A 222485-nucleotide genomic window follows, 5' to 3' on the forward strand; every position below is an offset into this window, starting at 1 on the left:
CGGTTGGCCGCGTGCCGAATACCGACGATCTGGGCCTGACGGCGGTGGGCGTCCGCACCGACAAGCGTGGTCGCGTGCAGGTCGACGCCCGCCAGCAGACCAACGTCGAGGGCATCCTGGCGATCGGCGACGCCAGCACCGACCGGGCGTTGACGCCGGTTGCCGTGGCGGCCGGCCGCCATCTGGCCGATCGCCTGTTCGGTGGCCAGCCCGACGCGCATCTCGATGGAAAGAACATTCCCAGCGTGGTGTTCAGCAAGCCGCCGCTGGGCATGGTGGGCATGACCGAGGCGCACGCGCGCGGGCATCACGGCGAGCCGGTGACGGTCTACCACAGCCGTTTCACGCCGATGCAATGGGCACTGGCCGGCGAGCAGGGGCAAAGCCTGATGAAGCTGGTATGCGTGGGTGCCGAGGAGCGCGTGGTGGGCATCCATGCGCTGGGCCCCGGAGTGGACGAGATGCTGCAGGGATTCGCGGTGGCGCTGAAGCTGGGCCTGCGCAAGCGCGACCTGGATGCCACGCTGGCGATCCATCCCACCTCGTCCGAAGAATTGGTGCTGATGCGTTGAGTACCATGCGCGCCATGGATACGTTCACCCTGCAACGCGGCCGCGCGCCGCTGCTGATCAGCCTGCCGCACGACAGCAGCGTCATCCCCGCCGATATCGCCGCGCGCATGCACCCGTGGGCGCATCGTTCGCCGGATACCGACTGGCATGTGGGACGGTTGTACGAGCCGCTGGCGCAAGCGTTGGGCGCCAGCGTGCTGCGGCCGATGGCATCGCGCTACGTGGTCGACCTCAATCGCCCCGCCGATGGCCATGCGCTGTACCCGGGCCAGCGCGAGACCGGGCTGGTGCCGTCGATCGGCTTCGATGGCGAACCGCTGTACAGCGTGGTAGATCCGATCGACGCGGCGGAAGTGCAGCAACGTGTCGATCGCTACTGGCGTCCCTATCACCAGGCGCTGGCCGATGAACTGGCGCGCCTGCACGCCGCGCACGGCCGCGTGGTGTTGTGGGAGGGCCATTCGATCCGCAGCGAGGTACCCATGCTGTTCGAGGGCCGCCTGCCGGACTTCAACCTCGGCACCGCCGCCGGTGCCAGCTGCAGCCCCACGTTGCAGGCGCAGCTGGAAGCGTGCCTGGCCGCGCAGTCGCGCTTCAGCGTGGCGGTCAACGGGCGCTTCAAGGGTGGCTACATCACGCGCCATTACGGCGCGCCGGCAAGCGGCGTGCAGGCGGTGCAACTGGAACTGGCGCAGCGCCATTACATGGACGAACAGACCTTTGCCTACGACGAGGCCAAGGCGCCGGCGGTGCAGCAATTGATCGAAAAACTGCTGCGGATCTGCCTTGCGAACGCCGCCGCATGACGCCCGTAGGAGGGCTTCAACGCAGTGCGGCTACGCACTTCAGTTCAATCGCGGTCGGCGTGGGCAGGCGGTCGATGCCCAGCGTGGTGCGACAGGCATCCACGCCGGCGAAATACTCCGCGTACAGGCGGTTGTAGGTGGCGAAATCGCGCTCCATGTCGGTCAGGAACACGGTGACGTCGACCAGGTCGGTCCAGGCCGCGCCGCTGGCTTCCAGCACGGCGCGCACGTTGGCGAACACCTGGCGGCACTGCGCCTCGATGTCGTAGCCGATCAGTCGCCCGTCCGCCGCGTGGACGTTGCCTGGCACCGTGTCGCTGCCCGGCTGGCGCGGGCCCACGCCGGACAGGAACAGCAGGTTGCCCACGCGCCGCGCATGCGGGTACGCGCCGATGGGCGCGGGCGCGCTCTCGATGCGGAAGCTGGCGTCGGAATCGGGCATGGCCGGTTGCTCCAGGTTTGTCGAAGAGTCAGATGGCCGAGCCATCACGTTGTGCATGACGCCACTGCGCGTTCAAACTTTTTGTTCCTGCGCTTCCGGGGCGGATACCGTCTCCAGCAGCTGGTCCAGCGCGGCCGGGTGCTGCCGCGGTTGCGTGGTGATGGCGTAAAAGCGCTCGCGCAGCAGATCGGAATGGCCGACACGCGTCAGTGCGCCGGATTCCAGCTCGTCCTGCACCACCACGGCCGGCAGGATCGTCAGCCAGCCGCTGTCGCGCGCCACCAGGCGCAACATGGTCATATCGTCGATTTCCGCGCGCAACAGCGGGGCGACGTTGGCGGACGAACACAGCGCGTCGAATTCGGCGCGCAGGGCGTGGCGGGGGCCGGGGAGCGCCACGGGCAGACCGTCCAGATCTTCGGGAATGCGCAACTTGCGTCCGCCCCAGATCGCGGTTTGGCCGACGACGGAAATCTCCTGGCTGCCAAGGAACTTCGTGTGCAGCGGCAAGTCGGGCGTCGAGGAAACGGGCGAATTGGCGAGCACGAGATCGAGCTTGTGCTGTACCAGACGCTGGATCAATTCGTCGAGCATGCCTGATTCGATGATCAGGATGACTGACGGATCGCGCATCATCGGGCGAAGCAGGTTTTCCTGGTAGTTGCGGCTCATGGTGGACACGCCACCAATGCGTACCCGCGTCATGCCCTGGTAATGACCGTCCAGCCAGCCGAGCATTTCCTCGCCCAGACCGAAGATGTTTTCCGCATATCGATAGACCTGCTGCCCGGTAGCGGTCAGCAGAAGTTGCCGGCCACGACGCTCGAACAGCGGATGGCCGAGGCGTTCCTCCAGGTGGCGGATCTGCGAGGAAAGCGTTGACTGGGAGACGTGCAGGCTCTGCGCCGCCTGTGTCAGGCGGCCTTCGGTGGTGACCTTCCAGAAGGCGAACAGGTGCCGGAAGTTGAGTTGCTGCAGATCCATCGTTCTGTTTTTCAGAACCAAAACTCGTAATAAATATATTTTACACAAACCGTATTCTCCCGGATCATGGCGCCTGTTTTGCGCCGGGAGGTACGCATTTGCTGTTTGCCATCAACTATGTGGCCGCCGTATTGCCAGCCTTGCTGATGCTCGGTGCGGCGTGGACGCCGCGTTTGCGGCGTGGTTCGACGATCTCTCGCTGGCGTGGCTTCAATGTTCTGGCCGTGGTCGCGCTGGTGTTGGCGTCGATCTCGCTGGCGCTGGAACTGGTGGTTGTCCGAATGCCCGGATGGCGCGCGTTCGACGGCGGGCATTTCTGGCTTTCGCCCAATGTGTTCGGCTGTTGGGTGAGCCTGCTGGTGCAGTTCCTCGGTACGGTCATCGGCGTCTACTCGATGCGTCATTTGCGCGGTGAACACCGGCAGGGAACCTACATCGCGTCACTGGCCGTCGTGCTGGCCAGCGTGCACTTCCTGTTGTTGGCCAATCATTGGGTGACGCTGATCGGCTCCTGGATGGCGATCGGCCTGGGCATGCAGCGGCTGCTGACGTTCTACCCCGAGCGCGGCTTCGCACAGTTGGCCGCCCACAAGAAACGCATCGCCGACCGGCTGGCCGACCTGCTGCTGATCGTTGCGGCGGTGCTGGCCTGGCGCGCCGCGGGCAGCGGCCTGCTGAGCGTGCTCATGGAGCGCGTGGCCGCGGGTGCGCGCTCGCCGGAGTTGACCGCCAGTGCGGTATTGCTGGCGTTGGCGGTGATCCTGCGCACGGCGCTGCTGCCGGTGCACGGATGGCTGATCCAGGTGATGGAGGCGCCGACCCCGGTGTCGGCGCTGCTGCATGCCGGCGTGGTCAACCTGGGTGGTTATGTGCTGGTGTTCTTTGCCCCGCTGCTGGGCATCTCCGATGTCGCACACTGGTGCCTGGTGGTGGCCGGCCTGCTCAGCACGGTATTGGGCGGCACCGTGATGATCACCCGGGTCAGCCTGAAGGTGCATCTGGCCTGGTCGACGCTGAGCCAGATGGGTTTCATGTTGCTGGAGTGCGGGCTCGGGCTGTACGAACTGGCCGCGCTTCACCTGCTAGGACACTCGTTGTACAAGGCGCATTCGTTCCTGGCGGCTTCATCCGCGGTCAGGAATACGCGCATCGCGCGTTTGCACGAGGATGGCCACAACCGACGCTCGAGCCTGCTCTGGGCACCGCTGGCCAGTGGCCTGGTGGTCTGGTGCGTGCAGCGTTGGCTGGCCGAGCTGCCTTGGCCGTGGTGGTGGAGCGCGATCCTGGCGCTGGCCTGGGCACCGCTGCTGTGGTTGCCCGCGCGCCATCGCCGGTGGCATGCGTTGACCGGCCTGGCCATGGTCATTGGATTCACGGCGGCCGTTTTCGCGGTCGAATATCTGCCATTGGGGGCAAGCTTCGCGCCGTTCGAAGCGGCCGGACCGTTGGCGGTTGCCGGCATGGTCTTCATGTATGCCGGATTCGTGGCCCTGCAATGGTGGCCGCACGGGTTCGTGAGCTTGCGCCAGTGGATCTACGCAGGCTTCTATCTGGACGAGCTGTACACCGTGCTGGTGTTGCGTCTGTGGCCGCAGCATCAGCCCGGGTCCGCGGGTAGCCGTTTTCCCGCCACGCAGTCCGTGCCGGCAAGGGATGAGTGATGAGCGTGAGCGAAGCAATGACGGATTTTGCCGGCACCGGCACCGGTGTGGATGCCGGCGCGGTACGCGAAGCCTGCGCGCAGGCCGTGCACAGCATCGCGCCAAGCTGGCCGCTGGATGGCGCGGTGGCGATCAACCCGCATTGGTACCGGATCCACATGCCGGTGCGCGAGGTGGCGGCGCGGTTGGTCCTGCTGGGCGGAATCAACGTGCTGCCGCAGCAGGGCTACCTGCGCGAATGCTGGAGCCAGGGCCGCATCACCTCTGCCGATCTCGAAGCCGCGCGGGCGCAGTCGACGATCGCGGATCTGCCCGACGCTCAGGCCCTGGTCGCGGCGCTGTACGAACCGCCGGTGACGGCCATGCCGTTGATCGTGGACGAGCTGGATGACAGTGCCGGCGGCACGCGTCATCTGCCGTGGCGCGGCGAGATCATGTTCCAGCTCAGCCAGGTATGTGCGGCGTACTTCGACAAGGACCAGTCGCACTGGTTGCCGCGGGCGCCACAGGGCTTGTATCGGTTCTGGACCGATACGCTGCGGCACGAGAAGGGCCTGGGCATGGTCATGGGCCTGCCCGGGTTGCGAGACACGCTGCGCGGTTTGCCGGATACGGCCGAGGTTGCCATGCACTGGGCATTGGCGCGGCTGCAGCTGCCCGAGACGGCGTTGGAACCGTATTTCGAGTCGTTGTTGCTTTCGATCAACGGCTGGGCGTCGTGGTGTGCCTGGTTGAAATACCAGGCCGACGGCCGGGGCTTGGCGGATCGGCACCTCGAGGAGTTGTTGGCCATGCGACTGGTCTGGGAGGCATTGCTGCTGGAGTGTCATCCGCACCGCGCCGACATGGCCGCCGCCCGCCTGCGCATGGCCTGGGCGGTGTTCCCGCAGCGTCTGGCCGCCGTCACCCACCGTGCGCGCATCGACGAAGTCTGGCAGATGGCACTGGAACAACGCTTCCAGCGCGAGTTGGCGGACAAGCTGCAGGCGGCTGTCGGGCTGGGGCATGGCGCTGCGCCGGCGGATGCGCAGATGGTGTTTTGCATCGACATCCGCAGCGAGCCCATGCGACGCGCGCTGGAGGCGCTCGATGACCGCATCCAGACGCGTGCCTTCGCCGGCTTCTTCGGCCTGCCGATGAGCTATCGCCCGCTGGGCGCACCGACAAGCCGGCCGCAACTTCCCGGCCTGGCGTTTCCCGAAGTGGAAGTGGAGGACCAGATCCTGGCACCGGCGGACAGCTCGCCCGACGATGCGCCGGCACGCAGGCAGCGCATGCGCCGGTTGGCCGCCCACGGCCAGTGGCAGAACACCACGCGCTGGCCGAATACCACGTTTTCCTACGTCGAGGCGGTCGGCTTCGGTTACCTGCGGCGCCTGTGGCAGTGGCTGCGGCCGCCGGCCACGCCGCGCCACAATGACGACCACCACGGCTTGCCGCACGCCTGCCGCACGCTGGCGCGCCCGCGCCTGATGGGCGTGCCACTGGAACGGCAGGTGGCGCTGGCGGCGGGTGCTCTGCGTGTCATGGGCATCGATCGCGAGCTGGCGCCGCTGGTCGTGCTCACCGGGCATGCCAGCCAGAGCTGCAACAACGCGCACGCCTCGACCCTTGACTGCGGCGCCTGCGGCGGCCAGTCGGGCGAAGCCAACGTGCGCGCGTTGGCCGCCTTGTTGAATGAACCCGAGGTGCGCGCCGCGCTGGCGCGCGACGAGGGTATCGAGATACCGCAAGCCACCTGGTTCATGGCCGCGCTGCACAACACCACGACGGACGAGATCCAGGGCTTCGATCTGGATTTGTTGCCCGCCCCGAAACAGCCGCGTTGGCAACAGCTGCAGCAGACGCTGGAGAGGGCCGGCGATCGCGTGCGCCGAGAACGCGCACCGAGCCTGTGGATGAGCGCGACCGGCAGCCCTGACGAGGTCCTCACGCGGTTCCGCCGGCGGGCCAACGATGGTTCGGAGACCCGGCCGGAATGGGGGCTCACCACCAACGCGGGCTTCATCATCGGGCCACGCGAGCTGACCCGGCATGCGTCCTTCACGCGCTGCTACCTGCATGATTATGACGCCCAGGCCGACACGGATTTCTCGGTACTGGAGAAATTGATGCTGGGGCCGCTGGTGGTCACGCACTGGCTGGGCTGGCAATACCACGCCTCCACCACCGATCCGCTGCATTACGGCGCCGGCAACAAGGTGCTGCACAACGTGATCGGCGGGCGCATCGGCGTGTTCGAGGGCAACGGCGGCGACTTGCGCATCGGCATTCCGCGGCAGTCGCTGTCTGACGGCCGCACCTGGCGCCACGAGCCGCTGCGCCAGACCACCGTGATCGCCGCCCCGCGGGATGCCATCGACGACATCCTTGCCCGCCATGAGGTGCTGCAACGGATCATCGGCAATGGCTGGATGATCCTGTGGCAATACGAAGGAGGACGGCTGATGCGTTGGACCGACGGACGATGGCTGCCGCTGAAGCAGGACGTGTCTGGCGTGGAATGACCGACCGCCGCATCGCGTGAGCGATGAAGCGGCGAGCGACCATCGCGGCATGCTGCTTCACCGTGCTGCGCAGTCGTCCTTTGCCGGATCGCTGTGGGCGGGTCACCAAGCGACGCAGATGTTCTTCGGCTCGGTGAAGAAGTGCAGCGCGTCGCTGCCTCCTTCGCGGCCCAGGCCCGATTGGCCCATGCCGCCGAATGGCGTGCGCAGGTCGCGCAACAGCCAGCAATTGATCCAGACGATGCCGCAGGCCAGCGCGGCGGCGAGCCGGTGCGCCCGCGACAGGTCCTGCGTCCACAGCGAAGCGGCCAGGCCGTAGCGGCTGTCGTTGGCGATGGCCAGCGCCTCGGCTTCATCCTCGAACGGGATCAGGCTCACCACCGGGCCGAAGATTTCCTGCTGGTTGGTGACCGCGGCGTTAGGCAGCCCTTCGATCACCGTGGGCGCGATGAACCAGCCCTCCGCGCAGCGACCGGATAGCCGCACGGCTTCCCCGCCACAAAGTACGCGCCCACCTTCGGCGCGGGCCTGCGCGATGCAGCCCAGCACCTTGTCGTGGTGCGCTTTCGAGACCATCGCGCCCAGATCGCTGTCCGCGTCATCCGGGTCGCCAACCCGCAGCGCCTGCACGCGCGCCAGGTAGCGGGCGCGGAACGCGTCGTGGATCGACCGCTGCACCAGCAAGCGCGAGCCGCACAGGCAGATCTCGCCCTGGTTGGCGAAACCCGAGCGCACGATGGTGTCCATGTTGGCGTCGGAGAGATCGGCGTCGGCAAACACGATGGCGGGGTTCTTGCCGCCCATCTCCAGCGACACCTTCTTGAACTGTGGTGCTGCCGCCGCGGCGATGGTGCCGCCGGTGGCGGTGCTGCCGGTGAAGGAGATCGCGCGCACCCGCGGGTGTTGGACCAGTGCCTGGCCCACGCTGGCGCCGCGGCCGTGCACGATGTTCAGCACGCCGGCGGGGAAGCCCGCCTCGATGCTCAGCTCGCCCAGCAAGGCGGCGGTGCAGGGCGTGATTTCCGAGGGCTTGGCCACCACCGTATTGCCGGCCGCCAACGCCGGCGCGATCTTCCAGCTGAACAGGTACAGCGGCAAATTCCACGGGCTGATGCAGCCGACCACGCCCAGTGGCTGGCGCAGGGTGTAGTTGATGGCGCCGCGGCCCGGCGTGCCTCTTTCCATCGCGTGCGATTGGCTGCCCCAACTGGTGATGGCGGCGGCGAAGTGGCGCAGGTTGCTGACCGCGCGGGGGATGTCCAGGCGGCGGGCCAGCGCCACCGGCTTGCCGCTGTCGCGCGATTCCAGCGCGGCAAAGTCGTCAAGGCGGGCTTCAATCAGCGCCGCCAGCCGCGACAGCAGGGCGGCGCGCTGCTCGATCGGCGCGACGGCCCATGCCGGCGCGGCCGCTCTGGCCGCCGCCACGGCGGCATCGACGTCGCGGGCATCGGAATCGGGGCATCGCGCGAAGGGTTGGCCGGTGGCCGGCTCGTGCACATCCAGCCATCGATCGGTGGTCGGTGCCTGCTGGCGACCATCGATCAGATTGGCTAATTGCAGCAGAGGCATCCGCCAAGCTTACGTCCAGCGGCCTGCAATTGCACCGAACGCGGGCGTATGCAAGGGCACGTCGGCTGCCGTGCCGCGCTGTTTCTCGCTACAGCGAACGGGTGCGACCGCCATCCACCGGCAGGTTGATGCCGGTGATGTAGCTGGCCGCGGGCGAGGCCAGAAAGGCCACCGCCGCAGCGGTTTCGGCGGGCTCGGCGAAGCGGCCGATGGGAATTGCCGCCGCCATCGTCTGCTGCACGTCGTGCGCGCTGCGCTCGCTGGCCTGCGCCTTCGCGCTCACGATCTGCGCGATGCGTGGCGTGTCGGTGGCGCCGGGCAGCACGTTGTTGACGGTGATGCCGTCGGCGGCCACTTCGCCCGCCAGCGTCTTGGCCCAGTTCGCCACCGCGGCTCGCGTGGCGTTGGACACGCCGATGCCGGCGATCGGTTCCTTCACCGAGGTGGAGATGATGTTGACGATGCGACCGAAGCCCGCCGCGCGCATGCCGGGCAACACGGCCTGGGCCAGCGTGTGGTTGGCCAGCAGGTGCTGGCGGTATGCGTCCAGAAAGGCGGCGGGCTTGGCATCGGCGATGTCGCCCGGCGGCGGGCCACCGCTGTTGTTGACCAGGATGTGCACCGGATGCGCCGCCGCCAGGGCGTCGGCCTGCCGGCGCAGCGCTTCGGTATCGGCCACGTCGGCCACCAGGAAATCGTGCCGTTGCGCGGCATGGATGCGCGGCAGCTCATTCGCCAGCCCGGCAAGCACGTCGGCGCGGCGCGCCAGCACGGTCACGTCCGCGCCCAGCAGCGCCAGCTCGATGGCGCAGGCCCGGCCGATGCCCTGCGATGCACCGCAGACCAGTGCGTGGCGTCCAGCAAGGTTGAGTTGCATCGGCGTTCTCCCTCGAAGCGGGCGGCACGCCCGTCGATCAATGCAGCAACAGGCGCATCGCCACCGCGGCGAGCCAGCACAGCCAGCCCAGCCAGGGGCTGTAGCGCCAGATCGCGCGCCAGCGGTCGATGTCCGCGTCTTCCAGCGCCGGCAGGGCGGGCGAGCGCAGCGCGTACTGCATGCGCATCCAGGTGCGCATCGCGCCGGTTTTGCCGTTCTCCGTTTCGGCGATGATCTTCCATTGCTGCGGGTAGCGCTGCCGCAACAGGCTCGCCACCCGGAAATGCGCGGCGTACGACAGCACGAACAGCGCCACGCCGGCGATCAGCAGGCCGAGGTAAAGAACGATCACGGGCTGCTGACCTGGTCGCCCGCGCTGCCGCTGCCACCGCCGTTGTGGGTGTCGTGGTCGGTGCTCCAGGGCGTCGGCAGCACCGTACGCAAGGTGCTCAGCACGCCGTCGCCCTCAGGGGCCTTCTTGCAGATGGCGTTGTCCACCGCCTTGGCGTAGGTGGAGTTCATCATGCCGATCCACAGCGAGCCGTCCGGACCGTGCGGCACGCTGAAGCTGCCGGTGGAGTTCATGTTCAAGGTGGCCTTGGTGCTGAACGCGGCGGGCGACTGCTCCCAGTAGGTCTGCCCCGACTGCTGCGCGGCCGAGCTGTAGACCAGCAGGTAGCGCGCCTTCTCGCTTTCGATGCTGAGGCTGCCGAACGCGCCGGTGGTTTCCTCGCCCCAGCCCATGTGCTCGCACAGGTCGATGTCCTTGGAGCGGATCGGCTGGAAGCCGGCGTCCAGCAGCACGATGGTGGGCGCGAACAGGTAGCTGCTGTGCAGCCAGCGGCCGTTCAATTCGGATTTCAGCGCCACCCGGTAGGGCAGCTTGGCGTCGACGGGCAGGCGGAACGCCAGGAAATAGCTGTGCGTGCCGTTGAGATTGGCCACCATGCTGCCGCTGCCCAGCGTGAACTTCTGCGGTTGCCACGGCAGCATCCGCTGGTAGGAGAAATCGGCGAAGCTGCTGCAGCACGGCGTGGCCTGCAGCAGCCGCTGCATCGCTTCCTCGCGGGTGTTGCCAGTGTCCTCCGGCGGCCGGAAGTTGGGCGGCAGCAGCGTTTTCACGTTGTGGCAACCGGCCAGCAAGGCGCCGAGGAGCAGGGCGGGCAGCAGGAGGGATCGATGGGTCATGTCCGGTCGTTACTCAGAATTCCGCCAGCCCCGCCGCACGCGGGAAGGGGATGGCATCGCGGATGTTGGCCAGGCCACACACGTACACCAGCAGGCGCTCGAAGCCGAGGCCGAAGCCCGCATGCGGCACGGTACCGTAGCGGCGCAGGTCGCGGTACCAGCCGTACGTGGTGGCGTCGAGCTTGAACTGCTGCATGCGCCGGTCGAGGTAATCCAGCCGCTCCTCGCGCTGGGCGCCGCCGATGATCTCGCCGATGCCCGGCGCCAGCACGTCCATCGCCGCCACGGTTTTCCCGTCGTCGTTCAGGCGCATGTAGAACGCCTTGATCGCCTCGGGGTAATTCATTACGACCACGGGACGGCCGATATGTTTCTCGGCCAGGTAACGTTCGTGCTCGGTCTGCAGGTCCACGCCCCATTCCACCGGGAATTCGAACTTCTGCCCCGATTTCTTGAGGATATCGATGGCGTCGGTGTAGTCGATGCGCTCGAACGGCTGGGCGATGAACGCCTCGATGCGGCTCACCGCCTCCGGCAGCACGCGCTCGGCGAAGAACGCCATGTCGTCGGCGCGCTCCTCCAGCACGGCCTTGAAGATCGCCTTCAGGAAACCCTCGGCGCAGTCGGCATCCGCGGCGAGGTCGGCAAACGCGATCTCCGGCTCCACCATCCAGAACTCGGCCAGGTGGCGCGGGGTGTTGGAGTTCTCGGCGCGGAAGGTGGGGCCGAAGGTATAGACCTTGCTCATCGCCAGGCAGTACGCCTCCACGTTGAGCTGGCCCGATACGGTGAGGAAGGCCTCGCGGCCGAAGAAATCCTTGCGGAAGTCGATCCGGCCCTTGTCGTCGCGCGGCAGGTTGGCCAGGTCCAGCGTGGACAGCCGGAACATGTCGCCGGCGCCCTCGGCGTCGGAGGTGGTGATGATCGGCGTGTTGATCCAGAAGAAGCCCTGTTCGGTGAGGTGGCGGTGGATCGCCGTCATCATCGTGTGGCGCACGCGGGTGACGGCGCCGAACAGGTTGGTGCGCGGGCGCAGGTGGGCCACCTCGCGCAGGAATTCCATCGAGTGCTGCTTGGGCTGGATCGGGTAGGTCTCGGGGTCATCGACCAGGCCGGTGACGATCACCTCGCTGGCCTGGATCTCGAACGTCTGGCCCTTGCCCTGCGATGGCACCAGCGTGCCGCTGACGATCACGCCCGCGCCGGCGGTGAGGTGCTTCACCTCGCTGTCGTAATTGCCCAGCGTGGCCGGCACCACCGCCTGGATCGGATCGAAACAGGAGCCGTCGGTGACATTGACGAACGACAGCCCGGCCTTGGAATCGCGCCGCGTGCGCACCCAGCCGCGCACGGTGACCGCGCTGCCCGCGTCGATCGTGCCGGACAGCGCCTGTTTCACGCTGCAAATGCGGGGACTGACTGCGGCCATCGATTGAAACTCCTGGGCGGGCACCGCATCTGGGTGCAAGGGTGGCAGGCGCCCGCGCCGGACGGCGCGCGCCAAACCGCCATGATAATGTAGGCATTGCCCGGGCCGCGAATGTCCGGGCGCCAGTCCGAGGTCTTGTCGCGCCATGAGCATCACCATCACCCCCGTCGCCAACGAACGCATGCGCCACTTCCTGGCCGGCTCGCCCGCCGCGGCCGGCGTGCGGTTCGGGGTCAAGCGCACCGGCTGCTCCGGTTTTGCCTACGTGGTGGATCTGGCCGAAACCGTCGGTGACGGCGACCAGGTGGTCGAGGTGGACGGCCTGCCGCTGATCATCAACGACAGCAGTGCGGCACTGGTCGAGGGCGTGGTGATCGATTTCCAGCGCCAGGGACTCAACGCCAGCTTCGTGTTCCACAACCCCAACGCCACCGGCGCCTGTGGTTGCGGCGAGAGCTTCACGGTCAGTTGAGCCCGCTCCGGGAGCCCGGCGGTTCCCGTCCTTCGACGCTTGTTCTTCAATGACTTGCAGGCCGCCACCTGGCCGGCTTACAATTCCGCTTCTGTCCGCGCCAATCCTGGCGGGCAGCACACTTGCCTCACCGCACCGGCGGGAGGCTGCGAGGCCATCTGGCCGCATCCACAAGGAGTCAAACCACGATGACCCTGCGTCATTACGAGATCGTGTTTCTGGTCCACCCTGACCAGAGCGAGCAGGTTCCGGCGATGATCGAGCGCTACAAGTCGCTGATCGAGGCCGACGGCGGCAAGATCCATCGCCTCGAGGACTGGGGCCGTCGTCAGCTGGCCTATCCCATCGTGAACCTGGCCAAGGCGCACTACGTGCTGCTCAACATCGAAGTTGGCCAGAACGCGCTGAACGAACTGGAGTCGGGTTTCCGCTTCAACGATGCCGTGCTGCGCCACCTGGTGGTGCGTCGCGACGAAGCCGAGACCGAGCCGTCCTTCATCCTGAAGTCGAAGGAAAAGGACGACGCCAAGAGCACCCGTCGCCGTGACGACGAGGGTGACGGCGAAGGCCGCGGCCGTGACCGCGACGACAACCATCGCGACAGCGACGACTGATAGGAATCCAAAACCATGTCCAAGTTTTTCCGCCGCCGCAAGTTCTGCCGCTTCACTGCCGAAGACGTGAAGGAGATCGACTACAAGGATCTCAACACCCTGCGCCAGTACGTCACCGAGAACGGCAAGATCGTCCCGAGCCGCATCACCGGCACCAAGGCGCGCTACCAGCGCCAGCTGGCCACCGCGATCAAGCGCGCCCGCTTCCTGTCGCTGCTGCCGTATACCGACAACCACGACGTCTGACGACGTCGCCGGGATTCGGGATTTGAGATTCGGGATTCGGTAAGCGGCGGGTTCGTCGCTTGCGCTTTTCCCGATCCCCAATCCCGTTTCCCAAATCCCGTCTATTCGGACACCCGTCCTCTGGCTGCGTCGGGCCACACCGGCGCTAACGAACAGGAAAGCATCATGGAACTCATTCTTCTGCAGAAAGTCCGCAATCTCGGCAACCTTGGCGACAAGGTCACCGTGAAGCCGGGTTATGGCCGCAATTACCTGCTGCCGCAGGGCAAGGCCGTACGCGTCAACGCCGCCAACCTGGAAGCGTTCGAGCAGCGCCGCGCCGAGTACGAGGCCAAGGCCAACACCATGCTGAGCGAGGCCGAGGCGCGCAAGGCCAAGCTGGCCGACGTCACGGTCACGATCTCCGCCCACGCCAGCGCCGAGGGCAAGCTATTCGGCTCGGTCGGCCCGCGCGATATCGCCGAGGCGCTGACCGCCGCCGGCAACGATGTCCACAAGGGTGAAGTGATCCTGGGCGAAGGCCCGCTTCGCAACACCGGCGAGTACGACGTGGTGGTCAACCTGCACGCCGACGTGCAGACCACCGTCAAGGTGATCGTGGTTGGCGACAAGTAAGCCTTGTTGCAAGCGAAAAAAATGGGCGCCGCAAGGCGCCTGTTTTTTTTGGGGAATCGGGAATCGGGAATCGGAATGGCCAGAGCCAGGCCACGCACTCCCCAACCGTTCACCCTGAGCGTAGCCGCGCAGCGGCGAAGTCGAAGGGCAGGTTGCGGAAAGGCTTCGACTTCGCCGCGAGCGGCTACGCTCAGCTCGAACGGTTGAGGGGCTTGAGTCGATCAGCCTCGGCGCGCCTCGGCCCTCCCATGACCCAACCTCCGTTCCTATCCCCGCTCTTATCCACAACAACCCACAGTTTTTCCACAGGGTTGTTGTCTCGACGGCTGAGACGCCGCCGCGCATGATGGTCGGCATGTCCATTCGCGGCGTGTCGGTGCAAGGCGCGCCCGTCGCGGGTACTTTCCGAGGTAAGTCGATGTCCTTCGTTCCCGAGCGCAAATCCCCCTCCGCCGCCATCGAGGCCTTGCGCGTGCCCCCGCATTCCATCGAGGCCGAGCAGGCGGTGCTGGGTGGCTTGATGCTGGCGCCCGATGCGCTGGACAAGGTGGCCGACCGGCTGGCGGAAATGGATTTCTACCGCAAGGATCATCGCCTGATCTGGCGCGCCATCAACGAGCTGGCGAACAAGGGCATGCCGTGCGATGCGGTGACCCTTGGCGACTGGTTCGAGAGCAACGCGCTGGCCGAGATGGTGGGCGGCGCCAGCTACCTGATCGAGCTGGCCAACAGCACGCCCAGTGCCGCCAACATCGCCGCGTACGCCGAGATCGTGCGCGAGAAATCGGTGATGCGGCAGCTGATCGACGCCGGCACCTCGATCACCGAGGACGGTTACCGGCCCGAGGGCAAGAGCGTGCAGGAGGTGCTGGAAAGCGCCGAGCAGCGCGTGTTCCACATTGCCGAATCGGGCGCGCGCGGCAAGAAGGATTCCGTCTCCATGCGCGAAGCGGTGAAGGATGCCTTCCGACTGCTCACCGAGCGCTACGAGAACCGCGGCCAGCTCACCGGCATCACCACCGGCTTCACCGATCTGGACAACCTCACCTCGGGCCTGCAGCCGTCGGACCTGATCATCGTGGCGGCGCGCCCGTCGATGGGCAAGACCGCGTTTTCGGTGAACATTGCCGAGTCCGCCGCCATGCGCGCGAAGAAGGCGGTGGCGATCTTCTCGATGGAAATGTCCGCCTCGCAGCTGGCCTTCCGCCTGATCTCCTCGGTGGGCCGCGTCCACCAGCAGCACCTGCGCAACGGCACCCTGGAAGAGGAGGACTGGCCGCGCGTGTCCAACGCGATCGCGCTGCTGTCCGAGGCCAAGATCTTCATCGACGACACGCCCGGCCTGTCGCCGGTGGAGTTGCGCTCGCGCGCCCGCCGCCTGCACCGTGAGCACGGCGGCCTGGGCCTGATCGTGATCGACTACCTGCAATTGATGCAGGTGCCCGGCAACAAGGAGAACCGCGCCACCGAGATCTCCGAGATCTCGCGCTCGCTGAAGGGCCTGGCCAAGGAGCTGAACGTGCCGGTGATCGCCCTGTCGCAGCTCAACCGCTCGCTGGAGCAGCGCGCCGACAAGCGCCCGATGATGTCCGACCTGCGCGAGTCCGGCGCCATCGAGCAGGACGCCGACGTGATCATGTTCATCTACCGCGACGAGTACTACAACAAGGATTCGCCCGACAAGGGCATCGCCGAAATCATCATCGGCAAGCAGCGCAACGGCCCCACCGACACCTGCAAGCTGACCTTCCTGGGTCACTACACCAAGTTCGAGAACTACGCGGCCGACTCGTTCGTGGGGAGTTTTGACTAGGGCCGTCATTCGGGATCCGGGATTCGGAAGAGCCGCGCGCTAGCCATCTGGAAGTGCCAGCGCCGACGGCGCGCGGCAAAAACCCACAAGCATCCGCGCCGAAGCGTCTCGCCGTTTGCGATGACTGCCCGCTAAGCTTCAACGCTTCACTACACGGCAGGATTCCGCATGGCCAAGGCCAAGACCGCCTACGTCTGCACCGATTGCGGTGCCGAGCACAGCAAATGGCAGGGGCAGTGCGTGGAATGCGGCGTGTGGAACACGCTCAGCGCGGTGGTGCTGGCGCCATCGTCGCCAGCGTCGGTGTCGGCGGGTGCGCAGCGCTCGAACTACGCCGGCCACGCCGCCGGCTCCGCCCGGATCACGCCGTTGACCGAGGTGGCCTTGACCACCGAGGCGCGCACGCTGACCGGTATCGGTGAACTGGACCGGGTGCTGGGCGGCGGCCTGGTACAGGGTTCGGTGGTGCTGATCGGCGGCGACCCGGGCATTGGCAAGTCGACCCTGCTGCTGCAGATGCTGGGCACCCTGGGCACGCACCTGCCCAGCGTGTATGTCACCGGGGAGGAATCGCTGTCGCAGGTGGCGTCGCGCGCGCAGCGCCTGGATCTGCCGCTGGCGCCGCTGCAGGCGCTGGCCGAGACCTGCATCGAGCGGATCCTGGAGCAGGCGCTGACAACGCGGCCGCGGGTGCTGGTGATCGACTCGATCCAGACCATCTGGACCGAGCTGCTTACCGCCGCACCCGGTTCGGTATCGCAGGTGCGCGAGTCGGCGGCCAAGCTCACCCGCTTCGCCAAGGAAACCGGCACCAGCGTGTTCCTGGTCGGCCATGTCACCAAGGAGGGCGGCATTGCCGGCCCGCGCGTGCTGGAGCACATGGTCGATGCGGTGCTGTACTTCGAGGGCGAATCGGGCAGCCGCTTCCGCGTGCTGCGCGCGTTCAAGAACCGCTTCGGTGCGGTCAACGAGCTGGGCGTGTTCGCGATGTCGGACAAGGGCCTGCGCGAGGTGCCCAATCCGTCGGCGATTTTCCTGTCATCGCATGCGGGCCCGACGCCGGGCAGCGCGGTGATGGTGACGCGCGAAGGTACGCGCCCGCTGCTGGTGGAAGTGCAGGCGCTGGTCGACCAGTCTTCGCTGGGCAATCCGCGCCGCGTCACCCTGGGGCTGGAACAGAACCGGCTGGCGATGCTGCTGGCGGTGCTGCATCGCCATGGTGGCGTGGCGGCCTACGACCAGGACGTGTTCGTCAACGTGGTCGGCGGCATCCGCGTGCAGGAAACCGCGGCCGACCTGCCGGTACTGCTGGCGGTACTGTCATCGCTGCGCGACCGGCCGCTGCCGGAGCACATGATCACCTTTGGCGAAGTCGGCCTGTCGGGCGAGATCCGCCCGGTGCCCAATGGCGAGGAGCGCCTGAAGGAAGCCGCGCATCACGGCTTCCGCCAGGCCATCGTGCCCAAAGCCAATGCGCCGAAGAAGGGCAAGGTGGGCGACATGCAGGTGATCGGCGTCGAACGCCTCAGCGAAGCGATCGACGCCTGTCGCTGACGGCGGCGCAGGAGCGCACCCTGTGCGCGATGCTTTGCCGGGATTCGGGATTCGGGATTCGGGATTCGGGATTCGCAAAAGCAAAGCAAAAGCATCGCGCACAGGGTGCGCTCCTGCAGCCGCTTTGCCTGCGCGCGATCGTTTCGCGAATCCCGAATCCGTACGGCGCTACCTCAATACACGCCCTGGTCGATCATCGCGTCGGCCACCTTGCGGAAGCCGGCGATGTTGGCGCCCAGCACCAGGTTGTGCGGTTCGCCGAATTCCTCGGCGGCGGCGGTGCAGCTTTGATAGATGCCGGCCATGATTTCGTGCAGCTTGCCGTCGACCCGTTCCATCGTCCATTGCTGCATGCCGCTGTTCTGCGCCATTTCCAGCTGGCTGGTGGCCACGCCGCCGGCATTGGCCGCCTTGCCCGGGCCGTAGGCAATCTTGCTGGCCAGCAGGATGTCGATGGCGTCGGCAGTGGAACCCATGTTGGCGCCTTCGGCGATGCAGGTGACGCCGTTGGCCAGCAGCGCCTTGGCGTCCGCGGCAGTGACCTCGTTCTGCGTGGCCGACGGGAAGGCGGCGTCCGCCTTGATCCGCCATACCGCGTGGCCGTCTTCGGGATAATCGCCGCGCGGGATATAGGTGGCGTCGGCATGGTGCGCCGTGTATTCGCTGAGCGAGGCGCGCTTGACCTCCTTCAGCAGCTTCAGCGTCTCCAGGTTGATGCCGGCCGGGTGGTGGATCGTGCCCAGCGAATCGGAGCAGGTGATCGGCCGCGCGCCCAGCTGGTACAGTTTCTCGATCGTGTAGATCGCCACGTTGCCGGCGCCGGAAACCAGGCAGACCTTGCCCTCGAAATCCTCGCCGCGCGCCTGCAGCATGTGCTGCGCGAAATACACCGTGCCGTAGCCGGTGGCTTCCTTGCGGCCCAGCGAGCCGCCCCAGTTCAGTCCCTTGCCGGTCAGCACACCTTCGTAATGGCCGGTGAGGCGCTTGTACTGGCCATACAGGTAGCCGATCTCGCGCGTGCCCACGCCGATGTCGCCGGCCGGTACGTCGGTGGTGGGACCGATGTGGCGGTACAACTCGTTCATGAAGGACTGGCAGAAGCGCATGACTTCCGCGTCGGACTTGCCCTTCGGGTCGAAATCCGAGCCACCCTTGGCGCCGCCGATCGACAGCCCGGTCAGCGCGTTCTTGAAGATCTGCTCGAAACCCAGGAACTTGATGATGCTGGCGTTGACCGACGGGTGGAAGCGCAGGCCGCCCTTGTACGGGCCCAGGGCGGAGCTGAACTGCACGCGGTAGCCCTTGTTGACCTGCACCTTGCCGGCGTCGTCTGTCCAGCACACGCGGAAGAAGATCTGCCGTTCCGGCTCCACGATGCGCTCGATGATGTTGTGCTGGCGGTAGCGCGGTTCGGTATCCAGCAGCGGCTGCAGGCATTCCAGAATCTCGCCGGCAGCCTGGTAGAACTCGGTTTGTGCCGGACTGCTCTTGCGCAGGCGCGTCAGCGTCTCGTGGATGAAGGACATCAAGGGTTCCCCTGAAAAAGATGGCAGAAGGCAGGCATCGCCACGCAGTGTATTAACGCGTTAGCGCGATAGCCCGAAATATAGTGCGATGCACAAAGGATGCGCAACCGCCACGCACGGCCGGACGCGCGCGAACCCGCGCGCGCGGCGGTCGGCTGCCGTCCTCCCGCCTGCGGTCAGGCGCTGAACACCACCGTCTTGCTGCCGTTGAGCAGGATGCGGTCGTCGAGGTAGTGGCGCAGGGTGCGCGCCAGCACGCGCCGCTCGATGTCGCGGCCGATGCGGATCATGTCCTCGGGCGTGTCGTGATGGGTGACGCGCTCGATGTCCTGCTCGATGATCGGCCCTTCGTCCAGCTCGGCGGTGACGAAGTGCGTGGTGGCGCCGATCAGCTTCACCCCGCGCCGGTGCGCCTGGTGGTACGGACGCGCGCCCTTGAAGCCGGGCAGGAAGGAGTGGTGGATGTTGATGCAGCGCCCGGCCAGCTTTGCCGACAGCTCGTCCGACAGCACCTGCATGTAGCGCGCAAGCACCACCAGATCGCATTGGCTCTGCTCGATCACCTGCCACAGCAACGCCTCCTGCGCGGCCTTGTGGTTGCGGTCGGCGGGCAGGTAGTGGAACGGGATGGCGTCGAGATCGAGGTGGCGATAGGTCTCGCGCGGATGGTTGGCCACGATGCCGGCGATATCCATCGACAACTCGCCAGTGCGCCAGCGGTACAGCACGTCGGCCAGGCAGTGGTCGAATTTCGACACCAGCAGCAGCACGCGTCGACGCTCGCTGCGGTCGCGCAGTTGCCATTGCATGTCGAAACGTTCCGCCACCGGTGCGAAATCGGCCTGCAGGCCGGCCAGCGTGGCATCGGCAGCCAGCGACTCGAACACGATGCGCATGAAAAAGCGGCCCGTGTCGGTGTCGTCGAACTGCTGTGCCTCCAGGATGTTGTTGTCCCGTGCCGCGAGATGGCCCGATACCGCGGCCACGATGCCCGGGCGATCCGGGCACGACAAGGTAATCACGAACTGCGCAGCCGACATGTCAGACGTTCCGGTGCAGGATCAGCTCCAGTACCGCCTTGCTGCCGAAAAACGCCAGCGCCAGCACGGTCATGCCGATCAGGGTGAGATTGACCGCGCGGGTGCCGCGCCAGCCCTGGCGCCAGCGCCCCAGCAGCAGGGTGCCGAACACCAGCCAGGCGAACACCGACAGCACCGTGGTGTGGACCAGGTGCTGCGCGCGGATGTTTTCGATGAACAGCGCGCCGCTCAGCAGGGCCGCCGTCAGCAGGGCGAAGCCGCCCGCGATCAGGCGGAACATCAGGGCCTCGGTCTGCGTCAGCGGCGGCAGGGCCCGCAGCCAGCTGCCGAAGTGCCTGGCGCGCAGGGTGCGCTCCTGTACCGCCAGCAGGATCGCCAGCACGGCCGCGATGGACAGCACGCTGAAGGCGAGCAGGGCCAGCGTCACGTGCAGCTTGATCGGCCAGTCCATCTTCAGCGGCGCCGTGGGCGCGGCCACGAAACCGTCAAGGATCAGGAACAGGGCGGCCAGCGGAAACACCACCACGCCCAACGCCGCCACCGGGCGCGACAGGTTCACCAGCAAGGTCAGCGCCGCCACCACGCAGGCCACCAGCGACAGCGCCGCGAAAAAATGCAGGTCCAGCGCGCCGCGGTGCATGCCCAGCAACATGCCTGCGTGCAGCAACACGGCCGCGCCCGCCAGGCACACGGCGAGCCGGTTGAGCGGCTGTCCGCCACTCAGCAAGGGGCGCGCCAGCCCGCCCGCTGCGGCGAGGTAGAGCACGACGGCAAGCAGCACGAGCGCATGGACGGACATGGCCGCAAAGTGTCGCACACGCCTTCGGCTACTGCAGCAGCGGCACGCGCCGTTGTTGCGCCTCCCACGGCGTCGCCGCGTCCGGGCCGGCAAACGGGTCTGGTATATTTGCGGGCTAGCCCCCGCTCGTGCCTTCACCATGTTCGAATCGCTCAGCCAACGCCTTTCCACCACCGTCAACCGTCTGCGCGGCCGCGGCCGGCTGACCGAGGAAAACATCCGCGAATCGCTGCGCGAGGTGCGTATCGCCCTGCTGGAAGCGGACGTGGCGCTGCCGGTGGTGCAGGCCCTGATCCAGCGGATCAAGGTGCGCGCGGTGGGCCAGGACGTGATGAAGAGCCTGTCGCCCGGCCAGGCGCTGATCAAGGTGGTCAGCGACGAACTGACCACGGTGATGGGCAGCGCCAACACGGATCTCAACCTGGCGCAGCAGCCGCCCGCCGTGGTGTTGCTGGCCGGCCTGCAGGGCGCGGGCAAGACCACCACGGTGGCCAAGCTGGCGCGGCTGCTGACCGAGCGCAAGAAGAAAAAGGTGATGGTGGTCAGCTGCGACGTCTACCGTCCGGCGGCCATCGAGCAGCTGCGCACCCTGGCAGGCCAGGTCGGCGTGGGCTTCTTCCCCTCCGACGCGGGCCAGGACCCGGTCGCCATTGCCCGGGCGGCCATCGCCGCGGCACGGCGCGAAGTGGTCGATGTACTGATCGTCGACACCGCCGGCCGCCTGCACGTGGACGAGGCGATGATGGCCGAGATCAAGGCGTTGCACGCCGCGATCACCCCGGTCGAAACCCTGTTCGTGGTCGACGCCATGACCGGCCAGGACGCGGCCAACACCGCCAAGGCGTTCAGCAACGCGCTGCCGCTGACCGGCGTCGTCCTCACCAAGACCGATGGCGACGCCCGTGGCGGCGCGGCCTTGTCGGTGCGTTACGTCACCGGCCGGCCGATCAAGTTCCTGGGTGCGGGCGAAAAGACCGACGCGCTGGAGCCGTTCCATCCCGACCGCGTCGCCCAGCGCATCCTGGGCATGGGCGACGTGCTGTCGCTGGTGGAGGAGGTCGAGCGCAAGGTCGATCAGGAAAAGGCGCAGAAGCTGGCCCAGAAGGTGATGAAGGGCAAGCGCTTCGACCTCAACGACATGAAGGACCAGCTCGAGCAGATGGGCAACATGGGCGGCCTGGCCGGCCTGGTGGACAAGTTGCCGGGCATGGGCAACCTGCCCGACAGCGTGAAATCCAAGGTCAACGACGGCGAGATGAACCGCATGATCGCCATCATCAGCTCGATGACCAAGAAGGAGCGCCGCCACCCCGACCTGCTGAACGGCTCGCGCCGTGCCCGCGTGGCGCGCGGCTCCGGCACCCAGCCGGCCGACGTCAACCGCCTGCTGAAGCAGTACATGCAGATGGAAAAGATGATGTCCAAGCTGTCCAGGGGCGGCAGCAAGGGCCTGATGCGCCAGATGCGCGGCGCGATGAAGGGCATGGGCGGCATGGGCGGCCTGCCGCCGATGCGCTGATGGGGCCGGGGAGGGGTTTTTCCCTTTCCCTATTCCCTTTTGCCCGTTACCCCCTTAAAATGCCCCGTTTCCCGCGCACGGTTCTCGTGCGGCTGCCGCTGTTACGGCACTTCTGGAGTTTTACCATGGTCAAGATTCGTCTTTCGCGCGGTGGCGCCAAGGGCCGTCCGTTCTACCACGTCGTGGTGACCGATCAGCGCAACAAGCGCGACGGTCGCAACATCGAGAGCGTGGGCTTCTACAACCCGGTCGCCTCGGGCAAGGACAAGCGCCTCGAGCTGAACGTCGATCGCGTCAACGAGTGGGTGGGCAAGGGTGCCCAGCTGTCCGACAAGGTCGCCGCGCTGGTCAAGGAAGCGGGCAAGCTGCAGCAGGCTGCCTGAGCGTGACGGCAGCCGGTCGGCGCGTCCTGATCGGGCGCATCGTCGGGCTGTACGGCGTGCAGGGCTGGCTCAAGATCGAATCCTGGGCCGAGCCGCGCATGCGGATCTTCGATTACCAGCCGTGGCTGCTCAGTGCAGCGCCCGGGGTGGAAACGCAGGTCAGCGGTGTCAAGGGTCGCGAACAGGGCAAGGGCATGGTGGCCCAACTGCCCGGCGTGAACGACCGGGAGCAGGCAGCGGCGTTGATCGGCAGCGACATCCATGTCAGCCGCGATCAGTTGCCGCCGCCAGCCGAAGGTGAGTATTACTGGGTCGACCTCGAAGGACTCGAGGTGGTCACCACGGAGGACGTGTCGCTGGGGCGGGTCAGTCACCTGTTCGCCACCGGTGCCAACGACGTGGTGGTGGTGAGGGATGGGGCGCGCGAGCGGCTGATTCCCTTCGTCCAGGGTTCGTATGTGCGATCGGTGGACTTGTCCGCGGGACGCATGGTGGTGGACTGGGATCCCGAATTCTGACGTCGCCGGATCGAAAGGTCGCCGGATCGAAAGCCGGGGATCGGGCGGCAGAGGGCAAGGATTCATGCGTATCGACGTCGTCAGCCTGTTTCCCGACTTCGTGCGCCAGTGTGCCGCGGTCGGTGTGGTGGGACGCGCGCAGCAGCGGCAGTTGCTGCAGGTGGAAACCTGGAACCCGCGCGACTATACGCACGACCGTCACCGCACCGTGGACGCCAGCTCGTACGGCGGCGGCCCCGGCATGGTGATGATGATCGAACCGTTGCGCGCCACCCTGGCGGCCGTGCGCAACGCCGCGCCGGAACCGGCGCATGTGATTTACCTCAGCCCGCAGGGATCGCGGCTGACGCAGGGCAGGGTGGAGGCGCTGGCGAGCATGCCGCGAATCGCCTTGCTCTGCGGGCGTTACGAAGGTGTGGACGAGCGCTTGCTGGCGCACGAGGTCGACGAGGAGCTTTCCATCGGCGACTATGTACTGTCCGGTGGCGAGCTGGCGGCGGCGGTGGTCATCGACGCGGTGGGTCGCCTGCAGGAAGGCGCATTGAACGACGCGCTGTCGGCCGAGCAGGATTCATTCGCCAATGGCCTGCTCGACTGTCCGCACTATGCGAAACCGGTGCAGGACGCGCTGGGTACCGTGCCGGAGGTGCTGCTTTCCGGCGACCATGCGGCGATTGCCCGCTGGCGCCTGAAGCAGTCGCTGGGACGAACCTGGTTGCGCCGTCCCGACTTGTTGTCACGCTGCGTACTGGACGAGACCTCCCGTGCGCTGCTGGATGAATTCCGCCGCGAACACGCTGCCCAGGTGCTGTCGCGGCAAAACGAAGCGGTCGATGATTGACCGCAGGCATTGAAAATACACAGGTGTTGCCATGAACAAGATCATTGAACAGTTCGAAGCCGAGCAGATTACCCGTCCCTTGCCGGAATTCGGCGCTGGCGACACCGTGGTGGTCAACGTCAAGGTGAAGGAAGGCAATCGCGAGCGCGTGCAGGCGTTCGAGGGCATCGTCATCGCCAAGCGCAGCCGCGGGCTGCATTCGGCCTTCACCGTGCGCAAGATCTCGCACGGCACCGGCGTGGAGCGCGTGTTCCAGGCGCACAGCCCGTCGATCGAGTCGGTCACGGTGAAGCGCAAGGGCAAGGTGCGTGGCGCCAAGCTGTATTACCTGCGCGGTCTGGAAGGCAAGGCTGCACGCATCAAGGAAGACGTGGCCGCCGCCGCCGCGATCAAGGCCGCCCACAAGGCGGCTGCCGCCGCTGCCGCCGAGTAATCGGCGCCCGCAGCTTCCGGCTGGCGACAAAAAGGCCCGCGCTCCTGCGCGGGCTTTTTCGTGTGCGGGATCGGCGAACGTCGCTGGCTTGCGCGCGGATCGACCAGGCGCGTCCAGCGGCGGATACGGCGTGGACGCCCGCCTTACAACCGCTGCGGCGGCTGCAGGAAGTTGCCCTGCACGAAGTCAACGCCGCAGGCGAACAGCAGCGAGGTGCTGGTGGCGTCCTCGACCCACTCGGCAATCGTCTGGCGCTTCAGCTCGCGCGCCTGCTGGCAGATCTCGGTGATCTTCTTCTGGTTTTCCGGGTGCCGTGGCAGCTCGGCCATGTAGCTGCGGTCGATCTTCACGTAGTCGGCGTCGACGTGGTTGAGCAGCTGGAACGAGTTCAGGCCCGAGCCGAACTGTTCCAGCGCGAATTTCCCGCCCAGCTTCTTCCAGCCGTTGACGAACTCCTGGGTGGGGCGCAACAGGGTCATGACCTTGCTCTCGGTCATTTCCAGCACGATGCGGCCGTACTTCAGGTTGGCAGCGGCCAGTTGCTCGCCCAGCCAGGGAAGCAGGTGCTCGTCCTGCAGCGAGGCGGCGGTGAGCTTGACGAAGAAGGTGGTGGGCTGGCCCTGGTTTTCGCGGGCGCGCAGGGTCTGGATCGTCTGCTTCAGCACCCAGCGGTCGATGTCGCCGTTGAGGCCATGCTTTTCGGCGATCGGCATGAAGAACCCGGGCAGCACCTCGCCCTGCGGGCCGTTCATGCGCAGCAGGATCTCCGAGAAATCGCCTTCGGCGTCCTGCAGGCTGATCGCCTGCTGGTGGTAGAGCATCAGGCCGTCGTTGGCCAGCGCATCCTTCAGCAGGCCCAGCCAGTACTGCTCGCGTTCCTCGTCGGCCTTCTCGCGTGCGGCCGGATCGTGCAGCTCGACCTTGCTGCCGCCCTGGCTCTGCGCGTTGCGCAGTGCCTGGCTGGCCTGGTTGAGCAACAGGTCGGTATTGGCGTTCTTCTCGCCCAGCAGGCTGCCGCCGATGCTGGTGTTGACCGTGACCGAGCGGCTGCCGGCGTCGAAGATTTCGTTGCTGACGCTGTGCTGCAGCTTGCTGATCCAATCCCGGATGGCGTCGTCCTGGCGCGAGTCCAGCACCACGCCGAAGGTGTGTTCGGCCAGCATGCCGGCCACGTCGGTGGTGCCCAGCAGGATGCGGATGCGGTCGGCAAAGCCGGCCAGCAGTTCGTCGGCCTTGCCCAGGCCGATGCCGGCCACGATCGACGACCAGTTGTCCGGTTCGATCAGCAGCAACGCCTGGCCCTTCTTGCCGTTGGCGGCGGCGGCCACCGCCGTGTCGATCCGCTCCAGCGTGTGCGCGCGGTTGAACAGGCCGGTAACCGGGTCGCGCTGCAGCTGGGCCAGCGCCGCCGGATCGACCAGCTGCCGCCGGAACACGATCTGCAGGCAGGGCTCGCCCTCGAACGTGGCGGGCGCGAATTCCACCGTGGCGTCGAAGTGGCTGGCGTCGGCGCGACGCGCGCGCAGCGACAACTGGTTGGGCAATTTCTCCTGCCCCTGCGGCCCGCGCAGCACCGCCTTGAACTCCTCGGCATGGCTCGAATCGATCATGTCCAGCACCGGCATGCCGAGCAGGTCGTCGAACTCGTCGTAGCCGAAGGTCTCCAGGTACGCCCGGTTGGCGCGCACGTGCATGCCTTCGTGCACGTAGGCGATGGCGTCGGTGGAGGAATCGAGCAATGCGTCGCAGCGGCGTTCCGATTCGCGCAGCGAGGCTTCCAGCTTGCGCAGCTGCCGGCGTGCCTGCAGTGAATCGAACTCGCGCTGCAGCACCGCCGTCAGTTGCTTCGGATGCGTGCGCGCCGCGACGCCGCGGGCGCCGCCCACGAACAGGTCCGCCACCAGCTGGTTGTCCATCGTGTCGACCAGGCCCAGCAGCGCGTAGTCGCGACCGTAGGCATCCATCAGCTTCACGACCTCGCGCAGGTTCAGCGTGGTGATGGCCGGGTCGAACATCACGATGTCCGGCTCCAGCTCATGCAGCGCGGCCTGCACCTGCTCGGCATTGACGCCGCGGGCGGGGCGTACGGCGATACCCGAATTGCGCAGCAGGCTGATGATCTGCTCGGCCTCCTCCAGCGAGTTTTCGATGAAGAGGATCTTGATGACGAGGTCTTTTTTCATGGATGGCCGAGAAGAAGGTGGTCGTCACGAGTCGTGTCGCGGGCACCGGAGAATACCCCGTGGCCTGTGTTTGTAACGGATAACGCCAACGGCTGCCAGCGAAAAGCGTCGCGTCAACCTCCGATGGGCCGTTTGGACGTATCGCCGCCTATCTCGCGTACCAGCCGCGGTACCAGGTAGCCCGGCAGGCGCGCGCGGAGCGCTTCCAGCAATGCCATCGCCTCGGCGTCGCCCACCTCGAAATGGGCGGTGCCGTGCACGCGATCGAGCTGATGCAGGTAGTACGGCAGCACGCCGGCGGCAAACATCCGCTCGGAGAGGTCGGTCAGCGTGTCGACGTGGTTGTTGATTCCTCGCAGCAGCACGGACTGGTTGAGCAAGGTGGCGCCGGCACCACGCAATCGCGCGCAGGCGGCATCGACGCCGGCGTCGAACTCGTTGGCATGGTTGGCATGCAGCACCACCACCTTCTGCAACGGCAGCGAAGCCAGCCACTTGAGGAAGGCGTCGTCGATCCGCTCCGGCAGCACCACCGGCAAGCGCGTATGGATGCGCAGGCGCCTGACGTGCGGCATCTCGGCCAGCCCGCGGCTGAGGTCGGCCAGCTTGCTGGTGGCCAATGACAGCGGGTCGCCGCCGGAGAGGATCAGTTCGCTGATCGACGGATCGGCCTCGAGCTGCGCCAGGGCGTCGCGCCACTGGCCGGCGGCGGCAATCTCCTCGCCGTAGGGGAAATGGCGGCGAAAGCAGTAGCGGCAGTTCACCGCGCAGCTGCCGCTGGCGATCAGCAGCGCCCGGCCGTGGTACTTGTGCAGGAAGCCCTGGCCGGTGCGCGACGCCATGTCGCCCACCGCATCCATCGTGAAGCCGGCCACCCGATCGTGTTCGGCCGCCTGCGGCAACACCTGCAGCAGCAGCGGGTCGGTGGGGTCGTTGTGGCGCATCCGCGCCACGAAGCCGCGCGGCACACGCAGGGCGAAGCCGGCGTCGTCGGGCGGGATGAGATCGGTGCGCTCGCCCAGGCCCACCGCCCGCAACAGCTCCTTCGGGTCGGTGATGGCGTCCCGCCACAGCGCGCGCCAGTCGGGCGCGGCGGGCGATAGGCGGGACTGGGGGCTTGCGGTTATCATATCGGGCCTTTGATCGGGCGATGACGCCCGTGACATCCATCCATTTTAGCCGCCCCCAGGGCGAAAACGACTCCGGAGCAGACAGCGCATGGCGACCCTCGGCCTCAACGACGTCAAGACGGGCAAGAAGATCCTTCACAACGGTGATCCCTGGATCATCACCGAGGCGGACTTCATCAAGCCCGGCAAGGGGCAGGCGTTCACCCGCATTCGCATCCGCAATTTGAAGGACGGCCGCACCACCGAGCAGACGCTGAAATCCAGCGATTCGTTCGAGGAGGCGGACGTCACCGATACCGACATGCAGCTGTCCTTCATCGACGGCATCGGCAAGGACCGCGTGTGGAACTTCATGAACATGGAGACGTTCGAGATGGTGCCCGCCTCGCTGGCCGCCATGGGCGATGCCTGGAAGTGGCTGAAGGGCGAGGAAGAGTGCGTGGTCACCCTGTTCAACGGCAACATCGTGGCCGTGCAGGCGCCGAAGTTCGTGGAGCTGAAGATCGTCGAGACCGACCCGGGCGTGCGCGGCGACACCTCCGGCGGCGGCGGCAAGCCGGCCACGCTGGAAACCGGCGCCGTGGTGCGCGTGCCGCTGTTCGTCAACCAGGACGAAGTGATCAAGGTCGATACCCGCACCGGCGAGTACGACAGCCGCGTGAAGTGACGAACTGGCGCGCGAGCTTCGCTCGCGCCTTTGCCAGTTCGTCACCCCTGCGAAAGCAGGGGTCCAGTGGAGCACTCTGTGCGCAGCACGCAAAATCTCTCGCACACTGAAGCGCAAGTCACTGGATTCCAGCTTTCACTGGAACGACGGGGTATGGGGCGGCGCCGCAAGGTGAGCCGCCCTTCGCTTATCCGCCTACGGAGTTTTCCATGAGCGACATCCAAGCCCAATCCGTCGACCTGATGATCGAGGCGCGCTGGGTGGTGCCGGTGGAGCCGCACGCGGTGGTGCTGGAGGATCACGCGGTGGTGGTCGATGGCGGCCGGATCGTCGCCCTGCTGCCCATCGCCGACGCCCGCGGCGCGTATGTCCCGCGCGAGCGGGTCGCGCTGGCCGAGCACGCGCTGATCCCCGGCCTGGTCAACAGCCACACGCACAACCCGATGGCCCTGCTGCGCGGTCTGGCCGACGACCTGCCGCTGATGGTGTGGCTGCAAGAGCACATCTGGCCGGCCGAGGCGAAGGTGATCGGGCCGGAGTTCGTGCGTGACGGTGTCGAGCTGGCGGTGGCCGAGATGCTGCGCGGCGGCACCACCTGCGCCAACGAGAACTACTTCTTTCCCGACGTGATCGGCGCTACCTGTCGGCGGATGGGTTTCCGCGCCGTGGTCGGCCTGCCGGTGATCGAATTCCCCACCGCCTGGGCCACCACCCAGGATGACTACTTCGCCCGCGCCACCGCGGTGCACGACAGCTTTCTCGGCGACGACCTGATCAGCACCGCGTTCGCGCCGCACGCGCCGTACACCGTGTCGGACGAGAGTTTCGAGCGCATCCGCCTGCTGTCCGACCAGCTCGACATACCCGTCCATCTGCACCTGCACGAGACCGCGCACGAGGTGGAGGAGGCCAAGGCCAAGAGCGGCCTGCGCCCGTTCCAGCGGCTGCAGAAACTCGGCCTGGTCAACGATCGCCTGATCGCCGTGCACATGACCCAGGTGACCGACGGCGAGATCGCCGCCTGCGCGGCGGCCGGCGTGTCGGTGGTGCATTGCCCGGAATCCAACCTGAAGCTGGCGTCGGGTTTCTGCCCCGCGGAAAAGCTGCGTCAGGCCGGCGTCAACGTGGCGCTGGGCACCGACGGCTGCGCCTCCAACAACGACCTGGACATGTTCGGCGAAATGCGCACCGCCGCCCTGCTGGCCAAGGCCGTGGCCGGCAACGCGGCGGCGTTCGATGCCGCCTACGCGCTGCGGGCCGCCACGCTGCACGGTGCGCAGGCGATCGGGCTGGGCGCGTGCATCGGTTCGATCGAGATCGGCAAGCAGGCCGACCTTGCCGCGGTGCGGCTCAGCGACCTGGAGACCCAGCCGCTGTTCAACGTCGTCTCGCAACTGGTCTATGCCAGCGGCCGCCACCAGGTCAGCGACGTGTGGATTGGCGGCCAGCGGAAATTGGCCGCGCGCGAACTGGTCGACGTCGACACCGCCGCCATCCTGGGCAAGACCCGCGCCTGGCGCGAGCGCATCGCCGCCGCCTGATCACTGCATCCCAAGGAGCCTCCCATGAACCGTTACCTGGTCTACCTGCTGCGCCGCCCCGACGTCGATCCGGCGGTGGTGCCGCTGCACATCGCCTTCCTCGACGACCTGCGTGAGCAGGGCAGGATCGAGCTGTCCGGCGGCTTCAGCGACAAGTCCGGCGGCGCCTACCTGCTGCGTGCGGATGATCTCGCCGCGGCGCAGGCCATCGTGCAGCGCGACCCCGCGCATACCAGTGGCGGCTGGACCATCACCGTGCACGAATGGCAGGCGCGCTAAACTGCGCAGCTCCCCGAGAGGTTTCGTGATGTCGACCGCATCCCCCGAAAGCGCCGCCAGCGACCGTCAGGACGGCAACGTCAGCGCGGCCGAGATTGCCCGTTTCGATACGCTGGCCGCGCGCTGGTGGGACCCCGATGGCGAGTCGCGCCCGCTGCACGATCTCAACCCGGTGCGCTTTGCCTATATCGCCGGGCGCGTCGCGCTGGCGCAGGCGAAGGTGGCCGACGTGGGTTGTGGCGGCGGCCTGCTGAGCGAGGCGCTGGCTCGCGCCGGCGCCCGCGTCACCGGCATCGACCTGGGCGAGAAGGTGATCGAGATCGCGAAGCTGCATCTGCACGAATCGGCGTTGTCGGTGGATTACCGCGTGCAGTCGTCTGCCGAGCTGGCCGCGGCCGAGCCGGCAAGTTTCGACGCCGTGTGCTGCATGGAACTGGTCGAGCACGTACCCGATCCGGCGGCGTTGGTGGCCGACCTGGCCGCGATGCTGAAACCCGGCGGCCAGCTGTTCATGTCCACCCTCAATCGCACGCCGGCCGCGTTCGGCGCGGCCATCGTGGGTGCCGAGTACGTGATGCGCATGCTGCCGCGCGGCACCCATCACTACGCGCAGTTCCTGAAGCCGTCCGAGCTGGGACGGCTGCTGCGGCAGGCGGGCCTGGAGCTGGAGGACGTCAGCGGCCTGGGCTACAACCCGCTGGCGCGCAAGGCCTGGCTGAGCCGCTTCACCGCGATCAACTACGTGCTCGCCGCACGCAAGCCGCTATGACGCCGTTGCCGGAAAACATCCACGGCGTGCTGTTCGACCTGGACGGCACCCTGCTCGACAGCGCGGCCGACCTGTACGGCGCATTGGTCGAGCAATGCGCCGAGGAAGGCGAGGCGGCACCCGATTACGACGCCGTGCGGCAGGTGGTGTCGCGCGGTTCGGCCGCGATCCTGCAGCAGGGTTTTCCGCGCCGCGATGACGCCGCGCGCAAGGCGCTGCTGCCCCGTTACCTGGCGTTGTACCAGCGCATGCTGGCGCAGCAGACGCGGCCGTTCGACGGCGTGGACGCGCTGCTGCAGCAACTGGAACACGGCGGCATGCGCTGGGGCATCGTCACCAACAAGCCGGGCTTTCTTACCGACGAGCTGGTGCAGCGCATCGGTTGGACCGCGCGTGCCGCCGCCGTGGTTTCCGGCGACACCCTGCCGGTGAAAAAGCCCGATCCCGCGCCTGTGCTGCTGGCCTGCGAACGGGCCGGGCTGCAACCCGAACGCTGCGTCTTCGTGGGCGACGATCGCCGCGACGTGCTGGCGGGCGAAGCGGCCGGCCTGTACACGGTGGCGGTGAGCTGGGGCTACCTCGACGGCGGCGATCCGCGCAGCTGGGGCGCCGACGCGGTGGTGGACGAGCCCTCGCAGTTGGCCGCGCTGCTGATGCCCTCATCGGTCGCGGCATGACCGACGCGGACACCAGCAACGCGGCGTGGCAGGGCTTCATCGACAAGTGGCTGGCGGCGCAACCGCAGCAACGCGTGGCGCTGGTGTTCGTCGACGGCCATCGCCATCCCGGCCACGTCGCGCTGGCCGCGCTGGAGCAGGAGCTGCTCGACGCCGCCTACGGCATCCGCGAGCCGCAGGTGGCCGCCGCCAAGCTGGGCTGGTGGGCGGAGGAATTGTCCGGCGCGGTCAGCAGTGGCGGCCGCCATCCGCTGACCCAGGTGCTGTTCGACGACGCGCGCGCGCACGCGATCCCCATCGAACAATGGGTGGCGCCGGTACTGGCGGCGATGGCCCAGCTCGAACAGGGCACCGCGGCGGATTTCGCCGCCCAGCTGGACGCGGCCCTGCCTCTGCACGGTGCGCTGGCGGCGCTGGAAACCGCCTGGTGGTATGGCGCGGCGGCGCCGTGCGATCGCGCCGCAAGGCTGGCCACGCTCGATCATCTGCTGGACGCGCTGCTGCGCACCGAGGTCGATGCCGGCCGCGACCGCCTGCCGCTGTCGATGGCCAACCTGGCGCGCCACGGCTTGAGCCGGGCGCAACTGGGCCAGGCCAGCGCGGCGCGGCAGCGGGCGATCCAGGATCAGCTGCGCGCGTTGCTGCGGAGCTGGCGCGAAGCGGCCCGCCTGCCAGGGCCGCTCAGCGTGTTTCGCGCGCTGGCGTCCAGCCACGGCATGCGGATGGCGCAACGCGCGCTGCGTGCGTCCGACGCGCTGGCCAGCCTGGCCGCGGAGCGCTCGCGCGTGCGGCCGGTGACCGCATGGCGCGCCTGGGAGGCCGCCCGTGCGTGGCGCCGAAACGCGCCGTGAGCCACGCCGAAAACGCAGCGTTTCCGCCACGGCTATTGCGCCGGGGCGCCGATGCCTCAAACTTGAACGCCGCGACGCCAGGCCTTTCAAGGCCAGCCGCGAGGATTTTCAGGACACAACCATGACCAACCAGGAAAACACCGCCCGCCTGCTACCCGATGTGGCCGTGCACGCACAGCCGCATCTGGCCGGCGCGCTGGACTGGGTGGGCATGGCCGAGATCCAGGTGCCGGTGCGTTTCGATGCCGGCGAGGGCGACGTGCAGCGCGCCAGCGCGCGCGTGGGCGCCTTCGTCAATCTGAAGCGGCCGGACAAGCGCGGCATCCACATGTCGCGCTTGTACCTGCAGGTCGAGCAGGCGCTGAGCACGCAGACGCTCAGCGCCGAATCGTTGCAGGCGCTGCTGCGCGGCTTTCTCGATTCGCACGCCGACCTGTCCGACCGCGCCTGCCTCAGCATCCGGTTCGAACACCTGGTGCGCCGGCCCGCGCTGCGCAGCGCCAACAGCGGCTGGCGCGCGTATCCGGTGACCATCGAGGCCAGCCTCACCGGCAGCGCCTTCCTGCTCGAACTGGGCACCGAGGTGGTCTATTCGTCCACCTGTCCGGCGTCGGCGGCCTTGTCGCGGCAGCTGATCCAGGACCAGTTCGCCAGCGATTTCGCCGCCGACGCCACGCTCGATCGCGCCGCGGTGCTGGAATGGCTGGGCAGCGAAAAAGGCATCGTGGCCACGCCGCACGCGCAGCGCAGCGTCGCCTGCCTGCGGGTGCGTCCCGCGCCGGGCGCGCCGCTGCAGTTGATCAGCCTGATCGATCGCGTCGAGGCGGCACTCGGTACGCCGGTGCAGACCGCGGTGAAGCGCCAGGACGAGCAGGCCTTTGCGCTGGCCAACGGCGGCAACCTGATGTTCTGCGAAGACGCGGCGCGCCGCATCCAGAAGGCGCTCGATGCCGACGCCACGCTGGACGATTTCCACATCCGCGTGGAGCACCAGGAAAGCCTGCATCCGCATGATGCGGTGGCCTATGCCAGCAAGGGCATCGACGGTGGCTACGGCGGCGCCAAGTTCTAGACCTGTTGTGCCAGCGCCTCCCTGGCGCCGGCCGTATTTGTTCTGCGGTGGATGATGTGCCGTGGCGGGTACCTCATCAGCCGCTCCTCGATCGAATCGACACCATGCAGACCCGCGCCGAAAATCTTCCCCTGTCCGCCGCCCCGGAAGCGTCGCCCGAACGCACGCAGTTCGCCGTGCTGGGCGGCATCAGCGTGGCGCACATGCTCAACGACATGATCCAGTCGCTGATCCTGGCGATCTATCCGCTGCTGAAAAGCGACTTCCAGTTGAGTTTCGCCCAGGTCGGCCTGATCACGCTGACCTACCAACTCACTGCCTCGCTGCTGCAGCCGCTGGTGGGCATGGTGACCGACCGCAAGCCGATGCCGTATTCGCTGCCGATCGGCATGGGTTTCACCCTGGGTGGCTTGCTGCTGCTGTCGGTGGCGCCGACCTTCCCGATCCTGCTGCTGGCGGCCGCCATGGTCGGCACCGGCTCGTCGGTGTTCCATCCCGAATCCTCGCGCGTGGCGCGGATGGCCTCCGGCGGCCGGCACGGGCTGGCGCAGTCGCTGTTCCAGGTCGGCGGCAATACCGGTTCGTCGCTGGGCCCGCTGCTGGCCGCGTGGATCATCGTGCCGCACGGGCGCGGCAGCGTGGCGTGGTTCTCGCTGGCGGCATTGCTGGCGATCGTGGTGCTGCTGCAGGTGGGGCGCTGGTATGCGCGCCATCACCTGACCCGCGGGAAATCGCGTCCCCGCCACCTGGCGGTGGTGTCGCTGCCGCGCAACAAGGTGATCGCGGCGCTGGGCGTGCTGGGCCTGCTGATCTTCTCCAAGTTCTTCTACCTGGCCAGCCTCAGCAGCTATTACACCTTCTACCTGATGCACAAGTTCGGCGTGTCGGTGCAGAGCGCGCAGGTGCACCTGTTCGTGTTCCTGTTTGCGGTGGCGGTGGGCACCCTGGTGGGCGGGCCAGTGGGTGACCGCATCGGGCGGAAGTGGGTCATCTGGGTATCCATCCTGGGCGTGGCTCCGTTCACCCTGGCGCTGCCGCACGTGGGCCTGATTTGGACCGGCGTGCTGACCGTCATCATCGGCCTGATCCTGTCCTCGGCCTTCTCGGCCATCCTGGTCTACGCGCAGGAGCTGGTGCCCGGCCGCGTGGGCATGATCTCGGGCCTGTTCTTCGGCTTCGCCTTCGGCATGGGCGGCATCGGCGCCGCCGTGCTGGGCGCACTGGCCGACGTGCACGGCATCGAGTACGTCTACGGCCTGTGCGCCTTCCTGCCGCTGATGGGGTTGATCACGGTGTTCCTGCCCGACATCGAGAAACGCGCGCGCGCCTGAAGCTGTTGCAGGAGCGCAGCCTGTCCACGAGGGATTTGCGTTGGTCGTGCGCGATGCTCTTGCTGTTTGTAGGAGCGACTTCAGTCGCGACGCTTTTTGGTTTTGATGTTGGATTTAGAGCAAGAGCTTTCGATCGCCGTTGGCGCTCGAGTTACTTTCTCTTTGCATGGCCAAAGAGAAAGTAACCAAAGAGAAAGGCCACCCCGCTTGGCGCTTGCCGCCCATCCATGGGCGGCAAGTCCGTGAGCCGGGGCCGGGCTTTTCGAGCGGGCATCCTGCCCGCGCGAAAAGGCGTTGCCATCCCTGGCAACGCCCGCTGCGCGGCCTGTCGACCCCGACTCACCGCCGCACAGGGGACCCGGGTAAAGCAGCGGGCCCTCCTGGCCCGCACTCGGGATGGAGCTAGGGCAAAAACAACAGCGCGAGCTTCTTCGCCAAACCTCAGCCGTTCGCCCTGAGCGTAGGCCGAAGGCCGAAGTCGAAGGGCCTCCGCCAACCGCACCCTTCGACTTCGCCGCTGTGCGGCTACGCTCAGGGCGATCGGAGGCAAGAGGAAGCACCGAAAGCCGCACGTCACCACGCTCTCGTCGCGGCAACGCCGCGGCGTACCGAGTCCGCGCCACGATGGCGCGGCGCTCTTCCCGGGGCCCCTCTGCAGCGGCGGGCGGGCGAAGGATCTGCCCGCAGGGTGGCTTGCATGGATGCAAGCCAGTTTGGCGTCAGCACATGGCGAGGGCATGGATGCCCGAGTTGAGGTAACGCAGGAGCAGTTGCCCGATGTGCTGTCGACAAACCCCGTAGCCCGACCGCGGACCTTGCGGACAGTATGTCCGCAAGGCGCGGAAGCGGGGTGGCCTTCTCTTTTGGTTACTTTTCTCTTGGCCACGCAAGAGAAAAGTGACTCGAGCGCCAACGGCGATCGAAAGCTCTTGCTCTAAATCCAACATCAAAACCAAAAAGCATCGCGACTGAAGTCGCTCCCACCAAAGTACAAGAGCATCGCGCACGATCGAAGGAAGTGCCTTGTGGACGGGTGCGCGCCTACGAGGGCTCAGGGGGCGATGACGATCGGCTCCGGTTCCAGTTGCACGCCGAACCTCTCGCGCACGCCGTTCATGACCTGCTGCGCCAGCGCCCACAGCTGCGGGCCGGTGGCGTGGCCGTGGTTTACCAGCACCAGCGCGTGGCGGTTGGAAATGCCGGCGTCGCCTTCGCGCAGGCCCTTGAAGCCGGCGTGTTCGATCATCCAGGCGGCGGATAGCTTGCAGCGGCCGTCTGCCATCGGCCAGGCGGGCAGGTCGGGGTATTCGCTTTTCAGCGTGTCGGCGAGCGCGGCGTCGACGATGGGGTTCTTGAAGAAGCTGCCGGCGTTGCCGATGACGGCGGGGTCGGGGAGTTTTCTGGTGCGCAGGTGCACCACCGCTTCGGCGACGTGGAAGGGGGCGGGTTTGTCCACGCCCATGCGTGCCAGTTGTTCGTCGATGCCCGCATAGTCGGTGCGTAGCGCGCGGTGGCGCGGCAGCACGAAGCGCACGGCGGTGACGATGTAGCGGCCGGGCTCGTGCTTGAACAGCGAGTCGCGGTAGCCGAAGGCGCAGGTGGCGTGGTCGAGCGTGACCACGCAGCGCTCGCGGGTGTCCCAGGCTTCCACGCTTTCGACAAATTCGGCCACTTCGCAGCCGTAGGCGCCGATGTTCTGGATCGGCGCGGCGCCTACGGTGCCGGGAATCAGGATCAGGTTTTCCAGGCCGGCGTAGCCCTGGCCCAGGGTCCAGCGCACAAAATCGTCCCAGCGTTCGCCGGCGGCAACCGCGATGCGGGCGCTGTCGCCGTCGCTTTCCACCTGCACGCCGCGGGTGGCCATCACCAGCACGATGCCGTCGAAATCGCCGGTGAACAGCACGTTGCTGCCTTCGCCCAGCACCAGCAGGCGGCCGTTGCGCACGGCGGGGAAGTCGAGCAGCTCGGGCAGCTTGGCGGCGTCGTGGATCTCGGCCAGCAGCCGCGCCCGCGCATCGACGCGCAAGGTGTTGCGGTGGGTCAGCGGGGCGTTTTCGATCAGGGTGTAGCCGCCCATCTCTACTCGCTCCGCTGGCATGTCAATTCGCTCCGCTGGCATGTCGATGCGTCCGGCGTGACGTTCACTCGACATGCGCCGCCCCGCGCTGGCGGCGGATCTCGTCCACGCATTCGTTGACCAGCGTCGGCCCGCGGTAGATCAGCCCCGAATACAGCTGCACCAGCGAGGCGCCGGCGTCGAGCTTCTCGGCCGCGTCGCTGCCGTCGAGAATGCCGCCCACGCCGATCAACGGGATACGCCCCTGCAGACGCTTGTGCATGCCGGCCAGCACCGCGGTGGAGTGCGCGAACAGCGGCTTGCCGGACAGCCCGCCCGCCTCGCCGCCGTGCGGATCGTCGGCAACGGCACTGTGGTCGATGGTGGTGTTGCCGCAGATCACGCCGTCGATGCCGGTGTGCAGCAGCACCTCGGCGATGGCGTCCTGCTCGGCTTCGCCCAGGTCGGGCGCGATCTTCAGCAGCATGGGCTTGCGCTGGCCGTGTTGCGAACCCAGCCGCTCCTGCGCTTCACGCAACACGGCAATGAAGCGGCGCAGCGTGGCTTCCTGCTGCAGGTCGCGCAGGCCTTGCGTGTTCGGCGAGGAAATATTGATGGTGATGTAGCTGGCGAGCTCATAGACCTTGGTGAGGCAGAGCAGGTAGTCGCTGGCGGCCTTCTCGTTGGGCGTGTCCTTGTTCTTGCCGATGTTGATGCCGAGCACGCCGTGGTAGCTCGACGCACGCACGTTGCGGACCAGCGCATCGACGCCCTCGTTGTTGAAGCCCATGCGGTTGATGATGGCCTCGTGCTGCGGCAGCCGGAACATGCGCGGCTTCGGATTGCCCGGCTGCGGCCGTGGCGTGACCGTGCCCACTTCGATGAAACCGAAACCCAGCGTGTTCAGCGCATCGAGATGCTCGGCGTTCTTGTCCAGCCCCGCGGCCAGACCGACCGGGTTGGGGAAGCTGATGCCGAAGGCGGTGGTCGGCAGGTCGGCCGGCGGCCTGGCGATCCATTGCGCGAGGTTGCTGCGCTGGGCCACGCCCAGGGCATACAAGGTGGCGCGATGCGCGGTTTCGGCATCCAGCTTGAACAGCAGCGGGCGCAGGTAGTCGTACATGGGTTGAACCGGTTGGCCGCGGAGCGCGGGAGTCGTCGCGCCAGTTTATCGCGCCTCGCGGTTTGTTCAGCCGCTCAACATCTGGCCGCCGTCGACCACCAGGGTCCGGCCGGCGCCCGCGACCAGCACACGGTAGCCGGCGAAGTCGAAGGCGCTGGCGGATATCAGTGGGCGAGCCCGATCGAAAGACCGAGCATGATCGCGACCAGGAGATATGCCAGCAGGCAAACGCCCAGCACGATCTGTCCGTAGCCGAGCACGAGGCCGGTCATGGCCAGGCCACCGCCCTCCATGCCGCCTTGCGAACGACGGATCTCGCCGCGTGCCAGATGGCCGCACACGATGGCCACGATCGCACCCAGCAAGGGGAGCACGCACCAGGTGAGGACGCCAAAGACCAGGCTGACGACGGCCGTGGCACTGGTGGCGCGGCGGGCGGGAGGCGCTGCATTCATGGCATTGGTACTCGCTTCTTCGCTGTGGGCGGCATGACGCGCAGTGCTCCGGGGTTCCTGTGGGAAGCGAGCGGTTCCCTCGTCGACACTCCGCCGGCGTGGCCGCGAGGGAGCCTTTCCTATACCGTGAACTTGATGCCCTGCGCCAGCGGCAAAGCGTCGGAGTAGTTGATGGTATTGGTCTGGCGGCGCATGTACACCTTCCACGCGTCGGAGCCTGATTCGCGCCCGCCGCCGGTGTCCTTCTCGCCGCCGAACGCGCCGCCGATCTCCGCGCCCGAGGTGCCGATGTTGACGTTGGCGATGCCGCAATCGGAGCCGGCCGCCGACAGGTACTGCTCGGCCGCCTTCAGGTTCTGGGTGAAGATCGCCGAGGACAGCCCTTGCGGCACGCTGTTCTGCAGCTCGATCGCCTCGTCCAGGGTCTTGAACGGCATCACGTAGAGGATCGGTGCGAAGGTTTCGGTCTGCACCACCTCGTCGTCATTCTTCAGCCCGGTGATGATGGTGGGCAGCACGAAGTTGCCCTTGCGATCGGTGAGCGCCTTGCCGCCGGTGCGCACGTTGCCGCCGGCGGCCCTGGCCTTCTCGATCGCCGCCAGGTAGGCCTGCACGGCGTCGGGGCTGTTGAGCGGGCCCATCAAGGTGGTGGCCAGCGTGGGATCGCCAATCTTGCCCTCGACCTGGTGGTATGCCTTCACCAGCGCGTCGACCACGGTGTCGTGGATCGACTCGTGCACGAACAGCCGGCGCGTGCTGGTGCAGCGCTGGCCGGCGGTGCCCACCGCGCCGAACACGATCGCGGGGATCGCCAGCTTCAGCTCGGCGCTCTCGTCCAGGATGATGGCGTTGTTGCCGCCCAGCTCCAGCAGCGAGCGGCCCATGCGCCTGGCCACGCGCTCGCCGACCATGCGCCCCACCCTGGTGGAGCCGGTGAAGCTGATCAGCGGGATGCGCTTGTCATCGACGAACGTCTGCGCCAGCTCGGTGCCGGCGTCGTTGAACAGGAAGAAGATGTCGGGGAAACCACCGTCCTTCAGCGCCTCGTTGCAGATCCTGATCGTGGCGATGGCCGACAGCGGCGTCTTCGGCGACGGTTTCCAGATGCAGATGTCGCCGGCGATGGCCGCCAGCATGGCGTTCCACGCCCACACCGCCACGGGAAAGTTGAACGCGCTGATGATGCCGACCAGGCCCAGCGGGTGGTACTGGTCGTACATGCGGTGGCCGGGGCGCTCCGAATGCATGGTGTAGCCGTAGAGCATGCGGCTCTGGCCCACCGCGAAGTCGGCGATGTCGATCATCTCCTGCACTTCGCCGTCGCCCTCGGGCTTGATCTTGCCCATCTCCAACGCCACCAGCGAACCCAGTGCGTCCTTGTGCTTGCGCAGCGCCTCGCCGCACAGTCGCACGGCTTCGCCGCGCTGCGGCGCGGGCGTGGTGCGCCAGATCTTGAACGCAGCCTGGGCGCGCGCGATCAGCGTTTCGTAATCGGCGGCGCTGGAGGCGGGCACGCTGGCGATCACTTCACCGGTGGCCGGGTTGACGGGCTGCAGCGTGCCGGCGTCGGTCGTGGCCGACCATTCGCCCTGGCCCAGGTAGGTGCCGGACAAGGTCTGGTCGAGGCCGAGCGACTTCAGGATCGCATGGGACATGAGCGTCTCCATTGAATGGTTTAAAAAGAAACCATTCTAGCAGCTGGCCCCATGCAGGGCTTTGCGGGGCGTTCTTCGCGCCCTGGCGAATCCATGCGAAAATCGCCGTTCGCCCTCGTAGCTCAGCTGGATAGAGCGGCCCCCTCCTAAGGGGCAGGTCGGACGTTCGAATCGTCTCGGGGGCACCAGCATGCAATACGACGAAGGCCGGCAATGCCGGCCTTCGTCGTTGAGGGCATCGCTCCGCGACCGGATTATTTGGTGGCGCGGTCGAACTTGCGGATGAAGTCGCGCACCTGCGGGTACACCGTCTCGCGCCAGCGCCGGCCGCTGAAGATGCCGTAGTGGCCGGCACCCTCGATCACCTTGTGCGCGCGGCGTTTCGGCGGGATGCCGCTGCACAGGTCGTGGGCCGCCTGGGTCTGGCCCAGGCCGGAGATATCGTCCAGCTCGCCTTCGATCGTGAGCAGCGCGCTGCGCGTGATCGCCGCCGGGTTCACCCGCTCGCCGGCCACGTCCCACAGGCCGCGCGGAAGCAGGAACTGCTGGAACACGGTAGCGATGGTGTCCAGGTAGAACATGGCCGGCATGTCCAGCACGGCGTTGTATTCGTCGTAGAACTTGCGGTGCGAGGCGGCGTCTTCCTGGTCGCCGCGCAGCAGGTTCTGGTAGTAGTCCCAGTGCGAACTGAGGTGGCGGCTGGGGTTCATCGCGATGAACCCGGCATGCTGCAGGAAGCCCGGATAGACCTCGCGGCCATGGCCGGGATAGTTCGGTGGCACGGTCTGTACCACGTTGTTCTTGAACCACGACAGCGGCTGCGTGGTGGCCAGGTTGTTGACGCCGGTGGGGCTGCGGCGGGGGTCGATCGGGCCGCCCATCATGGTCAGGCTGAGCGGGGTGGCCTCGCCGCGCGCGGCCATCAGCGACACCGCCGCCAGCACCGGCACGGTGGGCTGGCATACCGAGATCACGTGCAGCTCGCGCGCGCCGATATGGCGGATGAATTCCTCGATATACGCCACGTAATCGTCGAGCCCGAAGCTGCCGGCCGCGGCGGGCACCATGCGCGCATCGACCCAGTCGGTGATGTAGACCTTGTGCTCGCGCAGCAGCGTGCGCACGGTATCGCGCAGCAACGTGGCGTGATGGCCGGACAGCGGCGCCACCACCAGTACCACCGGGTCGACCTTCATTTTCTCGATGGTGGCCGGGTCGTCGCTGAAGCGCTTGAAGCGCTTCAGCTGGCAGAACGGCTTGTCCAGCGCCACGCGCTCGATCACCGCGATCTCGTGCTCGTGGGCCAGCGCGCTGTGGATGCCGAATTCGGGCTTCTCGTAATCCTTGCCCAGGCGGTGGATCAGTTCGAAACCCGCCGCCATCCGCTGCACGCCCGGCCATTGCGACAGCGGGCTGGCGTGGTCGTTGAGCATGCGCGCGTTGGCCTGGGCGAAGTAGCTCAACGGGCCGAGAAACGAACGTTGCCATTCGTGGATTTGATAAAGCATGGGGCGTGGGTGCCTGCGACGAAAGGCGCCATCTTAGCGGTTTTGGCCGTTGCGTGCTGCGCCGCCGCAAAGTGGCAGCGGCCAGCCTAATCAATCACTTGGCGAGAACCGGCAGCGCAACAGCAGCTCGTCGACGCCTTCCGTATCGCCCATGCCGTCGCGCCATTGCAGGGGTTTCTGGAAGCGCACGCCCAGCGGCATGAACACGCGGTTGTACCACCACATGGCGCGCTGGCGCCGGTGTACCAGGAACCATTGGCCCAGCTCGAGCAGGCGCGACGATTTGGGCTGCATGCCGTACACCGCGCTCTGTTCGATGGTGAAGCCGTGCTGCGCCAGCAGCGCCTGGATATGGTCCGGCTCGTAGCGTCGGCAATGGCCCACGAATTCGTCGAACGCCGTCCAGGAATGCGGGTGCAGCGGTACCGACAGCAGCACCGTGGCGCCGGGCGCGGCCACGCGCGCCAGTTCGCGCAGCGCGCCCTCGTCGTCGGCCACGTGTTCCAGGATGTCCAGCGCGCACACCAGGTCGAAGCTGGCGCTGGCGCAGGGCAGCGCGCCGATCATGCCGTGGGCGGCGTTGGCGCCGCGCCGGCGCAACTGGCGCAGGGCAGCGTGGCTGAGATCGATGAAGCAGGTGTCCTCCAGCGGCAGGCGCGGGCGCAGGCCTGGCGCCACTTCCAGCCGGCGCGGCGCGGCGGCCGCCACTTCGCGCACCACTGGCCAGGTGTTGAAGCGTTGCGGTTCCATCAGGTGCGCATCGGCCCACAGCGATTCGTAGAAGCCGCGGTTGGCACGGATGAGCTCATCGTTGCTGCGGCTGTCGCGGGCGGGGCTTGGCATGGGCTGGTGGGGTCCTGCGCGGGCGGGCGACGGTGGAGGGTCAGTGCAGCGAGCGGATTTCGGTGCCGGCGACGATATCGTGCACGGCGCGGCGGCGCGGGTCGATCAAGGCGGGCAGGTACCAGATCGCCCACGTCGCCAGCACCACCCACAGCGCCAGCCGAAGCCCGATCCAGTGGGCCAGGCCGAGCAACAGCCACGGCGCCGCGGCCGCGGCCACGCGAACCAGCGACTGCGGCCACGACGGCGTGTCGCCCGCGGCATTGGTCAGGCGGATGCGCCACGGCCGCATGCCGATGGTCTGTCCGCCGCGCCGCCACGACGCCACGAAATACCCGCCCACGCAGGCCGCCTCGAACAGCGGAAACCACCACGCGCGCAGGTGCTGATGCTCGTCCAGCAGGTGCCCGCCGGTGACCAGCAGGCCCAGCATGTTGGCCACCAGCATGATCGCCAGCACGATCAGCAGGTCGTACACCAGCGCCGTCAATCGGCGCCACAGCGGACAGGGCGGGGCGGTGGGAAAGCTGCTGGACATCGGGTGGTCGCTTGCGTGTGGCGCGCGCAATGGCCAGCATCGAGCGCATGACGAAGAAAGAAAACCCGGCAAGTATCGCCGAAGCCGACCGCGCCGGTATTGCCGCGTTCCTGGAGCGGCTGTGGTCGGAGGATGGCCTGGCCGAGCGCACGCTGGAAGCCTATCGCCGCGACCTGCAGGCGCTGGCCGCGTGGCTGGGCGGGCGCGGGCGCCAGTTGCGCACGGCGCGGCGCGAGGACATTGCCGCCTATCACGCGTCCTGTGGTGGCGCGGTTCGCTCGATGGCGCGGCGGCAATCCACGTTTCGCCGCTACTACGCGGCGATCGCGCGTGACCAGCCGTCGTTCGTCGATCCCACCGCCCTGATCGAACGGCCGCGCCTGCCGCGCAGCCTGCCCAAGGCACTGGCCGAGCGCGAGATCGAGAACCTGCTGGCCGCGCCTGACGGGGCCACCACGCTGGGCCTGCGCGACCGCGCCATGCTGGAGCTGATGTACGCCTGCGGCCTGCGCGTATCGGAGCTGGTCGAGCTGCCGCTGGCCGGGTTCAACGCGCGCCAGGGCGTGTTGCGGGTGACCGGCAAGGGCGGCAAGGATCGGCTGGTGCCGGTGGGCGAGGTGGCGCTGGAGCACATCGGCCGTTACCTGGCCGATGCGCGCCCGCCACTGGCCGGCGCCCGCCAACCACCGGCGCTGTTCCTCAGCCAGCGCGGCACCGGCATGACCCGGCAGATGTTCTGGCTGCTGGTGAAACGCTACGCGGTGCAGGTGGGCATCAACCCCAGGCGCATCTCGCCGCACGTGCTGCGCCACTCCTTCGCCACCCACCTGCTCAACCACGGCGCCGACCTGCGCGCGCTGCAGATGCTGCTGGGCCACAGCTCGCTCAGCACCACCCAGATCTACACCCTGGTCGCCAAGGAAGGCCTGAAGCGCCTGCACGCGCAGCACCATCCGCGCGGATGAGCGTGCGCGGACCGGGCCGGTTCAGCGGACTATGCGAGAATTGGCGGTCATGCCCGGCCAGGCCGGATCGAACGAGGTCGTGATGTCGAAGAAATGGCTGCTGGCGATGTGCGCCGGCCTGCTGGTCACCAGCGCGGCGGCGATGGTTGCCGCCGGCGCGGCCGAACCGGCCCCGGCGAAGGTCACCCCCGCCGTCAACACCATGGTGCGGAACGCGCTGCAGACGCTGGCGCCCGGCGTGCAGGTGGATGCGGTGGAACCGGCAGCGCTGCCGGGCTTCTACCAGGTGATCGCCTCCGGCCAGCTGATGTACATCAGCACCGATGGCCGCTACCTGCTCAACGGCGACCTGATCGACCTGGCGCAGAAGAAGAACGTGAGCAACGCGGCCTGGGCGCGGTTCCGCAAGGCGGAACTGGCCAAGGTGCCCGCCTCGCAACGCATCGTGTTCGCGCCGGCGCACCCGAAATACACCGTCACCGTGTTCACCGACGTCAACTGCGGCTATTGCCGCGCGCTGCACGAGCACATTGCCGCCTTCAACAAGGCCGGCATCGCGGTGGAATACCTGGCCTGGCCCCGCGAAGGCGTGGCCAGCCTCTCGGGCAGGCCCACCGGCACCTACAGCGAAATGGCGTCGATATGGTGCTCGGCCGACCGCAAGGCGGCCTTTACCGCCGCCGTGACCGGCAAGGCACCGCCTGCGGCCACCTGCACCAACCCGGTGGCGGACCAGTACGACCTGGGCCTGAAGCTGGGCGTCAACGGCACGCCCACCATCGTCGGGCCCGACGGCCGCACCGTGGGCGGTTACGTCACTCCCGAACAGCTGCTGGTTGCGCTGCAGAAGGGCGGCTGAGCTGGCGGTAACGGAACACGTCCATCGACGTCATTCCAGCGAAAGCTGGGATCCAGCGCCTCGTTGGCCCCCTTGAAGGCACTGGGTTCCAGCTTTCGCTGGAATGACGGGCAAAGGCCAGGGAAACACCCCACGGCAGACCTCGGCCAGCAGGTCGGTTAGAATGGGCGTTTCCCCTCGCATAGCGCCGTTCCCCGCATGATCGCACTCGACGGGCAGAGCGCCCTCTCGCCGTTCCGCCTCGAACGCCTCAACGCCCGCCTGGATGCCCTGCATCATGGCGTGCGCGTGCAGGCGTCGTGGTTCGTCTATTTCATCGACGCCGACGCGGCGCCCGCGGGCGAGCTGCGCCAGCGCCTGCTGGCCGTGCTGGAAGCGAAGGACGCCGCGCCGGAGCCGGCTACGCTGTGGGTGGTGCCGCGGCTGGGCACGATTTCGCCGTGGTCGAGCAAGGCCACCGACATCCTGCATGGCGCGGGTTTCGGCGCCGACGTGCGGCGGGTGGAGCGTGGCATGGCATGGCGCATGGCCGGCCTGCCGGACGCCGGTGCGCCCGCTTACGAGGCGGTGATGGCGCTGTTGCACGATGCGATGACGCAATCGGTGTTGAGCCGTATCGAGGACGCGCACAGCCTGTTCCTGGGCGGCACGCCCGGCGATCTGCAGTACATCGCGCTGGGCGACGACGCGCGCGGCGCGCTGGCCGAGGCCAACAAGCGGCTGGGCCTGGCGCTGGCCGACGATGAGATCGACTACCTGGCCGACCGCTACGCCGAGCTGGGCCGCGACCCCACTGACGCCGAACTGTTCATGTTCGCCCAGGCCAACTCCGAGCACTGCCGGCACAAGGTGTTCAACGCCAGCTGGACGGTGGATGGCGAGGCGCAGGACAAGACCCTGTTCGGCATGATCAAGCACACCCACCAGCGCTCGCCCGCGCACACCTTGTCCGCGTACAGCGACAACGCGGCGGTGATCCAGGGCAGCAACGGCAAGCGCTTTTTCACCGACCCGGCCGACGGCGTGTGGCGTGGCGTGGAAGAGCGCATCGACTATGCGATCAAGGTGGAGACGCACAACCATCCCACCGCCATCGCGCCCTGGCCCGGCGCGGCCACCGGCGCCGGCGGCGAGATCCGCGACGAGGGCGCCACCGGCCGTGGCGGCAAGCCCAAGGCGGGGCTCACCGGTTTCTCGGTCTCCGACCTGCGTATCCCCGGCCACCCGCAGCCGTGGGAAGTGGAGCGCCCGCTGCCGCCGCGCATGGCCAGCGCGTTCGAGATCATGCGCGACGGCCCGCTGGGCGCGGCCGCGTTCAACAACGAATTCGGCCGCCCGTGCCTGGGCGGCTACTTCCGCAGCTACGAGCATGAAACCGGCGAAGCCGGCCTGCGCCGCGGCTACGACAAGCCGATCATGCTGGCCGGCGGCCTGGCCAACCTGCGCGCGGGCCACGTGCTGAAGCACGCGGTGCAGCCGGGCAACAAGGTGATCGTGCTGGGCGGTCCGGCGATGCTGATCGGCCTGGGCGGCGGCGCCGCGTCGTCGGTAGCCGGCGGCGCCTCCAGCGCGGAGCTGGATTTCGCCTCGGTGCAGCGCGACAACCCCGAGATGGAACGGCGCTGCCAGGAAGTGATCGACGCCTGCTGCGCGCTTGGCGACGCCAATCCCATCGTCAGCGTGCACGACGTGGGTGCGGGCGGCCTCTCCAACGCGATTCCCGAACTGCTCAACGACGCCGACGTGGGCGGCGTGATCGACCTGTCGAAAATCCCCTGCGACGATCCCTCGCTGTCGCCGATGCAGGTGTGGAGCAACGAGTCGCAGGAACGCTACGTACTGGCCATCGCGCCGGAAAACCTGGCGCGGTTCGAGGCCATGTGCATTCGCGAGCGCTGCCCGTACGCCGTCGTTGGCGACGCCACCGCCGAGCGCCAGCTGGTGCTGACCGATCCGCGTCGCGAGCTGACGGTCATCGACCTGCCGATGGACGTGCTGTTCGGCAAGCCGCCGCGCATGCATCGCGACGCCACCCGCATCAAGCCGCGCGTGGACCTGGTGCCCGACCTCACCGGCATCGGCATGGACGAGGCGCTGCTGCGCGTGCTTCGGCTGCCCGGCGTGGGTAGCAAGAGCTTCCTGATCACCATTGGCGACCGCACCGTGGGCGGCCTCAACGCGCGCGACCCGATGGTGGGCCCATGGCAGGTGCCGGTGGCCGATTGCGCGGTGACCATCGCCGACTTCGAGGGCTACGCGGGCGAGGCGATGGCGATGGCCGAACGCGCGCCGGTGGCCCTGCTCAGCAGCGCCGACGCCGCGCGGCTGGCGGTGGGCGAGGCGATCACCAACCTGGCCGCTGCGCCGATCGCGGATCTTGGCGAAGTGCGCCTGTCCGCCAACTGGATGGCCGCGGTGAACCATCCGGGCGAGGACGCCGCGCTGTTCGACGCGGTGAAGGCGGTGGGCATGGAGCTGTGCCCGGAGCTCGATATCTCCATCCCCGTGGGCAAGGATTCGCTCTCGATGCAGACCGTGTGGCAGGACGGCGACACACCGCAGCGCACGGTGTCGCCGGTGTCGCTGGTGATCACCGGCTTCGCCCGCGTGGGCGACGTGCGCCGCACGCTGACCCCGCAACTGAAGCTCGACCGCGGCCCTTCCTCATTGTGGCTGGTGGACCTGGGCGCCGGCCGCGACCGACTGGGCGGCTCCGCGCTGACCCAGGTGTTCAACCGCGGCGGCGGCGTGCCGCCGGATCTCGATGACGCCAAGCGCCTGCGCGCGCTGTTCGAGCTGGTGCAGGAGGCGAACGCCGCCGGCCTGCTGCTGGCCTATCACGACCGTTCCGACGGCGGCGTCATCGTCACCTTGCTGGAGATGGCCTTCGCCGGCCATTGCGGCCTGGAAATCCACCTGGACGGCTGGGCCGAAGCGGCCATGCGCGCGCTGTTCAACGAGGAGCTGGGTGCCGTGCTGCAGGTGGCCGACGCCAACCGCGAGGCGTTCGAGAGCCTGCTGGTGAAACACGACCTGGCCGGCTGCAGCCACCGGATTGGACGTCCAAAGGAAAAGCTGGGCATCAAGCTGTTCAACGGCAGCGACACCCTGTTCAAGTGGAACTGGAGCACGCTGTACGCGGCATGGAACGAAACCAGCCACGCCATGCAGCGCCTGCGCGACAACCCGCAGAGTGCCGATGCCGAGTTGGCCTGGCGGCTGGACGATGCCGACCCGGGCATCACCCCCAAGCTCACGTTCGACCCGGCGCAGGACGTGGCTGCGCCGTTCATTGCCAACGGCCAGCGGCCGCGCGTGGCGATCCTGCGCGAGCAGGGTGTCAACGGCCAGGTGGAGATGGCCGCGGCGTTCACCCGCGCCGGCTTCGACGCGGTGGACGTGCACATGTCCGACCTGGCCAGCGGCCGCATCAAGCTGGCCGACTTCCGCGGTTTCGCGGCGTGCGGCGGGTTCTCCTACGGCGACGTGCTGGGCGCGGGCCGCGGCTGGGCCACCTCGATCCTCTACAACGACGTGCTGCGCGAGCAGTTCGCCGCGTTCTTCGCCGACGAGACGAAGTTCGCGCTGGGCGTGTGCAACGGCTGCCAGATGCTGTCGCAGCTGAAGGAGATCATCCCCGGCGCGCAGCATTGGCCGAAGTTCCTGCGCAACGCGTCGGAGCAGTACGAGTCGCGCGTGGCCACGCTGGAGATCCTCGACTCGCCCAGCCTGTTCTTCAAGGGCATGACGGGCTCGCGGATTCCCGTGGCGGTGGCGCATGGCGAGGGCCGGGTGAGTTTTCCGCAGGTGTGCAGCCCGTCCAAGTCGCACGGCGCGGTGCGCTTCGTGGACAACCGCGGCAAGCCCACCGAGAACTTCCCGCTCAACACCAACGGTTCGCCCGGCGGCCTGGCCGGGTTCACCGCCGCCGATGGCCGCGTGACCATCCTGATGCCGCATCCGGAGCGCGTTTTCCGCAGCGTGCAGATGAGCTGGCATCCGGAAAACTGGGGTGAGGATTCGCCGTGGATGCGCATGTTCCGCAACGCCCGCGTGTGGTGCGGCTGATCGTTCCGCCGCCCCAAGAACGCCACTGAGCCATGGCCCGGTGGCGCCTACTCGAGCGGCATGCCGTGCTGCCCATGCTGGCCTGGCTGGGGGTGCTGGCGCTGTTGCCGTGGTGGCTGGGCCTGCCGTTGCTGCTGGCCATGGCGTTCGTGCTGCTGCTGCCGGCGCCATGGCCGGTCGAGCACGCCCGGCTGCTGCGGCGCGGGTTGCGCTGGGGCCTGCCGGGCGTGATGTTCGCGCTGCAGCGGGCGCTGGGCGGCGGGCCCTTCGGCCTGGGCGCCGCATTGCTGGGGGCGCTGGCCGGCTACACCCTGATCGCGGGACTGGAGGCCTGGCTGGACCGCGACCTGCGCCGCGCGCCCGCCGGCACCACCAGCGATGCGGAGTGGCCCGAGCTGGCCCGCGCACCGATCGGGCCGCCCGCGCGCATCATCGAGCTGCGTCCACCCCAGTGGCAGCCCGCGACGGCCGAGTTCGCCGATCCGCGCGGCGGCACGGTGCAGTGGCGCGCGGGCAGCTACCGGTTCGCCGATGGCCTGCAGCTGGACGGTGGCGACCGGTTCGATTTCAGTCCGCAAGGCCGCTGGTTTGCCGCCCGCCCCGAAAGCGGCCGCCGCCTGGTGCTCTACGACCGCGATCATCGTCGCTGCCACCGCCTGCGCGGCTGGCGCTTGTGCGGCTGGGACGGCGAGCACCCCTGGCTGCAGCGACGCGAAGGCGACATGCCGCTGCCGCTGGACCATGTGGCCGGCGCCCGCAGGCGGCGGTAGGAGCGCATCCTGCGCGCGATGGCTCTTCGTACATAACGAAAAAGCATCGCGCACAGGGTGCGCTCCTACACAGCTTGGATTGGCTCGCGCATACTTGCGCCGGTGAATTCCCCGTCTTCTTCCATCACCGCGCCGGCGGTCAGCATCATCGTGGTGTCGGCCGACAGTGGCCCGTCGCTGCGCGAGGGTGTGCGCGAGGTGCTGGCTGGCACCTTGCCGCTGGAACTGATCCTGATCGACAACGCCTCCACCGACGGCGTGCCGCAGGCGATCGCCGAGGCGCACGCCGGTGACGCGCGGCTGCGGCTGATCGAGAACCGCGCGAACCTGGGTTTCGGGCCGGCGGTGAATCGCGCCGCTGCACAGGCGCGCGGCGAAACCGTGCTGGTGCTGAACCCCGATTGCCTGCTGCGCGAAACGGCGCTGCAGCGCCTGCTCGACATCCTCGAGGCGCATCCGCGCGCCGGCCTGGTCGGCGCGGTGGTGTGCGATGCCGATGGACGGCCCGATCCGGCCTCGTTCCGCCGCGACCCGCTGCTGCGGCGCGCGCTCACCAGCCTGTTCGGTGGCGCCGGTGAAGGCGTGGCGATCGACGGCGCCATTCCCGAGCAAGTGGTGGAAGCCGAGGCCGTCTCCGGCGCGGTGATGCTGCTGCCGCGCGGCGTTTTCGAGCAACTGCACGGTTTTGACGAAGGCTATTTCCTGCATTGCGAGGACCTGGACCTGTGCCGCCGCGTGCGCGATGCCGGCTACCAGGTGCTGCTCGCCGGCGATGTGCGTGTGCCCCATGGCAAGGGCAGTTCCAGCCGGCACCGGCCGGTGTTCGTCAGCCGCTACAAGCACCGCGGCATGTGGCGCTGGTTTCGCAAGTTCGACCCGGCCGCGCGCAACCCGCTGCTGGCGGCGGCGGTGTGGTGCGGCATCTGGGCGCACTTCCTGTTGCTGGTGCCGGGGCAGTGGCTTGGAGCGAGAAGCGAGGGGAGAGAAGTGAGAAGTGAGAAGTGAGAAGTGAGAAGTGAGAAGTGAGAAGTGAGAAGTGAGAAGTGAGAAGTGAGAAGTGAGAAGTGAGAAGTGAGAAAAGGCAACGCCGCGCCGGCTCGCTTTCTCTCACTCCTCACTCCTCACTCCTCACTCCTCTTCACTCACTCCTGACCCCCGAGCCCCGCGTCCCGATCATGCGCACGCCCACCACCCTCGCCACCCTCGGCCTGCTGGCGATGACCGCCGTCTGGGGTTCCACCTTCGTGCTGATCAAGGACGTGGTGGGGCGCATGCCGGTGGCCGATTTCCTGGCGGTGCGCTTTCTGATCGGCGCGGTGGTGATGGTGGTGCTCTTTGCGCGGCCGGTGTGGCGGCTTGGCCGGCGACAGCTGGTGCGCGGTTTGTTGCTGGGCGCGCTCTACGGCGTGGGGCAGTTGCTGCAGACCTGGGGATTGGCCTTGATCGCGCCCAGCGTCAGCGGTTTTGTCACCGGCATGTATGTGGTGTTCACGCCGATCCTGGCGATGGTGTTGCTGCGCCGGCGCATGCCTGCCGTGACGTGGCTGGCGGTGGCCTTGTCCACGACGGGGCTGGCGCTGCTGTCGCTCAACGGCTTGGCGGTGGATATGGGCGTGTGGCTGACGCTGGCCTCGGCCATGGTGTATGCGCTGCATATCGTGGGGCTGGGCCAGTGGTCGCGGTCGGACGACGCGTTCGGCATGTCGGCAGTGCAGATGCTGGCGATCGCCGCGGTGTGCCTGCTGGCCACCGCGCCGCACGGCCCGGTATGGCCGCCTGATCGCAGCGCCTGGCTGGCGATCCTCTACATGGCGTTGATCGCCGGCGCCGGCGCGTTGCTGGTGCAGACCTGGGCGCAGTCCCACCTGTCCGCCACCCGCACCGCCATCGTGATGACCACCGAGCCGGTGTTCGCCGCCGCGTTCGCGGTGCTGTTCGGCAGCGACGTGCTCAGCTGGCGCATGCTGGCCGGCGGCGCCCTGGTGCTGGCGGCAATGTACCTGGTGGAGCTGCTGCCGCAGCGACGCGATACGGTTGGCGCCGTGCAGGCCGAAGCCATCCACCACGAGGTGTAGGAGCGCACCCTGTGCGCGATGCTTTTCGTGACCTCACGGGAGCATCGCGCACAGGGTGCGCTCCTACACGCGGTTTCCGTGGCGCGGCTGCAGGGCGATACGCACCAGGTACACGATGATCGCCACATTGCCGACCAGGGTGGCCAGCTTCAGCCAGCCGAAACCGTGCAGTGTTTCGTACAACTCCAACGGAATCAACGAGCCGGTGGCGATCACGGTGAACCATTCCGCCCAGTGCCGGCCCAGCCACAAGCCGATGCCCTCGACGCCGAACAGCACCGCGTAACCCGACGCCACCGCCCCGACGGCCACGAATTTGCTGGGGCCGAACGCCACCAGCACGCCCACCAGTTTCCAGCGCAAGCCATTGCTGTCGGCCAGCGAGAGATGTTCCAGCCAGTGCACGAGGTGCTCGAAGTTGCGCTGGTGGTCCAGCTGGAACGCCGCCACCGCCACCAGCAGCAGGCAGACGGTCTTGACGACCTCGTAGACCGCGATGATGCGCAGTCCGGGATGGGGTTGCGGCGGGGCGGGTTTCGGCGTGGAAGGGAGGCCGATTTCGGTGGGGGACATGGCGGCATCGCGCAGACAAGCCGCCTATTGTCCTCGTTTCGCGCCGGTTGACCAATGCGCACCTGCACGGCGCGGTTGGAAGAGTCAGCAACAGCGGCCGCCGCCGCCCCGGTAGCGCGCCTCCTGCCGCTCGCGGAAGAACTCGCCGTAGCTGGGCACCGTGCGCTCGGGATGATGCTGGCGCAGGTGCCTAACGTAAGCATCGTAGTCGGGGATGCCGCAGCACAGGCGGGCGGTCTGTACCGCCCACCGGCGCAGGGCGTGCAGCGTGGCGGCGATCATGGCGCCACGCTGCCCAGGGCCACGTAGGGCTCTTCGTGCGCGGTCGGATGGTTGGCCTGCCAGCCGCGGATCAGCGCGCGCAGGCAAAAGCCCACCATCACCACGATCAGCAGCATGAACAGCCCGGTGAGCGCCATGTCCACGTAGTTGTTGGTGACGATCTGTTGCATCGCGGCCGGGGTCTTGGCCGGCGCCAGCAACTGCCCTTGCTGCAGGGCTGCGTTGTACTTGTTGGCGGCGGCGGTGAAGCTGATCGGGCCGACCAGCTTCTGGTAGCCGGCCGTCAGCGTGCACACGATCAGCCACAGCGCCGGGATGCCGGGCACCCACACGTAGCGCTCGCGCTTGAGTTTCACCACCACCACGGTAGCCAGCATCAGCGCGATCGCGGCGAGCATCTGGTTGGCGATGCCGAACAGGGGCCACAGCGTATTGATGCCGCCCAGCGGATCGACCGCGCCCTGGTACAGGAAATAGCCCCACAGGAACACGCAGATCGCCGTGGCCAGCAGGTTGCCGGCCCACGAGTCGGTTTCCTGCAGCGGCTTGTGGATCAGGCCGGCGATCTCCTGGATCATGAAGCGGCCCACGCGGGTGCCGGCGTCCACCGTGGTGAGGATGAACAATGCCTCGAACAGGATCGCGTAGTGGTACCAGAACGCCATCATGCCGCCGCCGGGCAGGATGTTGTGCAGCAGCTGGGCCATGCCCACGGCCAGCGTCGGTGCACCGCCGGCGCGACTGAGGACGCTGTTCTCGCCGATGTCCTGCGCCGTCTTGATCAACTCGTCCGGGGTGACCACGAAGCCCCACTGGCTGATCGCGGTGGCCGCTTCCTGCACCGTGGTGCCGATGATGGCGCTGGGCGAGTTCATCGCGAAGTACACGCCCGGGTGCAGGTAGGCGGCGGCGATCAGCGCCATGACCGCCACGAAGGCCTCGCACAGCATGCCGCCGTAGCCGACCATGCGCGCCTGGCCCTCGTTGGCCAGCAGCTTGGGCGTGGTGCCGGAGGCGATGATCGAATGCCAGCCGGACACCGCGCCGCAGGCGATGGTGATGAACAGGAACGGGAACAGGTTGCCGGCGAACACCGGGCCGGTGCCGTCGATGAAGCGGGTCACGGCGGGCATCTGCAGATCCGGCGCGGCGATCAGGATGGCCAGCGCCAGCAGCGCGATGGTGCCGATCTTCAGGAAGGTGGAAAGGTAGTCGCGCGGCGCCAGCAGCAGCCACACCGGCAGCACCGAGGCGACGAAACCGTAGCCGATCAGCCACCAGGCCAGCGCCTTGGCGTCCATGTCGAACAGCGGCGCCAGCGTGGCCGAGTCGGCCACGTACTTGCCGGCCCAGATCGAAACCAGCAGCAGCACCAGGCCGATGATCGACACTTCAAGAATGCGCCCCGGCCGGAACCAGCGCATGTAGCCGCCCATCAGGAACGCGATCGGGATGGTGGCGGCCACGGTGAACGTGCCCCACGGGCTGTGCGTCAGCGCCTTGACCACCACCAGCGCCAGCACCGCCAGCACGATCATCATCAACACCAGCACGCCGATCATCGCCACGATGCCGGGCACCGGGCCCAGCTCCTCGCGCAGCATGTGGCCCAGCGAACGCGCATCGCGGCGCAGCGACAGGCCGAGGATCATGAAGTCCTGCACCGCGCCGGCAAACACCACGCCGAACAGGATCCACAAGGTGCCCGGCAGGTAGCCCATCTGCGCGGCCAGCACCGGGCCCACCAGCGGGCCGGCGCCGGCGATGGCGGCGAAATGGTGGCCGAACACCACCCATTTGTCGGTCGGCACGTAGTCGAGGCCGTCGTTGCGCAGCACCGACGGCGGCGCGCGGGTGGGGTCCAGCCGCAGCACCGAATGTTCGACGAACTTGCCGTAGAAGCGGTAGCCGATCGCAAAAATCGCCGTCGCCGCGGCCACCAGCCAGATCGCATTGATCGGCTCGCCCCGTCTCAATGCCACCACGCCCAGGCAGAAAGCGCCGACGATGGCGATGGCGGCCCAGACAATCCTGCTGGCGGCACTCGGCGGGGGAACGGTGGCTTGCATCGGCGACATGGCGGCTTCTCCTCGGCAATACGACAAGACTCCGCCTGGCCACCGCGCCGGTCAATGGGCAGGGCCGCCGGCGGCATTAGCCATTGGTCGAATGGCCCTGGCGCCGGGTGGCGATTTTCCGGGGGCTTGCATTGCGTACACGCAGGCCACAGACAATGCACGACGGACGAGACACGAGGCCCCGCATGATTCGCGAAATCCTGAAAATGGGCGACCCCCGGCTGCTGCGCGTCGCCCCGGCCGTACCCACGTCGATGCTGGGCAGCGCGGAGCTCGATGCGCTGATCGCCGACATGTTCGAGACCATGCACGATGCCGGCGGCGTCGGCCTGGCCGCGCCGCAGATCGGCGTCGACCTGCAGCTGGTGATCTTCGGCTTCGACCGCAACGAGCGCTACCCCGACGCCCCGGCGGTGCCGCGCACGATCCTGCTCAACCCGCTGATCACGCCGCTGTCCCAGGACATGGAAGAGGGCTGGGAAGGCTGCCTGTCGGTCCCCGGCCTGCGCGGCGCCGTCAGCCGTTATTCGCTCATCCGCTACCAGGGCATCGACCCGCAGGGCGTGCGCATCGACCGCCGCGCCGAGGGCTTCCACGCCCGCGTGGTGCAACACGAATGCGACCACCTGATCGGCCGCCTGTACCCCTCGCGCATCACCGACTTCAGCAAGTTCGGCTACACCGACGTGCTGTTTCCGGGGCAGGACCTGGGCGACGACTGATGAAAGCGATGTGGAACGACACCGTACTCGCCGATGGCGACGACACCGTCGTGGTCGAGGGCAATCACTACTTTCCCGCGGCGTCATTGCGACGGGAGCATTTCCGCGAAAGCGATCATCACAGTGTGTGTCCGTGGAAGGGCACCGCCAGCTACTTCGACGTGGTGGTCGGTGACGCGGTGAATGCCCAGGCCGCGTGGTATTACCCGCAACCGAAGCAAGCCGCGGCGCAGATCGCCGGCCGGGTGGCGTTCTGGAAAGGAGTGCGCGTCGTCGATTGACGGCGGTCAGCGCGGCGTCTCCATGCGGCAGCAACACATCACGCTGACCGCACCTCGACATCCGCAGGCGCAGGCTGGGCAGCCCCTTTCATCCAAGGAGCCGCCATGCTTTCCGCCTTCGGTCTCAATTGCACACTCAAGACCGGCAACGAGCCATCGTCCACCCAGAAGCTGCTCGACCAGGTGCTGGAAGCGCTGCAGGGCTACGGGGTGACCACCGCCAGCGAGCGCGCCGTCAACCACGACATCAAGCCCGGCGTGAAGACCGACCAGGGGCCGGGCGACGGGTGGCCCGCGCTGCGCAAGCGCATCGATGACGCCAACATCTTCGTGCTGGCCACGCCGATCTGGATGGGCCAGCCATGCAGCGTGGCCAAGCGCGTGTGCGAACGCCTCGATGCGGTATTCGGCGAGATCGACAAACACGGCGTGTATCCCACCTTCGGCAAGGTCGCCATGGTCTGCGTGGTGGGCAACGAGGACGGCGCCCACCACGTCACCGCCGAGATGTATCAGGCGCTGGCGGACGTGGGTTTCAGCATCCCCGGCGGCAGTTCCAGCTATTGGGTGGGCGAGGCGATGCACAAGACCAACTACCAGGACCTGGACGAAACGCCGAAGGCGCTGGCCGGTGCCATCAAGACCCAGGCCTGCAACGCGGCGCATCTGGCGGGGCTGCTGCAGGGGAGTCCGTATCCGCCGACGAAGTAGGAGGAACTTCGCGGGAAAAATCCGCGCCGCAGGCGGCGAACCCAACCAAGCCACCCGAATGCCCGCGATGTCCATGCACAGTTGGCTGCGCATGGACGTTACCCTCAAGCCCTTATTTACCGCTGGCCTGCGCGGCCTTCGCCGCCGATTTCGCGTCATTGAATTGCCAAGCCGGCTTGCCCTTGCCATCGAAGTTGAGTTGCGCGTGCGGCAGGTTGTCCTTGCCGTAGACCTGCATGTGCACCTCGTCCGCTGTTGCACCCAGTTCGAATGCGGGCGCCTGCACCTTGTCGTCGGCATAATTCACGATCAGACCGGCGAAACCGTCTCTGTCATCGACCATCATGCCGATGGCGTCGCTGAGCGGCGCCGCACGATCCAACCCGATCACCGCGCGGCCCATGCCCAGAAAAGCCATGCCGCCGCGCTCGTTGCCCTGTTTGTCGAACAGCGCCATGCCGTAGTTGTCGCCATCGCCGATGCGCTTGAGGGTCTTGCCGCCGACCACCGGGGCTGGCATTTGCCCCACGGCCAGGCGATCGGCGCCGTTCTTGCCAAGAAAGATAATGCTGTCCGACGCATCGTCCTTGCGCGTTCGGTCCTTGCTTGCCGGTACCGGTGCGCCGATCAGGATGCGGTCGTGTCCCTGCGCATCGGTGATCACCAGGCCTTGTGCCCGGAGAATCGGATCCGGTTTGGTCGGTGTATCCGGCTTGCGCAGCAACGACACGGCAGCCAGTGCAATCACCGCAAGCAGGGCGATGATCACCAAAATGCGCAAACGCGCCACTTCACGTTGCAGGCGATTCCAGTCTTCCACGCGGACATCGGTCTGTTCGGACATGCGTTGTCTTCCTTTTTGGGTGGGGAACTGCGCAGGTCAGCGAGCGACATGTCGCGGAACGCATGCGCAGCGTCGAAGATTACAGCGCGGGGAAACGCGCACACCAGTTGGGAACATCGGCTAAATCGACGATGGCGTAGAGTGGTCGCTTGGCGGAATCCCGCCGGGAGAGGTCTGGTGAAGAAAGAAGATGAAACGCACATGCAGATTGTTTCCGCGGATATCAGCTCGGAACTGCTGACCGGAATGGTGATCTTCCGACCGCACTGCGTATCCCGAGTTGGGCGCAACGTGGGCGACGTGAGCAGGAAGGGCAACTGGTACGCCTTGCGCCCCGGTGAGGTGCGCAGCTTCGCGCGGGCGCTGCTGGACGCGGCCGACGCGCTGGATCTGAAGGCGAAAACCTTGCAGGCGGCCAAGACGGTAGCCTGATTCGCGGTGCGGCGAATGGGATTTGAGCGATGCCGCGCCGTCGGCGCGTCGGCCATCACGCGGTGGTCGGCTCCGACCGCCGTCCCGAGGAAGCGAAGCGCGCCCGGTAGGCGCCGGGGCTGACGCCCAGCTTGCGGCGGAAATGATGGCGCAGCGTGATCGCGCTGCCGAAGCCGCATTCGCCGGCGATGGCGTCGATGGACAGCGACGAACCTTCCAGCAATTCCCGCGCGCGATCCACCCGCGCCGCGATCAGCCAGTCCGCCGGGCTGGTGCCGGTGACCTGCTTGAAATGGCGCATGAAGCTGCGTTCGCTCATCGCCGCCATCGCGGCCAGCTCGGCGATCGGCTGGTGGCTGGCCAGCCGTCGCTGCATGTGATCGATCACCCTGGCCAGCGCGTTGGCCTCGCGCTTTGCCACCGGACGCTCCACGAATTGCGCCTGGCCACCGTCGCGGTGCGGCGGGATCACCAGCCGCCGCGCCACCTGGTTGGCCACGTCGGGGCCGTGGTCGCGGCGCACCAGGTGCAGGCACAGATCCAGCCCCGCCGCGCTGCCGGCGGAGGTGAGCAACTGGCCTTCGTCCACGTACAGCACGGCGGGGTCGACCTCGATGTGCGGATACCGGCGTTGCAGTGCCTCGGCGTAGCGCCAGTGCGTGGTGGCGCGCCGCCCATCGAGCAGGCCGGTGGCGGCCAGCACGAACGCGCCCGAGCAGATCGTCAGCAACCGCGCGCCGCGCGCATGCGCCCCGCGCAAGGCGTCCAGCACGCGCGGGGGCACCGGCACGTCGATGCCTTTCCAGCCCGGGAGGATGATGGTGCCGGCGTCGGCCAGCCGCTCCAGCCCCGCGTCTGCCGTTACTCGCATGCCGTATTGCCCGCGTAGCGGGCCGCGCTCGGCGGCACAGGTCTCGAAGCGGTACCAGCCGGGCTGCAATTCGGGTCGTGGCAGGCCGAAGACCTCGGCCGCGCAGGCGAACTCGAAGCCGCACAAGCCGTCGTAGACCAGCGCGGCGACCAGTGGGTTGGGCAACGTTCGGCGCCGACGGGAGATTGGCATGATCTGATCGTAGCGTGGCGTTTTCGCCAATTGTGCACAGCTCGGCGCAACCGAACAATGAGCCTCCATTCCATCGAGGCACACCCATGTCGAACGCCGTCACCCGGATTCCCGCCGCGCCGTCCACCCAGGCCTTGCAGCATTTCGAAGCCGCCTTCACCTTCGAGACCGATTGCTGGGATGTGCACGACGCCATGCAGCAAGACGAGCCCGGCTTCGTCCTCATCGATGCCCGCAGCCCGGCGCACTACCAGCGCGGCCATGTGCCCGGCGCGGTGAACATCCCGCACGGCAAGATCATCGCGTCGCGGCTGGCGACGTACCCGGCAGACACCTTGTTCGTGGTGTATTGCGCCGGCCCGCACTGCAACGGCGCGGCACGCGCCGCCGTGCGCCTGGCCCAACTGGGGCGACCGGTGAAACTGATGGCCGGCGGCATCACCGGCTGGGTGGATGAGGGTTTCGAGCTCGCCGCAGGTGCCCAGGATGATTGAGCGGCCGCTGCGTGAGGGCGTCGCCGTGAGGCCGGTTCGACCGGACGACATGGCCGCGCTGGTGGCAATGTGCGACGAACACGCACGGCACGAAGGCACACCCTACCGGCGCGCGGGCAAGGCCAGGGCTCTTTCGAAGGCGCTGTTCGCCGCGACGCCGCGCGTGCACGGCTGGGTGGCCGACGCGGCCGGCGAGTTGGTGGGCTATGCCACCGCCGCGCCGGAATTCTCGACCTGGCAGGGCGGCGAATTCCTGCACATGGATTGCCTGTTCGTGCGCGAGGGATGGCGAGGCCACGGCACCGGCGCCGCCTTGTTGCAGGCTGTCGGCGATTGCGCCCGTCGTTGCGGTTGCGCGCAAATCCAGTGGCAGACCCCGGCATGGAACGAGGACGCCGCGCGCTTCTACCGCCGTGCCGGCGCGGTGGAAAAACCCCGGCGGCGATTTTTCCTGCCGGTGGCGTGAGCCGCGGTGAGCGCTGCCCCGCCGCTCAGCGGCAGCGGTTGATCGCGTCGCGCAGCGCGATCGCCGCGTTGCGTGCGGCGATGGCGAAGTCCTGGTCGTTGCCGGCGTAGATGATGCCGCGGGAGGAGTTGATCATCAGGCCGGTGCCGTCGGCGGTGCGGCCGGCGCGCATCACCGCTTCGATGTCGCCGCCCTGCGCGCCGATGCCAGGCACGAGCAACGGCATGTCGCCCACCAGCGCACGCACCCGGCGGATTTCCTCGGGCCAGGTGGCGCCGGTGACCAGGGCGCAATTGCCGTGCGTGTTCCAGTCGCGGGCGATGGTTTCGGCCACGCGCAGGTACAGCGGCACGCCGCCGCAATCCAGCGCCTGGAAATCCGCGCCGCCGGGGTTGGACGTGCGGCAGAGCAGGATCACGCCCTTGTCGTCGCGATCAAGGAATGGCTGGATCGAATCGCGGCCCATGTACGGGTTCAGCGTCACCGCGTCGGCACCGTAGCGGTCGAACGCCTCGGTGACGTAGTGCTGTGCGGTGCTGCCGATGTCGCCACGCTTGGCATCCAGGATCACCGGCACGCCGGGATGGCGCTGGTGGATGTGGGCGATCAGGCGCTCCAGCGCATCCTCGGCGCGCAGGGCGGCGAAGTGGGCGATCTGCGGCTTGAACGCGCAGACCAGGTCGGCGGTGGCGTCGACGATGGCGCGGCAGAAGGCGAACACCGCGTCGGGCGCGCCCTTGATGTGTGCGGGGAATTTCGCCGGGTCCGGATCGAGCCCCACGCAGACCAGGGTGTCGTGCTGGCGCCAGCGTTGCTTCAGGGCGTCGGAAAAGCGCATGGTCGGCTCTCGAATCGGCGGGGCGGCCGCCCATTTTAGCGGCTGGCGGGATTTTTCGTTTATCGTCGGCGGGCGCATTCTGTCGGGAAAGTTTGAACCGTCATCCCAGCGGACGCTGGGATCCAGCGCCTCGATAACGCGCGAAGGCACTGGATTCCAGCGTTCGCTGGAATGACGGGCAAAAAAACTTACCCAGGACAACCACGGTTCGAGGAATGGCTCATGACACACGACGTTTCCACCCACCGCCGCCGCTTTCTGCGTGCTGCCGCCACCGCCGCCGGCATGGCGCTGATCAACCCGCTCGCCGCGCGAACCGGCGGTGGCTCCGGTGGAACGCCAACGCGCGCCACGCTGAAGCTGGGCACGCCGGTCACGGGCCGCACGGTGCCCTCCGGCCTCATCGGGCTGAGCTTCGAGACCTTGCAAATGCAGGAGAAGGGCTATTTCTCGGGGTCGAACAAGGCGCTGATCGGCCTGTTGCGCCGGTTGAATCCGCAGGGCGTGTTGCGCATCGGCGGCAATTCCAGCGACTACTCGGCGTGGAGCGGTTACACCGGCGCGCTGCCGCCGTTCGAGCAATTGCCGCATGCGGTGTTCAGGCGGCCGTACATGGTCACGCCCGAGCAGCTCGCGAACCTGGCCGGCTTTCTCGACGCCACTGGCTGGCGGCTGGTGTTCGGCGTCAACCTGCGCCGCGGCACGCCCGAGATGGCGGCCGAGCTGGCCGAGGCGGTGCAGCGCGCGGTGGGCGATCGGTTGCAGGCGATCCAGATCGGCAACGAGCCCAGCCTGTACAAGCACGCCGACGGCAGCGCCTTCAGCTACCAGGAGTACCTGGCGTCGTGGCGCAAGACCGCAGGGGCGATCCGCCAGCGGGCGCAGGTGCCGATCGCCGGCCCCGACACCAGCAACGACGCCGACTGGGTGCTGAAGTTTGCCCGCGACGCCGACGACATCGTGGCGCTCACGCATCACTACTATCGCGGCGGCGCGCCGCAACCGACGACCACGGTGGCGCAGATGCTGGCCGGCGATCCCGCCTTCATCGACGAGGCGAGAAAGGTCGCCACGGTGGCGGCGGCAAAGAAGCTGCCGTTCCTGCTGACCGAAGCCAATTCCTATTGGGGCGGCGGCAAGCTGGGCGTCAGCAATACGTTTGCCTCCGCGTTGTGGGGCGGCGATTTCGCGCTGGCCTGCGCGCAGGCCGGCGTGGACGGCATCAATATCCACTCCGGCACGCTGTCGGTACTGGAGGCGTCGCTCGACAAGAACGTGGCGGCGGCGCCGAAGGGCGCCAGCTACGAGCAGCGGCTGGATGCGATCAGCGGTCGCTACACGCCGATCGCCGGCACGGCGGGTGAAGGTTTCTACGCCCGCCCGCTGTATTACGGCTTGCTGCTGGCGCGGCAGTTCGCGGGCGCCGGTTTTGTCGACGCCACGCTCGGCGCGAACGGCGCCAATCTCACTGCCTACGCGGCCGACCGCGGCGCCCAGCGCCTGCTGGCGGTGTTCAACAAGGACCTGCAGCGCGACGTGGAGCTGCAGGTGGATTTCGGACGTGCGGGAAGCTCGGCCAAGGTATGGCGGCTGCGCGCGCCGAACATCGACGACGTGCACCACACCACGCTGGCGGGCGCCGCCGTGGGGCATGCGGGCGAGTGGTCGCCAGCTTCCGACGAAACGCTGCGGATCGATGCGGGGCAGGGTGTGTTGTCGCTGCCGCGCGGCAGCGCTGCGCTGGTGACGGTGGGGGCCTGAAACGAAAACACCCCGCCGCGGCGGGGTGTTTCGCTCTTGGGGATGGCTCCCTCCCCTGCGCGCAGGGGAGGGTTGGGGAGGGGTTCGCTCTTGATCTTCCCGCCAGCTCGGACAACCCCCTCCCAGCCTCCCCCTGCGAGCAGGGGGAGGAGCAGGAGTCTCACGCCAGCTTTTTGTACTTCACCCGCTTCGGGCCCGCGTCGTCGCCCAGGCGGCGCTTCTTGTCGGCTTCGTACTCGTTGTAGTTGCCGGGGAAGAACTCGACGTGCGAGTCGCCCTCGAAGGCGATGATGTGGGTGGCGATGCGGTCGAGGAACCAGCGGTCATGCGAGATCACGATCGCGCTGCCGGGGAACTCCAGCAGCGCGTCTTCCAGCGCGCGCAGGGTTTCCACGTCCAGGTCGTTGGAGGGTTCGTCGAGCAGCAGCACGTTGCCGCCCTGCAGCAGGGTCTTGGCCATATGCAGGCGGCCGCGCTCGCCGCCGGACAGGCTGCCGACGATCTTCTGCTGGTCGGTGCCCTTGAAGTTGAAGCGGCCGATGTAGGCGCGCGACTGGATCTCGAAGTTGCCGATGGTGAGGATGTCCGAGCCGCCGGACACTTCCTGCCACACGTTGTTCTTCGGGTCGAGCGCGTCGCGCGACTGGTCGACGTAGGCCAGCTTGGTGGTGTGGCCCAGCTTGACCTCGCCGGAATCGGGCTGCTCCTTGCCCATGATCATCTTCATCAGGGTGGACTTGCCCGCGCCGTTGGGGCCGATCACGCCGATGATCGCGCCCGGCGGCACCTTGAACGAGAGATCCTCGATCAGCATGCGGTCGCCGAACGACTTGGTGACGTTCTTGAACTCGATCACCTCCTGACCGAGGCGCTCGCCGGGCGGGATGAAGATTTCATTCGTCTCGTTGCGGCGCTGGTAGTCGACCGAGTTCAGCTCCTCGAAGCGGGCCAGGCGGGCCTTGCCCTTGGACTGGCGGCCCTTGGCGGCCGAGCGCACCCACTCCAGCTCCTTGGCGATCGCCTTCTGGCGCGACTTCTCCTGGTTGGCTTCCTGCTTCAGGCGCTGATCCTTCTGCTCCAGCCACTCGGTGTAGTTGCCCTTCCACGGGATGCCGCGGCCGCGGTCGAGTTCGAGGATCCACTCGGCAGCGTTGTCGAGGAAGTAGCGGTCATGGGTGACCGCCACCACGGTGCCGGGGTAGTCGTGCAGGAACTTCTCCAGCCAGTCCACCGACTCGGCGTCGAGATGGTTGGTGGGCTCGTCCAGCAGCAGCATGTCCGGCTTGGACAGCAGCAGGCGGCACAGCGCCACGCGGCGCTTCTCGCCGCCGGAGAGTGGGCCGACCTTGGCGTCCCACGGCGGCAGGCGCAGCGCGTCGGCGGCCACTTCCAACTGGCGCTCCAGCGCGTGGGCGTCGTTGGCGGCCAGCACGTTTTCCAGCTTCTCCTGCTCCTTGGCCAGCGCGTCGAAATCGGCGTCCTCCTCGGCGTAGGCGGCGTACACCTCTTCCAGCCGCTTCTGCGCGTCGAGGATCTCCGAGACGCCTTCCTCGACCACTTCGCGCACGGTCTTTTCAGGGTCCAGGTTCGGCTCCTGCGCCAGGTAGCCGACCTTGGTGCCCGGCTGCGCGCGCGCCTCGCCCTGGAAGTCGGTGTCCACGCCGGCCATGATCTTCAGCACGGTGGACTTGCCCGCGCCGTTGACGCCGAGCAGGCCGATCTTGGCGCCGGGGAAGAAGCTGAGCGAGATGTCCTTGATGATCTGCCGCTTCGGCGGGACGATCTTGCTGACCCCGTTCATGGTGTAGATGTACTGCGAGCTCATGCAACCTCCGAAAGCGTGCGCCGCGCCACCGACAGGCGACGCGGAAAGGGGAATTCGTCAAACCGCACATTATAGCGGCTTGCGCCATCGCGCCGATGAACCCGCGCGAAGCCACCGGCCGGTGGCCGCAAAAGCACGGCAGCGCTACAATTTCCGGCTAAATCCCGCCACCACCCTGCCGAGGCCAGAATGTTCCCCAAGGACTGCACGATTGCCGGTTATGACGACGAACTGGCCCAGGCCATCGCCGATGAAGGCCGGCGCCAGGAAGATCACGTCGAGCTGATCGCCTCGGAGAACTACGCCAGCCCGCGGGTGATGGAAGCGCAGGGCTCCAAGCTCACCAACAAGTACGCCGAGGGTTATCCGGGCAAGCGCTACTACGGCGGCTGCGACTACGTGGACGTGGCCGAGAAGCTGGCCATCGACCGCCTCAAGCAGCTGTTCGACTGCGACTACGCCAACGTGCAGCCGCATTCGGGCTCGCAGGCCAACCAGGCGGTCTACCTGGCGCTGCTGCAGCCGGGCGACACCATCCTGGGCATGAGCCTGGCCCATGGCGGCCACCTCACCCACGGCGCCAAGGTCAACGTCTCCGGCAAGCTGTTCAACGCCATCCAGTACGGCGTCGACGAGAACGGCCTGATCGATTACGACGAAGTGCAGCGCCTGGCCACGGAGAACCGGCCGAAGATGCTGGTGGCCGGCTTCAGCGCCTACTCGCAAGTGGTGGACTGGGCGCGCATGCGCCAGATCGCCGATTCGGTGGGCGCGCTGTTCTTCGTGGACATGGCCCACGTTGCCGGCCTGATCGCGGCGGGCGTCTACCCCAGCCCGCTGCCGCACGCGCACGTGGTCACCTCCACCACGCACAAGACCCTGCGCGGCCCGCGCGGCGGGCTCATCGTCGCCAAGGGCGCCGGCGAGGAGATCGAGAAGAAGCTGCAGTCGATCGTGTTCCCCGGCATCCAGGGCGGCCCGCTGATGCACGTGATCGCGGCCAAGGCGGTGGCGTTCAAGGAGGCGCTGGAGCCCGAGTTCAAGAGCTACCAGATGCAGGTGGTGAAGAACGCCAAGGCGATGGCCAAGACCTTCATCGAGCGTGGCTACAAGATCGTCTCCGGCGGCACCGAGAACCACCTGATGCTGGTTGACATGATCGGCAAGGACGTCACCGGCAAGGCCGCCGAGGAAGCGCTGGGCAAGGCCCACATCACCGTCAACAAGAACGCCGTGCCGAACGACCCGCGCAAGCCCTTCGTCACCTCCGGCCTGCGCATCGGCACCCCGGCCGTCACCACCCGCGGCTACAAGGAGGCGGACGTGACCGAGCTGGCGAACTGGATCTGCGACGTGCTGGACGCGCCGGAAGACGAGGCGGTGATCGCCACCGTGCGCGGGAAGGTCACCGAGCAGTGCCGCAAGTTCCCGGTGTATGGCTGAGATGCCGGGAATCGGGAATCGGGAATCGGGAATCGGCAAAAGCCGGTTCCCCGCGGGTTTTTGCTTTTATCCATTCCCCATTCCCCATTCCCCATTCCCGTAACCATGCACTGCCCCTTCTGCCAGCACGAAGACACCCGGGTGATCGATTCGCGGCTGACCGAGGACGGCAGCACGGTGCGTCGGCGGCGCGAGTGTCCGCAGTGCGGCGAGCGGTTCAACACGTTCGAGACGGCCGAGTTGAAACTGCCCACGATCGTCAAGAGCGGCGAGCGGCGCGAGACGTTCGACGAGCGCAAGTTGCGGGTGAGTTTCGAGCGCGCGCTGCAGAAGCGGCCGGTGCCCAGCCATGACGTGGACAGCGCCGTGCGCGCGATCATCAACGACCTGCGTCGCAGCGGCGAGCGCGAGATTCCCTCGCGTCAGGTCGGTGAGCTGGTCATGCGCGAGCTGAAGAACCTGGACCAGGTGGCGTATGTGCGCTTCGCCTCGGTCTACCGCAAGTTCGAGGACGTGCACGCGTTTCGCGAGGAGATCGAGAAACTTGAGCGCGACCTGCCGGGCTTGTCCGATCTGCAGTTGCCGCTGCTTGGCGGCGGCAAACCCAAATAGCATGGGCTTCCTGTTTCCCTGCAGGAGCGGCTGTAGGAGCGACTTCAGTCGCGATGCTTTTGCTTTTTACCCCAAAGCAAGAGCATCGCGACTGAAGTCGCTCCTACAGGGGTTTTGGCTTCCGTCAGGTTCTGCCGCGTGATGTTTTCGGCGATCGACCATAAACACATGGCGCATGCCTTGCGCCTGGCGGCGCGCGGCCTGTACACCACCGCCCCGAACCCGCGCGTGGGTTGCGTGATCGCGCACGGTGACGAGGTGGTCGGCAGCGGCTTCCATCAGCGCGCCGGCGAACCGCATGCCGAAGTCTTCGCGCTGCGCGAGGCGGGCCAACGCGCTCGCGGCGCAACTGCCTACGTGACGCTGGAGCCGTGCGCTCATCACGGCCGTACGCCGCCGTGCGCCGATGCGTTGATCGCCTCTGGGGTAGGGCGGGTGGTGGTGGCGGCCGAGGATCCGTTCGACCAGGTCGATGGCCGGGGCATGAGTCGCCTGCGCGCCGCCGACATCACGGTCGAAACCGGCCTGATGCGCGAGGCCGCGCGCGAATTGAATATCGGGTTTTTCAGCCGCATCGAGCGCGGCCGCCCGTTCGTGCGGGTGAAGCTGGCGATGAGCCTGGATGGCCGCACCGCGCTGGCCAACGGCGATTCGAAATGGATCACCGGCGAGGCTGCACGCGCCGACGTGCAGCACTGGCGCGCGCGCAGCTCGGCCATCCTCACGGGCAGCGGCACCGTGCTTGCGGACAACCCCCGGCTCACCGTGCGCCTGGCGGCGGGCTCGCTCGCCTGCGGTGAAGGCGAACGCGTCAAGCCGCTGCGCGTGATTCTCGATCGGCAGCTGCGCACGCCCCCGGACAGTCATGTGCTGGACGCCGCAGCGCCCACGCTGCTGCTGCATGCGGCGGGTACGACGCCCGCCACGACACATGCCGCGCCTATCGAATACGCCAGCGTGGCGGAGCAGGGTGACGTGCTCGACCTGCATGCCGTGCTGGCCCTGCTGGCCACGCGCGATTGCAACGAGGTGCACGTCGAAGCCGGCCCCACCCTGTGCGGCGCGCTGTTCGCCGCCGGCCTGGTGGACGAGTTGCTGCTGTACATCGCGCCGGTGATGCTGGGCGGCGAGGCGGCGCCCTTGATGAAGCTGCCGGCGCTGACCGAGATGGCCTCGCGCTGGTCGCTGCGCCTGCTGGACCAGCGCATGCTCGGCCCCGATATCCGCCTGCGCCTTCGCCCGGCGTGAGTTGCCGCGGCATTGCAGCCGCCCACGTTTCCGCACAAGGAGCCCATCGCCATGAGCAGTGCCCATTCGAAGACCATCCGCTGGGGCATCATCGGTTGCGGCGATGTGACCGAGGTGAAAAGCGGTCCGGCCTTCCAGAAAGTCGAAGGCTCCGCGCTGGTGGCGGTGATGCGCCGCGACGGCGACAAGGCGCGCGACTACGCGCAACGTCACGGCGTGGCCAAGTGGTACGACGATGGCCAGGCGCTGGTCGACGATCCGGACGTGGATGCCGTCTACGTCGCCACCCCGCCTTCCTCGCACAAGCATTACGCGCTGATGGCCATCGCCGCGGGCAAGCCGGTCTACGTGGAGAAACCCTTCGCGGTGGATGCGGCCGAGTGCGAGGCGATCGTGGCCGCTGGCCGCGCCGCCAACGTGCCAGTGTTCGTGGCGTATTACCGGCGCATGCTGCCGCGCTTCCACAAGGTGCGCGAACTGCTGTTCGACGAGCGCGCCATCGGCACGCCGCGCTCGGTGCACCACGTGCACACCGCGCCGCACAACCCGCGCTACAGCGATCCGCAATCCTCGCACTGGCACGTGCGACCGGAGATTTCCGGTGGCGGCCTGTTCGTGGATATCGGCTGCCACACGTTGAACATCCTGGACTGGCTGTTCGGCCCCATCACCCGCGCCAGCGGCCATGCGAGCAACCAGCGCGGCAGCTACCCGGCGGAGGACAGCGTGGCGATGGCATTCGCGTTCGGCAACGGCATGGTCGGCACGGGCCTGTGGAATTTCGACGCGCTGCAGCGGCACGACCTTACCGAGGTGACGGGCGATGCGGGCCGGCTTTCCTTCGCCACCTTCGGCGATGGCCCGATCCGGCTGGAAAACGCCGCCGGCGTGCGCGAGTTCCACATCGAAAACCCGCGCACCATCCAGCAGCCGCTGATCGAAACCCTGGTGGCCGAACTCCACGGCCAACCCGCCGCCTGCCTGGATCTCGCCGCCAGCGGCGTGCGCACCACGTGGGTGATGGACCAGGTGCTGCGCGATTACCGGCGCGCCACGGGGCAGCAGATCGGGCTGTAGCTCGGTGCGCAAGACCCACAGGATTACAGGGCATCGGGCCTTCCCGGGCGATGGTGCTAAACTGCCGCGTCGGCATTTTGCCGGCAGTACGACGTCTTCAGGGCGGGGCGAAATTCCCCACCGGCGGTAGGCCTTTCGAGGTGAGCCCGCGAGCGCTTCCAGTCCTGCTGGAAGGTCAGCAGATCCGGTCCGATGCCGGAGCCGACGGTTGGATGCGGGCAACCGCGTCCTCACAGTCCGGATAAAGAGAAGACGGCACGGCACACGCTTGGCGGCGTGCGCCAGGCCTCATGCCTTGGGGCGTTTTTCGCTTTTTTTCGACGCGGGAAACGTTTCATGAAAACCCTTCAGTCATGGCCTCGCCTCGCCCTCCCGCCGGAGGTGCGCTGATGTTTACCGGCATCATCCAATGCGTGGGCCGCATCGTGCGGCTCGAACCGCGCGGCGGCGACGTGCGGCTGCATGTCGATACCGCCGGGCTCGATCTCGGTGATGTGCAACTGGGCGATTCCATCGCCGTCTCCGGCGTCTGCCTCACCGCGGTTGCGCTGGAAGCGCGCGGTTTCGCGGCGGATGTCTCCAACGAGACGCTGTCGCTGACCTCGCTGGGCCAGTTGAAGGCCGGCGACGCGGTGAACCTGGAAAAGGCCTTGCGTCTGGCTGACCGTCTGGGCGGCCACATGGTGTCCGGCCACGTGGATGGGCTGGGCAAGGTGGTCTCGATCACGCCCGATGCGCGCTCCCAGCGCTGGACCTTCGACGTGCCGGCCAGCCTGTCGCGCTACATCGCCGCCAAGGGCTCGGTGTGCATCGACGGCACCAGCCTCACCGTCAACGAAGTGTCGGGCCATCGCTTCGGTGTCAACCTGATCCCGCACACGGTCGAGCACACCGCCTTCCACGCCCGCCGCGTGGGCGACGCGGTGAACATCGAGGTGGACGTGGTGGCGCGTTACATCGAGCGGCTGCTGTCCAGCGGCGAGACGCCGCGGCTGGATGAGGCGTTTCTCAAACGCCACGGCTTTGCCTGACCTTCATCCTCGTCATTCCAGCGAAAGCTGGAATCCAGCGGCTTCCGCTCGATGACAAAGGCACTGGATTCCAGCTTTCGCTGGAATGACGCTTTTTCGAATCCCGAATCCCGAATCCCGAATCCCGAATCCCGAATCCCGAGACCCACCCATGGCATTCGACACCATCCCCGACATCCTCGACGACATCCGCGCCGGCCGCATGGTCGTCATCGTCGACGACGAAGACCGCGAGAACGAGGGCGACCTGATCATGGCCGCCGAGAAAGTGCGCGCGGAGGACATCAACTTCATGGTGCGCGAGGCGCGCGGGCTGGTCTGCGTGACGCTCACCGAGCAGCGCACGCGGCAGCTGGGCCTCAAGCCCATGGTCAGCGACAACACCTCGGCGTACCACACCAACTTCACCGTCTCGATCGAGGCGGCCGAGGGCGTCACCACCGGCATCTCCGCGCACGACCGCGCGCGCACCATCCAGGTGGTCGCGCAGGCCGATGCGAAGCCGCAGGATTTGACCCAGCCCGGTCACATCTTCCCGCTCACCGCGCAGCCGGGCGGCGTGCTGAGTCGCGCCGGCCATACCGAGGCCGGCTGCGACCTGGCGGCGCTGGCGGGGCTGGAGCCGGCGGCGGTGCTGATCGAGATCCTGCACGAGGACGGCTCGATGGCGCGGCGGCCGGAGCTGGAGATATTCGCGCGCAAGCACGGGCTGAAGATCGGCTCGATCGCCGATCTTATCCGCCATCGCCTGGAAACCGAGAAGACCGTGCAGTGCGTGCACCAGGAAGACGTGCAGACCGAGTTCGGCCCCTTCCGCCTGCACGCGTACCGCGACCTGATCCGCAAGGGCCTGCATTTCGCCCTGGTGCGCGGCACGGTGGATGATGGCGCGCCGGTGCTCACGCGCGTGCACGTGCGCAACACCTTGTCCGACGTGCTGCACCTCAAGCGCGACGACCTCGGCATCACCGTCACCGAAGCCCTGCGCCGCATCGCCGACGAGGATCGCGGCGTGCTGCTGGTGCTGTCGGGCGACGACAGCCCCGAAGCCCTGCTGGCCGGCCTGCAACGCCAGCCGCAAACGGAGAACCGCCGCCGCGACACCCAGCAGGAGTGGCGCCAGCTGGGCCTTGGCGCGCAGATCCTGGCCGATCTCGGCGTGCGCCGCCTGCGCGTGCTCGGCACCCCGCGCAGGCTGGTCGGCCTGGGCGGCTTCGACCTGGAGGTCGTGGAGTACGTGTAGGAGCGCACCGTCCCGCCCTGCAACGGCCACCCCGTCACCGCATAATCGACCGTCGCCACCGAATCCCAGCCCATGTCCGAAACCCGCATCCGCCTGATCGCCCCTTCCGGCTATCCGCACGATCGTGCCGCCATGACGCGCGGCGTGGAACGGCTGCGGGCGGCCGGTTGCGTCGTGGACGCCCTGGACGTGCTCGACCGCGGCGAGCAGCGCTACGCCGGCAGCGACGCCCAGCGTGCGGCCGATATCAATGCGCTGGCCACACTGGATGCGCTGCCGGATATCGCGCTGGCCATCCGCGGCGGCTACGGTGCCACGCGGCTGCTGTCCGGCCTGCACTACGACGCCTTACGCGAGCGGCTGGGCGGCAGCAATGCAATGCTGGTCGGCTACAGCGATTTCACCGCGCTGCAGCTGGCGCTGCACGCAAGAAGCGGGCTGTGCACGTTCAGCGGCCCGATGCTGGGCGCGGATTTCGGCGCGGAAACCTTGAGCGATTTCACCTGGCGACACTTTTGGCAAACGGCACGCGCGCCAGCCAGCGAAGCGGCGTGGCCCACCAGCGTCGCGACGCAAATCGATGTCGAAGGCCCGCTGTGGGGTGGCAACCTGGCCGTGCTGTGCAGCCTGATCGGCACGCCGTATTTCCCCGCCATCGAGGGCGGCATCCTGTTCGTGGAGGACGTGGGCGAGCCGCCGTTCCGGATCGAGCGTCTGCTGTACCAGTTGCACCTGTCCGGCGTGCTGGGGCGGCAGCGCGCGCTGCTGCTGGGCGATTTCAGCCAGTGCCGCGCCAGCGCCTACGACAACGGCTACAGCCTGGAACACGGCTTCGCGCAGATCCGCGCCGTGTGCGGCATCCCGGTGATCGACGGCCTGCCCACCGGCCACGAACCGGACAAGTTCACGCTGCCGTTCGGCGCGCCGGCACGGCTGCGCGTGGGTGGCGGCGAGGCGCGGTTGAGTTTCAGCGGATACCCGCATTTGTCTCCGTAGCCGCTCCTCCCCCTGCTAGCAGGGGGAGGTTGGGAGGGGGTTCGCTTTTGACTTCAAGATCAAAAGCAACCCCTCCCCAACCCTCCCCTGCGAGCAGGGGAGGGAGCAGAGCGAGCAGGCCAACGTTCAAACCCGTAAAATGACCGGCCAGCACGGGCTGTGCCCACCCAAGGAATCCGCAGTGAAGATCATCGAAGGCGATTTCGCCACGCCCAAGGGCCGCTTTGTCATCGTCGCCGGCCGCTTCAACGGCTTTGTCGTCGAACCGCTGGTGGCCGGTGCGCGTGATGCGCTGGTGCGCCATGGCGTGGCGGACGACGCCATCGATCTGATTCGCGTGCCCGGCGCCTGGGAAATCGCCCTGGCCGCGCACAAGCTGGCCAACAGCGGAAAGTACACGGCGGTGATCGCGCTGGGCGCAGTGATTCGCGGTTCCACCCCGCACTTCGACTACGTGGCTGGCGAATGTGCCAAGGGCCTAGCGCAGGCGGCTTACGCGTCGGGCGTGCCGGTGGCGTTCGGCGTCCTCACCACCGACAGCATCGAGCAGGCGATCGAGCGCTCCGGCACCAAGGCCGGCAACAAGGGCGCGGATGCCGCCATGGCTGCGCTGGAAATGGCCAACCTGTACGGCAAGCTGGCATGAGCCAAGGCATCGACATGCAGGCGCGCTCGCGCGCCCGCCGCCGCGCGTTGCAGGCGCTGTACGCGTGGCAGTTGAGTGGCAGCCACATGAACGCGGTGATCGACCAGTTTCGCCACGAGCAGGACATGGAAGTGGCCGACCTGGAGTATTTCGAGGACCTGCTGCACGGCGTGGAGAAAAACGTCGACGCGCTCGACGAAAGCCTGCGCCCGCACATCGATCGTGAGGTCGCCCAGATCGATCCGATAGAACGCGCCGCGCTGCGCCTGGCGGCGTACGAGCTGAAATTCCGTCCCGACGTGCCCTACCGCGTGGTGATCAACGAAGCCATCGAAGTCACCAAGCGCTTCGGCGCCGACCACGGGCACAGCTACGTCAACGGCGTGCTGGACAAACTCGCCAGCGACCTGCGCGCGGTCGAGAAGCGCGGCTGACCCACCTGTAAGAGCGGCTTCAGCCGCGATGCTTTTGCGATTTCCGAATCCCGATTCCCGATTCCCGCAAAAGAGCATCGCGGCTGAAGCCGCTCCTACAAAAGAGCAAGAAGGGCTTTGATGGAATTCCGGCTGATCGATCGCATCCGCGAACTCACCGCCCAGCCACGCGACGACGTGCGCCTGGGCATCGGTGACGACGCCGCCGTGCTGGCCGTGCCGGCGGGGCAGGAGCTGGTGGTGGCCATCGACACCATGGTGGAAGGCACGCATTTCCTGCCCGGCACCACGCCCGCCGACCTGGGCTGGAAGGCGCTGGCCGTCAATCTCTCCGATCTTGCCGCGATGGGTGCCACGCCCGCCTGGGCCTTGCTGGCGCTGACCTTGCCGAAGGCCGACGCATCTTTCGTTGATGGTTTTGCCGAGGGCTTCGCGCAACTGGCGCAGCGACATCGGCTGGCCCTGGTCGGCGGCGACACCACCGGCGGGCCGCTGTGCATCAGCGTGGCCGTGCACGGCTTCGTGCCGCCGGGCCAGGCGTTGACCCGCGCCGGCGCGCAGGTGGGTGACGAGGTGCTGGTCACCGGCACGCTGGGCGATGCGCTGGCCGGCCTGTACGCCTTGCGCGAACCGCCGCATGACGACCGGCGACGCGCCGCCCTTCGCCAATCGCTGATCGAACGCTTGACCCGACCCGAGCCACGCGTGGCCGCCGGCATCGCCCTGCGTGGGCTGGCCAGCGCCTGCGTGGATATTTCCGACGGCTTGCTGGCGGACCTGGGCCATATCTGCGACGCCAGTGGCGTGGGCGCGGGACTGGAGGCGGCGCAACTGCCGCGCTCACCCGCGCTGCGCGAACTGCATGGCGAAGACAAATCCATCCAGTTGGCGCTCGGCGGCGGCGACAACTACGAACTCTGCTTCACCGTGCCGCCCGAGCGCCTGGCCGCCGCGCTGTCGGCGCTGGCCGAAACCGGTTGCCCCGTGACCCGCATCGGCCGCATCGTCGAGGGCCGCGATGTCCGCGTGCGCGCCGCCGACGGCGGCGCGCTGGCCGTCACCATGAAAGGCTGGGAGCATTTCGCATGAGCGCCAGGAAAACCCTCAGCCCCGACCAACGCCGCGCGCTGCTGGCCACCCCCGCCGGCTGGCTGGCCTGCGGCTTCGGCTCCGGCCTGGCGCCCATCGCCCAGGGCACGTTCGGATCGCTGGCGGCGCTGCTGCCGTGGCTGCTGTTGCGCGAACTGCCGCTGCCGCTGTACGTGGTGATCCTGCTGTCTGGTTTCGCGGTGGGCGTGTGGGCGTGCAACGTGGCCAGCCGCGCACTCGGCGTGGCCGATCACCGCAGCCTCGTGTGGGATGAATTCATCGGTCAGTGGATGGCATTGCTGCCGCTGCTGGTGCTGCCCGCGCCGTGGTGGGCGGTCGTGCTCGGCTTCGGGCTGTTTCGCCTGTTCGACGTGTGGAAGCCGTGGCCGATCCGCTGGCTGGATCGGCGCGTGAAGGGCGGCATGGGTGTGATGATCGACGACGTGGTGGCTGGCGTGTTCGCCGCGGTCGTGCTGGCGCTGGGGCTGCTTTTCCTGAGCTGAGGACGGGCCACGTTTTGGCGCGTCGGTTACGCGGGCGTGTTCTGCAGCACGATGCGATAGCGCGCCTTGCCGTCGGCGAGATGATGCAGCGCCTGGTTGACCTGGCTCATCGGGAACATCTCCACCTGCGGGCGGATGTCGTGGCGGGCGGCGAAATCCAGCATGCGGGCAATGTCTACCGGCGAGCCGGTGGGTGAGCCGGAGATGTCGCGCTGCCGGCCGATCAGGCTGAACGCGGGCACCGGGATCGGTTCCAGCACGGCACCGACCACGTGCATGCGGCCCTTGGGCGCCAGGGTGTTGAGCAGGGCGTTCCAGTCCATCGGCACGTTGACGGTGACCAGCAGCAGGTCGAGCGAGCCGGCGATCGCCGCGATCGCTTCGGCATCGCGGCTGGCGACCACATGATGCGCGCCGAAGCCGCGCGCCTCGTCCGCCTTGGCCGCGGTGGAGGTGAATGCGGTGACCTCGCAACCCCACGCCGCCGCGAATTTCACCGCCATGTGGCCAAGCCCGCCGATGCCAATCACGCCGACCCGCGCGGTCGGCTTGATGTCGTAGGCGAGGAACGGTTTCAGCACGGTGATGCCGCCACACAACAGCGGGCCGGCGCTGGCCAGGTCGATGCCCTCGGGCAGCGGAATCGTCCAGGCCCAGTGCGCGCGCAGCTTGTCGGCGAAGCCGCCGTGGTGGCCGCCGATGGTCGCCACCGACTCCGCGCACAGGTGGTGGTCGCCGGACAGACACTGGTGGCAGTGCATGCAGCTGTCCGCGGTCCAACCGATGCCGACGCGCTGGCCGATCGACAAGCCTTTCGCCTGCGCGCCCAACGCCACGACCCGGCCGACCACCTCGTGACCGGGGATGAACGGGTAGCGTGCGTTGCCCCACTCGTTGTTGATCATCGACAGGTCGGAGTGGCAGATGCCGCAGTAGTCGACGGCCACCTCGACCTCCTCGACGCCCAGCTCGCCCACGTCGAACGTAGCGCGCTCCAGCGGTTGGCCGGCGGCGCTGGCGGCCCAGCCCGTGATCGAGGACATGGCGAACTCCTGTGATGGGGAAAACCGGAGATTACGCCGTTGCGTCATGGGCGTGGATGAAGATGCCGGCAAGCTTTCGACACTGCCGCGGCGTCAACCGCCTCGCGCGGATCTTCATGAGTTCGTCCGGCCAATCCACGTAGGCTGCACCGATCACCACGTCGAGGATCAGCCATGACCATCGCCACGATGCCCGCCGCCTTCATCGGTCACGGCAGCCCGATGAACGCCCTCGAACGCAATCGCTACACGGAAACCTGGCACGTATTTGGCGCGTCGGTACCGAGGCCGCGGGCGATCCTGATCGTGTCGGCGCATTGGTATGTCAACGCCACGGCGGTGACGGCGATGGCGCGGCCGAAGACGATCCACGATTTCTACGGCTTTCCGCAGGCGCTGTTCGAGGTCGACTACCCCGCGCCCGGATTGCCCGAGCTGGCGGAGGAGGTGGCCGAGGTGGCGAAGCCCGACTACGTGGGCGCGGATGCGGACAGCTGGGGCCTGGACCACGGCACCTGGTCAGTGCTCGTGCATGCGTTTCCGGATGCCGATGTGCCGGTGGTGCAGTTGTCGATCAACGCCGCCGAGCCGGCGCGCTATCACCTGGAGCTGGGCAGTCGGCTGGCGGCGCTGCGCGAGCGCGGCGTGCTGTTGATGGGCAGCGGCAACGTGGTGCACAACCTGCGCGCGATGGACGGCCGTTCGCCGGAGCTGGGTTTCGACTGGGTGCGGCCGTTCAGCGAGGAGGCGATCACCGTGATGACGCAGCGCCCCGCGGAGGCGGCGCAGCTGGTGTCGCATCGCGATTTCAGCCGCGTGGCGCCCACGCCGGAGCACTTCCTGCCGCTGCTCTACATCGCCGGGTTCGCCGCGGCTACCGGGGAGATGCCGAAGGTGCTGGTCGATGGCTACGCCTATGGCTCGCTGTCGATGACCTCGTTCGGGGTCGGCGTGCCGTGTCCGCCCGCGGCGACGGACCTGCCGGGAGCATCGCCGCTGGGCAGCAAGGCGCCGTCCGACGGCACGAATATCTAGCAGCGCGGTCGGTGCGGATTCCGGGGAGCCGCAGGCATATTCCGGCGTCCCCGGTTGTCGCGTATGTTCCGCAGGACGCGTGATCATCGATCATCGACAGGGGGACAACCGATGCATGCTGCTGACCATTCCGGGCCCGGAGCTTTGCCGGGGCCGGTTCACGGGCGGACGGAAAAGCCGCCGCAAGCTTTCCGCTGGCCGCGCCGCGTGCTCATGGTTCTGCCGCTGTTGCTGCTGGCCGGCTGCGACTATCCGATGGCGTCGCAGAAGGAGGTCGATGTTTGCGCGCTGGCCCTGGAGGCGGCGACGTCGGCGCTGCACGGCACGCCTGTCACCGAAGGTGGCCCGGGTACCTGCCAGTTCCAGGTCGAGGGAGAGGATGGCGATGGCGGGCGTATCCAGGTCGGGGTGCTCACGCGTGCCGCGGTGGGCGGGTCGGGCAAGCTCGATCAGTCATTGCGGTTGACCCTGGCCGAGGCGGCGCAGACGTACGGAAACGGCGGATCGCCCGAGTTCGGCGATCTGGCCGAACTGGCGATGGCCTTCGGCACCGATCCGTCCGCATCCCCCAGGCAGGTGGTGGTGGCGGGGCGGGGAGTGATGCTGGAGGTCTTCATCGGCGCCGAGACGGAACTCAGCCATGACGAGGTCGTGGCGCTGACGCAAGCGCTGTGGGCGCAGGTGGCCGCGTACAAGTGACGGCCGCCTGACCTGCCAGCGTTGGTCGCCGATCGGCCCGAGGTTTCTCGCGCCGCTCATGGCGGCTGAGGTAATGTCGGCGGTCCGTCGGCCGCGGTCAGCCCGTGGCCGCCATCCCATCCGATCCGTGGAGATACGCCCATGCAATACCGTCGCCTTGGCAAATCCGGCCTGCAGCTTTCCGCGTTGTCGTTTGGCGCGTGGGTGACGTTCGGGCAGCAGGTGGATCGCACGCAGGCGCGCGAGATGCTGGCGCTGGCGCATGCGCACGGGGTGAATTTCTTCGACAACGCCGAGATCTACAACCACGGCGTGGCCGAGGAGGTCATGGGCGACGTGCTGGCCGACCTGCGTTTTCCGCGTGACAGCTACTGTGTGTCCAGCAAGGTGTTTTTCGGCTCCGCCAAGAACCCGTTGCCGACTCAGCGCGGGCTGTCGCGCAAGCATGTGATCGAGGCCTGCCACCAGGCGATGCAGCGGCTGCGGGTGGATTACCTGGACCTGTATTTCTGCCATCGCGCCGATCCGGAAACGCCGATGGAGGAAACCGTGGCGGCGATGGATACGCTGGTCCGCCAGGGCAAGGTGCTGTACTGGGGCACCAGCGAATGGTCGGCCCAGAACATCCACGAGGCGCATCGGGTGGCGCGCGAGAACCACATGTACGCGCCGGTGATGGAGCAGCCCGAATACAACCTGCTGCACCGCGAACGGGTCGAGGTGGAGTACGCGCCGCTGTACGAGGCCTACGGCATGGGCACCACGATCTGGTCGCCGCTGGCCTCGGGCCTGCTCAGCGGCAAGTACAACAACGGCGTGCCGCCGGATTCGCGCCTCGCACAGGCCGGCTACGAGTGGCTGCGCGACAGCGTGCTGGGCGAGGGGCTGGAAAAGCGCATCGGCAAGGTGCGCGCGCTGAAGACGATCGCCGACGACCTGGGCGTGAGCCAGGTGCAGCTGGCGTTGGCCTGGTGCCTGCTGAACCCGCACGTGTCCACCGTGATGCTGGGCGCCAGCCGGCTGGAGCAACTGGAGCAGAACCTCGGCGCGATGGACGTGCTGCCACGGCTGGATGCGGCCGTCGCGCAGCGGATCGAGAAAGCGATGGCCGGCTGAACCGGCAAGCCGCAAGCGCGGGGCTGGCGCGGTTGACAGGTTAATGAGAATCATTATCATCTTTGGACCGTCGCCGCGCTGGAGTTTCCGATGTCGCCTTCGTCCCTGCTGCTGTCGTCCCCCGCCGCTTCCCTCGCGGAATCGCGCCGGCGCCCCCTGTCGATGACCACCCACGCCGTCCGGCGGGTCAACAGCCTCGCGCTGCTCGATGGCGCGCGTGAGCTGGTGATCCAGCACCAGGGCAACGAGTACCACCTGCGCCTCACCCGCAACGACAAGTTGATCCTCACCAAGTAACGCGCCTGTCCGCGCGATTGCGGTCGCGTCCTTTCCACGCCTCAGCCAGTGCACACGCGCCAGCCGGGCCACCTCGGGGTGATCCATGTCTGGCCGTCCATTTTCCATGCTGTCGTGCCTGGGCCATGCCCTTGCGCCGAGCCCGATCGCCCGCCGCTGGCGGCGGATGGCGCCGGCAGCCCTGCTGCACCGGCTGCCGACGCTGGGCTGCGTGCTGTACATGCCCGGCACCGACACGGGCGTGGAGCCCTTGCACCGCTGCCTGCTCGGTTCCCGCGAGCTGGCGCCGCTCTTTTGTACGCACTGGCTGGCGGAAGCAGGCGAGGTGACCACGGACGGCCCGCGCGAGTGGATCGAATGCGTGGACGCCCGCGGCGTCATCCGGGCGCGCCTGCACCTATTGCCGGACACGGATTATCTGGCCTGGGATCGCCTGCTGGCGGCGGGCGAAGCCGTGCCCGTCGCCGCGCCGTGGCGCGCGTCGTGCCGATTCCGGCCGGCCAGCGCCCGGCTGTGCGGTTTTCGCTGGCGGCCGCTGGCGTGTTTCCAGGTATTCGACGCCTGCCCCGCACCCGTCGTGTCACTGGCAGGACAGCGGGTGGCCGCGCAGGTGGCGCGGGCGGAGGCGTTGCCGTTGCAGCGGGTGGCGAGGGTTTAGAAGAGCGCCCTCATCCGCCTTCGGCACCTTCTCCCGCGAAGCGGGAGAAGGGAACGGCAAAAGCTCGCTGCGCATGTCCCATGACGCGGTCAGGCGAGACGCTCCCTTCCCCCGCTTGCGGGGGAAGGTGCCGAAGGCGGATGGGGGCGCTCTTGGTTGTCCGCCTGTCCGCCACATTGTCCGCGGACACCGGAACTTTCCCACAGCCGTACCCCAACTGACTGATTGGTAAGCCGAATCAGCGCCCGCACTTGCTGGCACACCGCTTGCAATCATCCCTTCGCAGCCGCGCTGTCCGCGGTCGGGAAGGGCAAGATGATTCGTGACACCTCCGCGCAAGACCGCATGGTCGAAGTCAAACCCGATCGTCGGCGACGGTGGATGCTGGCGGTCGGCGGCATCGCCGTGCTGGGCCTGCTGGCGTGGCTGGCGCCGGGTATCGGGCGCATGTTTTCCGCGTCGGCGTCGGTCAGCGCCTCGCGACTGTCGTTTGCCACGGTGGAGCGCGGCCCCTTCGTGCGCGACATCGCCGCGGAGGGCAAGGTGGTGGCCGCGGTCAGCCCCACGCTGTACGCCACCTCCGGCGGCGCGGTGACCCTCAAGGTGCACGCGGGCGACACGGTGAAGCAGGGCCAGGTGCTGGCCACCATCGTGAGCCCCGAGCTGACCAACAAGCTGGCGCAGGAGCAGAGCAACGCCGACGCGATGGAAGTTGAATACCAGCGCGCCCAGATCGACGCGCGCAAACAGCGCGGCGAACTGCAGAAGGCGTACGACAACGCCAAGATCGACGAGCAGGCCGCCGAGCGCGACCTCGATCGCAACGTGAAGGCGTTCGGCAAGGGCGCCGTGCCGGGCATGGACGTGGACCGCGCCAAGGACGCGCTGCACAAGGCGCAGATCACCCTGCAGCACGCCAAGGCCGACCTGGGCATGGACAACGCCAGCCTCAACTTCGACATCCAGTCGAAGAAGCTGGCGCACGAACGCCAGCTGCTGCTGGTGAAGGATCTGCAGCGCCAGGTCGACGACCTCGACGTGAAATCGCCGGTGGATGGCCAGGTCGGCCAGCTGTTCATCGCCGAACGCGCCACCGTGGCCAAGGACGCGCAGTTGCTGAGCGTGATCGACCTCTCCGCGCTGCAGGTGGAAATGCAGGTGCCGGAAAGCTTCGCCCGCGACCTGGGCATCGGCATGGCCGGCGAGATCAGCGGCAACGGCCATACCTGGAAGGGCCTGGTGAGCGCGATTTCGCCCGAGGTGGTCAACGGCCAGGTGGCCGCGCGGCTGCGCTTTGCCGGCGACACGCCCAAGCAGTTGCGGCAAAACCAGCGCCTGTCCGTGCGCGTGCTGCTGGACAAGCGCGACAACGTGCTGACCGTGCAGCGCGGCTCGTTCGTGGACGAATCCGGCGGCAGCTACGCCTACGTGGTGCGCGACGACATCGCCACCAAGACCCCGATCCGCGTGGGCGCCTCCAGCATCGACAAGGTGGAGATCCTCGATGGCCTGAAGGAAGGCGACCGCATCGTGATCTCCGGCACCGACAGCTTCAAGGGCGCGACGACCGTGGCCATAAGCAACTGACGATTTTCTCCCTCCCCTGCTCGCAGGGGAGGGCTGGGGAGGGGTAAAGCCCTTGCTCTCAAGGTCAAAAGCGTTACCCCTCCCAACCTCCCCCTGCAAGCAGGGGGAGGGGCCAAACAACCACACCACTGAGGGATGACACCCATGCTGAAAATGACCCACCTGTCCAAGGTCTACCGCACCGAAGTGGTGGAGACCTACGCGCTGCGCGATTTCAACATCGACGTGAGGGAGGGCGAGTTCGTGGCGGTCACCGGGCCGTCCGGTTCGGGCAAGACCACCTTTCTCACCATCGCCGGTTTGCTGGAAACCTTCTCCGGTGGCGAATACCACCTGGACGGCATCGAGGTGAGCAACCTCAACGACAACGCCCGCTCGAAGATCCGCAACGAGAAGATCGGCTTCATCTTCCAGGCGTTCAACCTGATCCCCGACCTCAACGTGTTCGACAACATCGAGGTGCCATTGCGCTACCGCGGCATGAAGGCGGCCGAGCGCAAGCAGCGCATCATGGAGTCGCTGGAGCGCGTGGGCCTGGCCTCGCGTGCCAGGCACTACCCGGCCGAACTCTCCGGCGGCCAGCAGCAGCGCGTGGCGATCGCCCGCGCCCTGGCCGGCTCGCCGCGCCTGCTGCTGGCGGACGAACCCACCGGCAACCTCGACACGCAGATGGCGCGCGGCGTGATGGAGCTGCTGGAAGACATCCACCGCGAAGGGGCCACCATCGTGATGGTCACGCACGACCCCGAACTGGCTGCCCGCGCCCAGCGCAACGTGCACATCATCGACGGCCAGGTGGTCGACCTGTCCGAAGACCCGCGCTTCCACCCCGCCCAGGTCGCCACTGGCGAAGCCCGCGGCTGAAAGGGCAGGGAATGGGGAGTCGGGAATAGGGAATCGTTGAGAGCAAATGCTCGCGAGACCGCCGCTTTTCCATTGCCCATTCCCGATTTCCCACTCCTGGAACCCGCGCATGTTCGCCTACTACTTCCAACTCGGTCTTCGCAGCCTGCGCCGCAACCCGGCGCTGACGGCGTTGATGGTGATGGCGGTCGGTTTTGGCGTGGCGGCGTCGATGACCACGTATGCAGTCTTTCGTGCGGTGTCCGGCAACCCGATTCCTGGCAAATCCGCGCAATTGTTCACGCCGCTGGTGGACAACTGGGGGCCGCAGCAAAACCTCCAGGGCGAGCCGCCGGATGCATTGGACTACGTGGATGCCATGGCGCTGATGCGCGCGCAGCAAGCGAAGCGCCAGACCCTGTTGTACCAGGTGCAGATGTCGGTGTTGCCGGGCGGTGATCGTGATCTGCCTGTTCCGGCGAACGGTTACGCCGTCTACGGCGATTTCTTCGCGATGTTCGACGTGCCGTTCCAGTATGGCAGTGGCTGGAGCGCCCAGGATGACGAGGCGCGCAGTTCCGACGTGGTGATCAGCGCGCAGCTCAACCAGAAACTGTTCGGCGGCGTGAACAGCGTGGGCCGCACGGTCAACTTCAGCGGCCACGACTATCGCGTGGTGGGGGTGACGCGACCGTGGGACCCCAAGCCACGCTTTTTCGACCTGTTCAATACCACCGGCTTCAAGGATGCCTCGGATTTCTACATGCCGTTCACTCGCGCACAGGACCTGCAGATGCGCAGCAATGGCGGCAACAGCTGTCGGGGCAGCTTGACCTTTACCGGTTGGGAAGACTATCGGCAGAGCAACTGCGTGTGGATCACCGCGTGGGTGGAACTGGACAGCGCCGCCGCCGTGGCGCGCTACCGGCGTTTTCTCGAAGGGTATGCCGGCGATCAGCAAAAGGCCGGGCGCTTTGCGTGGTCCCCCAACGTGCGGTTGTACGACGTGATGCAGTGGCTCGACGTCCGCCGGGTGGTGCCACCGGAAAGCCGTATCTCGCTGTTGGTGGCGCTGGGCTTCTTCGTGATCTGCCTGGTCAACACCGTCGGTCTGTTGCTGGCCAAGTTCCTGCGCCGTGCCGGGGAGATTGGCGTGCGTCGCGCGTTGGGAGCGTCGCGTCGCGAAATCTACGCGCAATATTTGATTGAGGCGGGCACGGTCGGTCTGGCCGGCGGCGTGCTGGGGCTGCTCCTGACCGCAGCCGGCGTGGCCGGCGTCGGCGTGCTGTTTCCGCCGCAGATCGCAAAGCTGGCGCAACTCGACATGTCGCTGGTGGGGTTGACCTTGCTGGTGGCGATCATCGCCACCGTACTGGCGGCGTTCTACCCGGCCTGGCGCGCGGCGCGCGTGCAGCCGGCGTGGCAATTGAAGAGCAACTGAGGGATGACGATGAGCCTTCAGATCAAACCTATCCTGGTCGCGCTGCGGCGGCACAAGGCAGGCACCTTGCTGATCGCGGTGCAGATCGCGCTGACCCTGGCGATCGTCTGCAATGCGTTGTTCATCATCCATCAGCGTCTGGCCACCCTGTCCGAACGCAGCGGCGTGGACGAGGCCAACGTGTTCGTGATCGCCAACCAGTGGGCGGTCGACTGGACAACCCAGCAGATCGACGCCCAGGTACGAGCCGACATGGTCGCGCTGCGCCAGTTGCCCAGCGTGCGCAATGCCGCCCCGTCCACCGGTTATCCGCTGCAGGGTGGCGGCTGGGACAACTTCATCACGATGACGCTCGACCAGATCAAGCCCACCACCGACTCGGCGGTGTACATGGGTGACGAACACCTGCTCGATACGCTGGGCTTGCGGTTGGTCGCGGGGCGAAATTTCCGCTCCGACGAGGTGCTCGTGATGGGCACCCAGCAGGCGCTTGTTCCGCCGCAGGTGATCGTGAGCAAGGCGTTGGCCCATCGGCTTTTCCCCGACGGCTCGGCATTGGGCAAAAGCTTTTACGCGATGGGTGCCTCGCCCAGCACCATCGTCGGCATCGTCGATCCGCTTCACCGGCAGGGTGCGTCGCCATGGGACAAGCTGCACGCCGGGCAGTCGCTGATATGGCCGGCACGACCGGACGACGCGCGCGGCGTGTTCTACATCGTGCGCGCCAAACCGGGCCAGCTTGCTGCTGCGATGCGGGAGGCACCCAAGGCGCTGTACGCGCAGAGCCGCCTGCGCATCATCGACCCGAAGGACGGCATCCAGGATTACGCGCAGATCCGCCACCGTGTCTTCGACAGCGACCGCGGCATGGCCATCCTGATGGGCATCATCAGCGCGGTGCTGCTGGCGATCACCGCTGCCGGCATCGTGGGGCTCACCAGTTTCTGGGTCGGCCAGCGGCGCAAGCAGATTGGCATACGCCGCGCACTCGGCGCGACGCGGCGCGACATTCTGGGCTACTTCCTCACGGAAAACCTGCTGATCGGTATCGGTAGCGTGGCGGTCGGCACGGTGTTGGCGGTCGGCATCAATCTGTGGATGGTGGCGCGCTTCGAAATGGACCGGATGTCGCTGGCCTATGTGGTCGTCGGGGTGATCGTGTTGCTGCTGTTGGGGCAGGGCGCGGTACTGGCGCCGGCGCTGCGTGCCTCGCGCGTGTCGCCGGTGGAGGCGACGCGGAGTGTGTGAGTTCCCGCTTCCTCCCTGCATGGCAGGGGGAAGACAAACCTCGGAGTGAACGTAATGTTTGCCTACTACCTCGAACTGGCCCTGCGCAGCCTCAGGCGAAGCCCCGGCCTCACCGTGTTGATGGTGCTGGCGATCGGCTTTGGCGTCGCCGCGTCGATGACGACGTACTCGGTGTTTCGCGCCGTTTCCGGTGACCCGATCCCGTGGAAGTCGTCGCGGCTGTTCGTGCCGCAGATCGACAACTGGGGGCCGAAGAAGAGCCGCGACGGCGATGACGAGCCGCCGAGCGCCATGAGCTATCTCGACGCCACCACGCTGATGCGCGACCACCGCGCCAAGCGGCAGTCGGCGATGTACCAGATCTCGCCCTCGGTGGTGCCGGCACAGGCCGGCAAGCATCCGCTCAACGTCAGCGGGCACGCGGTGTATGGCGAGTTTTTCCCGATGCTGGACGTGCCGTTTCTCTACGGCGCCGGCTGGAGCGCGCAGGACGATGCGCAGCGTGCGGCGGTGGCGGTGATCAGCAGCAAGCTCAACGAGAAGCTGTTCGGCAATGTCGACAGCGTGGGCCGCACGGTGAACATCGATGGGCGGGATTACCGCGTGGTCGGCGTGCTCGATCACTGGAATCCGCAGCCGCGCTTCTACGACGTGACCAACACCGGCGGCTTCAGCGAGAGCGACGAGGACATCTTCGTGCCGTTCGAGCGCGCGATCTCGGTGGGCCTGCCCAACAACGGCAACACCAACTGCAACGCCACGCCGAAGGAGTCCGGCTTCGTGGGGCTGCAGCATTCGGAATGCGTGTGGATCGCCTACATGGCCGAGCTGGACGATGCGGCGGCGGTCGACGCCTATCGCCAGTACCTGGACGCCTATGCGAAAAACCAGCAGCAGGCCGGCCGTTTCGGCTGGGCGCCCAACAACCGCCTGCGCAACCTGCCCGACTACCTGGAGCAGCAGCAGGTGGTGCCGCGCGACACCAAGGTGTCGCTGCTGGTGGCGCTGGGCCTGCTGCTGGTGTGCCTGGTGAACACGGTGGGTTTGCTGCTGGCCAAGTTCCTGCGCCGCGCTGGCGAGATCGGCGTGCGCCGCGCGCTGGGTGCGCCGCGCAAGGCGATCTACCTGCAGTTTCTCACCGAGGCCGGCATGGTCGGCGCGGCCGGTGGCGTGCTGGGCCTGCTGCTGACCGGGGTGGGCGTGGCCAGTGTGGGCCTGGTGCTGCCCAAGAGCATTTCCGACCTGGCCCGGCTCGACCTGTCGCTGCTGGCGATCACGCTGCTGGTGGCCGTGCTGGCGACCTTGCTGGCCGGGCTTTACCCCACCTTCCGTGCGTCGCGCGTGCAGCCCGCGTGGCAGTTGAAGTCGAATTGATGAGCGGCGCCATGACGTTTCCTGCCGCGCAAATCCGGTTGTTCCAGCTCGTCATCCCGGCGAAAGCCGGGATCCAGCGACTTCCGCCTTCCGGTGCCGAGGCACTGGATCCCGGCTTTCGCCGGGATGACGAACCACAGCGCAAGGAACCACAACGATGACACTCCATCCCATCCTCGCCGCATTGCGCAAGCACAAGGCCGGTGTCGTGCTGATCGCCCTGCAGATCGCGTTGACCCTGGCGATTGTCTGCAATGCAGTATTCATCATCGGCCAGCGCATCGAGCGGGTGAACCGTCCGACCGGGCTGGACGAGAGCAACCTGTTCCTGGTCACCCAGCAGTGGGTGGGCGCGCCCGGCGAGGACGTGGCCGGCGGCGTGGACAAGCTCGACGCCATGCAGCTGGAAGATCTCGCCGCACTGCGCCAGCTGCCCGACGTGGTATCGGTGGCGCCGGTCAACTCGCTGCCGCTGCTCGACTCGTCGTGGAACGGCGCCATCGCCAGCAAGCCCGGGGATGCGCAGATCCGCGGCAAGAGCGTTACCCGCACCACGTACTACTTCAGCGACGACGAGCTGCTGCCCACGCTGGGCCTGCGCCTGGTGGCCGGGCGCGCGTTCAATGCCGGCGACGTGCAGCACCAGGGCTTTCGCGACCAGCGCGATCCGGACATCGCGATCCTTACAAAGGCGCTGGCGGAGAAGTTGTTCCCCGAGGGTGCGGTGGGCAAGGCGGTCTACCTCAACGGCAGCGACAAGCCGGTCACCGTGGTCGGCGTGGTGGAGCGCATGCAGGTGCCCTATGCCGGTGGCGGCGACGAGGTGGCATGGAACTCCACCCTGATACCTGCCCGCCTCGACGCCAACTTTTCGCGCTACGCGGTGCGCACAAAGCCGGGTCGGCTGGACGAGGTGATGCGCGCGGTGACGCCGGCGCTGTACAAGGTCAATCCGATGCGCGTGCTCGATGACGACAGCGTGCGCTCGTTCACCGACATTCGCGCCACTGCCTACCGCGCCGACCTGGGCATGGCGATCCTGATGGGCGTGGTGTGCCTGATCCTGCTGTGCGTCACCGCCGCCGGCATCGTGGGGCTCACCAGCTTCTGGGTCGGCCAGCGGCACCGGCAGATCGGCGTGCGGCGCGCGCTGGGCGCACGCAAGATCGACATCCTGCGCTACTTCCAGATCGAGAACCTGCTGATCGCGGGCAGCGGCGTGGTGATCGGCGTGTTGCTGGCGGTGGGCCTTAACCAGTGGCTGATGAGCCACTACGAGATGACCCGCATCCCCGTGCTGTACGTGCTCACCGGCGTGCTGGCAATGCTGGCCATCGGCCAGGCCGCGGTGTTCGTGCCGGCACGGCGCGCGTCGAACGTGGCGCCCGTGGTGGCCACCCGCGCGGTGTAGCTTTTTTTCTCCCTCCCCTGCGCTGCAGGGGAGGGCTGGGGAGGGGTGCTTTTGCTTTTCGCGGCAAAAAGCACCCTCTCCCAACCTCCCCCTGCAAGCAGGGGGAGGAGCCATCAACAGAGTGAGCGGAATGTTTGCCTACTACCTCGACCTCGCCCTGCGCAGCCTCAAACGCAACAAGGCGCTCACCGTGCTGATGGTGCTGGCGATCGCGCTGGGCATCGGTGCCAGCATGACCACGCTGACGGTGCTGCACGTGTTGTCCGGCGATCCGCTGCCGGGGCGCAGCGGCACGTTGTATTACCCGCAGATCGACCCGCGCGACGACAGTGGCCAGATGCCGGGCGAGCAGCCGCCGGAGCAGGTCACCCTGATCGACGGGCTCAACCTGCTGCGCGCGAAACGGGCCGACCACCAGGCGCTGATGGCCGGCGGCTACGTGCCGGTGCAGTCGGACTCGGCGGCGGTCGATCCGTTCTACACGGAGGCGCGTTTCACCACCGCCGATTTCTTCCCCATGTTCGGCACGCGGTTTCGCTACGGCCGCGGCTGGAACGCTGATGACGACGAGGCCAAGACACGCGACGTGGTGATCAACAGCCAGCTCAACGGCAGGCTGTTCGGCGGAGCCGACAGCGTGGGTCGCACCTTGCGCATCGCCGACACCCGTTTCCGCATCGTGGGCGTGCTCGACGATTGGGCACCCAACCCGCATTTCTACGATCTCAACACCGGCTCCTTCGGCCGCACCGAGCAGGTGTTCGTGCCGCTGCAGACGGCGATGAACCTGAAGCTGGAGCGCCACGGCTCCAACGACTGCTGGGGCCGGGGCACCGGCGGCAACGGCCGCATCTATCCCGGGGACACCTGCGTGTGGCTGCAGTTCTGGGTGCAGCTGGACAGCCCGGCCAAGGCGGCCGCCTACGAGCGCTTCCTGGTGCATTACTCGCAGGAACAGAAGGCGCTGGGCCGGTTCGTGCGGCCCCCGAACGTGCGCCTGCGCAACCTGATGCAGTGGCTGGCCTACCAGCGCGTGGTGCCGGACGACGTGCGGCTGCAGGCCGCGCTGGCGTTCGGCTTCCTGCTGGTGTGCCTGATCAACACCGTGGGGCTGATGCTGGCCAAGTTCATGCGCCGCGCCGCCGACCTGGGCGTGCGGCGCGCGCTGGGCGCATCCAAGCGGGCGCTGTTCGCCCAGTTGCTGGTGGAGTCCGGCGTGGTCGGCGTGGTCGGTGGCGCGGGCGGCCTGCTGCTGGCGGGCCTGGGCTTGTGGGCGGTGCGGCAGCGCCCGTCCAGCTATGCCGCGCTGGCGCACCTGGACGGCGCGATGCTGCTGGTCACGTTCCTGCTGGCGCTGGCGTCCACGTTGCTGGCCGGGATGTTGCCGGCCTGGCGCGCCTGCCAGGTGCCGCCGGCCCTCCAACTGAAAAGCAACTGAGGGCAGCATCATGGAACTGCGACCGATTCTCTCCACGTTGCGGCGGCACAAGACCACCGCGTGGCTGCTGGTGCTGGAAATTGCGCTGACCTGCGCCATCGTCTGCAACGCGGTGTTCATGATCAACCATCGCCTCGACCACATGCAGATGCCCACCGGCATCGACGAGCACGGCCTGGTGCAGATCCAGGTGGCCGAGGTGGCGCCGCTGCCGGACGTCTACGCGCGCGCGCGGGAGGATCTGGCGGTGATCCGGCAGGTGCCTGGTGTGCGTGCCGTCACCCTGGTCAGCCAGTTGCCGCTGACGCCCTCCTCGTCGAACGCCAACGTCATGCTGGACCCCATGCAGCGCACGCCATCGCTCAACGCCGGCACGTATTTCGGCCTGGATCTGGTCCAGACGATGGGCCTGCGCCTGGTGGCGGGCCGCGACCTGCGGCCGGAGGAGGTGCTCGATGCCGACGTCGCGCTGAAGCTGGTGGCCGCCGGCCAGACCGACGCCTTCGCGCCGGTGACGGTGGTCACCCAGGCCATGGCGCAACGGCTGTGGCCGGGCGCCAACCCGCTGGGCAAGGTGCTCTACCTGGGCCCGATCAGCGTGCGGGTGGTCGGCGTGGTGGCGGAACTGGCGCGTGCCAATGCCTACGACGACGCCACCGCGCAGTACTCGATGATCCTGCCCATGTTCATGGGCGCCGGCAAAGACCAGAGCTACCTCATCCGCACCCGTCCGCAGGATCGCCAGGCCGTGCTGAAGGCCGCCGTGGCCGCGCTGAAAAAGGCCGACTCGCGACGCGTGGTCACTACCCAGCGCACCTATGACGAGGTGCGCGAGAAGTTCTTCGAGAACGATCGCTCCATGGCGGGCATCCTGGTCGGCGCGATCGCCGCGCTGCTGATCGTCACCGCGCTGGGCATCGTGGGCCTGGCCAGCTTCTGGGTGGCACAACGGCGCCGCACCATCGGCGTGCGCCGTGCGCTGGGCGCCACCCGCCGCAACATCCTCAATTACTTCCTCACCGAGAACTTCCTGCTGGCCACCATCGGCATCGCGCTGGGCATGGTGCTGGCCTACGGCATCAACCTGTTTCTGATGACGCGCTACGAATTGCCGCGGTTGCCGGCCGTCTATTTCCCGGTAGGCGCGGTGGCGTTGTGGATGATCGGCCAACTGGCCGTGCTGGGCCCGGCCCTGCGCGCGGCCGCGGTGCCGCCGGTGGTGGCCACGCGATCAGTGTGACTTTTTATCTCCCTCCCCTGCTTGCAGGGGAGGGCTGGGGAGGGGTGCTTTTGCTCCTGGCCGAAAAGCACCCCCCCCTCCCGACCTCCCCCTGCAAGCAGGGGGAGGAGCCAGCAACGGAGCTTCCCCATGTTCACCTACTACCTCGATCTCGCCCTGCGCAGCCTGAAGCGCAACAAGGTGCTTACGGCGCTGATGGTGCTGGCTATCGCGGTTGGCATTGGTGCCAGCATGACCACGCTCACCCTGGTGCACCTGTTGTCCGGCGACCCCATACCGGGCAAGAGCAGCGTGCTTTATTTTCCCCAGGTCGATCCCGAGAATCCCGCGCCCCCGTATCACATGGAGCCCTATCCCGCGATGGACTACCGCTCCGCCATGGACCTGTGGAGCGCGCATCGCGCCGACCGCCAGGCCATCATCACCAGCAGTTCGGTGAAAGTGCGCGCGCGCGACACCGGCCGGCCGCCATTGATCCTGGGCATGCTGTCGACCAGTGCGGATTTCTTCCCGATGTTCGAGGTGCCATTCCAGTACGGCGCCGGCTGGAGTGCGCAGGACGACGCGCGCCGCGCCCGCGTGGCGGTCATCTCCCATGACCTGAACGACAAGCTGTTCGGTGGCGAAGACAGCGTGGGCCGCACGTTGCGGGTGCGCGACACCGACGTGCGCATTGTCGGCGTGCTCAAGCCGTGGCGGCCCACGCCGCTGTTCTACGACCCGTGGGTCCGGAATTTCAGCAAGACGGAAGATGTGTTTCTTCCCTTTTCCAGCAGCATGGAAATCAACCAGGGCAACTTCCAGGTCTTTACCTGCTGGCATGTGCCCGACGACACGCGCCATCTGCAGAACGCCGATTGCGTGTGGGTATGGCTGTGGGCGGAGCTGGACAGCCCGGCCAAGGTGGCGTCCTACACGCGATTCGTGACCGATTACGCCGAGCAGCAGAAGGCGATCGGGCGATTCGCGACGGGCAAGGAGCATGTCCGCGTGCGCGATGTGATGACGATGCTGACCGAGCGCGGCATGGTGCCTGGCGACGTGCGCCTGCAAGCATGGCTGGCTTTGGCCTTTCTCCTCATCTGCCTGTTCAACGCGGTGGGTCTGCTGCTGGCGAAATTCCTGCGCCGCAGCGGCGAGATCGGTGTGCGCCGCGCGCTCGGTGCAAGCCGCCGTGCGATCTTCGCGCAGTGCCTGGTGGAGGCCGGCGTGATTGGCTTGCTGGGCGGGTTCTTCGGCTGGCTGCTGACCTTGGCGGGTTTGTGGCTGGTACGGCAGCAACCGGTGGATTACGCCCATCTCGCGCATCTGGACACGGGCATGTTCCTGGCCACCTTCGTCATGGCGGTAGCGGCGAGCCTGTTGGCCGGCGTGTTGCCCGCACTGCGCGCCAGCCGCGTGGTGCCCGCCTGGCAACTCAAGGCCCTTTAGTGCGCTATCCCTGCGCGTGAAAGCGGCCATCCGTGGCCGCACTCCTCACAAGAGCACTCGAACTGGACATCGCGATGCAGATTCGACCCATACTTGCCGCCTTGCGCCGCCACCGGCTTGCCACGCTGCTGATCGCCATGGAGATCGCGCTGGCGTGCGCCGTGCTGTGCAACGCATGTTTCCTGGTGGCGCAACGCTGGAACCTGATCCGCATCGACAGCGGCGTGGACGAAAGCGCGCTGGCCGTGCTGAGCGTCAACGGCTTCGAAGCCAGCCAGGCGGCCGACGTCAATGCGCGCATGCTGGCGGGCTTGCGCGGCATTGCCGGCATGCAGTCGGTCAGCCTGATCAACCAGGTGCCATTCGGACCGCAGGCCGGCGCGGCCGGCATTTCGCGCGATCCGGGCAGCTTCAAGAACAAGATTGGCGTGGTGGACTTCGTGCTGGGTGGGCCGGGCACCTACGAGGCCCTGGGGTTGAAGCTGGTCGAGGGCCGCTTGCCGCAAGCCGACGATTACCGTGCCGCCACCACGTTTGCGCCGCCGGATGCGCAGGTGCTGGTAAGCCGTGCGCTGGCGGATCACGCCTGGCCGGGGGAAAGCCCGCTGGGCAAGGAATTCTGGTGCGACAAGCTGCATTTCCGCGTGATCGGCGTCGTCGATCACCTGGCGCGCGCGCACCCCCATGACTGGGGTCCGCAGGCGGTGGAATGGACAGTGTTCACTCCGGTGCTCCCCGGAGGTTCGTTGGCGGGCACGTATCTGCTGCGGGCGAATCCGGCGGATTTGCCGCGCGTGCTGCACGAGGCGCGTGACGCGGTGGCGAAGATCGCGCCGGACGTGGTGCTGGATCAGGAGAACAGCCGCACCATCGGCGAGCTACGCGCGGATTACTTCAAGTCCGACCGCATCATGATCGACCTCTTGATCGGCGTGATCGTCACCATGCTCGGCGTCACCGCCCTGGGCATCGTCGGCCTGGCCAGCTTCTGGGTGCAGCAACGGCGCCGCCAGATCGGTATCCGCCGCGCCATTGGCGCCACCCGCGGCGACATCCTGCATTACTTCCAGACCGAGAATTTCCTCATCGTCACCGGCGGCATCGTGCTGGGCATGGTGCTGGCGTACGGGCTGAACCTGCTGTTGATGAGCCAGTACGAATTGCCGCGCCTGCCGCTGTTCTATCTCCCGATCGGTGCGCTGGTGTTGTGGGGCCTGGGGCAGCTGGCGGTGCTGGGCCCGGCGCTGCGCGCGGCCGCGGTGCCGCCGGTGGTGGCGACGCGCAGCGGGTGAGCCGGGTTGGCGAACCTGGCCATCGCCGCAGCGGCGGCACGCGCCGATGGCCTTCCAGTTTCAGCGATGTTTTTCCAACATGGAGTTTCGATGAGTACCTACCGTACCGTTTTCTGTTGCGTGGCCGCCGTCGCCCTTGGCGTGGCGATGCGTGATGCATCGTCCGCACCGCTGGCCGCGGCTTCTTCAGCGCCGGCATCGTCGTCGTCCAGCGCCGCGCCAAGGATGATGTCGCGCGACGAGGTCACCCGCATCATCGACAACACGCGAAAGATCGTTTCCCCCAATGGCGTCGACGAGCGCCTCAAGCTGCGCATCGGCGGCATCGACCAGTGGGTGTCGATCCGCGGGCGCGACCGCCGCAATCCGATCCTGCTGGTCCTGCATGGTGGCCCGGCGTCGGTGGTGATGCCGGTCAGCTACACCTTCCAGTCGGGCTGGGAGGACTACTTCACCGTGGTGCAATGGGACCAGCGCGGCGCCGGCAAGACCTACGCCGCCAACACCGAGGCGCAGATGTCGCCGGGCATGACCGCGGCCGGTATGACGGATGACGCCGCCCAGCTCGTCCAGTACCTGCGCAGGCACTACGGCAAGCGGAAAATCTTCCTGCTCGGCCATTCCTGGGGCACCGTGCTGGGCACGCGGCTGGCCCGGCAGCACCCGGACTGGTTCCATGCCTATATCGGCGTTGGCCAGGTGGTGAACATGCTGCGGAACGAGGAGATCGGCTTTGCCTATGCACTGCGCGAGGCCAAGGCCGATCACAACGAGCAGGCCATACGCGAGCTCGAAGCGATGATGCCGTATCCCGGGACACCGCCCATGACCATCGGCCGCATCGCCACGCGCAGCAAGTGGGAAACCTATTACGGCGGGGTTGCCCATGGCCGCCGCGACTTTTCGTTCTACGCCGATGCCGAGGAGCTCTCGCCCGACTACAGCCAGACCGAGCTCGAGGCGATCGGCAAGGGCAGCGCGTACACGTTCAGGCATCTGCTGCAGCCGCTGTTCGATATCGATCTCGACAACACCACGCGCTTCGAATGCCCGGTGATCCTGTTCGTCGGCCAGCACGACTACACCACCTCGCACGAGCTGGCCGAGCAATGGTTCGACCGCGTCCAGGCACCGTCGAAACGCCTGGTGCTGTTCGCCGATTCCGCCCACATGCCCATGCTGGAACAACCGGGCCGGTTCCTGGTGCACCTGGTGACGGACGTCCTGCCGTTTGCGCAGAAGGCGGGCGACGCGGCACCGGTGGAGATCACGCGCGGCCATTGATCGTTGCCGCCGTGTTGTCGTGTGGCGAAGCGGTCGCCGTGAATCGGGCAAGACCCAGGGAGTGGATGGATGATTCGATACAGCCTTGAACTGGCCCTGCACGGGCTGCGGCGGTCGCCCAAAAGCACGCTGCTGGCGGTGGTGACGGTGGCATTGGGCTTGGCGGCCAGCATGACCACGCTGGCGCTGCTGCATATGCTGTCGGCCGATCCGCTGCCTGGACGAAGCCAGCACCTGTACCTGGCGTGGGTGGATACGGTGCAGGCGAAGCCGGACAACTATGCGTCATTGAACGGCGTGACGGTGGAGAACTACAAGCGCATCAAGATGGCTGACGCACAGGCGTTGTTGCAGGCGCATCGGGCGGTGCGGCAGACAGCGCTGGCCGGACTGGGGGCGGAGGTGTCGATGGTGGACGGCGGACATCTGCAACGGGACCAGTTGTTGCTGGGTACCACCAGCGAGTTCATGCCGATGATGGGGCTGGCGTTGCGTTACGGGCGGAACTGGAGCGCGGCAGAAGATGCGGCCCGGGCACCGGTGGCGGTGATCGACGTGGAACTGGCGAAAAAGCTTTTCGGCACCGGAAATGCGGTCGGGCGGAGCATTCGACTGGACAAGGCGGTGTTTCGGGTGATTGGCGTCAGCACCCCTTTTTCGCCCAGCCCGCACTTCTATGACCTGGACCGCTGGGTGTTCAGCGCGACGCACCGCGAGAGCGTATTCCTGCCCTATGCCGCTGCGCTGGACGCGGGCATCAAGTTGACCGGTGCGGACGAATGCGATGCGACCGCCACCCGAAAATCCCTGTTCGATCATGATCCGGCGCACTGCGGTTGGCTGAGCTACTGGGTCGAGCTGGATACGCCAGCCCAGGTGGCGGATTTTCGCGCGTACCTCTCGCGTTACGCGCGCGAGCAACACCAGCTGTCGGGTTCGCCCAGGCCGGCAGCGTCGCGGCTTTTCAGCGTGAGCGAATGGTTGACCCGGCAGAACGTGGTGCCGGACAACGTGCGTCTCAACGTGTGGTTGGCCGGGTCGTTCCTGCTGCTGTGCATGGCGAATGTGGCGGGGCTGCTGACCGCCAGATTTCTGCATCGCAGCAGCGAGATCGGGATACGCAGGGCCCTCGGCGCGCCGCGCCGCGCCATCTTCGCGCAGCACGTACTGGAGGCGGCGGCCGTGAGCGTGCTTGGCGGGGTATTGGCGTGGCCGTTGACCCTGCTGGGGTTGTGGATTCTGCGCAAGCAGGAACAGGGGTTCACTGATATGGCGCGACTCGATCCGGTGATGTTTGGTGGCTTGTTCGCGCTGGCGCTGGCGGTAGGTCTGCTGGTGGGTCTGTTGCCGGCATGGCGTGCCTCGACGGTGGAGCCCGGCCTGCAGGTCAAGAGCGCCTAGGAGGCGGAACATGTCCATGCGTATGTTGCTTTCCATGCTTCGCCGCCACAGCTTGATGCCTGGCCTGGTCATGCTGCAGGTGGCGCTGGCCTGCGCGATTCTGTGCAACGTGCTGTTTCTGACGTGGCAGAAACTCGAGCCGATGCTGGCGCCCAGTGGCCTCGCCGACAAGGACCTGATCCTGGTGGATCAGGTGGTTTCGCCGCAGCGGGCGTGGACCGCCGCCGAGGTTGCTGCGGGCGTTGAGGCCCTTCGTCGCACGGCAGGAGTGCGCTCGGCTTCGGCGGCTTTCGGGCTGCCGATGGTGAACTCCGTATTGATGGATATCACGTTGCAGGGAGGCAACGGCGCCAAGGTCGGTGTCAACGGTTATCTGGGCGAGGGCTTGGTTCAAACTCTCGGTTTGCAGTTGGCGCAGGGGCGCGATTTCCTTCCTGCCGAATATCGTGATTTCGGCATGGGCGTGTCTGGTTACCCATGGGACGCGGGGGTGGCCCAACCGGTGATCATCACCCGTTCGCTCGCACGGAAATTGTTCGACGATGGCAATGCGATCGGCCGCACTTTGAGCGATCCCAGCGACAAGGATGACGCTGGCTATCGCGTGGTCGGCGTCGTGCGTCACCTGCTGCGCAACCAGCTTGGCCAAGCCACCGATGGCCGCGCCGACAACACGGTCTTGCTGGCCCGGCGGATCGCTGCCACGACGTTGCTCAGTTACGCGGTGCGCGTCGACCCCGGAATGCGCGAGGTGGCATTGAAGGGCGTCAAGGCCACGGTGAAACGTGAGTTCGGTCCGTTGATGGGGCCGAACCCCACCGCCCGCGTCAGCTTCTACAGCGAACGCCGCGAACGGGCTTTCCAGAGCCAGCGCGCCGCATTGTGGCTCTTCGCCGGGGTGACCCTGGCGGTCGTCATCGTCACGGTGATCGGCATCATGGGGCTGACCGGCTTCTGGGTGCAGAGGCGTACGCGGCACATTGGTATCCGGCGGGCGCTGGGCGCGCGCAGGGCGGATATCCTGCGCTACTTTCTCGTCGAGAATCTGCTGATCGTGGGTGTCGGTATCGCGATCGGAATGCTGCTTGCCTACCTGGGCAACGGGTGGCTGATGCGCCATTACGAGCTGTCGCGCCTACCCTGGACGTTCCTGCCGTGGGGCGCGCTGGTGATGGTGATACTGAGCCAGCTCGCCGTCCTCGGCCCCGCGCTGCGTGCCGCAGCGGTGCCGCCGGTGGTGGCGACGAGGTCGGTGTGATGGGCGACTTGGTGTTTTCCCCCCTGGAGCCAGGGGGCAAGTGCCAGCCGGCTGTCCGCCGGCCGAAAGTCATGGCAACCTTCCGGGTCCCGGCGGCATCCATGACCGCATGTGCAGAAAGCCTATGAGAACTGTCCTTGTCATCGACGACAACCCGGCCGTGGGCGAGGCGCTGTCGCTGGCGTTGTCGCTCAACGAGATCAAGCCGCTGACCGCGCTTACGCCGGAGGAGGGGCTGGCGGTGCTGGCGCGTGGCCAGGTGGACGTGGTGATCCAGGACATGAATTTCACCGCCGACACCACCTCGGGCGAGGAGGGGGTGGCGCTGTTTCGGGCCATCCGCGAGCGGCATCCGGATTTGCCGGTGATCCTGCTGACCGCGTGGACGCACCTGGAAACCGCGGTGGAGCTGGTCAAGGCCGGCGCCGCCGATTACCTGGCCAAGCCGTGGGACGACAACAAGCTGCTGGCCACGGTGGAGAACCTGCTGGAGCTGTCCGAATCCACCCGCGAGGTGTCGCGCAGCCGGCGCGAGCGGCGCCAGCGCAGCGACCAGTTGCGCAAGAACTACGACCTCGACGGCCTGGTGTTTGCCTCCGACGCGATGGCGCGCACGCTGGAGCTGGCCTGCCAGGTCGCGCGTTCGGAGGTGCCGGTGCTGATCACCGGCCCCAATGGCGCCGGCAAGGAGCGCATCGCCGCGATCGTGCATGCGAATTCCGCCGTCAAGCGCGGCCCGTTCATCGCGGTGAACTGCGGTGCGCTGCCCGGCGAGCTGATCGAGGCCGAGCTGTTCGGCGCCGATGCGGGCGCCTATACCGGCGCCAACAAGGCGCGTGAAGGGCGTTTCGAGCTGGCCGATGGCGGCACCCTGTTCCTGGACGAGATCGGCAACCTGCCGTTGTCCGGCCAGGTGAAGCTGCTGCGCGTGCTGGAAACCGGCCAGTACGAGCGGCTGGGCTCGGGCCGCACGCGGCAGGTGAAGGTGCGCGTGCTGTCGGCCACCAATGCCGACCTCAAGGCGATGGTGCGTGCAGGCACGTTCCGCGAGGACCTGTATTACCGCCTCAACGTGATCGAGGTGAACCTGCCGCCGCTCAGCGAGCGCAGCGACGACATCCTGCCGCTGGCGGAGTTTTTCCTCGATGGCCGCGCCGAACTGGGCGACGCGGCCCGCGAGTTGCTGCTCGGTTATCCGTGGCCGGGCAATGTGCGCGAGCTGAAAAACGCCATCGAGCGCGCCGCGCTGCTCTCGGGGGGCCGGCCGATCACCCCGGAGCTGCTCAACCTGCCGCAGCACGTTTCCACGGTGGCGCGCAGCCTGGACGAGCCCAGCCGCGAGGTGGTGGAAAGCGCGCTGCACAAGGCCGATGGCGTGGTCAGCCGAGCGGCGCAACAACTGGGGCTGTCGCGGCAGGCGCTGTACCGGCGCATGGAGCGTTATGGCCTGGCCACGTCAAACTGAGATGCAGTGGTCTTGCTCCGCCGCCTGCGCCGTAGAAAGATGGGCGATGTCTGTCTCGGGGGAGCACCGTCATGCGATACGACATCGCACCGCTGCCGGCATTGTTGCTGGGCGTGCTGGTCGCCCAGGCCGCGGTGACCCGGCCGGCCATCGGGCAAAGGTGGGTGATCCCGGCGCCGAAGTCGTCCGCCATCGACTACCGCGTCGGCTCGGTGCGGATCGACGCGCCGCCACCGAGTCCATTCGAGTTCGACGACCATCGCCCGCGCGGCCCGGTGGGCCAGCCACCGCCGCGGCCCAACGACCGCAACGTGGTGCTGGGCCTGGGCCTGCCCTGGACCGACGGCCGCCCGCCGCTCGATTGCGCGCAGACGCCGATGGATGCCAAGTGCCATTGAGGGATGGGGCGACCATTCATCGCATCGCCCTTGTAGGAGCGCACCCTGTGCGCGAAAGCTGTTCGCCGCAATGCGGAAAGGCATCGCGCACAGGGTGCGCTCCTACAGATGATGCTTGCCGATGGAGCTCCCCATGTGGCGCTGGCTGACCTCGCTGCGGATGCGGCTGGCCATCCTGCTGGTGGTGGCCGGCGCGGCGGGCGCCCTGATCTACGCCGGGGTCAGCCGCTGGCCGGTGCCGCAGGTGCTGCAATGGCTGCAGGCCAACGCGGCGTGGTCGGCGCGTGCGTCGTCGGGTGTCTACGGCGGCATGCTGATCAGCCTGGTGGTGCTGCTGCCGCTGGCGTTCTGGCTGGCCGGTGTGGTGATGGCGCCGGTGAGCCGCCTGCTGCGTGCGCTGGAAGGCGCGGTGGCCAGTTACCGCGATGGCGATTTCAGTTTCTCCATCGCCGTGAACCGGCGCGATGAACTGGGCCAGCTGATCCGCATGCACAACGCGCTGGGCCAGACCTTGCGCGAGCAGCGCCAGCACCTGGTGCAGCGCGAACTGTTGCTGGACACGGTGGTGCAGAACACACCGGTGGCACTGGTGCTGACCGATGCGATCGGCCGCGTGGCGTACGCCAACATCGCCTCCCGCCACCTGTTCAACAACGGCCGCAGCCTGCAGGGGATGGATTTCGCGCAATTGCTGGCCGCCGGCCCCGACGCGCTGCGCCAGGCGGTGGAAAGCGGCGAGGACGCCCTGCTCAGCGTGGAGATGGATGGCGGCGAGGAAACCTTCCACCTTTCCCAGCGCGCGTTCCGGTTGCAGGGGCGACCGCATCGGCTGCAGTTGTTCCGCCGCATGACGCGCGAGCTGTCGCGGCAGGAAGTGGCGACGTGGAAGCGGGTGATCCGGGTGATCAGCCACGAGCTGAACAATTCCCTGGCGCCGATCTCCTCGCTGGCGCATTCGGGCGCGGAGCTGGCCCGGCGTGGCGACGTGGCGCGGCTGCCGGGCGTGTTCGCCACCATCGGCGAGCGTGCCAACCATCTGCACGGCTTCATTGCCGGCTACGCCAGCTTCGCCAAGTTGCCCGCGCCGCGGCTGGCGCCGGTGGAGTGGGCGCCGTTCCTCGACGCACTGGCCCTGCATTGCCGCTTCCGCCTGCTGGGCGAGGCGCCGGAGCGGCCGGGCGTGTTCGATGCGGTGCAGATCGAGCAGGTGCTGATCAACCTGATCAAGAACGCGCACGAGGCCGGCGGCGACGAGAACGAGGTGTCGCTTTCCATCGCCCAGATCGGGCGCGACCTGCGCATCGAAGTGGCCGACCGCGGCCCCGGCATGAGCGAAACCGTGCTGGCGCAGGCGCTGCTGCCGTTCTATTCCACTAAGCGCGCCGGCACCGGGCTGGGCCTGGCGCTGGCGCGCGAAATCACCGAGGCGCACGGTGGCCGGGTGCTGCTGGCCAACCGCGAGGGCGGCGGTTTGCGGGTGACCCTGCTGCTGCCGCAGACCACGCCGCGATAGCCGCCGCGGCGCATGGCGCTCGCCTATACTCACGGCTTCTTCAGGGGAGGGAGCTTACGTCATGGGATTGGGACAACTGCTGGCGCTGGTCATTGTTTTCCTGGTGGTGGTTGGCATCGTCAAGCTGGTGCGCATCGTGCCGCAAGGCTACGAGTGGACCGTGGAGACGTTCGGCAGATACACCCGTACGCTGACGCCGGGGCTGCATTTCCTGATCCCGATCTACCAGGCGGTCGGACGCAAGATCAACATGATGGAACAGGTGCTGGACGTGCCCTCGCAGGACGTGATCACCAAGGACAACGCGGTGGTGGGCGTGGACGGCGTGGTGTTCTACCAGGTGCTGGACGCGTCCAAGGCGGCGTACGAGGTCTCCAACCTGGAGCAGGCCACGCTGGCGCTGATCATGACCAACATCCGCACCGTGCTGGGCTCGATGGATCTGGACGAAAGCCTCAGCCAGCGCGACGCCATCAACGCCAAGCTGCTGCGCGTGGTGGACGAGGCCACGCATCCGTGGGGCGTCAAGGTCAACCGCATCGAGATCAAGGACATCGCCCCGCCGCGCGACCTGGTTGACGCGATGGCGCGGCAGATGAAGGCCGAGCGCGAGAAGCGCGCCAACATCCTCGACGCCGAGGGGTTCCGCCAGGCGGCGATCCTCAAGGCCGAGGGCGAGAAGCAGTCGGTCATCCTGGCTGCCGAGGGCGAGAAGGAGGCCGCCTTCCGCGCCGCCGAGGCGCGCGAGCGCACCGCCGCGGCCGAAGCCAAGGCCACCACGATGGTGTCCGACGCGATCGAGGGTGGCAACGTCAACGCGCTGAACTACTTCGTGGCCAACAACTACGTCGACGCACTGAAGGAAATGGCCAAGTCCCCCAACCAGAAAATGCTGCTGCTGCCGATCGAGGCCACCGGCATCTTGGGCTCGCTGGCCGGCATAGCGGAACTGGCCAAGGAGTCACTGAGCCAGCAGAAGACCGTCGTTCAGCCGCCACTGCGCTGATTTGCTCCCCTCTCCCGCTTGCGGGAGAGGGGCCGGGGGAGAGGGCAAGGAGCCGAAGAACACCATGGACAACCTCACCAACGCCAAATCCATGCGTTCAGCGCAAACACCAGCGGAACAACACCTCTGGTACCACCTGCGCGCCCACCGCTTCATGGGCCTGAAGTTCAAACGTCAAAAGCCCCTCGGCCCCTACATCGTGGATTTCATCTGCCTCGAACGCGGCGTCATCATCGAAGTCGACGGCGGACAACACGGCGACGATGTTGCTTATGATCGGCAGCGTGACCGGTGGCTGGCATCGCAGGGTTTCGCGGTGCTGCGTTTCTGGAATCATGATGTGTTGCATCAAACGGACAGCGTGTTGGACCGTATTCGGCAGGTCGTCGAAGAACGGGCTTTCCCGGCACGGCTGCCCTCTCCCCCGGCCCCTCTCCCATGAATGGGAGAGGGGAGTTATCACGCCACGGAAACCATCATGTTCGAGGCCATTTCGACGCATTACCTGTGGTGGATACTCGCCCTGCTGTTGATCGCGGGGGAGTTGCTGCTGCCGGGGTATTTCCTGTTGTGGATAGGCATTGCCGCCGCGGCGATGGGCGTGGTGCTGTGGGTGGTGCCGACGCTGGGGATGCTGGCGCAGGCGATCGTGTTCGGCGTGCTGGCCCTGGCCGCGTGCGTGCTCTATGCGAAGTTTCTGCGGCCGCGGCTGGAGCGCAGCGAGCCGGGCAATGAGCGCTTGAACCGCCGCGGCGAGCAGATGATCGGGCAGCGCTACGAGTTGATCGAGCCGATCGTCAACGGCCGCGGCAAGGCGCGCGTGGGCGACGGCCAGTGGCTGGTCAGCGGGCCGGACCTGCCGGCGGGCAGCACGGTCGAGGTGGTGGCAGTGCAGGGCACCACGCTGCAGGTGCGCGCGGCGGCATGACGAGGACGGCCAGCCAGCCGTTCGCGGCCATCGCGCTCAACACGCGCATCGCGTTCCTGGTGGAGCTGGCGCGGCGCCTGCATCAATACGGGACCTCCGCGCCACGGCTGGAAATGGCCATCGCTGGTGCCGCGCAACGACTGGAGCTGGTGGCGGATGTGTGGTCCAGCCCCACCGCCATCATCATCTCGTTCACCGATATGGCGCAGGGCGAGGAGGGCGTGGCGCAGACCACGCAGGTGATGCGGCTGGCGCCGGGCGAGGTCAACCTGGCGCGCCTGTGCCGCGCCGACGACATCGCCGATCGCGCCATCGCGGGCGAGCTGGATCTGCGCGAAGGCTTTCGTCAGTTGCGGGTGCTGGGCCGCCCGGATACGGCATGGGAGCAGGCCGGCACCATCGCCAGCTACGGTTTGTCGGCCGCCGCCATCGCGGCGCTGTTCCTGCACAGTTCGTGGGCCGACCTGGTGGTGGCGGCGGTGATCGGCCTGATCATCGGCTGGATCGCGATCCTGGCCGGCACGCGGCCGCGGCTGGCGGTGGCCAGCGACGTGATCTGCGCGATGGTGGCCACCACGGTGGCGATCGTGGTGAGCGCCTTCGTGGTGCCGCTGGCGATCAAGTCGGTGGTGCTGGCGGGCCTGATCATCCTGGTGCCGGGCATGTCGCTGACCAACGCGGTGCGCGAGATTTCCAGCCAGAACCTGGTCTCCGGCGTGGCGCGCATGGGCGGGGCCATGGCGACGCTGCTGAAGCTGGTGTTCGGCACCGTGGCGGCCACCCAGCTATGCGCCGCCGCCGGCATCCATGCCCGCGACTACGCCTTGCCGGCGCTGCCGCCATGGACCGACTACGTGGCGCTGCTGGTGGGCGCGGTGGCATTCGCCATCCTGTTTCGCGCCGCGCTGCGCGACTGGCCGGCGGTGATCGGCGCGGTGGTCGTGGGCTACCTGGCCACGCGCTGGGGTGGCGAGATTTCCGGCGCATTGCCGGCGGCGCCGTTCGGCGTGTTCCTGGGTGGCCTGCTGCTGGGGGCGTTCTCCAACCTGTACGCGCGTTACGCGCACCAGCCCGGCGCGGTGATCCGCGAACCGGGCATTCTGCTGCTGGTGCCGGGCAGTGTGGGTTTTCGCAGCATGTCGTTCCTGCTGGAACGCGATACGCCGCTGGGCCTGGACACCGCGATGCTGCTGCTGACCCTGCTGGTGTCGATCGTGGCCGGGCTGATGTTCGGCGATTTGCTGATCTCGCCGCGCCGCTCGCTGTAGCGGCACGCCCTGTGGGAGCGGCTTCAGCCGCGATGCTCTTGCTTGGGTGCCGATGCAAAGGCATCGCGACTGAAGTCGCTCCCACAAATGTTGCTCACATCCCCGGCGCTTCCTCGAACCGGTTGGCGTCGCGGTTCTTGCGTACCTTGGCCGGGTCCCACACGCGGCCGTTCATGGTGATGTAGACGCCGTCCGGCAGCGTCTGCACCGCGGCCACGGCGCAGCCGATGTTGAACACCGCATCGGAGCCCTGGAACCGCGCCGGGTTGAGCGCGCCGGTCAGCACGATCACCTTGCCGGGGATGCCGGCCAGCGCCCTGGCGGTGTCGACCATGGTGTCGGTGCCGTGCGTCACCAGCACGTGCCGGTGCGGCTGCGCCTCGATGGTGGAGCGCACCAGGGCGCGATCCTCCGCGGCCATGTGCAGGCTGTCCTTGCGCAGGATGGGGATCACGTCGAACTGGAACCCCACGCCGAGCTGGCTCAGGATGTCGCCGATCTGCGGCGCGCCGATCTTGTAGTCCGACTTGTCGTCGAAATAGATCTTGTCGATGGTGCCGCCGGTGGTGACGATGGTCAGGTGCTGCATGGGGTGGGCCGTATAGAGGGGATGGTGCATTTTAGCCCGCCCGCCGCATCGCCCGCCGCGCTCCCTGCAGGAGCGGCTTCAGCCGCGACGCCTTTTGTCGGCGCCGGTCACTCCAGCAACAGGCCGGTGTCCTCAGCATCCGGCACCATCAGCCGATCCAGCCCGTGACCGACAAAACGGCGCAACGCGGCCCCCGGCCGCCGCTCGCCGCGGCGCGCCGACCACGCCGCCTGGCGCGCCAGCAACGCCGCCGCCGCGCAGCGGGCGAGGGTGAAGGCCAGTCCACGTGCGCCCGCCTCCAGCGAGGCCCGATCGGCGCCATGGCGATCGAGGTACGCGGCGGCGGCATCCAGCGCGCCAGTGATGGCGGCTGCGGCAGCCGCGTCATCGCCGTCGGCCAGCCAGTCGTCGACCGCCATTCGCAACGCCGCGAATCCTTCACCCGCAAGCGCCCGCAAACTGTCCAGCGACAGCACGTTGGTGGTGCCTTCCCAGATCGGGTAGACCTGCGCGTCGCGCAGCAATTGCGGCAGGCCGGTGTCCTCGATGTAGCCGGCGCCGCCGAAACTTTCCAGCGCCTCGGAGCACAGCTTTACCGCCAGTTTTCCCGTCCACAATTTCACCAGCGGTGTGAGCAGGCGCAGCAGCGCGGCTTCGTGCGCGGCACCGTTTTCCACCCGGCCCAGCAGGTGCGCCACCTCGAACGCCAGCGCAAACGCGCCTTCGAACTCGGCCTGCATGTCGGCCAGCGTCTGCGCGTGCAGCGGCTGCTCGATCAATGGACGGCCAAACGCCTGCCGCCGGGTGGCGTAGTCGCGTGCCAGGCTGATCGCGCGGGCCATGCTGGCCACGGCGCAGACGGCATTCCAGGTGCGGGTGACGTTGAGCATCGGCGCCACCTGGCGCACGCCGTGGGCCAGTTCGCCCACGGGCCAGGCAGGCAGGCCGTCGAGGTGGATTTCCGCGGTGGGCAATTCCTGCGTGCCGAGCTTGTCCTTCAGCCGGTCGATGATCAGTTCGGGTTTGCGCCGATCGCCATCCATCGTTTCCACGTAGAACAGCGCCAGTGCGGCGTTGCCCTCGCTGGCGCCTTCGGGCCGCGCCAGCGCCAGCGCTGCCTCGCCGACCACGGCCGAGCTGAACCACTTGCGGCCATGCAGCCGCCACTGGCCATCACCATCGCGGCGCGCCACGGTTTCGGTGTGGCTGACGTCGGAGCCACCGATGTTCTCGGTCATCCACTGGCCGCTGAGCCAGAACTGCGCCGGATCGCGGCTGAGGAAATGCGGCAGCGCGCGCTCGATCAACGCCGCGTTGCCGGAGGCCTTGATCGCGGTGGCGGCGCCGTCGGTCATCGCCAGCGGGCAGGTGTAGAACTCGCTGGCCACGTGGTACAGGTAGACGCGGGCGAACTCCTCCAGCCGCGCGTATTCGCCCGGCGCATGGCCGGCAGCGAGCACGGCGTGGCGGGTCGTCAGGTGCGGGCCTTCCTGCCAGGCGGCAGTCAGTTCGATGCGGTCGACGCGGCGGCCCCACGCATCCCAGCGGGTCAGCACCGGCTTGCGTCGGGTAGTTTCGGTGACGCGCTGCCACGCCATCTGCGCATAGTCGCCGAGCGCGGCGAGGTCGGCGTCCAGCACCGCGCGGCGCGAGGCGGGCAGGGTGCGGTCGAGCAGTGCGTGCAGCAGCCTTTCGTCGTGCCAGGGGTGCGCCAGTTGCGGGCCTTCTTGCAGGAATGCCATGGGTGTTCTCCCCATCGGGTCCAGGTCGGACGTGGAAGCTTTCGCGACTAGAATAGGCGCGTTTCCATCGAGGCGTGTTCGCCCCATGACGCAGATTCCCGCGCCCCGCGTGGCGGTGCTGATTCCCTGTTTCAACGAGGCGGTGGCGATTGCCGCCGTGGTGCGCGCGTTTGCCGCCAGCCTGCCGCAGGCGCGGATCGTGGTGTACGACAACAATTCGACCGACGACACGGCGCGAATCGCCCGCGAAGCCGGCGCCGAAGTACGGCAGGAGCGGCTGCAGGGCAAGGGCCACGTGGTGCGCCGCATGTTTGCCGATATCGACGCGGACGTCTTCGTGATGGTGGATGGCGACGCCACCTATGACGCCGGCGACGCGCCGGCGATGATCCAGCGCCTGTGCGACGAGCGCCTGGACCTGGTGGTGGCCAGCCGATCCAGCGATCACGCGCAGGCCTATCGCGCCGGCCATCAGTGGGGCAACCGCTTGCTGACCGGTCTGGTCGGCTGGATATTCGGCAACACGTTCACCGACATGCTGTCGGGCTACCGGGTGATGTCGCGGCGCTACGTGAAGTCGTTTCCGGCCCACGCGCAGGGTTTCGAGACGGAGACCGAACTGGCGATCCACGCGCTGGAATTGCGCATGCCGGTGGCGGAAATGCCCAGCCGCTACAGCGCCCGCCCGGAGGGTTCGCACAGCAAGCTAAACACCTGGCGCGACGGCTGGCGCATTTTCCTGACCATCGTGAAGCTGGCCAAGAATGGCCGGCCGCTGGCGTTCTTCTCCACGGCCTGCATCGTGTGCGTGTTGCTGGCGGTGGGCCTGTCGCTGCCGCTGTTCGAAACCTACCTGGCCACCGGGCTGGTGCCGCGTTTCCCCACCGCGATCCTGTGCGCATCGCTGTGCCTGCTTGGCGGCGTGTTCCTGGTCTGCGGGCTGGTGCTCGATACGGTGACGCTGGGCCGGCGCGAGCAGAAGTACCTGGCGTACCTCAACCAGCCGGGCCTGCCGACCGCGAGCGACCGGCACTGATGCGTGCGCTGGATGGGCGCAAATTCCTGGGCGCGCGCGCCCTGCTGGCGTGCCTGTCGTTTGGTGCGCTGCTGTCGGTGCTGCGCGGCCAGGACGCCAACTGGGACCTGAAGAACTACCACCTCTACAACGCCTGGGCCGGTCTGCACGGGCGGCTCACGCTGGATCTGGCGCCGGCCGGTCTGCAGAGCTTCTTCAATCCCCTGCTGGACATGCCGTATTTCCTGCTGGGAACGGGCCCGTTGCAGCACTGGCCGCGCCTGCTCGCCGCGGTGCAGGGGCTGTGGTACGGCGGCCTGGTATTCATGCTGTTTCGCGTGGCGATCCGGCTGGCGGCGCTGCGCGGGCGCACGTTCGGCTGGGCCGACGTGTGGGCGGTGCTGATCGGCGTGACCGGAACGATGACCGTGTCGCAGACCGGGTCCAGCTTCAACGAATTGCCGCTGGCGCTGTTTACCCTGTCGAGCCTGTACGTGCTGTTGCCGTTGTGCGCCGACACGTCGCCGCGACCCTCGCGCCGCGCGTTGCTGGCCGGTTTGCTGAGCGGCCTGGCTGCGGGCCTGAAGCCTACCGCCGTGGTCTATGCGCCCGCGCTGGCGCTGGGCCTGTTGCTGGCGCTGGGCATGCGGCGCGAGGCGTGGCGGCTGGCGCTGCTGTTCGGCCTCGGTGCGCTGGCCGGCTTCGTGCTGGCTTACGGCTGGTGGGGCTGGCAGCTCTACGAACTCACCGGCAACCCGATCTTTCCGCTGTTCAACCAGGTGTTCCACTCGCCATGGGCGCCCGCGGTGGGCGGCACCGATCGGCAGTATCTGCCGCGCGATCTGGGCCAGTGGCTGTTTTACCCGCTGTATTGGCTGGGCAAGAACCAGCACCTTGTTACCGAGGTGAACTTTGCCGATGCGCGCTATGCGCTGGCGGGGCTGGCGACGCTGGCGTTGGTGAGCTTGCCGCGACTGCTGCGGCGCCGGCCGCTGGATCGGGCGGTGCGGTTGCTGCTGGTGTGCGTGACTACGGCCTACGTGCTGTGGCTGTGCCTGTTTTCGATCCTGCGCTATGCGGTGCCGCTGGAGTTGCTCTCGGGCCTGTTGCTGCTGGCGGCGCTGCAGTTGTTCACGCCGGCAGACGCGGCACCCGGTCGCTGGCTGGTGTGGGCCATGGCCGGCACTTTCCTGCTGCTGGCCGGGTTCAGCCGCTATCCGGGCTGGGGGCATGTGCCGTATGCGGATGTCGCGTTCGATGTGCGGCCGCCGGCGGTCAAGCAGGGCGGCCTGGTGCTGGTGGTGGGGCAGCCGAATGCCTATGTGATTCCGTTTCTGCCGCATGCGCAGGACAACCGGTACATCGGGCTGAGCTGGTTCACCTGGTCCGCACTGGGTTTCCGGTTCGACGCGCTGGTCCGCGAGCAAATCGCGGCGCATGCCGGCGTGGTCTATGCCGTGCTGCGCGACGATGCCGGTGACGATCTGCCGCTGCTGCAACGGTACTTGCCCGGCTCCCGCCTGACCGATTGCGCGCCTGTGCAGAGCGGGTTGGAGCAACGGCGCAAGGGCAGGGATGCTTCCGGCAATCTGCGCATCTGCCGACTGATACCCGACTAGCTCAGCGCGCCTTGCGCTTCACGCCGGCACCCAGCAGGCCGATCAGCAGTACGGTCAGCGCAATCTCGATGATCGCCAGCCAACGCTGGTCGGCGGCGCTCCACGCTTCCGATACGCCGTGGCAGAAGTAGAACAGGCTGAGGATGCCCACCCACAGCAAGGCGCGGCGCACGTTGCGGATGGCCAGCAGCGGCAGCAGCAGCGGCACGGTGGCGATCGCCACGACCAGCCACGCCGGCACGATCTGCGCGGGAAACAGCCAGGCGTGCCAGACCGGCTGCAACACGGTCAGCGCCGCCCAGGCGATCAGGCCCAGCCGCTGTTCGGGCGGCAATCGCGGTGTCGTGCTCATGCGCCGGCCGCCAGTTTGCGTGCGGTCTCGGCGAGGCGGCGGCCCAGCGCGCGGGCCAGTTCGCGTTCGTGCTCGCTGATCGCGTTGTCGCCCGCGGCGCCGGCCACGTGGCTGGCGCCGTAAGGCGTGCCGCCGCTGCGGGTGGCGCCCAGCGCGGCTTCGGTGAACGGCAGGCCCAGCAGCAGCATGCCGTGATGCAGCAGCGGCAGCGCCATCGTCAGCAGGGTGGATTCCTGGCCGCCGTGCATGGTGCTGGTGGAGGTGAACACCGCCGCCGGCTTGCCGACCAGTGCGCCGCTGGCCCACTCGGCGCCGGTGGAATCGAGGAAATGCTTCAGCGGCGCGGCCATGTTGCCGAAGCGGGTGGGGCTGCCCAGCGCCAGTGCGGCGCAATCGGCCAGGTCGGCGCGGGTGACGTAGGGCGCGCCCTCGTCCGGTTCGGGTGCTTGCGCCACCTCCGTCACCGGTGCCACCGGCGGCACCTGGCGCAGGCGCGCGTGCATGCCGGCCACTTCCTCGATGCCGCGCGCGATCAGGCGCGCCAGTTGGGCGGTGTGGCCGCTGCGGCTGTAGTAGAGCACCAGGATGTCCTGGCTCATGCGCGGTGGTTCCGGCGGCTGGGCGTCATGTGTTTTGGTCGTTCATGGGCGATACGCTAGTGTACCGGCGCATGTCGCAATGAGTTCAGTCCGCATAGGTTCCGGCTGCGGAGGTCGTGGCGACGATGCCGCCCTCCGGCGCAACGATGGAAGAACGATGGCCCTGCGCTTCAATCGCGAACGCACCTCGAATTTCAGCCGCTTCATCTGGCAGCGTTTTGTCGACGACAAATGCTTCGAGACGGCCGGCGCGCTGTCCTACACCACGCTGGTGTCGCTGGTGCCGCTGATGGTGGCGGTGTTCGCGATGTTCTCGGTGTTTCCGGTGTTCCAGCCGGCGCGCGACACGCTGATCACCTTCGTGTTCAACAATTTCGTGCCGGCGGCGGGCGAGGCGGTGCGCAGCACCATGCTGGGTTTCGCGGCCAACGCCAGCAAGCTCACCGGCATCAGCATCCTGGTGATGCTGTTCAGCGCGGTGTCGATGATGATCAGCATCGAGGATCGGCTCGACCGCATCTGGCGCGTGCGCCAGCCGCGCGGGTGGGGATCGCGCCTGCTGCTGTACTGGGCCGCGTTGACGCTGGGGCCGATCCTGGTGGTCGGCGGCATCGCCGCCACCTCGTACGTCACGGCGATGCCGCTGCTGCACGGCGCCTACGACCTGGGCACCGGCATCGCCGAGCGGTTCCTGGTGGTGCTGCCGTTCGTGGTGACGTTCGTGACCTTGTGGCTGATGTATTCGGTGATTCCCAATTGCCGCGTGTCGCGCCGCGATGCGGCGATCGGCGCGCTGCTGGGCGCGGTGTTGTTCGAGATTGCCCGTTGGGGCTTCACGCTGTTCGTGCGCAATGCGCATACCTACCAGCAGATCTACGGCGTGCTGGCCACGATCCCGATCTTCCTGCTGTGGATCTACCTGTCGTGGGTGATCGTGATACTGGCCGCGTCCATCGCCGCCTCGCTGTCGGCGTACGAATACCACGCGCCGGCCACGACGCTGCCCGAGGGCGCAGAGTTCCTCGGCTTGCTGGTGGTGCTGCGCCATTTCATCGAAGCCCAGCGCGACGGTTCGCGGGTCGATCCGGCGCAGGTGAAGTTGTGCGAGCCGTATCTGCGCAGCGCCGCCATCGCCGGCTATTTCGACGACCTGCAACGCGCCGACCTGATCGCCCGCGGCGAGGCGGGCTGGCTGCTCAGCCGCAGTCTCGACAGCACGGACCTGCTGCGCGTCTACAACCACACCCACTACCGGCTGCCGTTGCGCCCCGCCGAAGAGGCCGCCGCGCTTGGGATCGAATTGCCCGCCACCTTGCTTGAATTGCTGGACGTGATGGCCGATACCCTGCATACCGCATTGGGCACACGCCTGGACCGGATCTATCCGCAGGATGCCGATGCCGCCGCCACCGAGGAACCGAACGCATGATCTCCCGCTTTTGCCGTCCTGCCGTATGGACGGCCATATCCGCCGCGATGCTGGCCTTTGCCGCGCCCGCCTGGTCGGCCATGCCCGCCCAGCCCACGCTTGAGGTCACCACGCTGCAGGGCAAGGCCTTCGACCTTGCCGCGCAGCGCGGCAAGTGGGTGATCGTGAATTTCTGGGCCACGTGGTGCGTGCCGTGCATCAAGGAAATGCCGGACATCTCGCGCTTCGTGGCCGCGCACAAGAACGTTACCGCGATCGGCCTGGCCTACGAGGACAGCGCCCCGGCCGACATCGAGGCCTTCCTGGCGAAGCGGCCGGTGGTGTATCCGATCGCCCAGGTCACCCTGGACAAGCCGCTGAAGGATTTCGACCAGCCGCGCGGCTTGCCCACCACCTACCTGATCGGCCCCGACGGCAAGGTGGTCAAGCACATCGTGGGGCCGGTGACCGAGGCCTCGCTGGCCGCGCTGATCGGCCAGCCTTGACGAGCCTGCCGTGATGCCGACCTGATGCCGACCGCACGTTTCATCGTCACCGGCAAGGTGCAGGGCGTGTTCTACCGCGCCAGCACGCGCGAGCAGGCACGCATGCTGGGGATCTGCGGGCAAGCGGAAAATCGGGCGGATGGCAGCGTCGAGGTGCTGGCCAGCGGTTCGGTGCGGGCGCTCGAAGCATTGGAGCGCTGGCTGTCGAAAGGACCGCCGATGGCGGTGGTCGACGGTGTCAGCAGGGAGGACTTGCCCGAGCGGGCGTTGCAGGGGTTTTGGATCGGCTGACCAAGAGCGACCCCTCCCCAGCCCTCCCCTGCAAGCAGGGGAGGGAGTAAAGGCGGCGGCCTGCTTTGCTCCTCCCCCTGCTTGCAGAGGGAGGCAGGGAGGGGTGCTCTTCGATCTCAGGCTTGCCCGGCGCCCAGCGCCTGCAACTGGTCGGCCTGGTCTTCGCGGTTCAACGCGTCGATCAATTCACCCAAGTCACCCTGCATGATCTCGGCGAGGCTGTACAGGTTCAGGCCGATGCGGTGGTCGGTGACCAGGTTGTCCTTGTAGCGGTAGGTGCGGATGCGCTGGCTGCGGTCGCCCGTACCGACTTGCAAACGACGCGACTGGGCTTGTTCGGCAGCCTGTTTGCCGCGCTCGGCATCGAGCAGGCGCGCCTTCAGCAGGCTCATCGCGCGGGCCCGATTCTTGTGCTGGCTGCGTTCGTCCTGGCACTCCACCACCGTGCCGGTGGGCAGGTGGGTGATGCGAATGGCCGAGTCGGTCTTGTTTACGTGCTGCCCGCCGGCTCCCGATGCGCGAAATGTGTCGGTTTTGAGGTCGGCCGGGTTGATCGCGATGTCGTCGATCTCGTCCAGTTCGGGCAGCACGGCGACGGTGGCGGTGGAGGTGTGCACGCGGCCCTGCGACTCGGTGACCGGCACGCGCTTCACGCAGTGGGTGCCCGATTCAAATTTCAGCTGCGAGTACACGCCGCTGCCTTCGATGCGGGCGACGATTTCCCTGTAGCCGCCGTGCTCGCCGGCATGTTCACTAAGGATCTCGACGTGCCAGCGGCGGCTCTCGGCGTAGCGCAAGTACATGCGGAACAGGTCGCCGGCAAAAATCGCCGCTTCGTCGCCGCCGCTGCCTGCGCGCACTTCCAGGTAAAGATTCGCCTCGTCGCGCGGGTCCTTCGGTAGCAGCAGGATCTGCAGCTCGTCGTCCAGCTCCCGCAGGCGCTGTTCCAGCCGGCGCACGTCGTCGGCGGCCATCTCGCGCAGTTCGGCGTCGTCCAGCATGGCGCGCGCATCGGCCAGCTCGCGTTCGGCCTCATCGTGCTCGCGCAGCGAGGTGGCGACCGGTTCGAGCTGGGCGTATTCCTGCGACAGCGTGCGAAAGCGGGCGTTGTCGGCGTGCACGTCGGGCTGGGCCAGCAGCAGGCCGATTTCCTCGTGACGCTCGGCCAGGGCTTCGAGCTTGCGGCGGATCGATGGGGTCATGGAAAGAGAAGTGAGTGGAGAGGAGTGAGAAACGAGAGTGGCGGCGTACGGCTTTCTCTATTTTCTCACTCCTCTCCACTCACTTCTTGATCAAGCCCGTACAACCGGCCCGCCGCATGCAGCAGATCCATGTCACCGCTCAGCGCGGCCTCGCGCAGCCGCGCGCTGGGATGGTGCAGCAGCTTGTTGGTCAGCGTGTTGGCGAGATAGGCCAGCGCCTCGTCGGCCGGCTTGCCGTGGGCGAGCATGGCGCGGGCTTTTTCCAGCACCTCGTCGCGGTAGGTTTCCGCGTGCTGGCGCATGTCCAGCACCGGATTGTGCACGGTGAGCGCGCGGCGCCAGGCCATGTAGCGGTCCACCTGCAGGTCGATGATGGCATCCGCCTCGCGGGCGGCGGCCTGGCGCGAGCGGCGGTTCTCGTCGATCACCTGCTGCAGGTCGTCGATGCCGTAGAGGTAGACGTCCGGCAGCTCGGCCACGCTGGCCTCGATATCGCGCGGCACCGCGATGTCGACCATGAACATCGGTTTGCGCCGCCGCGTGGCCATCGCCTGCTCGACCATGGCGCGGGTGACGATCGGCGTGCGCGCGGCGGTGGAGGAAATCACGATGTCCGCTTCGGCCAGGTGCTGGGGCAGGTCGGCCAGCGCCACCGCGTAGCCGCCATGGCGGGCGGCCAGGTCCTGCGCGGTTTCCAGTGTGCGGTTGGCCACGATCAGCCGGCGCGCCTGCTTGTCGGCCAGGTGCCGCGCGGCCAGTTCGATGGTGTCGCCGGCGCCGATCAAGAGCACGCAGGCCTGCTTCAGGTCGGCGAAGACCTGCTCGGCCAGGCGCACGGCGGTGAACGCCACCGACACCGTATGCGCGCCGATGCGGGTATCGGTACGCACCCGCTTGGCCACGGCGAAGGTGTGCTGCAGCAGGCGGTCCAGCGGCGCGCCCAGCGCCTGCGCCGCGCGGGCCTGCTGGTAGGCATCCTTCACCTGGCCCAGGATCTGCGGCTCGCCCAGCACCATCGAATCGAGCCCGGTGGCGACGCGGAACATGTGCCGCACCGCGTCCTGTTCATCATGCCGATACAGGAACTCGTCCAGCTTGCCGGGCGTCAGATGATGGTGGCGGTTCAGCCATTGCTGCGGGACACCCTCGGCACCGGCCGCCACCCCGACATACAGTTCGGTGCGGTTGCAGGTAGACAGGATCAGCGCCTCTTCCACGCCCGGTTCGCCACGCAAGGCGCGCACGGCGGCCGCGGTGGCGTCCGGGTCGAACGCCACCCGCTCGCGCAGGCTGACCGGCGCGGTGAGGTGATTGAGCCCGAGGGCGATCAGCGGCATTTTCGGAGCAAATCCGGACGGGAATGACGGCAGCGTAGGCTAAGCTTGATGCCACCTGCCGTGGACGAAGCGACACGGCGAAACGGTCAAACAAACGGTGAACAGTGTGCGGAGCAGGGCGGTCAAGTTCAAGCAACTGCGGCATTTTACGGCAGTCTCGGCGTTCGCGCTGGGGCTGGGCGGGTGCGCCTCGATGGCCTCGCGGCCGGCCGCCACGCCGCCGCCGCCCGCGCAGCCGCTGGCCCACCTGGTGGTGGTCACCCCCGACGCCGACCACGACCTGCTGGCCCTGCTGCTGGCTGGCGAGATGGCCTTGAACCGCACCGACCTGGCCGCTGCCGCCGGCTTCTACGGCAAGGCGATGATGCTGAGCAACGAGCCGGAAGTGGCCGAACGCGCCGCCGGCCTGGCCACCGCGGTGCACGACGCAGCGGCCGCGCAGCGCGCGCTGGACCGCTGGCAATCGCTGGGCGCCAAACCGGCCGCGCTGGCGACCGGGCGCGCCGAACTGGCGCTGGACCGTGGCGATGGCGACGAGGCCGCCCGCCAACTGCAGCGATTGCTGGGCAGCGGCGACAAGGACGCCTGGCGCCAGTTTGGCCGTGTCCTGCTGGGTGCCCGCGACCAGGCCCAGGCCGGCCGGCTGCTGGAAAAACTGGCCACGCCCGCGCGCCTGCCGGCCGACCCCAAGGCATGGCTGGCGATGAGCGAACTGGGCGACAAGCTGGGGCGCCACGCCTACGCCATGCAGGTCGCGCAGGCGGCGATGCAGCGCTTCAAGAGTCCCGAGACCTACGCCTGGGCCGCGCAGATGACATTCCGCGCAGGCGACCACGCGGCGGCGCAGGCGCTGCTGCGCCAGGCCGTGGCGCGCCACCCGGAAAACATCGCGCTGCGCTTGGGTTATGCGGGCATGTTGAGCAAGGCCGGCGACGATGCCGCCGCCTTGCGCGTGCTCGATCGCGGCCCGCAGGATGCCGACACCTACGCCCTGCGCGCGTCGCTGGCCGCGGGCGCCAACGACATGCCGGCCCTCGCGGCGCTGTATCGGCAACTGCGCAAGGCCTCGCCCGAGGTGCGCCAGCGCAATGCCTACCTGCTAGGGCAACTGGCGCAGACGCAGCACCGCGATACCGAGGCGCTGGCCTGGTACGACCAGGTGGGCGACGACGATCCGCACGCGTTCGACGCCGACCTGCGCACGGCGGTGATCCTGCACTCGCAAAGCCATGTCGCCGAGGCCCACGAGCTGCTCGAGCAATTGCAGATGAGCTACCTCGACCAGCCCGATCAACTGCGCCAGGCCTATCAGGTGGATGCCGAGCTGTACATGCGCGAGCAGCACTTCGCGCTGGCGGAGGCCGCGTTCAACCGCGCGCTGCAGGTGGTGCCGAACGATCCGGCCTTGCTGTACGGGCGCGGGCTGGCCTATGCCGAGGCGGGCAAGGTGGACCAGGCGGTGAAGGATTTCGAGCACCTGCTGACGATCAAGCCCGGCGACGTCGATGCCAGCAACGCGCTGGGCTATACGTTGGCCGACGCCGACCGCGACCTGCCCCGTGCCGAAGAGCTGCTGCGCGTCGCGCGCGCGGCCAAGCCGCATGATCCGGCGATCGCCGACTCCTGGGGCTGGCTGCAGTATCGTCTCGGCCACCTCGACCAGGCCGCGCAGGTGCTGCGCGGCGCCTGGCAATCGCGCAAGGACACCGACGTCGGCGTGCACCTGGGCGAGGTGTTGTGGAAACAGGGCCGGCAACAGGAAGCAAAGACATTGTTCGACGAAGTGCGCAAGCTCGACCCGCACAGCAACCTGCTGCGCGACACCCTTAAAAGGCTGCAACCGTGACGCGGTGGTTGCGCTATGCCCTGTTGGCCTGGGCGTTGTTGCTGACCGCCTGCGTGCCCGCCGTGCGGATGAAGGGCGACGCCGGCCTGCTGGCCGACCAGCGCGCGCGCGAGCAGGCGCTGGCGCCGCTGGACCGCTGGATGTTGCAGGGCCGGCTGGGGGTGTCCAATGGCAAGGATGGAGGCAGCGGGAATTTCAGCTGGAGCCAGGACGGTGCGCATTACGAGTTCGTGCTGCGCGCGCCGGTCACCGGCAAGAGCTTCCGGCTCAGCGGCGACGACCATGGGGCCTTGATGGAAGGCCTGGACGGCGGGCCGATCCGCGGCCGCGACGCCGAATCGCTGATGCACCGGGCGCTGGGTTGGGACGTGCCGCTGCGCGACCTGCGCGCCTGGGTGCTGGGCCTGCGCGCCGATGGCGGTCCGGCCGAACTCACCTTCGGCGCCGACCGGCTGCCGGCCTCGCTGCTGCAGGACGGGTGGAGCGTGGACTATCGCGAATGGGATACCAGCCACCAGCCGCCGCTGCCGAAAAAGCTGTACGCCGCCAAACCGCCGTACAAGGTGAAGCTGGTGATCGAATCGTGGCAACTTCCCTGAACGCGGTTCGCGACCGCGGCACGCCCGGCTTCGACGCGCGCGACGGCAACAACGGCCGGATAGTGCGGGCCGATGCCGCCCACGTCGATGCGTTGTGCGGGATCGAGCGCAAGGCCGTGCAGCTGTTCCGCGGCCATCCGGCGTGGCCGTCCTATGCGGCGGTATCGATCCCGCCGGCGCTGCTGCATCTGGCCATCAGCCGTGGGCTGGTGTGGGTGGCGCTGGACGCGTCGGACGAGCCGGTGGGCTTCGTGTGGCTGGATACCGACGTGGGCGATGGCGCGATCGGTATCGCCGAGATCGACGTGCTGCCGTCGCATGGTCGGCGCGGCGTCGGCGCAGCGCTGCTGGAACATGCCTGCGACTGGGCGCGCGCGGCCGGTTACCGCCGGGTCGACCTGGGCACGCTGGCGGACGTGCCATGGAACGCGCCGTTCTACGCCAGGCACGGTTTCGCGGCGGTGGACAAGAACGAGCCGGGCTTCGCCTTCGCCCGCCAGCGCGATCGCGACAACGGCTTCCCCGAGCACCTGCGCCAGTTCATGAGCCGCGCCTTGCCGCCGCCCGCTGCGGGCGACTGGACCGCCTGGCCCGCGCCGGCCAAGCTCAACCTGTTCCTGCGCATCGTGGGTCGGCGCGACGATGGCTATCACGAGCTGCAGACGGTGTTCCGGCTGCTCGACTGGGGCGACGAGATACGCCTGCGCGTGCGTGACGACGGCCAGATCCGCCGCCTGAGCGATACGCCCGGCGTGCCGGCCGAACACGACCTGGTGACCCGGGCCGCGCGACTGCTGCAGGTCGATGGCGGCAAGGGGGTCGACATCACGGTGGAAAAACGCATCCCCATGGGCGGCGGCCTGGGCGGTGGCAGTTCCGATGCGGCCACTGTATTGGTGGCGCTCAACCATCTGTGGGGACGCGGGCTGGATGTCGATGCGCTGGCCGAACTGGGCCGCCAGCTCGGCGCCGACGTGCCGGTGTTCGTGCGCGGGCGCTCGGCCTGGGCGGAGGGCGTCGGCGAAAAGCTCACGCCGCTGAGCTTGCCGCGACGCTATCATGTCGTGCTCGACCCGCACGAGCCGGTGCCGACCGCGGCGCTTTTTCAAGCGCCTGAATTGACACGAAATGCGCCGCGGGCGACAATTTCGTCCTTTGTTTCCGGCGAAACGACGGAGAACGCCTTCACGGCGGCGGTGCGGGCCCGGCATCCTCCGGTGGCCGCGGCGCTGGACTGGCTGGCGGGCTTCGGCGCGGCGCGGCTTTCCGGCAGCGGTGGCGGCGTGTTTCTGGAAACGGGATCACTCGATCGGGCGGTGGCGATTGCGCGCCGCTGCCCGGCGGCATTCTCGGCGCAGGTGGCCGCGGGTGTCGACGTGTCGCCCTTGAACCGGGCTTTGGCGCGCTACGGCGGCGCGCCGTGAGCCGGGCAGGCAGTCGCTTGCGGCTGCCGGATGGATCGAACCAAAGCACGAACGAAAACTAAAACTTCTGGGGCGTCGCCAAGCTGGTTAAGGCACGGGATTTTGATTCCCGCATGCGCAGGTTCGAATCCTGCCGCCCCAGCCATTCATGATGGCCATTGGTTCTGAGGTAATGACTGTGGACACGTCCACTCCGATGCTGCTTTTTTCCGGCAATGCGCACCGCGCCTTGTCCGAAAAGGTCGCCCAGCGCCTGGGTGTGCCGCTGGGCAAGGCGCTGGTTGGCACCTTCAGCGACGGCGAAGTGCAGATCGAGATCGAGGAAAACGTCCGCCGCCAGGAGGTTTTCGTCATCCAGCCCACGGGCGCGCCGAGCGCGGAAAACCTGTTCGAGCTGCTGGCGCTTACCGATGCACTCAAGCGGGCCTCGGCCGCCAGCGTCACCGCGGTGATGCCGTATTTCGGCTACGCGCGGCAGGATCGCCGCCCGCGCTCCGCGCGGGTGCCGATCACCGCCAAGCTGGCTGCCAAGATGGTCAGCGCGGCGGGCGTGGACCGGCTGCTGACGGTGGACCTGCACGCCGACCAGATCCAGGGTTTCTTCGACATCCCGGTCGACAACGTGTACGCCTCGCCGGTGCTGCTGGCCGACATCTGGCGCAACCACGCCATGGACGACCTGATCGTGGTGAGCCCGGACGTGGGTGGCGTGGTGCGCGCGCGGGCCATTGCCAAGCGGCTGGACGACGCGGACCTGGCGATCATCGACAAGCGCCGTCCTCGCGCCAACGTCTCCACCGTGATGAACATCATCGGCGACGTGGACGGCAAGACCTGCGTGATGGTCGACGACATCGTGGACACCGCCGGCACCCTGTGCGCGGCCGCCGCCGCCCTGAAGGAGCGCGGTGCCCGCAGGGTGATCGCCTATTGCGTGCACCCGGTGCTGTCCGGCAAGGCGGTGAGCAACATCGAGAATTCCCAGCTCGACCAGCTCATCGTCACCGACACCTTGCCGCTGCGCGCCGAAGTGCAAGCCTGCGGCAAGATCCGCCAGCTGTCCGTCGCCGAACTGCTGGCCGAAACCATTCGCCGCATCGCCTACGGCGAGTCGGTGAGTTCGCTCTACGTCGATTGAAAGCGGGGAACGAGGAACAGGGAACGGGGAACATGAAGGCCTGACGCAAGCCGGCTTTTGTTCCCTGTTCCCTGTTCCCCGTTCCCCAAGACCAAGGCTCTCCTGGTCGCGGGAGAGTCACCCATCCACCGCAAGGTGGAACAACTCCAAGGTAGAAAGCAATGTCCAAGAATCTTGAAATCAAGGCGCAAAGCCGCAAGGACGAGGGGAAAGGTGCGAGCCGCCGCCTGCGTCGTGCCGCTTATGTGCCCGCCGTTGTCTACGGCGCCGGTCAGGCTCCCGAGAGCATCCAGATCGAGCACAACACCATCCTGCTGGCCGCGAAGAACGAGTCGTTCTTCTCCTCCGTGCTCGACCTCAATGTCGACGGCAAGGTGCAGAAGGTGCTGGTGCGCGACTGGCAGAAGCATCCGTTCAAGCAGCTGATGATGCACATGGATTTCCAGCGCATCGACGAGAACGCCAAGCTGCGCGCCAACGTGCCGCTGCACTTTCTCAACCAGGAAACCTCGCCGGCCGGCAAGATGTCCGGCGTGGTGATCTCGCACAACCTCACCGAGGTGGAAGTCAGCTGCCTGCCGAAGGACCTGCCCGCGTTCATCGAGCTGGACCTGGGTGCGATCGAGGCCGGCGACATCGTGCACCTGTCGCAGCTGAAGCTGCCGCCCAACGTGGAACTGCCCGCGCTGGCGCTCGGTGAAGCGCACGACGTTGCCGTGGTCACCGTCAATGCGGTCAAGGAAAACGCGGCCGATGCCGCCGAAGACGCTGCCGCCGAAGCCGAGGCCGAGGCCAACAAGGCCGCCGCTGCCAAGCCGGCCAAGCCGGCGGGCGACAAGAAGTAAGCCGCGGCGGCCTGCGCTCCGATGGGGTGCGGGCCGTCCTGCTGCTTGTGCGCATGGCTGGTTTGCGACTCATTGTCGGGCTGGGCAATCCCGGTGCCGAATACCTCCGAACCCGGCACAACGCCGGGTTCTGGCTAGTTGACGCCCTGGCCAGCGGGCAGGGCGAACGCTTCGCCTTCGACGGCAAGCTGCACGGCGAGAGTTGCCGCGTGCGCCTCGGTGGCGAGCTGGTCTGGCTGCTGAAGCCGGCCACCTTCATGAACAAGAGCGGCATCGCCGTGGTTTCGGCGCTGCGCTACTACAAGATCGACCCCGAGCAATGCCTGGTCGCGCACGACGACCTGGACCTGCCTGCCGGCACCGTGCGGATGAAGTTCGACGGCGGCCACGGCGGCCAGAACGGCCTGCGCGACATCATGGCCCACCTCGGCCACGGCAAGTTCCACCGGCTGCGCGTGGGCATCGGCCACCCCGGCCACCGCGACAAGGTCACCCCGTGGGTGCTGGGCCGGCCCTCGGCCACGGACGAGGACGCGATCCTGGATGGCATCGCCCGCGCCCTGGACGTGTTGCCGCTGGCGGTGGAAGGCCAGTTCGACAAGGCGATGCAGTTGTTGCATACGAAATAGCCGGGATTGGGGATACGGGATACGGGAGTCGTCAAAAGCACGGCCATCCCGCTCTTCCGGATCCCAAATCCCAAATCACGAATCCCGGAGCTCAAATGGGCATCAAATGCGGCATCGTCGGCCTGCCCAACGTCGGCAAGTCCACCCTGTTCAACGCGCTGACCAAGGCGGGCATCGCCGCGGCGAATTTCCCGTTCTGCACGATCGAGCCGAACGTGGGCGTGGTGCCGGTGCCGGACCCGCGGCTGAATGCGCTGGCGGCCATCGTCAATCCGCAGAAGGTGATCCCGACCGCGGTGGAGTTCGTCGACATTGCCGGCCTGGTGGCCGGCGCGTCGAAGGGCGAGGGCCTGGGCAACAAGTTCCTGGCGCACATCCGCGAGGTCGACGCGATCGCCCACGTGGTGCGCTGTTTCGAGGGTGACGTGATCCACGTCGCCGGCAAGGTCGACCCGATCGCCGACATCGAGACCATCGACACCGAGCTGGCGCTGGCCGACCTGGAGTCGGTGGAGAAGGCGCTGAACCGCGCCGAGCGCGCGGCCAAGGCGAACGACAAGGACGCGCTGGCGAAGAAGCCGGTGCTGCAGAAGTTGGCCGCCGGCCTCAATGAAGGCAGGTCCGCCCGCAGCCTGGGTCTGGACGAGGAAGAGAAGGCGCTGGTGCGCGACCTGTTCCTGCTCACCCTGAAGCCGCTGATGTACATCGCCAACGTTCCCGACGACGGTTTCGAGAACAACCCGCTGCTGGACGCCGTGCGCGAGCGCGCCGCTTCCGAAGGCGCCGAGGTGGTGCCGGTGTGCGCGGCGATCGAGGAGGAACTGGCCCAGCTGGACGACGCCGACCGCGACGAATTCCTGAAGGACATGGGCCTGGACGAGCCGGGCCTGAACCGGGTGATCCGTGCCGGCTACAAGCTGCTCGACCTGCAGACCTATTTCACCGCCGGCGTGAAGGAAGTGCGCGCCTGGCAGTTGCGCCGCGGCTCCAGCGCACCGCAGGCGGCGGGCGTGATCCACAGCGACTTCGAGAAGGGCTTCATCCGCGCCGAGACGATCGGTTACGACGACTTCATCCAGTACAAGGGCGAGGCCGGCGCCGCCGCCGCCGGTCGGCTGCGCAAGGAAGGCAAGGAGTACATCGTCAAGGACGGCGACGTGCTGCACTTCCTGTTCAACGTCTGAGTCCCGGACGCCCGGGGCGTAGCGATCAGATGTCGCGATCCTCGCCCTCGTTGATGTGTCGCTGCTGCGGTCCGGGCAGGCATCGAGTTCCCGCGTGCTGGAAAAAACCTCGTTCACCGGCAGCCTCGACGATGGCGAGCACCCTGCGCACCTGTGGCTGCGGATTCGGCGGGAGGGTGTGGCCGCCGCGGGCGAGCATGCTCTTACGACCGGGCGACGAAATCCGGTTCGCCACGTGCGACATGCTCGGCGCGGTGGTCGCCTGCAAGTCGGGCGGCGTAGAGCGTTCATCCGGCAGGGCATAATTGCGGCCTCCTACTTTGCCAACGGTATGCCACCCATGTCCGGCCAGCAGCACGAAGTGACCTTCCGCTTTCTCGCCCAGCCCACGGATGTGAATTTCGGCGGCAAGGTGCACGGCGGCATGGCGATGAAGTGGATCGACCAGGCGGGCTATGCCTGCGCGGTGGGCTGGAGCGGGGCGTACTGCGTCACCGCATCGGTGAGCGGGATCCAGTTCGTGGCGCCGATCCTGATCGGCGACCTGGTCACCGTGCGGGCGCGATTGATCCACACCGGCACCAGCAGCATGCACCTGGCGGTGGACGTGTTGGCGCGCGACCTGCGCCGGGACGAGCAGCGCCTGGCCACCAGCTGCGTCATGGTTTTCGTGGCGCTCGACGGGCAGGACGGCAAGCCCACTCCGGTGCCGCGCTGGGAGCCGCGCGACGACGCCGAGCGCCGGCTGCAGGCGCAGGCGCGGCAACTGATGGAGTTGTCCAGGGGCATGGAGCAACTGGTCGATCTGCGTGCCTCGACACTGGCTTGAGTGCCGGCAAAAAACCGCCGGAAAGTCGCCTCTGCATGCGAATTCGATGCCACAAGGTGTTGACAGTTCAGGGCCCGATCCACACAATACGCGTTCTTTGTTGGAGGGATACCCAAGCGGCCAACGGGGGCAGACTGTAAATCTGCTGGCTTACGCCTTCGGTGGTTCGAATCCACCTCCCTCCACCAGTTGCAGGCGGCATCATGTGACGCGAAAGCGGCGCAGGTGACAAAGGGTTCCGCGCAGGGCGGGAGTAGTTCAATGGTAGAACATCAGTTTTCCAAACTGATTACGCGGGTTCGATTCCCGCCTTCCGCTCCATTGCGCTGCCTCTGTCGCAGGCTGTCGATCGAAGCGGTTGCCACCCGGGATCGACGCTTTTTTGAAGAGTCCGGCAGGACGCCGGTCTGAAGTTCGCCATCGGGAAAGATGGCTGGGATACACCAAGATTCCTGCTCATGTAGCTCAGTCGGTAGAGCACTTCCTTGGTAAGGAAGAGGTCACAGGTTCGATTCCTGTTATGAGCACCATTTTCGTTTGACCTTCACGGTCGTGACCCTTGCAGGGCACGTTTTTCTTCAAACCATTGACTCCATCGGGGTTTAGCGCGCATGGCAAAGGGTAAATTCGAACGCACCAAGCCGCACGTCAACGTCGGCACGATTGGTCACGTGGATCACGGCAAGACGACGCTGACGGCAGCACTGACGAAGGTCGGTGCCGAGCGCTTCGGTGGCGAGTTCAAGGACTACAGCGCGATCGACGCGGCGCCGGAAGAGAAGGCGCGCGGCATCACGATCTCGACGGCGCACGTGGAATACGAATCGCCGACGCGCCACTACGCGCACGTGGACTGCCCGGGGCACGCCGACTACGTGAAGAACATGATCACGGGTGCGGCGCAGATGGACGGTGCGATCCTGGTGTGCTCGGCCGCTGACGGCCCGATGCCGCAGACGCGCGAGCACATCCTGCTGAGCCGCCAGGTGGGCGTGCCGTACATCGTGGTGTTCCTGAACAAGGCCGACATGGTCGACGACGCCGAGCTGCTCGAGCTGGTCGAGATGGAAGTGCGCGAGCTGCTCAGCAAGTACGACTTCCCGGGCGACGACACCCCGATCATCAAGGGTTCGGCGCTGAAGGCGCTGGAAGGCGACCAGAGCGAGATCGGCGTGCCGGCGATCATCCAGCTGGTGGACGCGCTGGACAGCTACATCCCGGAGCCGGTGCGCACGATCGACAAGCCGTTCCTGATGCCGGTGGAAGACGTGTTCTCGATCTCGGGCCGCGGCACCGTGGTGACCGGTCGTATCGAGCGCGGCATCATCAAGGTCGGTGACGAAGTCGAAGTGGTCGGTATCCGCGACACGCAGAAGACCACCGTCACCGGCGTGGAAATGTTCCGCAAGCTGCTGGACCAGGGCCAGGCGGGCGACAACGCCGGTCTGCTGCTGCGCGGCCTGAAGCGTGACGACGTGGAGCGCGGCCAGGTGCTGGCCAAGCCGGGCACGATCACCCCGCACACCAACTTCGAGGCCGAGGTGTACGTGCTGTCGAAGGACGAGGGTGGCCGTCATACGCCGTTCTTCAAGGGCTACCGTCCGCAGTTCTACTTCCGCACGACCGACGTGACCGGTGCCGTGACCCTGCCGGAAGGCGTGGAAATGGTGATGCCGGGCGACAACGTGAAGATGGTGGTCGAGCTGATCCACCCGATCGCGATGGACGAAGGCCTGCGTTTCGCCATCCGCGAAGGCGGCCGCACCGTCGGCGCCGGCGTGGTGGCCAAGGTCATCAAGTAATACTGCGGGATTCGGGAATCGGGAGTCGGGAATCGGAAAAGCAGCGATCCGCGCTTTTCCGGCTCCACGATTCCCGATTCCCCATTCCTGATTCCCGTTTCATACGCCAGTAGCTCAATTGGCAGAGCAGCGGTCTCCAAAACCGCAGGTTGGGGGTTCAAGTCCCTCCTGGCGTGCCACTTTTCGAGGAGCGATGGCGGGTGGCGGATGGCGATACCGGCCGCAAGGTCCGGTGCGCCGATGACACACGGCAACTGCGCATGAATACCAAGGCAGAACAGCCCAAGGGCACGAACGCCGCCGATATCGGCAAGCTGGTACTGGCGGGGCTGGTGCTGGCCGCCGGTATCTTTGCCTATTCCTGGTTCAACAACGACGCCAATGTCCCTGGTACGGTCCGCCTCTTGGGCGTGCTGGCCGCGTTGGTGATCGCGCTGGCCATTGCGGCCTTCACCGGGCCCGGCCGGCGCGTGCGGCACTTCATCAGCGAGTCCCAGTTCGAAATGCGCAAGGTCGTGTGGCCGACGCGCGACGAAACGCTGAAGACGACCGGCATCATTATCCTGGTGGTGATCATCCTGTCGCTGCTGTTGGGTTTGATCGACCTGATTCTGAAGTCAGTCATCCTCGACTGGTTGCTGAAGTTGGGTTCCTGAGGTGGCAAGCATGAGCAAGCGCTGGTACGTGGTACATGCCTATTCCGGTTTCGAGAACCAGGTAAAGCGCTCGCTGGATGAACGTATCCAGCGCGCCGGCATGGAGGAGAAGTTCGGCGAAGTGCTGGTGCCGACCGAGGAAGTGATTGAAATGCGCGGCGGCCAGAAACGGCGCAGCGAGCGCAAGTTCTTTCCCGGGTACGTGCTGGTGCAGATCGAGGCCAATACCGAGGGAAAGGTGCCGCGCATCGACGACGAGTGCTGGCATCTGATCAAGGAAACGCCGAAAGTGATGGGTTTCATCGGCGGCACCGCCGATCGCCCGTTGCCGATCGGCGACAGCGAGGCGGAGGCCATCCTCAGCCGCGTGCGCGAGGGCGTCGAGAAGCCGCGGCCGAAGGTGCTGTTCGAGCCGGGCGAGATGGTGCGCGTCACCGAGGGACCGTTCAACGATTTCAACGGCGTGGTCGAGGAAGTCAATTACGAAAAGAGCCGCTTGCGCGTCGCGGTGCTGATCTTTGGTCGCTCCACCCCCGTAGAGCTGGAATTTGGTCAGGTCGAAAAAGCCTGACCCAGGGAGAAGGTAGTCCGGAGCGAACCCGCTCGGCACTTTCGCCCTCTCCCCGCTCGCCAGGGAGAGTTGGAGGGGGGAGCCCCGTTTCGCCGTAACACTCCGCTTTCGATTCACTCGACGCCCTCATTGGCACGGGGCTTGCTCAAAACCAGATAAATCTCTACACTACGCGGTTCACGCTGGGTCTTTTCGACTCGGCGTGCCTGCGTTTCGGGATCCGCACGAGGCGGATCTTCCTTCCATCCACGGACCGGTAACAGCGAGGAGCCGCAAGGCGCCAGCACTCGCGAGGAAATCCCATGGCAAAGAAAGTTATTGGTTACATCAAGTTGCAGGTCAAGGCCGGGCAGGCCAACCCGTCGCCGCCGGTGGGTCCCGCCCTCGGCCAGCGCGGTCTGAACATCATGGAGTTCTGCAAGGCGTTCAATGCCGCCACGCAGAAGCTGGAGCCGGGTCTGCCGATCCCGACCATCATCACGGCCTACTCCGACCGCAGCTTCACCTTCATCACCAAGACCCCGCCCGCCACCATCCTTCTGAAGAAGGCCACCGGCGTCGCCAAGGGTTCGCAGAAGCCGAACACCGACAAGGTCGGCAAGGTCACCCGCAAGCAGCTGGAAGACATTGCCAAGCAGAAGGAGCCGGATCTGACGGCGGCCGACCTCGACGCCGCGGTGCGCACCATTGCCGGTAGCGCCCGCAGCATGGGCCTGACGGTGGAGGGTTAAGACATGGCAAAGATCACCAAGCGCATGAAGGCGGCCCAGGCCGCGGTGCAGCCGGGCAAGGTCTACGGGCTGGAAGAAGCCCTGACCATCATCAAGAACAACGCCAAGGCCAAGTTCGTCGAATCCGTCGACGTGGCCGTGCGTCTGGGCATCGACGCGAAGAAGTCCGACCAGGGCGTGCGTGGTTCCTCGCTGCTGCCGCACGGCACCGGCAAGACCGTCAAGGTGGCGGTGTTCTGCCCGCCGGGCGAGAAGGCTGATGCGGCCAAGGCCGCCGGTGCCGACGCCGTCGGCATGGACGACCTGGCCGAGCGCATGCAGGCGGGCGAGCTCGACTTCGGTCGCGTGATCGCCACGCCGGACGCGATGCGCGTGGTCGGCAAGCTGGGCCAGCTGCTTGGCCCACGTGGCCTGATGCCGAACCCCAAGGACGGCTCGGTCACCGCCGACGTCGCCACGGCCGTCACCAATGCCAAGGCCGGCCAGGTGAAGTTCCGCAACGACAAGGGCGGCATCATTCACGCCACCATCGGCAAGGCGAGTTTCGAAGCGTCGCAGCTGGCCGACAACCTCAATGCGTTGATCGGCGACCTGCTGAAGGCCAAGCCGGCCACGGCGAAGGGCCAGTTCCTGCAGAAGGTCGCGTTGTCCAGCACGATGGGTGTCGGTGTTGCCGTGGATACCTCCACGCTGACGCTCGCCACCAAGTAAGTATCAAGTCCCGCACCGGTCGCTTCCGGTGCGGGCAAGTTTTTGAGGGCAGTTTCGGCCACCGGCCGATGCCGCCGTCAAAGACCGCAGGCGCGCTCAACGCGCGGTGACGACGGGCAGGACGCTCGCATTCTGGCAGGGAATCGCCGTCGCCGCCAACGGGACCGCTTAATCGGGTTCGAGAGAACCTGGCCTGCGCAGATGGTGCTGCCCTTCTGGAATGTTCGATTTGTTCTGGAAAGGCCATCACCCGGGACGTGCGTCCCCGGCGTCACGGATGGCGTCGCCCAGGACCGCAAGCGGCAGGAGCCGCAAGCGGAGTTCATTTGGAGGAGTGCAATGGCTCTCAATCTGTCACAGAAGAAAGAAGTAGTCGCCGAACTGGCAGGTGTTGCCGCAACGGCCCACTCCCTGGTCGCTGCCGAGTATGCGGGCACCACGGTCGAACAGATGACCGCGATGCGCAAGAAGGCTCGCGAATCCGGTGTGTACTTGCGGGTTGTCAAGAACACGCTGGCGTCGCGCGCCGTGGCCGGTACCGAATTCGAGGTCGTCAAGGACGCCCTGGTCGGTCCGTTGCTGTACGCATTCTCGACGGAAGAGCCCGGCGCTGCCGGGCGTCTGATCAAGGAATTTGCCAAGGGCAACGACAAGCTGAAGGCGAAGATCGTCTCGGTGGAAGGCAAGCTGCTGCCGGCCGAGCACGTCGAAGTGCTGGCCTCGCTGCCGACCCGCGAACAGGCGTTGGCCATGCTGGCCCGCGTGCTGGCCGAACCGGCCACGATGTTTGCGCGCGTGGTCAAGGCCGTCGCCGATCAGCAGGGTGGTGGCGAAGTCGCCGCCGAGACCCCGGCTGAAGCCGAGCCCGCCTGAGTTCATCGACTTACACACTGAATCGAATCACATCCAGAGGTAAATGAAATGTCCCTGTCCAACGAAGAAATCGTTGAAGCCGTCGCCGCCAAGTCGCTGATGGAAGTGATGGACCTGGTGAAGGCCATCGAAGAGAAGTTTGGCGTGACCGCCGCCGCTCCGGTGGCCGTGGCCGGTCCGGCGGCTGCTGCCCCGGCGGCCGAGGCGCAGACCGAGTTCGACGTCGTGCTGAAGAACGCCGGCGCCAAGAAGGTCGACGTGATCAAGGCCGTCCGCGCGATCACCGGCCTGGGCCTGAAGGAAGCCAAGGACCTCACCGAGGCCGGCGGCGTGCTGAAGGAAGGCGTGTCGAAGGAAGACGCCGAGAAGTTCAAGAAGGATCTGGAAGCTGCCGGCGCCACGGTCGAACTGAAGTAATTGGCGCCCTTGCGCGCTGTCAGTTTGATCTAGTTTCAGGCAAGCCTGGGGGCGAAAGCTCCCGGGCTTTGCCTGCTTCAAGCGGGAATGGGGAATGGAGAATGGGGAATCGTCGAGAGATGCAGGCTGTTTTGCTCTGACGATTCCCCATTCTCGATTCCCGAATTCCCACCCGGTTGGCCTTGGCCGGCCGGCAAGACAACTTATCCATTCAGCCGGTGTGTGCACCACCGGCGTCACAGCGAACCGAGGCGGTATTCACCATGGCCTACTCGTATACCGAGAAGAAGCGCATCCGCAAGGATTTTGGCAAACGTCCCCCCGTACTGGGCGTGCCCAACCTGCTGACCATCCAGACCGATTCCTACCGGGAGTTCCTGCAGGAGCACGTCGCGCCCAAGCAGCGTGAGGACAAGGGCCTGCACGCGGCGTTGAAGTCGGTGTTCCCGATTTCCAGCTATTCCGGCAATGCCGCGCTGGAGTATGTCGACTACCGCCTGGGGGAGCCGGCGTTCGACGAACGCGAGTGCCGCAACCGCGGCATGACCTTCGGCGCGCCGCTGCGCACCACCGTGCGCCTGGTCATCTATGACAAGGACAGCCCCGCCTCGAAGAAAGTGGTGAAGTACATCAAGGAGCAGGAGGTCTACATGGGCGAGATCCCGCTCATGACCGACACCGGCACCTTCATCATCAACGGCACCGAGCGCGTGATAGTCTCGCAGCTGCATCGTTCGCCGGGCGTGTTCTTCGACCACGACCGCGGCAAGACGCACAGCTCGGGCAAGCTGCTGTTCTCGGCCCGCGTGATTCCCTACCGCGGTTCGTGGCTCGATTTCGAGTTCGACCCGAAGGACGCGCTGTTCACCCGCATCGACCGTCGCCGCAAGCTGCCGGTGACGGTGCTGCTGCGCGCGCTGGGCTACAGCAACGAGGAGATGCTGGCCATCTTCTTCGAGCACAACGTGTTCCACCTGGGCAAGAAGGGCGGCACCACGCTGGAGCTGGTGGCCGAGCGCCTGCGCGGCGAAACGCTGAGCTTCGACCTGGCCGTGGGCGGCAAGGTGCTGGTGGAAGCCGGCAAGCGCATCACTGCGCGCCACGTGCGCCAGCTGGCGGCCGAGGACATCACCGCGCTGGAAGTGCCCGACGACTATCCGGTGGGCCGTATCCTGGCCACCGACATCGTCGATGCGCAGACCGGCGAACTGCTGGCCTCGGCCAACGACGAGATCACCGCCGAGCATCTGGAAGCCTTCCGCAAGGCCGGCATCGAGACGCTGCCCACGCTGTACGTGAACGACCTCGATCGCGGCGCCTACATCTCGCACACCCTGCGTATCGACAACACCAAGACGCCGCTGGAGGCGCTGGTGGAGATCTACCGCATGATGCGCCCGGGCGAGCCGCCGACCAAGGACGCCGCGCAGAACCTGTTCTTCAACCTGTTCTTCACCTTCGACCGCTACGACCTGTCGGCGGTGGGCCGGATGAAGTTCAACCGCCGCGTGGGCCGCCAGGACATCCTGGGCCCGGGCGTGCTGTATGACCACAAGTTCTTCAGCGAGCGCAAGGAAGAGTCGTCGCAGGAGCTGGTCAAGGAGCAGGGCGAGCGCTCCGACATCCTTGACGTGCTGAAGGTGCTGATCGACATCAAGAATGGCCATGGCACCGTCGACGACATCGATCACCTGGGCAACCGCCGCGTGCGTTCGGTGGGCGAGATGGCCGAGAACACTTTCCGTATCGGCCTGGTGCGCGTGGAGCGTGCCGTGCGCGAGCGCCTGTCGCTGGCCGAGGCCGATGGCCTGACGCCGCAGGACCTGATCAATGCCAAGCCGGTGGCGGCGGCGGTGAAGGAGTTCTTCGGCTCCTCGCAGCTGTCCCAGTTCATGGACCAGAACAACCCGCTGTCCGAAGTGACGCACAAGCGCCGCGTCTCCGCGCTGGGGCCGGGTGGTCTCACCCGCGAACGCGCCGGTTTCGAAGTGCGCGACGTGCACCCGACCCATTACGGCCGCGTCTGCACCATCGAAACGCCGGAAGGCCCGAACATCGGCCTGATCAACTCGCTGGCCGTGTACGCCCGCACCAACCAGTACGGCTTCCTGGAAACGCCGTACCGCAAGGTGGTGGACGGCAAGGTCACCGACAAGGTGGACTACCTGTCGGCGATCGAGGAGGGCGACCACGTGATCGCGCAGGCGAACTCGCCGCTGGACAAGCACGGCGAGTTCATCGAGGACTTCGTGTCCTGCCGTTTCCGCGGCGAATCCGAGTTGCGTCCGGCGTCCGAGATCAACTACATGGACGTCTCGCCGATGCAGACCGTGTCGGTCGCCGCGGCACTGGTGCCATTCCTGGAGCACGATGACGCGAACCGCGCGCTGATGGGCGCGAACATGCAGCGCCAAGCCGTGCCGACCCTGCGTTCGCAGACCCCGTTGGTGGGTACCGGCATCGAACGCGCCGTGGCGCGCGACTCCGGCGTCATCGTCAGCGCCAAGCGCGGCGGCGTGATCGACCAGGTCGACGCGGCCCGCATCGTGGTGCGCGTGAACGAGGAGGAAGTCGGCGACAACGACGCCGGCGTCGACATCTACACGCTGACCAAGTACACCCGCTCCAACCAGAACACCAACCTCAACCAGCGTCCGCTGGTGAACGTGGGTGACGTGGTGGCGAAGGGCGACACGCTGGCCGACGGTTCGTCGACCGACCTGGGCGAGCTCGCGCTCGGCCAGAACATGCTGATCGCGTTCATGCCGTGGAACGGCTACAACTTCGAAGACTCGATCCTGCTCTCCGAGCGCGTCGTGCAGGAAGACCGCTACACCTCGATCCACATCGAGGAGCTGTCCTGCATTGCGCGCGACACCAAGCTGGGCGCCGAGGAGATCACCGCCGACATCCCGAACGTGGGCGAGCAGGCGCTGGCGCGCCTGGACGAGAGCGGCATCGTGTACATCGGTGCGGAAGTGAAGGCCGGCGACATCATGGTCGGCAAGGTCACGCCGAAGGGCGAAAGCCAGCTGACCCCGGAAGAGAAGCTGCTGCGCGCGATCTTCGGCGAGAAGGCGTCCGACGTGAAGGACAGCTCGCTGCGCGTGCCGCCGGGCATGGACGGTACCGTCATCGACGTGCAGGTGTTCACCCGCGACGGCATCGAGAAGGACAAGCGCGCGCGCCAGATCGAGGAAATGGAAGTGAAGCGGATCCGCAAGGATTTCGACGACCAGTTCCGCATCCTCGAAGGCGCGATCTACAACCGCATGCGCACCCAGCTGGTCGGCCAGTCCGCGATGAGCGGCCCGGGTGGCCTCAAGCGCGGCACCGAAATCACCGACGCCTATCTGGACGGGCTGAAGAAGGACGACTGGTTCAAGATCAACGTCAAGGACGAGGCCGTCACGGAATTCCTGGAGCGCGCGGCCGATCAGGTCAAGCGTCACAAGGAGGAGTTCGACAAGCGCTTCAAGGAGAAGCAGGGCAAGATCACCCAGGGTGACGATCTGGCCCCCGGCGTGCTGAAGATGGTCAAGGTGTTCCTGGCCGTGAAGCGCCGCATCCAGCCGGGCGACAAGATGGCCGGCCGCCACGGCAACAAGGGCGTGGTCTCCAACGTGGTGCCCGTCGAGGACATGCCCTACATGGCCAACGGCGAGGCGGTCGACATCTGCCTGAATCCGCTGGGCGTGCCGTCGCGCATGAACATCGGCCAGATTCTGGAAGTGCATCTGGGCTGGGCCGCCAAGGGCCTGGGCAAGAAGATCCAGAAGATGATCGAGACGCAGGAGAAGGTGACCAAGATCCGCGAGTTCCTGGACCAGGTCTACAACCATCACGCCGCCGGCGCCGTGCAGCACGTCGATCTGAAGTCGCTGACCGACGACGAGATCCGCGCGCTGGCGGACAACCTGCAGGAAGGCGTGCCGATGGCCACGCCGGTGTTCGACGGTGCCGAGGAAACCGAGATCAAGGCGATGCTGAGGCTGGCGGATCTGCCCGAGTCGGGCCAGACCACGCTGTACGACGGTCGCACCGGCGAGGCGTTCGATCGCCCGGTCACCGTGGGCTACATGCACTACCTGAAGCTCAACCACCTGGTCGACGACAAGATGCACGCGCGCTCCACCGGCCCGTACTCGCTGGTTACCCAGCAGCCGCTGGGCGGCAAGGCGCAGTTCGGCGGCCAGCGCTTCGGCGAAATGGAAGTCTGGGCGCTGGAAGCCTACGGCGCGGCGTACACGCTGCAGGAAATGTTGACGGTGAAATCCGACGACGTGCAGGGCCGCAACCAGATGTACAAGAACATCGTCGACGGCAACCACGAGATGTCCGCGGGCATGCCGGAATCCTTCAACGTGCTGGTGAAGGAAATCCGCTCGCTCTGCATCGACATCGATCTGGAAGAGATCAAGTGACCGACGGGACTCGGGATCGGGGATTACCAGACATTCGTCTGTTAAAAACCGGGATTTGCAAAGGCAAGCCCGGTTCCCGGCTCGGCTCCCGCAAGCCTGATCTCGTTCGCGTCGCGGACCTCGACACCAAAAGAATTTGCTCCGACCGGAGATTCAAATGAAAGACCTGCTCAATCTGTTCAACCAGCAGCGCGTGATGCCGGATTTCGATGCGATCAAGATCGCATTGGCGTCGCCCGAGCTGATCCGCTCGTGGTCGTACGGCGAAGTGAAGAAGCCGGAAACCATCAACTACCGCACCTTCAAGCCGGAGCGTGACGGCCTGTTCTGCGCCGCCATCTTCGGGCCGGTGAAGGACTACGAGTGCCTGTGCGGCAAGTACAAGCGCATGAAGCACCGCGGCGTGGTGTGCGAGAAGTGCGGCACCGAGGTCACCCTGGCCAAGGTGCGCCGCGAGCGCATGGGCCACATCGAGCTGGCCAGCCCCACCGCGCACATCTGGTTCCTGAAGTCGCTGCCCTCGCGCATCGGCCTGATGCTGGACATGACCCTGCGCGACATCGAGCGCATCCTGTACTTCGAGGCCTTCGTGGTGATCGATCCGGGCATGACTGCGCTCGAGCGCGGCCAGCTGCTCAGTGAGGACCAGTACCTGGAAGCCACCGAGGAGCATGGTGACGAGTTCGATGCCCGCATGGGCGCCGAGGCCGTCTACCAGTTGCTGAAGTCGCTGGACCTGCCGGCCGAAGTGATCCGCCTGAAGGAAGAGATCGGTTCCACCGGCTCGGAGACCAAGCTCAAGCGCCTCACCAAGCGCGTGAAGCTGATCGAGGCGTTCCTGGAGTCGGGCAACAAGCCCGAGTGGATGGTGCTGACCGTGCTACCCGTGCTGCCGCCGGACCTGCGTCCGCTGGTGCCGCTGGACGGTGGCCGCTTCGCCACCTCCGACCTGAACGATCTGTACCGCCGCGTCATCAACCGCAACAACCGCCTCAAGCGGCTGCTCGAGCTCAACGCGCCGGACATCATCGTGCGCAACGAGAAGCGCATGCTGCAGGAATCGGTCGACGCGTTGCTCGACAACGGCCGTCGCGGTCGTGCCATCACCGGCACCAACAAGCGCGCGCTGAAGTCGCTGGCCGACATGATCAAGGGCAAGCAGGGCCGGTTCCGCCAGAACCTGCTCGGCAAGCGCGTGGACTACTCCGGCCGTTCGGTGATCGTGGTCGGTCCGACCCTGCGCCTGCACCAGTGCGGTCTGCCCAAGAAGATGGCGCTGGAGCTGTTCAAGCCGTTCATCTTCGCCAAGCTGCAGGCGCGTGGCGAAGCCACCACCATCAAGGCGGCGAAGAAGCTGGTCGAGCGCGAAGAGCCGATGGTGTGGGACATTCTCGAGGACGTGATCCGCGAGCATCCGGTGCTGCTCAACCGCGCACCGACCCTGCACCGTCTGGGCATCCAGGCGTTCGAGCCGAAGCTGATCGAGGGCAAGGCCATCCAGCTGCACCCGCTGGTCTGCACGGCGTTCAACGCCGACTTCGACGGCGACCAGATGGCCGTGCACGTGCCGCTGTCGATCGAGGCGCAGCTGGAAGCGCGCGCGCTGATGATGTCGTCCAACAACATCCTCAGCCCCGCCAATGGCGAGCCGATCATCGTGCCGACCCAGGACGTGGTGCTGGGCCTGTACTACATGACCCGCGAGCTGATCAACGCCAAGGGCAGCGGCATGGTGTTTTCCGGCGTCAGCGAAGTGCGCCGCGCCTACGACAACCGCGCGGTGGAACTGCACGCCAAGGTCAAGGTGCGCCTGCAGCTTTCGCACGTGGCCGAGGATGGCTCGCTCACGCATGAAACCGCGCTGGTCGAGACCACCGTGGGCCGCGCGTTGCTGGCCGAGATCCTGCCCGAGGGCCTGCCGTTCGCGCTGGCCAATACCGAGCTGACCAAGAAGAACATCTCGCGCCTGATCAACTCCAGCTACCGCCTGCTGGGCTTGAAGGAAACGGTCGTGTTCGCCGACAAGCTGATGTACACCGGCTACCGCTTCGCCACGCGCGCCGGTATCTCGATCGGCATCGACGACATGCTGATTCCGGTAGAGAAGAAGCCGATCTTGGAGGACGCCGAGAAGGAAGTCGTCGAGATCCAGCAGCAGTACCAGTCCGGCCTGGTCACCGCCGGCGAGCGCTACAACAAGGTGGTCGACATCTGGTCGCGCACCAGCGAACTGGTGGCCAAGGCGATGATCGACGGCATCGGTACCGAAAAGGTGACCGACGCCGAAGGCAAGACGGTCAACCAGAAGTCGATGAACTCGCTGTACATCATGGCCGACTCCGGCGCGCGTGGTTCCGTGGCGCAGATCCGCCAGCTGGCCGGCATGCGTGGCCTGATGGCGCGTCCGGATGGCTCCATCATCGAGACTCCGATCAAGGCCAACTTCCGCGAAGGCCTGAACGTGCTGCAGTACTTCAACTCCACCCACGGTGCCCGCAAGGGCCTGGCCGATACGGCGTTGAAGACGGCGAACTCCGGTTACCTCACCCGTCGCCTGGTCGACGTGGCGCAGGACGTGGTCATCACCATGGACGACTGCGGCACCGAGGATGGCATCATCATGCAGCCGATCGTCGAAGGCGGCGATGTGGTCGAGCCGTTGCGCGAGCGCGTGCTGGGCCGCGTCGTGGTGGGCGACGTCTACGCGCCCGGCGACGACGACGAGCCGATCGTGCTTTCCGACACCTTGCTGGACGAGGCGCTGGTCGAGAAGCTCGACAAGGCCGGCGTGCAATTGCTCAAGGTGCGTTCGCCGATCACCTGCGAAGCGGCGCATGGCGTGTGCAAGCTCTGCTACGGCCGCGACCTGGCCCGTGGCCACCTGGTCAACATGGGCGAGGCCGTGGGCGTGGTCGCCGCGCAGTCGATCGGCGAGCCCGGCACCCAGCTGACCATGCGTACCTTCCACATCGGCGGTGCGGCCTCGCGTGCGGCGGCAGTGGACAACGTGACGGTGAAGACCACCGGCTCGCTGAAGTACAACAACCTGAAGTCGGTGCAGCACAAGTCCGGCCACCTGGTGGCGGTGTCGCGTTCGGGCGAGCTCAGCGTCATCGACGCCAGCGGCCGCGAGCGCGAGCGCTACAAGGTGCCCTACGGCGCCACCATTGCGGTCAAGGACGGCGCGGCGGTCAAGCCCGGCCAGACCGTGGCCAACTGGGACCCGCATACCCATCCGATCGTCACCGAGGTGGCCGGCGTGGTGCGCTTCATCGACTTCCTCGATGGCGTCACCGTGCAGAGCCAGACCGACGAACTGACCGGCCTGGAGTCGGCGGTGGTCACCGATCCGAAGCGTCGCGGCGCGCAGGCCAAGGACCTGCGCCCCATCGTGCGCCTGGAAGACGCCAAGGGCCGCGAGCTGAAGTTGCCGGGTACCGACATCGCCGCGCAGTACTTCCTGCCGGCCGGTGCGATCGTGTCGATCCAGAACGGTGCCGAAGTGGGCGTGGGCGACGTGATCGCGCGTATCCCGCAGGAAACCTCCAAGACCCGCGACATCACCGGTGGTCTGCCGCGCGTGGCCGACCTGTTCGAGGCGCGCAAGCCGAAGGAGCCGGCGATCCTGGCCGAGCGGTCCGGCATCATCAGCTTCGGCAAGGACACCAAGGGCAAGCAGCGCCTGATCATCAAGGACGTCGACGGCAACGAGCACGAGGAGCTGATTCCCAAGTGGCGCCAGGTCATCGTGTTCGAGGGCGAGCATGTGGAGAAGGGCGAAACCGTCGTCGACGGCGAGCCGAGCCCGCATGACATCCTGCGCCTGCTGGGCGTGGAGCAGCTGGCCTCGTATCTGGTCAAGGAGATCCAGGACGTTTATCGCCTGCAGGGCGTGAAGATCAACGACAAGCACATCGAGGCGATCATTCGCCAGATGCTGCGCAAGGTCGAGATCGTCGAGCCCGGTGACAGCCACTACCTGCGCGGCGAACAGATCGAACGCGTGCGCATAAACACCGAGAACGAGCGTGCCATCGCCAGGGACGAGCGTCCGGCCGAGTACCAGTCGATCCTGCTGGGCATCACCAAGGCATCGCTGGCCACCGAGTCCTTCATCTCGGCGGCATCGTTCCAGGAGACCACCCGCGTCCTCACCGAGGCAGCGGTTCGTGGCACGCGCGATACCTTGCGTGGCCTGAAGGAAAATGTTATTGTCGGCCGTCTTATTCCGGCAGGTACGGGCTTGGCCTACCACGCAGGGCGTCGCCGCCAGGGTGGTCTGACCGATCTGGAGCTGGATACCCTTTCCGGCTCCACGTCCCCGGCTTCCTTTGCCGAAGCGCCGGTCAGCAGTGAAGATGGTGCCGAGTAAGCCTCGATAGGTCTTGCTCGCCGACATACGAAATGAGGTGCAAGGAAGCACCTCGTGTTCGGGTCACGGATGGCGGAGCGTCAGCTTGCCCAGGTGAGCGCGCTCATGTTAAATTCCCGCTTCTTGGCAGACCGAGCTTATTCGGGCTGCCTTTATGTTTTCAGGAACAGCTTCGCATGACGACAGTCAATCAATTGGTGCGCAAGAACCGCAGCCCCAAGACCTACAAGAGCGGGTCGCCGGCCCTGCAGAGCAGCCCGCAGCGTCGCGGTGTCTGCACGCGTGTTTACACGACCACGCCGAAAAAGCCCAACTCGGCGTTGCGCAAGGTCGCCAAGGTGCGCCTCACCAACGGTTTCGAGGTGATCAGCTACATCGGTGGCGAAGGTCACAACCTGCAGGAGCACTCGGTGGTGCTGATCCGCGGCGGCCGCGTCAAGGATCTCCCCGGCGTGCGTTACCACACGGTACGCGGCAGCCTCGACTGCGCCGGCGTCACCAAGCGCCGTCAATCGCGTTCGAAGTACGGCGCCAAGCGCCCGAAGAAATAATGTCGTGCGGCCCTCGCTGGCCGCTTTACAGGCGGGCAGGAATGTCCGCGAAAATAACGGACAACAAACATGTCGCGTAAAGGTTCACATCCCGCCCGTCTGATCCTGCCGGACCCCAAGCATGGCAGCCAGCTGATCGCCCGTTTCATCAACATGGTGATGAAGAGCGGCAAGAAGTCGGTCGCCGAAAGCATTGTCTACGGCGCTCTGCAGCACATCGGCGAAAAGAACGCCGAGCCGGTCGCCCTGGTCGAGAAGGCGCTGAACAACATCGCCCCGGCGGTCGAGGTGAAGTCCCGTCGTGTCGGCGGCGCCACCTACCAGGTGCCGGTTGAAGTGCGTCCGGGCCGCCGCATGGCGCTGGCGATGCGCTGGGTGATCGACTCCGCCCGCAAGCGTGGCGAAACCTCGATGCCGCGCAAGCTGGCTGCCGAACTGCTGGAGGCTTCCGAGAGTCGCGGCGGCGCCGCCAAGAAGCGCGAAGAGACGCATCGCATGGCGGAAGCCAACAAGGCCTTCTCGCACTACCGCTGGTAAGAGATTTGCGTCGCCGTCGACGATGGCAACGATCGGCCCGCCATCAAACGCGGGCCTCGATGATTCGGCCGTCGCCATGACGGCGCAGATGGTCCGGCATCGTTGCCGGACCGTCGGTTATTCAGAAGCCGCCTCGTCATGATGGGGCAAGCCAGCCGGCACCCAGGCCGGATATTCATAAGCGCAACGGCCCGGATGGCTGTCACAAACCAGGGCAGGCAGCCCGATACAGGTAAATATCAATGGCACGCACCACTCCCCTCGAACGCTACCGCAACTTCGGCATCATGGCTCACATCGATGCCGGCAAGACCACGACCACGGAGCGCATCCTGTTCTATACGGGCGTCAGTCACAAGATTGGCGAAGTGCACGACGGCGCGGCCACGATGGACTGGATGGAGCAGGAGCAGGAGCGCGGCATCACCATCACGTCGGCGGCGACGACGGCGTTCTGGAAGGGCATGGACGGTTCGCTGCCGCAGCATCGCTTCAACATCATCGATACCCCGGGACACGTCGATTTCACCATCGAGGTGGAGCGTTCGCTGCGCGTGCTCGACGGCGCCGTGTTCGTGCTGTGCGCCGTCGGTGGCGTGCAGCCGCAGTCCGAAACGGTCTGGCGGCAGGCCAACAAGTACAAGGTGCCGCGCCTCGCGTTCGTCAACAAGATGGACCGTACCGGTGCCAATTTCGACAAGGTCGTCAGCCAGCTGCGGGCGCGTCTCGGTGCGCATGCCGTGCCGATGCAGGTGCCGATCGGTGCCGAGGACGGGTTCGAGGGCGTGGTCGATCTGCTCAAGATGAAGGCCGTGATCTGGGACATGGAAACCCAGGGCATGAAGTTCGAATACCGTGACATCCCCGCCGATCTGGCGGACAAGGCGGCCGAAGCGCGCGCCTTCATGGTGGAGTCGGCTGCCGAGGCGACCGAAGAGCTGATGAACAAGTACCTGGAAGAGGGCGACCTCAGCGAGGGCGAGATCATCGACGGACTTCGCCAGCGCACGCTCGCCAACGAGATCATTCCGGTGTACTGCGGCACGGCGTTCAAGAACAAGGGCGTCCAGGCGATGCTCGACGCGGTGGTGCAGCTGCTGCCGTCGCCCGCCGATCGTCCGCCGGTCGCCGGCATCGACGAGGATGAGAACGAGGCCACCCGCAAGGCCGACGACGCCGCGCCGTTCTCCGCGCTCGCGTTCAAGATCATGACCGATCCCTTCGTCGGCTCGCTAACGTTCTTCCGCGTCTATTCGGGTACGCTGAATTCCGGCGATGCCGTCTACAACCCGGTCAAGAGCAAGAAGGAGCGCGTGGGCCGCATCCTGCAGATGCACGCCAACGAGCGCCACGAGCTGAAGGAAGTGCGCGCCGGTGACATCGCTGCGGCGGTCGGTCTGAAGGACGTGACCACCGGCGATACGCTGTGCGCGCAGGATCACATCATCACCCTGGAGCGGATGGCGTTTCCGGAGCCGGTGATCTCGATGGCGGTGGAGCCGAAGACCAAGTCCGACCAGGAAAAGATGGGTATCGCGCTGGGTCGCCTGGCGGCGGAGGATCCCTCGTTCCGCGTGCGCACCGACGAGGAATCCGGCCAGACGATCATCTCCGGCATGGGCGAGCTGCACCTGGACATCCTGGTCGACCGCATGCGCCGCGAGTTCAACGTCGAGGCCAACGTCGGCAAGCCGCAGGTGGCCTATCGCGAAACGATCCGCTCCAGCGACGTCAAGTCCGACTACAAGCATGCCAAGCAGTCGGGCGGCAAGGGCCAGTACGGCCACGTCGTGATCGAGATGTCGCCGATCAGCGCCGAGGATCGCGCGGACGAGAAGCTCGCCGCCACGATCAAGGACGACTTCCTGTTCGTCAACGAGATCACCGGTGGCGTGATTCCGAAGGAATTCATTCCGTCGGTCGAGAAGGGCTTGCGCGAAACCATCACCAGCGGCCCGCTGGCCGGCTTCCCGGTGGTCAACGTCAAGGTGAAGCTGGTCTTCGGCTCGTACCACGACGTCGACTCGTCGGAAATGGCGTTCAAGCTGGCGGCATCGATGGCCTTCAAGCAGGGCTTCGCGAAGGCCAATCCGGTGCTGCTGGAGCCGATCATGAAGGTCGAGATCGTCACGCCCGAGGATTACATGGGCGACGTGATGGGCGACATCAGCAAGCGTCGCGGCATGCTCACCGGCCAGGAGGACACGCCGTCGGGCAAGACCATCAACGCCGAGGTTCCGCTGGGCGAGATGTTCGGCTATGCCACCACGATCCGGTCGCTGACCCAGGGCCGTGCCACCTTCACGATGGAATTCGACCACTACGCCGAGGCGCCGAGCAACGTCGCCGAGCAGGTCATGCACAAGGCCTGATCAGGGCGGGTTGCGCTCTGCAGTTTTTTTCCGAATCACAGTTCTTTCGAGGTTTGAGTCATGGCAAAGGGTAAATTCGAACGCACCAAGCCGCACGTCAACGTCGGCACGATTGGTCACGTGGATCACGGCAAGACGACGCTGACGGCAGCACTGACGAAGGTCGGTGCCGAGCGCTTCGGTGGCGAGTTCAAGGACTACAGCGCGATCGACGCGGCGCCGGAAGAGAAGGCGCGCGGCATCACGATCTCGACGGCGCACGTGGAATACGAATCGCCGACGCGCCACTACGCGCACGTGGACTGCCCGGGGCACGCCGACTACGTGAAGAACATGATCACGGGTGCGGCGCAGATGGACGGTGCGATCCTGGTGTGCTCGGCCGCTGACGGCCCGATGCCGCAGACGCGCGAGCACATCCTGCTGAGCCGCCAGGTGGGCGTGCCGTACATCGTGGTGTTCCTGAACAAGGCCGACATGGTCGACGACGCCGAGCTGCTCGAGCTGGTCGAGATGGAAGTGCGCGAGCTGCTCAGCAAGTACGACTTCCCGGGCGACGACACCCCGATCATCAAGGGTTCGGCGCTGAAGGCGCTGGAAGGCGACCAGAGCGAGATCGGCGTGCCGGCGATCATCCAGCTGGTGGACGCGCTGGACAGCTACATCCCGGAGCCGGTGCGCACGATCGACAAGCCGTTCCTGATGCCGGTGGAAGACGTGTTCTCGATCTCGGGCCGCGGCACCGTGGTGACCGGTCGTATCGAGCGCGGCATCATCAAGGTCGGTGACGAAGTCGAAGTGGTCGGTATCCGCGACACGCAGAAGACCACCGTCACCGGCGTGGAAATGTTCCGCAAGCTGCTGGACCAGGGCCAGGCGGGCGACAACGCCGGTCTGCTGCTGCGCGGCCTGAAGCGTGACGACGTGGAGCGCGGCCAGGTGCTGGCCAAGCCGGGCACGATCACCCCGCACACCAACTTCGAGGCCGAGGTGTACGTGCTGTCGAAGGACGAGGGTGGCCGTCATACGCCGTTCTTCAAGGGCTACCGTCCGCAGTTCTACTTCCGCACGACCGACGTGACCGGTGCCGTGACCCTGCCGGAAGGCGTGGAAATGGTGATGCCGGGCGACAACGTGAAGATGGTGGTCGAGCTGATCCACCCGATCGCGATGGACGAAGGCCTGCGTTTCGCCATCCGCGAAGGCGGCCGCACCGTCGGCGCCGGCGTGGTGGCCAAGGTCATCAAGTAATACTGCGGGAGTCGGGAATCGGGAGTCGGGAATCGGAAAAGCAGCGATCCGCGCTTTTCCGGCTCCACGATTACCGATTCCCCGATCCCGGTTCCCGCACCCAGTGACCGACTCCGGCTGAATTGTCGTCAGGGTCTTCACTAAGGGAATTTTTGCAGGTATACTTCGCAGCTTGCTTATCGACGGACATGGCGTCGTCGATCCACCGCGAAATGAGACACAGGAAGTGTTTCGAGTTCGCCGGCCGTGGACGGCCCTCGCAATATCACTCGATCAAAGGCATGGCCGGTGATCGGTTTTTTTGCGCGAAGGCAAATGCTGGTCCAGGCGAGCTGACGCGGTTCGCCTGGGCTTTTCGAATTTGGGGTGGCGTGTTTGGCGCCCCGATGCGGTGAAAAAAGTAGTGCGGAGCGGTGAGAAGCCGTTCCGTTTCACAGACGTTCTTTCGACAACAGGACACGGTTATGGCGAACCAGAAGATTCGGATTCGGCTGAAAGCGTACGATCACCGGCTGATCGATCGCTCGGCCAGCGAGATTGTCGAGACCGCCAAGCGCACTGGCGCAACGGTACTCGGCCCGATCCCGCTTCCGACCAAGATCGAGCGCTACACGATCCTCACGTCCCCGCACGTGGACAAGGATGCGCGCGATCAATACGAGACCCGCACGCACAAGCGAGTGCTCGACATTGTCGACCCGAACGACAAAACCGTGGACGCGCTCATGAAGCTTGATCTCGCCGCTGGCGTCGATGTTCAGATCAAGCTCGGTTGAGCGACAGACAGGATACGAAGATGAGTATCGGATTGGTTGGCCGCAAATGCGGCATGAGTCGCCTCTTCACTGAAGATGGCCGCTCGATTCCGGTGACGCTGATCGAAGCGACCCCGAATCGCGTGACCCAGCTGAAGACGGAAGATAACGATGGCTACAGCGCCGTCCAGGTTGCGGCGGGCACCAAGCGCGCGAACCTGCTGACGCAGCCGCTGAAGGGCCATTACGCGAAAGCGAAGGTCGAGCCGGGTCGCGGCCTGTGGGAATTCCGCGTGTCCGCCGATGATCTCGGCAAGTACAGCGTCGGTGCCGACATCAAGGCGGACGAGGTGTTCAGCGTCGGCCAGATCGTCGATGTCGCCGGTGTGTCGAAGGGCAAGGGTTTCCAGGGCACGATCAAGCGCTGGAACTTCAAGATGGGCGACGCCACCCACGGTAACTCGCTGTCGCATCGCGCGCCGGGTTCCATCGGTCAGCGTCAGACCCCGGGTCGCGTTTTCCCGGGCAAGAAGATGGCCGGTCACATGGGTGCGGTCAACCGCACGCAGCAGGGCCTGGAAGTGGTCAAGGTCGACGCCGAGCGTCATCTGATCGCGGTCAAGGGCGCCGTTCCCGGTGCCACCGGTGGCGACGTCATCATCCGCCCGACGACGAAGAGCTGAGGAGAGACGCCATGGAACTCAATGTCATTGGCGCCAAGCCGCTCAACGTGTCCGACGAAGTGTTCGGCGGTGAGTACAAGAAGGCCCTGGTTCACCAGGTCGTGGTGGCCTACCAGGCCGCCGGCCGCGCCGGTACCAAGGCGCAGCTCTCGCGTGGCGAGATGTCCGGTACCACCAAGAAGTTCAAGAAGCAGAAGGGCGGCGGCGCCCGTCACGGCGACTACCGCGCTCCGATCTTCATCGGCGGTGGTGTCGCGTTTGCCGCCAAGCCGCGCAACTACCAGCAGAAGGTCAACCGCAAGGCGTACCGCGTGGCGATCCGCTCGATTTTCTCCGAGCTGGTTCGTCAGGATCGCCTGAAGGTCGTCGAGAGCTTCGGTGTCGAGACGCCGAAGACTTCCGCGATGGTCGCCAAGCTGGCCGAGCTGAAGGTTTCCGGTCGCGTCCTGCTGGTGTCCGAAGATGCGTCCGAGTCGGTGTTTCTGGCCGCGCGCAACATCCCCTATATCCATGTGCTGGACGTGATGGGCCTTAACCCCGTCAGCCTGGTCGGCTCCGACCACGTGGTGGCGACGGTCGATGCGGTGAAGAAGATCGAGGAGTGGCTGGCATGAACAACGAACGCATTCTCGATACGCTGCGTGCGCCGCACATTTCCGAGAAATCGGCGCGCCTGGCCGAGCACAACCAGTACGTATTCGTGGTGGCCCCCGCGGCAACCAAGGCCGATGTCCGCGCTGCCGTGGAGAAGCTGTTCGACGTGAAAGTCGAGCAGGTGAACCTCGTCAACACGAAAGGCAAGGTCAAGTCCTTCCGTTTCCGCGCTGGCAGCCGCCAGGGCAAGCGCAAGGCCTATGTGCGTCTTGCCGATGGCCAGACCATCGACGTGTCCGCCAAGGCCTGAGCCAGGAGTTCTTTGAGATGGCACTAATCAACCACAAGCCGACCTCGCCGGGCCGTCGTGACGCCGTCAGCGTCAAGACGGAAGGCCTGTACAAGGGTGCGCCGTATGCGGCGTTGACCGAGTCGCAGTCCCGCAGCGGTGGTCGCAACCATCATGGCCGCATCACCGTGCGTCATCGTGGCGGCGGTCACAAGCAGCATTACCGCATCATCGATTTCAAGCGCGACAAGGAAGGCATCGCCGCCCGCGTCGAGCGCATCGAATACGATCCGAACCGCACCGCGCACATCGCACTGCTGTGCTACGCCGATGGCGAGCGCCGTTACATCATCGCGCCCAAGGGCGTGCAGGTGGACGATCGCCTGGTGTCCGGCCGCGATGCGCCGATCAAGGCCGGCAACTGCCTGCAGCTGCGCAACATCCCGATGGGCAGCACGATCCATTGCATCGAGCTGCGTCCGGGCAAGGGCGCGCAGATCGCCCGCAGCGCCGGCGCCTCGGTGCAGCTGGTGGCGCGCGAGTCCGGCTACGCCACCTTGCGTCTGCGCTCCGGCGAGATGCGTCGCGTCTCGGTCGATTGCCGCGCCACCATCGGCGAAGTCGGCAACGGCGAGCACAGCCTGAAGAAGCTGGGCAAGGCTGGCGCCAAGCGCTGGGTCGGCATTCGTCCCACCGTTCGCGGTGTGGTGATGAACCCGGTCGACCATCCGCACGGCGGTGGTGAAGGCAAGACCTCCGGCGGTCGTCATCCGGTCAGCCCGTGGGGCACGCCGGCGAAGGGTTACAAGACCCGCAACAACAAGCGCACGCAGCAGTTCATCGTGCGTCGTCGTACGAAGTAACAGGAAACCGACATGCCTCGCTCTCTGAAGAAAGGTCCGTTCGTCGACCTTCACCTCGTGAAGAAGGTGGAAGCTGCGGTTTCCGCCAACAACAAGCGTCCGATCAAGACCTGGTCGCGCCGCTCGATGATCCTGCCGGAAATGGTCGGCTTGACCATCGCCATCCACAACGGCCGTCAGCACGTGCCCGTTCTGATCAACGAGAACATGGTCGGGCACAAGCTCGGCGAGTTCGCGGTGACCCGGACGTTCAAGGGCCATGTCGGCGACAAGAAGGGCAAGTGATGAGCACTGAAGCCAAAGCGATCCTGCGTGGCGCCCGCATCTCGGCGCAAAAGGCACGCCTGGTGGCTGATCTCGTCCGCGGGCTTCCCGTGGGCCGGGCCAGCGACGTGCTCACCTACACCAACAAGAAGGCGGCACACCTCGTTCGCAAGGTGCTGCTGTCGGCCGTCGCCAATGCCGAGAACAACCTCGGCGCCGACGTCGACGAACTGAAGGTGTCCAGCATCTTCGTCGACGAGGGTCCGGCGATGAAGCGCATGTACGCACGGGCCAAGGGCCGCGGTTCGCGCATCCTGAAACGCACCAGCCACATCACTGTGGTTGTTGGCAACTGACCGAGGATATAGACGATGGGTCATAAAGTTCATCCCACCGGTATCCGCCTCGGCATTGCCAAGGACTGGAACTCGAAGTGGTATGCGAACAAGCGTGATTACGCCACGTACCTCGTGGCGGACATCAAGGTTCGCGACATGCTGAAGAAGAAGCTGGCCCAGGCCGGCATCTCGAAGATCCAGATCGAGCGCCCGGCCAAGACCGCGCGCGTGACGATCCACACGGCCCGCCCGGGCGTGGTGATCGGCAAGAAGGGCGAGGATATCGAGAAGCTGCGCAAGGAAGTCAGCGACATGATGGGCGTCCCGACGCACATCAACGTCAGCGAAGTGCGCAAGCCCGAGCTCGACGCGCAGCTGGTGGCCGAGTCGATCGCGCAGCAGCTGGAGCGCCGCATCATGTTCCGCCGCGCGATGAAGCGCTCGGTCGGCAACGCGATGCGCCTGGGTGCGCTGGGCGTCAAGATCAACGTATCCGGTCGTCTGAACGGCGCCGAGATCGCCCGTTCCGAATGGAGCCGCGAAGGTCGCGTGCCGCTGCATACGCTGCGTGCCGACATCGACTACGGCTTCGCCGAGGCGAACACCACCTACGGCATCATCGGCATCAAGGTGTGGATCTTCAAGGGCGAGATTTTCGATCTCGCCGCCGCCACCCAGGAGTCGAAGGACGAGCCGTCGCAGCCGCGCCGCGAGGGTGGCGAAGGTCGTCGTAACGATTCGCGTCGCGAGGCCGGTGACGGCCGCCGCGAGCGGTCTGCGAAGTAAGGAGAGTTGCCATGTTGCAACCTAAGCGAACCAAATACCGCAAGCAGTTCAAGGGCCGCAACGACGGTCTGGCCCAGTGCGCCAACCTCGTCAGCTTCGGCGAGTACGGCCTGAAGGCGATCACGCATGGCGCGATCACCGCGCGTCAGATCGAGGCCGCACGTCGTTGCATCACCCGCTACGTCAAGCGCGGCGGCAAGTTGTGGATCCGCGTGTTCCCCGACAAGCCGATCACCAAGAAGCCGATCGAAGTGCGCATGGGTGCCGGCAAGGGCAGCGTCGAGTTCTGGGTTGCCCAGATCCAGCCCGGCCGCATGCTTTACGAGATCGAGGGTCTCGACGAGGCCACGGCGCGTGAGGCGTTCCGTCTGGCGGCGGCGAAGCTGTCCGTGCAGACCCAGTTCGTGACCAGGGCGGTGATGTGATGGCCAGCAAAGATATCAATAACCAGTCGGTCGACGAGTTGAAGCAGCACCTGCTGGACCTGCGCAAGGAGCAGTTCAATCTGCGCATGCAGAAGGGTTCCGGCCAGCTCACCCAGCCGCACCAGCTTCGCCGCGTTCGGCGTGACATCGCCCGCACGAAGTTCGTGCTCGGCGGCAAGAAGTAAGGGACAGCCGAGATGAGCGCCAACAATCAAGAAGTTCAAGCAGAAGCGAAGCAGGCGCGCACCCTCGAGGGTCGCGTGACCAGCAACAAGATGAACAAGACGGTCACCGTGCTGGTCGAGCGCCAGGTGCAGCATTGGCTGCTGGGCAAGATCATCCGTCGTTCGACCAAGCTGCACGCGCAGGACGACCTGGGTGCGAACGAGGGCGATCTCGTGCGTATCGCCGAGTGCCGTCCGCTGTCCAAGACCAAGCATCACCGTGTGGTCGAAATCATCACGCGCGCCAGCGTCTAAGGGAGGGTGCAGACATGATTCAGGTGCAAAGCACGCTCTCCGCGGCGGACAACAGCGGCGCGAAGGAACTGATGTGCATCAAGGTGCTTGGCGGTTCGAAGCGCCGTTATGCCGCGATCGGCGATGTCATCAAGGTCACCGTGAAGGATGCGATTCCCCGCGGCAAGGTGAAGAAGGGCGAGGTGTACAGCGCCGTGGTGGTCCGTACCGCCAAGGGTGTGCGCCGTCCCGATGGTTCGCTGATCCGTTTCGACGGCAATGCAGCGGTCCTCCTCAACAACAAGCTCGAGCCGATCGGCACCCGTATTTTCGGGCCGGTTACCCGCGAGCTGCGCAGCGAGAAGTTCATGAAGATCGTCTCCCTCGCGCCTGAAGTGCTCTGAGCGGAGTCAAGACATGAACCGTATCCGTAAAGGTGATCAGGTCCTGGTGATCACCGGCAAGAACAAGGGCCAACGCGGCGATGTGCTGCGTGTTGCAGGCGAGCGCGTGTTCGTCTCCAACGTGAATCTGGTCAAGCGCCACACCAAGCCGAACCCGCAGGCCAACCAGGCTGGCGGTATCGTCGAGCGTGAAGCTTCGATCCATCTCTCCAATGTGCAGCTGTTCAACCCCGCCACGAACAAGGGTGAACGCGTCGGCATCAAAACGCTCGAAGATGGGCGCAAGGTCCGCGTGTTCCGTTCGAATGGCGAGGTCGTGGACGCGTAAGGAACACGATCATGACGCGCCTTGAAAAGTTTTATAAAGAGCAGGTAGTGCCGAAGCTCACCGAGCAGTTCGGCTACCAGAACGTGATGCAGGTTCCCCGCATCACCAAGATCACGCTGAACATGGGCGTGGGCGAAGCGGCCGGCAACAAGAAGGTGCTGGAAAATGCCGTGGCCGACATGGCCAAGCTTTCCGGCCAGAAGCCGATCACGACCAAGGCGCGCGTTTCCGTGGCCTCGTTCAAGATCCGCGACGGCTGGCCGATCGGCTGCAAGGTCACCTTGCGCCGTGCCCAGATGTGGGAGTTCATGGATCGCCTGATCAACATCTCGCTGCCGCGCGTGCGCGACTTCCGCGGCGTGTCGGCGAAGGCGTTCGACGGCCGCGGCAACTACAACTTCGGCGTCAAGGAACAGATCATCTTCCCGGAGATCGATTTCGACCAGGTCGACGCGCTGCGCGGTATGGATATCTCCATCACCACCACCGCCAAGACCGACGACGAAGCCAAGGCCTTGCTGGCCGCGTTCAGCTTCCCGTTCCGCAACTGACAGGCGCAATCCATGGCAAAGACATCAATGGTGAACCGCGACATCAAGCGGACCAAACTCGCCCAGAAGTACGCCGCCAAGCGCGCCGAACTGAAGGCTATCGTGCTGAGCACCACCGCCTCCTACGAGGAGAAGATGGACGCCCAGGGCAAGCTGCAGAAGCTGCCGCGTGACGCCAGCCCGGTGCGCCAGCGTACGCGTTGCGCACTGACCGGCCGTCCGCGCGCCGTCTATGCGAAGTTCGGCCTGGGCCGCAACAAGCTGCGTGAAGCGACCATGCGCGGCGACGTGCCGGGCCTGCGCAAGGCCAGCTGGTAATTCGATTCGAGCCGGCGGCGGGGCATGGGCCCCGGCGCCGAGCCATGCGCTGGCATGTCGCCACCGCTGATGCGACTACCGCATCGACGTTCGCTAAAACCTGATAAAGCTGATATAGTCGTCGGTCTGCGCAACGCAGGCCGGCGTCTTTGCCGGCTCACAATCTGATTGATTTCCGGTTTTATCGGATATCGGTGCACTCTGAAGGATGTTTTCATGAGCATGACTGATCCCATCGCCGATCTGTTTACGCGCGTGCGCAATGCCCAGGCCATGGGCAAGCCGTCCGTCCGTATACCGTCGTCGAAGTTGAAGGTGGCGATCGCCAACCTTCTCAAGAACGAGGGCTACATCCTCGATTTCAAGACCTCAGCCGAGGAAGGCAAGCCGGTACTCGAGATCCAGCTCAAGTACTTCGACGGCGCGCCTGCCATCGAGACCATCTCCCGTGTCAGCCGCTCCGGCCTGCGTGTGTATCGCGGCAAGGACGAGCTGCCCAAGGTACTCGGGGGTCTGGGTATTTCCATCATTTCGACTTCCGCCGGTCTGCTGACCGACGCACAGGCCCGTGCCAAGGGTCTGGGCGGCGAAGTCATTGGCCAAGTGGCATAAGGAGTCGATCATGTCACGAGTAGCCAAACAGCCGATCACCCTGCCCAAGGGCGTGGAACTGGTCGTGGGTGCCGAGAACATTTCGGTGAAGGGCCCGAAGGGTACCTTGTCCGTTCATCACCTGCCGGGCGTTTCGGTGGCGGTGGACAATGGCGTTGCCACCATCAGCCTCGCCGAGGGCACCGACGACATGTTCGGCGGCACCGCGCGCGCGTTGCTGGCCAACATGGTCAAGGGTGTCTCCGACGGTTACGAGCGCAAGCTGGAGCTGGTCGGCGTGGGTTACCGCGCCTCGATGGCCGGCAAGTCGCTGAACCTCAGCCTCGGGTTCTCCCACCCGGTGGTGTTCGATGCGCCCGAGGGCATCAGCATCGAGACGCCGACGCAGACCGAAGTCCTCATCAAGGGCAGCGACAAGCAGCGCGTCGGCCAGGTAGCGGCCAAGATCCGCGGCTTCCGTCCGCCCGAGCCGTACAAGGGCAAGGGCGTCCGCTATGCCGGTGAGAAGATCACGATGAAGGAAGCCAAGAAGGCTTAAGTGAGTCAACCACACTCATACAAGTCGATCCGCTTCCTGGAGATATAACGATGAACAAGAACGAAAGTCGTCTGCGCCGCGCCAAGTCCACCCGCGCGCACATCCGCAAGCTGGCGGTTGCGCGCCTGTCGGTGCATCGCTCCGGCCAGCATCTGTACGCGCAGGTGTTCGATGCTTCCGGCGCCAACGTGGTGGCAGCCGCCTCGACGTTGCAGAAGTCGGTGGCCGAAGGCCTGAAGGGCACCAAGAACCTGGCCGCCGCCGCGGCGGTGGGCAAGGCCGTGGCCGAGCGCGCCCGGGCTGCCGGTATCGAATCGGTGGCGTTCGACCGCTCCGGTTTCCGCTATCACGGTCGCATCAAGGCGCTGGCCGAGGCCGCTCGCGAAGCGGGCCTGAAATTCTGAGAAAGCAGCATTTGGTTCGACATTGCCCTTTGGGCGTGTCGGTACCGCCAGCGACATCTACAACTCCAAGCGGCTCAGCCGCAAGCAAAGTCCCGGATGATCCGGGCATACGGAATCGATAAATGTCTTCCAATGATCGCGAAAATTCGGACGGCCTGCTCGAAAAGCTGATTGCCGTCAACCGCGTGGCCAAGACCGTCAAGGGTGGCCGCCAGATGAGTTTCACCGCGCTGACGGTAGTCGGCGACGGCGAGGGCAAGGTCGGCTTTGGCTATGGCAAGGCGCGCGAAGTGCCGGTGGCCATCTCCAAGGCGATGGAGCGTGCGCGCCGCCAGATGGTGAACATCGAGCTGAACAACGGCACGTTGTGGTATGCCATCAAGGCCAACCACGGTGCGGCCCGCGTCTACATGCAGCCCGCTTCCGAAGGTACCGGCGTGATTGCCGGCGGCGCCATGCGTGCCGTGCTGGAAGTGGTCGGCGTCAAGAACGTGCTGGCCAAGGCGGTCGGTTCGCGCAATCCGATCAACCTGGTGCGCGCCACCATCAAGGGTCTGCAGGCGGTCGCCTCGCCCAAGAAGATCGCCGCCAAGCGTGGCAAGTCCCTGGAAGAGGTGCTCGGCAATGGCTAAGTCTCAAGCAACCGCCGACAAGACCGTGCGCGTGCGCCTGGTCAAGGGCCTGCGTGGCGTGCAGGCGCGTCACCGGCTCAGCGTGAAGGCGCTGGGTCTGGGCAAGGTCAATGATGTCCGCGAATTGAAGGACAGCCCGCAGGTTCGTGGCCTGATCAACACGGTCTACTACCTGGTCCGGGTCGAGGAGTAATCATCATGCGTCTGAATGACATCAAGCCGGCCGCCGGTTCCCGCAAGACGCGCCTGCGCGTCGGTCGCGGCATCGGTTCGGGCCTGGGCAAGACCGCCGGTCGCGGTCACAAGGGTCAGCATGCCCGCGCGGGCGGCACCCACAAGTACGGTTTCGAAGGCGGCCAGATGCCGCTGAACCGCCGGATGCCGAAGGTCGGCTTCCGTTCCAAGCTGAAGGTCGGCAGCCAGGAAGTGTTCCTGTACCAGCTGGCCAGCCTCAAGGCTGACGTGATCGACGTCGTTGCGCTGCATCAGGCCGGCCTGATCAACAGCCGCGCCAAGAAGGTCAAGGTCGTCCTGAAGGGCGAGATCGGTCGCGCCGTGAAGCTGTCCGGCCTGCTGGCTACCGCTGGCGCCAAGGCGGCCATCGAGGCGGCCGGCGGCAGCGTGGAGTAAGACGGTGGCAGCAGCCAAGGGCAATGCACTCGGCAAGCTCGGCAAGCTGACGGAGCTCCGCCAGCGCATCTTCTTCGTGATCGGCGCGCTGGTGGTGTTCCGCCTGGGCTCGTTCATTCCGGTGCCCGGTGTCAACCCGGCGGCGATGACGAGCCTGGTCAACGGCAACGGCCTGATGGACATGTTCAACATGTTCTCGGGCGGTGCACTGGAGCGGTTTTCGGTATTCGCGCTCGGCGTGATCCCGTACATCTCCGCGTCGATCGTGATCCAGATGATGGGATCGGTGGTGCCAAGCCTGCAGGCCTTGCGCAAGGAAGGCGAGTCCGGCAAGCGCAAGATGACGATGTACACGCGCTTCGGTACGGTGGGGCTGGCATTGTTCCAGTCGTTCGGTATCGCGGTGGCGCTGCAGAAGCAGGTTGCCGCCGGCGGGGCGCCGGTGGTCTACCATCCGGGCTTCGGCTTCATCATGGCGTCGGTGATCGGGCTTACCGCGGGAACCATGTTCCTGATGTGGCTGGGCGAGCAGATGACCGAGCGCGGCATCGGCAACGGCATTTCGCTGCTGATCTTCGCCGGCATCGTCGCGGGCCTGCCCGAAGCGGTGGTGCATACGCTGGGCATGGCCAGCAACGGCGAGTTGTCGGTGCTCAAGCTGCTGATGGTGTTTGCGCTGGTGCTGGCGGTGACCGCCTTCGTGGTGTTCATGGAGCGTGCGCAACGGCGCATCACCGTGAATTACGCGCGGCGCGGTGGCGGCCAGAACGCCTATCAGAACCAGAGCTCGCACCTGCCGCTGAAGATCAACATGTCGGGCGTGATCCCGCCGATCTTCGCGTCCAGCCTGCTGATGTTCCCGGCAACCGCGATTACCTGGTTCGGTACCGGGCATCAGGCGCGCTGGCTGCAGGAGCTGACCCAGTCGTTGAACCCGGGCGAGCCGCTTTACGACATCGTCTACTCGATACTGGTGATCGGCTTCGCGTTCTTCTATACGGCGATCGTCTTCAACGCCGACGAGACCGCCGACAACCTGAAGCGGTCGGGCGCGCTGATTCCGGGTATCCGCCCGGGTCGGGCCACCGCCAGCTACGTCGACGCGGTGATGACGCGCCTGACCGGTGTGGGTGCCCTGTATCTGGTGCTGGTGTGTCTGGTGCCGTCGTTCATGCAGAGCTTCTGGCACGTACCGTTCTACTTCGGCGGCACGTCGCTGCTGATCGTGGTGGTGGTGGTGATGGACTTCACGTCGCAGATCCAGGCGCACCTGGTCAGTCATCAGTACGAAAGTCTGCTCAAGAAGGCCAACCTTCGCCGCAGTTGAGCTGCGTGTGGCGGGTTCGAAGTCGGGAGGTGGCGGCACCGCGGTGCCGCAGGGCTTTCCGGACAGTGTAATTCAGGTTAGAATTGCGCGTTTACCGCGCACGAAACGCATCGGAGAAAGAACATCATGGCGCGCATCGCGGGTGTCAATTTGCCGGTCCAGAAACATGTCTGGGTCGGTCTGCAGAGCATTTACGGTATCGGCCGCAGCCGGGCCAAGAAGGTCTGCGTGGATGCTGGCGTGGTTCCCACCACCCAGATCAAATCCCTCAGCGAGGGTGAGGTGGAGAAAATCCGCCACGAGATCGGCAAGTACATTGTCGAAGGTGATCTGCGTCGCGAGGTGGGTATTGCCATCAAGCGTCTGATGGATCTTGGTTGCTACCGTGGCCTGCGCCATCGTCGTGGCCTGCCTGTGCGCGGTCAGCGCACGCGTACCAACGCACGCACCCGCAAGGGTCCCCGTCGCGCGATCAAGAAGTAACGGATTCCGAATATGGCCAAGCCGGTAAAAGCAAAGAAGAAGATCAAGCGGGTCGTCACCGACGCGGTGGCGCACGTGCAGGCCTCCTTCAACAACACCATCGTCACCATCACCGATCGCCAGGGCAACGCCTTGTCGTGGGCTACCGCCGGCGGCGCCGGTTTCCGTGGCTCGCGCAAGTCGACCCCGTTCGCTGCCCAGGTCGCCGCCGAGAAGGCCGGTCGCGTGGCTGGCGAGTATGGCGTCAAGACCGTCGAAGTGCGGATCAAGGGCCCCGGCCCGGGTCGCGAATCGGCCGTGCGCTCGCTGAACGCGTTGGGCTTCAAGGTGCTCAACATCATCGACGTCACGCCGATCCCGCACAACGGCTGCCGTCCCCCCAAGAAGCGTCGAGTCTAAGGAGCATACCCATGGCCCGTTATCGTGGAGCTACCTGCAAACTCGCCCGTCGCGAGGGTGCGGATCTCAACCTGAAGAGCCCGGCGCGCGCGCTGGACTCCAAGTGCAAGCTGGAAAACAAGCCCGGCCAGCATGGCGCCAACAAGCGCATGCGCATGTCCGACTACGCTGTGCAGTTGCGCGAGAAGCAGAAGGTCAAGCGCATCTACGGCGTGCTCGAGCGCCAGTTCAGCAACTACTACACCAAGGCGACCACCCTCAAGGGCAACACGGGTGAAAACCTGCTGCGCCTGCTCGAGAGCCGCCTGGACAACGTCGTCTACCGGATGGGTTTCGCGGTCACCCGCGCCCAGGCCCGTCAGCTGGTCGCCCACAAGGCGATCCTGGTGAACGGCAAGAAAGTGAATATTCCCTCGTACCAGGTTCGTCCCGGCGACGCGATTGCACTGACTGAGAAGGCGCGCAGCCAACTGCGCGTGCAGGAGGCGGCAACCGTGTTCGACACCATGGACCTGCGTCCGATCTGGGTCGAGGTCGATGCCAAGAAATTTGAAGGTACGTTCAAGTCGGTGCCGGATCGCGGCGACCTGCCGTCCGACATCAATGAAGCATTGATCATCGAGCTTTACTCGAAGTAATTACCGGAGCTCTGCATGGCAGTTTCGTCAACTAGCGTGCTGCGGCCTCGTGGCCTCAGCGTCGAACAGCTCGGAGCCAACCGCGCCAAGGTGGTGGTCGAGCCGCTCGAGCGTGGCTTTGGCCACACCCTGGGCAACGCGCTGCGTCGCGTGCTGCTCTCCTCGATCCCTGGCAGCGCCATCGTCGAGGTGGAAATCGATGGCGTGCTGCACGAGTACACCACCCTCGAGGGTCTGCAGGAGGACGTGATCGAAGTCCTGCTCAACCTGAAGGAAGTGGCGATTCGTCAGCACACCGGCGATGAGGTCACCCTCACGCTGTCCAAGAAGGGCAAGGGCGTGGTCACCGCCGGCGACATCGCCGTCGATCACTCGGTGGAGATCATCAACCCCGAGCACGTGATCTGCCACCTGACCAAGGACATCGCCCTCAACATGCGCCTGAAGGTGCGTCGCGGCGTCGGCTACCAGCCGGCCAGCGCGCGCCAGCATCCGGATGACGAGGCGCGCCCGATCGGTCGGCTGCAGCTGGATGCGTCGTTTGCCCCCGTGTTGCGCGTCGCCTACGAGGTGGATGCCGCTCGCGTCGAGCAGCGCACCAACCTGGACAAGCTGGTCCTCGACATCGAGACCAACGGCACCATCAACGCCGAGGATGCGGTGCGCAAGGCGGCCGAGATCATCAACGACCAGTTGTCGGTCTTTGGCGATTTCTCGCGTCGCGAGAACGACATCAGCACCGCCGAGAAGAGCGGTTTCGATCCGCTGCTGCTGCGTCCGATCGACGACCTGGAGCTCACCGTGCGTTCGGCGAACTGCCTGAAGGCCGAGAGCATCTACTACATCGGCGATCTGGTGCAGAAGACCGAGGTCGAGCTGCTGAAGACGCCCAACCTGGGCAAGAAGTCGCTGACCGAAATCAAGGACGTGCTGGGTGGTCGTGGCCTGGCCCTGGGCATGAAGCTCGAAAACTGGCCGCCGCCGGGCTTGTCCCACGGCATGCAGTTGGGTTGATGAGTTGTTTGTGCGATCGATCCTTGATCGCTGCAGTTGCAAGATATCGGCCGGAGTGTGTTTAACGCTCTGGCCGAGCACCAAAAGCGGCCATCCATGGCCGCACTCTTCATAAGAGCCTGCTCCGATGGGGCTCATACAAGCGGGTAATCCGCGGAAAGCCGGACGCAGGTGCCGGCTTTTCATAACAACAGACAGAGAGTTTTCCACCATGCGCCACCAATATGCCGGACGCAAGCTCAACCGCACCAGCAGCCATCGCGAAGCCATGTTCAAGAACATGGCCTCGTCGCTGTTCAAGCACGAGCTGATTCGTACCACCCTGCCCAAGGCGAAGGAGCTTCGCCGCGTGGCCGAGCCGCTGATCACGCTGGCCAAGACCGATGGCGTTGCCAACCGCCGCCTGGCCTTCTCGCGCCTGCGCGACAAGGAAGCGGTGGGCAAGCTGTTCGTCGAACTGGGCCCGCGCTACCGCGAGCGTCCCGGTGGCTACCTGCGCATCCTCAAGTGCGGCTTCCGCCCCGGCGACAATGCGCCGATGGCGTACGTCGAACTGGTGGGTCGCCCGCAGGCAGAGGCCGTCGACGCCGACTGATCGCGCGGACATCCAGACGTCCAGACACGAGACCCCGGTTGGGCAACCTTCCGGGGTTTTTGTTTGTCGAAGGCGCGCTCTGTTCGTTGCCAGCGTGATCAGGTAGTCCCGGCGGCCCGGCATGCTGACAGCATCCGCACGAACCGTTAATGTCAGGAATTCACCATGCAGCTAGATGCCATGAATCCACTTCGCTGGTCGTATCGCGTCGGTTTCCTCGTCGGTTTTTGTGTTTGCGTCGGTTTGCTGGCCTTCGCCCTGTACGCCGAATATGGCCTTGGCATGGTGCCTTGCCCGCTGTGCGTGTTTCAGCGCATCGCCTTCCTGGCGATGGGCCTCTTTTTCCTGCTGGGCGGGTTGCACGCGCCGGCCGGGCGCCCGGGCCGATGGACGTATGCCGCTCTGGTGCTGCTGAGCGGGTTGGGCGGGGTGATTACCGCCGGTCGGCATCTGTGGCTGCAAACGCTGCCGCCCGACCAGGTGCCGTCCTGCGGCCCCGGGATCGGCTATCTGTTCGATGCATTTCCGCTGGGCAAGATGCTGAAGCTGGTGTTCACCGGTTCGGGCGAGTGCGCCAAGGTGGAACCGATCCTGGGCTTGCCGATGCCGGCGTGGAGCCTGTTGTGGTTCCTGTTGCTGGCCGCGCTGGCGATCGTGGCAAGCCGTCGCCGCGCGGTGGAGCAGTGATCGTGCGGACCGGGTCGGCGGGAAACGCGAGCAGCCACCCGACGGCGCCGGCATCGTGGACGCCGGCATCGTGGCAACGGCACGAAGCGCTCCAGCAACCGCATTACGAGGACGCGGCCGAACTGGCCGAGGCCACCGCGCACCTGGCGACCTTGCCGCCGCTGGTGACCTCGTGGGAGGTGCTGGCGCTGAAGCAGGCGCTGGCCGAGGCGCAGGACGGGCGTCGATTCCTGCTTCAAGGCGGCGATTGCGCCGAGAGCTTTGCCGACTGCAGCAGCCCGATCATTTCGAACCGGTTGAAGGTGCTGCTGCAGATGAGCCTGGTGCTCGTGCATGGCCTGAAGAAGCCGGTACTGCGGGTCGGGCGTTTTGCCGGTCAATATGCGAAGCCGCGCTCGGCGGACATGGAAACGCGTGACGGCGTGAGCCTGCCCAGCTTCCGGGGCGACCTGGTCAACAGCCCGGCGTTCACCAGCGCCGCACGCCGGCCTGATCCGCAACGTCTGATCCAGGCGCACGCGCATTCCGCGTTGACGATGAACTTCGTGCGTGCGCTGATCGACGGCGGATTCGCCGACCTGCGCCATCCCGAGTATTGGGACCTGGCCTGGGTGGAGCACTCGCCCTGGGCGGCCGAGTATCGGCAGATGGTGGCGGCCATCGGCGACTCCCTGCAGTTCATGGAAACGCTGGCCGGGCCGATCGCCGGTTTCTCCAAGGTGGATTTCTTCACTTCGCATGAGGCGCTGCTGCTGCACTACGAGCAGGCGTTGACGCGGGAAGTGCCGCGCAACCCGGGCTGGTTCAACCTCTCCACCCATTTTCCCTGGATCGGCATGCGCACGGCCGCGCTGGATGGCGCGCATGTGGAGTATTTCCGCGGCATCCGCAATCCGGTGGCGGTGAAAGTGGGCCCGACCGTGACGCCGGACCAGTTGCTGCCGCTGATCGACGTGCTCAATCCCGACGACGAGCCGGGCAGGCTCACGCTGATCCATCGCATGGGCAACACGAAGATTGCCCAGGCGCTGCCGCCCCTGCTGCAGGCGGTCAAGCGCGAAGGCCGGCGCGTGCTGTGGGTGGCCGACCCCATGCATGGCAATACCGAAAGCACCTCCAACGGCTACAAGACGCGGCGCTTTGCCAACATCAGCGGCGAGCTCGACCAGGCCTTCGACATCCACGCGGCGGCGGGTACGCGCCTGGGCGGCGTGCATCTGGAGCTGACCGGGGAGGACGTTACCGAATGCACCGGCGGCGCGCGTGGCCTGGTCGACGCCGATCTGGATCGCGCCTACAAGTCGATGGTGGATCCGCGCCTGAATTACGAGCAGTCGCTGGAAATGGCCATGCTGATCGTGCGCAAGTCGAACGGGCGAGTTCCTGCACACGGCTGAAACGTTGTGGCGTGCCCCCGGGGATGGGATGGCGGCAGGACTGCGGCACGACGTCGCGGTTGGCCCCGGGTTTGCCCTCGACGTCCCGATCGGACGTGGCGGCGGTTCTATAATCGGCGGATGAACTGGTTTGTCGAGCCGCGTTCCGCAGTTTCCCGTCGGGCTTCGCGCGCCGTGATCGCGTTGCTTGTCGCCTGCGTGCCCTGTGCCGCCGTATGGGCGGCCGACCCCGCGCCTGCCACGGTCGCGCAGGCGGCGGTCCCCGATACGCTCCAGCAACGCATCAAGGCCTGCACCACCTGCCATGGCGTGCACGGCGAGGGCTCGCCGGGCAGTGGCGTGTTTCCGCGGCTGGCCGGCAAGCCGGCGGCGTATCTGGCGCAGCAGCTTGCCTATTTCCAGGACGGGCTGCGCAAGTACGCGCCGATGGAATACACCGTGCGCCAGCTGAGCCCGGCGTACATGGAAGAGATCGCCGCCTATTTTTCCGCACAGGAAGCGCCTTACCACGCTTCGCCGGTGCCTTCGGTTTCCGCGGCGGTCATGGAGCGCGGCAAGCAACTGGTGGAACGCGGCGATTCGACCCGCGGCATCCCCTCGTGCGTCAGCTGTCACGGTGAGCGGCTGACCGGCGTTGAACCGGCGATACCGGGCCTGGCCGGGCTTTCCTACGATTACGTCAGCGCGCAGATCGGCTCCTGGCGCACGCATACGCGCGCGGCGAAATCGCCCGATTGCATGGCGATCGTGGCCACCCGGTTGCGTGATTCGGACATCACGGCGGTGGCCGCTTGGCTGGGCGGCCTGCCGCCGCCGACCGACATGCATGCGCAGCCGGCCGATCCGCAGAAGCACACACTGCCGGGCTGGTGCGTGGCCGCGGCGGGAGCCACGCCATGAAGCGCTGGCTTGCCGGTTTGCTGGTGGTCGTAGTGGTGGCCGCGGCCTTGGTGGCATGGCTGTTCTTCCGCTCGCCCAGGGAACGCCCGCCGCAATCCGCCGCGACACGGGTGAGCGCCGCCACGCTGCGTGATCCCGCGCTGATCGCGCGTGGCCAATACCTTGCCACGGTCGGCGATTGCGCGGCTTGTCATACCCGCAAGGGCGGCGTCCGCTATGCGGGCGGCCGCTCGCTGGCCACGCCGTTCGGCAACGTGCCGGCACCCAACATCACGCCCGATCCGGACACTGGCCTGGGTCGCTGGAGTTTCGAGGATTTCTGGCGCGCATTGCACCTGGGCAAGGGACGCCACGGCGAGCTGCTGTATCCGGTGTTTTCCTACACCTCGTTTACCAAGGTCACGCCGGACGACGCGCTGGCGATCTTCGCCTACCTGCAGTCGCTGGCGCCGGTGCGACAGACGTCCGAGGCGCCGTCGTTGCGCTTCCCGTACAGCGTGCGCCGCAGCCTTGCGGCGTGGCGCGCGCTGTATTTCAAGCCCGGTGTCTATCAAGCCGACCCCGCGCAATCGGCGCAATGGAACCGCGGCGCCTATCTGGTGCAGGGCCTGGGGCATTGCAACGAATGCCATGCCACGCGCGACGCCCTCGGCGGGCTTTCGCCCGACCACACGCTGACCGGCGGCCAGATACCCGAGCAGAACTGGTACGCCCCCGACCTGAGCGCCAGGCCGGGCGGCGGGCTGGAAGGGTGGAGCACGCGCGACATCGTGGATTTGCTCAAGACCGGCCAGTCGGCCAAGGGCGCCGCGTTTGGCCCCATGGCGGACGTGGTGCGCAAGAGCACCCAGCACATGACCGATACGGATCTGGAGGCGATTGCCACCTACCTGCAATCCCTGCCGGCGCGCCCGGCGGCGGAGGCGGCGGTGTCGCACGTATCGTTCGATCGGAAGAAGGGCGCGGAGCTGTATGCCGATCGATGCGCGGACTGCCATGGGGTGGACGGTCGCGGCGTGGCGGGCATCTATCCGCCGCTGGACGGCAATACCTCGGTCAACGAGCCGACCGGCATCAATGCGATCCGCACCGTGCTGCTGGGCGGTTTTGCGCCGGTCACGGCGGGCAACCCGCGTCCGTATTCGATGCCGCCCTACGCGCAGGAACTCAACGACGAGGAAGTGGCGACGGTGGTCAGCTACATTCGCCAGTCGTGGTCGAACAAGGCGTCGGCAGTGCGCCCCTCGGAAGTGAGCACCTACCGCCACACGCCGATCGATTGACGCGCCGGCGTGGACGCACCGGCTTCACGCGTGGCGCATGGCCTCCACCAGTCGCCCCAGCGCCAGCCAGTGCTCGATCTTCCAGTGCCCGCGCGCCTGGCCTGACGGCGACGGCAGCACGAACAATCGGGTCGCACCAATGCGCCCGGCCTGCAAGCCGTAATCCACCGGATGGCCCAACGCGGCGCGCGCGGCATGCTTGCTGGTGAAGGCCAGCACGCGCGGGGCATAGGCGACGATCTTGGCGTGCAGCGACGGCACCTCGAAGGCATCGGGCGGCAGTTGGTCGTCATTGCCGCTGTGGTGCTTGGCCAGGTCGGTCAGGCCGATGCCGAAGCCGGGCAGGAGCGGAAACTCGCTTGGCGCCAGCCGCCGTGGCGTGAGCTTTGCCTCGTGCAGCGCGCGCCAGAACAGGTTGCCCGGATGCGCGTAGTAGGCGCGTTCGGCGGCCGAGCGCTTGCCGGCGGCGGTGCCGCAGAACACCAGATTCAGGCCTGGTTCCAGCACGTCGGGCAGGATCACGTCGGCGTCGGCCGCCATCACGTGTCCGCGAGCAGGAAATCGGTGAACTGGAAGCGGCCATCGCGCAGCACCGATTCCCCGCGGTTCAACTTCAGCGGTTGGCGAAACAGTGGCCCGGCATAGCTCAGCGTATGGAACTCGCCGCGTTCGCCGCAAGGGTCGACACCGGCCGGGAGCGCATCGAGCAGCGCCGCATCGTAGTCGCGGCCGCAGAAGTCCGCGTGCAGCTGCTGGGTGTCGACGCAGCACAACCGTGCACGATGGCCCTCGCTGACGAAGCGCCGCGCCAACTGCGCGGTGTCCTCGCCCCACAGCGGAAACACCGCGCGCCAGTTTTCGCGGCCGAGCTGGCGCACCCGATAGTCGCGCACGTCCTCAAGGAACAGGTCGCCGAAGGCGCAGTGGCGCAAGCCGGGCCAGCGACATTGCGCTTGCGCCAGCGCCTCGGCATGCGCCTTTTCGTAGGCTTCGTTGCTGCCCGGCCAGTCCAATGCCACCTCCACCAGCGGCAGCCCCAGCGCGGCGGTTTGCGCGGCCAGCACCGCTTGCCGCACGCCATGCATGGCCACCCGCTGATAGGGGCGGTTGACGGTGGTGAGCAGGCCCACGACCTGCCAGCGTGGGTCGGCAAGCAAGCGCTGCAGGGCGAGCAGGCAATCCTTGCCGCCACTCCAGGCCAGCAATATGGGGCGCGCGTTCATCGGCCTACTTTAGCTTGCCCCGTGTCCATCGGCCGGTGACGACGTGGCGTGGACGCCGGCGCTGCCAAGGTGGCCGCATGATTCCCCTGATCGACTTCTGGAACGACCACCCATGGGCGCGATTGGGCGCCACCGTGGTCGCTGCCTTGCTGCTGGGCGCCTTGCTGCATCGCCTGGTCTACCTGGTGCTGCGGCGGCTGACACGCGGCCACGATGTAGCCGCCGACATGCTGCGGCGGGCCAGCGCACCGATGGGCTGGCTGGTGCCGCTGATCACGCTGACCATTGCGCTGCGCGTATCGCCGATGGTTCCGGGCGTGGTACAGCACGTGTTGCTGGCGGCCTTGATCGGCACCGCCACCTGGCTGGGCGTGTCGTGCATCGGTGCGCTGGAGAGCTGGATGGTGCGCGAATTCCCGCTCGACACCGCCGACAACCTGCGCGCCCGCCGGGTGCAGACGCAGGCCCGGGTGCTGGGACGCGCTGGGGCCGTCATCCTGGTGCTGATCGGCGCGGCGCTGACCCTGATGACGATTCCCGGCGTACGCCAGATCGGAACCAGCCTGCTGGCGTCGGCGGGCGTGGCGGGGCTGGCGCTGGGTTTTGCCGCCAAGCCGGTGCTGGGCAATCTGATCGCCGGCCTGCAGATCGCGCTGGCGCAGCCGATCCGGCTGGACGACGTGGTGATCATCGAGGGTGAATGGGGCCGGATCGAGGAAATCACCGGCACCTATGTCGTCGTGCGCATCTGGGACGAGCGGCGGCTGGTGGTGCCGCTGAACTACTTCATCGAGAACCCGTTCCAGAACTGGACCCGCACCACCTCGCAGCTGATCGGCTCGGTCTTCCTGTGGCTGGATTACCGCATGCCGCTGGAGCCGCTGCGCGCGGAACTGCAGCGGTTGTGCAAGCAGGCGCCGCAGTGGGACGGTCGGGTCTGCGTGCTGCAGGTGACCGACGCCAACGAGCAGGCGATGCAGTTGCGCGTGCTGGTCAGCACCGTCGATTCGGGCACCGGCTGGGACCTGCGTTGTTTCGTGCGCGAGGGGCTGATCGCGTTCGTGCAGGCCAACTATCCGCAGCATCTGCCGCTGCGCCGCACCGAGTTCCACCAGGCTGAAACGGCCGTGGCATCCGCGGATCGTTCCCGTCGGCTGCTGGAGCAACCGGCCGACGGGCCGGCGCCGGGTTCGCCCTGAGAGCGGTATCGATGCGCAGTCATCCCACCTCGCATGCCCGGCCATCGTGGCGCATGGCCGGCATGGCTCGATAGCGTCACAAGCGCCCGTGCGATGGATCGACAGCCGCCGCGGCCACCCGCTATAAAGAACCCTTGTCCCTGGGGGTGTGCGGTGAGTGAAGAAATCCTGATCAACGTGACCCCGCGGGAAACACGGGTCGGCGTGGTCGAAAACGGCATGTTGCAGGAAGTGCATGTCGAGCGCGCATCGAGGCGCGGCTACGTGGGCAATATCTACAAGGGCCGCGTGCAGCGGGTCATGCCAGGCATGCAGGCGGTGTTCGTGGAGATCGGGCTGGAGCGCGCGGCGTTCCTGCATGCCTCGGACATCGTCAGGCCGCAGGCGGCGGGCGCCGATGGCGCGGAATCGAACGGCAACGGCCACGTGCCGTCGATCAGCGAACTGGTGCACGAAGGCCAGGAAATCGTGGTGCAGGTGGTCAAGGACCCGATCAGCACCAAGGGCGCAAGGCTGTCGGCGCACCTGTCCATTCCGTCGCGCTACCTGGTGCTGCTGCCGTATTCGCGCACGCTGGGCATTTCCGCGCGCATCGAGGACGAGGCGGAGCGCCAGCGCCTGAAGGACGTGCTCAGCCCGATGATCGGCGAGGACACTCCCGGCGGCAATCGGCCGGGCTACATCGTGCGCACCAATGCCGAGGGGCAGAGCGCCGAGTCGCTGGCATTCGACGTGGCGTACCTGGGCAAGGTGTGGCGCGTGGTGCAGGAGAACATTGCCAAGGCCAAGGCGGGCGAGCGCGTCTACGAGGAGCTCTCCCTGCCGCTGCGCAGCCTGCGCGACATGCTCAACAGCGACATCGAGAAAGTGCGGGTGGATTCGCAGGCCACCTACGACAACGTGGTGAAGTTCGTGCACAAGTTCATGCCCAGCCTGGACGACCGCATCGAGCACTACGACGGCGAGCGGCCGATCTTCGACCTGTACGGCGCCGAAGACGAAATGCAGCGCGCGCTGCGCAAGGAAGTGCCGCTGAAATCCGGCGGCTACCTGATCGTCGACCAGACCGAGGCGATGACCACCATCGACGTCAACACTGGCGCCTACCTCGGCAACCGCAACCTGGAGGAGACCGTCTACCGCACCAACCTGGAGGCGGCCCAGGCGGCTTCGCGGCAACTGCGCCTGCGCAATCTGGGCGGCATCATCATCATCGACTTCATCGACATGGTGGACGAGGAGCACAAGCGCCAGGTGCTGCGCATGCTCAACAAGGGCCTGGCGCGCGACCACGCCAAGACCACCGTGTACCCGATTTCCGCGCTGGGGCTGGTGGAGATGACGCGCAAGCGCACCACCGAAAGCCTGGCGCGCCAGCTGTGCGAGCCCTGCGCCACCTGCAACGGCCGTGGCGTGCTGAAAACCGCAGAGACCATCACCTACGAAATCTTTCGCGAGATCACCCGCGCGGTACGCCAGTTCGATGCCGAGAAGCTGCTGGTGATGGCCAATCCGGCGGTGGTCAACCGGATTCTGGAGGAAGAGTCCGGCGCGGTGGCGGAATTGGAAGAGTTCATCTCCAAGAGCATACGATTTCAGGCTGAAGAGCATTATTCGCAGGAACAGTTTGATGTCGTTTTGCTGTAAACCCGCCGGGACCCGTTGCGCGTGAACATGGCGTGGCGACGCCGCTGGCAGCCGGCCGCCAGGGGCCTGGGCTGGGCGGCGGGCATTTTGCTGATTGCCCTTGCCATCATGGTGGCGCTGGCGCAACTGTTGCTGCCGCTGGTGGCCGATCATCCGGCCTGGGTCGCCGCACAACTCTCGCAGCGCCTGCAGCGCCCCGTCAGCATCGCGGCGATGGAAGGCCACCGCACCCGCTCCGGCCCGTCGCTCGTCCTGCATGACGTGACCATCGACGTGCCGGCTGGCGAAAGCGGCAGTCCGCTGCACATTCCCGCCGCCACGTTGAAGCTGGATTTCGGCGGCTGGCTCTGGCCCTCTCGGCATCTGTTCAACCTGCATGTCAGCGGTTTGCAACTCGACCTGCTGCATGGCCGCGATGGTCGCTGGCATCTCGATGGCATCGGCAGCGGCACCACGGCGCAGCGGCAACCGGTATCGCTGCGGGGTGTTTCGCTCGATCTGTGGCTGAACGATGTGCGCGTCGAGGTCACCGACGAAGCGCTCGACCGGCATTACACGCTCACTGCCCGCCAGCTTCGGCTGAGCCGTCGCGGCGGATACTTGCAAGTCGGCGGCGTGCTGCGCCGGACCGGTGCCGCGGGCTCACTGAGCGTGGCCGGGCGTTTCCGCGATGACGGCAGTGCGGGCAGGCTTTGGCTCGGCGCTGATCAGGTCGACATTCCGGCCGTGCTGCAAGGTGTCGATCTGGACGGCTATACGGCCCATCGCGGCCATGGCCGATTGGGGTTGTGGGTGGACTGGCGTGGCGGCCACATCGTCGGCGCCACGGCCCGCGTCGATCTCAACGACGTGCGGATCACCGCGCCGGGCCATGGCAGCGCCAACGTACCGGTCTTGCATGGCGTGGCCGGCCTGCGCCAGAGCACGGACGGTTACGAACTGCGCTGGGCAGGCGACCAGGGCGGTGCGCTGTTGCTGGCGCTGCACCAGCCGGCGGAGGGGCCAAGGCGGTTGGCAGTCGCCGCCCGCGACCTGCAACTGGCGCCCTTGCTGCCCTGGCTTGCGCTGAAGTCCGGGCTGCCCGACGGGGTGGCGCAGTGGCTGGGCGATGGGCGCCCCCATGGCGAACTGAGCCGGCTGGCGCTGCACTGGAGCGAGGCGGCGGGATTGCAGTCGATCGAGCTGGCGTTCAAGGACGTGGGCATCGATGCCGCCGGCGCCTTGCCCGGGGTGAGCGGGCTGCACGGAACCTTGCGCGGCGATCGCGAGGCCTTGTCGCTGGAGCTGCCGGTGCAGGCGACCACGCTGACGTTCCCGCATCTTTTTCGCCAGCCGCTGGCCTTGTCGACATTCGGCGGCACGCTGGCGTTCTGGCCGGACGGCGGCGAATGGCATATCGGGGCCGACGCGCTCGACGTCGAAGGCGAGGGTTTTGCCGGGCAGGTGCGCGGCCAGGTGCGGTTGCCGGCTCAGGGCGGCAAGCCGTTCGTCGACCTGTACGCCGCGGTGGATCATGCGGACGTCACCGCGACGCGGCTTTTCCTCCCACCCTCGACCGCGCCACACGGAACCGTCGAGTGGCTGGACACGGCGCTGGCCGCCGGTACGCTCGACAGCGCGCAGGTGCTGCTGCATGGGAACTTGGCCGACTGGCCGTTTCGCCACAACGAAGGGCGGTTCGAGGCGCATGCCAACATCAGCGGCCTCACGCTCGATTACGGCCACGGCGAATGGCCGCAGGCCGAAGGCGTGAACGTGGTTGCCAGCTTCGTCAACAACGGCTTGCTGGCCGAGGCCAGCAGCGGCCAGTCGCTGGGCGTCAAGGTCGACAAGGCCGTCGCGGTGATACCCGACTACGGGCAGGGCCTGCTCGACCTCAACGTCAGCGGCCACGGCGCGGCCCGCGACCTGCTCACGTTCGCGCGGCAAAGCCCGGTGGCGCGCCACCAGGCCGATGTCCTGGCCAAGATGAAACTCGGTGGCAGCGGTGCGTTCGACTTCCACCTAGTGTTGCCGCTGCATGACACCGCGTCGCTGAGCCTCGACGGCAATGCCCGGCTCAGCGCCGCCGATCTCGACGCGCCGGAGTGGAACCTGACGCTGGGCAAGCTTGCCGGACCGCTGCGTTTCGATGCGCATGGTCTGCAGGCCGGGCCCTTGAGCGGCACCTTCCATGGCCAGCCATCCACGCTCGGGCTGGCGGTGGGCGCGGCCACCGGTGATCCATCGACGATGCTTTCGGCCAGCATGCGTGGGCGCTACTCGATGGCCGAACTGGTCAGCGATTACCCGTCGCTGGATTGGCTGGGCAAGCTTTCCGCGGGCCGGAGCGATTTCACCGTGGGTTTCTCCATCGCCGATACCGAAGGCGCCGCGCCGGCCGCGCAGACCTTGCGCGTCGATTCCGATCTGGGCGGCATCGCGCTCGATCTGCCTGCGCCGCTGGGAAAGCCTGCCGATGGCAGCTTGCCCCTGCAGGTGGCGATGACGCTGCCGGTCGACGGTGGCGACGTGCAGGTGTCGTTGGGGCAGGTGATGCGCGGGCATTTGCGCCTGCCGCAGGACGTGCCGAACCCGGGCAATCCGGATGCACGCAAACCGCTGGCCGGTGCGCTGGCCTTCGGCAGCGACATGCCCACCAGCTTGCCGTCCAGCGACCTGCGCATCCTCGGCCATGCCGATGCCCTGGACGTGACGGGCTGGGTGCAGCGCGCCGCGGCCGGCGCCGGCGGCGATGGTCCGGGTCTGGAAAGCGTCGACGTCAGCACCGGGCACGCCCAATGGTTTGGCCAGCCGCTGGGCGCGATGCAGATCCGCGCCAAGGTGCAGCCCGATGCGTTGAGCGTGGACGTGGCCGGCGCGGCCATGGCGGGCAATTTCAGCATTCCGCGGCAGGAGCTTGCCAAGCGCGGCATCACGGCGCGGTTGCAGCACCTGTACTGGCCCAAGGACACGAGCGAACCGCAAAAGTCGCCGGCGGCGCCGGCCGCCCCCACCGCGGCCGCCGCGCCGCCGGCCGAACCCGTCCCGGCCGTCGCCAAGGAGGACAACCCCGCCGATACCGGCATCGCGCCCGCCTCGGTGCCGCCGCTGCATCTGTGGGTGAGCGACCTGCGATTGGGCGCGGCGCGGTTGGGCGAGGCGCGGCTCGAGAGCTGGCCGACCGACCAGGGCATGCACATCGACCAGCTGCGTGCGCTGTCCAGCCGTGTGCAGATCACCGGCAGCGGCGACTGGAACGGCACCGCCAGCGACAGCCGTACGCACATGCGCATCGAGTTTGCGGCGGAGAACCTGGGCAGCATGCTGACCGCACTGGGCTATACCGGCCTGTTCGAAGGCGGCAAGACGCACGACGAGCTGGACGCCAGCTGGCCCGGCTCGCCCTCGGCGCTGGCGTTGGCCAATATGCAGGGCACGTTGAAAGTGAACGTCAGCGACGGGCGCATTCCCGAGGTGCCGCCGGGCATGGGCCGGCTGTTCGGCCTGGTCTCGATGGCCGAACTGCCGCGCCGGCTGACCCTGGATTTCGGCGACGTGTTCGGCAAGGGGCTCGCGTTTGACGCGATCACCGGCGACTTCACCCTGGCCGATGGCAATGCCACGACCGACAACCTGGTGATCCAGGGCCCCGCGGCCCGAATCAGCATTTCCGGCCGCACCGGCCTGCGCAACCGCGATTACGACCAGCAGGTCACCGTGGTGCCGCACGTGGGCAACAGCCTGCCGATCGTGGGCGCGGTGGTGGCCGGGCCGATTGGGGCGGCGGCCGGCATCGCGATGCAGGGTCTGCTCGGCAAGGGCCTCAACCGCGCCGCCGGCGCGCGGTACCACGTGGGTGGCAGCTGGGACAAACCGGTGATGACCCTGATCGAGAAACACGATGTGCCCGCGCCCGCAGCGACCGCGCCGGTGCTGACCCCGCCGTATCGCGACGCCGGCGCGCCGGCAGCGGCCGGTACCGCGGTGCTGCCGGCGCCGGCGAGCTCCGCCGCGCATTGAGCCGGCGAGGCTGGCATGGCGGCGATCCGGGCCGGTTCCCTTTAAACCGCCGGTCGCGGCCCTCATCTGACAAGTCTCCCTCCGCATTGAATGGCTGATTTGATGGATTCCCTGATTGCCCAGGCCGAGCGCCGTCTGCTGACGCCCGGCGGCCTTGCCGCCACCGACCTCGATCGCGTGTTCTCGCAATTGATGGGGCCGTCGATCGACGCCGCCGACCTGTATTTCCAGCATTCGCGCAGCGAGTCGTGGCTGATGGAGGAGGGCATCGTCAAGGACGGCAGCCATTCGATCGAGCAGGGCGTGGGCGTGCGCGCCATCTCCGGGGAAAAGACCGGTTTCGCGTATTCCGACGAGATCGTGATGCCGCAGCTGATGCAGGCGTCGAAGGCGGCCCGTGCGATCGCCCACGACGGCCATGGCGCCGGCAAGCCGCTGGCGTTGAACGGCGCGCGCCAGCTCTATCCCGCCATCGACCCGGTCGACAGCCTGCCCAATCCCGACAAGATCGCCTTGCTGCGCGAGGTCGATGCGTACGCGCGTTCGCGCGATCCGCGCATCAAGCAGGTGATCGTCAGCCTTGCCGCCACCGTCGACACCGTCCTGATCGCTGCCTCCGATGGCACGCTGGCGGCCGACGTGCGGCCGCTGGTGCGCATGAACGTGCAGGTGATTGCCGAGCAGAACGGCCGCCGCGAGCAGGGCCATGCCGGTGGCGGTGGCCGCCACGGTTACCGCGAACTGATGGAGAACGGCCGCGCGCTGGCTTTCGCCGACGAGGCCGTGCGCCAGGCGCTGGTGAACCTGGAGGCGGTCGACGCGCCGGCCGGCAGCATGACGGTGGTGCTGGGCCCGGGTTGGCCCGGCGTGCTGCTGCACGAGGCGATCGGGCACGGGCTGGAGGGCGATTTCAACCGCAAGGGCAGCTCCGCCTTCGCCGGTCGCATCGGCGACCGCGTGGCCGCGCCTGGCGTCACCGTGGTGGATGACGGCACGCTGTCGAATCGCCGCGGTTCGCTCAGCATCGACGACGAGGGCACGCCGACCGAGTGCACCACGCTGATCGAAAACGGCATCCTCAAGGGCTACATGCAGGACAAGCTCAACGCGGGCCTGATGGGGGTCAAGTCCACCGGCAACGGCCGCCGCGAGTCGTTCACCGCACTGCCGATGCCGCGCATGACCAACACCTACATGCTGGCCGGCCAGCACGATCCCGAGGAAATCGTCCGCTCGGTAAAGCGCGGTCTCTACGCCCCCAATTTCGGTGGCGGGCAGGTGGACATCACCAACGGCAAGTTCGTGTTTTCCGCCAGCGAGGCCTATCTCATCGAAGACGGCCGCATCACCCGGCCGGTGAAGGGCGCCACCCTGATCGGCGCCGGCCCCGAGGTGCTCAACCGCGTGTCGATGATCGGCAACGATCTCAAGCTGGACGAAGGCGTGGGCGTATGCGGCAAGGACGGCCAGAGCGTGCCCGTGGGCGTGGGCCAGCCGACCCTGAAGATCGACAACATGACGGTAGGCGGCACCGCGTCGTAGCGGCGCGGGCGTCGCCGCGACGCCGGCCTGGCAGCGCGCTGGAAAGCCCTGCGCTTACGCGCGAGCTGCCTGCGCCAGGTAACGCTGGTGCAGCGCCAGGACCGGCTCGTCCAAGGCCGCTTCCTCGCCGCTGTTGTCGATGACGTCATCGGCCACAGCCAGGCGTTCGGCACGGCTCGCCTGCTGGTCCAGCATGCGCTGCGCCAGCGTCGCGTCGATGCCGTCGCGCAGGAGCAGCCGCGCGATCTGCGCCGCTGGTGGCGCGTCCACCACCAGCACGCGGCTCACCCATCGGTAGGCGTCGATGTTCTCCACCAGCAGCGGAATCGCCAGCAGGCAGTAGGGGTCATGCTGCGCCATCGCGCGGTCGTGCAGCCATGCGCGCACGCGTGGGTGGATGATGGCTTCGAGGGTCCGCTTGGCACCTTCGTCGGCAAACACGCGCCGGCGCATGGCCGGGCGATCGAGCCGGCCGTCGCCGCCCAGCACCGTGGCACCGAAGGCCTGCACCACGGCCTGCAGCCCGGGTGTTCCCGGTTCGATGACTTCGCGGGCCGCCACGTCGGCGTCGTGCACCGGCACGCCCAGCGCCTCGAAGCGACGCGTCACCGCGCTCTTGCCCGAGGCGATGCCGCCGGTCACGGCGACCACGAAGGGCGCGCTCATCGCAGCCCGGTGAACTGCAGGTAGCCCTGCAGCAGACCGTCGCCGGCCACCAGCCAGACCCAGCCGGCGGCGGCGATGAACGGTCCGAACGGCATCGGTCGCTCGCGCTGGTGGCGCCGCATGGCGATCAGCGCGCCGCCGACCAGCGCGCCTATCAGCGAGGACAACAGGATGATCGGCAGCAGCGACACCGGCCCCATCCATGCGCCCAATGCGGCCAGCAATTTGAAATCGCCGTAACCCATGCCTTCCTTGCCGGTGAGCAGCTTGAACAGCCAATACACGCTCCACAGGCTCAGATAGCCGGCCGCCGCGCCCACGATGGCCGACGGCGCGGTCACGAACATCGGCAGCAGCGACAGCAGCAGGCCCAGCCACAGCAACGGAAAGGTGAGTTGATCGGGCAGCAGCTGGGTGCGCAAGTCGATGCCGGCCAGCGCAATCAGGGTCCAGGTGAACACCAGCGCGGCCAGCGCCACCCAGGTGGGCCCGAATTTCCACACGATGACGGCGCTCAGGATGCCGCTGAGCAGCTCCACCAGCGGATACTGGATCGAGATGGGCGTCTTGCAGTAGCGGCAGCGTCCGCGCAGCAGCAGCCAGCCGAGCAGCGGGATGTTGTCGCTGGCCGACAGGCGATGCTTGCAATGCGGACAGTGCGACGGTTCGCGCACGATGCCTGGCGGCAGTGGCGACGCATCGGCCTCCAGTTCCAGCACGTCGCGCGCTTCGTGCCGCCACAGCGCCGCCATCCGCTCGGGCAGGCGCAGGATCACCACGTTGAGGAAACTGCCCACCAGCAGGCCCAGCACGGCGGCGATGGTGATCCACAGGGCGAAGGGAAGATCGGGCATGCGTCGGCCTTGGTTTGAGTCTCGTAGGAGCGCACCCTGTGCGCGATGCTTTCCTACGGGATTCGGGATTCGGGATTCGGGATTCGCAAAAGCATCGCGCACAGGGTGCGCTCCTACAACAAAAAACGGCGGGCATGGGGCCCGCCGCTTTTCTGTATCGTGTTTCCCCCTTAGAACGTGCCAGCGAGCTTGAAGATCGGCAGGTACAACGCGACCACCATGCCGCCGACCAGCGTGCCGAGCACCACCATGATGATGGGCTCGAGCAGGGTCGACAGCGTGTCCACCGCGTTGCTGACCTCTTCCTCGTAGAACTCCGCCACCTTGAAGAGCATGTTGTCCAGTGCGCCGGATTCCTCGCCGATGGCCGTCATCTGCACCACCATGTTGGGGAACAGGCCGGTCTGCTTCATCGACAGCTGCAGCTGGTGGCCGACCGCGATGTCCTCGCGCATCTGGTGCACCGCCTCGCCATAGACCACGCTGCCGGTGGCGCCGGCCACCGCGTCCAGCGCCTCCACCAGCGGCACGCCGGCGCGGAAGGTGACGCCCAGCGTACGCGCGAAGCGGGCGATGGCCGAATTGCGCACGATATTGCCCATCACCGGCATCTTCAGCGCCATGCGGTCGAGGAAATGGGCGAACTTCACCGAGCGCTTCTTGGCGAATATCAGCGCCACGATGCTGCCGCCGATGATGCCGATCACCACCCACCAGTAGCTCTGCATGAACTCCGACGCGGTCACCAGCAATTGCGTGGGCGCCGGCAACTGGGCGCCTGCGTCCTGGAAGGTCTTGGCGAACACCGGCACCACGAACAGCAGCATGATCAGGCAGACCATGAACACCACTGCCAGCACCATCATCGGGTAGAACAGTGCTTTCTTGATCTTCTTCTTGATCGCCTCCATGCGCTCCTTGTAGGTGGCCACGGTATCCAGCACCGTATCGAGCACACCGGAGGCTTCACCTGCGCGCACCAGGTTGCAGTACAGCTCGTCGAATTGCACCGGATAGCGATGCAGGGCCTCGTGCAGGGCCGAGCCGCCTTCGATGTTCTGCTTCACGTCGAGCAGGATGTTCTTGAAGCGGACGTTCTTCTGGCCGTCGGCAATGATGTCGAACGACTGCACGATGGGCACGCCGGACGCCATCATGGTGGCGATCTGCCGACTGAAGACGGCGACATCGAGCGGCTTGACCGGTTTGCCCGACGAACCGAACAGCGGCTTGGAGCGTTCGCGCACGGTCTGCGGATTCATCCCCTGCCGGCGCAGTTCGGCCTTCACCAGCGAGGCGTTCTTCGCCGGCATGTCGCCTTTCATTCGTTTGCCGCGCTTGTCCAGCGCCACCCATTCGTAGGTGGTCAGCCTGCTGACTTCGGCGCGTTGGGCGCCGAGCGTGCGCGTCTTGCTAGCGGTAGCCGTGGCCATGCGCGTTTTCCCCCAATGATCCAGTCCAGACCTGCCGCAGGCGGCAGGCAAGGTCGGTACAGCTTATGCCAATTTCCAGCCCCCAAACCGTGGCGCGCAACGCAACTCCAGCGCTTGCCCACGAATGCCTGTTCAGTCCTTGGTAACGCGGTCGATCTCGGTCAGGCTGGTCAGCCCGTTTTTCACCTTGAGCAGCGCCGAGGCGCGCAGATCGTTGATGCCCTGTGCCTTCGCCACCTCGGCAATCTGCAGTGCGTTGCCGCCTTGCAGGATGATCTTCTGGATCTCCTCCAGCATCGGCATCACCTGGTAGATGCCGACCCGGCCCTTGTAGCCCTCGTTGCAACCGGAGCAGCCCACCGGCTCGTACACGGTCAGGCCCGCGTCGATGTCGGCCTGGGTGAAGCCCGCCGCCAGCAGCACGTTCGGCGGCAGGTTCTGCGGCTTCTTGCAATCGTGAAGGCGGCGGGCCAGGCGCTGGGCAATGATCAGGGTGACCGACGAAGTGATGTTGTACGGGGCGATGCCCATGTTCATCAGGCGGGCGATGGTCTGCGCCGCGTCGTTGGTGTGCAGCGTGGACAGCACCATGTGGCCGGTTTGCGCCGCCTTGATCGCGATCTCGGCGGTTTCCAGGTCGCGGATTTCGCCGACCATGATCACGTCCGGATCCTGGCGCAGGAACGAGCGCAGCGCGCTGGCGAAGGTCATGCCGCGCTTGGCGTTCTGCTGCACCTGGTTGATGCCCTCGACGCGGATTTCCACCGGGTCTTCCACCGTCGAGATGTTGCGCTCGGCGGTGTTGAGCATGTTCAGGCCGGTGTACAGCGACACCGTCTTGCCCGAGCCGGTGGGGCCGGTGACCAGCACCATGCCATAGGGCTTGTGGATGGCGTCGATGTAGAGCTTCTGCTGGTCGGGCTCGTAGCCCAGCTTTTCGATGCCGACCTTGGCCGACGAGCCGTCCAGGATACGCAGCACGATCTTTTCGCCGAACAGGGTCGGCAGCGTGCTGACGCGGAAGTCGACCGAGCGCGTCTTGGACAGGTTGAGCTTGATGCGGCCGTCCTGCGGGATGCGCTTCTCGGCGATGTCCAGTTGCGACATCACCTTCAGGCGCGAGGAAATGCGGTTGGCCAGTTTCATTGGCGGGCTGGCCACGGCGCGCAGCATGCCGTCCATGCGCAGGCGCACCCGGTACTGGGTCTCGAACGGTTCGAAATGGATGTCCGAGGCACCGCGGCGGATCGCGTCGAGCAGGATCTTGTTGACGAACTTGACCACCGGCGCATCGTCGTTGGCGTTTGCGTCGACGCCGGTGCCGGCCGCTTCGCTGTCGTCCTCGCCGATCTCCAGCTCCAGCCCGTCCAGCTCGCTGCCACCGATGTCCGGCATGGTGTCGCGCATGCTGTTGAGCAGGGTCTCGATCGTGCGCTGCAGCGTGTTGCGCTCCACCAGGATCGGTTCGACCATGCAGTTGGAGTTGAACTTGATCTCGTCCAGCGCGCGCGACTGCATCGGGTCGGAAATGCCCACGAACAGGCGCTTGCCGCGGCGAAACAGCGGCAGGGCCTGATGCTTGCTGATCAGCGCTTCGCTGATCAGGTCCATGGGCATGGTGGCCGGATTGAGCGCTGCGACATCCATCATCGGCATGCCGAATTCGGCCGAGGCAACCTGTGTCATGCGCGCGCTGTCGACCAGGCCCTGATCCAGCAGCCAGGCTGCCAGCGTGCTTTTGTGCGCGGCACTGTCGGCCATCGCCTTGCGCACGTCCGTCTCGGGCAGGATGCCTTCGGAGACCAGGCGGCGCGCCATGCCGGACAGACCCGCGAGCGATGCTTGCACTTCAGAAGACATAAACGTGTTTCTACCCTATCCCCGTATGTTCTTGAATCTACCGCAGTCTGCGCGGCAGGTCATCCATTGTTTACGGTGCCGCCCGAGGCGGCCGGCGGGGTGGGGCGCAGCCGTCACCGGGTTCCGTTTCGCCGGGTGTCGCCTACCGGTCCATGCGCGCGGAACCGGGTCCGCCGATAGGGGCCGGCATTCCGTGGCGACCGTCCTGCTGACGTGGACGATGGCCGCCGGGGGGGGCGTGGTCGGGCGGGCGACCGATCCGCGAACCGATGCGCGGCCCGGGTCAGGCGGCGACGTCGTCGGCCAGTCTCACGCGTCCGCGCAGCGAATTGGCCATCGCCTCGGTGATCTCGACATCGACGAACTGGCCGATCAGGCGCGGGTGGCCGGCAAAGTTCACGTAGCGCATGTTCTCGGTGCGGCCAGTCAGCTCTGATGCGTCGCGGGTGCTGGGCTTTTCCACCAGCACGCGTTGCACGCTGCCGATCATCGCCTGGCTGATCCGCTTCGCATTGGCGTTGATGGCGGCCTGGAGCCGGCCCAGCCGGGCATGTTTTTCCTCGGCGGGCGTGTCGTCCGCCAGCCCCGCCGCCGGCGTGCCCGGGCGCGGGGAGAAGATGAAGGAGAAGCTCTGGTCGAAGCCGATGTCCTCGATCAGCTTCATGGTCTTTTCGAAATCCGCCTCGGTTTCGCCCGGAAAGCCCACGATGAAATCGGACGACACGCAAATGTCCGGCCTCACCGCACGCAGCTTGCGGATCTTCTGCTTGAACTCCAGCGCGGTGTAGCCGCGCTTCATCGCGCTGAGGATGCGGTCGGAGCCGGCCTGCACCGGCAGGTGCAGGTAGTTGGCCAGCTGCGGCACGTTGGCGTAGGCCTCGATCAGCGAGTCGGAGAACTCCAGCGGATGCGAGGTGGTGAAGCGGATACGGCCGATGCCGTCGATCTGGGCGATCGCATGGATCAGCACGGCCAGGTCGGCGGTGCCGCCGTCATGGGTGGGGCCGCGGTAGGCGTTGACGTTCTGGCCCAGCAGGTTCACCTCGCGCACGCCCTGGGCGGCAAGCTTGGCCACCTCGACGATCACGTCGTCGAACGGGCGGCTCAGCTCCTCGCCGCGGGTGTACGGCACCACGCAATAGCTGCAGTATTTCGAACAGCCTTCCATGATCGACACGAAGGCCGTGGGGCCTTCGGCGCGCGGCTCGGGCAGGCAGTCGAACTTCTCGATCTCCGGAAAGCTGATGTCGACCTGCGGCAAGCCGCTGGCGCGCTGCTTCTCGATCAGCTCGGGCAGGCGATGCAGGGTCTGCGGGCCAAACACCAGGTCCACATACGGCGCACGCTTCACGATCGCAGCGCCTTCCTGCGACGCCACGCAACCGCCGACGCCGATCAGCACGGGCTTGCCGTCCTTCTTGTGCTGCTTCCAGCGGCCGAGCTGGCTGAACACCTTTTCCTGCGCCTTCTCGCGGATCGAGCAGGTGTTGATCAGGATCACGTCGGCCTCGGACTCGTCCAGGGTCAGCTCCATGCCGTGCGACTCGCGCAGCACGTCGGCCATCTTGGCCGAGTCGTACTCGTTCATCTGGCAGCCGTGGGTCTTGATGAAGAGTTTGCCGCTCATGGGTCTACCGTGATTCGTGAGGTGATGCGCTGAACCGCGCAGTTTACCCCTGCACGGCATGACCCGCCAATCGATGCTCCGCGGATCAAGCACTTGCGCCCGGTGTGCCGGGACGTCCGGGCCCTCGGCCGTTCCGCAAAAGTGAGACTTTGCACTTGGCGTCGACAACGCATTGGCGCCACACTCTGCGCATGTTCGATACCGCACGCCACGGGGGACGCGTCGGTCGGTTCGCCGGGGGCTCCTCCATGATCCGCTTGCTGCGCCGGCTCGCGCTGGCCGGCGCGTTGCTGTGCGGCGCCTTCTGGTTGCCGGGCGCTACAGCCGGTGCCTTGTACCGATGCACGGGCAGCGGCGGGGAAGCGGTATTCAGCAGCAGCACAGCGGGCTACCACGGCTGCAAGCGGATCAGCACCTTCGGTGCCACGCCGTCGCGCAAGACGCCGGTGCGGCGCGCGTCGCTGGCGCGAGCGGACGGCGGCGTGACCACCACGGCGCGCAGCCTGGCGGCAGACGGTGCCGAGCCGGTATCGCTGGCCAACGTGCGGGGAAGCGCGCATACCACGGCCACGCCGATGGACGCGCCCTCGGTACGACGCGCGTCGCTGGCACAGGTGAAGGCCAGCGTGAGCACCACCGGCACGACGCCACCGCCCGCGCCCGTCGCGGCTGCCGTCGTGCCGGGAAAATGGAGTTACCGCGAATCACGCGATGCCGAAGCGCCGCCGGCTACGGCCGTCGCACCATCTGCCAGGGTGCTGCGCGGCGCGGTCTACCGCGTCGTGGGCCACGACGGCACCGTCGAGTACACCAACGTGCCGCCGCATGGCCGCAAGGCGGCGACCCTGCTTTTCAGCTATATCGCCACCTGCGTTGCCTGCGATCTGCATTCCCCCATCCGCTGGAACCGGGTGGCGCTCAACCTCACCGCCTACAACGACACCATCCGTGCCGCCAGCCTCGAATATGGCGTGGACGAGGCGTTTCTGCGCGCGATCATCCACGCCGAGAGCGCGTTCAACCCGCGCGCGCTCTCGATCAAGGGCGCGCAGGGGCTGATGCAACTGATGCCGGGTACGGCCAGCGACATGGGGGTGCTGGATGCTTTCGATGCCGACCAGAACATCCGCGGCGGGGCGCGTTACCTGAGCCTGCTGCTGCAGGATTTCCATGGCAACGAGCGGCTGGCAGCGGCGGCCTACAACGCGGGCCGGGGTGCCGTGCAGCGCTACAATGGCGTGCCGCCGTATGCGGAAACCCGGGTGTACGTGGAGCGGGTCGGTACGCTGCGGCAGCGTTATGGCGCCGCGATCCATCCGCCGCTGGCGGCCAGCGGGCCGGGCTGATCGCGTCCGCTCAGTCGTCCGCGGTGGTGCCGGTGGCCATGGGCGGGCGCCTGGCGACGGTCAGTTCCGTATGGAAAGGCGCGCCATTGCGCAGCCCCGATACCGTGACCTTGCTGCCGGGCTCCAGCGCCGCCTCGTGCCGGCGCAGGTCGGCCGGATCGAGTATGTCGTCCTTGCCGATCTTCAGCAGGATGTCGTGCGGCTGGATACCGGCCAGCGCCGCCGGGCTGCCGGGATAGACGTCCGTAACCTGGGCGCCGCGCGCCGCCGCCGGCAAGCCGCTGTTGGCCGCCACCGGCACGAAGGCGTAGTCCGCGCCCAGCCAGCCGCGCACCACGTGTCCGGTGGCGATGATCTGGTCGAGCACCTTCATGGCCGTGTTGACCGGGATGGCAAAACCGATGCCCTCGGCGCCGGCGGCCTTGCCGATCAGCAGCGTATTGATGCCGACCAGCAGGCCGCGGGCGTTGATCAGCGCGCCGCCCGAATTGCCCAGGTTGATGGCCGCGTCGGTCTGGATGAAATCCTCGGCGCTGGAGCTGTTCAACTGGCGCCCGATCGCGCTGACGATACCCATCGTCACGGTCTGGTTGAGGCCCAGCGGATTGCCGATCGCCAGCACCACGTCGCCCGCGCGCAATGGTTGCTGGTCCGCGATGTGGATGGCGGGCAGGTTGCTGGCGTCGATCTTCAGCACGGCCAGGTCGGTCTCCTCGTCGGCGCCCACCAGCGTGGCCTTGGCAATGCGGCCGTCGTAGAGCAGCACCTGGATGTCGGCGGCGTGCGCGATGACGTGGTTGTTCGTCAGCACGTAATCCTGGCCCTGCGCGTTGACGATCACGCCCGAACCCAGCGTCTGCTCGCGCCGTTGATACGTGGTCGGCTGCCCGCCGAGCAGTTGCTGCAGCAGCGGATCGTTGTACATCCGGAAGGCCTGGCCGGTGACGATCTTGTTGGCGTAGATGTTCACCACCGAAGGCTCGGCGGCGGCCACGGCGTCGGCATACGAAAGCGGGCCGCCAGCCGGCGCGCTGGCCGGCTCGGTACGCGCTGGCGGCGCGCTGGTGGCCACGCCGAATCGACTGCGCAGGCGATCGCCGCTGCCGGGCCACAACAGGGTGATCACGAACGCGATCGCCAGCCCGAGTATCACGAATCGGGCAACGAAGGCGAGCATGCCGGCGGCGTGTTTCATATCGGAGGGGATACTCGGCAAGTCGTGAGCTGGGGCCGCGGCGCGTCGCCATCGCCGGGTCGGTGTTTTATTGTACGGGGCGGGCCCTGACGCTACACTAACGCGATTTTTGCGGGCACTGGTTCTGCCGGATTCGGCGAAGCTGCGTGACGGGCTTCGACGACGGCATGCCCAAACCCATCACGATGATATTGCAAGTACCGGAGAGCCTGATGGCGAACGAAGTCGTCGATCACGGCCGACGCCGTTTCCTTACAGCGACCACCGCAGTGGTCGGTGGCGCGGGAATCGTTGCGGCGGCTGTGCCCTTCATCAAGTCGTGGGAACCCAGCGCACGAGCCAGGGCCGCTGGTGCTCCGGTGACGCAGTCGTTGGCCAAGATCGAGGCGGGGCAGATGCTGACCGTGTCGTGGCGCAGCCTGCCGGTATTCGTGCTGAACCGCACCAAGGCGCAGCTCGCCACCTTGCCGATGGTGGACTCGCGTCTGGTCGATCCCAAATCGACCGGCGCCTCGGCCGACCAGCAGCCGAAGTACGCGCAGAACGAGGCGCGCTCGATCAAGCCGGAATGGCTGGTGGTGATCGGCATCTGCACGCACCTGGGCTGCGTTCCCGACTTCGTGCCGGAGATCAAGCCCGAGCCGTTCGACCCGGAATGGAAAGGCGGCTTCTACTGCCCCTGCCACAAGTCGCGCTACGACCTGGCCGGTCGCGTGTATCAGGGCGTGCCGGCACCGAAGAACCTGCCGGTGCCGCCGTACCACTTCATTGACGACAGCACCATCCAGATTGGCGTGGATCCGAAGGAGGCTGCGTGATGGCCAGCGTATTCACGAACATCGGCAACTGGTTCAACGAACGCGCACCCGGCATGGCGCCGATGTATCGCGCGCACATGACCGAGTACTACGCGCCGAAGAACTTCAACCTCTGGTACTACTTCGGTTCGCTTGCGCTGCTGGTGCTGATCAACCAGATCGTCACCGGCATCTTCCTCACCATGAACTACAACCCGAGTGCGGCGGGAGCCTTCAACTCGGTCGAGTACATCATGCGTGACGTGGAGTGGGGCTGGCTGATCCGCTACATGCATTCCACTGGCGCCTCGCTGTTCTTCGTGGTGGTGTTCCTGCACATGTTCCGCGGCATCATGTACGGCTCGTACAAGAAGCCGCGCGAGCTGGTGTGGCTGCTCGGCATGCTGATCTTCCTGGTGCTGATGGCCGAGGCCTTCATGGGCTACGTGCTGCCGTGGGGCAACATGTCGTTCTGGGGCGCCAAGGTGATCATTTCCCTGTTCGGCACCATCCCCTACATCGGCGACTCGCTGGTGGAGTGGATCATGGGCGACTTCCTGCCCGCCGATGCCACCTTGAACCGCTTCTTCGCCCTGCACGTGATCGCGCTGCCGATCGTGCTGTTGCTGCTGGTGGTGCTGCACATCGCCGCGCTGCACGAAGTGGGCTCCAATAACCCCGACGGCGTGGAAATCAAGAAGGGTCCCAAGGGCAACCGCTGGGATGCGCTGAAGCCGGCCGACGGCATCCCGTTCCATCCGTACTACACGGTGAAGGACCTGGTCGGGGTGGGCTTCTTCCTGCTGATTGCCGCGTTCATCATCTTCTTCGCGCCGACCTTCGGCGGCTGGTTCCTGGAGCATGACAACTTCATCCCGGCGAACAACCTGGCGACGCCGTCGCACATCAAGCCGGTGTGGTACTTCACTCCGTTCTACGCGATCCTGCGCATGATCCCGTCGCTGTTCGGCACGGCGGTCTGGGGCGTGCTGGGCATGTTTGGCGCGATCGCGCTGCTTTTCCTGATGCCGTGGCTCGACCGGGGCAAGGTCAAGTCGATCCGCTACCGCGGCGCCGGCTTCAAGGTGGCGCTGGCCCTGTTCGTGCTGTCGTTCATCATGCTCGGCGCGGTGGGCGCGGGCGTGACCGCCGAAGTGATTCCGGCCTGGTTCGGCGACGTCGACGTGACGTTCTGGGAGAACCTGTTCGGCCGCGTGATGACGCTGATCTACTTCGGCTTCTTCGCTTTCCTTTGGGCTTACACATATTACGGCTGGGAAAAGACCAAGCCGGTTCCGGAACGGGTGACCACGCATGACTAAGCGGCAGCTGCTAATGAAGCGATACATCTTCCCGGTGGCGTTGGTGCTCAGTCTGATCGTCGGCAGCATGTCGGTGCAGGCTTCGGAAGAGGGCGGCCTGCCGCCGGCCGGTACCAACGTGCACGACCAGGCCTCGCTGCAGCGCGGTGCGCGGCTGTATTTCAACTATTGCGTGGGTTGCCATTCGCTGAAGTACATGCGCTACGAGCGGATCGCGGCGGACCTGGGCTTGTCGGAACAGGAGGTGATGCAGAACCTCAACTTCACCGGCGCCAAGTTCGGTGAAACCGTGGTTTCGCACATGCCCGAAGCCTCGGCCGAGGCGTGGTTCGGCAAGGCACCGCCGGACCTGTCGCTGGAAGTGCGGGCCAAGGGCGCCGATTGGGTCAACGCCTACCTCAACTCGTTCTACCTGGACCCGAGCCGCCCGGTGGGCTGGAACAACACCGTGTTCCCCAATGCCTCGATGCCGTTCCCGTTGTGGGAGTTGCAGGGCCTGCAGACGGCGGAAATGAAGCCGGCCAAACCCGGCGAAGATCCGCAGGTGGAGAAGCTGGTGCTTTCGCACCCGGGCAAGCTCACCCCGGCGCAGTTCCAGCAGGCCACCCGCGACCTCACCAGCTTCCTGGAATACGCGTCCGAACCGGCCGCGCTCGAACGCCATGCCTACGGTGTCTGGGTGCTGCTGTTCCTGGCCTTCTTTACCTTGCTGGCGTACATGCTGAAGAAGGAATACTGGAAAGACGTTCACTGAAACGGGGTGAGATACCCTGCGACTGCGGCGGCCGACCAGCCGCCGCAGTCGTGTAGACGAAGGGGATTGGTGCATGGTTCAAAGCGCTCGCTCACGTAACGTACTCACCTTGTATACCCTGGCCGACGACATCCAGTGTCATCGGGCACGGCTGGTTCTGGCGGCCAAGGGCGTCAGCTACGAACGCGTGATCGTGGACCGCGACAAGGCGTCGGCGGAACTGGCGGAACTCAATCCTTACGGCACCACGCCGACGCTCGTCGACCGCGACCTGGTTCTCTACGACACCAGCGTGGTCTGTGAGTACCTGGACGAGCGCTACCCGCATCCCCCGTTGATGCCGATCGATCCGCTCTCGCGGGCACGGTTGCGCGTGGCCGCGGTGCGCATCGAGAGGGACTGGGTGACGGAAGTGGAAGTGATACGCGGCGGTGGCCGGCCGGCGGACGCCGCGCGCAAGCGGCTGCGCCAGAACCTGCTTTCCACGGTGCCGCTGTTCAAGGCGTCGCGCTTCTTCCTCAATCCCGAGATGAGCCTGGTCGATTGCCTGGTGGCTCCGGTGATCTGGCGCCTGCCGTCGCTGGAGGTCGACCTTGGCAAGGAGGGGCGCCCGATCATCGACTACGGCGAGCGTCTGTTCCACAGCCAGGGCTTCGAGCGCAGCCTTACCGACGACGAAAAGAACATGCGGCTGGAAACGGTGCGTTGAAGCCGGATCGGTCGCCTTGACGTCCTTTTCCTGTCGCCCGCGGCAGAGTGTCCAACGCTGACGCCACGCGCGGGTACCGGCAGGCGCGACGCACGATCCACCGCCGACGGCGGCGCGCGCCCGCAAAAACATCGACTTCATACGGCCCCTGGCCAGAGGCATCGCCCTACCGATGAGCACCGACGAGTCCATCTCGATGAGTTCCAATCGCCCGTACTTGCTGCGTGCGATCTACGACTGGATCAGCGACAACAACCTGACCCCGTACGTGCTGGTGGATGCCAGTGTGGAAGGGGTCAGGGTGCCGCCCCAGGTCGTCAAGAACGGGCAGGTGGTTCTCAATCTCGCGATGCGCGCGGTCGCCAACCTCGATCTGGGCAACGACTGGATCAGCTTCCAGGCACGCTTCTCCGGCGTCAGCCAGTCGATCCATATCCCTGTACGCGCGGTGCTGGCGTTGTATGCCCAGGAGAACGGGCAGGGCATGATGTTTCCGGCCGAAGAGGAGGGTGACGTACCTCCACCGACCTCGCCGTCCGACGACGACAAGACGTCCAGCCGTTCCGCCACACCCGCCGAGGACGCGCCAAAGCGCGGCGCGCACCTGCGCGTCGTCAAATAGGGAACCGATGTCGCGTGAACGCCTGCGTCAGTGCAGGCGTTGGTCAGCGCGGCGCGGGCGCAATGGCACCACGTTGTCGGTCGCCCGGCGTCCGGCGCCTGCCGCGCGGGCGGGCGCAACCGGCGACTCGGGCAGATCCGGTGCAGGCAGGCTCAGTGCGCTGATCGTGGTGCCGAGCATCCACAGGTGCGCAGGCTTGCGGTCGTCGCCTTCAAGGCTGACTTCGAAGGCATAGCAGCGCTCGATACCGCGCCGGCCGTGGCTGCCGCGGTGCAGTCGCAACGCGCGCAGGCCGACGGTTTCATCGAGCAGTTGCAGCCCGTGTTGCAGGCACAATCGACGTGCTTCGCGCACGGCGCGTTCCCGCGCGGCGCTGAGCTTCAGCCACAGGCCGACAGCGGCGCCCAGCGACAGCAGCAGAAGCAGGTCCGAGAGATTGCTCATGTCGCCAGTGTGTGGGCCCCCGGCGCCGGGTGCAAGCGATCGCTGCCCGGGCGTTCGATCCAGGATGCGGGAGACGACCGTGTTCGCGCGTAGGGTGGCTTCCTCCGGCAGGAGAGGCGGCACGAAGGAACGCTCCGCGCGGAGCTCTCAGTCCAGTTGCAAGCGCAGCGAGAAATCCACGGCGTGGACGTGTTTGGTCAGCGCACCGACGGAAATGTAGTCCACGCCGGTGCGGGCGATGGCGCCGATCGTGTGCAGGTCGACATTGCCAGACGCCTCCAGCGGAATGCGGCCGGCGGCGATTCGCACCGCTTCGCTCATCTGCGGCAGGTCGAAGTTGTCCAGCATGATGCGGTCGACATCCGTGTCCAGCGCCAGTGCCAGCTCGGCCAGTGTTTCCACCTCGACCTCCAGTGGAAGCTCAGGATGCTTCCGCCTCGCCGACTGCACCGCGGCGGCAACGCTGCCGGCGGCGATGATGTGGTTTTCCTTGATCAGGATGGCGTCGTACAAACCCATCCGCTGGTTGTGGCCGCCGCCGCAACGCACCGCGTACTTCTGCGCCAGTCGCAGGCCAGGGATGGTTTTGCGGGTATCGAGGATGCGCGCTGCGGTGCCGGCGATGGCCTGGACATGGGCCGCCGTGATGGTGGCCGTGCCTGACAGCAGTTGCAGGAAATTCAGCGCCGAACGCTCCGCCGTCACCAGGGCGCGCGCGCGCCCGGAAAGCCGGCAAACCACACCGTCCGCCGTGGCCCTTTGCCCGTCCTGAAGCAGCCATTCGATGCGGACCGAGGGGTCCAGCCGCCGGAAGCAGGCATCGAACCACGCGCTGCCGGCCAGTACGGCGTCGTCGCGACAGGTGAGCTCGGCGCGCCCCTGGGCATCGGCATCGAGCAGGTCGGCGGTGGCGTCGCCTGCACCGATGTCTTCGGCGAAAGCGCGATCGATGTCGTGGCTGATGTGGGCGGGGGAGGGGAGCGAAAAAGCGGTGCCGGAATTCATTCTTCTTCGGTGGCAGGAGACGGATGGCTGAGGCGGTCCACGATCGCGGTCATCGCTCGCTCGAACAGCGCGTTCGCGGCCAGCACGCGCGCCTTGCCCTGCTTCAGCAGCGCAGCCAGCTCACGCGGTGCGTAGTCGGCCACTTTCAGCCCGCGCCGGTTCACGAACAGGTAGCGCCCGGTCATCGGGCTGATCCACGACAGCTTGGCGCGGGTGCTGGAGTCGTCGGCGAGGGTAAGCTCCAGCCATGTACCGGACTGGAGCGCCTCCACCTGGCGGTACTCGGGGCTGTCCGTGCCGATGTCGGGGGATGCGAAGCCGAGGTTGTCGTCGTCGAAATCCGGCGCGGCCTGGACCAGCGGCTGGATGCTGTCGGGGATCGGCAGGGCGGACTCGTCCTCCGCCAACGGCGCGGCCGGAGGGGTTATCTCGCCCAGCTGCTGGCGGTAGTAGGTGTGCAACTGGCCCAGCAAGCGCTCGATGTCCGGCTCCTGGAACGCGACGTTGGCCAGGCCGTGGCGCAGCGCCCGCTCGATCCCGGGCAACATCTGGCGCAGTGCCTGGCGGGCTTCCGGGGTATGGGCCGGACGACTGCTGGCGATGAATTCGTTGACGAAGTGCAGCGCCACCTTGAATTCGGTCGAGTCGTCGCCGTGGCGCAACAGCAGCAGCACCATGTGGTTGGCCCACGCGCGGGCCAGTACGCCATGGATCAGTGGCGGCAACTCGTTCGTGCCGATGCGCTCGACGATCTCGCGCGCGGCGCGGCGACGCGCGTATTCCAGTTTTTCCCGGCCACGGGTGGATTCGGCCACGCGCAGCTCGGCCAGGTCCGCGCGCTTCATGCTCAGTTCCTGGAACTGCTGCAGATCGGCCAGGAGCCGGTCGAAAATGCCCATGTCGTCGTCGAACTCGTGCAGCAGTTGTTCGACGATGGATTTCACCTTCTCGTACAGGCGCCGGTCGCGGTCGGATTCGTCGGACCAGCCCTTGGCCTGCTCGGCCAACCCGTCCAGCAGCCGTCGTGCCGGATGCTGGCGATGCGCGAAAAGTTTGCGATCGATGATCGCCGCCTTGAGGTACGGAATCTGCAGCCGGGCCAGGAGGACCTGCATCTCCGGCGGCAGATTGCGGTCCTCCAGGATGAATTCGAACAACATGCCGACCAGGTCGATGGTGTCTTCGTCCATCGAGGCCACCTGGCCCGGCCGCGCGCCGCGCAGGGCGCCGATCTGGCGCAGCAACTGCTCCTTCAGCGCGGTGACCTCGTGGCTGAGGTTGGCGTTCTGGAGGTCGGCAGTGGAGGGCAGTGCGTCGGTGCTGGCGATCTGGTTTTGCAGCACGCTGAGCGCACCCAGCAATTCGTTGACCGATGGCAGCGGGCCGCCGGAATAATTGCCCGCCCCGCCGTTGACGGCTTCGCCGGCATTGCCGCGACGCGCGCTGAAGAGCGCGTGCAGGGTTTGCAGCAGGTCGTTGGGAATCTCGCCCGACTCGTCGCCAGCCACGCCTTGCCGATCGCTGTTCAGTGACGGGGCGGCCGTCGCGCCGGATGGCTGGCGAGCCACGTGGTGGCGCAACTGGGGCAACACGCCGGCGCGAATCAGCTCCGCGTTGACGGCCTGGTACAACTCCTCGAGCGCGGACAATACATAACGGTCGAACAGCTTGTAGACGATCAGTTTCACGCGCATGTCGGCACTGAGTTCCTGCAGTGCCGCGCGGAAGGTATGGGACAGGATCGCGGGCGCGATCGGGTTGTTGCTGTCGTCGATCTTGTGGCCGCCGCAAATGACCGACAACCGATGATTGACGGCAAACAGATCGCGCGACATGCGCGATTCGTTCTTGCCGATCATGCTGGTGATCGCCAGCGATTCTTCCAGTTCGTTGTCGGCCACCAGCGACAGCTCAACCACGCCGGTGGGAGCGGGCGTGGGCGCGGCCGCGGGCCGGCGGCTGGCCAGGTCGCCCAGTTCGCGCCCGATGGCGGACAGGAATGACCGTTCCACCGCTGCCCGGCGCTTGCGCACGTCGCGCATGCCGTCGAAATAGTGCATCTGCGCCGCGTTGTTCTCGGCCTTTTCGGCCAGGTCGAACAAGGCGTCGTCCACATGCTCGAACACATTGCCGACCCACTGCTGCAGCAGGCGGTTGGCGATGTTGCGGACCGTTACAAGCAATTCGCCGACGCGCTCGCTGGAAGGATCCATGCGCGGGTTCAAATTGACGATTTTTGATGAGTCACTGGCTTCATTCATAGCCACGCCCCTGAAGCGTCATCAGTCATGCGGTGCAGTCCGGGCGGACCGACCGGTACGCCACAATAAGCCAAAGCGAACCCGCATGTCATGCCTGGCGCACATTATTGATGATCCGGCCTGTCCATTGGCCGCCAATGGGTTTTTCGGGGTTTCAGGACGCTGCCGGAAAATCCTTCAATTGCAGTGTGCCGATGCCTTCTTCCGGAAGCATGACCGGAATGCCATCCTCGACCCGATAGATAACCTTGCGGTCGGTGGTGATCAAGGCTTCCGCGATGGACTGGCGCACCGGCGCGTGCGCCACGGTATCGACCGAACCGGCATGGATGGCCGAATTCAGGATGTCGAGCTCGTGCTTGCCCAAGGGGCGCACGGGGGTCTTGCTGACCGGGCAGCACAGGATGTCGAGTAGGCGCTTGTCCATGGTGTCGTGCGGCGTGCCGGGGCTGCGGAAAGCCCGTACAATAGCGGTTTTTGGACGGCCAGACCATGACAGCAGCAATCAGGGCGCCGCGCGTTGGCGTGGTGATGGGGTCGCGTTCGGACTGGGAAACCATGCAGCACGCGGCCGACGTGCTGACCGAACTGGGCGTGACCCATGAGGTGCAGGTGGTCTCCGCGCACCGCACGCCCGACCTGTTGTTCCGCTATGCCGAGCAGGCGGCCGGCCGGGGCATCCAGGTGGTGATCGCCGGTGCCGGTGGTGCGGCGCACCTGCCTGGCATGCTGGCGGCCAAGACGCGGCTGCCGGTGTTCGGCGTGCCGGTGCAGTCCAAGGCGCTCAACGGTATGGATTCGCTGCTCTCCATCGCCCAGATGCCCGCGGGCATTCCGGTCGGCACGCTGGCCATCGGCCGCGCCGGTGCCGTCAACGCCGGATTGCTGGCCGCTGCGGTGCTGGCCTTGCACGATGCCGATGTGGCCAAGACTCTGGATGCCTGGCGCAGCCGCCAGACGCAGGCGGTGCTCGATCAACCGGACCCACGCCAATGAGCGCAGATCGTCAGCCCGTGCTGGGCATTCTCGGTGGCGGCCAACTTGCGCGCATGCTCGCGCTGGCCGCCGCGCCACTGGGGGTGAAGACCGTGGTCGTGGACGGCGTCGCCGACGCCTGCGCCGGCCAGGTGGCGCCGCTGGTGGTGGCTGACTGGAGCGATTACGCGGCGCTGGAAACCTTTGCCGCGCAGGTCGACGTGGTCACTTTCGACTTCGAGAATGTGCCGGCGGAAACCGCGCGCTGGCTGGCCGAGCGGGTCGCCGTGTTTCCCGCGCCGCAGGCGCTGGCGGTCGCACAGGATCGCCTGACCGAAAAAACCATGTTTCGCGAGTGCGGCCTGCCAACGGCCGCGTTCATGGCGGTGGATACCCGCGACATGCTCGATCAGGCGCTGGCCACGATTGGCGCGCCGGCCATCCTCAAGACGCGGCGACTGGGCTATGACGGCAAGGGGCAGTTCCGCCTGCACTCGGTCGCCGATGCCGATGTGGCGTGGGAATCCCTGGGCGCGGCGGCCGCGCAGCATGGCCTGATCCTGGAAGCCTTCGTGCCGTTCCAGCGCGAGCTGTCGGTGATCGCGGTGCGCGGTCGCAACGGGGAGTTCAGCACCTGGCCGCTTACCCGCAACTGGCATACCGATGGCGTGCTGAGCCTCAGCCTGGCGCCCGCGCCGGATATCGACCAGTTGCAGGGGCGGGCGACCGCGCTGGCCCGCACGCTGGCCGAGCGGCTGGATTATGTCGGCGTCTTTGCGCTGGAGCTGTTCGTGAAGGACGGCGAACTGCTGGGCAACGAGATGGCCCCGCGCGTGCACAATTCCGGCCACTGGACGATCGAGGGCGCGCACACCAGCCAGTTCGAGAATCATGTCCGAGCCGTCCTCGGCATGCCGCTGGGCGATTGCGGGGCGCGCGGCGTATCGGCGATGTTCAACTGGATCGGGGAGCTGCCCGATCCCGCGCCCGTGTTGCGCACGGTCGATGCGCACTGGCACGACTACGGCAAGCAGGCGCGGCCAGGGCGCAAGGTTGGGCATGCCACGCTTTGCGCACCCACGCCTGCCACGCTGGCCGATCGCCTGGGCGAAGCCGCCACGGCGCTGGATCGCCTGGCGCAAGCGCAGCCGGCGCTGGATGCGCTGGCCTGACAGAGCCGGCCGCTGCGGCGTCGATAAAAAAAACGGAGCCATGACGGCTCCGTTTTTTGTCGCTGACAGGAAAAATCAGGCCAGGTTCTTGGCCGCGAAATCCCAGTTCACCAGGTTCCAGAACGCTTCCAGGTATTTCGGGCGGGCGTTGCGGTAATCGATGTAGTAGGCGTGTTCCCATACGTCGGCGGTGAGCAGCGGCTTGTCGGTGCCGGTGATCGGGGTGGCGGCGTTGGACGTGTTGACGATGCCCAGCGAACCATCCTGGCGCTGCACCAGCCAGGTCCAGCCCGAGCCGAAGTTGCTGGCGGCGGACTTGGTGAACTCCTCCTTGAATTTCTCCACCGAGCCGAACGCCTTGTTGATCGCGTCGGCGAGCTTGCCGGTCGGCTCGCCGCCACCGTTGGGCTTCATCGAGTTCCAGTAGAACGTGTGGTTCCAGGTTTGCGCCGCGTTGTTGAACACGCCGCCGGACGACTTCTTGATGATTTCCTCCAGCGGGGCGTTGGCGAATTCGGTGCCTTCGATCAGCTTGTTGAGGTTGGTCACGTAGGCCTGATGATGCTTGCCGTAGTGGAAGTCCAGCGTTTCGGCCGAAATGTGCGGCTCGAGAGCGTTCTTTTCGTACGGAAGGGGGGGAAGTTCAATTGCCATGATTGGCTCCTTGGCGGTGGCGGAGGAAGCGTGACCGGTCGCAACGGCCGGCCGCTGGGGGGCTGATACAATGCCGGCCTGCATGCATTGTAAAGACGAACGTCGAACCATGGATATTAACGAACGAATCAAGGCGATGCTTGCCGAGCATCCCATCGTGCTCTTCATGAAGGGTACGCCGCAATTTCCGATGTGCGGTTTTTCCAGCCGCGCGGCGCGCGCGTTGAGCGATGCCGGCGCGCCGTTCCACGCGGTGAACGTGCTGGCCGATCCGCAGGTGCGCGCGGCGTTGCCGCACTTTGCCAACCTGCCCACCTTTCCGCAGATGTTCATTCAGGGCGAGCTGATCGGCGGCTGCGACGTCATCGAGGATCTGCAGGTCGCCGGCGAACTGGCGCGCATGGCCAGCGACGTCGCGGAAACGACGCATTGACCGCCCTGCCTGCAGCGCGCTTGCCCGAGGGCTGGACGCCGGCGGCTGACACGCTGGCCGGGCGCGTCGTGCTCGTGACCGGCGCCTATGGTGGCCTGGGCAGTGCGGTGGCGCGCGCGGCCGCCCGCGCCGGTGCCACGGTTGTCATCACGGGCAAGCGCAAGCGCCAACTGGAGCAGCTTTACGACGCCATGACGTCCGAAGGCCTGCCCGAGCCGGTGATCCATCCCCTGGACATGGAAGCGGCAACCCCCACCGACTACGCCGCGCTGGCCGAAGGGCTGGAGCGCGACTTTGGCCGTCTGGACGGCCTCGTGCATGCGGCCGCCAGCTTTGCCGGGCTCACGCCCATCGCCATGCACAAGCCCGATGCGTGGTTGCGCACGATGCACGTCAATGTGTCCGCGCCCTTCGCCCTGACCCAGGCATGCATGCCGCTGCTGCTGGCCGCGCCCGACAGCGCCGTGGTGTTCGTGCTGGACAACCCGCAGCTTTTGCAGCGGGCGCACTGGGGCGCCTACGGTGCCTCGAAAGCCGCACTGGAGCGGTTCGTGGCGATCCTGCACCAGGAAACCGACGACGGCGCGATGCGCACGCATGCGTTGCTGCCCGCGCCCATGCGCACCACGCTGCGGCGCATGGCCTATTTCGGCGAAGACTCCATGCAGCTGCCGCTGCCCGACGCGGCGGCGCAGGCGGCGGTCTACCTGCTGAGCGCCGATGCGGCGCCGGCCCGTGGTGCGGTGCTGGACCTGCGCGACGACGCGTGACGCAGGCGCGCGGCGTCGTCATCGCAGGAGGCCGCGCGTTCGGTGTAAAACCGCCGTCTGCACGCTACAAATGCCGGGGTCGATGACCCGCCACCCGAGGAGCCGCCGGTTCGATGGAAACGCAGATGACCACGTTGTCGGCGGGGATCATGTTGTTTCTGATCATGGACCCGCTGGGCAATATCCCGTTCTTCCTGAGCCTGCTCAGGGACGTGCCGCCGCGCCGGCGCCGCCTGGTGATGGTGCGCGAGTTGCTGATCGCGCTGGGCGTGCTGCTGCTGTTCCTGTTCGGCGGGCAGTACATGCTGAAGCTGCTGCAGCTGAAGTCCGATTCGATCAGCATCGCCGGCGGCATCGTGCTTTTCCTGATCGGCATCCGCATGGTGTTTCCGCCGGCCGATGGCGGCGGCATCTTCGGCAAGGCCGGCGAGGGCGAGCCGTTCATCGTGCCCATGGCGATCCCGGGCGTGGCAGGTCCCTCGGCCATGGCGGCGCTGCTGCTGCTCACCAACACCCAGCCCGGCCGCACCGCCGACTGGGTGATCGCCCTGCTGCTGGCGTGGCTGGCCACCTCGGTGATCCTGCTCAGCGCCACCTATCTGTTCCGCTGGCTGGGCGAGAGCGTGCTGACCGCGCTGGAGCGGGTGATGGGCATGTTGCTGATCGCCTTGTCGGTGCAGATGTTCCTGGGCGGGGTCGCCTCGTTCCTGCATCTGGCGATCTGAGGATGTGAAGCGGCGTTGACGCCGCACAGACTCGACCTGTTGTCACAATCGCCTGCCACAGTAGGGGAAACTCTCGAGGGCGCGACATGCTGAGCATCGAACAGGCGCTGGTCGAGCGGATGCCCTGGCTGGCGCGCCACCCCGCCATCCGTCGTCCGATGGCAGGGTTTTTCGGGCGCCTGGCCGACGAATCCACCTTCAACCGCGTGCTTGAGCAGGCCGGTCCGGTGCGCGGTTTCCATTTTGTTGACCGCACGCTGGAACTGCTGGGAACGCGCAGCCGCATCCTTCCGCACCAACGCGAGAACATCCCGGTGGATGGCCCGCTGCTGGTGGTCGCCAATCATCCGCTGGGCATGCAGGATGCGCTGGCGCTGCTGCAGTTGATCGGCTCCGTGCGCCGCGACGTGCGTGTGCTGGGCAATGACTGGCTGGTCGTGGTGCCGCAATTGGGCGAGCTGCTGTTGCCGGTGGACGTGTTCGGCGATGGCGCCGCGTCGCGCCTGCGCGGGATCTATCGCGCGCTGGACAATGGCGAGGCATTGATCGTGTTTCCCGCCGGCGAAGTGTCGCGGGTGCGCGCCACGGGCGTGCGTGACGGGCGCTGGTCGGACGGTTTCGCGCGGCTGGCGTTGCGGCGCAAGGTGCCGGTGCTGCCAATCCACGTGGCGGCGCGCAATTCCGCGGTTTTCTACGGGGTGTCGATGCTGGCCAAACCGTTGAGCACGGCGATGCTGCCGCGCGAGGCGGTGGCGGCGGGGCAGCGCCGCATCGGCTTCCAGATCGGCGCCCTGATCGATCCCGACGAATTGGCCTCGCGCAGTGGGGTCTCGCCCAAGCGTGCGGCCGTGCTGATGCGCCGGCATGTCTACCGGGTGGCGCGGGGACGCGGGTTGATCTTCGGCGGGCAGGTGGCGCTGGCGCATCCGGAGCCCGTACAGGCATTGGTCGACGGACTGGCAAGCGCCGAAAAGCTGGGCGACCTGTCCGATGGCAAGCAGGTGCTGCTGTTTACCGGTTCGTGCGACAGCGCGGTGTTGCGCGAGATCGGCCGGTTGCGCGAGCTCACTTTTCGCAAGGTGGGCGAGGGTACCGGCCAGCGGCGCGACCTGGATGCGTATGACGCCCATTACGAGCATCTGCTGCTGTGGGACCCGGCGGCGCAGCGCATCGTGGGTGCCTACCGCTTCGGCCACGGCGGCCGCGTGCTGTCGGAGCGGGGCGTGGCCGGTCTGTACACCGCCAGCCTGTTCCATTATTCGCCCGCGCTCGAAAGCCGCCTGAGCCAGGGGCTGGAGCTGGGGCGCAGCTTCATCGCGCCGGCCTACTGGCGCTCGCGGGCGCTCGATCAGCTGTGGCAGGGCATTGGCCTGTATCTGCAGCGCCACCGCGAGATCCGCTACCTGTTCGGCCCGGTCAGCATGTCGGTGAAGCTGCCGCGCGAGGCGCGCGAGTGGATCGCCGTGGCGCACCGGCATTATTTCGGTGCGCCGGGGCTGGCCTCGGCGCGCCAGCCGTTCGTGGTGTCGCCGCAAGTGGCCGATCGCGTGCACCGGGCGCTGGCCGGCCTGGATCCGCAGGCCGGCCTGGGTCAGCTGAAACACCAGCTGGACGCGTTGGGGGTGAGCCTTCCGGTGCTGTATCGCCAGTACGTCGACTTGATGGAGCCGGCGGGTGTGCAGTTCCTGGATTTTGGCGAAGACCCGGATTTCTCCGGTTGCGTCGATGGCCTGGTGATGCTGGATCTGGTGAACCTCAAAGCGTCCAAGCGGGCGCGCTACCTGGGTCGCGACGCTTGAGCTTTTTCGCTACGGCTCGGTTGCGCCGAGTCATCGATAACTATTTGATAAATATGTAAAAATTACTGCTTTGAACGCTCAAGCGGGCATGCGCGGCACCTGCAATCGTTAGAAAAGTGTCATACAATCCCGTTAATATTTTTTAACAATCGAGGTGGCCAGCGACGCAGGACCGCCTTCGATCAAGGTCTGAAACCCTCCAGCGGCGTCGCCTGTGGCCTGCCTCCGCGACCACCGCCGACGTCACGAATCCGTTGCGAGCCCCAAGGTCGATCAAGAATGAACAACCCGATGCGCACCAAGATCCTGCCTCTTGCCATTGCCTCCCTGCTGGCGGCGAGTGCACCTGCCATGGCACAGGTCACTTCGTCCGCCATCAGTGGCCGCGTGCTCGACAACGCCGGCCAGCCCGTGGCCGGCGCCACCGTGCAGATCGTGCACGAGCCCACCGGTACCACCAAGATCACCACCACCGATGCCTCCGGCCGCTATTCGGCGCAGGGCATGCGCGTGGGTGGCCCGTTCGACGTGACCGCGTCCAAGGCCGGCCTGACCCAGGGTGAGCAGGATCAGGTGTACCTGCAGCTGGGCCAGGAAACCACGGTCAACCTCACCATGAGCGCCGAGCAGGCGCAGGGCGTGCAGGATCTCTCCGCGGTGACCGTATCGGCCAGCGCGTTGATGCAGACCTTCACGCCGGACAACAAGGGCCTTTCGACGAACCTTTCCGAGAAGCAATTGCAGGCGACGCCGCAGGCCGACCGCTCGATCTCGGACATCGCCCGTCTCGATCCGCGCATCACGGTGACCGACCAGGGCTCGGGGGCGATCTCCGCCAACGGCCAGAACACCCGCTACAACAACATCAGCGTGGATGGCGTCTCGCAGGGCGACCCGTTTGGCCTCAACGCCAACGGCCTGCCGTACCAGGGTTCGCCGATCTCGCCGGACACCATCGCCGAGTACAACATCTCCACGGCGAACTTCGACACTACCTCCGACAGCGTGGGCGCCAGCATCAACGCGGTGACCAAGTCGGGCAGCAACGATTTCCACGGCTCGGTCTACTACGCCTACCGCAACGCCAGCCATCTGGTGGGCGACGCCGGCTACCTGGACCGCGACGATCCCAACTACCACTACAAGGGCTACGGCATCGACGCCACCAAGGGCGTGACCCTGGGCGGTCCGATCGTCAAGGACAAGCTGTTCTTCTTCGTGTCCGCCGAAAAGCAGAAGACCACCGGCGTGGGCTCCTCGTCCAACGTGGCGTACGACCCGAGCCTGGGCGATGGCCCGTCCACCGGCAATGCGGTCTCGCCCGGCGACATCGAGCGCATCCGCAACATCGCCACCGGCTACGGCCTGGACCCGGGCGACGTTGCCGGCGGCACCACCGACCTCACGGATGACCGCTACCTGGTCAAGCTGGACTGGAACATCAGCAACAACCACCGTGCCAGCTTCACCTACCAGCGCACCAAGGAGTCGTATCCGAAGGTCAACGGCAACGGCAATTCTTCCGTCGGCCTGAGCAGCTACTGGTACACCACCAACAGCCTCACCGAGAACTCGGTGATCCACCTGTTCGACGACTGGTCCGACAACTTCTCCACCGAGGCGAAGATCGGCTTCCAGCAGTTCTCGCAGCTCGCCGGCGGCCCCAAGGATCAGCCGGCCATCCAGGTGCACACCGACTCGTTCAACAGCCCGTCGGTGAACCTGGGCGAAGACCAGTACCGCCACTACAACGAGATCAACACCAGGCGCTGGACGGCGTTCTTCGCCGGCACCTATTACGCCGGTGACCACACCATCAAGGGCGGCGTGGCGTTCGAGCAGGACCAGATCTACAACCTGTTCGGCCGCACCGAGTTCGGCTCGTACGTGTTCAACAGCATCGCCGATTTCGCCGCCGGCCGCGGCAACTACGACAGCTACGAGCTGTACCAGCCCGCCGGCAACCGCGCCATCGGCGACATCGCCGCCAAGTGGACGTATCGCCAGTACAGCCCGTTCCTGCAGGACACCTGGCAGGTCAACGACAACCTGTCGGTGATGTACGGCGTGCGCGTCGACATCCCGTATTCCGATCACAAGCCGCCGTACAACGCGGCCGCGGAGACAGCCTTCGGGTATCCGAACAACTACGCCGTGGGCTCCAGCAACCGCGTGGTCGAGCCGCGGCTGTCGTTCAACTACAACTTCAACGGCGACCGCATGATGCAGCTGCGCGGTGGCGTGGGCCTGTTCCAGACCAACCCGCCCACGGTGTGGATGACCAACCCGTACCAGAACAACGGCCTTACCCTGGTCGACTACAAGTACGGCTACGGTTCGCATTGCGATGCCAAGCCGGATTTCAGCCCGGACGCGCACAACCAGAAGATCGACGATTCGCCCGGTTGCGCGGTGGCTGGCCCGGTCGACACCATCGCCAAGGATTTCCGCCTGCCCACGGTATGGAAGGCGGCGCTGGCGCTGGATCGCGAGTTGCCCTGGTGGGACATGATCGCCTCGGCCGAGTACCAGCACATCCAGGTGCGCAACGCGATCCTGTACAAGGCGATCAACCTGGGTACGCCGTCGGGTTACCTGCCTGATGGCCGCGAGCAGTACTGGACCACGCCCGGCGCCACCAAGGGGCCGAACAACGGCGCCAACCCGGCGTTCTCGACGGCATCCACGCTGCTGACCAACACGCACAAGGGCAAGGCCGACAGCTTCACCCTGTCGCTGCGCAAGCCGTTCTCGGAGAACTTCTTCGGCAACGCCAGCTTCACCCTCAGCCATTCGACCGAGGTCAATTCGGGCGGCAGCTCGCAGGCGTTCTCCAGCTACCAGTACGTGCCGCGCGTCAATCCGAACGGCAGCGAGAACGCGATTTCCGCCTACAACATTCCACGCAGCCTGAAGCTCTCGCTGACCTGGCAGCACAAGTTCTTCGGCGACTACAACACGCAGATCTCGGCGTTGTATCTGGGCCACGACGGCCTGCCGTACAGCTGGGTATACAGCGGCGACGCGAATGGCGACGGCATCAGCTACTACGACCTGGCCTATATCCCCAAGGTCGACGATGCCCTCATCGGCGCCTACCTGGACAGCAAGGGCAAGCCGGCCAGCGCGCAGCTCGTGCAGCAGTTCCAGGACTACATCACCAACGACAAGTACCTCAACGCCCATCGTGGCGACATTGCCGGCCGCAACGCCAGCCATCTGCCCTGGTCGAACGAGCTGGACGTGAGCTTCGTGCAGGAGCTTCCGGGCTTGTTCGAGGACAACAAGGGCGAGGTGCGGCTGGACGTCTACAACTTCCTCAACCTGCTCAACAAGGATTGGGGCAGCGTGCCGTACATCCAGTACCAGACGCGCAACCTGGCCGGCTACAACGGCGTGGTGGATGGCAAGTACGTCTACAAGTTGCCGACCGACAAGAACGGCAATTACCAGGCCACGCCGATCGGCGTGTACGAGGCGGGCCAGAACCCGACGCGCGTGGTGTCGCGCTGGTCCGCGATGATCACGCTTCGCTACACGTTCTGAGCGACCCGTCTGCCTGATCGATGTACCCGACCGGCGTCCGCGAGGGCGCCGGTTTTTTTCGGCTTGACCCTGCCGACGCCCGCGCGTGAAGCTTACGGGTCAGCCGCACCACGCCGGCATGGAGATGTACTGCATGAATGATGTAAACGCCGGCCCTGTCGGCAAGCTCGCCACCGTCAGCGCGCGCATTTCGCCGGCCGGGGGGCTGGATATTCTTTCCCGCAACGAAGTGGCGCGCCTGCGCGGCGCCAGCGGCTCCGGCCTGCACGCCTTGCTGCGCCGCTGCGCGCTGGCCGTGCTCACCTCCGGCAGCATCAGCGACGACCCGCGCGCCATCCTGGAGCAATACCCCGACTTCGACATCCAGGTGCTGCAGCAGGATCGCGGCATCAAGATCGAGCTTTCGCACGCGCCGGCGCAGGCGTTCGTGGACGGGCAGATCATCCGCGGCATCAACGAGCTGCTGGTGGCCGTGGTGCGCGACATCATCTACGTGGCGACCCAGCTGGAGCATGACAGCCCCGATCTCGACGAGTCCGGGAGGCTCACCGAGGACGTGTTCGAGATCCTGCGCAACGCGCGCATCCTCAAGCCGCATTGCGACCCCAACCTGGTGGTGTGCTGGGGCGGGCACTCGATCTCGCGCGAGGAGTACGACTACACCAAGCTGGTCGGTTACCAGCTCGGCCTGCGCGGCATGGACATCTGCACGGGCTGCGGCCCCGGCGCCATGAAGGGGCCGATGAAGGGCGCGACCATCGCGCACGCCAAGCAGCGCCACTGGGACAACCGCTATATCGGGCTGACCGAGCCGGGCATCATCGCGGCCGAATCGCCCAACCCCATCGTCAACCACCTGGTGATCATGCCGGACATCGAGAAGCGGCTCGAAGCGTTCGTGCGCATCGGCCACGGCATCATTGTGTTCCCCGGCGGTGTCGGCACGGCCGAGGAGATCCTCTACCTGCTCGGCATCCTGCTGCATCCGGACAACGCCGAGACCCCGTTCCCGCTGATCTTTACCGGGCCGAAACAGTCGGCGGCGTACTTCGAGCAGATCGACCGGTTCCTGCGCCTGACGCTGGGCGATGAGGTGGCCAGGCGTTACCAGATCATCATCGACGATCCGCAGACGGTGGCGCGGACGATGGTCAGGGGCGTGGAAAAGGTTCGCCACCATCGTCTGGATACCAAGGATGCGTTCTTCTTCAACTGGGCGTTGCACGTGCCGTATGCATTCCAGCTGCCGTTCCAGCCTGACCACGCCGCGATGCGCGCGCTGCAGATCCGGCACGACCGCCCCCGCCACGAGCTTGCCGCCGACCTGCGCCGCGCGTTCTCCGGCATCGTCGCTGGCAACGTGAAGGAGGAGGGCGTCCGCGCGATCGAGCAACACGGACCCTTCGACATCGACGGCGACAGCGACATCATGCAGGCACTGGACAAGCTGCTGCAGGCATTCGTGGTGCAGCAACGCATGAAGCTCCCCGGCGGCGCCGCATACGTGCCCTGCTACCGCGTGCGCACACCATGAAAAGAACCCGAAATCGCGCCCGGACGGCTTGACAGCCGCCCGCACGAACTACAAACTACGCAGCTCCCGCCCGAATAGCTCAGCTGGTTAGAGCACTTGACTGTTAATCAGGGGGTCGTTGGTTCGAGTCCAACTTCGGGCGCCATTTTTTACAAAGCCAGCAAGGCGATTGCTGGCTTTTGTTTTTGTGGAGTGACCGGCCGCGCCGCACTCGGTGATTGTCCGCGGTGCGGTTCCGGCACCGCCCTTTCCCGGGCGTTGCGTGGTCTTGCATGGCTGCGCGTTTCCAAGGTGCCGGTGCCGGTCAGGCACCCATTTACTCTGTTCGCGATGGCTGTTGCGGCACCTTGCGGATCCTGTCCATCGGATAGCCCATGGCTTTCACCTTGGCCAGCAACGCGTCATGGTCCGCCTGGGAGATCGTCGGCGTGCGTGCCATCACCCACACGTAGTCGCGGGCATCGCGGGCCACGATCACCTGGCTGTAATCGTCCTTCAGATAGGCCACGATGTACTGCGCTTTCAGCGGCCAGAACACCTGCACACCCCACACTGCGTTGCCGGTGCCCTGCTTGACGATGCCGGTGGAGTGGATTTCCTTGCGCTCGCCGTCGAAACTGCCGTCGCGAAAATGGAACGAGGTGGCCACGTCACCATCGGGTTTGAGCGTATAGACCTCGAGCGCGTTGTAGGCGGCTTTCTCGAAGCGGGTGGGGATGGTGGCGATCACGTACCAGTTGCCCATGAAGCGGGGCAGGTCGACGTAGGCCACCGGCTTGATCGGCGGCAGCTCGTTGGCGCAGGCATTGGCGCTCAGCAGCATGGCGCAGGCCATCAGCAGGGTCCTGGACAGTTGCATGGTCACTCCGGGCGACGGTGGTGGATGTGGAGTCACGGGCGTGCGAAGCGGTAGTGCGCTACCAGCCATTCCTGGCCGTCGGCGTAGCCGAACAGTTCGGCGCATGACATCCAGAACATGCGCCAGCGCTGGAACCACAGCGCTGCCGCACTGGCGCCATAGGCCTGGCCCAGCACCTGCATCACCTGCTCGCGACGGGCATCCTGGTTGGCCAGCCAATGGTTCGCGGTGCGCTGGTAGTGCGTGCCGTCGACCAGCCAGCGCTGTTCGATGTGCAGCGACGACTGGAACCACAGCAGCGTGTCCGAAGCCGGCATCAGGCCGCCGGTGAAGAAGTGCCGCCCCATCCAGTTGTCGTCGCCGTCGGTCTCGAACGGGTACATCGCGGTCTTGTGCGCAAAGATGTGCACGAACAACTTGCCGCCCGGCCGCAGCCAGCTGGCAATGCGCCGCAGCAGGATCTCGTAGTTGCGCATGTGCTCGAACATCTCGATCGACACGCAACGGTCGAACTGTGCCGCTTCCAGTTCCAATGCGTTCACGTCGCAGGTGAGCACGCGCACGTTGAACAGCCTGCGCCGGCGGCATTGCGCCTCGATGTGTTCACGCTGCGGCCTGGAGTTGGACACCGCGGTGATCAGCGCGTCGGGATAGTGCTCGGCCATCCACAAGGTCAGCGAGCCCCAGCCGCAACCCAGTTCCAGGATCGACTGGCCGTCGGCCAGTTCGGCACGCTCGCCGTAAAGCCGAAGCATCGCCTCCTCGGCGTCGTGCAAGGACTCGTCGCCGCGCGGGTAGTAACAGCTGGAGTATTTCAGGCGTTTGCCCAGGCACAGTTCGAAGAACGCCGGCGGCAGCTCGTAATGCTGCGCGTTGGCGGCATCGGTATGGATCGCCACCGGGCTGTGCCGCAGCATCGCGATGCGCTCGGCGTAGCGCGCGGCCTGTGCGTCGAGGCCGCCGGCCTGTTCCTCGCGCAGGCGTTGCGCGCACAGTCGGCGAATGCCCTGGCGAAGCAGCGCATCGGGGATGCGGCCGCGCTCGGCCATGCCCAGCAGGCCGGGCGCCGGGCGCTGGCTGGCCAGTTCGTTGAAAGCGGGAGTGGTCATCGTTGGGTCCTCTTCGGAAACCATGGAATCAGCATTGACGTGCTGCGCTGGTAGTCGCGGTAGTCGTCGCCGCGGCTGCGCAGGGCCTGCGCCTCGGTGTACGGCACGCCACTGATCCAGCGCAGGAACACGTACATCACCAAGGGGCCGGCCCAGGCCAGCCAGGCGATCGGCGAACCCACGGCAAGGCAGAGGTAGGCAAACCAGTGAAGCCACTCGAAGAAGTAGTTCGGATGGCGCGAGTAGCGCCACAGTCCTTCGCGGCAGGTGCGGCCCTTGTTGGCGGGGTTGTGGCGAAAACGGGCCAGCTGCGCATCGGCGACCGTCTCGCCGATCACGCCGAGCAGCCAGATCGCGACCGCTGCCGGCAGCCACATGCCGGGCAGGTGCGGGTTGCACGCCACCGCCGCGAACGGCAGCGCGAACAGCACGATCAGCACGGCCTGGAGCTGGAAGAAGGCGAAAAACTTCCCCTGGCTGCCGTGCCAGTGAGCGCGCAGGTTCCGGTAGCGCCCATCCTCCGGCTCGCCGCGCACCCGCCGCCACAAATGGACGGCCAGACGGCTGCCCCACAAGCCACCGAGCACGGCCAGCAGCAGCCGCGTCCATGGTGTGCCGCTGCCGGTGATCGCCAGCAGCACGGCGCTGCCGCCCACGCCCGCCGCCCACAGCACGTCGACGATGCCTGCATTGGCGCGGCGGCGCTGCCACTGCCAGCCAAGCGTCATCATCACCGCCGCCAGCAACCAGACGAGCAACAACTGCCAGAAGACGCTCATGCGGAAATCCCTCGCGTCGAGTGGTGCGGGACGCCCGTGTGCAACGTGGTCGTGCCGCGGCGCGCCAGCCACGCGAGCGTCGGGGTCGCCAATGCCCAGCCGATGGCCAGCGCCAGCAAACCGCGCCAGGCCGGATCGGCGAAGCTGACCGCGTGCCAGCCGCGTGCCGCACCCAGATAGGCCAGTGGACCGCCAAGCAGCCCCAGCAACGCCGCCAGCCACAAGCGACTTTGCAGGTAGCGCAGCGACTGGCTGCAAGTGAGGGCGAAAGTCACCCATAGCGCCAGGACCCATGCCGGTGCCAGCCGCAGCCCAGGCCACCCGGCGGCATAGCTGGCCAGGCCGCAACGGATCAGTGCGCCGTCGAGCAGGAAGCCGAGCAGCAGTCCGGCCGCCATCAGGCCGAAGTCGACGCGGACGTTGCGCGCCAGCAGAAGTTGCGCCGCCGCGTACACCAGCATGGCGAGCACGCCAGGCCAGGCCAGGCCGCGGCCGGCGCCGATCACCGCCGCGAACCAGACGGCCTGGTAGCCGAGCAGGCTGAGCCAGGACCTCACGCTGGCAGCTTCACGTGGCGGCTGATCTCCGGCAGCAGCGCGGCGCGACGATTGCCGGGTTTGGCCAGCAGCAGTTGCGCCACGCCGATGGAGCGCTCACGGAAGCCGCCCTCGCAGTACGCCAGGTAGAACTCCCAGAGCCGGATGAAGCACTCGTCGAAACCCTGCGCGCGCACCTGCACCAGGTTCGCCATGAAGCGTTCGCGCCAGGCTTTCAAGGTCAGCGCGTAGGAGCTGCCGAAGTCCTCCAGCTGGATCGGGGCCAGGTCGCTGGTGCGGGTCTTGGCCGCCAGCAGGGCGTTGACCGACGGGATGAAGCTGCCGGGAAACACATGGCGCTTGATGAAGTCAACCGACTTCAGCGCCTGCGCGTAGCGATGATCCTCGATGGTGATCGCCTGCAGCAAGGCCAGCCCGTCGGGTTTCAGCAGGGCGCCGACTTTCGCGAAATAGACGTCCAGATAGGGTGCGCCGATCGCCTCGATCATCTCGATCGAGACCAGCTTGTCGTACTGTCCATCGAGGTCGCGATAGTCCTCCAGCAACAGTTCCACGTGTGCGCCCATGCCGGCCGCCGCGACGCGTTTGCTGGCCAGCGCATGCTGTTCGCGCGAGATCGTGGTGGTGGTGACATGACAGCCGTAGTGCGTGGCCGCGTACAGCGCGAAGCCGCCCCAGCCGGTGCCGATCTCGATCACCCGGTCGGTGGGCTGCAGATCCAGCTTGCGGCAGATCCGTTCCAGCTTGCGCGCCGAGGCGGTTTCCAGCGTGTCGGCCGGATCGGTCCAGATCGCCGACGAGTACATCAGGTCGCTGGACAGGAACAGGCCGAAAAAGTCGTTGCCGAGGTCGTAGTGCGCCGCGATGTTGCGCCGGCTGCCGTCGCGGGTGTTCCGGCGCAGCGCGTGCCAGGCGCGCATCGCCATGCCGCCGAGGAGGGCCAACCCGCTTTCCAGCCCGTCGAGAAGCTCGCGGTTGCGCAGCAGCAACTGGATCAGGCCCACCAGGTCGTCGCAGCGCCACTGACCGTCCATGTACGACTCGCCGGCACCGACGCTGCCGTTGCGCGCCACCGCGCGATAGAAATCGGGGTCCAGCACGTGCACGTGGATCTGCAGCTCGGGATGCGCGCTGGCCGGATCGCCCAGCTCGACCTTGCCGCAGGCGTCCTTGAGCACGAGACGGCCGTGCCGCAATGCACCCAGCCGCTCGAGCAACCGCTGGCGCAGGAAGCGATCGATGACGCCGAAGGGGGCATTGTCGCCGGTCAGTAGGGTGCCGATGTCGTTCATGTCGGGCCTCGGGACGTGTTCAGTCCGGATCATGGGAATGCCGTGAGGGGTGGTCGTGCACCGGATTGCGCTTCAGCCACAATCGCAGCGCCTGCCAATGGATCGCAGCCACCACCTGCGCGGTCATCAGTGGGTAGCGCCACAGCACGCGCGCCAGCGATGCACCGCTGAGCGGGTGGCGTTGCAGGGTCAAGGTGGCGTCGAACGTGCGCTGGCCGCCGCGGCTCACGTCCATGTGCACGCGCAGGTCGTCACCCGGCACGGTGAAACGCCAGTCGTAGGCGCAATCCAGCGGCATGAACGGCGATACGTGGAAAGTCTTGGGAAAGCTCCAGTGCAGGCCGCGACCGCGTACCTGCGCGTTTTCGATCGGCAACACGTACGCGTGGCGTTCCTTCCACGGCGTGTTGGTGATCTCGGCCACGATGGCGACCAGGGTCACGCCGTCTTCGTCGAAGCAGTAGTAGAAGCTGACCGGGTTGAATACCAGGCCGACGTAGCGCAGGTGGGTGAGCAGCCGGATCGGTCCGGCCGGGCGGTGGCCGGTGGCCTGCTCGACGCGCTGGCGTACCGCCTCGGCCAGCGGCAACCCGGTCGGGCCGAGATAATCGCTGCGGCGGAACTCGGCCACGTTGCGATGTTCGCTGGACCACAACCAGCGCCTCGCGAACACCTGCTCGACTTCGTCCAGATCCAGATAGAGCTGTGCCATGCGGTAGTTGAACGCGTGCGCGTGCGGGGCATGCCGGCGATGGCGCACCACGCCCTCGTACACCGCGCTGGCCGGTTGCAGGGTCGTGCTGGCGGGTTTCATGGTCATGCCGCCGGTGCCTGCGTGGTGCTTTCCGGCGGTGCGAGCGCACCGCTGCCAAGTGGCCAGTGCGCGCCCAGCGCCGTGGCCACTTCCACCGCGCTGCGCATGCCGTCCTCGTGGAAGCCCCACCCCCAGTACGCGCCGGCAAACCAGGTGCGACGGCTACCCTGGATCTCGTGCTTGCGCACCTGCGCGTCGACCGCGGCCTGGGTGTAGACCGGATGCTGGTAGCGCATGCGCGCCAGCACCTTTTCCGGATCGATCGCCGACGTGCGGTTGAGCGTGACCACGAACGGTGCGGGCGAGTCGATGCCCTGCAGCAGGTTCATGCAGTAACTGACCGTGCACGCGGCATCGGGATCGCGCGGCAGCCACGCGTTCCACGCCGCCCACGCCTTGCGTCGGCGCGGCAGCACACTGGCATCGGTATGCAGCACGGTATCGTTGGACTGATAGGTGATCGCGCCGAGAATGGATTGCTCGCGCTCGCTCGCGTCGGCCAGCAGGGCCAGCGACTGGTCGCTGTGGCAGGCCAGCACGACCTGCTCGAAGCGCTCGTTGCCGGCGGCGCTGTCCACCTCGACGCCGTCGTCGTGGCGGCGAATCGCGAACACCGGGCAGTTCAGCCGCTCGTGCACCGGCCAATGCGCGCGCAACGTGGCCACATAGGTCGACGAACCGCCCTGGACCACGCGCCACTGCGGCCGGCCGCTGAGCTGCAGCATCTGGTGGTTGGCCATGAACTGCACCAGGTAACGCATCGGGAACCTGAGGATCTGCGTGGGCGGCGACGACCACAGCGCCGACGCCATCGGGACCAGGTGCTCGTCGCGAAACGCCGCGCCGTAGCCATGCTCGCCGAGGTAGTCACCCAGCGTGGTCATGTCGTCACGCTGCAGCAGCGCCGGCGCCTCGCGGTAAAAGCGGACGAGGTCGCGCACCATGCCCAGGAAACGCGGCGACAGCAGGTTGCGGCGCTGGCAGAACAGCGTGTCCAGCGTGGCCGCGTTGTATTCCAGCCCGCTCGCTTCGCTGTGTACCGAGAAGCTCATCGTGGTGGCCTGCGAGGCCACGCCCAGCTGCGCGAACATCCGCGTCAGCAGCGGGTAGTGCACCGGGTTGTGCACGATGAATCCGCTGTCGATGCGGTGGCGCCGGCCAGCCTGTTCCACCTCGTGCGTATGCGTGTGCCCGCCGAAATAGCTGTTCGCCTCGAACAGCGTCACGTCATGCCTGCGCGACAGCAGCCACGCCGAGGCCAGCCCCGCGATGCCCGATCCGACCACGGCGATGCGCATGGCTAGCTCCTCGCCCTGGCCAGTACCCAGGCGGGCACCGGCTTCAGCCCGTGCACCAGACCCAGCATCGCCATCAGCTTGAGGCCGTACCAGGTCAGGTCCACTTCCCACCAACGGAAGCCCTGACGACTGGAGCCGGGAAAGAAGTGATGGTTGTTGTGCCAGCCTTCGCCGAACGTGAGCAGGGCCAGCCACAGGTTGTTGCGGCTGTCGTCCCTTGTTTCGAAGCGGCGCTTGCCGAAGCGATGCGCCAGCGAGTTGATCGTCACGGTGGCGTGGAACAGCACGACGGTGGAAATGAAGAAGCCCCACACCAGCATCTGCCCGCCATTGGTACGAAGCTGCGGTGCGACGTGATGCAACACGACGCCGAGCGCGTAAAGGCCCACGGCCAGTGCGACCGGCACGGCGATGTCGAACCGGTCCAGCCAGCGCAGCTCCGGATACTTCACCAGGTCCGGCACCCGCGACACGTCGGTGCGGAAGTTGCGCGGTGTCAGGAACCAGCCGACATGACTCCAGGCGAAGCCATGCACGCCCGGCGAATGAGGATCGAGCGCGGTGTCGGCGTGGCGATGATGGTGGCGGTGATGGGCTGCCCACCACAGCGGCCCGCGCTGCACGCACGAGGCGCCGATCACGGCGAACACGAATTGCACGGTGCGCGAGGTCTGGAACGTGCGATGCGAGAAGTAGCGGTGGTAGAAGCCGGTGATGGCGAACATGCGCACCGCGTACAGCATTGCCGCCACCGCCAGCGCGATCGGCGACACACCGACCTGGATCGCGCCGAGGCAGGCCAGGTGCATCGCTGCGAAGGGCGCCGCGCGCAGCCAGTCGATGCGATCGGCCCGCGGATCATCCGCCGGCAGCGTGGCCGAGCCGGTGTCGAACCACTGGCGCAGTCGGCGCACGAAAGTCACGTGGCCGGGAATTTTGAGGGGCATGTCCATCGTGGCTTTCCAGGGGCTTCATGCACAGATACGGGTTGCGGTGCCGAACGGATGCATGTGGCCAGCCACCGCCGCAAACGGCTCATCGCCTGTTACCGACCCGGTGTGCGGAGCCCCGCGCCGGAGGTTTTCGCCGCAGCTGCCACAGCGAGAGGGCCAGCGCCGCGGCGGCAAGCAGCAGCGCGGCGCCGGCCGCGATGGCTGCGCCGTCGAGGTGCGATGCGCGTTGCGCAACGTATACGCCAGCCAGCCCCCACAGCACCGCCAGCGTGTACCAGGGATTGCCGCGCATGCGGGCGATGGCGGTGAGCACGAGCAGGCCGGCCAGCCCGAACAACACCAGCGTCCACGGCAGCATGTGGCTGACCGACAGCAGCCGGAACGCCACGATCACCTGCGCCAGGTTGAGGAATGCCGCCAGCGACACCCAGCCCGCGTGCAGCGACAGCGGCAGCCATTGCCACCAACGGCCACGCGGGTGCCGGGCAGTATGCGAGACCTGCCAGGCGGCGCCGAGCAGGCAGGCCAGGCTGAGCCAGATGATCGCCAGCGCCAGCCAGAACCATTGCTGCGAAAACACGACCATCCACAGTGACGTCAGCGCAAAGCCCGCCGCGGTCAGCGGCCGGATGCGCCGCAGCACCCGGTCGGCGCTGCGATCAAGGCATTGCCAGGTGCCGTAGATCACATCGAGAACGAAGATCGGCCCCCAGATCGCGAACGCGTATCCGGCGGCCACGATCAGGGTCGGGTACTGGTTCGAGATCGCCCCGTTGGTAGGGCCGAATACGCCGGTGTTGGAGAGCCATGCGACCACGGGCATGGTCCAGGCCAGCAGCAGGACGAGGTATTTCATGGACAGGTTCCACGCGAATAGGGGTTGGACTCATGTGCGCCTCCATGGCAGGTCGCCGTGACGAAAGCACGCATGGATGGCATACGCGATCATGAGGCGGGTGGATTCACCGCGTTGCCATGCATCGTCCTTCGCGCCGCCGGGGGAATCCGGAATGCCCGGCCAGCCGTAAGACATACGAGCACCGCGCGTGACTCGATGTCGACCGCCGTGACCGGTCCTTGCCGTGGGCGCCGCGGTCGTTTTCCCTCGACGATTCCGGAGTACACCGAGCATGTTCCTGCGCAGAGCGCTTGCATTCGCCGCATGTCTGTCCAGTCTGTCGCTCGCCCATGCCCAGGCCAGTTCCGCCCGCCCGGATGCCACCGGCTGGCGCCTGGGAGCGATCGCGCTGCTGCATGACGGGGGCTACGTCGGCAACGTCGACCGGTCCCTGGTGGTACCGGCGGTGGGCTATGAGGGCGAGCAGGTCTACCTCCGCGGCCTGCAGCTGGGGTGGCATGCCTGGCGCGGGGAGGGCGTGCAACTGGATCTCGTCGCGCAGGCACGTCTGGATGGCCTGGATGCGCGGGACATCCCGATCGCGGGATTGCAGGATCGACGCAAGAGCATGGATGTGGGCGCGGTGCTGACGCTGGCCGGTGACGCAGGCACGCTGGAATTCACCGCGCTGGGCGACGCGCTTGACCGCAGCGGCGGGCAGGAACTGGCCCTGGTCTACGGGTATCCATTCAACGCCGGACGTGTCCGCATCACCCCGCGGATCGGTGTGCGCTGGTGGTCGCGTGCCCTGGCCGATTACTACTACGGCATCCGCCCACGGGAAGTGGCGCAGGGTGCACCGGCCGTCCATGCCGTCGACAGCGCGTTGATTCCCGAACTCGGTCTCAACCTGCTGGTGCCCCTGAGCCGGCAATGGGCGTTTTACGGCGCCTGGCGCTACCAGCATCTGCCGCGCGGGATCGCCGACAGCCCGCTGGTGGCAAAGTCCACGGCAACCACCTTGCTGCTGGGCGTGTCTTATGCCTTCTGATCAGCAACGCCTCCGCCGGGTCGGCCGGTAGATCGCCGCCGGCGCGCGCGTTGGGCCGTTGGCGCGTCTGTGCCACCCGTGCGCTGGTGTTCCATGCGGGGCACGATCAATGCCGGTTTCCATCCGTTCGTGCCGGCGCGGTCGTGCCGCCCGGATCGCCCGAGCTTGTTCCCCCAGCGTCCGCGGCTGGCCTCAACGGGGCACCCACCTGTCTCGGCTCGCCGCGCGCCATGGCAGCGAATACCCCGTCCCTCCGCACCCATGCATGGAACAGCGCCGCGGCCAGGTGTGCCAGCACGGTCGCGAACAGCAGCAGCGCCAGCCAGGTGTGGGCACCGCGCAGCACGGCGTAGGCAGTGGCGTTGTGAGGCGCGATCGGCGGCAGCGCCAAGCCCTTGAACATCGTCACGGGATAACCGCCGGCGGACAGCATCGACCAGCCGACCAGCGGCATGGCGAACATCAATGCATACAACAGCCAGTGCGAGGCTTTGGCTGCCAGCGTCTGCACGGCGGGCAGGTCGGCTGGCAACGGTGGCGGTCGATGGCGCAGGCGATTGATCAGGCGCACGATCGCCAGCAGCAGGATCGCGATGCCGAGCGGTCGGTGCAGGTTGACCAGGCCGGGCCGCCAACTCATCGAGGCGACCATGCCGATGCCGACGAACAGCATGGTCACGATCAGCACGGCCATGCTCCAGTGCAGCAGGCGGGCGGTCAGGTTGAAATGGGTGGCGCGGTTCATGGTTTGGCTCCCTGCATCGCGGGCTGCCCGGTGGCCGCCGCGGCGTTGCCGCCGGCGATGTCGTGCTGGCGCCGGTTGAACGACACCGAATAGACGGCCGAACGCGCCGCCAGCACGGGATCGTCGGACCCTTCCACGCCGGTGGGCAGCACCAGCGGGTCGTAGTTGATGTCGCGGCAGGCGCCGGTCGTCTGCGCCGTGGTGCTTTCGATCACCACGGTGCCGACAGTGACGTGCCGGCGATCCTCGGGCCAGCTTTGCGACGGGTCGCCGGTGGGGTCACCGGGCTCGGCCACGGTCACCACCATGTCCCAGCGCAACGGGCCGTGCACCAGGCGCGTGGCGAGATCCTCGCTGAGGAAGTTGCCATCGGCCGCTTCGCGCTGCCCGGGAGACATCGCCGCGAAAGCGGTGTGCGGCTGCATCGACCAGCGCACGTCGTGCTGCTCGCCCGCCCGGTTGACGAAGCGGAACGTGTTGACGCCGTTGTAGGTGGTATTGGCCCAGCTGGTGGGCCATGGCGCGTTCTTCGCCCAGGCGGCGAAGCGGGCAAACTCCGGATGCGCGCTGGCGAAGGCGGCCTGCTTGACCGGATCGGGCTGGCCGGTGGCCGGGTCGGGCGCATTGGCGACCGTCTGCTCGTAGAACGCCTGCACCGACGCGACGCCGAAGAACGGAAAGCTGTTCATGGCCATGCGCCATTGCTGGCCGTCGTCGCTGTTCAATTCCAGCGCCATGCTGCGCACGCGCGCCTTGCCGTCCAGCCCGTACGGCGAGCCGCCGCCGACCGACAACCGTCCCACGAATGGCGTGCGTACCGGCGCAAACAGGCGCGCGCTGGACAGCGCCACGCCGTGCCCGTTGCCCTCGAAGTAACCGGCCACGCAAACCCCCTTGGCATGGGCGCGGCGAAAACCGCGGTAGATCTGCCCGTTGCCGGTTTCGATCGCGTCGGTGAAGCGTTGCGGGGTGAGCCGGCCCGGCGTCAGCCAGCCGGCGACCCAGGCAAAGGCCAGTGCGGCCGCGGCCACGATCAGCGCGATGCCAAGCAGGGCGGGCCACGTGCGGCGAGGGCGGTGCGAAGCCGGTCGGGGTTCGGTAGTGGGCATGAAAAGTCCTTGCGAGAAAATAGCGCCTCAGCCATCTCATTCGCCGCAGCGGCCGGAAAAGTTACGCCGCGCGCGACACCCTCGGGCGGGATGACGCCAGCGAAGCCCGCCTCAGCGGGCGAGCGCCGCGTAGGCGTCCAGCGCCTGCTGGCGTGATTGGCCCAGCTCGACCATCGGCGCGGGGTAGCCGCTGCGCTTGAGCAGGGCGGCATCGTTCCAGGGCTCGTGCAGCAACTCCGGCGGCGCCTGGGCCAGCTCCGGCAACCAGCGTCGCAGGTAGTGACCCTCCGGGTCGAAGCGTTTGGCCTGGGTCACCGGATTGAACACGCGGAAGTACGGCGCGGCATCCGCACCGCAGCCAGCCACCCACTGCCAGCCCAGCGTGTTGTTGGCCAGGTCCGCGTCGACCAGGGTGTCCCAGAACCAGCGCGCGCCGTGCTGCCAGTGCTGGCGCAGGTTCTTGGTCAGGAAGCTGGCCACGATCATGCGCACGCGGTTGTGCATCCAGCCGGTGTGCCACAGCTCGCGCATGCCGGCGTCGACCAGCGGGATGCCGGTGCGACCGCGCTGCCAGCGCTCGAGCGCGGCATGATCCGCAGGCGCCCACGGGAATGCGTCGAAGCGCGGATTGAAGTTGGCGGTCGGCGTGTGCGGAAAGTGATACAGCAGGTGATGGGCAAACTCGCGCCAGCCCAGTTCGCGCAGATACGGTTCGATATCGGGTCGGCGTGTCGCGTCGGCGGCACGGCCGCGACGATCGAGTTCGAAGTGGATCTGCCGCGGCGAGATCTCGCCGAAGTGCAGGTGCGGCGACAGCCGCGACGTGCCATGGCGCGCGGGCAGGTCGCGCGCATGCGCGTAGTCGCCGATGGCGTCGTCGGCGAAGATCTCCAGCAACTCCCGTGCGCCGGCTTCGCCCGGTTGCCAACTGGCGGCCAGGCCATCGGCCCAGGCGATCCGCGGCAGCAGGTCGAGCGCCGCCAGCGGCAGGCTGCCGGGCAATTCGCGCCAGCCCGGCACGCTTGGCCGCGGCAGCGGCGCGGCCGCGTGCAACCGCGGGCGCAGCTTGCGCCAGTACGGCGTGAACACCTTGTACGGCTGGTCCTGCCCGGTGGCGATCTGCCACGGCTCGCACCACAGCGCGGCGTTGTGGCTGTGCACCGCGATGCCGTCGGCCTGCAGCGCGCTCTTGATCCGCGTGTCGCGGGCGATGCCGGCCGGTTCATACAGCCGGTTCCAGTACACCGTGTCGGCGCCGCTGCTGGTGATCAGCGCCCGCAGAATATCCAGCGGCTCGCCACGGCGCAGGTGCAGGCCGGCACCGGCGTCGTGCAGATCGCGTTCAAGCGCGGCCAGTGAATGGTGCAGCCACCAGCGACTGGCGGCGCCGGCGGGCCACGCACCGTCGTCCTCGGGCTGGATGAATACCGGAATGACCCGCGCGTGTGCGGCGCAGGCCGCGCTCCACGCCGGGTTGTCGGCCAGGCGCAGGTCGCGCCGGAACAGCACCAGCGCCGTGCTCATCGGCTCGCTTTCCGTCCAGGCATCACCGTGCTCAGAAACCGAACAGCGGCTGCAGCGTGCGGGCGACCCAGCCGGAGAACTTGAGTGGCGCATCGGTCGCGGCCACGCAGATGCACGGCACGCCCGGCGAGGTCACCGGCTGGTGGTTGGTCTCGCCATCCAGATCGGCTACGTCGCCGGGACCGAAATGGCCGAGCATGTCGTCGTAGGCGCCGTCCAGGATCATCGTCAGCTCGTTGCCGCCATGGCTGTGCAGCGGCAGCTTGCTGCCCGGCGCGATGCGCAGCAGCATCAGGGTCCCGCCGTCGATGCCGCTGGCGCGGATGCGCTGCACGCCGGGTGCCACGCGTTTCCAGCGCAGCGCGCGCAGTGAGTTGCCGAACCACGGGTGCAGCGCGCCCGGCAGCCGATCCGGATCGTTCTGTTCAACGATGTCCGCCGGCTGTGCAGGGTGTTCGGGCACGGGTTCGGCGTCGAGCAGGGCCAGCATGGCTGCGCGCGCGTCCTCGGTGGGCGCGTCGACGCGTTGCTGTTGCATCAGCACGCCACCGATCCGGTCGGCGGCATTCAGGTTCTCGCGGCACTGGGCGCAGCGCTCCAGGTGGGCGGAAGCGACCACGGCGAGCGCCGACGGCAGCGCGCCGGCGGAGTAGCTGAGCAGGGTGGCGTCGTCGAGATGATGGTTCGGTTTCATCGCGGCGCCCTCATGCTGCCCTGCAGTTTCGCGAACGCGCGCCGCAACGAGGATTTGACGGTGCCCAGCGGCATGTCGAGTTCAGCGCATATCTCGCTGTGGCTTTTGCTTTCGAGGTAACACATGCGGACCAGCTTGGCCTGTACGGGCGGCAGGCGATCGATCGCCTGTTTCAGGATGTCCTGGTCGAGGGAGGACTCCGGTTGCGAGTCGAGCCGGGCGGATTCGGCATGATCGAGCCGCTCCAGGCCTTCCTGCACCGGCAGCCAATGCGGCTCGCGGCGCACGTGGTCGATGTACAGATTGCGCGCCACGCGGTACAGCCATGTGGCCAGGCTGGCGCGCGCCGGATCGAACATGCCGGCCTTGCGCCACAACGTGAGCAGCGCCTCCTGCACCAGCTCGTCGGCCACCGAATCGGCTACGCCAAGGTTGCGCAGGTAGCGCTGCAGGCGTGGAGCGAAATGGTCGTAGATGCGCATAAAACTGGCGCGATCGCGCTGCGTCGATACCGCTGACATCTGCGCTGACCAGTAGTGCGCGTCGGCAACGGTGGAGTTGATCGCCTGCGTCACGGATCGCCTCGTCCCGAACGGCACTACCTCGGGCCCAGTTCTGTCCAGCCTCATCATACGCATCTTTCCGTTCGTGACGCCCAAGGGCGGAGCCAGCCGTGCCGGCAGGGCTTCCCGGCTCTTGATACGACGAACGAAGGGTTTCGGATTCACCGCACGTGCGCGAGGACGCCACATGCGGGTTGGCGCGACCCCGGATGGCGGGCTGGTCAAAATCGCAAAAGCCGCTGCCGGATATCGCTGCCCCGCTTTTGCTCTACTGGCGGCATGAACATGCCAACTTTCCGCCGCTCCATCGTGACCTGCAGCCTGGTCGTGTTGCTGGCTTGCCTGGCTCCCGTCGTCCAGGCGGCGCAGGGCGTTCGCCACATCGACGTCGATGTGCAGGGGAAGACCTCGCCGCTGGATCGCTTCTTCAATTTCTCCGTCGGCTCCGACTACCCCGGCACGCTGGGGCGCGAGGACAGCCTGGCCCAGCTTCGGACCGCCAGGGCGGAGCTGGGTTTTCGCTACATCCGCTTCCACGCCATCTTTCACGATGTGCTCGGTACCTATCGCGAGGTCGACGGCAAGCCGGTCTACGACTGGTCCGGCATCGACCATCTCTACGACCGCTTGCTCGCGATGGGCATCCGGCCGTTCGTGGAACTGGGCTTTACGCCGGAGGCCATGAAAACCTCCGATCAGCAGATCTTCTACTGGAAGGGCAACACCTCCCATCCCGTGCTTTCGAAATGGAACGCCCTGGTGACCGCCTTCGTGCGCCACCTGGAACAGCGCTACGGCCAACAGGAAGTTCGCCGCTGGTATTTCGAGGTCTGGAACGAGCCGAACCTGGCCGGTTTCTGGGAAGGTGCCGATCAAGAGGCCTACTTCGACCTTTTCGATGCCACCGTGCGCCAGATCAAGCAGGTCGATCCGCAGCTGAAAGTGGGCGGCCCGGCCACCGCGGGCGCGGCCTGGGTGCCGGAGTTGATCGAGCACGCATCGCAGGTTGGCGTGCCGATCGATTTCATCACCACGCACACCTATGGTGTCGACGGCGGCTTTCTCGACGAGCAGGGGCAGAGCGACACCAGGCTCTCGCCGTCACCGGACGCGATCGTCGGCGACGTGCGTCGTGTGCGCCAGCAGATCGAGCATTCATCCATGCCCGGCCTGCCGCTGTATTTCACCGAATGGAGCACCAGCTACACGCCGCGCGATCCCGTGCATGACTCGTACGTCAGTGCCGCCTACATCCTCGGCAAGCTCAAGGCGTCGGAAGGGCTTGCGCAGGGCATGAGCTACTGGACCTTCAGCGATCTGTTCGAGGAGCCTGGCCCGCCCACGGCGCCGTTCCAGGGCGGCTTCGGTCTGATGAATCCGCAGGGCATCCGCAAGCCGGCCTGGTTCGCCTACAAGTATCTGAACCGGCTCGGCGCAAGCGCGTTGAAAACCGCCGACGCGCAGAGTTACGTGACCTGGGACGGCGGCGTGCTCAAGGCGCTGGTGTGGAATTTCGTGCAACCGAAGCAGGATCAGAGCAATCGCCCGTTCTACACGAAGGTGCTTCCGTCGCGGCAGGATGGGTCTGTCGTGCTCGACCTGGCGCATCTGCCGTCGGGCACGTACCAGGCCGCGATCTACCGCACGGGTTATGACGCCAACGATGCCTACACGGCCTATTTGCGCATGGGCTCCCCGGCATCGCTGACGCCTGGCCAGCGGCAGCAGCTGCAGGCGGCGACCATGGACAAGCCCGAGCTTCGCACCGTGACGGCCGGTACAGACGGACAGGCCACCGTGGCCTTTCCCATGCGGACCAACGACGTCGTGCTGGTGGAGCTCAGGCCGCATCCCTGATCGGCGCAGCAACTGCGCCCATCCCGCCGTTGACCTGACCGGTCCTGGGCGATTGACCGTCGTCGGCAAGGGCACAAGCCAGCGCGTGACATCGAGCCGATGGTCGGTCGTGCACCTGGATTTCACATCCTGCCCCTTTATGCTGGCCGGCGTGTTTCACGGCGCGCCACCGTTCACGGTATCTTGCACGGCCGTCTCGGCGAGCATCGTTTTCACGGATCGTCAGGGCTGCGCTTTCTCGGGGGGAATGGCCTTATGAGCATACGGCTGCGCGTGCTTCCGCGCGGTGCGGTGGCATTGAGCTTGCTGGCGCTGTCGATCGACATGGCCTGTGCGAACGCCGTGCCGCAGGATCTGGGCAGCCTTTCGCTTGAGGATCTCGGCAACGTGGTCGTCTCGTCGGTGGCCAAGACCCCCGAGCCGTTGAGCGACGCCGCCGCGGCGGTGTATGTGATCAGCCACGACGACATCCTGCGGTCAGGCGCGACCAGCCTGCCGGAAATGCTGCGGCTGGCGCCAAATCTGGAAATCTTCCAGACCAGCCCGAGCAACTACACCATCACCGCGCGCGGATTCAGCGGCAACAACGGTGCGCAGAATTTCCCCAACAAGCTGCTGGTGCTGATCGACGGCCGCAGTGTGTACTCGCCGATCTTTTCCGGCATGTACTGGAACGACCAGTACGTGATGCCGGAGAACATCGATCGCATCGAGGTCATCAGCGGCCCCGGCGGTGCACTGTGGGGCGCCAACGCGGTCAATGGGGTGATCAACATCATCACGCGCGCGGCCGCCGACACCCAGGGAGGCGTGCTGCAACTGGGCGCGGGCAATCAGGAAAGCGGCATGGCCGTGCAATACGGCGGCAAGCTGGGGCAGAGCGCGCATTACCGGCTTTATGCGCGGGACGTCCGCCGCCGCTCGTTCGACAACAGCGCCGGGCAAGACGCCCACGACGGCTGGCGCAAGCCGCAGCTGGGGTTCCGGGTGGACTGGGATGCCGGTGGCGGCAATGCCGTGATGCTGCAGGGCGACGCGCACGAGGGACGCATGGAGCATCCGTCGAGCCCCGATTCGCGCAGTACCGAGGCCGATGTGCTGGCCCGCTGGCGGCACACGATCAGCGACACATCGAGCTTCCAGCTCCAGGCCTATTACGACTACGTGCATTCGCGCAGCGGTGACGACGGCTCCGGTTTCGCGCTGACGACCTGGGATATCGAGGTGCAGCACCATTTTGCGTTGGGCGAACGGCAGGCGATCGTCTGGGGCGCGGGAGATCGCCGCTACCACTACAACATCAGGCCGCGAATCAGCCCCCAGAGTTCATTGCTGTGGGATCCGGCGGTGAACACGCAGAACCTGGCCAACGCGTTCGTGCAGGACCAGATCGCGCTCGGTTCGCGGGTGCGCCTGACGTTGGGCGTCAAGGCCGAGAACGACCCGTATTCCGGCCTGTCGCTGATGCCCAGCGCCAAGTTGTCATGGAAACCGGATGAAAACGTATTGCTGTGGACGTCCGCCTCGCGCGCCGTGCGCACGCCCACGCCGTTTGACCAGGATGTCATCGAGAAACTGGGCGACACGACTTTCCTGGTGGGCAACCCGGATTTCAGGCGTGAAAAGCTGACCGCCTATGAAGCGGGCTGGCGTGGCCAGGTCGCCATGCGCGCGACTGTTTCGGTGTCCGTGTATTACAACGTGTACGACGATCTGAAGACGGTGGAATATTCCCCCACCTTGCTCCCGCTGCTGTGGGGCAACGGCATGGAAGGCCATTCGCTGGGTCTGGAGGCCTGGGGCAGCTACTCCGTACGCGACTGGTGGCAGCTGAGCGCGGGTTTTGTGGCACAGCGCCAGAAGCTGCGCTTCAAGCCCGGCGCGAGCGGTCTCCTCGGTGTGTCGCAGGCGGGTAACGATCCCGACCATCATGGCTTCATCCGGTCGCTGATGAATTTCTCCGATCGCTGGACCCTGTCGCTCAACCTGCGCCAGGTGGGCGCCTTGCCGGATCCGAAGGTTCCCGGCTACGTGGAGCTCGATGCGCGCCTGGGCTGGAAGGTGACCGATCAGTGGGGATTGTCCCTGTCCGGCTTCAGCCTGTTGCATCCCTGGCATCAGGAATACGTGTTTCCGGACAGCGATCGCATCGGGCGCAGCGTGATGCTCAACACCCGCGTGACATTCTGACCGCCTGACCTGCCGCCCATGCCGAACCTGCCCAGCCGCACCACGCCCGGGGACGCCATGCGCGTCCACGGGAGCGTGTTGCCGGAGGAGGGTCGCGGGGTTCGCGCGTGCCGGATGACATGCCTGCTTGCGCTGCTGCTGGCGTGTGCGGCGGGCCCCATGCCGGTACAGGCGATGCCCTCGCCGCCACCGGCGTCACCGGCCGTATCGCTGGAGTACGCGGTCAAGGCGACCTATCTTTACAAGCTGGCGCCGTTCGTCAATTGGCCGGCGCAGGAATTCGCCACGCCGGACGCGCCGTTCAGGATCTGCGTCGTCGGCGATGACCCCTTCGGCGATTTCCTCGAGAACGCCGTGGCCGGACGCCGTTTCGGCAACCATCCCTTCGAAGTGCGGAGGCTGGATACGTTGACACCTGACGCGAACTGCCAGATCGCCTTCCTCGGCCACGTGCCGTCGCAGGGTGTGGCTCAGGCGCTCGAGGCGGTGAAGGGTCGGTCGGTGCTGACGGTGCTCGATTCCAACGTGCCGGATCGCGGCGGCATCATCCAGTTCGTGATCGCGCAGGGGCGGGTGAGGTTCGAGATCGACACCGCCGCCGCCGCGCGCAACCACCTCACCATCAGCTCGAAGTTGCTGAACCTCGCCCTTGTGGTCAGGCCGCCGCCATGAGCGCAGACGGAGCCAACAAGGCGTTCGTGTTCCGGCCGATCACGATGCTGGTGGCCGTCGGGCTGCTGCTGGTCGCTGGCGCTCTTGCGGCCGCCTACCAATACCGAACGGCGCGCATCGAACGCCGGCATCAGCTGGTGACGCAGGCCAATATCCTGGCCGCCAGCGTGACCGCGGCCATCGCGTTCAATGACCGTGCGGCCGCGCAGGAATACGTCAACGCGCTGATGCTTGACCCGCGTTTGGATGCGGTGGCGGTGTACAACGAATTCCACGGCCGGGTGGCCGGTTTCCAGCGTGCCGGCAGCGCACCGATCACCGACAGCCTGCGCGACCACGAGCGGCTGCCGTCCGATCGGCGGCTGGTGGAAGTGCCGGCGCGGCAAGGGGCCATGACCGTCGGCAGGGTCTACCTGCGGGCCGCGGAAACGCCACTGTTGATGCAGCTGGCGCGCTACAGCGGGGTGGCGCTGCTGACCATCATGGCGGTGCTGATGCTTTCGGCCTTGGCCATGGCGCAAAGCGTTCTGAGCCGTGCCCACGCCGCGCTGCGCAAGCGGGCGATCGAACTGGCCGAGGCCAACGAGCGGCTGGGCGCCGAGATGGAGCAGCGCGCCCGCACCGAGGAGGCGCTGCGGCAGAGCCAGAAGATGGAGGCGATCGGGCAACTGTCCGGAGGCATCGCGCACGATTTCAACAACCTGCTGATGATCATCAAGGCCAGCCTGACGCAGTTGCAGGCCAAGCTGCTGCAGGACGATCCAACCAGCACGGGTGCTGCCTCCGCGGCGCATGAACGCGTCACTGCCGTGGCGCGGCCGCACCCGGCAGGCGAGCCGCCCGCGTTGTTGCGCGACGCCGCCGCGATCGAGCGTCGCGAGGCGCAACAGCGCCGCATCAAGCGCTATCTCGACGTCGCCCAGGATGGCGTCGAACGGGCCGCCAGCCTGACCCAGCGGCTGCTCAGTTTTGCGCGCCAGCAACCGCTGTCACCCAAGACGCTGCGGCTGGACCACCTGATCCGCGGGATGAGCGCGTTGCTGGAGCACTCGGTGGGCGCCAACGTCAAAATCGATTACCAGCTCCACTCGCGCGGCTTCGTGCGGTGCGATGCCAATCAAATGGAGAATGCGATCCTGAATCTCGTGGGCAACGCACGTGACGCCATGCCGGACGGCGGGCGCATCGTCATCCAACTCGATGATGTCCGTATCGATGCGGCCAACCCGATGGACGATCTGCCCCACGGCGCCTACACGCGTCTGCAAGTCGTCGACAACGGTGTGGGCATGAGCGAGAAGGTGCGGCAGAAGGCCTTCGAGCCGTTCTTCACCACCAAGCCGGTGGGCAAGGGTACCGGCCTGGGCCTGAGCACCATCTTCGGTTACGTCGTGCAGTCGCGCGGTGTGGCCAGCATCGACAGCGAAATCGGCCGCGGCACCACCATCACCATTGTCTTGCCGCATGTTCCTGACGACGACCCTTCCGAGAAAGCCTGAATGCAAACAGACAACCCATCCCCCGCCCATGTCCTGCTGGTCGAAGACGAGCCCTTGCTGCGCGAACTGGTCATGGAAAACCTGCAGGACGCCGGCTACAGCGTGTTCGAAGCGGGCGATGGCACGGCGGGGGTCGACATCCTGCGCTCCGATACGCGCATCGACCTGCTGCTCAGCGACATCAAGCTGCCCGACATCGACGGCTATGAAGTCGCCCGCATCGGCAAGAAGCTGCGTCCCGATCTGAAAGTCATCCTGATGACCGGCTACGCGCCCTCATCCCTGCCGGCGGTACTGCAAGCGCAGGTGCATTGCGTGCTGCAGAAGCCGTTTTCGCTGAACACCCTGCCCGATACGGTGGCCGCTGCGCTCGGGGGTTGAGCGGGCCATCAGACAAAAAGCCCCGGAAAGCGCTGGCTGTCCGGGGCTTCAGGTCTGGCATGTACTGGTGCCGGAAAGAGGAGTCGAACCTCCGACCTACGCATTACGAATGCGCCGCTCTACCAACTGAGCTATTCCGGCGAGTGAACGGCGGATTTTACGGGGCGCACGAGGGGCGCGCAAGACGCTTCGCTTTTGCGAAGGCGTTTGGCGGAGGTGTGAGCGATCTTCCGGCCAGGGACGAGTGAGACTTCCGTCCGGTTTTCGCCATGCCCATCGGCCGCTTGTCGGCTGGATGCTACCGCTCGTCGGCGCAAGGCTGGCAGGCCCCGCCACGACGGGTACATTGCACGAAGGGGTATCAGGGAGAATTTTCCATGCAAGTCTTGTCGCGTCAGCGAGGCGTCTCGCTGATCGAGGTGCTGGTTGCCATGCTGATTTTCAGCATCGGCGTGCTGGGCGTGGCACTCATGCAGATCAAGGGCGCGCAGTACACCAAGCAGGCTGGCGCGCGCACCGTCGCCGTGTTGCAGGCGCGGTCGCTGGCGGACGCGATGCGCGCCAACCCTGCGGGGGTCTATGGCGTGAAAAGCACCGACCTTATCCCGTCAAAGAACGGCGACCTCAGCGACAGCTATTACGTGTACAGCGGGCCGGCCATTCCCACCAGCGTCGGTTGTGCCGATGACGCCTGCCGGCAGGCGCACCTCGACCTGGCCCAGTGGGTCTCGCAACTGAAAGCCTCCGCGCCCACGCCGGTCAAGGCCGATGGCAGCCAGGACGGCAGCGCCCTGGCGACGGTCTCGGTCGACAGCGACAAGGGCAGCCTGATCATCACATCCAGCTGGAATGGCATGTCCGCCAGCGCGAGTGGAGTTGCACAAAATGATTCGTACCATTTTGCCTACCACCCCTGAGGCGGCCCGCCATGAGCGCACTGCGCACGGTGCGCTGCGAGCGCGCGGCTTTTCGCTGGTCGAGTTGATGGTTTCGATGGTATTGGGCCTGCTCGTGGTGGCGGGCCTCATCAATCTCTTCGTCGCCAACCGCAAGGCCTATCAGATCCAGTCCGGCAACAATTACCTGCAGGAAAACCTGCGCATTGCCTCCGATCGCCTGGGCTGGTCGCTGCGCATGGTCGACTTCTGGGGCGGCAACAAGGTGGCTGCCGTCGATGCAAGCGGCGCGGGCGGCACCATCACGGCCAAGGGCGATTGCGACGGCGCGTGGGCAACCGCCATCTCGTCGAGCGTGACGGATGGCGGCGCGGTGGTGGGGTATGACGGCGCCGCGGCTTTCCCGCTCGACGCCGCGTGCATCGGTGGCGAAGCCAATTACCTCAAGGGCTCGGATGTACTGGTGCTGCGTTATGCCGAGCCGGACGTGCTGTCGCCGGGCCCCGCGGCCAGCAGTGCGGCGCCGGCAGTTGCAGCCACGATCACCAATCATCCGAAGCAGATATTCCTGCTATCCATACCGGGTTCGTCCGCGAGGCTTTTTGCCGGAACCGTACCAGGGACGACCGGCAACAATTCGCTGCGCCGCTATGTTCACCCCTACCAGGTGGACATGTATTACCTGCGTCCCTGCAGCGTACCGGTTGGCAGCACGTGCACCTCTGCCGCCGATGGCGGCATGCCGGTACCGACCCTGATGCGCATGCACATGGACACGGCGGGCAACTTTGTTTCCGAGCCCGTCGTGGACGGCATCGAACAGCTCAAATTCGAATACGGCGTTGCCACGGCGGCGACCGACATGGTGCCGACTTACGCTACGGCCGCCACGGTGACGAGCAACAACAACTGGGCCAATGTCGTGGCGGTGCGGGTATCGGTGATTGCGGTGAATTCGGTTCGCGACATCTCCGTGCCGCATGTCGGTCCCTACACGCTCGGCACGCTCAATGCGTGCAGCTACACCATCAATCAGGACGCCGCTCCCACCACGACCGGCTGCGCGAACTTCACCCCCTTCGGTGGTGACAAGGCATCGCAATTCGTGCGCGCCAAGCAGGAGTTTGTCGTGCAGCTGCGCAACCGGGTACGGGGATGAACATCATGCTGACGCAACGAATCGGGCAAGGCCAACAAGGCATGTGTGCTGCCGTCGTCGGCTTGCAGCGGCAGCGGGGTGTCGCACTGTTCGTGGGGCTGGTGTTTCTGGTGATGCTGAGCCTGGTGGCGATCGTTGTCATGAAAGACACGTTGCTGGAAACGCGCATGACCACGGCGACGGCACGGCATGAGCAAGCGTTCGAGGCGTCCGAAACCGGGCGCCTGATCCCTGAGACCGTGTTGGTGGCCCATGTATTCAATCGTGGTTGGCCTGTGTCCTGGGGAGGCTCGGTGCCCGATAGCGCATTCGACCTGAATGCCACGTTCAAACATCGCCCGGAGTGGAAGAACCTGCTCGACCCCGGCACTACCGATGACGAGGGGTTGCAGACCTGTGGTGGTGTGGGCCTGGTCATCTTCTACATGCCGCAGTCCTGCGGTACCCATGCGGACAATTACAACTACATGCCAGCCGACTGGGATCCCTCGGTGATCATGACGACCTGCAGCGATGGCAGCGCGAGTTGTGCGTCCAATCGCCAGGTAAAGACCACGGTCGCGATGATTCGCGACGGCGTCACCGTCAACAAGGGTTCCGGTGCGGCCCAATCACAAGGCTACGCCAGCATCGGCGTGGGGACGGCTAAAGGCGGTTCCGCGCTGTACCTGCAGATACGCAGCGAAGCCAAGGTGCCCGGCAACGGCCAGGCCGCCACCATCGCTCAGTACAAGCTGAATATCGATCATTGAGGGTGCGGTAATGACCAAGCTCAAATTGTTGTTGCGCACACTGTGGGTGTGCCTGCCCATCGCGTTGATCAGCGGCTTTGCACTGGTGGCCGTTTCCGCCGCGCCTGCCGTGCCGCTTGTTACGCCGGGCAAGATCTCGGCCAAGGGCATGTCGGATTTCGAGGCCTACCCGTCGGGCGTCAACGCGCTGGCGGCGAGCAATCCGCCGCCCCTGATCATGCTGGTGATGTCGCGCGACGAGCAGTTGTTCAACAAGGCGTATCCCGATTACACCGATCTGGACAACGATGGCAAGGTGGATACCACCTATCTGGATTCGTTCGAATACAACGGTTATTTCGATCCGGCCATTTGCTACGTCTACGACACGACGAATGGCTATTTCAAGGCCAGCGTCGCGGTCAACGCCGGTGGCCACCAATGCGGTAGCGGCACCAACACCACGCTGTGGAGCGGCAACTTCCTCAACTGGGTGGCGATGAGTCGCGTCGATATCCTGCGCTGGACCTTCTACGGTGGCACACGGCGTGTCGACACGGCGGCCAAAACGGTGCTCGAGCGCGCCGAGATTC

The 222485-nt window shown here is 66.6% G+C and carries 219 protein-coding genes, 8 tRNA genes and 1 riboswitch (2 of these 228 only partly in view); of the genes, 165 read left to right on the plus strand and 62 right to left on the minus strand.

All coding sequences use genetic code 11. The annotated features are described in order from the left end of the window. Together gorA and hutG are read left to right on the plus strand one after the other, a co-directional pair. Nucleotides 1–572: the final stretch of a glutathione-disulfide reductase gene (gene gorA, locus ABD017_RS00245; protein WP_343879037.1), read on the plus strand. 775 nt of this gene lie to the left of the window's left edge; only the last 572 of its 1347 coding nucleotides appear in the window; the start codon falls outside the window, past its left edge; it ends in the stop codon at nucleotides 570–572. Nucleotides 573–586: 14 nt separating this feature from the next. Beyond that, nucleotides 587–1378: an N-formylglutamate deformylase gene (hutG, locus tag ABD017_RS00250; protein ID WP_343879039.1), complete on the plus strand. Its 792-nt coding sequence runs from the start codon at nucleotides 587–589 to the stop codon at nucleotides 1376–1378. A gap of 16 nt (nucleotides 1379–1394) precedes the next feature. Here the strand turns inward: hutG and ABD017_RS00255 are convergent, their stop codons facing one another. Together ABD017_RS00255 and ABD017_RS00260 are read right to left on the minus strand one after the other, a co-directional pair. Then, a complete protein-coding gene (locus tag ABD017_RS00255; RefSeq protein ID WP_343879041.1) occupies nucleotides 1395–1820 on the minus strand; it encodes a RidA family protein in 426 nt (141 codons plus the stop codon). Nucleotides 1821–1892: 72 nt separating this feature from the next. Continuing rightward, on the minus strand, nucleotides 1893–2804 hold the full coding sequence (locus ABD017_RS00260) for a LysR family transcriptional regulator (RefSeq protein ID WP_343879043.1): 912 nt from the start codon (nucleotides 2802–2804) through the stop codon (nucleotides 1893–1895). Between the two features lie 98 nt (nucleotides 2805–2902). Between ABD017_RS00260 and ABD017_RS00265 the strand changes: the two genes are divergently transcribed. Both ABD017_RS00265 and ABD017_RS00270 read left to right on the plus strand, forming a co-directional pair. After that, the gene (locus ABD017_RS00265; protein WP_343879045.1) at nucleotides 2903–4465 is read left to right on the plus strand and encodes an NADH-quinone oxidoreductase subunit L; all 1563 of its coding nucleotides are present in this window, start codon (nucleotides 2903–2905) and stop codon (nucleotides 4463–4465) included. After that, nucleotides 4465–6972 carry a YbcC family protein gene (locus ABD017_RS00270; protein WP_343879047.1) on the plus strand — a complete coding sequence of 836 codons (2508 nt, stop codon included), beginning with the start codon at nucleotides 4465–4467 and terminating at the stop codon, nucleotides 6970–6972. The genes ABD017_RS00265 and ABD017_RS00270 overlap by 1 nt, the downstream gene beginning before the upstream one ends. A gap of 102 nt (nucleotides 6973–7074) precedes the next feature. Here the strand turns inward: ABD017_RS00270 and ABD017_RS00275 are convergent, their stop codons facing one another. The 5 genes from ABD017_RS00275 to asnS all read right to left on the minus strand — a co-directional run bounded on the left by ABD017_RS00275 (nucleotide 7075) and on the right by asnS (nucleotide 12035). Next, nucleotides 7075–8541: an aldehyde dehydrogenase gene (locus ABD017_RS00275; RefSeq protein ID WP_343879049.1), complete on the minus strand. Its 1467-nt coding sequence runs from the start codon at nucleotides 8539–8541 to the stop codon at nucleotides 7075–7077. Nucleotides 8542–8629: 88 nt separating this feature from the next. Continuing rightward, nucleotides 8630–9418: an SDR family oxidoreductase gene (locus ABD017_RS00280; RefSeq protein WP_343879051.1), complete on the minus strand. Its 789-nt coding sequence runs from the start codon at nucleotides 9416–9418 to the stop codon at nucleotides 8630–8632. 37 nt (nucleotides 9419–9455) lie between these two features. After that, nucleotides 9456–9770 carry a hypothetical protein gene (locus tag ABD017_RS00285; RefSeq protein ID WP_343879053.1) on the minus strand — a complete coding sequence of 105 codons (315 nt, stop codon included), beginning with the start codon at nucleotides 9768–9770 and terminating at the stop codon, nucleotides 9456–9458. Continuing rightward, nucleotides 9767–10606: a MalM family protein gene (locus tag ABD017_RS00290; protein ID WP_343879055.1), complete on the minus strand. Its 840-nt coding sequence runs from the start codon at nucleotides 10604–10606 to the stop codon at nucleotides 9767–9769. Before ABD017_RS00290 ends, ABD017_RS00285 begins: the two co-directional genes overlap by 4 nt. Before the next feature lie 13 nt (nucleotides 10607–10619). Continuing rightward, nucleotides 10620–12035, minus strand: coding sequence for an asparagine--tRNA ligase (gene asnS / locus ABD017_RS00295; RefSeq protein WP_343879057.1), 1416 nt, complete (start codon nucleotides 12033–12035; stop codon nucleotides 10620–10622). A 145-nt stretch (nucleotides 12036–12180) separates the two neighbouring features. Between asnS and ABD017_RS00300 the strand changes: the two genes are divergently transcribed. The 6 genes from ABD017_RS00300 to radA all read left to right on the plus strand — a co-directional run bounded on the left by ABD017_RS00300 (nucleotide 12181) and on the right by radA (nucleotide 17349). Then, nucleotides 12181–12507, plus strand: a complete 327-nt coding sequence (locus ABD017_RS00300) for a HesB/IscA family protein (protein ID WP_343879059.1) — start codon at nucleotides 12181–12183, stop codon at nucleotides 12505–12507. Nucleotides 12508–12695: 188 nt separating this feature from the next. Further along, nucleotides 12696–13121, plus strand: coding sequence for a 30S ribosomal protein S6 (rpsF, locus tag ABD017_RS00305; RefSeq protein ID WP_343879060.1), 426 nt, complete (start codon nucleotides 12696–12698; stop codon nucleotides 13119–13121). A 15-nt stretch (nucleotides 13122–13136) separates the two neighbouring features. Beyond that, the gene (gene rpsR, locus ABD017_RS00310) at nucleotides 13137–13367 is read left to right on the plus strand and encodes a 30S ribosomal protein S18 (RefSeq protein WP_007081973.1); all 231 of its coding nucleotides are present in this window, start codon (nucleotides 13137–13139) and stop codon (nucleotides 13365–13367) included. A 165-nt stretch (nucleotides 13368–13532) separates the two neighbouring features. Continuing rightward, the gene (rplI, locus tag ABD017_RS00315) at nucleotides 13533–13982 is read left to right on the plus strand and encodes a 50S ribosomal protein L9 (protein ID WP_343879062.1); all 450 of its coding nucleotides are present in this window, start codon (nucleotides 13533–13535) and stop codon (nucleotides 13980–13982) included. Nucleotides 13983–14400: 418 nt separating this feature from the next. Beyond that, entirely contained in the window at nucleotides 14401–15795 is a 1395-nt protein-coding gene (locus ABD017_RS00320) for a replicative DNA helicase (RefSeq protein ID WP_343879064.1), read from the plus strand. Between the two features lie 168 nt (nucleotides 15796–15963). Then, the gene (gene radA, locus ABD017_RS00325) at nucleotides 15964–17349 is read left to right on the plus strand and encodes a DNA repair protein RadA (RefSeq protein ID WP_343879066.1); all 1386 of its coding nucleotides are present in this window, start codon (nucleotides 15964–15966) and stop codon (nucleotides 17347–17349) included. Nucleotides 17350–17522: 173 nt separating this feature from the next. Here the strand turns inward: radA and gdhA are convergent, their stop codons facing one another. The 3 genes from gdhA to ABD017_RS00340 all read right to left on the minus strand — a co-directional run bounded on the left by gdhA (nucleotide 17523) and on the right by ABD017_RS00340 (nucleotide 20714). Beyond that, nucleotides 17523–18875, minus strand: coding sequence for an NADP-specific glutamate dehydrogenase (gene gdhA, locus ABD017_RS00330; protein WP_343879068.1), 1353 nt, complete (start codon nucleotides 18873–18875; stop codon nucleotides 17523–17525). 176 nt (nucleotides 18876–19051) lie between these two features. Beyond that, nucleotides 19052–19915, minus strand: a complete 864-nt coding sequence (gene purU, locus ABD017_RS00335) for a formyltetrahydrofolate deformylase (RefSeq protein ID WP_343879070.1) — start codon at nucleotides 19913–19915, stop codon at nucleotides 19052–19054. A 1-nt stretch (nucleotide 19916) separates the two neighbouring features. Continuing rightward, a complete protein-coding gene (locus ABD017_RS00340; RefSeq protein ID WP_343879072.1) occupies nucleotides 19917–20714 on the minus strand; it encodes a cytochrome C assembly family protein in 798 nt (265 codons plus the stop codon). A 139-nt stretch (nucleotides 20715–20853) separates the two neighbouring features. Here ABD017_RS00340 and ffh point away from each other — a divergent pair, with 139 nt between their 5' ends. The 5 genes from ffh (at nucleotide 20854) to rplS (ending at nucleotide 24408) form a co-directional block, all read left to right on the plus strand. Continuing rightward, entirely contained in the window at nucleotides 20854–22233 is a 1380-nt protein-coding gene (gene ffh, locus ABD017_RS00345; protein ID WP_343879074.1) for a signal recognition particle protein, read from the plus strand. 125 nt (nucleotides 22234–22358) lie between these two features. After that, nucleotides 22359–22616, plus strand: coding sequence for a 30S ribosomal protein S16 (gene rpsP / locus ABD017_RS00350; RefSeq protein ID WP_007080137.1), 258 nt, complete (start codon nucleotides 22359–22361; stop codon nucleotides 22614–22616). Nucleotides 22617–22618: 2 nt separating this feature from the next. Next, entirely contained in the window at nucleotides 22619–23134 is a 516-nt protein-coding gene (rimM, locus tag ABD017_RS00355; RefSeq protein WP_343879076.1) for a ribosome maturation factor RimM, read from the plus strand. Between the two features lie 64 nt (nucleotides 23135–23198). Next, the gene (gene trmD / locus ABD017_RS00360; protein WP_343879078.1) at nucleotides 23199–23975 is read left to right on the plus strand and encodes a tRNA (guanosine(37)-N1)-methyltransferase TrmD; all 777 of its coding nucleotides are present in this window, start codon (nucleotides 23199–23201) and stop codon (nucleotides 23973–23975) included. Between the two features lie 31 nt (nucleotides 23976–24006). After that, nucleotides 24007–24408 carry a 50S ribosomal protein L19 gene (rplS, locus tag ABD017_RS00365; RefSeq protein WP_343879080.1) on the plus strand — a complete coding sequence of 134 codons (402 nt, stop codon included), beginning with the start codon at nucleotides 24007–24009 and terminating at the stop codon, nucleotides 24406–24408. Between the two features lie 143 nt (nucleotides 24409–24551). On the opposite strand, the gene ABD017_RS00370 is transcribed toward rplS, so the two are convergent. Next, entirely contained in the window at nucleotides 24552–26591 is a 2040-nt protein-coding gene (locus ABD017_RS00370) for an EAL domain-containing response regulator (RefSeq protein ID WP_343879082.1), read from the minus strand. Between the two features lie 113 nt (nucleotides 26592–26704). Further along, nucleotides 26705–27721 (minus strand): EF-P beta-lysylation protein EpmB, encoded by a 1017-nt coding sequence (epmB, locus tag ABD017_RS00375; RefSeq protein ID WP_343879084.1) that lies wholly within the window; start codon nucleotides 27719–27721, stop codon nucleotides 26705–26707. Between the two features lie 88 nt (nucleotides 27722–27809). Here epmB and efp point away from each other — a divergent pair, with 88 nt between their 5' ends. From efp to ABD017_RS00415, 8 genes are all read left to right on the plus strand, one after another. Beyond that, the gene (gene efp, locus ABD017_RS00380) at nucleotides 27810–28388 is read left to right on the plus strand and encodes an elongation factor P (protein ID WP_343879086.1); all 579 of its coding nucleotides are present in this window, start codon (nucleotides 27810–27812) and stop codon (nucleotides 28386–28388) included. Between the two features lie 209 nt (nucleotides 28389–28597). Beyond that, on the plus strand, nucleotides 28598–29929 hold the full coding sequence (locus ABD017_RS00385) for a TRZ/ATZ family hydrolase (protein WP_343879088.1): 1332 nt from the start codon (nucleotides 28598–28600) through the stop codon (nucleotides 29927–29929). 24 nt (nucleotides 29930–29953) lie between these two features. Continuing rightward, a complete protein-coding gene (locus ABD017_RS00390; protein ID WP_343879090.1) occupies nucleotides 29954–30208 on the plus strand; it encodes a YciI family protein in 255 nt (84 codons plus the stop codon). Between the two features lie 28 nt (nucleotides 30209–30236). Then, complete coding sequence (ubiG, locus tag ABD017_RS00395) at nucleotides 30237–30977, plus strand: bifunctional 2-polyprenyl-6-hydroxyphenol methylase/3-demethylubiquinol 3-O-methyltransferase UbiG (protein WP_343879092.1); 741 nt, start codon at nucleotides 30237–30239, stop codon at nucleotides 30975–30977. Next, entirely contained in the window at nucleotides 30974–31654 is a 681-nt protein-coding gene (locus tag ABD017_RS00400; RefSeq protein WP_343879094.1) for an HAD family hydrolase, read from the plus strand. The genes ubiG and ABD017_RS00400 overlap by 4 nt, the downstream gene beginning before the upstream one ends. Beyond that, entirely contained in the window at nucleotides 31651–32505 is an 855-nt protein-coding gene (locus ABD017_RS00405; protein ID WP_343879096.1) for an isoprenoid biosynthesis enzyme family protein, read from the plus strand. The genes ABD017_RS00400 and ABD017_RS00405 overlap by 4 nt, the downstream gene beginning before the upstream one ends. 121 nt (nucleotides 32506–32626) lie before the next feature. Beyond that, nucleotides 32627–33577, plus strand: coding sequence for a GTP cyclohydrolase FolE2 (folE2, locus tag ABD017_RS00410; protein ID WP_343879098.1), 951 nt, complete (start codon nucleotides 32627–32629; stop codon nucleotides 33575–33577). 104 nt (nucleotides 33578–33681) lie between these two features. Continuing rightward, complete coding sequence (locus ABD017_RS00415) at nucleotides 33682–34908, plus strand: MFS transporter (protein WP_343879100.1); 1227 nt, start codon at nucleotides 33682–33684, stop codon at nucleotides 34906–34908. A 1051-nt stretch (nucleotides 34909–35959) separates the two neighbouring features. Here the strand turns inward: ABD017_RS00415 and murB are convergent. From murB to amaB, 4 genes are all read right to left on the minus strand, one after another. Further along, nucleotides 35960–36985, minus strand: a complete 1026-nt coding sequence (gene murB, locus ABD017_RS00420) for a UDP-N-acetylmuramate dehydrogenase (RefSeq protein ID WP_343879102.1) — start codon at nucleotides 36983–36985, stop codon at nucleotides 35960–35962. Between the two features lie 64 nt (nucleotides 36986–37049). Continuing rightward, on the minus strand, nucleotides 37050–38087 hold the full coding sequence (locus ABD017_RS00425; protein ID WP_343879104.1) for a quinone-dependent dihydroorotate dehydrogenase: 1038 nt from the start codon (nucleotides 38085–38087) through the stop codon (nucleotides 37050–37052). 164 nt (nucleotides 38088–38251) lie between these two features. Then, nucleotides 38252–38542 (minus strand): DUF4190 domain-containing protein, encoded by a 291-nt coding sequence (locus tag ABD017_RS00430; protein WP_343879106.1) that lies wholly within the window; start codon nucleotides 38540–38542, stop codon nucleotides 38252–38254. Between the two features lie 119 nt (nucleotides 38543–38661). Then, entirely contained in the window at nucleotides 38662–40197 is a 1536-nt protein-coding gene (amaB, locus tag ABD017_RS00435) for an L-piperidine-6-carboxylate dehydrogenase (protein WP_343879108.1), read from the minus strand. A gap of 111 nt (nucleotides 40198–40308) precedes the next feature. Here amaB and ABD017_RS00440 point away from each other — a divergent pair. Continuing rightward, nucleotides 40309–40385 (plus strand) — tRNA-Arg (locus ABD017_RS00440). 66 nt (nucleotides 40386–40451) lie between these two features. On the opposite strand, the gene ABD017_RS00445 is transcribed toward ABD017_RS00440, so the two are convergent. The 3 genes from ABD017_RS00445 to ABD017_RS00455 form a co-directional block, all read right to left on the minus strand. Continuing rightward, a complete protein-coding gene (locus tag ABD017_RS00445; RefSeq protein WP_343879110.1) occupies nucleotides 40452–41705 on the minus strand; it encodes a polyhydroxyalkanoate depolymerase in 1254 nt (417 codons plus the stop codon). Nucleotides 41706–41795: 90 nt separating this feature from the next. After that, nucleotides 41796–42548, minus strand: coding sequence for a class I SAM-dependent methyltransferase (locus ABD017_RS00450; RefSeq protein WP_343879112.1), 753 nt, complete (start codon nucleotides 42546–42548; stop codon nucleotides 41796–41798). A 40-nt stretch (nucleotides 42549–42588) separates the two neighbouring features. Further along, nucleotides 42589–43086, minus strand: coding sequence for an RDD family protein (locus ABD017_RS00455; RefSeq protein ID WP_343879114.1), 498 nt, complete (start codon nucleotides 43084–43086; stop codon nucleotides 42589–42591). Nucleotides 43087–43133: 47 nt separating this feature from the next. Here ABD017_RS00455 and xerD point away from each other — a divergent pair, with 47 nt between their 5' ends. The 6 genes from xerD (at nucleotide 43134) to ABD017_RS00485 (ending at nucleotide 51823) form a co-directional block, all read left to right on the plus strand. Continuing rightward, a complete protein-coding gene (xerD, locus tag ABD017_RS00460; protein WP_343879116.1) occupies nucleotides 43134–44051 on the plus strand; it encodes a site-specific tyrosine recombinase XerD in 918 nt (305 codons plus the stop codon). A gap of 82 nt (nucleotides 44052–44133) precedes the next feature. Beyond that, nucleotides 44134–44910 (plus strand): DsbC family protein, encoded by a 777-nt coding sequence (locus tag ABD017_RS00465; RefSeq protein ID WP_343879118.1) that lies wholly within the window; start codon nucleotides 44134–44136, stop codon nucleotides 44908–44910. A gap of 198 nt (nucleotides 44911–45108) precedes the next feature. Beyond that, nucleotides 45109–48978, plus strand: coding sequence for a phosphoribosylformylglycinamidine synthase (gene purL / locus ABD017_RS00470; protein WP_343879120.1), 3870 nt, complete (start codon nucleotides 45109–45111; stop codon nucleotides 48976–48978). A gap of 32 nt (nucleotides 48979–49010) precedes the next feature. Beyond that, on the plus strand, nucleotides 49011–49748 hold the full coding sequence (locus tag ABD017_RS00475) for a hypothetical protein (protein ID WP_343879122.1): 738 nt from the start codon (nucleotides 49011–49013) through the stop codon (nucleotides 49746–49748). 102 nt (nucleotides 49749–49850) lie between these two features. Beyond that, nucleotides 49851–50753 (plus strand): glycosyltransferase family 2 protein, encoded by a 903-nt coding sequence (locus ABD017_RS00480; protein WP_343879124.1) that lies wholly within the window; start codon nucleotides 49851–49853, stop codon nucleotides 50751–50753. Nucleotides 50754–50923: 170 nt separating this feature from the next. Beyond that, nucleotides 50924–51823 carry a DMT family transporter gene (locus tag ABD017_RS00485; RefSeq protein ID WP_343879126.1) on the plus strand — a complete coding sequence of 300 codons (900 nt, stop codon included), beginning with the start codon at nucleotides 50924–50926 and terminating at the stop codon, nucleotides 51821–51823. Between the two features lie 63 nt (nucleotides 51824–51886). Here ABD017_RS00485 and ABD017_RS00490 read toward each other — a convergent pair whose 3' ends face one another. The 3 genes from ABD017_RS00490 to ABD017_RS00500 form a co-directional block, all read right to left on the minus strand. Next, on the minus strand, nucleotides 51887–52396 hold the full coding sequence (locus ABD017_RS00490) for a DUF2127 domain-containing protein (protein ID WP_343879128.1): 510 nt from the start codon (nucleotides 52394–52396) through the stop codon (nucleotides 51887–51889). Nucleotides 52397–52480: 84 nt separating this feature from the next. Beyond that, complete coding sequence (locus ABD017_RS00495) at nucleotides 52481–52678, minus strand: YbdD/YjiX family protein (protein ID WP_343879130.1); 198 nt, start codon at nucleotides 52676–52678, stop codon at nucleotides 52481–52483. Further along, nucleotides 52675–54747: a carbon starvation CstA family protein gene (locus tag ABD017_RS00500; RefSeq protein ID WP_343880599.1), complete on the minus strand. Its 2073-nt coding sequence runs from the start codon at nucleotides 54745–54747 to the stop codon at nucleotides 52675–52677. The genes ABD017_RS00495 and ABD017_RS00500 overlap by 4 nt, the downstream gene beginning before the upstream one ends. 194 nt (nucleotides 54748–54941) lie before the next feature. Between ABD017_RS00500 and def the strand changes: the two genes are divergently transcribed. The 3 genes from def to ABD017_RS00515 all read left to right on the plus strand — a co-directional run bounded on the left by def (nucleotide 54942) and on the right by ABD017_RS00515 (nucleotide 56470). Beyond that, nucleotides 54942–55478 carry a peptide deformylase gene (gene def, locus ABD017_RS00505; RefSeq protein WP_343879132.1) on the plus strand — a complete coding sequence of 179 codons (537 nt, stop codon included), beginning with the start codon at nucleotides 54942–54944 and terminating at the stop codon, nucleotides 55476–55478. Next, nucleotides 55478–55759, plus strand: a complete 282-nt coding sequence (locus tag ABD017_RS00510) for a DUF427 domain-containing protein (protein WP_343879134.1) — start codon at nucleotides 55478–55480, stop codon at nucleotides 55757–55759. The genes def and ABD017_RS00510 overlap by 1 nt, the downstream gene beginning before the upstream one ends. A gap of 105 nt (nucleotides 55760–55864) precedes the next feature. Continuing rightward, the gene (locus ABD017_RS00515; protein ID WP_343879136.1) at nucleotides 55865–56470 is read left to right on the plus strand and encodes a flavodoxin family protein; all 606 of its coding nucleotides are present in this window, start codon (nucleotides 55865–55867) and stop codon (nucleotides 56468–56470) included. A 112-nt stretch (nucleotides 56471–56582) separates the two neighbouring features. Here the strand turns inward: ABD017_RS00515 and ABD017_RS00520 are convergent, their stop codons facing one another. After that, entirely contained in the window at nucleotides 56583–57314 is a 732-nt protein-coding gene (locus tag ABD017_RS00520) for a hypothetical protein (RefSeq protein WP_343879138.1), read from the minus strand. A gap of 201 nt (nucleotides 57315–57515) precedes the next feature. On the opposite strand from ABD017_RS00520, the gene ABD017_RS00525 reads away from it, so the two are divergent. Next, the gene (locus ABD017_RS00525) at nucleotides 57516–57746 is read left to right on the plus strand and encodes a hypothetical protein (RefSeq protein ID WP_343880601.1); all 231 of its coding nucleotides are present in this window, start codon (nucleotides 57516–57518) and stop codon (nucleotides 57744–57746) included. 55 nt (nucleotides 57747–57801) lie between these two features. On the opposite strand, the gene ftrA is transcribed toward ABD017_RS00525, so the two are convergent. Beyond that, entirely contained in the window at nucleotides 57802–58809 is a 1008-nt protein-coding gene (gene ftrA, locus ABD017_RS00530) for a transcriptional regulator FtrA (protein ID WP_343879140.1), read from the minus strand. An 86-nt stretch (nucleotides 58810–58895) separates the two neighbouring features. Between ftrA and ABD017_RS00535 the strand changes: the two genes are divergently transcribed. Together ABD017_RS00535 and ABD017_RS00540 are read left to right on the plus strand one after the other, a co-directional pair. Further along, nucleotides 58896–59303, plus strand: coding sequence for a rhodanese-like domain-containing protein (locus ABD017_RS00535; protein ID WP_343879142.1), 408 nt, complete (start codon nucleotides 58896–58898; stop codon nucleotides 59301–59303). Next, complete coding sequence (locus ABD017_RS00540) at nucleotides 59296–59769, plus strand: GNAT family N-acetyltransferase (RefSeq protein ID WP_343879144.1); 474 nt, start codon at nucleotides 59296–59298, stop codon at nucleotides 59767–59769. The genes ABD017_RS00535 and ABD017_RS00540 overlap by 8 nt, the downstream gene beginning before the upstream one ends. 25 nt (nucleotides 59770–59794) lie before the next feature. Here the strand turns inward: ABD017_RS00540 and pyrF are convergent, their stop codons facing one another. After that, nucleotides 59795–60607 (minus strand): orotidine-5'-phosphate decarboxylase, encoded by an 813-nt coding sequence (pyrF, locus tag ABD017_RS00545; RefSeq protein WP_343879146.1) that lies wholly within the window; start codon nucleotides 60605–60607, stop codon nucleotides 59795–59797. Between the two features lie 222 nt (nucleotides 60608–60829). Here pyrF and ABD017_RS00550 point away from each other — a divergent pair, with 222 nt between their 5' ends. Next, entirely contained in the window at nucleotides 60830–62368 is a 1539-nt protein-coding gene (locus ABD017_RS00550; protein WP_343879148.1) for a hypothetical protein, read from the plus strand. Between the two features lie 160 nt (nucleotides 62369–62528). On the opposite strand, the gene ettA is transcribed toward ABD017_RS00550, so the two are convergent. Further along, nucleotides 62529–64193: an energy-dependent translational throttle protein EttA gene (gene ettA / locus ABD017_RS00555; RefSeq protein ID WP_343879150.1), complete on the minus strand. Its 1665-nt coding sequence runs from the start codon at nucleotides 64191–64193 to the stop codon at nucleotides 62529–62531. Between the two features lie 189 nt (nucleotides 64194–64382). Between ettA and glyA the strand changes: the two genes are divergently transcribed. From glyA to ABD017_RS00610, 11 genes are all read left to right on the plus strand, one after another. Next, a complete protein-coding gene (gene glyA, locus ABD017_RS00560) occupies nucleotides 64383–65636 on the plus strand; it encodes a serine hydroxymethyltransferase (RefSeq protein WP_343879152.1) in 1254 nt (417 codons plus the stop codon). Between the two features lie 105 nt (nucleotides 65637–65741). Next, entirely contained in the window at nucleotides 65742–66248 is a 507-nt protein-coding gene (nrdR, locus tag ABD017_RS00565) for a transcriptional regulator NrdR (protein ID WP_343879154.1), read from the plus strand. Between the two features lie 168 nt (nucleotides 66249–66416). After that, nucleotides 66417–67496, plus strand: a complete 1080-nt coding sequence (gene ribD, locus ABD017_RS00570) for a bifunctional diaminohydroxyphosphoribosylaminopyrimidine deaminase/5-amino-6-(5-phosphoribosylamino)uracil reductase RibD (RefSeq protein WP_343880603.1) — start codon at nucleotides 66417–66419, stop codon at nucleotides 67494–67496. Nucleotides 67497–67547: 51 nt separating this feature from the next. Next, the gene (locus ABD017_RS00575) at nucleotides 67548–68573 is read left to right on the plus strand and encodes a Gfo/Idh/MocA family protein (protein WP_343879156.1); all 1026 of its coding nucleotides are present in this window, start codon (nucleotides 67548–67550) and stop codon (nucleotides 68571–68573) included. A gap of 89 nt (nucleotides 68574–68662) precedes the next feature. After that, a riboswitch (FMN riboswitch) is annotated at nucleotides 68663–68831 on the plus strand. 131 nt (nucleotides 68832–68962) lie between these two features. Then, entirely contained in the window at nucleotides 68963–69604 is a 642-nt protein-coding gene (locus ABD017_RS00580) for a riboflavin synthase (protein WP_343879158.1), read from the plus strand. Nucleotides 69605–69755: 151 nt separating this feature from the next. Then, complete coding sequence (ribB, locus tag ABD017_RS00585; RefSeq protein WP_343879160.1) at nucleotides 69756–70847, plus strand: 3,4-dihydroxy-2-butanone-4-phosphate synthase; 1092 nt, start codon at nucleotides 69756–69758, stop codon at nucleotides 70845–70847. A gap of 72 nt (nucleotides 70848–70919) precedes the next feature. Next, on the plus strand, nucleotides 70920–71843 hold the full coding sequence (gene ldcA / locus ABD017_RS00590) for a muramoyltetrapeptide carboxypeptidase (RefSeq protein WP_343879162.1): 924 nt from the start codon (nucleotides 70920–70922) through the stop codon (nucleotides 71841–71843). Nucleotides 71844–71982: 139 nt separating this feature from the next. Further along, on the plus strand, nucleotides 71983–72489 hold the full coding sequence (ribH, locus tag ABD017_RS00595; protein ID WP_343879169.1) for a 6,7-dimethyl-8-ribityllumazine synthase: 507 nt from the start codon (nucleotides 71983–71985) through the stop codon (nucleotides 72487–72489). After that, nucleotides 72486–72923, plus strand: coding sequence for a transcription antitermination factor NusB (gene nusB, locus ABD017_RS00600; RefSeq protein WP_343879171.1), 438 nt, complete (start codon nucleotides 72486–72488; stop codon nucleotides 72921–72923). The genes ribH and nusB overlap by 4 nt, the downstream gene beginning before the upstream one ends. Nucleotides 72924–73043: 120 nt before the next feature. After that, nucleotides 73044–74012, plus strand: coding sequence for a thiamine-phosphate kinase (gene thiL / locus ABD017_RS00605; protein WP_343879173.1), 969 nt, complete (start codon nucleotides 73044–73046; stop codon nucleotides 74010–74012). Continuing rightward, nucleotides 74009–74515, plus strand: a complete 507-nt coding sequence (locus tag ABD017_RS00610) for a phosphatidylglycerophosphatase A family protein (RefSeq protein ID WP_343879175.1) — start codon at nucleotides 74009–74011, stop codon at nucleotides 74513–74515. Before thiL ends, ABD017_RS00610 begins: the two co-directional genes overlap by 4 nt. A gap of 26 nt (nucleotides 74516–74541) precedes the next feature. Here the strand turns inward: ABD017_RS00610 and ahr are convergent, their stop codons facing one another. Further along, nucleotides 74542–75558 (minus strand): NADPH-dependent aldehyde reductase Ahr, encoded by a 1017-nt coding sequence (gene ahr / locus ABD017_RS00615; RefSeq protein WP_343879177.1) that lies wholly within the window; start codon nucleotides 75556–75558, stop codon nucleotides 74542–74544. A 174-nt stretch (nucleotides 75559–75732) separates the two neighbouring features. On the opposite strand from ahr, the gene ygiD reads away from it, so the two are divergent. From ygiD to ABD017_RS00745, 26 genes are all read left to right on the plus strand, one after another. Next, nucleotides 75733–76593, plus strand: a complete 861-nt coding sequence (ygiD, locus tag ABD017_RS00620; RefSeq protein ID WP_343879179.1) for a 4,5-DOPA-extradiol-dioxygenase — start codon at nucleotides 75733–75735, stop codon at nucleotides 76591–76593. A 213-nt stretch (nucleotides 76594–76806) separates the two neighbouring features. Next, nucleotides 76807–77292 carry a hypothetical protein gene (locus ABD017_RS00625; RefSeq protein WP_343879181.1) on the plus strand — a complete coding sequence of 162 codons (486 nt, stop codon included), beginning with the start codon at nucleotides 76807–76809 and terminating at the stop codon, nucleotides 77290–77292. A gap of 141 nt (nucleotides 77293–77433) precedes the next feature. After that, on the plus strand, nucleotides 77434–78408 hold the full coding sequence (locus ABD017_RS00630; protein WP_343879183.1) for a potassium channel beta subunit family protein: 975 nt from the start codon (nucleotides 77434–77436) through the stop codon (nucleotides 78406–78408). A gap of 90 nt (nucleotides 78409–78498) precedes the next feature. Further along, nucleotides 78499–78705, plus strand: a complete 207-nt coding sequence (gene hemP / locus ABD017_RS00635) for a hemin uptake protein HemP (protein ID WP_343879185.1) — start codon at nucleotides 78499–78501, stop codon at nucleotides 78703–78705. Nucleotides 78706–78790: 85 nt separating this feature from the next. After that, nucleotides 78791–79363: a hypothetical protein gene (locus ABD017_RS00640; protein WP_343879187.1), complete on the plus strand. Its 573-nt coding sequence runs from the start codon at nucleotides 78791–78793 to the stop codon at nucleotides 79361–79363. Nucleotides 79364–79678: 315 nt separating this feature from the next. Next, nucleotides 79679–80950: an efflux RND transporter periplasmic adaptor subunit gene (locus ABD017_RS00645; protein WP_343879189.1), complete on the plus strand. Its 1272-nt coding sequence runs from the start codon at nucleotides 79679–79681 to the stop codon at nucleotides 80948–80950. 144 nt (nucleotides 80951–81094) lie between these two features. After that, entirely contained in the window at nucleotides 81095–81814 is a 720-nt protein-coding gene (locus ABD017_RS00650) for an ABC transporter ATP-binding protein (protein WP_343879191.1), read from the plus strand. A 109-nt stretch (nucleotides 81815–81923) separates the two neighbouring features. Continuing rightward, nucleotides 81924–83234, plus strand: coding sequence for an ABC transporter permease (locus ABD017_RS00655; RefSeq protein WP_343879193.1), 1311 nt, complete (start codon nucleotides 81924–81926; stop codon nucleotides 83232–83234). 9 nt (nucleotides 83235–83243) lie between these two features. After that, nucleotides 83244–84482: an ABC transporter permease gene (locus tag ABD017_RS00660; RefSeq protein WP_343879195.1), complete on the plus strand. Its 1239-nt coding sequence runs from the start codon at nucleotides 83244–83246 to the stop codon at nucleotides 84480–84482. Nucleotides 84483–84536: 54 nt separating this feature from the next. Further along, the gene (locus ABD017_RS00665) at nucleotides 84537–85856 is read left to right on the plus strand and encodes an ABC transporter permease (protein ID WP_343879197.1); all 1320 of its coding nucleotides are present in this window, start codon (nucleotides 84537–84539) and stop codon (nucleotides 85854–85856) included. Further along, entirely contained in the window at nucleotides 85856–86017 is a 162-nt protein-coding gene (locus ABD017_RS00670) for a hypothetical protein (protein ID WP_343879199.1), read from the plus strand. The genes ABD017_RS00665 and ABD017_RS00670 overlap by 1 nt, the downstream gene beginning before the upstream one ends. Further along, complete coding sequence (locus ABD017_RS00675; protein ID WP_343879201.1) at nucleotides 86014–87267, plus strand: ABC transporter permease; 1254 nt, start codon at nucleotides 86014–86016, stop codon at nucleotides 87265–87267. The genes ABD017_RS00670 and ABD017_RS00675 overlap by 4 nt, the downstream gene beginning before the upstream one ends. Nucleotides 87268–87397: 130 nt before the next feature. After that, nucleotides 87398–88705 (plus strand): ABC transporter permease, encoded by a 1308-nt coding sequence (locus ABD017_RS00680; protein WP_343880605.1) that lies wholly within the window; start codon nucleotides 87398–87400, stop codon nucleotides 88703–88705. 10 nt (nucleotides 88706–88715) lie between these two features. Further along, nucleotides 88716–89945, plus strand: a complete 1230-nt coding sequence (locus tag ABD017_RS00685) for an ABC transporter permease (protein ID WP_343879203.1) — start codon at nucleotides 88716–88718, stop codon at nucleotides 89943–89945. 129 nt (nucleotides 89946–90074) lie between these two features. Then, entirely contained in the window at nucleotides 90075–91376 is a 1302-nt protein-coding gene (locus ABD017_RS00690; protein WP_343879205.1) for an ABC transporter permease, read from the plus strand. Between the two features lie 74 nt (nucleotides 91377–91450). Then, complete coding sequence (locus ABD017_RS00695; protein WP_343879207.1) at nucleotides 91451–92668, plus strand: ABC transporter permease; 1218 nt, start codon at nucleotides 91451–91453, stop codon at nucleotides 92666–92668. Between the two features lie 90 nt (nucleotides 92669–92758). Beyond that, complete coding sequence (locus ABD017_RS00700) at nucleotides 92759–93952, plus strand: alpha/beta fold hydrolase (protein ID WP_343879209.1); 1194 nt, start codon at nucleotides 92759–92761, stop codon at nucleotides 93950–93952. Nucleotides 93953–94021: 69 nt separating this feature from the next. After that, nucleotides 94022–95353 carry an ABC transporter permease gene (locus tag ABD017_RS00705; protein WP_343879211.1) on the plus strand — a complete coding sequence of 444 codons (1332 nt, stop codon included), beginning with the start codon at nucleotides 94022–94024 and terminating at the stop codon, nucleotides 95351–95353. A 10-nt stretch (nucleotides 95354–95363) separates the two neighbouring features. Beyond that, nucleotides 95364–96611, plus strand: coding sequence for an ABC transporter permease (locus tag ABD017_RS00710; RefSeq protein ID WP_343879213.1), 1248 nt, complete (start codon nucleotides 95364–95366; stop codon nucleotides 96609–96611). A 124-nt stretch (nucleotides 96612–96735) separates the two neighbouring features. Beyond that, nucleotides 96736–98076 carry a sigma-54-dependent transcriptional regulator gene (locus ABD017_RS00715; protein WP_343879215.1) on the plus strand — a complete coding sequence of 447 codons (1341 nt, stop codon included), beginning with the start codon at nucleotides 96736–96738 and terminating at the stop codon, nucleotides 98074–98076. Nucleotides 98077–98147: 71 nt separating this feature from the next. Further along, nucleotides 98148–98474 carry a hypothetical protein gene (locus tag ABD017_RS00720; protein ID WP_343879216.1) on the plus strand — a complete coding sequence of 109 codons (327 nt, stop codon included), beginning with the start codon at nucleotides 98148–98150 and terminating at the stop codon, nucleotides 98472–98474. Nucleotides 98475–98607: 133 nt separating this feature from the next. After that, nucleotides 98608–99987 (plus strand): sensor histidine kinase, encoded by a 1380-nt coding sequence (locus ABD017_RS00725; RefSeq protein ID WP_343879217.1) that lies wholly within the window; start codon nucleotides 98608–98610, stop codon nucleotides 99985–99987. Between the two features lie 61 nt (nucleotides 99988–100048). After that, a complete protein-coding gene (locus ABD017_RS00730; RefSeq protein ID WP_343879219.1) occupies nucleotides 100049–100993 on the plus strand; it encodes an SPFH domain-containing protein in 945 nt (314 codons plus the stop codon). A 64-nt stretch (nucleotides 100994–101057) separates the two neighbouring features. Then, nucleotides 101058–101435, plus strand: a complete 378-nt coding sequence (locus ABD017_RS00735) for an endonuclease domain-containing protein (protein ID WP_343879221.1) — start codon at nucleotides 101058–101060, stop codon at nucleotides 101433–101435. Nucleotides 101436–101471: 36 nt separating this feature from the next. Then, nucleotides 101472–101921, plus strand: a complete 450-nt coding sequence (locus ABD017_RS00740) for an NfeD family protein (RefSeq protein WP_343879223.1) — start codon at nucleotides 101472–101474, stop codon at nucleotides 101919–101921. Next, nucleotides 101918–103189, plus strand: a complete 1272-nt coding sequence (locus ABD017_RS00745) for a threonine/serine exporter family protein (RefSeq protein WP_343879225.1) — start codon at nucleotides 101918–101920, stop codon at nucleotides 103187–103189. The genes ABD017_RS00740 and ABD017_RS00745 overlap by 4 nt, the downstream gene beginning before the upstream one ends. Nucleotides 103190–103283: 94 nt before the next feature. Here the strand turns inward: ABD017_RS00745 and ABD017_RS00750 are convergent, their stop codons facing one another. Both ABD017_RS00750 and ABD017_RS00755 read right to left on the minus strand, forming a co-directional pair. Next, nucleotides 103284–103778, minus strand: coding sequence for an asparaginase domain-containing protein (locus ABD017_RS00750; RefSeq protein ID WP_343880607.1), 495 nt, complete (start codon nucleotides 103776–103778; stop codon nucleotides 103284–103286). A gap of 107 nt (nucleotides 103779–103885) precedes the next feature. After that, complete coding sequence (locus ABD017_RS00755; protein ID WP_343879227.1) at nucleotides 103886–105520, minus strand: acyl-CoA dehydrogenase family protein; 1635 nt, start codon at nucleotides 105518–105520, stop codon at nucleotides 103886–103888. Between the two features lie 85 nt (nucleotides 105521–105605). Here ABD017_RS00755 and ABD017_RS00760 point away from each other — a divergent pair, with 85 nt between their 5' ends. Beyond that, nucleotides 105606–106556: a glycosyltransferase family 2 protein gene (locus tag ABD017_RS00760; protein ID WP_343879229.1), complete on the plus strand. Its 951-nt coding sequence runs from the start codon at nucleotides 105606–105608 to the stop codon at nucleotides 106554–106556. Beyond that, complete coding sequence (locus ABD017_RS00765; RefSeq protein WP_343879231.1) at nucleotides 106556–108154, plus strand: hypothetical protein; 1599 nt, start codon at nucleotides 106556–106558, stop codon at nucleotides 108152–108154. The genes ABD017_RS00760 and ABD017_RS00765 overlap by 1 nt, the downstream gene beginning before the upstream one ends. 1 nt (nucleotide 108155) lies before the next feature. On the opposite strand, the gene ABD017_RS00770 is transcribed toward ABD017_RS00765, so the two are convergent. Together ABD017_RS00770 and wrbA are read right to left on the minus strand one after the other, a co-directional pair. Then, nucleotides 108156–108506 (minus strand): DUF2069 domain-containing protein, encoded by a 351-nt coding sequence (locus ABD017_RS00770; protein ID WP_343879233.1) that lies wholly within the window; start codon nucleotides 108504–108506, stop codon nucleotides 108156–108158. After that, nucleotides 108503–109105: an NAD(P)H:quinone oxidoreductase gene (gene wrbA, locus ABD017_RS00775; RefSeq protein ID WP_343879236.1), complete on the minus strand. Its 603-nt coding sequence runs from the start codon at nucleotides 109103–109105 to the stop codon at nucleotides 108503–108505. Before wrbA ends, ABD017_RS00770 begins: the two co-directional genes overlap by 4 nt. Before the next feature lie 157 nt (nucleotides 109106–109262). Between wrbA and ABD017_RS00780 the strand changes: the two genes are divergently transcribed. Genes ABD017_RS00780 through ABD017_RS00790 form a run of 3 tightly spaced genes read left to right on the plus strand, consistent with a single transcriptional unit; the run spans nucleotide 109263 to nucleotide 111310 of the window. After that, the gene (locus ABD017_RS00780) at nucleotides 109263–110534 is read left to right on the plus strand and encodes a YihY family inner membrane protein (RefSeq protein WP_343879238.1); all 1272 of its coding nucleotides are present in this window, start codon (nucleotides 109263–109265) and stop codon (nucleotides 110532–110534) included. Beyond that, nucleotides 110531–111019: a TlpA family protein disulfide reductase gene (locus tag ABD017_RS00785; protein WP_343879240.1), complete on the plus strand. Its 489-nt coding sequence runs from the start codon at nucleotides 110531–110533 to the stop codon at nucleotides 111017–111019. The genes ABD017_RS00780 and ABD017_RS00785 overlap by 4 nt, the downstream gene beginning before the upstream one ends. A gap of 24 nt (nucleotides 111020–111043) precedes the next feature. Further along, nucleotides 111044–111310: an acylphosphatase gene (locus ABD017_RS00790; protein WP_343879242.1), complete on the plus strand. Its 267-nt coding sequence runs from the start codon at nucleotides 111044–111046 to the stop codon at nucleotides 111308–111310. A 116-nt stretch (nucleotides 111311–111426) separates the two neighbouring features. Here the strand turns inward: ABD017_RS00790 and prfA are convergent, their stop codons facing one another. Beyond that, on the minus strand, nucleotides 111427–112512 hold the full coding sequence (gene prfA, locus ABD017_RS00795; RefSeq protein ID WP_343879244.1) for a peptide chain release factor 1: 1086 nt from the start codon (nucleotides 112510–112512) through the stop codon (nucleotides 111427–111429). A 65-nt stretch (nucleotides 112513–112577) separates the two neighbouring features. Continuing rightward, nucleotides 112578–113849 carry a glutamyl-tRNA reductase gene (gene hemA / locus ABD017_RS00800; protein WP_343879246.1) on the minus strand — a complete coding sequence of 424 codons (1272 nt, stop codon included), beginning with the start codon at nucleotides 113847–113849 and terminating at the stop codon, nucleotides 112578–112580. A 193-nt stretch (nucleotides 113850–114042) separates the two neighbouring features. Here hemA and ABD017_RS00805 point away from each other — a divergent pair, with 193 nt between their 5' ends. The 8 genes from ABD017_RS00805 (at nucleotide 114043) to ychF (ending at nucleotide 121514) form a co-directional block, all read left to right on the plus strand. Continuing rightward, nucleotides 114043–115695: a tetratricopeptide repeat protein gene (locus ABD017_RS00805; RefSeq protein ID WP_343879248.1), complete on the plus strand. Its 1653-nt coding sequence runs from the start codon at nucleotides 114043–114045 to the stop codon at nucleotides 115693–115695. Further along, nucleotides 115692–116294, plus strand: coding sequence for a lipoprotein insertase outer membrane protein LolB (gene lolB, locus ABD017_RS00810; protein WP_343879250.1), 603 nt, complete (start codon nucleotides 115692–115694; stop codon nucleotides 116292–116294). Before ABD017_RS00805 ends, lolB begins: the two co-directional genes overlap by 4 nt. Nucleotides 116295–116353: 59 nt before the next feature. Beyond that, nucleotides 116354–117718, plus strand: coding sequence for a 4-(cytidine 5'-diphospho)-2-C-methyl-D-erythritol kinase (gene ispE / locus ABD017_RS00815; protein ID WP_343880608.1), 1365 nt, complete (start codon nucleotides 116354–116356; stop codon nucleotides 117716–117718). 68 nt (nucleotides 117719–117786) lie between these two features. Then, a tRNA-Gln gene (locus ABD017_RS00820) sits at nucleotides 117787–117863 on the plus strand. A 27-nt stretch (nucleotides 117864–117890) separates the two neighbouring features. Next, nucleotides 117891–118856, plus strand: coding sequence for a ribose-phosphate diphosphokinase (locus ABD017_RS00825; protein WP_343879252.1), 966 nt, complete (start codon nucleotides 117891–117893; stop codon nucleotides 118854–118856). A 161-nt stretch (nucleotides 118857–119017) separates the two neighbouring features. Beyond that, a complete protein-coding gene (locus tag ABD017_RS00830; RefSeq protein ID WP_343879254.1) occupies nucleotides 119018–119701 on the plus strand; it encodes a 50S ribosomal protein L25/general stress protein Ctc in 684 nt (227 codons plus the stop codon). Nucleotides 119702–119754: 53 nt separating this feature from the next. Next, a complete protein-coding gene (pth, locus tag ABD017_RS00835; RefSeq protein ID WP_343879256.1) occupies nucleotides 119755–120330 on the plus strand; it encodes an aminoacyl-tRNA hydrolase in 576 nt (191 codons plus the stop codon). Between the two features lie 95 nt (nucleotides 120331–120425). Next, complete coding sequence (ychF, locus tag ABD017_RS00840) at nucleotides 120426–121514, plus strand: redox-regulated ATPase YchF (RefSeq protein WP_343879258.1); 1089 nt, start codon at nucleotides 120426–120428, stop codon at nucleotides 121512–121514. Nucleotides 121515–121539: 25 nt separating this feature from the next. Here the strand turns inward: ychF and ABD017_RS00845 are convergent, their stop codons facing one another. Further along, nucleotides 121540–121758: a hypothetical protein gene (locus ABD017_RS00845; RefSeq protein WP_343879260.1), complete on the minus strand. Its 219-nt coding sequence runs from the start codon at nucleotides 121756–121758 to the stop codon at nucleotides 121540–121542. Between the two features lie 96 nt (nucleotides 121759–121854). On the opposite strand from ABD017_RS00845, the gene ABD017_RS00850 reads away from it, so the two are divergent. The 49 genes from ABD017_RS00850 (at nucleotide 121855) to ABD017_RS01090 (ending at nucleotide 160206) form a co-directional block, all read left to right on the plus strand. Next, nucleotides 121855–122343 carry an acyl-CoA thioesterase gene (locus tag ABD017_RS00850; protein WP_343879262.1) on the plus strand — a complete coding sequence of 163 codons (489 nt, stop codon included), beginning with the start codon at nucleotides 121855–121857 and terminating at the stop codon, nucleotides 122341–122343. Nucleotides 122344–122445: 102 nt separating this feature from the next. Then, nucleotides 122446–122531: transfer RNA gene (locus ABD017_RS00855), tRNA-Tyr, on the plus strand. Nucleotides 122532–122590: 59 nt separating this feature from the next. Further along, nucleotides 122591–122664 (plus strand) — tRNA-Gly (locus ABD017_RS00860). Nucleotides 122665–122797: 133 nt separating this feature from the next. Next, nucleotides 122798–122873: transfer RNA gene (locus ABD017_RS00865), tRNA-Thr, on the plus strand. An 81-nt stretch (nucleotides 122874–122954) separates the two neighbouring features. Further along, nucleotides 122955–124145, plus strand: a complete 1191-nt coding sequence (gene tuf / locus ABD017_RS00870) for an elongation factor Tu (RefSeq protein ID WP_343879264.1) — start codon at nucleotides 122955–122957, stop codon at nucleotides 124143–124145. A gap of 103 nt (nucleotides 124146–124248) precedes the next feature. Beyond that, nucleotides 124249–124324 (plus strand) — tRNA-Trp (locus tag ABD017_RS00875). A gap of 81 nt (nucleotides 124325–124405) precedes the next feature. Further along, nucleotides 124406–124801, plus strand: a complete 396-nt coding sequence (gene secE / locus ABD017_RS00880) for a preprotein translocase subunit SecE (protein ID WP_343879266.1) — start codon at nucleotides 124406–124408, stop codon at nucleotides 124799–124801. A gap of 10 nt (nucleotides 124802–124811) precedes the next feature. Then, on the plus strand, nucleotides 124812–125372 hold the full coding sequence (gene nusG / locus ABD017_RS00885; protein ID WP_343879268.1) for a transcription termination/antitermination protein NusG: 561 nt from the start codon (nucleotides 124812–124814) through the stop codon (nucleotides 125370–125372). A 302-nt stretch (nucleotides 125373–125674) separates the two neighbouring features. Further along, nucleotides 125675–126103, plus strand: coding sequence for a 50S ribosomal protein L11 (gene rplK, locus ABD017_RS00890; protein WP_343879270.1), 429 nt, complete (start codon nucleotides 125675–125677; stop codon nucleotides 126101–126103). A 3-nt stretch (nucleotides 126104–126106) separates the two neighbouring features. Beyond that, complete coding sequence (gene rplA / locus ABD017_RS00895; RefSeq protein WP_343879272.1) at nucleotides 126107–126814, plus strand: 50S ribosomal protein L1; 708 nt, start codon at nucleotides 126107–126109, stop codon at nucleotides 126812–126814. 339 nt (nucleotides 126815–127153) lie between these two features. Further along, entirely contained in the window at nucleotides 127154–127687 is a 534-nt protein-coding gene (gene rplJ, locus ABD017_RS00900) for a 50S ribosomal protein L10 (protein ID WP_343879273.1), read from the plus strand. A 48-nt stretch (nucleotides 127688–127735) separates the two neighbouring features. Then, the gene (rplL, locus tag ABD017_RS00905; protein WP_343879275.1) at nucleotides 127736–128104 is read left to right on the plus strand and encodes a 50S ribosomal protein L7/L12; all 369 of its coding nucleotides are present in this window, start codon (nucleotides 127736–127738) and stop codon (nucleotides 128102–128104) included. A gap of 263 nt (nucleotides 128105–128367) precedes the next feature. Further along, on the plus strand, nucleotides 128368–132528 hold the full coding sequence (rpoB, locus tag ABD017_RS00910) for a DNA-directed RNA polymerase subunit beta (protein ID WP_343879277.1): 4161 nt from the start codon (nucleotides 128368–128370) through the stop codon (nucleotides 132526–132528). Nucleotides 132529–132685: 157 nt separating this feature from the next. Next, entirely contained in the window at nucleotides 132686–136900 is a 4215-nt protein-coding gene (gene rpoC, locus ABD017_RS00915) for a DNA-directed RNA polymerase subunit beta' (protein ID WP_343879279.1), read from the plus strand. A 176-nt stretch (nucleotides 136901–137076) separates the two neighbouring features. Continuing rightward, the gene (rpsL, locus tag ABD017_RS00920) at nucleotides 137077–137451 is read left to right on the plus strand and encodes a 30S ribosomal protein S12 (RefSeq protein ID WP_007083021.1); all 375 of its coding nucleotides are present in this window, start codon (nucleotides 137077–137079) and stop codon (nucleotides 137449–137451) included. Nucleotides 137452–137520: 69 nt separating this feature from the next. Then, entirely contained in the window at nucleotides 137521–137988 is a 468-nt protein-coding gene (rpsG, locus tag ABD017_RS00925; RefSeq protein WP_007083022.1) for a 30S ribosomal protein S7, read from the plus strand. 242 nt (nucleotides 137989–138230) lie between these two features. Beyond that, nucleotides 138231–140360, plus strand: a complete 2130-nt coding sequence (gene fusA / locus ABD017_RS00930) for an elongation factor G (protein WP_343879282.1) — start codon at nucleotides 138231–138233, stop codon at nucleotides 140358–140360. 60 nt (nucleotides 140361–140420) lie between these two features. Then, nucleotides 140421–141611 (plus strand): elongation factor Tu, encoded by a 1191-nt coding sequence (tuf, locus tag ABD017_RS00935; protein WP_343879264.1) that lies wholly within the window; start codon nucleotides 140421–140423, stop codon nucleotides 141609–141611. A 464-nt stretch (nucleotides 141612–142075) separates the two neighbouring features. Continuing rightward, nucleotides 142076–142387, plus strand: a complete 312-nt coding sequence (gene rpsJ, locus ABD017_RS00940) for a 30S ribosomal protein S10 (RefSeq protein WP_007082173.1) — start codon at nucleotides 142076–142078, stop codon at nucleotides 142385–142387. 20 nt (nucleotides 142388–142407) lie between these two features. Then, nucleotides 142408–143049, plus strand: coding sequence for a 50S ribosomal protein L3 (rplC, locus tag ABD017_RS00945; protein WP_056080653.1), 642 nt, complete (start codon nucleotides 142408–142410; stop codon nucleotides 143047–143049). Nucleotides 143050–143060: 11 nt separating this feature from the next. Next, nucleotides 143061–143663: a 50S ribosomal protein L4 gene (rplD, locus tag ABD017_RS00950; protein ID WP_343879285.1), complete on the plus strand. Its 603-nt coding sequence runs from the start codon at nucleotides 143061–143063 to the stop codon at nucleotides 143661–143663. Then, nucleotides 143660–143953: a 50S ribosomal protein L23 gene (rplW, locus tag ABD017_RS00955; RefSeq protein WP_007082176.1), complete on the plus strand. Its 294-nt coding sequence runs from the start codon at nucleotides 143660–143662 to the stop codon at nucleotides 143951–143953. The genes rplD and rplW overlap by 4 nt, the downstream gene beginning before the upstream one ends. Before the next feature lie 17 nt (nucleotides 143954–143970). Beyond that, nucleotides 143971–144795: a 50S ribosomal protein L2 gene (rplB, locus tag ABD017_RS00960; RefSeq protein WP_343879288.1), complete on the plus strand. Its 825-nt coding sequence runs from the start codon at nucleotides 143971–143973 to the stop codon at nucleotides 144793–144795. Nucleotides 144796–144807: 12 nt separating this feature from the next. After that, the gene (gene rpsS / locus ABD017_RS00965) at nucleotides 144808–145080 is read left to right on the plus strand and encodes a 30S ribosomal protein S19 (RefSeq protein WP_007082178.1); all 273 of its coding nucleotides are present in this window, start codon (nucleotides 144808–144810) and stop codon (nucleotides 145078–145080) included. Beyond that, entirely contained in the window at nucleotides 145080–145415 is a 336-nt protein-coding gene (rplV, locus tag ABD017_RS00970) for a 50S ribosomal protein L22 (RefSeq protein WP_007082179.1), read from the plus strand. Before rpsS ends, rplV begins: the two co-directional genes overlap by 1 nt. 15 nt (nucleotides 145416–145430) lie before the next feature. Next, nucleotides 145431–146183: a 30S ribosomal protein S3 gene (gene rpsC, locus ABD017_RS00975; RefSeq protein ID WP_343879291.1), complete on the plus strand. Its 753-nt coding sequence runs from the start codon at nucleotides 145431–145433 to the stop codon at nucleotides 146181–146183. An 11-nt stretch (nucleotides 146184–146194) separates the two neighbouring features. Then, nucleotides 146195–146608: a 50S ribosomal protein L16 gene (rplP, locus tag ABD017_RS00980; RefSeq protein WP_343879293.1), complete on the plus strand. Its 414-nt coding sequence runs from the start codon at nucleotides 146195–146197 to the stop codon at nucleotides 146606–146608. Beyond that, a complete protein-coding gene (gene rpmC / locus ABD017_RS00985; protein ID WP_343879295.1) occupies nucleotides 146608–146793 on the plus strand; it encodes a 50S ribosomal protein L29 in 186 nt (61 codons plus the stop codon). Before rplP ends, rpmC begins: the two co-directional genes overlap by 1 nt. Before the next feature lie 12 nt (nucleotides 146794–146805). After that, nucleotides 146806–147087, plus strand: a complete 282-nt coding sequence (gene rpsQ / locus ABD017_RS00990; protein WP_007082183.1) for a 30S ribosomal protein S17 — start codon at nucleotides 146806–146808, stop codon at nucleotides 147085–147087. A gap of 14 nt (nucleotides 147088–147101) precedes the next feature. Beyond that, nucleotides 147102–147470, plus strand: a complete 369-nt coding sequence (gene rplN / locus ABD017_RS00995; protein WP_007082184.1) for a 50S ribosomal protein L14 — start codon at nucleotides 147102–147104, stop codon at nucleotides 147468–147470. Nucleotides 147471–147483: 13 nt separating this feature from the next. Beyond that, entirely contained in the window at nucleotides 147484–147798 is a 315-nt protein-coding gene (rplX, locus tag ABD017_RS01000) for a 50S ribosomal protein L24 (protein ID WP_343879298.1), read from the plus strand. Nucleotides 147799–147806: 8 nt separating this feature from the next. After that, nucleotides 147807–148349, plus strand: a complete 543-nt coding sequence (rplE, locus tag ABD017_RS01005) for a 50S ribosomal protein L5 (protein WP_343880610.1) — start codon at nucleotides 147807–147809, stop codon at nucleotides 148347–148349. A gap of 12 nt (nucleotides 148350–148361) precedes the next feature. Next, the gene (rpsN, locus tag ABD017_RS01010; RefSeq protein ID WP_343879300.1) at nucleotides 148362–148667 is read left to right on the plus strand and encodes a 30S ribosomal protein S14; all 306 of its coding nucleotides are present in this window, start codon (nucleotides 148362–148364) and stop codon (nucleotides 148665–148667) included. Nucleotides 148668–148883: 216 nt separating this feature from the next. Further along, nucleotides 148884–149279, plus strand: coding sequence for a 30S ribosomal protein S8 (gene rpsH / locus ABD017_RS01015; RefSeq protein WP_343879302.1), 396 nt, complete (start codon nucleotides 148884–148886; stop codon nucleotides 149277–149279). A 10-nt stretch (nucleotides 149280–149289) separates the two neighbouring features. After that, nucleotides 149290–149817, plus strand: a complete 528-nt coding sequence (gene rplF / locus ABD017_RS01020; RefSeq protein WP_343879304.1) for a 50S ribosomal protein L6 — start codon at nucleotides 149290–149292, stop codon at nucleotides 149815–149817. A gap of 50 nt (nucleotides 149818–149867) precedes the next feature. Then, entirely contained in the window at nucleotides 149868–150221 is a 354-nt protein-coding gene (gene rplR / locus ABD017_RS01025) for a 50S ribosomal protein L18 (protein WP_425543636.1), read from the plus strand. A gap of 122 nt (nucleotides 150222–150343) precedes the next feature. After that, on the plus strand, nucleotides 150344–150853 hold the full coding sequence (gene rpsE / locus ABD017_RS01030; RefSeq protein WP_136259078.1) for a 30S ribosomal protein S5: 510 nt from the start codon (nucleotides 150344–150346) through the stop codon (nucleotides 150851–150853). Beyond that, nucleotides 150846–151046: a 50S ribosomal protein L30 gene (gene rpmD / locus ABD017_RS01035; RefSeq protein WP_343879307.1), complete on the plus strand. Its 201-nt coding sequence runs from the start codon at nucleotides 150846–150848 to the stop codon at nucleotides 151044–151046. The genes rpsE and rpmD overlap by 8 nt, the downstream gene beginning before the upstream one ends. Next, on the plus strand, nucleotides 151046–151483 hold the full coding sequence (gene rplO / locus ABD017_RS01040; protein ID WP_343880614.1) for a 50S ribosomal protein L15: 438 nt from the start codon (nucleotides 151046–151048) through the stop codon (nucleotides 151481–151483). The genes rpmD and rplO overlap by 1 nt, the downstream gene beginning before the upstream one ends. Nucleotides 151484–151487: 4 nt before the next feature. Continuing rightward, entirely contained in the window at nucleotides 151488–152810 is a 1323-nt protein-coding gene (secY, locus tag ABD017_RS01045) for a preprotein translocase subunit SecY (RefSeq protein WP_343879309.1), read from the plus strand. A gap of 126 nt (nucleotides 152811–152936) precedes the next feature. After that, on the plus strand, nucleotides 152937–153293 hold the full coding sequence (gene rpsM / locus ABD017_RS01050) for a 30S ribosomal protein S13 (protein ID WP_343879311.1): 357 nt from the start codon (nucleotides 152937–152939) through the stop codon (nucleotides 153291–153293). Between the two features lie 12 nt (nucleotides 153294–153305). Then, nucleotides 153306–153692: a 30S ribosomal protein S11 gene (gene rpsK, locus ABD017_RS01055; protein ID WP_007082196.1), complete on the plus strand. Its 387-nt coding sequence runs from the start codon at nucleotides 153306–153308 to the stop codon at nucleotides 153690–153692. 11 nt (nucleotides 153693–153703) lie between these two features. Then, nucleotides 153704–154330, plus strand: a complete 627-nt coding sequence (gene rpsD, locus ABD017_RS01060; RefSeq protein WP_056080640.1) for a 30S ribosomal protein S4 — start codon at nucleotides 153704–153706, stop codon at nucleotides 154328–154330. A 15-nt stretch (nucleotides 154331–154345) separates the two neighbouring features. Then, the gene (locus ABD017_RS01065; RefSeq protein ID WP_056080637.1) at nucleotides 154346–155344 is read left to right on the plus strand and encodes a DNA-directed RNA polymerase subunit alpha; all 999 of its coding nucleotides are present in this window, start codon (nucleotides 154346–154348) and stop codon (nucleotides 155342–155344) included. 211 nt (nucleotides 155345–155555) lie between these two features. Then, nucleotides 155556–155939: a 50S ribosomal protein L17 gene (gene rplQ, locus ABD017_RS01070; RefSeq protein WP_343879316.1), complete on the plus strand. Its 384-nt coding sequence runs from the start codon at nucleotides 155556–155558 to the stop codon at nucleotides 155937–155939. A 180-nt stretch (nucleotides 155940–156119) separates the two neighbouring features. Next, nucleotides 156120–156626 carry a disulfide bond formation protein B gene (locus ABD017_RS01075; RefSeq protein ID WP_343879318.1) on the plus strand — a complete coding sequence of 169 codons (507 nt, stop codon included), beginning with the start codon at nucleotides 156120–156122 and terminating at the stop codon, nucleotides 156624–156626. A gap of 2 nt (nucleotides 156627–156628) precedes the next feature. Further along, nucleotides 156629–158023, plus strand: coding sequence for a class II 3-deoxy-7-phosphoheptulonate synthase (locus ABD017_RS01080; protein WP_343879320.1), 1395 nt, complete (start codon nucleotides 156629–156631; stop codon nucleotides 158021–158023). Nucleotides 158024–158143: 120 nt separating this feature from the next. Next, the gene (locus tag ABD017_RS01085) at nucleotides 158144–158923 is read left to right on the plus strand and encodes a c-type cytochrome (protein ID WP_343879322.1); all 780 of its coding nucleotides are present in this window, start codon (nucleotides 158144–158146) and stop codon (nucleotides 158921–158923) included. Continuing rightward, on the plus strand, nucleotides 158920–160206 hold the full coding sequence (locus ABD017_RS01090) for a cytochrome c (protein ID WP_343879324.1): 1287 nt from the start codon (nucleotides 158920–158922) through the stop codon (nucleotides 160204–160206). The genes ABD017_RS01085 and ABD017_RS01090 overlap by 4 nt, the downstream gene beginning before the upstream one ends. 24 nt (nucleotides 160207–160230) lie before the next feature. Here ABD017_RS01090 and ABD017_RS01095 read toward each other — a convergent pair whose 3' ends face one another. Further along, on the minus strand, nucleotides 160231–160746 hold the full coding sequence (locus ABD017_RS01095; RefSeq protein ID WP_343879326.1) for a mismatch-specific DNA-glycosylase: 516 nt from the start codon (nucleotides 160744–160746) through the stop codon (nucleotides 160231–160233). Continuing rightward, on the minus strand, nucleotides 160746–161429 hold the full coding sequence (locus ABD017_RS01100) for a Dph6-related ATP pyrophosphatase (protein ID WP_343879328.1): 684 nt from the start codon (nucleotides 161427–161429) through the stop codon (nucleotides 160746–160748). Before ABD017_RS01100 ends, ABD017_RS01095 begins: the two co-directional genes overlap by 1 nt. 77 nt (nucleotides 161430–161506) lie before the next feature. Here ABD017_RS01100 and ABD017_RS01105 point away from each other — a divergent pair, with 77 nt between their 5' ends. The 4 genes from ABD017_RS01105 (at nucleotide 161507) to tldD (ending at nucleotide 169819) form a co-directional block, all read left to right on the plus strand. Next, complete coding sequence (locus tag ABD017_RS01105; RefSeq protein WP_343879330.1) at nucleotides 161507–162628, plus strand: mechanosensitive ion channel family protein; 1122 nt, start codon at nucleotides 161507–161509, stop codon at nucleotides 162626–162628. A gap of 153 nt (nucleotides 162629–162781) precedes the next feature. After that, entirely contained in the window at nucleotides 162782–164275 is a 1494-nt protein-coding gene (rng, locus tag ABD017_RS01110) for a ribonuclease G (RefSeq protein WP_343879331.1), read from the plus strand. 27 nt (nucleotides 164276–164302) lie between these two features. Next, nucleotides 164303–168277, plus strand: coding sequence for a YhdP family protein (locus tag ABD017_RS01115; protein WP_343879332.1), 3975 nt, complete (start codon nucleotides 164303–164305; stop codon nucleotides 168275–168277). A 102-nt stretch (nucleotides 168278–168379) separates the two neighbouring features. Next, nucleotides 168380–169819, plus strand: coding sequence for a metalloprotease TldD (tldD, locus tag ABD017_RS01120; protein ID WP_425543637.1), 1440 nt, complete (start codon nucleotides 168380–168382; stop codon nucleotides 169817–169819). A 54-nt stretch (nucleotides 169820–169873) separates the two neighbouring features. Here tldD and coaE read toward each other — a convergent pair whose 3' ends face one another. The 5 genes from coaE to miaB form a co-directional block, all read right to left on the minus strand. Beyond that, entirely contained in the window at nucleotides 169874–170485 is a 612-nt protein-coding gene (coaE, locus tag ABD017_RS01125) for a dephospho-CoA kinase (RefSeq protein WP_343879333.1), read from the minus strand. Next, nucleotides 170482–171339 (minus strand): prepilin peptidase, encoded by an 858-nt coding sequence (locus tag ABD017_RS01130; RefSeq protein ID WP_343879334.1) that lies wholly within the window; start codon nucleotides 171337–171339, stop codon nucleotides 170482–170484. The genes coaE and ABD017_RS01130 overlap by 4 nt, the downstream gene beginning before the upstream one ends. A gap of 170 nt (nucleotides 171340–171509) precedes the next feature. Beyond that, on the minus strand, nucleotides 171510–172772 hold the full coding sequence (locus ABD017_RS01135) for a type II secretion system F family protein (protein ID WP_343879335.1): 1263 nt from the start codon (nucleotides 172770–172772) through the stop codon (nucleotides 171510–171512). A 132-nt stretch (nucleotides 172773–172904) separates the two neighbouring features. After that, nucleotides 172905–174632 carry a type IV-A pilus assembly ATPase PilB gene (gene pilB, locus ABD017_RS01140; RefSeq protein WP_343879336.1) on the minus strand — a complete coding sequence of 576 codons (1728 nt, stop codon included), beginning with the start codon at nucleotides 174630–174632 and terminating at the stop codon, nucleotides 172905–172907. 283 nt (nucleotides 174633–174915) lie between these two features. Continuing rightward, nucleotides 174916–176259, minus strand: a complete 1344-nt coding sequence (gene miaB, locus ABD017_RS01145) for a tRNA (N6-isopentenyl adenosine(37)-C2)-methylthiotransferase MiaB (RefSeq protein WP_343879337.1) — start codon at nucleotides 176257–176259, stop codon at nucleotides 174916–174918. A 248-nt stretch (nucleotides 176260–176507) separates the two neighbouring features. Between miaB and ABD017_RS01150 the strand changes: the two genes are divergently transcribed. Continuing rightward, the gene (locus ABD017_RS01150) at nucleotides 176508–177605 is read left to right on the plus strand and encodes a lytic transglycosylase domain-containing protein (RefSeq protein ID WP_343879338.1); all 1098 of its coding nucleotides are present in this window, start codon (nucleotides 176508–176510) and stop codon (nucleotides 177603–177605) included. A 10-nt stretch (nucleotides 177606–177615) separates the two neighbouring features. Here the strand turns inward: ABD017_RS01150 and ABD017_RS01155 are convergent, their stop codons facing one another. Next, nucleotides 177616–178800, minus strand: coding sequence for a S1C family serine protease (locus ABD017_RS01155; RefSeq protein ID WP_343879339.1), 1185 nt, complete (start codon nucleotides 178798–178800; stop codon nucleotides 177616–177618). A gap of 212 nt (nucleotides 178801–179012) precedes the next feature. On the opposite strand from ABD017_RS01155, the gene petA reads away from it, so the two are divergent. The 5 genes from petA (at nucleotide 179013) to ABD017_RS01180 (ending at nucleotide 183004) form a co-directional block, all read left to right on the plus strand. Further along, a complete protein-coding gene (gene petA / locus ABD017_RS01160; RefSeq protein WP_343879340.1) occupies nucleotides 179013–179618 on the plus strand; it encodes a ubiquinol-cytochrome c reductase iron-sulfur subunit in 606 nt (201 codons plus the stop codon). Beyond that, complete coding sequence (locus ABD017_RS01165) at nucleotides 179618–180919, plus strand: cytochrome b (RefSeq protein WP_343879341.1); 1302 nt, start codon at nucleotides 179618–179620, stop codon at nucleotides 180917–180919. The genes petA and ABD017_RS01165 overlap by 1 nt, the downstream gene beginning before the upstream one ends. A 13-nt stretch (nucleotides 180920–180932) precedes the next feature. Further along, a complete protein-coding gene (locus tag ABD017_RS01170) occupies nucleotides 180933–181673 on the plus strand; it encodes a cytochrome c1 (RefSeq protein WP_343879342.1) in 741 nt (246 codons plus the stop codon). Between the two features lie 73 nt (nucleotides 181674–181746). After that, on the plus strand, nucleotides 181747–182382 hold the full coding sequence (locus ABD017_RS01175) for a glutathione S-transferase N-terminal domain-containing protein (protein WP_343879343.1): 636 nt from the start codon (nucleotides 181747–181749) through the stop codon (nucleotides 182380–182382). Nucleotides 182383–182578: 196 nt separating this feature from the next. Next, nucleotides 182579–183004 carry a ClpXP protease specificity-enhancing factor gene (locus ABD017_RS01180; protein WP_343879344.1) on the plus strand — a complete coding sequence of 142 codons (426 nt, stop codon included), beginning with the start codon at nucleotides 182579–182581 and terminating at the stop codon, nucleotides 183002–183004. Between the two features lie 27 nt (nucleotides 183005–183031). On the opposite strand, the gene ABD017_RS01185 is transcribed toward ABD017_RS01180, so the two are convergent. From ABD017_RS01185 to ABD017_RS01200, 4 genes are all read right to left on the minus strand, one after another. Then, complete coding sequence (locus tag ABD017_RS01185; protein WP_343879345.1) at nucleotides 183032–183448, minus strand: DUF3301 domain-containing protein; 417 nt, start codon at nucleotides 183446–183448, stop codon at nucleotides 183032–183034. 147 nt (nucleotides 183449–183595) lie between these two features. Continuing rightward, a complete protein-coding gene (gene nadC, locus ABD017_RS01190; RefSeq protein WP_343879347.1) occupies nucleotides 183596–184453 on the minus strand; it encodes a carboxylating nicotinate-nucleotide diphosphorylase in 858 nt (285 codons plus the stop codon). Further along, complete coding sequence (locus ABD017_RS01195) at nucleotides 184450–186714, minus strand: DUF1631 domain-containing protein (protein ID WP_343879349.1); 2265 nt, start codon at nucleotides 186712–186714, stop codon at nucleotides 184450–184452. The genes nadC and ABD017_RS01195 overlap by 4 nt, the downstream gene beginning before the upstream one ends. A gap of 154 nt (nucleotides 186715–186868) precedes the next feature. Beyond that, nucleotides 186869–187141 (minus strand): Trm112 family protein, encoded by a 273-nt coding sequence (locus ABD017_RS01200; protein ID WP_343879351.1) that lies wholly within the window; start codon nucleotides 187139–187141, stop codon nucleotides 186869–186871. A 65-nt stretch (nucleotides 187142–187206) separates the two neighbouring features. Here ABD017_RS01200 and purE point away from each other — a divergent pair, with 65 nt between their 5' ends. After that, complete coding sequence (purE, locus tag ABD017_RS01205; RefSeq protein WP_343879353.1) at nucleotides 187207–187710, plus strand: 5-(carboxyamino)imidazole ribonucleotide mutase; 504 nt, start codon at nucleotides 187207–187209, stop codon at nucleotides 187708–187710. Further along, nucleotides 187707–188861, plus strand: a complete 1155-nt coding sequence (locus tag ABD017_RS01210; RefSeq protein WP_343879355.1) for a 5-(carboxyamino)imidazole ribonucleotide synthase — start codon at nucleotides 187707–187709, stop codon at nucleotides 188859–188861. Before purE ends, ABD017_RS01210 begins: the two co-directional genes overlap by 4 nt. A 75-nt stretch (nucleotides 188862–188936) precedes the next feature. Here the strand turns inward: ABD017_RS01210 and ABD017_RS01215 are convergent, their stop codons facing one another. Then, nucleotides 188937–189515, minus strand: coding sequence for a superoxide dismutase (locus tag ABD017_RS01215; RefSeq protein ID WP_343879357.1), 579 nt, complete (start codon nucleotides 189513–189515; stop codon nucleotides 188937–188939). 109 nt (nucleotides 189516–189624) lie between these two features. Between ABD017_RS01215 and grxD the strand changes: the two genes are divergently transcribed. The 7 genes from grxD to ABD017_RS01250 all read left to right on the plus strand — a co-directional run bounded on the left by grxD (nucleotide 189625) and on the right by ABD017_RS01250 (nucleotide 198467). Beyond that, nucleotides 189625–189948, plus strand: coding sequence for a Grx4 family monothiol glutaredoxin (grxD, locus tag ABD017_RS01220; RefSeq protein ID WP_343880618.1), 324 nt, complete (start codon nucleotides 189625–189627; stop codon nucleotides 189946–189948). Beyond that, on the plus strand, nucleotides 189945–190718 hold the full coding sequence (locus tag ABD017_RS01225; protein ID WP_343879359.1) for an SDR family NAD(P)-dependent oxidoreductase: 774 nt from the start codon (nucleotides 189945–189947) through the stop codon (nucleotides 190716–190718). The genes grxD and ABD017_RS01225 overlap by 4 nt, the downstream gene beginning before the upstream one ends. A gap of 125 nt (nucleotides 190719–190843) precedes the next feature. Continuing rightward, nucleotides 190844–191443, plus strand: coding sequence for a YhgN family NAAT transporter (locus ABD017_RS01230; protein WP_343879361.1), 600 nt, complete (start codon nucleotides 190844–190846; stop codon nucleotides 191441–191443). Nucleotides 191444–191529: 86 nt separating this feature from the next. Beyond that, nucleotides 191530–193242: a bifunctional ornithine lipid synthase OlsF gene (olsF, locus tag ABD017_RS01235; protein WP_343879363.1), complete on the plus strand. Its 1713-nt coding sequence runs from the start codon at nucleotides 191530–191532 to the stop codon at nucleotides 193240–193242. Nucleotides 193243–193521: 279 nt separating this feature from the next. Beyond that, on the plus strand, nucleotides 193522–196788 hold the full coding sequence (locus tag ABD017_RS01240; protein ID WP_343879364.1) for a TonB-dependent receptor: 3267 nt from the start codon (nucleotides 193522–193524) through the stop codon (nucleotides 196786–196788). Nucleotides 196789–196921: 133 nt separating this feature from the next. Further along, complete coding sequence (gene ppnN / locus ABD017_RS01245; protein WP_343879366.1) at nucleotides 196922–198322, plus strand: nucleotide 5'-monophosphate nucleosidase PpnN; 1401 nt, start codon at nucleotides 196922–196924, stop codon at nucleotides 198320–198322. 68 nt (nucleotides 198323–198390) lie between these two features. Continuing rightward, a tRNA-Asn gene (locus ABD017_RS01250) sits at nucleotides 198391–198467 on the plus strand. Nucleotides 198468–198638: 171 nt separating this feature from the next. On the opposite strand, the gene ABD017_RS01255 is transcribed toward ABD017_RS01250, so the two are convergent. The 9 genes from ABD017_RS01255 to ABD017_RS01295 all read right to left on the minus strand — a co-directional run bounded on the left by ABD017_RS01255 (nucleotide 198639) and on the right by ABD017_RS01295 (nucleotide 206839). Further along, nucleotides 198639–199181 carry a lipocalin family protein gene (locus ABD017_RS01255; protein WP_343879369.1) on the minus strand — a complete coding sequence of 181 codons (543 nt, stop codon included), beginning with the start codon at nucleotides 199179–199181 and terminating at the stop codon, nucleotides 198639–198641. Between the two features lie 32 nt (nucleotides 199182–199213). After that, a complete protein-coding gene (locus tag ABD017_RS01260) occupies nucleotides 199214–200290 on the minus strand; it encodes an SAM-dependent methyltransferase (protein WP_343879371.1) in 1077 nt (358 codons plus the stop codon). Next, complete coding sequence (locus ABD017_RS01265; RefSeq protein ID WP_343879373.1) at nucleotides 200287–201069, minus strand: DUF1295 domain-containing protein; 783 nt, start codon at nucleotides 201067–201069, stop codon at nucleotides 200287–200289. Before ABD017_RS01265 ends, ABD017_RS01260 begins: the two co-directional genes overlap by 4 nt. Beyond that, entirely contained in the window at nucleotides 201066–201626 is a 561-nt protein-coding gene (locus tag ABD017_RS01270; RefSeq protein ID WP_343879375.1) for a DUF2878 family protein, read from the minus strand. The genes ABD017_RS01265 and ABD017_RS01270 overlap by 4 nt, the downstream gene beginning before the upstream one ends. Beyond that, the gene (locus tag ABD017_RS01275) at nucleotides 201623–202918 is read right to left on the minus strand and encodes a class I SAM-dependent methyltransferase (RefSeq protein WP_343879377.1); all 1296 of its coding nucleotides are present in this window, start codon (nucleotides 202916–202918) and stop codon (nucleotides 201623–201625) included. The genes ABD017_RS01270 and ABD017_RS01275 overlap by 4 nt, the downstream gene beginning before the upstream one ends. Before the next feature lie 19 nt (nucleotides 202919–202937). Further along, on the minus strand, nucleotides 202938–203738 hold the full coding sequence (locus tag ABD017_RS01280) for a DUF1365 domain-containing protein (protein ID WP_343879379.1): 801 nt from the start codon (nucleotides 203736–203738) through the stop codon (nucleotides 202938–202940). Then, the gene (locus ABD017_RS01285; RefSeq protein WP_343879381.1) at nucleotides 203735–205030 is read right to left on the minus strand and encodes an NAD(P)/FAD-dependent oxidoreductase; all 1296 of its coding nucleotides are present in this window, start codon (nucleotides 205028–205030) and stop codon (nucleotides 203735–203737) included. The genes ABD017_RS01280 and ABD017_RS01285 overlap by 4 nt, the downstream gene beginning before the upstream one ends. A gap of 2 nt (nucleotides 205031–205032) precedes the next feature. Next, complete coding sequence (locus tag ABD017_RS01290; RefSeq protein WP_343879383.1) at nucleotides 205033–205983, minus strand: acyl-CoA desaturase; 951 nt, start codon at nucleotides 205981–205983, stop codon at nucleotides 205033–205035. An 82-nt stretch (nucleotides 205984–206065) separates the two neighbouring features. Beyond that, nucleotides 206066–206839, minus strand: coding sequence for a hypothetical protein (locus ABD017_RS01295; RefSeq protein ID WP_343879385.1), 774 nt, complete (start codon nucleotides 206837–206839; stop codon nucleotides 206066–206068). Between the two features lie 274 nt (nucleotides 206840–207113). Here ABD017_RS01295 and ABD017_RS01300 point away from each other — a divergent pair, with 274 nt between their 5' ends. After that, entirely contained in the window at nucleotides 207114–207872 is a 759-nt protein-coding gene (locus ABD017_RS01300) for a MipA/OmpV family protein (protein ID WP_343879387.1), read from the plus strand. A gap of 106 nt (nucleotides 207873–207978) precedes the next feature. Here ABD017_RS01300 and ABD017_RS01305 read toward each other — a convergent pair whose 3' ends face one another. The 5 genes from ABD017_RS01305 to ABD017_RS01325 all read right to left on the minus strand — a co-directional run bounded on the left by ABD017_RS01305 (nucleotide 207979) and on the right by ABD017_RS01325 (nucleotide 212573). After that, nucleotides 207979–208617, minus strand: a complete 639-nt coding sequence (locus ABD017_RS01305) for a cytochrome b (protein WP_343879389.1) — start codon at nucleotides 208615–208617, stop codon at nucleotides 207979–207981. After that, complete coding sequence (locus ABD017_RS01310) at nucleotides 208614–209726, minus strand: catalase family peroxidase (protein ID WP_343879391.1); 1113 nt, start codon at nucleotides 209724–209726, stop codon at nucleotides 208614–208616. The genes ABD017_RS01305 and ABD017_RS01310 overlap by 4 nt, the downstream gene beginning before the upstream one ends. Before the next feature lie 111 nt (nucleotides 209727–209837). Further along, nucleotides 209838–211250, minus strand: coding sequence for a cryptochrome/photolyase family protein (locus ABD017_RS01315; protein ID WP_343879393.1), 1413 nt, complete (start codon nucleotides 211248–211250; stop codon nucleotides 209838–209840). Between the two features lie 31 nt (nucleotides 211251–211281). Continuing rightward, the gene (locus ABD017_RS01320; protein WP_343879395.1) at nucleotides 211282–211944 is read right to left on the minus strand and encodes a ChrR family anti-sigma-E factor; all 663 of its coding nucleotides are present in this window, start codon (nucleotides 211942–211944) and stop codon (nucleotides 211282–211284) included. Next, nucleotides 211941–212573 carry a sigma-70 family RNA polymerase sigma factor gene (locus tag ABD017_RS01325; RefSeq protein WP_425543661.1) on the minus strand — a complete coding sequence of 211 codons (633 nt, stop codon included), beginning with the start codon at nucleotides 212571–212573 and terminating at the stop codon, nucleotides 211941–211943. Before ABD017_RS01325 ends, ABD017_RS01320 begins: the two co-directional genes overlap by 4 nt. Nucleotides 212574–212786: 213 nt before the next feature. Here ABD017_RS01325 and ABD017_RS01330 point away from each other — a divergent pair, with 213 nt between their 5' ends. The 5 genes from ABD017_RS01330 to ABD017_RS01355 all read left to right on the plus strand — a co-directional run bounded on the left by ABD017_RS01330 (nucleotide 212787) and on the right by ABD017_RS01355 (nucleotide 219106). Continuing rightward, nucleotides 212787–214364, plus strand: coding sequence for a GH39 family glycosyl hydrolase (locus ABD017_RS01330; protein ID WP_343879397.1), 1578 nt, complete (start codon nucleotides 212787–212789; stop codon nucleotides 214362–214364). Nucleotides 214365–214619: 255 nt separating this feature from the next. Next, on the plus strand, nucleotides 214620–216554 hold the full coding sequence (locus ABD017_RS01335) for a TOL_0244 family TonB-dependent receptor (protein ID WP_343879399.1): 1935 nt from the start codon (nucleotides 214620–214622) through the stop codon (nucleotides 216552–216554). 18 nt (nucleotides 216555–216572) lie between these two features. Beyond that, nucleotides 216573–217226, plus strand: a complete 654-nt coding sequence (locus ABD017_RS01340; protein ID WP_343879401.1) for a TOL_0243 family YfiR-like periplasmic protein — start codon at nucleotides 216573–216575, stop codon at nucleotides 217224–217226. Beyond that, nucleotides 217223–218725: a sensor histidine kinase gene (locus ABD017_RS16755; protein ID WP_425543639.1), complete on the plus strand. Its 1503-nt coding sequence runs from the start codon at nucleotides 217223–217225 to the stop codon at nucleotides 218723–218725. The genes ABD017_RS01340 and ABD017_RS16755 overlap by 4 nt, the downstream gene beginning before the upstream one ends. Continuing rightward, nucleotides 218726–219106, plus strand: a complete 381-nt coding sequence (locus ABD017_RS01355) for a response regulator (RefSeq protein WP_343879403.1) — start codon at nucleotides 218726–218728, stop codon at nucleotides 219104–219106. It begins immediately after the preceding gene. Nucleotides 219107–219171: 65 nt separating this feature from the next. On the opposite strand, the gene ABD017_RS01360 is transcribed toward ABD017_RS01355, so the two are convergent. Then, nucleotides 219172–219247: transfer RNA gene (locus ABD017_RS01360), tRNA-Thr, on the minus strand. 236 nt (nucleotides 219248–219483) lie between these two features. Between ABD017_RS01360 and pilV the strand changes: the two genes are divergently transcribed. The 4 genes in view from pilV to ABD017_RS01380 are tightly spaced (at most 10 nt apart) and all read left to right on the plus strand, a layout consistent with a single transcriptional unit that may run on beyond the window. Then, entirely contained in the window at nucleotides 219484–220023 is a 540-nt protein-coding gene (gene pilV, locus ABD017_RS01365; protein WP_343879405.1) for a type IV pilus modification protein PilV, read from the plus strand. Beyond that, the gene (locus tag ABD017_RS01370) at nucleotides 219992–221161 is read left to right on the plus strand and encodes a PilW family protein (protein ID WP_343879407.1); all 1170 of its coding nucleotides are present in this window, start codon (nucleotides 219992–219994) and stop codon (nucleotides 221159–221161) included. The genes pilV and ABD017_RS01370 overlap by 32 nt, the downstream gene beginning before the upstream one ends. Next, entirely contained in the window at nucleotides 221158–221913 is a 756-nt protein-coding gene (locus ABD017_RS01375; protein WP_343879409.1) for a pilus assembly PilX family protein, read from the plus strand. Before ABD017_RS01370 ends, ABD017_RS01375 begins: the two co-directional genes overlap by 4 nt. A gap of 10 nt (nucleotides 221914–221923) precedes the next feature. Next, nucleotides 221924–222485: the beginning of a pilus assembly protein gene (locus tag ABD017_RS01380; protein WP_343879411.1), read on the plus strand. Its footprint extends 4940 nt past the window's final position; the window shows 562 of its 5502 coding nt (coding positions 1–562); it begins with the start codon at nucleotides 221924–221926; its stop codon lies beyond the right edge, outside the window.

The sequence above is a fragment of the Rhodanobacter caeni genome (assembly GCF_039523575.1).
Classification (GTDB): domain Bacteria; phylum Pseudomonadota; class Gammaproteobacteria; order Xanthomonadales; family Rhodanobacteraceae; genus Rhodanobacter; species Rhodanobacter caeni.

Excerpts from the sequence above, each read along its gene's own strand:
- miaB (WP_343879337.1), bottom strand. The coding sequence starts at position 176,259 with ATGAGCGGCAAACTCTTCATCAAGACCCACGGCTGCCAGATGAACGAG.
- ABD017_RS00400 (WP_343879094.1), top strand. The coding sequence starts at position 30,974 with ATGACGCCGTTGCCGGAAAACATCCACGGCGTGCTGTTCGACCTGGAC.
- rplP (WP_343879293.1), top strand. The coding sequence starts at position 146,195 with ATGTTGCAACCTAAGCGAACCAAATACCGCAAGCAGTTCAAGGGCCGC.
- ubiG (WP_343879092.1), top strand. The coding sequence starts at position 30,237 with ATGTCGACCGCATCCCCCGAAAGCGCCGCCAGCGACCGTCAGGACGGC.
- ABD017_RS00455 (WP_343879114.1), bottom strand. The coding sequence starts at position 43,086 with ATGTCCAGCAGCTTTCCCACCGCCCCGCCCTGTCCGCTGTGGCGCCGA.
- ABD017_RS01155 (WP_343879339.1), bottom strand. The coding sequence starts at position 178,800 with ATGAAACACGCCGCCGGCATGCTCGCCTTCGTTGCCCGATTCGTGATA.
- rplN (WP_007082184.1), top strand. The coding sequence starts at position 147,102 with ATGATTCAGGTGCAAAGCACGCTCTCCGCGGCGGACAACAGCGGCGCG.
- ABD017_RS00275 (WP_343879049.1), bottom strand. The coding sequence starts at position 8,541 with ATGCCTCTGCTGCAATTAGCCAATCTGATCGATGGTCGCCAGCAGGCA.
- ABD017_RS01135 (WP_343879335.1), bottom strand. The coding sequence starts at position 172,772 with ATGGCCACGGCTACCGCTAGCAAGACGCGCACGCTCGGCGCCCAACGC.
- ABD017_RS00290 (WP_343879055.1), bottom strand. The coding sequence starts at position 10,606 with ATGACCCATCGATCCCTCCTGCTGCCCGCCCTGCTCCTCGGCGCCTTG.
- rplI (WP_343879062.1), top strand. The coding sequence starts at position 13,533 with ATGGAACTCATTCTTCTGCAGAAAGTCCGCAATCTCGGCAACCTTGGC.
- ABD017_RS00745 (WP_343879225.1), top strand. The coding sequence starts at position 101,918 with ATGACGAGGACGGCCAGCCAGCCGTTCGCGGCCATCGCGCTCAACACG.
- tuf (WP_343879264.1), top strand. The coding sequence starts at position 122,955 with ATGGCAAAGGGTAAATTCGAACGCACCAAGCCGCACGTCAACGTCGGC.
- ABD017_RS01180 (WP_343879344.1), top strand. The coding sequence starts at position 182,579 with ATGAGTTCCAATCGCCCGTACTTGCTGCGTGCGATCTACGACTGGATC.
- efp (WP_343879086.1), top strand. The coding sequence starts at position 27,810 with ATGGCGACCCTCGGCCTCAACGACGTCAAGACGGGCAAGAAGATCCTT.
- hemP (WP_343879185.1), top strand. The coding sequence starts at position 78,499 with ATGTCGCCTTCGTCCCTGCTGCTGTCGTCCCCCGCCGCTTCCCTCGCG.
- secE (WP_343879266.1), top strand. The coding sequence starts at position 124,406 with ATGAATACCAAGGCAGAACAGCCCAAGGGCACGAACGCCGCCGATATC.
- ABD017_RS00300 (WP_343879059.1), top strand. The coding sequence starts at position 12,181 with ATGAGCATCACCATCACCCCCGTCGCCAACGAACGCATGCGCCACTTC.
- ABD017_RS00710 (WP_343879213.1), top strand. The coding sequence starts at position 95,364 with ATGTCCATGCGTATGTTGCTTTCCATGCTTCGCCGCCACAGCTTGATG.
- ABD017_RS00665 (WP_343879197.1), top strand. The coding sequence starts at position 84,537 with ATGTTTGCCTACTACCTCGAACTGGCCCTGCGCAGCCTCAGGCGAAGC.
- ABD017_RS01240 (WP_343879364.1), top strand. The coding sequence starts at position 193,522 with ATGAACAACCCGATGCGCACCAAGATCCTGCCTCTTGCCATTGCCTCC.
- ABD017_RS00650 (WP_343879191.1), top strand. The coding sequence starts at position 81,095 with ATGCTGAAAATGACCCACCTGTCCAAGGTCTACCGCACCGAAGTGGTG.
- ABD017_RS01375 (WP_343879409.1), top strand. The coding sequence starts at position 221,158 with ATGAACATCATGCTGACGCAACGAATCGGGCAAGGCCAACAAGGCATG.
- ABD017_RS01315 (WP_343879393.1), bottom strand. The coding sequence starts at position 211,250 with ATGAGCACGGCGCTGGTGCTGTTCCGGCGCGACCTGCGCCTGGCCGAC.
- ABD017_RS00830 (WP_343879254.1), top strand. The coding sequence starts at position 119,018 with ATGTCCAAGAATCTTGAAATCAAGGCGCAAAGCCGCAAGGACGAGGGG.
- ychF (WP_343879258.1), top strand. The coding sequence starts at position 120,426 with ATGGGCATCAAATGCGGCATCGTCGGCCTGCCCAACGTCGGCAAGTCC.
- ABD017_RS00445 (WP_343879110.1), bottom strand. The coding sequence starts at position 41,705 with ATGCTTTATCAAATCCACGAATGGCAACGTTCGTTTCTCGGCCCGTTG.
- nusB (WP_343879171.1), top strand. The coding sequence starts at position 72,486 with ATGAGCCAAGGCATCGACATGCAGGCGCGCTCGCGCGCCCGCCGCCGC.
- ABD017_RS00785 (WP_343879240.1), top strand. The coding sequence starts at position 110,531 with ATGATCTCCCGCTTTTGCCGTCCTGCCGTATGGACGGCCATATCCGCC.
- ABD017_RS01280 (WP_343879379.1), bottom strand. The coding sequence starts at position 203,738 with ATGACCATGAAACCCGCCAGCACGACCCTGCAACCGGCCAGCGCGGTG.
- ABD017_RS01105 (WP_343879330.1), top strand. The coding sequence starts at position 161,507 with ATGATTCCCCTGATCGACTTCTGGAACGACCACCCATGGGCGCGATTG.
- rplD (WP_343879285.1), top strand. The coding sequence starts at position 143,061 with ATGGAACTCAATGTCATTGGCGCCAAGCCGCTCAACGTGTCCGACGAA.
- ABD017_RS00850 (WP_343879262.1), top strand. The coding sequence starts at position 121,855 with ATGTCCGGCCAGCAGCACGAAGTGACCTTCCGCTTTCTCGCCCAGCCC.
- ABD017_RS01355 (WP_343879403.1), top strand. The coding sequence starts at position 218,726 with ATGCAAACAGACAACCCATCCCCCGCCCATGTCCTGCTGGTCGAAGAC.
- ABD017_RS00730 (WP_343879219.1), top strand. The coding sequence starts at position 100,049 with ATGGGATTGGGACAACTGCTGGCGCTGGTCATTGTTTTCCTGGTGGTG.
- rpsQ (WP_007082183.1), top strand. The coding sequence starts at position 146,806 with ATGAGCGCCAACAATCAAGAAGTTCAAGCAGAAGCGAAGCAGGCGCGC.
- ABD017_RS00415 (WP_343879100.1), top strand. The coding sequence starts at position 33,682 with ATGCAGACCCGCGCCGAAAATCTTCCCCTGTCCGCCGCCCCGGAAGCG.
- ygiD (WP_343879179.1), top strand. The coding sequence starts at position 75,733 with ATGACCATCGCCACGATGCCCGCCGCCTTCATCGGTCACGGCAGCCCG.
- rpsE (WP_136259078.1), top strand. The coding sequence starts at position 150,344 with ATGTCTTCCAATGATCGCGAAAATTCGGACGGCCTGCTCGAAAAGCTG.
- rplF (WP_343879304.1), top strand. The coding sequence starts at position 149,290 with ATGTCACGAGTAGCCAAACAGCCGATCACCCTGCCCAAGGGCGTGGAA.
- ABD017_RS00270 (WP_343879047.1), top strand. The coding sequence starts at position 4,465 with ATGAGCGTGAGCGAAGCAATGACGGATTTTGCCGGCACCGGCACCGGT.
- ABD017_RS01195 (WP_343879349.1), bottom strand. The coding sequence starts at position 186,714 with ATGAATGAAGCCAGTGACTCATCAAAAATCGTCAATTTGAACCCGCGC.
- rpsC (WP_343879291.1), top strand. The coding sequence starts at position 145,431 with ATGGGTCATAAAGTTCATCCCACCGGTATCCGCCTCGGCATTGCCAAG.
- ABD017_RS00695 (WP_343879207.1), top strand. The coding sequence starts at position 91,451 with ATGCAGATTCGACCCATACTTGCCGCCTTGCGCCGCCACCGGCTTGCC.
- fusA (WP_343879282.1), top strand. The coding sequence starts at position 138,231 with ATGGCACGCACCACTCCCCTCGAACGCTACCGCAACTTCGGCATCATG.
- rplR (WP_425543636.1), top strand. The coding sequence starts at position 149,868 with ATGAACAAGAACGAAAGTCGTCTGCGCCGCGCCAAGTCCACCCGCGCG.
- rpsF (WP_343879060.1), top strand. The coding sequence starts at position 12,696 with ATGACCCTGCGTCATTACGAGATCGTGTTTCTGGTCCACCCTGACCAG.
- amaB (WP_343879108.1), bottom strand. The coding sequence starts at position 40,197 with ATGTCCCATGCGATCCTGAAGTCGCTCGGCCTCGACCAGACCTTGTCC.
- ABD017_RS00715 (WP_343879215.1), top strand. The coding sequence starts at position 96,736 with ATGAGAACTGTCCTTGTCATCGACGACAACCCGGCCGTGGGCGAGGCG.
- ABD017_RS00750 (WP_343880607.1), bottom strand. The coding sequence starts at position 103,778 with ATGCAGCACCTGACCATCGTCACCACCGGCGGCACCATCGACAAGATC.
- ABD017_RS00370 (WP_343879082.1), bottom strand. The coding sequence starts at position 26,591 with ATGAAAAAAGACCTCGTCATCAAGATCCTCTTCATCGAAAACTCGCTG.
- xerD (WP_343879116.1), top strand. The coding sequence starts at position 43,134 with ATGACGAAGAAAGAAAACCCGGCAAGTATCGCCGAAGCCGACCGCGCC.
- ftrA (WP_343879140.1), bottom strand. The coding sequence starts at position 58,809 with ATGCCAATCTCCCGTCGGCGCCGAACGTTGCCCAACCCACTGGTCGCC.
- ABD017_RS01090 (WP_343879324.1), top strand. The coding sequence starts at position 158,920 with ATGAAGCGCTGGCTTGCCGGTTTGCTGGTGGTCGTAGTGGTGGCCGCG.
- rpsR (WP_007081973.1), top strand. The coding sequence starts at position 13,137 with ATGTCCAAGTTTTTCCGCCGCCGCAAGTTCTGCCGCTTCACTGCCGAA.
- rplA (WP_343879272.1), top strand. The coding sequence starts at position 126,107 with ATGGCAAAGATCACCAAGCGCATGAAGGCGGCCCAGGCCGCGGTGCAG.
- ABD017_RS00535 (WP_343879142.1), top strand. The coding sequence starts at position 58,896 with ATGTCGAACGCCGTCACCCGGATTCCCGCCGCGCCGTCCACCCAGGCC.
- hemA (WP_343879246.1), bottom strand. The coding sequence starts at position 113,849 with ATGCCGCTGATCGCCCTCGGGCTCAATCACCTCACCGCGCCGGTCAGC.
- tldD (WP_425543637.1), top strand. The coding sequence starts at position 168,380 with ATGGATTCCCTGATTGCCCAGGCCGAGCGCCGTCTGCTGACGCCCGGC.
- ABD017_RS01275 (WP_343879377.1), bottom strand. The coding sequence starts at position 202,918 with ATGAACGACATCGGCACCCTACTGACCGGCGACAATGCCCCCTTCGGC.
- ABD017_RS00655 (WP_343879193.1), top strand. The coding sequence starts at position 81,924 with ATGTTCGCCTACTACTTCCAACTCGGTCTTCGCAGCCTGCGCCGCAAC.
- ABD017_RS01310 (WP_343879391.1), bottom strand. The coding sequence starts at position 209,726 with ATGCCCACTACCGAACCCCGACCGGCTTCGCACCGCCCTCGCCGCACG.
- ABD017_RS00720 (WP_343879216.1), top strand. The coding sequence starts at position 98,148 with ATGCGATACGACATCGCACCGCTGCCGGCATTGTTGCTGGGCGTGCTG.
- rpsH (WP_343879302.1), top strand. The coding sequence starts at position 148,884 with ATGAGCATGACTGATCCCATCGCCGATCTGTTTACGCGCGTGCGCAAT.
- rpsG (WP_007083022.1), top strand. The coding sequence starts at position 137,521 with ATGTCGCGTAAAGGTTCACATCCCGCCCGTCTGATCCTGCCGGACCCC.
- ABD017_RS00610 (WP_343879175.1), top strand. The coding sequence starts at position 74,009 with ATGAGCGCCAGGAAAACCCTCAGCCCCGACCAACGCCGCGCGCTGCTG.
- ABD017_RS00725 (WP_343879217.1), top strand. The coding sequence starts at position 98,608 with ATGTGGCGCTGGCTGACCTCGCTGCGGATGCGGCTGGCCATCCTGCTG.
- def (WP_343879132.1), top strand. The coding sequence starts at position 54,942 with ATGATTCGCGAAATCCTGAAAATGGGCGACCCCCGGCTGCTGCGCGTC.
- hutG (WP_343879039.1), top strand. The coding sequence starts at position 587 with ATGGATACGTTCACCCTGCAACGCGGCCGCGCGCCGCTGCTGATCAGC.
- ABD017_RS00450 (WP_343879112.1), bottom strand. The coding sequence starts at position 42,548 with ATGCCAAGCCCCGCCCGCGACAGCCGCAGCAACGATGAGCTCATCCGT.
- purU (WP_343879070.1), bottom strand. The coding sequence starts at position 19,915 with ATGTCGGCTGCGCAGTTCGTGATTACCTTGTCGTGCCCGGATCGCCCG.
- ribB (WP_343879160.1), top strand. The coding sequence starts at position 69,756 with ATGGCATTCGACACCATCCCCGACATCCTCGACGACATCCGCGCCGGC.
- pyrF (WP_343879146.1), bottom strand. The coding sequence starts at position 60,607 with ATGCGCTTTTCCGACGCCCTGAAGCAACGCTGGCGCCAGCACGACACC.
- ABD017_RS01215 (WP_343879357.1), bottom strand. The coding sequence starts at position 189,515 with ATGGCAATTGAACTTCCCCCCCTTCCGTACGAAAAGAACGCTCTCGAG.
- ABD017_RS00680 (WP_343880605.1), top strand. The coding sequence starts at position 87,398 with ATGTTTGCCTACTACCTCGACCTCGCCCTGCGCAGCCTCAAACGCAAC.
- ldcA (WP_343879162.1), top strand. The coding sequence starts at position 70,920 with ATGTCCGAAACCCGCATCCGCCTGATCGCCCCTTCCGGCTATCCGCAC.
- ABD017_RS00790 (WP_343879242.1), top strand. The coding sequence starts at position 111,044 with ATGCCGACCGCACGTTTCATCGTCACCGGCAAGGTGCAGGGCGTGTTC.
- ABD017_RS01185 (WP_343879345.1), bottom strand. The coding sequence starts at position 183,448 with ATGAGCAATCTCTCGGACCTGCTTCTGCTGCTGTCGCTGGGCGCCGCT.
- ABD017_RS00500 (WP_343880599.1), bottom strand. The coding sequence starts at position 54,747 with ATGCAAGCCACCGTTCCCCCGCCGAGTGCCGCCAGCAGGATTGTCTGG.
- epmB (WP_343879084.1), bottom strand. The coding sequence starts at position 27,721 with ATGATAACCGCAAGCCCCCAGTCCCGCCTATCGCCCGCCGCGCCCGAC.
- pth (WP_343879256.1), top strand. The coding sequence starts at position 119,755 with ATGGCTGGTTTGCGACTCATTGTCGGGCTGGGCAATCCCGGTGCCGAA.
- ppnN (WP_343879366.1), top strand. The coding sequence starts at position 196,922 with ATGAATGATGTAAACGCCGGCCCTGTCGGCAAGCTCGCCACCGTCAGC.
- grxD (WP_343880618.1), top strand. The coding sequence starts at position 189,625 with ATGGATATTAACGAACGAATCAAGGCGATGCTTGCCGAGCATCCCATC.
- glyA (WP_343879152.1), top strand. The coding sequence starts at position 64,383 with ATGTTCCCCAAGGACTGCACGATTGCCGGTTATGACGACGAACTGGCC.
- murB (WP_343879102.1), bottom strand. The coding sequence starts at position 36,985 with ATGGGCGGCTACACCCTGATCGAAAACGCCCCGCTGACCCACCGCAAC.
- ABD017_RS00510 (WP_343879134.1), top strand. The coding sequence starts at position 55,478 with ATGAAAGCGATGTGGAACGACACCGTACTCGCCGATGGCGACGACACC.
- ABD017_RS00645 (WP_343879189.1), top strand. The coding sequence starts at position 79,679 with ATGATTCGTGACACCTCCGCGCAAGACCGCATGGTCGAAGTCAAACCC.
- ribD (WP_343880603.1), top strand. The coding sequence starts at position 66,417 with ATGGCGCATGCCTTGCGCCTGGCGGCGCGCGGCCTGTACACCACCGCC.
- ABD017_RS00550 (WP_343879148.1), top strand. The coding sequence starts at position 60,830 with ATGACACACGACGTTTCCACCCACCGCCGCCGCTTTCTGCGTGCTGCC.
- ABD017_RS01170 (WP_343879342.1), top strand. The coding sequence starts at position 180,933 with ATGAAGCGATACATCTTCCCGGTGGCGTTGGTGCTCAGTCTGATCGTC.
- ABD017_RS00520 (WP_343879138.1), bottom strand. The coding sequence starts at position 57,314 with ATGTCCGAACAGACCGATGTCCGCGTGGAAGACTGGAATCGCCTGCAA.
- nusG (WP_343879268.1), top strand. The coding sequence starts at position 124,812 with ATGAGCAAGCGCTGGTACGTGGTACATGCCTATTCCGGTTTCGAGAAC.
- rplW (WP_007082176.1), top strand. The coding sequence starts at position 143,660 with ATGAACAACGAACGCATTCTCGATACGCTGCGTGCGCCGCACATTTCC.
- ABD017_RS00660 (WP_343879195.1), top strand. The coding sequence starts at position 83,244 with ATGAGCCTTCAGATCAAACCTATCCTGGTCGCGCTGCGGCGGCACAAG.
- rpsP (WP_007080137.1), top strand. The coding sequence starts at position 22,359 with ATGGTCAAGATTCGTCTTTCGCGCGGTGGCGCCAAGGGCCGTCCGTTC.
- rplX (WP_343879298.1), top strand. The coding sequence starts at position 147,484 with ATGAACCGTATCCGTAAAGGTGATCAGGTCCTGGTGATCACCGGCAAG.
- purE (WP_343879353.1), top strand. The coding sequence starts at position 187,207 with ATGACAGCAGCAATCAGGGCGCCGCGCGTTGGCGTGGTGATGGGGTCG.
- ABD017_RS01265 (WP_343879373.1), bottom strand. The coding sequence starts at position 201,069 with ATGAGCGTCTTCTGGCAGTTGTTGCTCGTCTGGTTGCTGGCGGCGGTG.
- ettA (WP_343879150.1), bottom strand. The coding sequence starts at position 64,193 with ATGAGCTCGCAGTACATCTACACCATGAACGGGGTCAGCAAGATCGTC.
- ABD017_RS01150 (WP_343879338.1), top strand. The coding sequence starts at position 176,508 with ATGATCCGCTTGCTGCGCCGGCTCGCGCTGGCCGGCGCGTTGCTGTGC.
- ABD017_RS00825 (WP_343879252.1), top strand. The coding sequence starts at position 117,891 with ATGACTGTGGACACGTCCACTCCGATGCTGCTTTTTTCCGGCAATGCG.
- ABD017_RS16755 (WP_425543639.1), top strand. The coding sequence starts at position 217,223 with ATGAGCGCAGACGGAGCCAACAAGGCGTTCGTGTTCCGGCCGATCACG.
- purL (WP_343879120.1), top strand. The coding sequence starts at position 45,109 with ATGATCGCACTCGACGGGCAGAGCGCCCTCTCGCCGTTCCGCCTCGAA.
- olsF (WP_343879363.1), top strand. The coding sequence starts at position 191,530 with ATGCTGAGCATCGAACAGGCGCTGGTCGAGCGGATGCCCTGGCTGGCG.
- ABD017_RS00515 (WP_343879136.1), top strand. The coding sequence starts at position 55,865 with ATGCTTTCCGCCTTCGGTCTCAATTGCACACTCAAGACCGGCAACGAG.
- ABD017_RS01300 (WP_343879387.1), top strand. The coding sequence starts at position 207,114 with ATGTTCCTGCGCAGAGCGCTTGCATTCGCCGCATGTCTGTCCAGTCTG.
- rpoB (WP_343879277.1), top strand. The coding sequence starts at position 128,368 with ATGGCCTACTCGTATACCGAGAAGAAGCGCATCCGCAAGGATTTTGGC.
- ABD017_RS00760 (WP_343879229.1), top strand. The coding sequence starts at position 105,606 with ATGACGCAGATTCCCGCGCCCCGCGTGGCGGTGCTGATTCCCTGTTTC.
- petA (WP_343879340.1), top strand. The coding sequence starts at position 179,013 with ATGGCGAACGAAGTCGTCGATCACGGCCGACGCCGTTTCCTTACAGCG.
- ABD017_RS00525 (WP_343880601.1), top strand. The coding sequence starts at position 57,516 with ATGCAGATTGTTTCCGCGGATATCAGCTCGGAACTGCTGACCGGAATG.
- ABD017_RS00425 (WP_343879104.1), bottom strand. The coding sequence starts at position 38,087 with ATGTACGACTACCTGCGCCCGCTGCTGTTCAAGCTGGATGCCGAAACC.
- rpsJ (WP_007082173.1), top strand. The coding sequence starts at position 142,076 with ATGGCGAACCAGAAGATTCGGATTCGGCTGAAAGCGTACGATCACCGG.
- rpsD (WP_056080640.1), top strand. The coding sequence starts at position 153,704 with ATGGCCCGTTATCGTGGAGCTACCTGCAAACTCGCCCGTCGCGAGGGT.
- radA (WP_343879066.1), top strand. The coding sequence starts at position 15,964 with ATGGCCAAGGCCAAGACCGCCTACGTCTGCACCGATTGCGGTGCCGAG.
- rplJ (WP_343879273.1), top strand. The coding sequence starts at position 127,154 with ATGGCTCTCAATCTGTCACAGAAGAAAGAAGTAGTCGCCGAACTGGCA.
- pilB (WP_343879336.1), bottom strand. The coding sequence starts at position 174,632 with ATGTCTTCTGAAGTGCAAGCATCGCTCGCGGGTCTGTCCGGCATGGCG.
- gdhA (WP_343879068.1), bottom strand. The coding sequence starts at position 18,875 with ATGTCCTTCATCCACGAGACGCTGACGCGCCTGCGCAAGAGCAGTCCG.
- coaE (WP_343879333.1), bottom strand. The coding sequence starts at position 170,485 with ATGAGCGCGCCCTTCGTGGTCGCCGTGACCGGCGGCATCGCCTCGGGC.
- ABD017_RS01330 (WP_343879397.1), top strand. The coding sequence starts at position 212,787 with ATGAACATGCCAACTTTCCGCCGCTCCATCGTGACCTGCAGCCTGGTC.
- rplB (WP_343879288.1), top strand. The coding sequence starts at position 143,971 with ATGGCACTAATCAACCACAAGCCGACCTCGCCGGGCCGTCGTGACGCC.
- ABD017_RS01100 (WP_343879328.1), bottom strand. The coding sequence starts at position 161,429 with ATGAACGCGCGCCCCATATTGCTGGCCTGGAGTGGCGGCAAGGATTGC.
- ABD017_RS00765 (WP_343879231.1), top strand. The coding sequence starts at position 106,556 with ATGCGTGCGCTGGATGGGCGCAAATTCCTGGGCGCGCGCGCCCTGCTG.
- ABD017_RS01085 (WP_343879322.1), top strand. The coding sequence starts at position 158,144 with ATGAACTGGTTTGTCGAGCCGCGTTCCGCAGTTTCCCGTCGGGCTTCG.
- ABD017_RS00405 (WP_343879096.1), top strand. The coding sequence starts at position 31,651 with ATGACCGACGCGGACACCAGCAACGCGGCGTGGCAGGGCTTCATCGAC.
- ABD017_RS01200 (WP_343879351.1), bottom strand. The coding sequence starts at position 187,141 with ATGGACAAGCGCCTACTCGACATCCTGTGCTGCCCGGTCAGCAAGACC.
- rplV (WP_007082179.1), top strand. The coding sequence starts at position 145,080 with ATGAGCACTGAAGCCAAAGCGATCCTGCGTGGCGCCCGCATCTCGGCG.
- ABD017_RS00640 (WP_343879187.1), top strand. The coding sequence starts at position 78,791 with ATGTCTGGCCGTCCATTTTCCATGCTGTCGTGCCTGGGCCATGCCCTT.
- ABD017_RS00430 (WP_343879106.1), bottom strand. The coding sequence starts at position 38,542 with ATGAATGCAGCGCCTCCCGCCCGCCGCGCCACCAGTGCCACGGCCGTC.
- ABD017_RS00385 (WP_343879088.1), top strand. The coding sequence starts at position 28,598 with ATGAGCGACATCCAAGCCCAATCCGTCGACCTGATGATCGAGGCGCGC.
- ABD017_RS01285 (WP_343879381.1), bottom strand. The coding sequence starts at position 205,030 with ATGCGCATCGCCGTGGTCGGATCGGGCATCGCGGGGCTGGCCTCGGCG.
- ABD017_RS00780 (WP_343879238.1), top strand. The coding sequence starts at position 109,263 with ATGGCCCTGCGCTTCAATCGCGAACGCACCTCGAATTTCAGCCGCTTC.
- asnS (WP_343879057.1), bottom strand. The coding sequence starts at position 12,035 with ATGGCCGCAGTCAGTCCCCGCATTTGCAGCGTGAAACAGGCGCTGTCC.
- ABD017_RS01095 (WP_343879326.1), bottom strand. The coding sequence starts at position 160,746 with ATGGCGGCCGACGCCGACGTGATCCTGCCCGACGTGCTGGAACCAGGC.
- ABD017_RS01175 (WP_343879343.1), top strand. The coding sequence starts at position 181,747 with ATGGTTCAAAGCGCTCGCTCACGTAACGTACTCACCTTGTATACCCTG.
- ABD017_RS01325 (WP_425543661.1), bottom strand. The coding sequence starts at position 212,573 with ATGAGGCTGGACAGAACTGGGCCCGAGGTAGTGCCGTTCGGGACGAGG.
- ABD017_RS00845 (WP_343879260.1), bottom strand. The coding sequence starts at position 121,758 with ATGTCGCACGTGGCGAACCGGATTTCGTCGCCCGGTCGTAAGAGCATG.
- ABD017_RS00685 (WP_343879203.1), top strand. The coding sequence starts at position 88,716 with ATGGAACTGCGACCGATTCTCTCCACGTTGCGGCGGCACAAGACCACC.
- ABD017_RS00575 (WP_343879156.1), top strand. The coding sequence starts at position 67,548 with ATGAGCAGTGCCCATTCGAAGACCATCCGCTGGGGCATCATCGGTTGC.
- rpsM (WP_343879311.1), top strand. The coding sequence starts at position 152,937 with ATGGCGCGCATCGCGGGTGTCAATTTGCCGGTCCAGAAACATGTCTGG.
- trmD (WP_343879078.1), top strand. The coding sequence starts at position 23,199 with ATGCGTATCGACGTCGTCAGCCTGTTTCCCGACTTCGTGCGCCAGTGT.
- rpmC (WP_343879295.1), top strand. The coding sequence starts at position 146,608 with ATGGCCAGCAAAGATATCAATAACCAGTCGGTCGACGAGTTGAAGCAG.
- ABD017_RS01295 (WP_343879385.1), bottom strand. The coding sequence starts at position 206,839 with ATGAAATACCTCGTCCTGCTGCTGGCCTGGACCATGCCCGTGGTCGCA.
- rpsS (WP_007082178.1), top strand. The coding sequence starts at position 144,808 with ATGCCTCGCTCTCTGAAGAAAGGTCCGTTCGTCGACCTTCACCTCGTG.
- thiL (WP_343879173.1), top strand. The coding sequence starts at position 73,044 with ATGGAATTCCGGCTGATCGATCGCATCCGCGAACTCACCGCCCAGCCA.
- nadC (WP_343879347.1), bottom strand. The coding sequence starts at position 184,453 with ATGAATTCCGGCACCGCTTTTTCGCTCCCCTCCCCCGCCCACATCAGC.
- ABD017_RS00540 (WP_343879144.1), top strand. The coding sequence starts at position 59,296 with ATGATTGAGCGGCCGCTGCGTGAGGGCGTCGCCGTGAGGCCGGTTCGA.
- ABD017_RS00740 (WP_343879223.1), top strand. The coding sequence starts at position 101,472 with ATGTTCGAGGCCATTTCGACGCATTACCTGTGGTGGATACTCGCCCTG.
- ABD017_RS01230 (WP_343879361.1), top strand. The coding sequence starts at position 190,844 with ATGACCACGTTGTCGGCGGGGATCATGTTGTTTCTGATCATGGACCCG.
- ribH (WP_343879169.1), top strand. The coding sequence starts at position 71,983 with ATGACCGGCCAGCACGGGCTGTGCCCACCCAAGGAATCCGCAGTGAAG.
- ABD017_RS00625 (WP_343879181.1), top strand. The coding sequence starts at position 76,807 with ATGGTTCTGCCGCTGTTGCTGCTGGCCGGCTGCGACTATCCGATGGCG.
- ABD017_RS01130 (WP_343879334.1), bottom strand. The coding sequence starts at position 171,339 with ATGCCCGATCTTCCCTTCGCCCTGTGGATCACCATCGCCGCCGTGCTG.
- ABD017_RS00280 (WP_343879051.1), bottom strand. The coding sequence starts at position 9,418 with ATGCAACTCAACCTTGCTGGACGCCACGCACTGGTCTGCGGTGCATCG.
- rpoC (WP_343879279.1), top strand. The coding sequence starts at position 132,686 with ATGAAAGACCTGCTCAATCTGTTCAACCAGCAGCGCGTGATGCCGGAT.
- ABD017_RS00490 (WP_343879128.1), bottom strand. The coding sequence starts at position 52,396 with ATGTCCCCCACCGAAATCGGCCTCCCTTCCACGCCGAAACCCGCCCCG.
- ABD017_RS01320 (WP_343879395.1), bottom strand. The coding sequence starts at position 211,944 with ATGAAACCGAACCATCATCTCGACGACGCCACCCTGCTCAGCTACTCC.
- rpsK (WP_007082196.1), top strand. The coding sequence starts at position 153,306 with ATGGCCAAGCCGGTAAAAGCAAAGAAGAAGATCAAGCGGGTCGTCACC.
- pilV (WP_343879405.1), top strand. The coding sequence starts at position 219,484 with ATGCAAGTCTTGTCGCGTCAGCGAGGCGTCTCGCTGATCGAGGTGCTG.
- rplK (WP_343879270.1), top strand. The coding sequence starts at position 125,675 with ATGGCAAAGAAAGTTATTGGTTACATCAAGTTGCAGGTCAAGGCCGGG.
- ABD017_RS00390 (WP_343879090.1), top strand. The coding sequence starts at position 29,954 with ATGAACCGTTACCTGGTCTACCTGCTGCGCCGCCCCGACGTCGATCCG.
- rplC (WP_056080653.1), top strand. The coding sequence starts at position 142,408 with ATGAGTATCGGATTGGTTGGCCGCAAATGCGGCATGAGTCGCCTCTTC.
- ABD017_RS00755 (WP_343879227.1), bottom strand. The coding sequence starts at position 105,520 with ATGGCATTCCTGCAAGAAGGCCCGCAACTGGCGCACCCCTGGCACGAC.
- ABD017_RS00260 (WP_343879043.1), bottom strand. The coding sequence starts at position 2,804 with ATGGATCTGCAGCAACTCAACTTCCGGCACCTGTTCGCCTTCTGGAAG.
- ffh (WP_343879074.1), top strand. The coding sequence starts at position 20,854 with ATGTTCGAATCGCTCAGCCAACGCCTTTCCACCACCGTCAACCGTCTG.
- ABD017_RS01370 (WP_343879407.1), top strand. The coding sequence starts at position 219,992 with ATGATTCGTACCATTTTGCCTACCACCCCTGAGGCGGCCCGCCATGAG.
- ABD017_RS00320 (WP_343879064.1), top strand. The coding sequence starts at position 14,401 with ATGTCCTTCGTTCCCGAGCGCAAATCCCCCTCCGCCGCCATCGAGGCC.
- ABD017_RS01255 (WP_343879369.1), bottom strand. The coding sequence starts at position 199,181 with ATGCAACTGTCCAGGACCCTGCTGATGGCCTGCGCCATGCTGCTGAGC.
- ABD017_RS00690 (WP_343879205.1), top strand. The coding sequence starts at position 90,075 with ATGTTCACCTACTACCTCGATCTCGCCCTGCGCAGCCTGAAGCGCAAC.
- rplQ (WP_343879316.1), top strand. The coding sequence starts at position 155,556 with ATGCGCCACCAATATGCCGGACGCAAGCTCAACCGCACCAGCAGCCAT.
- ABD017_RS00580 (WP_343879158.1), top strand. The coding sequence starts at position 68,963 with ATGTTTACCGGCATCATCCAATGCGTGGGCCGCATCGTGCGGCTCGAA.
- ABD017_RS00670 (WP_343879199.1), top strand. The coding sequence starts at position 85,856 with ATGAGCGGCGCCATGACGTTTCCTGCCGCGCAAATCCGGTTGTTCCAG.
- ahr (WP_343879177.1), bottom strand. The coding sequence starts at position 75,558 with ATGTCCTCGATCACGGGCTGGGCCGCCAGCGCCGCCGGCCAACCGCTG.
- rplS (WP_343879080.1), top strand. The coding sequence starts at position 24,007 with ATGAACAAGATCATTGAACAGTTCGAAGCCGAGCAGATTACCCGTCCC.
- ABD017_RS01165 (WP_343879341.1), top strand. The coding sequence starts at position 179,618 with ATGGCCAGCGTATTCACGAACATCGGCAACTGGTTCAACGAACGCGCA.
- folE2 (WP_343879098.1), top strand. The coding sequence starts at position 32,627 with ATGACCAACCAGGAAAACACCGCCCGCCTGCTACCCGATGTGGCCGTG.
- ABD017_RS01260 (WP_343879371.1), bottom strand. The coding sequence starts at position 200,290 with ATGACCACTCCCGCTTTCAACGAACTGGCCAGCCAGCGCCCGGCGCCC.
- wrbA (WP_343879236.1), bottom strand. The coding sequence starts at position 109,105 with ATGAGCCAGGACATCCTGGTGCTCTACTACAGCCGCAGCGGCCACACC.
- ABD017_RS00465 (WP_343879118.1), top strand. The coding sequence starts at position 44,134 with ATGTCGAAGAAATGGCTGCTGGCGATGTGCGCCGGCCTGCTGGTCACC.
- ABD017_RS01075 (WP_343879318.1), top strand. The coding sequence starts at position 156,120 with ATGAATCCACTTCGCTGGTCGTATCGCGTCGGTTTCCTCGTCGGTTTT.
- nrdR (WP_343879154.1), top strand. The coding sequence starts at position 65,742 with ATGCACTGCCCCTTCTGCCAGCACGAAGACACCCGGGTGATCGATTCG.
- ABD017_RS00495 (WP_343879130.1), bottom strand. The coding sequence starts at position 52,678 with ATGATCGCCGCCACGCTGCACGCCCTGCGCCGGTGGGCGGTACAGACC.
- ABD017_RS01305 (WP_343879389.1), bottom strand. The coding sequence starts at position 208,617 with ATGAACCGCGCCACCCATTTCAACCTGACCGCCCGCCTGCTGCACTGG.
- ABD017_RS00705 (WP_343879211.1), top strand. The coding sequence starts at position 94,022 with ATGATTCGATACAGCCTTGAACTGGCCCTGCACGGGCTGCGGCGGTCG.
- rpsL (WP_007083021.1), top strand. The coding sequence starts at position 137,077 with ATGACGACAGTCAATCAATTGGTGCGCAAGAACCGCAGCCCCAAGACC.
- ABD017_RS00700 (WP_343879209.1), top strand. The coding sequence starts at position 92,759 with ATGAGTACCTACCGTACCGTTTTCTGTTGCGTGGCCGCCGTCGCCCTT.
- ABD017_RS01210 (WP_343879355.1), top strand. The coding sequence starts at position 187,707 with ATGAGCGCAGATCGTCAGCCCGTGCTGGGCATTCTCGGTGGCGGCCAA.
- ABD017_RS00485 (WP_343879126.1), top strand. The coding sequence starts at position 50,924 with ATGCGCACGCCCACCACCCTCGCCACCCTCGGCCTGCTGGCGATGACC.
- ABD017_RS01335 (WP_343879399.1), top strand. The coding sequence starts at position 214,620 with ATGAGCATACGGCTGCGCGTGCTTCCGCGCGGTGCGGTGGCATTGAGC.
- ABD017_RS00340 (WP_343879072.1), bottom strand. The coding sequence starts at position 20,714 with ATGTCCGTCCATGCGCTCGTGCTGCTTGCCGTCGTGCTCTACCTCGCC.
- tuf (WP_343879264.1), top strand. The coding sequence starts at position 140,421 with ATGGCAAAGGGTAAATTCGAACGCACCAAGCCGCACGTCAACGTCGGC.
- rpsN (WP_343879300.1), top strand. The coding sequence starts at position 148,362 with ATGGCAAAGACATCAATGGTGAACCGCGACATCAAGCGGACCAAACTC.
- ABD017_RS00735 (WP_343879221.1), top strand. The coding sequence starts at position 101,058 with ATGGACAACCTCACCAACGCCAAATCCATGCGTTCAGCGCAAACACCA.
- ABD017_RS01115 (WP_343879332.1), top strand. The coding sequence starts at position 164,303 with ATGGCGTGGCGACGCCGCTGGCAGCCGGCCGCCAGGGGCCTGGGCTGG.
- prfA (WP_343879244.1), bottom strand. The coding sequence starts at position 112,512 with ATGACCCCATCGATCCGCCGCAAGCTCGAAGCCCTGGCCGAGCGTCAC.
- ABD017_RS00475 (WP_343879122.1), top strand. The coding sequence starts at position 49,011 with ATGGCCCGGTGGCGCCTACTCGAGCGGCATGCCGTGCTGCCCATGCTG.
- ABD017_RS00770 (WP_343879233.1), bottom strand. The coding sequence starts at position 108,506 with ATGAGCACGACACCGCGATTGCCGCCCGAACAGCGGCTGGGCCTGATC.
- rplL (WP_343879275.1), top strand. The coding sequence starts at position 127,736 with ATGTCCCTGTCCAACGAAGAAATCGTTGAAGCCGTCGCCGCCAAGTCG.
- rpmD (WP_343879307.1), top strand. The coding sequence starts at position 150,846 with ATGGCTAAGTCTCAAGCAACCGCCGACAAGACCGTGCGCGTGCGCCTG.
- ABD017_RS00675 (WP_343879201.1), top strand. The coding sequence starts at position 86,014 with ATGACACTCCATCCCATCCTCGCCGCATTGCGCAAGCACAAGGCCGGT.
- ABD017_RS00805 (WP_343879248.1), top strand. The coding sequence starts at position 114,043 with ATGGCCTCGCGGCCGGCCGCCACGCCGCCGCCGCCCGCGCAGCCGCTG.
- ABD017_RS00255 (WP_343879041.1), bottom strand. The coding sequence starts at position 1,820 with ATGCCCGATTCCGACGCCAGCTTCCGCATCGAGAGCGCGCCCGCGCCC.
- ABD017_RS01065 (WP_056080637.1), top strand. The coding sequence starts at position 154,346 with ATGGCAGTTTCGTCAACTAGCGTGCTGCGGCCTCGTGGCCTCAGCGTC.
- ABD017_RS01290 (WP_343879383.1), bottom strand. The coding sequence starts at position 205,983 with ATGGACATGCCCCTCAAAATTCCCGGCCACGTGACTTTCGTGCGCCGA.
- ABD017_RS01340 (WP_343879401.1), top strand. The coding sequence starts at position 216,573 with ATGCCGAACCTGCCCAGCCGCACCACGCCCGGGGACGCCATGCGCGTC.
- ABD017_RS00630 (WP_343879183.1), top strand. The coding sequence starts at position 77,434 with ATGCAATACCGTCGCCTTGGCAAATCCGGCCTGCAGCTTTCCGCGTTG.